General features: G+C 69.7%; 213 protein-coding genes, 3 tRNA genes, 3 rRNA genes, 4 pseudogenes and 1 other annotated feature (2 of these 224 cut by a window edge). Of the genes and pseudogenes, 166 read left to right on the top strand and 57 right to left on the bottom strand.

From position 1 onward, the window contains the following. The 29 genes from BJ991_RS13820 to der all read left to right on the top strand — a co-directional run. A protein-coding gene (locus tag BJ991_RS13820; RefSeq protein WP_179490883.1) for an acetylornithine transaminase crosses the window boundary here: on the top strand, positions 1–1220 show its 3' portion. 37 nt of this gene lie to the left of the window's left edge; only the last 1220 of its 1257 coding nucleotides appear in the window; the start codon falls outside the window, past its left edge; the stop codon is at positions 1218–1220. Next, the gene (gene argF, locus BJ991_RS13815; RefSeq protein WP_179490881.1) at positions 1217–2143 is read left to right on the top strand and encodes an ornithine carbamoyltransferase; all 927 of its coding nucleotides are present in this window, start codon (positions 1217–1219) and stop codon (positions 2141–2143) included. The genes BJ991_RS13820 and argF overlap by 4 nt, the downstream gene beginning before the upstream one ends. Positions 2144–2158: 15 nt before the next feature. Continuing rightward, complete coding sequence (locus tag BJ991_RS13810) at positions 2159–3334, top strand: heparan-alpha-glucosaminide N-acetyltransferase domain-containing protein (RefSeq protein ID WP_179490879.1); 1176 nt, start codon at positions 2159–2161, stop codon at positions 3332–3334. Beyond that, on the top strand, positions 3331–4761 hold the full coding sequence (gene argH / locus BJ991_RS13805) for an argininosuccinate lyase (protein ID WP_179490877.1): 1431 nt from the start codon (positions 3331–3333) through the stop codon (positions 4759–4761). The genes BJ991_RS13810 and argH overlap by 4 nt, the downstream gene beginning before the upstream one ends. 58 nt (positions 4762–4819) lie before the next feature. Further along, positions 4820–5467, top strand: a complete 648-nt coding sequence (locus tag BJ991_RS13800) for a SatD family protein (RefSeq protein WP_179490875.1) — start codon at positions 4820–4822, stop codon at positions 5465–5467. Further along, positions 5464–6177, top strand: a complete 714-nt coding sequence (locus BJ991_RS13795; protein ID WP_179490872.1) for a hypothetical protein — start codon at positions 5464–5466, stop codon at positions 6175–6177. Before BJ991_RS13800 ends, BJ991_RS13795 begins: the two co-directional genes overlap by 4 nt. A 55-nt stretch (positions 6178–6232) precedes the next feature. Continuing rightward, complete coding sequence (locus BJ991_RS13790) at positions 6233–7183, top strand: aldo/keto reductase (RefSeq protein ID WP_179490870.1); 951 nt, start codon at positions 6233–6235, stop codon at positions 7181–7183. Between the two features lie 73 nt (positions 7184–7256). Next, positions 7257–8561, top strand: a complete 1305-nt coding sequence (gene tyrS / locus BJ991_RS13785; protein ID WP_343048771.1) for a tyrosine--tRNA ligase — start codon at positions 7257–7259, stop codon at positions 8559–8561. Between the two features lie 4 nt (positions 8562–8565). After that, the gene (locus BJ991_RS13780) at positions 8566–9402 is read left to right on the top strand and encodes a DUF4184 family protein (RefSeq protein ID WP_179490868.1); all 837 of its coding nucleotides are present in this window, start codon (positions 8566–8568) and stop codon (positions 9400–9402) included. A gap of 62 nt (positions 9403–9464) precedes the next feature. Beyond that, on the top strand, positions 9465–10100 hold the full coding sequence (locus BJ991_RS13775; RefSeq protein WP_179490866.1) for a UdgX family uracil-DNA binding protein: 636 nt from the start codon (positions 9465–9467) through the stop codon (positions 10098–10100). Between the two features lie 534 nt (positions 10101–10634). Further along, positions 10635–12158, top strand: a 16S ribosomal RNA gene (locus tag BJ991_RS13770). Positions 12159–12538: 380 nt separating this feature from the next. Then, a 23S ribosomal RNA gene (locus BJ991_RS13765) occupies positions 12539–15650 on the top strand. A 130-nt stretch (positions 15651–15780) separates the two neighbouring features. After that, positions 15781–15897 (top strand): 5S ribosomal RNA (rrf, locus tag BJ991_RS13760). The 16S, 23S and 5S rRNA genes sit together here, the layout of an rRNA operon. Before the next feature lie 70 nt (positions 15898–15967). Further along, entirely contained in the window at positions 15968–17005 is a 1038-nt protein-coding gene (locus BJ991_RS13755; protein WP_179490864.1) for an HAD-IIA family hydrolase, read from the top strand. A 67-nt stretch (positions 17006–17072) separates the two neighbouring features. Further along, on the top strand, positions 17073–17243 hold the full coding sequence (locus BJ991_RS13750; protein ID WP_179490863.1) for a hypothetical protein: 171 nt from the start codon (positions 17073–17075) through the stop codon (positions 17241–17243). Further along, on the top strand, positions 17240–18040 hold the full coding sequence (locus BJ991_RS13745; protein ID WP_179490862.1) for a TlyA family RNA methyltransferase: 801 nt from the start codon (positions 17240–17242) through the stop codon (positions 18038–18040). The genes BJ991_RS13750 and BJ991_RS13745 overlap by 4 nt, the downstream gene beginning before the upstream one ends. After that, positions 18037–19005, top strand: coding sequence for an NAD kinase (locus BJ991_RS13740; RefSeq protein WP_179490861.1), 969 nt, complete (start codon positions 18037–18039; stop codon positions 19003–19005). Before BJ991_RS13745 ends, BJ991_RS13740 begins: the two co-directional genes overlap by 4 nt. Beyond that, positions 19002–20747: a DNA repair protein RecN gene (recN, locus tag BJ991_RS13735; RefSeq protein ID WP_179490860.1), complete on the top strand. Its 1746-nt coding sequence runs from the start codon at positions 19002–19004 to the stop codon at positions 20745–20747. The genes BJ991_RS13740 and recN overlap by 4 nt, the downstream gene beginning before the upstream one ends. 17 nt (positions 20748–20764) lie before the next feature. Next, entirely contained in the window at positions 20765–22465 is a 1701-nt protein-coding gene (pyrG, locus tag BJ991_RS13730) for a CTP synthase (protein WP_179492820.1), read from the top strand. Continuing rightward, positions 22458–23093, top strand: coding sequence for an NUDIX domain-containing protein (locus tag BJ991_RS13725; RefSeq protein ID WP_179490859.1), 636 nt, complete (start codon positions 22458–22460; stop codon positions 23091–23093). Before pyrG ends, BJ991_RS13725 begins: the two co-directional genes overlap by 8 nt. A 1-nt stretch (position 23094) precedes the next feature. Then, on the top strand, positions 23095–24018 hold the full coding sequence (xerD, locus tag BJ991_RS13720; RefSeq protein WP_179490858.1) for a site-specific tyrosine recombinase XerD: 924 nt from the start codon (positions 23095–23097) through the stop codon (positions 24016–24018). 204 nt (positions 24019–24222) lie between these two features. Continuing rightward, positions 24223–28944 carry a DUF5979 domain-containing protein gene (locus tag BJ991_RS13715; RefSeq protein WP_218852941.1) on the top strand — a complete coding sequence of 1574 codons (4722 nt, stop codon included), beginning with the start codon at positions 24223–24225 and terminating at the stop codon, positions 28942–28944. 45 nt (positions 28945–28989) lie between these two features. Then, the gene (locus tag BJ991_RS13710; protein ID WP_179490855.1) at positions 28990–29904 is read left to right on the top strand and encodes a ParA family protein; all 915 of its coding nucleotides are present in this window, start codon (positions 28990–28992) and stop codon (positions 29902–29904) included. Beyond that, positions 29888–30838, top strand: coding sequence for a segregation and condensation protein A (locus BJ991_RS13705; RefSeq protein WP_343048770.1), 951 nt, complete (start codon positions 29888–29890; stop codon positions 30836–30838). Before BJ991_RS13710 ends, BJ991_RS13705 begins: the two co-directional genes overlap by 17 nt. Further along, positions 30828–31400, top strand: coding sequence for an SMC-Scp complex subunit ScpB (gene scpB / locus BJ991_RS13700; protein ID WP_179490853.1), 573 nt, complete (start codon positions 30828–30830; stop codon positions 31398–31400). The genes BJ991_RS13705 and scpB overlap by 11 nt, the downstream gene beginning before the upstream one ends. Continuing rightward, positions 31397–32254 (top strand): pseudouridine synthase, encoded by an 858-nt coding sequence (locus BJ991_RS13695; protein WP_179490850.1) that lies wholly within the window; start codon positions 31397–31399, stop codon positions 32252–32254. Before scpB ends, BJ991_RS13695 begins: the two co-directional genes overlap by 4 nt. Further along, positions 32251–33375: a prephenate dehydrogenase gene (locus BJ991_RS13690; RefSeq protein ID WP_179490848.1), complete on the top strand. Its 1125-nt coding sequence runs from the start codon at positions 32251–32253 to the stop codon at positions 33373–33375. The genes BJ991_RS13695 and BJ991_RS13690 overlap by 4 nt, the downstream gene beginning before the upstream one ends. Further along, entirely contained in the window at positions 33368–34087 is a 720-nt protein-coding gene (gene cmk, locus BJ991_RS13685) for a (d)CMP kinase (protein WP_179490846.1), read from the top strand. The genes BJ991_RS13690 and cmk overlap by 8 nt, the downstream gene beginning before the upstream one ends. Continuing rightward, the gene (gene der, locus BJ991_RS13680) at positions 34077–35600 is read left to right on the top strand and encodes a ribosome biogenesis GTPase Der (protein ID WP_179490844.1); all 1524 of its coding nucleotides are present in this window, start codon (positions 34077–34079) and stop codon (positions 35598–35600) included. The genes cmk and der overlap by 11 nt, the downstream gene beginning before the upstream one ends. Here der and BJ991_RS13675 read toward each other — a convergent pair. Beyond that, the gene (locus BJ991_RS13675) at positions 35597–36022 is read right to left on the bottom strand and encodes a GNAT family N-acetyltransferase (RefSeq protein WP_179490842.1); all 426 of its coding nucleotides are present in this window, start codon (positions 36020–36022) and stop codon (positions 35597–35599) included. The genes der and BJ991_RS13675 overlap by 4 nt on opposite strands. 161 nt (positions 36023–36183) lie before the next feature. On the opposite strand from BJ991_RS13675, the gene BJ991_RS13670 reads away from it, so the two are divergent. Next, positions 36184–37095, top strand: coding sequence for an NUDIX domain-containing protein (locus tag BJ991_RS13670; RefSeq protein WP_179490840.1), 912 nt, complete (start codon positions 36184–36186; stop codon positions 37093–37095). A 31-nt stretch (positions 37096–37126) separates the two neighbouring features. Here BJ991_RS13670 and BJ991_RS13665 read toward each other — a convergent pair whose 3' ends face one another. The 3 genes from BJ991_RS13665 to BJ991_RS13655 all read right to left on the bottom strand — a co-directional run bounded on the left by BJ991_RS13665 (position 37127) and on the right by BJ991_RS13655 (position 38822). Then, a complete protein-coding gene (locus BJ991_RS13665) occupies positions 37127–37498 on the bottom strand; it encodes a S4 domain-containing protein (protein WP_179490838.1) in 372 nt (123 codons plus the stop codon). Beyond that, on the bottom strand, positions 37498–38175 hold the full coding sequence (locus BJ991_RS13660; protein ID WP_179490836.1) for a lysoplasmalogenase: 678 nt from the start codon (positions 38173–38175) through the stop codon (positions 37498–37500). Before BJ991_RS13660 ends, BJ991_RS13665 begins: the two co-directional genes overlap by 1 nt. A gap of 62 nt (positions 38176–38237) precedes the next feature. Continuing rightward, positions 38238–38822: a GNAT family N-acetyltransferase gene (locus tag BJ991_RS13655; RefSeq protein WP_179490834.1), complete on the bottom strand. Its 585-nt coding sequence runs from the start codon at positions 38820–38822 to the stop codon at positions 38238–38240. 124 nt (positions 38823–38946) lie between these two features. On the opposite strand from BJ991_RS13655, the gene BJ991_RS13650 reads away from it, so the two are divergent. After that, positions 38947–39023 (top strand) — tRNA-Pro (locus BJ991_RS13650). A 163-nt stretch (positions 39024–39186) separates the two neighbouring features. Here the strand turns inward: BJ991_RS13650 and BJ991_RS13645 are convergent. Continuing rightward, a complete protein-coding gene (locus BJ991_RS13645; protein ID WP_179490832.1) occupies positions 39187–39798 on the bottom strand; it encodes a M15 family metallopeptidase in 612 nt (203 codons plus the stop codon). Positions 39799–39885: 87 nt separating this feature from the next. Between BJ991_RS13645 and BJ991_RS13640 the strand changes: the two genes are divergently transcribed. The 7 genes from BJ991_RS13640 to BJ991_RS13610 all read left to right on the top strand — a co-directional run bounded on the left by BJ991_RS13640 (position 39886) and on the right by BJ991_RS13610 (position 45985). After that, entirely contained in the window at positions 39886–40581 is a 696-nt protein-coding gene (locus tag BJ991_RS13640) for a response regulator transcription factor (protein WP_179490830.1), read from the top strand. After that, the gene (locus BJ991_RS13635; RefSeq protein ID WP_343048769.1) at positions 40574–41665 is read left to right on the top strand and encodes a sensor histidine kinase; all 1092 of its coding nucleotides are present in this window, start codon (positions 40574–40576) and stop codon (positions 41663–41665) included. The genes BJ991_RS13640 and BJ991_RS13635 overlap by 8 nt, the downstream gene beginning before the upstream one ends. An 85-nt stretch (positions 41666–41750) precedes the next feature. After that, positions 41751–42662 (top strand): ABC transporter ATP-binding protein, encoded by a 912-nt coding sequence (locus tag BJ991_RS13630; RefSeq protein WP_179490828.1) that lies wholly within the window; start codon positions 41751–41753, stop codon positions 42660–42662. After that, a complete protein-coding gene (locus tag BJ991_RS13625) occupies positions 42659–43462 on the top strand; it encodes an ABC-2 transporter permease (protein WP_179490826.1) in 804 nt (267 codons plus the stop codon). The genes BJ991_RS13630 and BJ991_RS13625 overlap by 4 nt, the downstream gene beginning before the upstream one ends. 9 nt (positions 43463–43471) lie before the next feature. Further along, complete coding sequence (locus BJ991_RS13620) at positions 43472–44785, top strand: sensor histidine kinase (RefSeq protein WP_179490824.1); 1314 nt, start codon at positions 43472–43474, stop codon at positions 44783–44785. Next, complete coding sequence (locus tag BJ991_RS13615; RefSeq protein WP_179490822.1) at positions 44782–45474, top strand: response regulator; 693 nt, start codon at positions 44782–44784, stop codon at positions 45472–45474. Before BJ991_RS13620 ends, BJ991_RS13615 begins: the two co-directional genes overlap by 4 nt. Positions 45475–45511: 37 nt before the next feature. Continuing rightward, positions 45512–45985 carry a nitroreductase/quinone reductase family protein gene (locus BJ991_RS13610; protein WP_179490820.1) on the top strand — a complete coding sequence of 158 codons (474 nt, stop codon included), beginning with the start codon at positions 45512–45514 and terminating at the stop codon, positions 45983–45985. Here the strand turns inward: BJ991_RS13610 and helR are convergent, their stop codons facing one another. After that, complete coding sequence (gene helR / locus BJ991_RS13605; protein ID WP_179490819.1) at positions 45986–48130, bottom strand: RNA polymerase recycling motor ATPase HelR; 2145 nt, start codon at positions 48128–48130, stop codon at positions 45986–45988. It abuts the gene before it with no gap. A gap of 132 nt (positions 48131–48262) precedes the next feature. On the opposite strand from helR, the pseudogene BJ991_RS13600 reads away from it, so the two are divergent. Further along, positions 48263–48847, top strand: a pseudogene (locus BJ991_RS13600) (mismatch-specific DNA-glycosylase). 4 nt (positions 48848–48851) lie between these two features. Here the strand turns inward: BJ991_RS13600 and BJ991_RS13595 are convergent. Further along, a complete protein-coding gene (locus BJ991_RS13595) occupies positions 48852–49352 on the bottom strand; it encodes a MarR family winged helix-turn-helix transcriptional regulator (protein WP_179490818.1) in 501 nt (166 codons plus the stop codon). 137 nt (positions 49353–49489) lie between these two features. Between BJ991_RS13595 and BJ991_RS13590 the strand changes: the two genes are divergently transcribed. The 3 genes from BJ991_RS13590 to BJ991_RS13580 are packed head-to-tail and all read left to right on the top strand — an operon-like array spanning position 49490 to position 53312. Next, the gene (locus BJ991_RS13590) at positions 49490–51370 is read left to right on the top strand and encodes an FAD-binding protein (protein ID WP_179490817.1); all 1881 of its coding nucleotides are present in this window, start codon (positions 49490–49492) and stop codon (positions 51368–51370) included. Further along, a complete protein-coding gene (locus tag BJ991_RS13585; RefSeq protein ID WP_179490816.1) occupies positions 51367–52269 on the top strand; it encodes an LLM class flavin-dependent oxidoreductase in 903 nt (300 codons plus the stop codon). The genes BJ991_RS13590 and BJ991_RS13585 overlap by 4 nt, the downstream gene beginning before the upstream one ends. A gap of 50 nt (positions 52270–52319) precedes the next feature. Beyond that, entirely contained in the window at positions 52320–53312 is a 993-nt protein-coding gene (locus tag BJ991_RS13580) for an aldo/keto reductase (RefSeq protein WP_179490815.1), read from the top strand. A 125-nt stretch (positions 53313–53437) separates the two neighbouring features. Here BJ991_RS13580 and BJ991_RS13575 read toward each other — a convergent pair whose 3' ends face one another. The 4 genes from BJ991_RS13575 to BJ991_RS13560 all read right to left on the bottom strand — a co-directional run bounded on the left by BJ991_RS13575 (position 53438) and on the right by BJ991_RS13560 (position 58087). Then, positions 53438–55315 carry a pectate lyase family protein gene (locus BJ991_RS13575; protein ID WP_179490814.1) on the bottom strand — a complete coding sequence of 626 codons (1878 nt, stop codon included), beginning with the start codon at positions 55313–55315 and terminating at the stop codon, positions 53438–53440. A 114-nt stretch (positions 55316–55429) separates the two neighbouring features. Next, positions 55430–55966 (bottom strand): hypothetical protein, encoded by a 537-nt coding sequence (locus BJ991_RS13570; protein ID WP_179490813.1) that lies wholly within the window; start codon positions 55964–55966, stop codon positions 55430–55432. 53 nt (positions 55967–56019) lie between these two features. Further along, positions 56020–56718 carry a GNAT family N-acetyltransferase gene (locus tag BJ991_RS13565; RefSeq protein WP_246301101.1) on the bottom strand — a complete coding sequence of 233 codons (699 nt, stop codon included), beginning with the start codon at positions 56716–56718 and terminating at the stop codon, positions 56020–56022. 91 nt (positions 56719–56809) lie between these two features. Further along, complete coding sequence (locus tag BJ991_RS13560) at positions 56810–58087, bottom strand: HNH endonuclease (protein WP_246301100.1); 1278 nt, start codon at positions 58085–58087, stop codon at positions 56810–56812. A 269-nt stretch (positions 58088–58356) separates the two neighbouring features. Between BJ991_RS13560 and BJ991_RS13555 the strand changes: the two genes are divergently transcribed. From BJ991_RS13555 to BJ991_RS13545, 3 genes are read left to right on the top strand one after another with little or no spacing between them, the layout of a single operon-like run. Beyond that, on the top strand, positions 58357–59190 hold the full coding sequence (locus BJ991_RS13555) for a glycosyltransferase family 2 protein (protein WP_343048768.1): 834 nt from the start codon (positions 58357–58359) through the stop codon (positions 59188–59190). A 45-nt stretch (positions 59191–59235) separates the two neighbouring features. Continuing rightward, positions 59236–59529 (top strand): DUF1905 domain-containing protein, encoded by a 294-nt coding sequence (locus tag BJ991_RS13550; RefSeq protein WP_179490807.1) that lies wholly within the window; start codon positions 59236–59238, stop codon positions 59527–59529. Between the two features lie 16 nt (positions 59530–59545). Further along, positions 59546–60073, top strand: a complete 528-nt coding sequence (locus BJ991_RS13545; RefSeq protein ID WP_179490805.1) for a prepilin peptidase — start codon at positions 59546–59548, stop codon at positions 60071–60073. 120 nt (positions 60074–60193) lie between these two features. Here BJ991_RS13545 and BJ991_RS13540 read toward each other — a convergent pair whose 3' ends face one another. Then, entirely contained in the window at positions 60194–60343 is a 150-nt protein-coding gene (locus BJ991_RS13540; RefSeq protein WP_179490803.1) for a hypothetical protein, read from the bottom strand. 144 nt (positions 60344–60487) lie between these two features. Between BJ991_RS13540 and BJ991_RS13535 the strand changes: the two genes are divergently transcribed. Further along, entirely contained in the window at positions 60488–61513 is a 1026-nt protein-coding gene (locus tag BJ991_RS13535) for a YihY/virulence factor BrkB family protein (protein ID WP_179490801.1), read from the top strand. Then, entirely contained in the window at positions 61510–62313 is an 804-nt protein-coding gene (locus BJ991_RS13530) for an NAD(P)H-hydrate epimerase (RefSeq protein WP_179490799.1), read from the top strand. Before BJ991_RS13535 ends, BJ991_RS13530 begins: the two co-directional genes overlap by 4 nt. 68 nt (positions 62314–62381) lie before the next feature. Here the strand turns inward: BJ991_RS13530 and BJ991_RS13525 are convergent, their stop codons facing one another. Then, positions 62382–63113 carry a glutamine amidotransferase gene (locus BJ991_RS13525; protein WP_179490797.1) on the bottom strand — a complete coding sequence of 244 codons (732 nt, stop codon included), beginning with the start codon at positions 63111–63113 and terminating at the stop codon, positions 62382–62384. A 56-nt stretch (positions 63114–63169) separates the two neighbouring features. Continuing rightward, the gene (glgP, locus tag BJ991_RS13520) at positions 63170–65728 is read right to left on the bottom strand and encodes an alpha-glucan family phosphorylase (RefSeq protein WP_179490795.1); all 2559 of its coding nucleotides are present in this window, start codon (positions 65726–65728) and stop codon (positions 63170–63172) included. 152 nt (positions 65729–65880) lie between these two features. Between glgP and BJ991_RS13515 the strand changes: the two genes are divergently transcribed. Beyond that, on the top strand, positions 65881–66099 hold the full coding sequence (locus tag BJ991_RS13515) for a response regulator (protein WP_179490793.1): 219 nt from the start codon (positions 65881–65883) through the stop codon (positions 66097–66099). A 61-nt stretch (positions 66100–66160) separates the two neighbouring features. Further along, positions 66161–66748: a CYTH domain-containing protein gene (locus BJ991_RS13510; RefSeq protein ID WP_179492812.1), complete on the top strand. Its 588-nt coding sequence runs from the start codon at positions 66161–66163 to the stop codon at positions 66746–66748. A gap of 57 nt (positions 66749–66805) precedes the next feature. Here BJ991_RS13510 and lpdA read toward each other — a convergent pair whose 3' ends face one another. Next, positions 66806–68203, bottom strand: coding sequence for a dihydrolipoyl dehydrogenase (gene lpdA / locus BJ991_RS13505; protein ID WP_179490791.1), 1398 nt, complete (start codon positions 68201–68203; stop codon positions 66806–66808). A 10-nt stretch (positions 68204–68213) separates the two neighbouring features. Then, positions 68214–68912, bottom strand: a complete 699-nt coding sequence (locus BJ991_RS13500; protein ID WP_343048767.1) for a copper resistance CopC family protein — start codon at positions 68910–68912, stop codon at positions 68214–68216. Positions 68913–69026: 114 nt separating this feature from the next. Here BJ991_RS13500 and BJ991_RS13495 point away from each other — a divergent pair, with 114 nt between their 5' ends. Continuing rightward, entirely contained in the window at positions 69027–69431 is a 405-nt protein-coding gene (locus BJ991_RS13495; RefSeq protein ID WP_179490788.1) for a four-helix bundle copper-binding protein, read from the top strand. Between the two features lie 28 nt (positions 69432–69459). Here BJ991_RS13495 and BJ991_RS13490 read toward each other — a convergent pair whose 3' ends face one another. Next, positions 69460–69807 carry a hypothetical protein gene (locus BJ991_RS13490; RefSeq protein ID WP_179490786.1) on the bottom strand — a complete coding sequence of 116 codons (348 nt, stop codon included), beginning with the start codon at positions 69805–69807 and terminating at the stop codon, positions 69460–69462. A gap of 189 nt (positions 69808–69996) precedes the next feature. Here BJ991_RS13490 and BJ991_RS13485 point away from each other — a divergent pair, with 189 nt between their 5' ends. The 3 genes from BJ991_RS13485 to BJ991_RS13475 all read left to right on the top strand — a co-directional run bounded on the left by BJ991_RS13485 (position 69997) and on the right by BJ991_RS13475 (position 71854). Continuing rightward, positions 69997–70506 carry an FHA domain-containing protein gene (locus BJ991_RS13485; protein WP_179490784.1) on the top strand — a complete coding sequence of 170 codons (510 nt, stop codon included), beginning with the start codon at positions 69997–69999 and terminating at the stop codon, positions 70504–70506. Then, the gene (gene ftsR, locus BJ991_RS13480) at positions 70506–71198 is read left to right on the top strand and encodes a transcriptional regulator FtsR (protein WP_179490782.1); all 693 of its coding nucleotides are present in this window, start codon (positions 70506–70508) and stop codon (positions 71196–71198) included. Before BJ991_RS13485 ends, ftsR begins: the two co-directional genes overlap by 1 nt. Positions 71199–71308: 110 nt before the next feature. Further along, positions 71309–71854, top strand: coding sequence for a MerR family transcriptional regulator (locus BJ991_RS13475; RefSeq protein ID WP_179490780.1), 546 nt, complete (start codon positions 71309–71311; stop codon positions 71852–71854). A gap of 18 nt (positions 71855–71872) precedes the next feature. Here BJ991_RS13475 and BJ991_RS13470 read toward each other — a convergent pair whose 3' ends face one another. Then, positions 71873–73114, bottom strand: coding sequence for a trans-sulfuration enzyme family protein (locus BJ991_RS13470; protein WP_179490777.1), 1242 nt, complete (start codon positions 73112–73114; stop codon positions 71873–71875). Between the two features lie 104 nt (positions 73115–73218). Between BJ991_RS13470 and BJ991_RS13465 the strand changes: the two genes are divergently transcribed. Next, complete coding sequence (locus BJ991_RS13465; protein WP_179490774.1) at positions 73219–73713, top strand: Lrp/AsnC family transcriptional regulator; 495 nt, start codon at positions 73219–73221, stop codon at positions 73711–73713. A 9-nt stretch (positions 73714–73722) separates the two neighbouring features. Here the strand turns inward: BJ991_RS13465 and BJ991_RS13460 are convergent, their stop codons facing one another. Further along, positions 73723–74544, bottom strand: a complete 822-nt coding sequence (locus BJ991_RS13460) for a ParA family protein (protein ID WP_179490772.1) — start codon at positions 74542–74544, stop codon at positions 73723–73725. An 87-nt stretch (positions 74545–74631) separates the two neighbouring features. Here BJ991_RS13460 and BJ991_RS13455 point away from each other — a divergent pair, with 87 nt between their 5' ends. The 3 genes from BJ991_RS13455 to BJ991_RS13445 are packed head-to-tail and all read left to right on the top strand — an operon-like array spanning position 74632 to position 80395. Beyond that, positions 74632–78039: a pyruvate carboxylase gene (locus BJ991_RS13455; RefSeq protein WP_179490770.1), complete on the top strand. Its 3408-nt coding sequence runs from the start codon at positions 74632–74634 to the stop codon at positions 78037–78039. A gap of 59 nt (positions 78040–78098) precedes the next feature. Next, positions 78099–79898, top strand: a complete 1800-nt coding sequence (locus tag BJ991_RS13450) for a MinD/ParA family ATP-binding protein (protein WP_179490768.1) — start codon at positions 78099–78101, stop codon at positions 79896–79898. Positions 79899–79903: 5 nt separating this feature from the next. Beyond that, entirely contained in the window at positions 79904–80395 is a 492-nt protein-coding gene (locus BJ991_RS13445) for a peptide deformylase (protein ID WP_179490766.1), read from the top strand. A gap of 72 nt (positions 80396–80467) precedes the next feature. Here the strand turns inward: BJ991_RS13445 and BJ991_RS13440 are convergent, their stop codons facing one another. Next, positions 80468–82294 carry an AMP-binding protein gene (locus BJ991_RS13440; protein WP_179490764.1) on the bottom strand — a complete coding sequence of 609 codons (1827 nt, stop codon included), beginning with the start codon at positions 82292–82294 and terminating at the stop codon, positions 80468–80470. A 177-nt stretch (positions 82295–82471) separates the two neighbouring features. On the opposite strand from BJ991_RS13440, the gene BJ991_RS13435 reads away from it, so the two are divergent. From BJ991_RS13435 to BJ991_RS13425, 3 genes are all read left to right on the top strand, one after another. After that, complete coding sequence (locus tag BJ991_RS13435; protein ID WP_179490762.1) at positions 82472–83410, top strand: ROK family glucokinase; 939 nt, start codon at positions 82472–82474, stop codon at positions 83408–83410. 2 nt (positions 83411–83412) lie between these two features. Beyond that, positions 83413–84129: a lysophospholipid acyltransferase family protein gene (locus tag BJ991_RS13430; protein ID WP_179490760.1), complete on the top strand. Its 717-nt coding sequence runs from the start codon at positions 83413–83415 to the stop codon at positions 84127–84129. A gap of 68 nt (positions 84130–84197) precedes the next feature. Further along, positions 84198–85541 carry a class II 3-deoxy-7-phosphoheptulonate synthase gene (locus BJ991_RS13425; protein WP_179490758.1) on the top strand — a complete coding sequence of 448 codons (1344 nt, stop codon included), beginning with the start codon at positions 84198–84200 and terminating at the stop codon, positions 85539–85541. 37 nt (positions 85542–85578) lie between these two features. Here the strand turns inward: BJ991_RS13425 and pknB are convergent, their stop codons facing one another. Both pknB and BJ991_RS13415 read right to left on the bottom strand, forming a co-directional pair. Continuing rightward, the gene (gene pknB / locus BJ991_RS13420) at positions 85579–87522 is read right to left on the bottom strand and encodes a Stk1 family PASTA domain-containing Ser/Thr kinase (RefSeq protein WP_179490756.1); all 1944 of its coding nucleotides are present in this window, start codon (positions 87520–87522) and stop codon (positions 85579–85581) included. 58 nt (positions 87523–87580) lie between these two features. Beyond that, entirely contained in the window at positions 87581–88726 is a 1146-nt protein-coding gene (locus tag BJ991_RS13415) for a LysM peptidoglycan-binding domain-containing protein (RefSeq protein WP_179492808.1), read from the bottom strand. Between the two features lie 245 nt (positions 88727–88971). On the opposite strand from BJ991_RS13415, the gene BJ991_RS13410 reads away from it, so the two are divergent. Then, positions 88972–89322 (top strand): Rv2175c family DNA-binding protein, encoded by a 351-nt coding sequence (locus BJ991_RS13410; RefSeq protein ID WP_343048764.1) that lies wholly within the window; start codon positions 88972–88974, stop codon positions 89320–89322. Here BJ991_RS13410 and BJ991_RS13405 read toward each other — a convergent pair whose 3' ends face one another. After that, positions 89323–90426 (bottom strand): polyprenyl synthetase family protein, encoded by a 1104-nt coding sequence (locus BJ991_RS13405; protein ID WP_343048763.1) that lies wholly within the window; start codon positions 90424–90426, stop codon positions 89323–89325. A gap of 65 nt (positions 90427–90491) precedes the next feature. Here BJ991_RS13405 and BJ991_RS13400 point away from each other — a divergent pair, with 65 nt between their 5' ends. The 19 genes from BJ991_RS13400 (at position 90492) to BJ991_RS13310 (ending at position 109112) form a co-directional block, all read left to right on the top strand. Next, the gene (locus BJ991_RS13400; RefSeq protein WP_179490754.1) at positions 90492–90863 is read left to right on the top strand and encodes a DUF3040 domain-containing protein; all 372 of its coding nucleotides are present in this window, start codon (positions 90492–90494) and stop codon (positions 90861–90863) included. A 184-nt stretch (positions 90864–91047) separates the two neighbouring features. Further along, on the top strand, positions 91048–91479 hold the full coding sequence (gene mraZ / locus BJ991_RS13395) for a division/cell wall cluster transcriptional repressor MraZ (protein WP_179492802.1): 432 nt from the start codon (positions 91048–91050) through the stop codon (positions 91477–91479). A gap of 104 nt (positions 91480–91583) precedes the next feature. Continuing rightward, on the top strand, positions 91584–92555 hold the full coding sequence (gene rsmH, locus BJ991_RS13390) for a 16S rRNA (cytosine(1402)-N(4))-methyltransferase RsmH (protein WP_179490752.1): 972 nt from the start codon (positions 91584–91586) through the stop codon (positions 92553–92555). Beyond that, positions 92552–93196, top strand: a complete 645-nt coding sequence (gene ftsL / locus BJ991_RS13385) for a cell division protein FtsL (RefSeq protein WP_246301098.1) — start codon at positions 92552–92554, stop codon at positions 93194–93196. The genes rsmH and ftsL overlap by 4 nt, the downstream gene beginning before the upstream one ends. Before the next feature lie 4 nt (positions 93197–93200). After that, positions 93201–94985, top strand: a complete 1785-nt coding sequence (locus BJ991_RS13380) for a peptidoglycan D,D-transpeptidase FtsI family protein (RefSeq protein ID WP_179490750.1) — start codon at positions 93201–93203, stop codon at positions 94983–94985. A gap of 22 nt (positions 94986–95007) precedes the next feature. Then, the gene (locus BJ991_RS13375) at positions 95008–96420 is read left to right on the top strand and encodes a UDP-N-acetylmuramoyl-tripeptide--D-alanyl-D-alanine ligase (protein ID WP_179490748.1); all 1413 of its coding nucleotides are present in this window, start codon (positions 95008–95010) and stop codon (positions 96418–96420) included. Then, complete coding sequence (mraY, locus tag BJ991_RS13370) at positions 96417–97529, top strand: phospho-N-acetylmuramoyl-pentapeptide-transferase (RefSeq protein ID WP_179490746.1); 1113 nt, start codon at positions 96417–96419, stop codon at positions 97527–97529. The genes BJ991_RS13375 and mraY overlap by 4 nt, the downstream gene beginning before the upstream one ends. Next, positions 97511–99064 carry a UDP-N-acetylmuramoyl-L-alanine--D-glutamate ligase gene (gene murD / locus BJ991_RS13365; protein WP_246301097.1) on the top strand — a complete coding sequence of 518 codons (1554 nt, stop codon included), beginning with the start codon at positions 97511–97513 and terminating at the stop codon, positions 99062–99064. Before mraY ends, murD begins: the two co-directional genes overlap by 19 nt. Next, positions 99024–100274, top strand: coding sequence for a putative lipid II flippase FtsW (gene ftsW / locus BJ991_RS13360; protein ID WP_179490744.1), 1251 nt, complete (start codon positions 99024–99026; stop codon positions 100272–100274). Before murD ends, ftsW begins: the two co-directional genes overlap by 41 nt. Positions 100275–100362: 88 nt before the next feature. Further along, a complete protein-coding gene (locus BJ991_RS13355; protein WP_179490743.1) occupies positions 100363–101463 on the top strand; it encodes a UDP-N-acetylglucosamine--N-acetylmuramyl-(pentapeptide) pyrophosphoryl-undecaprenol N-acetylglucosamine transferase in 1101 nt (366 codons plus the stop codon). Between the two features lie 102 nt (positions 101464–101565). Beyond that, entirely contained in the window at positions 101566–102987 is a 1422-nt protein-coding gene (murC, locus tag BJ991_RS13350; RefSeq protein ID WP_179490742.1) for a UDP-N-acetylmuramate--L-alanine ligase, read from the top strand. A 6-nt stretch (positions 102988–102993) separates the two neighbouring features. After that, positions 102994–103971: an FtsQ-type POTRA domain-containing protein gene (locus BJ991_RS13345; protein ID WP_179490741.1), complete on the top strand. Its 978-nt coding sequence runs from the start codon at positions 102994–102996 to the stop codon at positions 103969–103971. Between the two features lie 200 nt (positions 103972–104171). Then, entirely contained in the window at positions 104172–105326 is a 1155-nt protein-coding gene (gene ftsZ, locus BJ991_RS13340) for a cell division protein FtsZ (RefSeq protein ID WP_179490740.1), read from the top strand. A 9-nt stretch (positions 105327–105335) separates the two neighbouring features. Beyond that, on the top strand, positions 105336–106019 hold the full coding sequence (locus BJ991_RS13335; RefSeq protein ID WP_179490739.1) for a YggS family pyridoxal phosphate-dependent enzyme: 684 nt from the start codon (positions 105336–105338) through the stop codon (positions 106017–106019). 43 nt (positions 106020–106062) lie between these two features. Continuing rightward, on the top strand, positions 106063–106521 hold the full coding sequence (locus tag BJ991_RS13330; protein WP_179490738.1) for a cell division protein SepF: 459 nt from the start codon (positions 106063–106065) through the stop codon (positions 106519–106521). Positions 106522–106524: 3 nt separating this feature from the next. Then, positions 106525–106824 (top strand): YggT family protein, encoded by a 300-nt coding sequence (locus BJ991_RS13325; protein WP_179490736.1) that lies wholly within the window; start codon positions 106525–106527, stop codon positions 106822–106824. A 160-nt stretch (positions 106825–106984) separates the two neighbouring features. Continuing rightward, positions 106985–107563: a DivIVA domain-containing protein gene (locus tag BJ991_RS13320; RefSeq protein WP_179490734.1), complete on the top strand. Its 579-nt coding sequence runs from the start codon at positions 106985–106987 to the stop codon at positions 107561–107563. A 9-nt stretch (positions 107564–107572) separates the two neighbouring features. After that, positions 107573–108190 carry a signal peptidase II gene (gene lspA, locus BJ991_RS13315; protein ID WP_246301096.1) on the top strand — a complete coding sequence of 206 codons (618 nt, stop codon included), beginning with the start codon at positions 107573–107575 and terminating at the stop codon, positions 108188–108190. 1 nt (position 108191) lies between these two features. Continuing rightward, positions 108192–109112, top strand: coding sequence for an RluA family pseudouridine synthase (locus tag BJ991_RS13310; RefSeq protein WP_179490732.1), 921 nt, complete (start codon positions 108192–108194; stop codon positions 109110–109112). A gap of 6 nt (positions 109113–109118) precedes the next feature. Here BJ991_RS13310 and BJ991_RS13305 read toward each other — a convergent pair whose 3' ends face one another. Further along, on the bottom strand, positions 109119–109838 hold the full coding sequence (locus BJ991_RS13305; RefSeq protein ID WP_179490730.1) for a TetR/AcrR family transcriptional regulator: 720 nt from the start codon (positions 109836–109838) through the stop codon (positions 109119–109121). A gap of 106 nt (positions 109839–109944) precedes the next feature. Here BJ991_RS13305 and BJ991_RS13300 point away from each other — a divergent pair, with 106 nt between their 5' ends. From BJ991_RS13300 to BJ991_RS13275, 6 genes are all read left to right on the top strand, one after another. Further along, a complete protein-coding gene (locus tag BJ991_RS13300; protein ID WP_179490729.1) occupies positions 109945–110517 on the top strand; it encodes a GNAT family N-acetyltransferase in 573 nt (190 codons plus the stop codon). A gap of 224 nt (positions 110518–110741) precedes the next feature. Further along, entirely contained in the window at positions 110742–114212 is a 3471-nt protein-coding gene (gene dnaE, locus BJ991_RS13295; RefSeq protein WP_218853277.1) for a DNA polymerase III subunit alpha, read from the top strand. 103 nt (positions 114213–114315) lie between these two features. Beyond that, positions 114316–115377 (top strand): hypothetical protein, encoded by a 1062-nt coding sequence (locus BJ991_RS13290; protein ID WP_179490725.1) that lies wholly within the window; start codon positions 114316–114318, stop codon positions 115375–115377. 71 nt (positions 115378–115448) lie between these two features. Beyond that, entirely contained in the window at positions 115449–116816 is a 1368-nt protein-coding gene (gene hisD, locus BJ991_RS13285; protein WP_179490723.1) for a histidinol dehydrogenase, read from the top strand. A gap of 12 nt (positions 116817–116828) precedes the next feature. After that, a complete protein-coding gene (nrdR, locus tag BJ991_RS13280; protein WP_179490721.1) occupies positions 116829–117314 on the top strand; it encodes a transcriptional regulator NrdR in 486 nt (161 codons plus the stop codon). A gap of 41 nt (positions 117315–117355) precedes the next feature. Beyond that, the gene (locus BJ991_RS13275; protein ID WP_179490719.1) at positions 117356–118381 is read left to right on the top strand and encodes a quinone-dependent dihydroorotate dehydrogenase; all 1026 of its coding nucleotides are present in this window, start codon (positions 117356–117358) and stop codon (positions 118379–118381) included. A gap of 36 nt (positions 118382–118417) precedes the next feature. On the opposite strand, the gene BJ991_RS13270 is transcribed toward BJ991_RS13275, so the two are convergent. Next, positions 118418–119011 (bottom strand): DUF3043 domain-containing protein, encoded by a 594-nt coding sequence (locus BJ991_RS13270; protein ID WP_179490717.1) that lies wholly within the window; start codon positions 119009–119011, stop codon positions 118418–118420. Positions 119012–119058: 47 nt separating this feature from the next. Between BJ991_RS13270 and BJ991_RS13265 the strand changes: the two genes are divergently transcribed. From BJ991_RS13265 to BJ991_RS13240, 6 genes are all read left to right on the top strand, one after another. After that, on the top strand, positions 119059–120453 hold the full coding sequence (locus BJ991_RS13265) for a dipeptidase (RefSeq protein ID WP_179490715.1): 1395 nt from the start codon (positions 119059–119061) through the stop codon (positions 120451–120453). Positions 120454–120550: 97 nt separating this feature from the next. Further along, positions 120551–120916 carry an iron-sulfur cluster insertion protein ErpA gene (erpA, locus tag BJ991_RS13260; protein WP_179490713.1) on the top strand — a complete coding sequence of 122 codons (366 nt, stop codon included), beginning with the start codon at positions 120551–120553 and terminating at the stop codon, positions 120914–120916. A 181-nt stretch (positions 120917–121097) separates the two neighbouring features. Further along, on the top strand, positions 121098–122000 hold the full coding sequence (ctaC, locus tag BJ991_RS13255) for an aa3-type cytochrome oxidase subunit II (protein WP_179490711.1): 903 nt from the start codon (positions 121098–121100) through the stop codon (positions 121998–122000). A 2-nt stretch (positions 122001–122002) separates the two neighbouring features. Further along, complete coding sequence (gene ctaD / locus BJ991_RS13250) at positions 122003–123766, top strand: aa3-type cytochrome oxidase subunit I (RefSeq protein WP_179490709.1); 1764 nt, start codon at positions 122003–122005, stop codon at positions 123764–123766. Next, on the top strand, positions 123767–124198 hold the full coding sequence (locus BJ991_RS13245; protein WP_179490707.1) for a cytochrome c oxidase subunit 4: 432 nt from the start codon (positions 123767–123769) through the stop codon (positions 124196–124198). Between the two features lie 58 nt (positions 124199–124256). Continuing rightward, positions 124257–124988, top strand: coding sequence for a PP2C family protein-serine/threonine phosphatase (locus tag BJ991_RS13240; RefSeq protein ID WP_179490705.1), 732 nt, complete (start codon positions 124257–124259; stop codon positions 124986–124988). Between the two features lie 86 nt (positions 124989–125074). On the opposite strand, the gene BJ991_RS13235 is transcribed toward BJ991_RS13240, so the two are convergent. The 5 genes from BJ991_RS13235 to ctaE all read right to left on the bottom strand — a co-directional run bounded on the left by BJ991_RS13235 (position 125075) and on the right by ctaE (position 130015). Then, entirely contained in the window at positions 125075–125497 is a 423-nt protein-coding gene (locus tag BJ991_RS13235) for a rhodanese-like domain-containing protein (protein ID WP_179490703.1), read from the bottom strand. 155 nt (positions 125498–125652) lie between these two features. Further along, on the bottom strand, positions 125653–127482 hold the full coding sequence (gene qcrB / locus BJ991_RS13230; protein ID WP_179490701.1) for a cytochrome bc1 complex cytochrome b subunit: 1830 nt from the start codon (positions 127480–127482) through the stop codon (positions 125653–125655). Beyond that, entirely contained in the window at positions 127479–128558 is a 1080-nt protein-coding gene (qcrA, locus tag BJ991_RS13225) for a cytochrome bc1 complex Rieske iron-sulfur subunit (protein ID WP_179490699.1), read from the bottom strand. Before qcrA ends, qcrB begins: the two co-directional genes overlap by 4 nt. A 34-nt stretch (positions 128559–128592) precedes the next feature. Beyond that, positions 128593–129393 carry a cytochrome bc1 complex diheme cytochrome c subunit gene (gene qcrC / locus BJ991_RS13220; protein ID WP_179490697.1) on the bottom strand — a complete coding sequence of 267 codons (801 nt, stop codon included), beginning with the start codon at positions 129391–129393 and terminating at the stop codon, positions 128593–128595. Positions 129394–129412: 19 nt separating this feature from the next. Further along, the gene (gene ctaE, locus BJ991_RS13215) at positions 129413–130015 is read right to left on the bottom strand and encodes an aa3-type cytochrome oxidase subunit III (RefSeq protein ID WP_179492796.1); all 603 of its coding nucleotides are present in this window, start codon (positions 130013–130015) and stop codon (positions 129413–129415) included. Between the two features lie 198 nt (positions 130016–130213). Here ctaE and trpD point away from each other — a divergent pair, with 198 nt between their 5' ends. The 5 genes from trpD (at position 130214) to BJ991_RS13190 (ending at position 134771) form a co-directional block, all read left to right on the top strand. Next, positions 130214–131278: an anthranilate phosphoribosyltransferase gene (gene trpD / locus BJ991_RS13210; protein ID WP_179490695.1), complete on the top strand. Its 1065-nt coding sequence runs from the start codon at positions 130214–130216 to the stop codon at positions 131276–131278. A gap of 103 nt (positions 131279–131381) precedes the next feature. Continuing rightward, entirely contained in the window at positions 131382–131885 is a 504-nt protein-coding gene (locus tag BJ991_RS13205) for an aromatic ring-opening dioxygenase LigA (RefSeq protein ID WP_179490693.1), read from the top strand. Between the two features lie 38 nt (positions 131886–131923). Then, positions 131924–132919 carry a PHP domain-containing protein gene (locus tag BJ991_RS13200; protein ID WP_179490691.1) on the top strand — a complete coding sequence of 332 codons (996 nt, stop codon included), beginning with the start codon at positions 131924–131926 and terminating at the stop codon, positions 132917–132919. Between the two features lie 40 nt (positions 132920–132959). After that, complete coding sequence (locus BJ991_RS13195) at positions 132960–133469, top strand: ClbS/DfsB family four-helix bundle protein (protein ID WP_179490689.1); 510 nt, start codon at positions 132960–132962, stop codon at positions 133467–133469. Positions 133470–133514: 45 nt separating this feature from the next. Further along, positions 133515–134771, top strand: a complete 1257-nt coding sequence (locus BJ991_RS13190; RefSeq protein WP_179490687.1) for an MFS transporter — start codon at positions 133515–133517, stop codon at positions 134769–134771. Here the strand turns inward: BJ991_RS13190 and BJ991_RS13185 are convergent. The 3 genes from BJ991_RS13185 to BJ991_RS13175 form a co-directional block, all read right to left on the bottom strand. Further along, positions 134768–135703, bottom strand: a complete 936-nt coding sequence (locus tag BJ991_RS13185; RefSeq protein ID WP_179490685.1) for a 5'-3' exonuclease — start codon at positions 135701–135703, stop codon at positions 134768–134770. The genes BJ991_RS13190 and BJ991_RS13185 overlap by 4 nt on opposite strands. A gap of 87 nt (positions 135704–135790) precedes the next feature. Next, the gene (locus BJ991_RS13180; protein ID WP_343048760.1) at positions 135791–137161 is read right to left on the bottom strand and encodes an MFS transporter; all 1371 of its coding nucleotides are present in this window, start codon (positions 137159–137161) and stop codon (positions 135791–135793) included. A gap of 54 nt (positions 137162–137215) precedes the next feature. Further along, complete coding sequence (locus tag BJ991_RS13175) at positions 137216–138709, bottom strand: GH1 family beta-glucosidase (RefSeq protein ID WP_179490683.1); 1494 nt, start codon at positions 138707–138709, stop codon at positions 137216–137218. 345 nt (positions 138710–139054) lie between these two features. Between BJ991_RS13175 and ileS the strand changes: the two genes are divergently transcribed. The 4 genes from ileS to ndk are packed head-to-tail and all read left to right on the top strand — an operon-like array spanning position 139055 to position 144642. Next, on the top strand, positions 139055–142444 hold the full coding sequence (gene ileS / locus BJ991_RS13170) for an isoleucine--tRNA ligase (RefSeq protein WP_179490681.1): 3390 nt from the start codon (positions 139055–139057) through the stop codon (positions 142442–142444). Continuing rightward, entirely contained in the window at positions 142441–143799 is a 1359-nt protein-coding gene (locus BJ991_RS13165; RefSeq protein ID WP_179490679.1) for a bifunctional folylpolyglutamate synthase/dihydrofolate synthase, read from the top strand. Before ileS ends, BJ991_RS13165 begins: the two co-directional genes overlap by 4 nt. Then, positions 143796–144224, top strand: coding sequence for a DUF4233 domain-containing protein (locus tag BJ991_RS13160; RefSeq protein WP_343048759.1), 429 nt, complete (start codon positions 143796–143798; stop codon positions 144222–144224). The genes BJ991_RS13165 and BJ991_RS13160 overlap by 4 nt, the downstream gene beginning before the upstream one ends. Before the next feature lies 1 nt (position 144225). After that, positions 144226–144642 (top strand): nucleoside-diphosphate kinase, encoded by a 417-nt coding sequence (gene ndk / locus BJ991_RS13155; RefSeq protein WP_179490675.1) that lies wholly within the window; start codon positions 144226–144228, stop codon positions 144640–144642. Positions 144643–144669: 27 nt separating this feature from the next. Here the strand turns inward: ndk and BJ991_RS13150 are convergent, their stop codons facing one another. Both BJ991_RS13150 and BJ991_RS13145 read right to left on the bottom strand, forming a co-directional pair. Further along, positions 144670–145104: a hypothetical protein gene (locus BJ991_RS13150; RefSeq protein WP_179490673.1), complete on the bottom strand. Its 435-nt coding sequence runs from the start codon at positions 145102–145104 to the stop codon at positions 144670–144672. Positions 145105–145115: 11 nt separating this feature from the next. Continuing rightward, entirely contained in the window at positions 145116–145718 is a 603-nt protein-coding gene (locus tag BJ991_RS13145) for a vitamin K epoxide reductase family protein (protein WP_179490671.1), read from the bottom strand. A gap of 318 nt (positions 145719–146036) precedes the next feature. Here BJ991_RS13145 and BJ991_RS13140 point away from each other — a divergent pair, with 318 nt between their 5' ends. Continuing rightward, a complete protein-coding gene (locus BJ991_RS13140) occupies positions 146037–148448 on the top strand; it encodes an Rne/Rng family ribonuclease (RefSeq protein ID WP_179490669.1) in 2412 nt (803 codons plus the stop codon). Between the two features lie 30 nt (positions 148449–148478). Here BJ991_RS13140 and BJ991_RS13135 read toward each other — a convergent pair whose 3' ends face one another. Beyond that, positions 148479–148745: a DUF4031 domain-containing protein gene (locus tag BJ991_RS13135; protein WP_179490667.1), complete on the bottom strand. Its 267-nt coding sequence runs from the start codon at positions 148743–148745 to the stop codon at positions 148479–148481. A 173-nt stretch (positions 148746–148918) separates the two neighbouring features. Between BJ991_RS13135 and rplU the strand changes: the two genes are divergently transcribed. From rplU to rsfS, 9 genes are all read left to right on the top strand, one after another. Beyond that, positions 148919–149227 carry a 50S ribosomal protein L21 gene (rplU, locus tag BJ991_RS13130; protein WP_179490665.1) on the top strand — a complete coding sequence of 103 codons (309 nt, stop codon included), beginning with the start codon at positions 148919–148921 and terminating at the stop codon, positions 149225–149227. 18 nt (positions 149228–149245) lie between these two features. Continuing rightward, entirely contained in the window at positions 149246–149503 is a 258-nt protein-coding gene (rpmA, locus tag BJ991_RS13125) for a 50S ribosomal protein L27 (RefSeq protein WP_179490663.1), read from the top strand. Between the two features lie 111 nt (positions 149504–149614). After that, positions 149615–151144 (top strand): GTPase ObgE, encoded by a 1530-nt coding sequence (gene obgE, locus BJ991_RS13120; RefSeq protein ID WP_179490661.1) that lies wholly within the window; start codon positions 149615–149617, stop codon positions 151142–151144. After that, positions 151141–151998: a glutamate 5-kinase gene (gene proB, locus BJ991_RS13115; RefSeq protein WP_179490659.1), complete on the top strand. Its 858-nt coding sequence runs from the start codon at positions 151141–151143 to the stop codon at positions 151996–151998. The genes obgE and proB overlap by 4 nt, the downstream gene beginning before the upstream one ends. Next, positions 151995–153257 carry a glutamate-5-semialdehyde dehydrogenase gene (locus BJ991_RS13110; protein WP_179490657.1) on the top strand — a complete coding sequence of 421 codons (1263 nt, stop codon included), beginning with the start codon at positions 151995–151997 and terminating at the stop codon, positions 153255–153257. The genes proB and BJ991_RS13110 overlap by 4 nt, the downstream gene beginning before the upstream one ends. A gap of 52 nt (positions 153258–153309) precedes the next feature. Then, a complete protein-coding gene (locus BJ991_RS13105; protein WP_179490655.1) occupies positions 153310–153534 on the top strand; it encodes a hypothetical protein in 225 nt (74 codons plus the stop codon). Between the two features lie 10 nt (positions 153535–153544). Beyond that, on the top strand, positions 153545–154141 hold the full coding sequence (nadD, locus tag BJ991_RS13100) for a nicotinate-nucleotide adenylyltransferase (protein WP_179490653.1): 597 nt from the start codon (positions 153545–153547) through the stop codon (positions 154139–154141). Then, the gene (locus BJ991_RS13095; RefSeq protein ID WP_246301094.1) at positions 154138–155538 is read left to right on the top strand and encodes a hypothetical protein; all 1401 of its coding nucleotides are present in this window, start codon (positions 154138–154140) and stop codon (positions 155536–155538) included. The genes nadD and BJ991_RS13095 overlap by 4 nt, the downstream gene beginning before the upstream one ends. Continuing rightward, a complete protein-coding gene (gene rsfS / locus BJ991_RS13090; RefSeq protein WP_179490651.1) occupies positions 155538–155918 on the top strand; it encodes a ribosome silencing factor in 381 nt (126 codons plus the stop codon). Before BJ991_RS13095 ends, rsfS begins: the two co-directional genes overlap by 1 nt. 37 nt (positions 155919–155955) lie before the next feature. Here the strand turns inward: rsfS and BJ991_RS13085 are convergent, their stop codons facing one another. After that, entirely contained in the window at positions 155956–156378 is a 423-nt protein-coding gene (locus BJ991_RS13085; RefSeq protein ID WP_179490649.1) for a VOC family protein, read from the bottom strand. Positions 156379–156498: 120 nt separating this feature from the next. Between BJ991_RS13085 and BJ991_RS13080 the strand changes: the two genes are divergently transcribed. From BJ991_RS13080 to BJ991_RS13070, 3 genes are all read left to right on the top strand, one after another. After that, positions 156499–156571: transfer RNA gene (locus BJ991_RS13080), tRNA-Ala, on the top strand. Positions 156572–156840: 269 nt separating this feature from the next. Then, complete coding sequence (locus BJ991_RS13075; protein WP_179490647.1) at positions 156841–157317, top strand: DUF2975 domain-containing protein; 477 nt, start codon at positions 156841–156843, stop codon at positions 157315–157317. Beyond that, positions 157317–157538: a helix-turn-helix domain-containing protein gene (locus BJ991_RS13070; RefSeq protein ID WP_179490645.1), complete on the top strand. Its 222-nt coding sequence runs from the start codon at positions 157317–157319 to the stop codon at positions 157536–157538. The genes BJ991_RS13075 and BJ991_RS13070 overlap by 1 nt, the downstream gene beginning before the upstream one ends. On the opposite strand, the gene BJ991_RS13065 is transcribed toward BJ991_RS13070, so the two are convergent. From BJ991_RS13065 to istA, 3 genes are all read right to left on the bottom strand, one after another. Continuing rightward, positions 157508–158104, bottom strand: a complete 597-nt coding sequence (locus BJ991_RS13065) for a hypothetical protein (RefSeq protein WP_179490643.1) — start codon at positions 158102–158104, stop codon at positions 157508–157510. The genes BJ991_RS13070 and BJ991_RS13065 overlap by 31 nt on opposite strands. 353 nt (positions 158105–158457) lie before the next feature. Continuing rightward, positions 158458–159246, bottom strand: coding sequence for an IS21-like element helper ATPase IstB (gene istB / locus BJ991_RS13060; protein ID WP_179487034.1), 789 nt, complete (start codon positions 159244–159246; stop codon positions 158458–158460). Then, positions 159246–160451, bottom strand: a complete 1206-nt coding sequence (istA, locus tag BJ991_RS13055; protein WP_179489685.1) for an IS21 family transposase — start codon at positions 160449–160451, stop codon at positions 159246–159248. Before istA ends, istB begins: the two co-directional genes overlap by 1 nt. Before the next feature lie 228 nt (positions 160452–160679). On the opposite strand from istA, the gene BJ991_RS13050 reads away from it, so the two are divergent. Further along, a protein-coding gene (locus BJ991_RS13050) for an IS3 family transposase (RefSeq protein WP_179488225.1) occupies positions 160680–161932 on the top strand; the annotation gives its coding sequence in 2 pieces (ribosomal slippage) (positions 160680–160962 and positions 160962–161932; 1254 coding nt in all). Between the two features lie 1123 nt (positions 161933–163055). Next, positions 163056–165566 carry a helix-turn-helix transcriptional regulator gene (locus BJ991_RS18480; protein WP_179490641.1) on the top strand — a complete coding sequence of 837 codons (2511 nt, stop codon included), beginning with the start codon at positions 163056–163058 and terminating at the stop codon, positions 165564–165566. A 24-nt stretch (positions 165567–165590) separates the two neighbouring features. Here BJ991_RS18480 and BJ991_RS18475 read toward each other — a convergent pair. Beyond that, positions 165591–165781 (bottom strand): annotated as a pseudogene (locus BJ991_RS18475) (IS256 family transposase); the annotation flags it as partial. Positions 165782–166354: 573 nt separating this feature from the next. Here BJ991_RS18475 and BJ991_RS13040 point away from each other — a divergent pair. From BJ991_RS13040 to BJ991_RS13025, 4 genes and pseudogenes are all read left to right on the top strand, one after another. Further along, entirely contained in the window at positions 166355–171661 is a 5307-nt protein-coding gene (locus BJ991_RS13040) for a DUF7927 domain-containing protein (protein WP_179490639.1), read from the top strand. Between the two features lie 234 nt (positions 171662–171895). Then, positions 171896–173129: pseudogene (locus tag BJ991_RS13035) on the top strand (IS3 family transposase). Beyond that, positions 172174–172287: a sequence feature (AL1L pseudoknot), on the top strand. It overlaps the preceding pseudogene by 114 nt. Before the next feature lie 333 nt (positions 173130–173462). Next, on the top strand, positions 173463–174089 hold the full coding sequence (locus BJ991_RS13030) for a hypothetical protein (protein ID WP_179490637.1): 627 nt from the start codon (positions 173463–173465) through the stop codon (positions 174087–174089). Positions 174090–174113: 24 nt separating this feature from the next. Next, complete coding sequence (locus BJ991_RS13025; protein ID WP_179490635.1) at positions 174114–174584, top strand: hemerythrin domain-containing protein; 471 nt, start codon at positions 174114–174116, stop codon at positions 174582–174584. Here the strand turns inward: BJ991_RS13025 and BJ991_RS18470 are convergent. From BJ991_RS18470 to BJ991_RS13010, 3 genes are read right to left on the bottom strand one after another with little or no spacing between them, the layout of a single operon-like run. Beyond that, entirely contained in the window at positions 174523–174981 is a 459-nt protein-coding gene (locus BJ991_RS18470) for an integrase core domain-containing protein (protein WP_343048758.1), read from the bottom strand. The two genes, BJ991_RS13025 and BJ991_RS18470, sit on opposite strands and share 62 nt — an antisense overlap. Further along, entirely contained in the window at positions 174978–175421 is a 444-nt protein-coding gene (locus BJ991_RS13015; protein ID WP_179490633.1) for a hypothetical protein, read from the bottom strand. Before BJ991_RS13015 ends, BJ991_RS18470 begins: the two co-directional genes overlap by 4 nt. Before the next feature lie 4 nt (positions 175422–175425). Further along, a complete protein-coding gene (locus BJ991_RS13010) occupies positions 175426–175992 on the bottom strand; it encodes a peptidase M23 (RefSeq protein WP_343048757.1) in 567 nt (188 codons plus the stop codon). A gap of 366 nt (positions 175993–176358) precedes the next feature. Here BJ991_RS13010 and BJ991_RS13005 point away from each other — a divergent pair, with 366 nt between their 5' ends. The 5 genes from BJ991_RS13005 (at position 176359) to BJ991_RS12985 (ending at position 180884) form a co-directional block, all read left to right on the top strand. After that, positions 176359–177009: a hypothetical protein gene (locus BJ991_RS13005; protein ID WP_179490631.1), complete on the top strand. Its 651-nt coding sequence runs from the start codon at positions 176359–176361 to the stop codon at positions 177007–177009. A gap of 40 nt (positions 177010–177049) precedes the next feature. Further along, positions 177050–177493, top strand: a complete 444-nt coding sequence (locus BJ991_RS13000; protein ID WP_179490629.1) for an Hsp20/alpha crystallin family protein — start codon at positions 177050–177052, stop codon at positions 177491–177493. Positions 177494–177578: 85 nt separating this feature from the next. Beyond that, positions 177579–178055, top strand: a complete 477-nt coding sequence (locus BJ991_RS12995; protein WP_179490627.1) for a VOC family protein — start codon at positions 177579–177581, stop codon at positions 178053–178055. After that, the gene (locus BJ991_RS12990; RefSeq protein ID WP_179490625.1) at positions 178052–179206 is read left to right on the top strand and encodes a PQQ-dependent sugar dehydrogenase; all 1155 of its coding nucleotides are present in this window, start codon (positions 178052–178054) and stop codon (positions 179204–179206) included. Before BJ991_RS12995 ends, BJ991_RS12990 begins: the two co-directional genes overlap by 4 nt. A 37-nt stretch (positions 179207–179243) precedes the next feature. Beyond that, a complete protein-coding gene (locus BJ991_RS12985) occupies positions 179244–180884 on the top strand; it encodes an acyl-CoA dehydrogenase family protein (protein ID WP_343048756.1) in 1641 nt (546 codons plus the stop codon). A gap of 21 nt (positions 180885–180905) precedes the next feature. Here the strand turns inward: BJ991_RS12985 and BJ991_RS12980 are convergent, their stop codons facing one another. After that, positions 180906–182000 (bottom strand): endonuclease/exonuclease/phosphatase family protein, encoded by a 1095-nt coding sequence (locus BJ991_RS12980; protein WP_218852940.1) that lies wholly within the window; start codon positions 181998–182000, stop codon positions 180906–180908. Positions 182001–182092: 92 nt separating this feature from the next. On the opposite strand from BJ991_RS12980, the gene BJ991_RS12975 reads away from it, so the two are divergent. Then, on the top strand, positions 182093–183301 hold the full coding sequence (locus BJ991_RS12975) for a glycoside hydrolase family 3 N-terminal domain-containing protein (RefSeq protein WP_343048755.1): 1209 nt from the start codon (positions 182093–182095) through the stop codon (positions 183299–183301). A gap of 68 nt (positions 183302–183369) precedes the next feature. Here BJ991_RS12975 and BJ991_RS12970 read toward each other — a convergent pair whose 3' ends face one another. The 4 genes from BJ991_RS12970 to BJ991_RS12955 form a co-directional block, all read right to left on the bottom strand. Then, complete coding sequence (locus BJ991_RS12970) at positions 183370–184272, bottom strand: 3-methyladenine DNA glycosylase (RefSeq protein ID WP_343048754.1); 903 nt, start codon at positions 184270–184272, stop codon at positions 183370–183372. Positions 184273–184315: 43 nt separating this feature from the next. Continuing rightward, the gene (locus tag BJ991_RS12965) at positions 184316–185029 is read right to left on the bottom strand and encodes an SOS response-associated peptidase (protein ID WP_179490623.1); all 714 of its coding nucleotides are present in this window, start codon (positions 185027–185029) and stop codon (positions 184316–184318) included. A 78-nt stretch (positions 185030–185107) separates the two neighbouring features. After that, positions 185108–186145 (bottom strand): App1 family protein phosphatidate phosphatase, encoded by a 1038-nt coding sequence (locus BJ991_RS12960; protein WP_179490622.1) that lies wholly within the window; start codon positions 186143–186145, stop codon positions 185108–185110. 4 nt (positions 186146–186149) lie between these two features. Beyond that, on the bottom strand, positions 186150–186902 hold the full coding sequence (locus BJ991_RS12955) for a VTT domain-containing protein (RefSeq protein ID WP_179490621.1): 753 nt from the start codon (positions 186900–186902) through the stop codon (positions 186150–186152). A gap of 96 nt (positions 186903–186998) precedes the next feature. Here BJ991_RS12955 and pabB point away from each other — a divergent pair, with 96 nt between their 5' ends. Both pabB and leuS read left to right on the top strand, forming a co-directional pair. Next, the gene (gene pabB / locus BJ991_RS12950) at positions 186999–188303 is read left to right on the top strand and encodes an aminodeoxychorismate synthase component I (protein WP_343048752.1); all 1305 of its coding nucleotides are present in this window, start codon (positions 186999–187001) and stop codon (positions 188301–188303) included. A gap of 96 nt (positions 188304–188399) precedes the next feature. Beyond that, positions 188400–190991 (top strand): leucine--tRNA ligase, encoded by a 2592-nt coding sequence (gene leuS / locus BJ991_RS12945; protein WP_343048751.1) that lies wholly within the window; start codon positions 188400–188402, stop codon positions 190989–190991. A gap of 15 nt (positions 190992–191006) precedes the next feature. Here the strand turns inward: leuS and BJ991_RS12940 are convergent, their stop codons facing one another. Further along, complete coding sequence (locus BJ991_RS12940) at positions 191007–191723, bottom strand: gamma-glutamyl-gamma-aminobutyrate hydrolase family protein (RefSeq protein WP_179490616.1); 717 nt, start codon at positions 191721–191723, stop codon at positions 191007–191009. A gap of 179 nt (positions 191724–191902) precedes the next feature. Here BJ991_RS12940 and BJ991_RS12935 point away from each other — a divergent pair, with 179 nt between their 5' ends. From BJ991_RS12935 to holA, 3 genes and pseudogenes are all read left to right on the top strand, one after another. Continuing rightward, positions 191903–192517 (top strand): helix-hairpin-helix domain-containing protein, encoded by a 615-nt coding sequence (locus BJ991_RS12935; RefSeq protein WP_343048750.1) that lies wholly within the window; start codon positions 191903–191905, stop codon positions 192515–192517. Between the two features lie 77 nt (positions 192518–192594). Then, positions 192595–194346: pseudogene (locus tag BJ991_RS18675) on the top strand (ComEC/Rec2 family competence protein); the annotation flags it as partial. Between the two features lie 585 nt (positions 194347–194931). After that, positions 194932–196008 carry a DNA polymerase III subunit delta gene (holA, locus tag BJ991_RS12925; RefSeq protein WP_179492780.1) on the top strand — a complete coding sequence of 359 codons (1077 nt, stop codon included), beginning with the start codon at positions 194932–194934 and terminating at the stop codon, positions 196006–196008. 57 nt (positions 196009–196065) lie between these two features. On the opposite strand, the gene rpsT is transcribed toward holA, so the two are convergent. After that, positions 196066–196326, bottom strand: a complete 261-nt coding sequence (gene rpsT, locus BJ991_RS12920; protein WP_179490614.1) for a 30S ribosomal protein S20 — start codon at positions 196324–196326, stop codon at positions 196066–196068. A gap of 132 nt (positions 196327–196458) precedes the next feature. Beyond that, positions 196459–197184 carry an alpha/beta fold hydrolase gene (locus tag BJ991_RS12915; protein WP_179490612.1) on the bottom strand — a complete coding sequence of 242 codons (726 nt, stop codon included), beginning with the start codon at positions 197182–197184 and terminating at the stop codon, positions 196459–196461. A gap of 139 nt (positions 197185–197323) precedes the next feature. Here BJ991_RS12915 and lepA point away from each other — a divergent pair, with 139 nt between their 5' ends. From lepA to BJ991_RS12855, 12 genes are all read left to right on the top strand, one after another. Then, positions 197324–199174 carry a translation elongation factor 4 gene (gene lepA / locus BJ991_RS12910; RefSeq protein ID WP_179490610.1) on the top strand — a complete coding sequence of 617 codons (1851 nt, stop codon included), beginning with the start codon at positions 197324–197326 and terminating at the stop codon, positions 199172–199174. Positions 199175–199193: 19 nt separating this feature from the next. Then, positions 199194–199844: a DUF1990 domain-containing protein gene (locus tag BJ991_RS12905; protein ID WP_179490608.1), complete on the top strand. Its 651-nt coding sequence runs from the start codon at positions 199194–199196 to the stop codon at positions 199842–199844. Beyond that, on the top strand, positions 199844–201067 hold the full coding sequence (hemW, locus tag BJ991_RS12900) for a radical SAM family heme chaperone HemW (protein WP_179490606.1): 1224 nt from the start codon (positions 199844–199846) through the stop codon (positions 201065–201067). The genes BJ991_RS12905 and hemW overlap by 1 nt, the downstream gene beginning before the upstream one ends. Before the next feature lie 80 nt (positions 201068–201147). Beyond that, the gene (gene hrcA, locus BJ991_RS12895; RefSeq protein ID WP_179490604.1) at positions 201148–202200 is read left to right on the top strand and encodes a heat-inducible transcriptional repressor HrcA; all 1053 of its coding nucleotides are present in this window, start codon (positions 201148–201150) and stop codon (positions 202198–202200) included. Positions 202201–202250: 50 nt separating this feature from the next. Then, positions 202251–203366: a molecular chaperone DnaJ gene (gene dnaJ, locus BJ991_RS12890; protein WP_179490602.1), complete on the top strand. Its 1116-nt coding sequence runs from the start codon at positions 202251–202253 to the stop codon at positions 203364–203366. 5 nt (positions 203367–203371) lie between these two features. Next, on the top strand, positions 203372–204115 hold the full coding sequence (locus tag BJ991_RS12885; protein WP_179490600.1) for a 16S rRNA (uracil(1498)-N(3))-methyltransferase: 744 nt from the start codon (positions 203372–203374) through the stop codon (positions 204113–204115). Between the two features lie 40 nt (positions 204116–204155). After that, positions 204156–204497, top strand: coding sequence for an HIT domain-containing protein (locus BJ991_RS12880; protein ID WP_179490598.1), 342 nt, complete (start codon positions 204156–204158; stop codon positions 204495–204497). 47 nt (positions 204498–204544) lie between these two features. Beyond that, positions 204545–205570 carry a PhoH family protein gene (locus tag BJ991_RS12875; RefSeq protein ID WP_246301380.1) on the top strand — a complete coding sequence of 342 codons (1026 nt, stop codon included), beginning with the start codon at positions 204545–204547 and terminating at the stop codon, positions 205568–205570. Beyond that, positions 205567–206037, top strand: coding sequence for an rRNA maturation RNase YbeY (ybeY, locus tag BJ991_RS12870; RefSeq protein ID WP_179490594.1), 471 nt, complete (start codon positions 205567–205569; stop codon positions 206035–206037). The genes BJ991_RS12875 and ybeY overlap by 4 nt, the downstream gene beginning before the upstream one ends. Continuing rightward, positions 206034–207404, top strand: a complete 1371-nt coding sequence (locus BJ991_RS12865; RefSeq protein WP_179490592.1) for a hemolysin family protein — start codon at positions 206034–206036, stop codon at positions 207402–207404. The genes ybeY and BJ991_RS12865 overlap by 4 nt, the downstream gene beginning before the upstream one ends. Then, positions 207397–208323 (top strand): GTPase Era, encoded by a 927-nt coding sequence (era, locus tag BJ991_RS12860; RefSeq protein ID WP_179490590.1) that lies wholly within the window; start codon positions 207397–207399, stop codon positions 208321–208323. Before BJ991_RS12865 ends, era begins: the two co-directional genes overlap by 8 nt. 35 nt (positions 208324–208358) lie before the next feature. Beyond that, complete coding sequence (locus tag BJ991_RS12855; protein ID WP_179490588.1) at positions 208359–208547, top strand: hypothetical protein; 189 nt, start codon at positions 208359–208361, stop codon at positions 208545–208547. 21 nt (positions 208548–208568) lie between these two features. On the opposite strand, the gene BJ991_RS12850 is transcribed toward BJ991_RS12855, so the two are convergent. Further along, a complete protein-coding gene (locus BJ991_RS12850; protein ID WP_179486429.1) occupies positions 208569–209183 on the bottom strand; it encodes a hypothetical protein in 615 nt (204 codons plus the stop codon). Between the two features lie 367 nt (positions 209184–209550). On the opposite strand from BJ991_RS12850, the gene leuA reads away from it, so the two are divergent. Next, complete coding sequence (leuA, locus tag BJ991_RS12845) at positions 209551–211317, top strand: 2-isopropylmalate synthase (RefSeq protein ID WP_179490586.1); 1767 nt, start codon at positions 209551–209553, stop codon at positions 211315–211317. 27 nt (positions 211318–211344) lie between these two features. Here the strand turns inward: leuA and BJ991_RS12840 are convergent, their stop codons facing one another. Further along, complete coding sequence (locus tag BJ991_RS12840; RefSeq protein ID WP_179490584.1) at positions 211345–212046, bottom strand: TRIC cation channel family protein; 702 nt, start codon at positions 212044–212046, stop codon at positions 211345–211347. A 208-nt stretch (positions 212047–212254) separates the two neighbouring features. Between BJ991_RS12840 and recO the strand changes: the two genes are divergently transcribed. The 6 genes from recO (at position 212255) to BJ991_RS12810 (ending at position 217275) form a co-directional block, all read left to right on the top strand. Beyond that, positions 212255–212983: a DNA repair protein RecO gene (gene recO / locus BJ991_RS12835; RefSeq protein WP_179490582.1), complete on the top strand. Its 729-nt coding sequence runs from the start codon at positions 212255–212257 to the stop codon at positions 212981–212983. Next, complete coding sequence (locus tag BJ991_RS12830) at positions 212980–213792, top strand: isoprenyl transferase (protein ID WP_179490580.1); 813 nt, start codon at positions 212980–212982, stop codon at positions 213790–213792. The genes recO and BJ991_RS12830 overlap by 4 nt, the downstream gene beginning before the upstream one ends. Before the next feature lie 99 nt (positions 213793–213891). Next, positions 213892–214626: a hypothetical protein gene (locus tag BJ991_RS12825; protein ID WP_179490579.1), complete on the top strand. Its 735-nt coding sequence runs from the start codon at positions 213892–213894 to the stop codon at positions 214624–214626. After that, positions 214623–215642 carry a hypothetical protein gene (locus BJ991_RS12820; protein ID WP_179490578.1) on the top strand — a complete coding sequence of 340 codons (1020 nt, stop codon included), beginning with the start codon at positions 214623–214625 and terminating at the stop codon, positions 215640–215642. The genes BJ991_RS12825 and BJ991_RS12820 overlap by 4 nt, the downstream gene beginning before the upstream one ends. Positions 215643–215691: 49 nt before the next feature. Beyond that, the gene (locus BJ991_RS12815) at positions 215692–216402 is read left to right on the top strand and encodes a DsbA family oxidoreductase (protein ID WP_179490577.1); all 711 of its coding nucleotides are present in this window, start codon (positions 215692–215694) and stop codon (positions 216400–216402) included. A gap of 114 nt (positions 216403–216516) precedes the next feature. Beyond that, positions 216517–217275, top strand: coding sequence for an SDR family oxidoreductase (locus BJ991_RS12810; RefSeq protein WP_179490576.1), 759 nt, complete (start codon positions 216517–216519; stop codon positions 217273–217275). Positions 217276–217304: 29 nt separating this feature from the next. Here BJ991_RS12810 and BJ991_RS12805 read toward each other — a convergent pair whose 3' ends face one another. Next, positions 217305–217703 carry a nuclear transport factor 2 family protein gene (locus tag BJ991_RS12805; RefSeq protein WP_179490575.1) on the bottom strand — a complete coding sequence of 133 codons (399 nt, stop codon included), beginning with the start codon at positions 217701–217703 and terminating at the stop codon, positions 217305–217307. Positions 217704–217770: 67 nt separating this feature from the next. Further along, positions 217771–218271 (bottom strand): glutathione peroxidase, encoded by a 501-nt coding sequence (locus BJ991_RS12800; protein WP_179490573.1) that lies wholly within the window; start codon positions 218269–218271, stop codon positions 217771–217773. A 146-nt stretch (positions 218272–218417) separates the two neighbouring features. On the opposite strand from BJ991_RS12800, the gene dusB reads away from it, so the two are divergent. The 5 genes from dusB to BJ991_RS12775 all read left to right on the top strand — a co-directional run bounded on the left by dusB (position 218418) and on the right by BJ991_RS12775 (position 223771). Next, positions 218418–219578 (top strand): tRNA dihydrouridine synthase DusB, encoded by a 1161-nt coding sequence (dusB, locus tag BJ991_RS12795; RefSeq protein ID WP_179490571.1) that lies wholly within the window; start codon positions 218418–218420, stop codon positions 219576–219578. After that, on the top strand, positions 219568–220926 hold the full coding sequence (locus tag BJ991_RS12790; protein WP_179490569.1) for a deoxyguanosinetriphosphate triphosphohydrolase: 1359 nt from the start codon (positions 219568–219570) through the stop codon (positions 220924–220926). Before dusB ends, BJ991_RS12790 begins: the two co-directional genes overlap by 11 nt. Next, entirely contained in the window at positions 220926–222797 is a 1872-nt protein-coding gene (dnaG, locus tag BJ991_RS12785; protein ID WP_179490567.1) for a DNA primase, read from the top strand. The genes BJ991_RS12790 and dnaG overlap by 1 nt, the downstream gene beginning before the upstream one ends. A gap of 48 nt (positions 222798–222845) precedes the next feature. Then, complete coding sequence (locus BJ991_RS12780) at positions 222846–223634, top strand: ATP-binding cassette domain-containing protein (protein WP_179490565.1); 789 nt, start codon at positions 222846–222848, stop codon at positions 223632–223634. 64 nt (positions 223635–223698) lie between these two features. Continuing rightward, a tRNA-Asn gene (locus BJ991_RS12775) sits at positions 223699–223771 on the top strand. On the opposite strand, the gene BJ991_RS18935 is transcribed toward BJ991_RS12775, so the two are convergent. Next, a complete protein-coding gene (locus BJ991_RS18935) occupies positions 223733–223927 on the bottom strand; it encodes a helix-turn-helix domain-containing protein (protein WP_425487548.1) in 195 nt (64 codons plus the stop codon). The genes BJ991_RS12775 and BJ991_RS18935 overlap by 39 nt on opposite strands. 167 nt (positions 223928–224094) lie before the next feature. Here BJ991_RS18935 and BJ991_RS12765 point away from each other — a divergent pair, with 167 nt between their 5' ends. From BJ991_RS12765 to BJ991_RS12725, 11 genes are all read left to right on the top strand, one after another. Continuing rightward, entirely contained in the window at positions 224095–224313 is a 219-nt protein-coding gene (locus tag BJ991_RS12765; protein ID WP_179490563.1) for a MerR family transcriptional regulator, read from the top strand. Continuing rightward, positions 224310–224609 (top strand): hypothetical protein, encoded by a 300-nt coding sequence (locus tag BJ991_RS12760; RefSeq protein WP_179490561.1) that lies wholly within the window; start codon positions 224310–224312, stop codon positions 224607–224609. The genes BJ991_RS12765 and BJ991_RS12760 overlap by 4 nt, the downstream gene beginning before the upstream one ends. Next, a complete protein-coding gene (locus tag BJ991_RS12755) occupies positions 224606–224968 on the top strand; it encodes a hypothetical protein (RefSeq protein WP_179490559.1) in 363 nt (120 codons plus the stop codon). The genes BJ991_RS12760 and BJ991_RS12755 overlap by 4 nt, the downstream gene beginning before the upstream one ends. Then, positions 224968–225252 (top strand): hypothetical protein, encoded by a 285-nt coding sequence (locus BJ991_RS12750; RefSeq protein WP_179490557.1) that lies wholly within the window; start codon positions 224968–224970, stop codon positions 225250–225252. The genes BJ991_RS12755 and BJ991_RS12750 overlap by 1 nt, the downstream gene beginning before the upstream one ends. Next, positions 225252–225380 carry a hypothetical protein gene (locus BJ991_RS18670; RefSeq protein WP_281363930.1) on the top strand — a complete coding sequence of 43 codons (129 nt, stop codon included), beginning with the start codon at positions 225252–225254 and terminating at the stop codon, positions 225378–225380. The genes BJ991_RS12750 and BJ991_RS18670 overlap by 1 nt, the downstream gene beginning before the upstream one ends. Further along, on the top strand, positions 225377–225511 hold the full coding sequence (locus BJ991_RS18665; RefSeq protein WP_281363929.1) for a hypothetical protein: 135 nt from the start codon (positions 225377–225379) through the stop codon (positions 225509–225511). Before BJ991_RS18670 ends, BJ991_RS18665 begins: the two co-directional genes overlap by 4 nt. Further along, a complete protein-coding gene (locus BJ991_RS12745) occupies positions 225504–225950 on the top strand; it encodes a hypothetical protein (protein ID WP_179490555.1) in 447 nt (148 codons plus the stop codon). The genes BJ991_RS18665 and BJ991_RS12745 overlap by 8 nt, the downstream gene beginning before the upstream one ends. Next, positions 225947–227242: a DNA primase family protein gene (locus BJ991_RS12740; RefSeq protein WP_179490553.1), complete on the top strand. Its 1296-nt coding sequence runs from the start codon at positions 225947–225949 to the stop codon at positions 227240–227242. Before BJ991_RS12745 ends, BJ991_RS12740 begins: the two co-directional genes overlap by 4 nt. 268 nt (positions 227243–227510) lie before the next feature. After that, complete coding sequence (locus BJ991_RS12735; RefSeq protein WP_179490551.1) at positions 227511–227918, top strand: hypothetical protein; 408 nt, start codon at positions 227511–227513, stop codon at positions 227916–227918. A 202-nt stretch (positions 227919–228120) separates the two neighbouring features. Then, positions 228121–229716 (top strand): hypothetical protein, encoded by a 1596-nt coding sequence (locus BJ991_RS12730; RefSeq protein ID WP_179490548.1) that lies wholly within the window; start codon positions 228121–228123, stop codon positions 229714–229716. 64 nt (positions 229717–229780) lie between these two features. After that, on the top strand, positions 229781–230686 hold the 5' portion of the coding sequence (locus BJ991_RS12725; protein ID WP_179490546.1) for a hypothetical protein. It continues 192 nt past the right edge of the window; only the first 906 of its 1098 coding nucleotides appear in the window; its start codon is at positions 229781–229783; the stop codon falls past the right edge of the window.

Genomic DNA, 230686 nt, shown 5'->3' with positions numbered 1-230686 from the left:
CGGGGCGCGACCTCCTGCGCAACGCGGGGGACCGGCTCGCACTCATAGTGCGCGGCGAGGGCGCGCACGTGTGGGATGACGAGGGCCGACGCTACCTCGACTTCCTCGCCGGCGTCGCGGTCACGTCGCTCGGGCACGCGCACCCCGTGTTCGTCGACGCCGTGTCGAAGCAGGCCGCGAACCTCGCCCACGTCTCGAACTACTTCGCGACGCCGCCGCAGCTCGCGCTCGCCGCTCGCCTCAAGCGCCTCGCCGGCACCGGACCCTCGGGTCGCGTGTACTTCGGCAACTCCGGCGCCGAGGCGAACGAGGCCGCGTTCAAGCTCGCGCGCCTCCACGGCGGTTCGAAGCGGCCGCGCATCCTGTCGCTGCGCAACGCGTTCCACGGCCGCACGATGGGCACGCTCGCGCTCACCGGAAAGCCCGCGATGCAGGAGCCGTTCCTGCCGATGGTCGCGGGCGTCGAGCACATCGACTCGACCCTCGAGGCGCTCGAGGCCGAGATGGACGACCGCGTCGCCGCCCTGTTCGTCGAGCCGATCAAGGGCGAGGCGGGCGTCGTCGAGCTCCCCGACGGCTACCTGAAGGCCGCGCGAGAGCTCACCGAGAAGCACGGCGCGCTCCTGATCCTCGACGAGATCCAGACGGGCGCCGGCCGCACCGGAGCGTGGTTCGCCTTCCAGCACGACGGCATCACTCCCGACGCGATCACGGTTGCGAAGGGGATCGGCGGCGGCTTCCCGATCGGCGCGCTGATCACGTTCGGCGCCGCGGGCGATCTTTTCTTCCCGGGCAGCCACGGCTCGACGTTCGGCGGCAACGCCCTCGCCACGGCGGTCTCCGACGCGGTCCTCGCCGAGATCGAGTCCGCCGGGCTCGTCGACAACGCGGTGCAGCGCGGCGTCGAGCTGCGCCAGGCGGTCGACGCGATCGGCTCGCCGCTGGTGAGCGGATGCCACGGCCAGGGCCTTCTCATCGGCATCCGCCTCACCCACGCCGTCGCAGGGGCCGTCGCCGCGGCCGCGCAGCAGCACGGCCTCATCGTGAATCCCGTCAACGACGAGACGATCCGCATCGCGCCGCCGCTGACGATCGGCGACGAGGAGATCCGCGAGTTCGCCGAGCTGTTCGCCGCGGCGCTCGCGACGGTGGAGTCGGCTGTACTGCTCGACGCCGACACGGCGGTTGCCGCGACCGACCCCGAGGGGGTGACCGCGTGACCCGCCACCTGCTCCGTGACGACGACCTCACGCCGGCCGAGCAGGACGAGATCCTCGATCTCGCCGTCGCGCTCAAGAAGGATCGCTGGAAGCTCAAGCCCCTCGCCGGCCCCCAGACGGTCGCGGTGATCTTCGACAAGTCCTCGACGCGCACGCGCGTGTCGTTCGCGGTCGGCATCGCCGACCTGGGCGGCTCGCCCCTGGTCATCTCGACGGCCAACAGCCAGCTCGGCGGCAAGGAGACGCCCGCCGACACGGCGCGCGTGCTCGAGCGGCAGGTGGCCGCGATCGTGTGGCGCACCTACGCGCAGGCGGGCCTCGAGGAGATGGCCCGCGGAACGCGCGTGCCGGTCGTCAACGCGCTGAGCGACGACTTCCACCCGTGCCAGCTGCTCGCCGACCTGCTCACGATCCGCGAGCACAAGGGCGACCTGAAGGGGCTCACGCTCGCGTTCTTCGGCGACGGACGCTCGAACATGGCGCACTCGTACGTGCTCGCGGGCGTCACCGCCGGCATGCACGTGCGCGTCGCGTCACCCGAGGACTACGCGCCGCGCGACGACGTGATCGCCGCCGCGGATCGTCGCGCCGCCGAGACGGGCGGCTCTGTCACGCTCTTCACCGACCCGAACGAGGCGGCGGCGGGGGCCGACGTCATCGTCACCGACACGTGGGTGTCGATGGGCAAGGAGGAGGAGAAGCTCGCGCGACTGCGCGACCTGGGCGCCTACAAGGTCACGCAGGAGCTCATGTCGCTGGCGCAGGGCGACGCGATCTTCATCCACTGCCTTCCGGCCGACCGCGGCTACGAGGTCGACGGCGAGGTGATCGACGGTCCGCAGAGCGTCGTGTGGGACGAGGCCGAGAACCGGCTCCACGCGCAGAAGGCCCTGCTGGTCTGGCTCCTGCGCCAGCAGGACTGACAGGAGCGGCCGCCGATGAGCGAAGGGGCCGAGCGTACTCCGACCGACAGCGGTCCGCGGACCCGGCCCTGGCTCGCGACCCGCTGGGATCGCCTCAACGGTCCCGCTCGCGTGGCGGGCGTCGACCTCGCGCGCGGGCTCGCCGTGCTCGGGATGTTCGCGGCCCATCTGCTGTGGATCCGCGAGATCTTCGACTGGGACGACCCCGCGACGTGGATCCACATCGTCGACGGCCGGTCGTCGATCCTGTTCGCGACGCTGGCGGGGGTCTCGATCGGCCTCGTGACGGGCGGGCCCTCGCCGCTGGCCGGCAGCGCCATGGGGACCGCCCGGCTGCGGCTCGTCGTGCGCGCGTTCCTGCTGTGGCTGCTCGGCCTGCTGCTCGACTCGACCGGCGTCCCGGTGTACGTCATCCTGCAGGCCTACGGAATCCTGTTCGTCCTCGCCGTGCCGTTCACCCGGCTTCGGGCGCGCACGCTGTTCGTCGTCGCGGGCGCGATCGCCCTCGTCATGCCCTTCGTCCAAGTGTGGCTCGACGCGAACCCGTTCTGGTTCACCGCGACCGGTGACCTCACCGCGACCGCGCTCGGCTGGCACTACCCGTTCACGGTGTGGATCGCGTTCGTGCTCGCGGGGCTCGGCGTCGCGCGGGCTGGGATCCTCCGCACGCGCGTGCAGGTCTGGACGCTCGCCGCCGGGGCAGCGCTCGCGACGGTCGGCTACGCCCTCCACGCCGTGAGCGGTTCGGATGCGGCATCCGAGCAGTCCTCGTTCTGGCCCGCGCTGTGGACGGCCCGTCCGCACTCGACCGGGCTCCTCGAAGTCATCGGCACGGGCGGGTTCGCGCTCGCGGTGATCGCGGCGTGCGTGCTCCTGTGCCGCACCTTCGTCGTGTGGATCGTCCTCCCGCTGCGGGCGGTGGGTTCCATGCCCCTCACGGCCTATACCGCGCAGCTCCTCGTGTGGGCGTGGGTCGCGTCGATCGTGCTCGGCACGTCACGCGACCTCGCGGGCTTCCGCGATCTCGAGCCCTTCGTGCCCTTCGCGGTGTGGACGGTGATCGGATGCACCGCGTGGGCGCTCCTCGTCGGGCGGGGTCCGCTCGAGTGGGCGTTCGACCGGTTGACGCGTCTCGTCGTGAAGGAGCCGGCCGATCACGGGCGACAGCCCCTCGATAGGGTGGAGCGGTGAGCGACGAGAAGGCCGACGGCACCAACCCCGGCGCCCTGTGGGGCGCGCGTTTCGCGGGCGGACCCTCGCCCGAGCTCGCGGCGCTGAGCGTGTCGACGCACTTCGACTGGGACCTCGCGCTGTACGACATCGCCGGCTCGCATGCCCACGCCGCCGCGCTCGCCGCCGCCGGCTACCTCACCGAGGGCGAGGAGCGCCGTATGCACGCGGGCCTCGACGCGCTCGCGCGACGCGTGTCGGACGGGTCTCTGCGCCCCGGCCCCGACGACGAGGACGTGCACGGCGCGCTCGAGACGGCGCTCATCGCCGAGGTCGGCCCGGAGCTCGGCGGCAAGCTGCGTGCCGGCCGCAGCCGCAACGACCAGATCGCGACGCTCGTGCGGCTGTACCTGCTCGACCACGCGCGCACGATCGCGCGCGAGCTCCTCCGCGTGATCGACGCGCTCGTCGCGCAGGCCGAAGCCCACCCGGACGCGATCATGCCCGGGCGCACGCACCTGCAGCACGCACAGCCGATTCTGCTCGCCCACCACCTTCAGGCGCACGCGTGGCCGCTCGTGCGCGAGCTGGAGCGCCTGCGGGACTGGTCGGCACGGGCATCCGTCTCGCCCTACGGCGGAGGCGCGCTCGCCGGCTCGACGCTCGGTCTCGACCCGCAGCTCGTCGCGACGCGGCTGGGGCTCTCGCGCCCCGCCGAGAACTCGCTCGACGGAACGGCCGCACGCGATGTCGTCGCCGAGTTCGCGTTCATCGCGGCGATGATCGGCGTCGACTTGTCGCGCCTGGCCGAGGACGTCATCATCTGGAACACGCGCGAGTTCGGCTTCGTGCGCCTCGATGACGCCTATTCGACGGGGTCGAGCATCATGCCGCAGAAGAAGAACCCCGACATCGCCGAGCTCGCGCGCGGCAAGTCGGGGCGGCTCATCGGCAACCTGTCGGGGCTGCTCGCGACGCTCAAGGGACTCCCTCTCGCGTACAACCGCGATCTGCAGGAGGACAAGGAGCCCGTGTTCGACTCCGTCCGCACGCTCGAGATCGTGCTTCCGGCGGTGGCGGGCATGATCGCGACGATGACGTTCGACACCGAGCGCATGGCCGAGCTCGCGCCGCAGGGCTTCTCGCTCGCGACCGATGTCGCGGACTGGCTCGTGAAGCGGGGCATCCCGTTCCGTGAGGCCCACGAGATCTCGGGCGCGCTCGTGCGGCTGTGCGAGCAGCAGGGGATCGAGCTGCACGAGGCCACCGATGAGATGCTCGCGGCGGTCACGCCGCGCCTGGAGCCCGAGGTCCGCGAGGTGCTGACGATCGAGGGGTCGGTCGCGAGCCGCGACGGCATCGGGGGCACGGCTCCGGTGCGAGTGGCCGAGCAGCGCACGGAGCTCGTGGCCCGGGCACAGTCGGCCGTGCACGCCCTGGGCTTATAAGATCAATAAATAAGTCTAGGACTTATATTTCTCGTTTATAAGGCGTACGCTGGACGTCATGACCGTCGCAGTCATCGCCGACCTCGTCGGCTCGCGCAGGATGCCCGACCGCTCGGGCGCGCAGCACACCCTCGAATCCGCCATCGCGCGGGTCGAGCAGGACCTGCCCGTCGCGCGCGAGCCGCTGAGTCCGACGGTGGGCGATGAGCTTCAGGGCGTCTACGACGCGCTGCCCGACGCGCTCAGCTCGCTCCTGCTGCTGCAGCTCGCCCTGCCGGACGGCGTCGAGTGCCGGTTCGGCATCGGGATCGGCGACATCGGCCCCGTCGCCTCCTCGACCGCGACGCTGTCGGACGGCGCCGGCTGGTGGTCGGCTCGGGCCGCGATCGACACCGTCCACCGCCTGCAGAAGCGCACCGCGCCGAACGCGCGCACGTGGATCGTCGCCTCCCCGGAGCAGGATGACACCATGCGCCCCTCCGTCGACCTCGCCAACGCATACGCGCTCGCACGCGACCAGCTCGTCACATCGATGAACGAACGCGCCCGGAGACTGACGTACGGACGGTGCCTCGGTGTGAGCCAAGCCGCCCTCGCGAAAGAGGAGGGCGTGACGCAGCCGGCCGTGTCGCAGGTGCTTGCGGCGGCCGGCGCATCCGCCGTCGTCGAGGGGTTCCTCGCTCTCCGAGCGGAGCGGGCCGCGTGATCCTCGCGGGCGTGACGCTGCTCGCCGTCGGGGGAGCGGACCTCATTCGCCAGTTCCTGCCGCCCAGGCGGCGCTGGATGGTGCAGGTCGCCGCGGCGCTGGTGCTGTTCCTCGTGGCATCCGGATTCGACGCCGCGGTGTGGGCGTTCGTCGCGATCGCCGCCGCCGCGATCTGGGTCTTCGTCGTGCCGTCGAACGGATCGGGACGCGCCGGCTTCTGGCCCGTCGCGGGGCTCGCGGTGCTGTGCGCGGCCGCCGTGTCGACGATCGGGCTGCGTGAGTCCACCGGGCCGCTCGGGGACGTGTGGCAGGTCTCCGGGCCGAATGGAGTGGTCCACCCGGATGCGGCGATCCTGCTCGTCGGGACGATCGCGTTCCTCCTCGAATCCGGCAACGTCGTCGTGCGCACCGCGCTGCGCGAGGAGGCCGTCGCCGACGAGGCCGACACCGAAGGCGAGCCGGGGCTCAAGGGCGGACGCCTCATCGGCCCGCTCGAGCGGGTGCTCGTGTTCGCGCTCACCCTCGCGGGCGCCTACACGCTGCTGGCGGCGATGCTCGCGGCGAAGGGCATCGTGCGGTTCCCCGAGATCTCGCGCGACACGGCCACCGGCAACCGCGCGGAGTACTTCCTCGTCGGCAGCCTCGTGAGCTGGGTCGCGGCGCTCGCGAGCGCGCTGCTGGTGTGGTGGGCGTTCGCGACCCTGCTCTGAGCGGCCGCCGGGTGCGCTTGACTTCGAGTGCACTCGAAGTTGCACGCTGGGAGCCATGACGACGACACCTCCCACCACGCCGCTGGTTCTCGGCGCGATGATGTTCGGCACGACGATCGACGAGGAGACGTCGTTCGCGCTGCTCGACCGGTTCGTCGAGCGCGGCGGCGTCTGGATCGACACCGCGGACTGCTACAGCTTCTGGGCGAGCGAGTCCGGGCAGGGCGGCGACAGCGAGCGCGTCATCGGCCGGTGGCTCGCGGCGCGGCCCGGCGTGCGGGATCGCGTCCGCATCTCGACGAAGCTCGGCGCCGAGCCGCTGTGGGCCGGCTCCTGGCCGGAGCACCGCGCCGGACTGTCGCGCCGCGCCGTGCTCGACGCCTTCGCCGGCAGCCTCGACCGCCTGGGAGTGGACTCCGTCGACCTGCTGTGGCTTCACCAGGAGGACCGCACGGTCCCGATCGAGGAGACGGTCGACGCGCTGGCGGAGCTCACGGGCAGAGGACTCGCTCGCCGCGTCGGCGCCTCCAACCACCCCGCGTGGCGTGTCGAGCGAGCCCGCGCGCACGCGCGCTCGATCGGCGCGCTTCCCATCGACGCGATGCAGCTGAACAGCACGTACCTGCGCGTGCGTCCGGGCACGCGCCCGCCCGGCGTCGTGCACCCGTTCGGCGTGCTGAGCGACGAGCAGCTCGACTACGCGAGGGTGAACGGGCTCGAGGTGTGGGCGTACACGCCCCTGCTGTCGGGCGCGTACGACAACCCCGCGAAGGAGATCCCCGAGGTCTACGACCACCCGGGCACCGCGCGGCGCCTCGAGGCGCTCGACGCTGTCGCGTCCGAGCTCGGCGCCCCGCGCGGGCAGGTCGTGCTCGCGTGGCAGGTGGCGCGCGGCATCCGTCCCATGCTCGGCGGCAGCCGCGTCGACCAGCTCGACGTCGCCCTCGACGGTGTGCGTCTCGCGCTGTCGCCCGCGCAGCTCGAGCGTCTCTCCTCCCCAGCGTGACCGACTCGACGGATGCCTCGCCCGCCCGTCGCGCGTGGCGAGGCATCCGCGTCTCGCTGATAGCCTGAAACGCGTGTCTACGCCCCTCGTGAGCGCGACCACCCCGGCCAACGATCCCTCGTTCGAGAACGTGTGGGATGAGGTTGTCTGGCGTGGGCTCGTGCATGTGTCCACCGATCAGGACGCGCTGCGCGCGCTGCTGAGCGGAGACCCGATCACGTATTACTGCGGCTTCGACCCGACCGCGCCGAGCCTGCACCTCGGCAACCTCGTGCAGCTCATCACGATGCGCCGGCTGCAGCTCGCGGGGCACAAGCCGCTCGGGCTCGTCGGCGGCTCGACCGGGCTCATCGGCGACCCGCGCCCGAGCGCCGAACGCACGCTCAACACGAAGGAGACGGTCGCGGAGTGGGTCGAGCGCCTGCGCGCGCAGGTCGAGCGGTTCCTGAGCTTCGACGGCGAGAACGCGGCGCGCATCGTCAACAATCTCGACTGGACGGCGCCGCTGTCGGCGATCGACTTCCTGCGCGACATCGGCAAGCACTACCGCGTGAGCACGATGCTCAAGAAAGACGCGGTCGCCGCGCGCCTCAGCTCCGAGGCCGGCATCAGCTACACCGAGTTCAGCTACCAGATCCTGCAGGGACTCGACTACCTCGAGCTGTACCGCCAGTACGGCTGCGTGCTGCAGACGGGCGGCTCCGACCAGTGGGGCAACCTCACGAGCGGCGTCGACCTCATCCACTACGTCGAGCACGCGTCGGTTCACGCGATCGGCACGCCGCTCATCACGAACAGCGACGGCACGAAGTTCGGCAAGAGCGAGGGCAACGCGATCTGGCTCGATGCCGAGATGTGCAGCCCGTACCGCATGTACCAGTTCTGGCTGAACACGCACGACGACGACGTGATCTCGCGCATGAAGGTCTTCACCTTCCTCACGCGCGACGAGATCGAGGAGTACGAGCGCCTCGTGGCGTCCGAGCCGTTCCGGCGCGAGGCGCAGCGGAGACTGGCTCTCGAGGTCACGAGCTTCGTGCACGGTCCGGATGCCACGGCCGCGGTCATCGCGGCATCCGACGCCCTCTTCGGCCAGGGCGACCTCTCGACGCTCGACGCCGACACGCTGCGGACCGCGCTCGAGGAGCTGCCGAACGCCACCGCCGCGAGCGGCACGCCCGTCGTGCAGGCGCTCGTCGACACGGGCCTCGTGTCGAGCCTCAGCGAGGGGCGTCGCGCGATTGCCCAGGGCGGTGTGTCGCTCGACGGCGCGCGCGTCGAGGACGACACCGCAGTCGTGACCGGCTCGCTGCCGGGCGGAGTCTCGGTGCTGCGGCGCGGCAAGAAGACGCTCGCCGGGCTCTTCGTGCGCGGCTAGGCGCATGCCGTTCACGCCGAGCCACGCGGTCGTCACCCTGCCGTTCCTTCGCACGCCGCTGGTTCCGGCCGCGATCGCCGTGGGCGCGATGACCCCCGACCTGCCGCTGTTCGTGCGCGGAACCCCCATCCGCTACGGGTGGACGCACGACCTCCTGTGGCTGCCGGCGACCCTCGTCCTTGCGCTCGCGCTGCTGCTCGTGTGGCGGTGCGCACTGCGGCCCGCGGTCCGCGAGCTGTCGCCGCGGCCGCTCGCCGCGCGGCTTCCGCGGGAATGGGACTCGGGCGCGACCGCCGCGCTGCGCGAGACGTTCGGGCTGCGCCCGACGGGTGAGACGGATGCCCCGCCGCGACGTCCGTGGGTGACGGTGCTGCTGCTCGGGGCGTCGCTCGCGATCGGCGTGGTGTCGCACATCGTGTGGGACCTGTTCACGCACGAGGGGCGGTGGGGGGTCGCCGCGATGCCCGCTCTCGACGAGGCGTGGGGTCCCCTCGACGGATACAAGTGGCTGCAGCACGGCTCGAGCGTCGTCGGTCTCGTGATCCTGGCGGTGTGGGGCCTCGTGTGGCTCGCGCGTCGGCCCGAGGCATCCGTCTCTCGCGTCCTTCCCGGGTGGGTGCGCTCGGCGTGGCTGCTGTCGCTCCCGGCGATCCTCGTGGCGGCGCTCGTCATCGGGTACGCGGTGTGGGGTCCGTTCACCGCACAGTTCACGCCGCAGCACCTGGCATATCGGATGCTCCCGCCCGCGAGTGCCGTGTGGGGCGTCCTCACCCTCGCGCTGTGCACCGTGGTACAGGCCGTGCGCGGCGTTCGCCGCCGCGCCGCCGTGGGCGCACGCTAGCCCGTCGCGGGGCGCGGCGCCAGGGGTCTGCGGTCGCGGCACCCGGGCCGTAGCGTCGGAGCATGGGCGAGCCGGAGCGGCCGGGCGCGGAGCCGTGGGTTCCTGCGGATGCCGGCATCGACGAGCTGCGGGAGGCGTCGCAGAGCTGCCGCGGGTGCGAGCTGTGGAAGGACGCGACGCAGGCGGTGTTCGGCGACGGCGACGACCGTGCGCGGATCATGCTCGTGGGGGAGCAGCCCGGCGACCGCGAGGATCTCGCCGGCGAGCCGTTCGTCGGACCGGCGGGGCGCGTGCTCGACGAGGCGCTCGCCGTGGCGGGGATCCCGCGCGGGTCTGTGTACCTGACGAACGCGGTGAAGCACTTCCGGTTCCAGCCGCGCGGGAAGCGCCGCATCCACGAGAAGCCCACGGTCGCCCACATCAACGCCTGCCACGCGTGGCTCGAGGCCGAGTCCCGCGTCGTCGACCCCGACGTTGTGGTGTGCCTCGGGACGACCGCGGCGCGCGCCGTCCTCGGGCGTACTGTGCGCATCGGGCAGGAGCGCGGCCGGCCGCAGCGGCACGGGGGAGTGCTCGTGGTCGTGACGGTGCATCCGTCTTCCGTCATCCGCATCCGCGAGGACGACGCCCGAGCCGCCGCGCGGGCCGAGCTCGCGGCGGATCTGAGGGAGGCGGCTCGCGCCGCGAAGAGGGCGTGAGAGGCATCGCCGATTGCCGACCCGGGGGCTCCGGATGCCGCGACACGCCCGGGTTGCGAGGACGATTTGGCGGCGCGCACACGAGCCACGTACAGTATTCGTTGTTCGCCCCAAAGGAGCGCGGTGAGGCTCGCAGCCTCCCCTCCTCAAGCGGAGAACATCTCCTCCTCGAAACACCGTCGATCGACTCGCGTCGATCGCCAGGATGCGAGCAGGATGCCCTTCCTGAGACGCCCGGTCTCAACCGGTCGGAGGCTCGCTGAGAGCGCCGGCGCAGATTTGACCGGATCCGCCCGGAGGGGCTAAGATAGAGAGGTTGCCCTGCAGGGAAGGTCGAGAGGCCTGAAGGCAGGAGCGTCCGATCCTTGAGAACTCAACAGCGTGCACTTGTCAAATGCCAATTTATTTCCGCTGGCCATTTTTTGGTTGGTGGGGGTTTTTGGATCAATTCATGGATTGTCAGTGATGGCATTCTGTTTTGGTCATGATTGAACTCGCCGAGCCTGGTCTGTTGATTGGGTTTGGTTTTCGTTTTTTACGGAGAGTTTGATCCTGGCTCAGGATGAACGCTGGCGGCGTGCTTAACACATGCAAGTCGAACGGTGAACATGGAGCTTGCTCTGTGGGATCAGTGGCGAACGGGTGAGTAACACGTGAGCAACCTGCCCCAGTCTCTGGGATAAGCGCTGGAAACGGCGTCTAATACTGGATATGTGCTCCTGCCGCATGGTGGGGGTTGGAAAGATTTATCGGTCTGGGATGGGCTCGCGGCCTATCAGCTTGTTGGTGAGGTAATGGCTCACCAAGGCGTCGACGGGTAGCCGGCCTGAGAGGGTGACCGGCCACACTGGGACTGAGACACGGCCCAGACTCCTACGGGAGGCAGCAGTGGGGAATATTGCACAATGGGCGCAAGCCTGATGCAGCAACGCCGCGTGAGGGATGACGGCCTTCGGGTTGTAAACCTCTTTTGGCAGGGAAGAAGCCTTCGGGTGACGGTACCTGCAGAAAAAGCACCGGCTAACTACGTGCCAGCAGCCGCGGTAATACGTAGGGTGCAAGCGTTATCCGGAATTATTGGGCGTAAAGAGCTCGTAGGCGGTTTGTCGCGTCTGCTGTGAAATCCCGAGGCTCAACCTCGGGCCTGCAGTGGGTACGGGCAGACTAGAGTGCGGTAGGGGAGATTGGAATTCCTGGTGTAGCGGTGGAATGCGCAGATATCAGGAGGAACACCGATGGCGAAGGCAGATCTCTGGGCCGTAACTGACGCTGAGGAGCGAAAGGGTGGGGAGCAAACAGGCTTAGATACCCTGGTAGTCCACCCCGTAAACGTTGGGAACTAGTTGTGGGGTCCTTTCCACGGATTCCGTGACGCAGCTAACGCATTAAGTTCCCCGCCTGGGGAGTACGGCCGCAAGGCTAAAACTCAAAGGAATTGACGGGGACCCGCACAAGCGGCGGAGCATGCGGATTAATTCGATGCAACGCGAAGAACCTTACCAAGGCTTGACATACACTGGAAACGGCCAGAGATGGTCGCCCCGCAAGGTCGGTGTACAGGTGGTGCATGGTTGTCGTCAGCTCGTGTCGTGAGATGTTGGGTTAAGTCCCGCAACGAGCGCAACCCTCGTTCTATGTTGCCAGCACGTTATGGTGGGAACTCATGGGATACTGCCGGGGTCAACTCGGAGGAAGGTGGGGATGACGTCAAATCATCATGCCCCTTATGTCTTGGGCTTCACGCATGCTACAATGGCCGGTACAAAGGGCTGCAATACCGTGAGGTGGAGCGAATCCCAAAAAGCCGGTCCCAGTTCGGATTGAGGTCTGCAACTCGACCTCATGAAGTCGGAGTCGCTAGTAATCGCAGATCAGCAACGCTGCGGTGAATACGTTCCCGGGTCTTGTACACACCGCCCGTCAAGTCATGAAAGTCGGTAACACCTGAAGCCGGTGGCCTAACCCTTGTGGAGGGAGCCGTCGAAGGTGGGATCGGTAATTAGGACTAAGTCGTAACAAGGTAGCCGTACCGGAAGGTGCGGCTGGATCACCTCCTTTCTAAGGAGCACTGCACCCTTTGGGGTGTCAGAGCCGGTTTCGGGACGAATGTTTCCGGCCGGAGCTCATGGGTGGAACGTTTGACGAGGCTCCTGTCGGGGGGTTCTGGCTTTAGTACGCTGCTTTCGGGTGGTGGGAACGGGTTGGGGTGTCCCGGGTGGGGGCGTGCACGCTGTTGGGTCCTGAGGGACCGGGCGCACACCGGTTGGTGTGTGGCTTGGGGCCTCTGGGCCTTTTCTGGTCGCTGCGGTTGTGGTGGCTGGGGGAGGATCCCGCCCGTACTTTGAGAACTACACAGTGGACGCGAGCATCTTGAAGAGCTCACCCTTCGGGGTGGGTTCGAAACGATAGACGATTCCTTTTGGAATTGGCTCATGTGATTTCAAGTCTTTAAGAGCAAACGGTGGATGCCTTGGCATCTGGAGCCGAAGAAGGACGTAGCAATCTGCGATAAGCCTCGGGGAACTGATAAGCAAGTTTTGATCCGAGGGTGTCCGAATGGGGAAACCCCGCCAGGCGCAGTGATGTGACCTGGTGACTCCCGCCTGAATATATAGGGCGGGTAGAGGGAACGTGGGGAAGTGAAACATCTCAGTACCCACAGGAAGAGAAAACAACAGTGATTCCGTGAGTAGTGGCGAGCGAAATCGGATGAGGCTAAACCGGGCACGTGTGATAGCCGGCAGGCGTTGCGTGTTCGGGGTTGTGGGACTTTCCGTGTCATCCTGCCGGGTGGCGAACGTGATGCGTCGATATAGGTGAACGGTCTTGAAAGGCCGGCCGGAGAGGGTGTGAGCCCCGTAACTGAAATGTCGGACGCAGCGTGGAGAGGATCCCAAGTAGCACGGGGCCCGAGAAATCCCGTGTGAATCTGTCAGGACCACCTGATAAGCCTAAATACTCCCAGATGACCGATAGCGGACAAGTACCGTGAGGGAAAGGTGAAAAGTACCCCGGGAGGGGAGTGAAATAGTACCTGAAACCGTTTGCTTACAAACCGTTGGAGCCTCCTTAGCAGGGGTGACAGCGTGCCTTTTGAAGAATGAGCCTGCGAGTTAGCGATACGTGGCGAGGTTAACCCGTGTGGGGTAGCCGTAGCGAAAGCGAGTCTGAATAGGGCGATTCAGTCGCGTGTCCTAGACCCGAAGCGAAGTGATCTATCCATGGCCAGGCTGAAGCGACGGTAAGACGTCGTGGAGGGCCGAACCCACTTAGGTTGAAAACTGAGGGGATGAGCTGTGGATAGGGGTGAAAGGCCAATCAAACTTCGTGATAGCTGGTTCTCTCCGAAATGCATTTAGGTGCAGCGTTGCGTGTTTCTTGCCGGAGGTAGAGCTACTGGATGGCCGATGGGCCCCACCAGGTTACTGACGTCAGCCAAACTCCGAATGCCGGTAAGTGAGAGCGCAGCAGTGAGACTGTGGGGGATAAGCTTCATAGTCGAGAGGGAAACAACCCAGACCACCATCTAAGGTCCCTAAGCGCGTGCTAAGTGGGAAAGGATGTGGAGTTGCTTAGACAACCAGGAGGTTGGCTTAGAAGCAGCCACCCTTGAAAGAGTGCGTAATAGCTCACTGGTCAAGTGATTCCGCGCCGACAATGTAACGGGGCTCAAGCACGCCACCGAAGTTGTGGCATTGACATTATTGGTAGGCCTTCGTGGTCCAGCCGTGTTGATGGGTAGGAGAGCGTCGTGTGCCGGGTGAAGCGGCGGGGTGACCCAGCCGTGGACGGCACACGAGTGAGAATGCAGGCATGAGTAGCGAAAGACGTGTGAGAAACACGTCCTCCGGAAGACCAAGGGTTCCAGGGTCAAGCTAATCTTCCCTGGGTAAGTCGGGACCTAAGGCGAGGCCGACAGGCGTAGTCGATGGACAACGGGTTGATATTCCCGTACCGGCGAAGAACCGCCCCAACCAATCCAGTGGTGCTAAGAGTCCTAGCCGGCATGCGGCTGATCCCTTCGGGGTGACGCGGTGCCCGGTGAACGCTCGACCCCATGCTGGTGCGGTTAGCGTATTAACAGGTGTGACGCAGGAAGGTAGCCCAACCCGGGCGATGGTTGTCCCGGGGCAAGTGCGTAGGCCGAGTCATAGGCAAATCCGTGACTCATCCAGGCCGAGACACGATGCGGATGAAAAGTGGGTGATCCTATGCTGCCAAGAAAAGCATCGACGCGAGGTTCCAGCCGCCCGTACCCCAAACCGACTCAGGTGGTCAGGTAGAGAATACCAAGGAGATCGAGAGAATCGTGGTTAAGGAACTCGGCAAAATGCCCCCGTAACTTCGGGAGAAGGGGGGCCATCCACCTATTAGGACTTGCTCCGAAAGGGTGTGGTGGCCGCAGAGACCAGTGGGTAGCGACTGTTTACTAAAAACACAGGTCCGTGCCAAGTCGCAAGACGATGTATACGGACTGACGCCTGCCCGGTGCTGGAAGGTTAAGAGGACGGGTCAGCCGCAAGGCGAAGCTCAGAATTTAAGCCCCAGTAAACGGCGGTGGTAACTATAACCATCCTAAGGTAGCGAAATTCCTTGTCGGGTAAGTTCCGACCTGCACGAATGGCGTAACGACTTCCCAACTGTCTCAACCACGAACTCGGCGAAATTGCATTACGAGTAAAGATGCTCGTTACGCGCAGCAGGACGGAAAGACCCCGTGACCTTTACTACAGCTTGGTATTGGTGTTCGGTGTGGCTTGTGTAGGATAGGTGGGAGACTTTGAAGCGGATACGCCAGTATTCGTGGAGTCGTTGTTGAAATACCACTCTGGTCACTCTGGATGTCTAACTTCGAACCGTGATCCGGTTCAGGGACAGTGCCTGGTGGGTAGTTTAACTGGGGCGGTTGCCTCCCAAAAAGTAACGGAGGCGCCCAAAGGTTCCCTCAACCTGGTTGGCAATCAGGTGTCGAGTGTAAGTGCACAAGGGAGCTTGACTGTGAGACTGACAGGTCGAGCAGGGACGAAAGTCGGGACTAGTGATCCGGCAGTGGCTTGTGGAAGCGCTGTCGCTCAACGGATAAAAGGTACCTCGGGGATAACAGGCTGATCTTGCCCAAGAGTCCATATCGACGGCATGGTTTGGCACCTCGATGTCGGCTCGTCGCATCCTGGGGCTGGAGTAGGTCCCAAGGGTTGGGCTGTTCGCCCATTAAAGCGGTACGCGAGCTGGGTTTAGAACGTCGTGAGACAGTTCGGTCCCTATCCGCTGCGCGCGTAGGAAGTTTGAGAGGATCTGACCCTAGTACGAGAGGACCGGGTTGGACGAACCTCTGGTGTGCCAGTTGTTCCGCCAGGAGCACCGCTGGTTAGCTACGTTCGGGATGGATAACCGCTGAAAGCATCTAAGCGGGAAGCCGGCCTCAAGATGAGACTTCCATACCCTACGGGGTGAGAGGCTCCCAGCCAGACGACTGGGTTGATAGGCCAGATGTGGAAGCACGGCAACGTGTGCAGCTGACTGGTACTAATAAGCCGACGACTTGACAACACATTCTTCTCGGCCCCACCCCACCGGGTGGGGAAGATGACTCGCGTCCACTGAGTGGTTCCCGATGTACGGACGGAACCCACCACAACCCAACAAGTTGTGACACCGAACAACACACATCGACAGTTGTTCCGGCGGCCATAGCGAAAGGGAAACGCCCGGTCCCATTCCGAACCCGGAAGCTAAGCCTTTCAGCGCCGATGGTACTGCAGGGGAGACCCTGTGGGAGAGTAGGACACCGCCGGACACCCACCACCCCGAATGGCCACCACACCGGTGGCCATTCGGCGTTAACCGGCGAGACTTCAGGAGGAGCATTGGGTCTGTTCACCCGCCGAGCGTCGACCCCGACGCCGCTCGACAATGTGGATGTCATCCTCGCCGACCTCGACGGGGTCGTGTATGCCGGAGCTCAGGCACTCCCGCACGCGGTCGACAGTCTCAATCGGGCTCGCGACGGCCGCCGTCTCGCCTACATCACCAACAACGCGTCGCGCACCGACGCATCCGTCGCTGAGCATCTGTCGGAGCTCGGTCTTCCGACGCAGCCCGACGAGGTCGTCACCAGCCCGCAGGCCGCGATGCGGCTCCTGTCGACGCTGATCCCCGCGGGCTCGCCCGTGCTCGTCGTCGGCGGGGAGGGCCTCGTCGTCGAGGTGGAGAAGGCGGGGTTCACCGTCACGCGCCGTGCGCAGGATGACCCGGCTGCCGTCGTGCAGGGGTTCTCGCCCGACGTCGACTGGACGCAGCTCGCCGAAGCCGCGTTCGCGCTCAAGGTCCCAGAGAACGAGGGCGGCATCCCGTGGATCGCGACCAACACCGACTGGACGATCCCGATGGCTCGCGGCATCGCCCCAGGAAACGGCACTCTGGTCTCGGCGGTGCACACGGCTGTCGGACGCCTCGCGACCGTCGCAGGCAAGCCTGAGACGCCGATCTTCGAAGAGGCCGTGGCGCGATTCGGAGCGCGGCATCCGCTGTTCCTCGGCGATCGTCTCGACACCGACATCCTGGGCGCCAACCGCGCCGGCATTCCCTCGGCTCTCGCCCTCACGGGCGTCGATCGTCCCAAGCACGTGCTGGCGGCTCCCGCCGGGTCGCAGCCGACGTACATCCTGAGCGACCTCCGCGAGCTCGACCAGCCGTACCCCGACGCGGTCGTGCGCGACGGCATCGTGACTGTGCGCGGCGCGAGTGTGCGTGTCAACGGCGCCGACGTCGAGATTCTCTCCGAGGGCGACGAGCCGATCGACCTGCTGCGCGCCGGCGCGAAGGCGATCTGGGACACCGGCCGCGCGATCTTCGGCTTCCGCGTTCCCGAACGGCTCTACGCGGACCCGTTCCATCGCCCGTGACGCGGATGCCCCCGCACATCGGTCGGCCGTCCGGCCGTTCTCGCCGCGGGCACGTATCCTGATGCGCATGGAATCGCCGCATCCCGTCGCATCCGACGGCGCCGAGTCCGACGACCTGTTGTCGGCCCTCGAGGTGATCGAGGGCCAGCCGCTCGCGGAGCGCGCCGAGGCGTACGAAGCGCTGCACGACGCCCTCGCACGCCGCCTCGAGTCCGGCCCGACGGACTCGCGTCCATGACGGAGCGCCTCGACGCCGCACTGGCATCGCGAGGCCTCGCGCGGTCGCGCACGCACGCGGCATCGCTCATCGCGCAGGGCCTGGTGACCGTCGACGGCAGGCCGGTCGTGAAGGCCTCGACCAAGGTCGGCGACGCCGCCGTGCTGGACGTGTCGGGCGGCGACCATTACGTCAGCCGTGCGGCCCACAAGCTCATCGCCGCACTCGACGCGTTCGACGTCGACGTCACCGGCCGGATCGCGCTGGACATGGGCGCGTCGACGGGCGGGTTCACCCAGGTGCTGCGCGAGCGCGGCGCGTCGCCGGTGATCGCCGTCGACGTCGGGCACGGGCAGCTCGCGGCATCCGTCGCGTCCGATCCCGGCGTCATCTCGATCGAAGGCTTCAACGTGCGCGACATGACGCGCGAGAACCTGGCGGCCGCCAGCGGCGTCCACGAGCCGCCCTCGCTCATCACCGGCGACCTTTCGTTCATCTCGCTCACGCACGTGCTGCCCGCCGCTCGTGCTGTCGCGGCGGACGATGCCGACCTCGTGCTGCTCATCAAGCCGCAGTTCGAAGTCGGCCGCACCGGCGTGCGGGAGGGGCTCGTGAAGGACGCGGCGCTGCGCGCCGACGCGGTCGCCGGCGTGCTGTGGGCGGCGTGGGACGAGGGGCTCGGCACGCTCGGCCTCATCTCCTCCCCAATCGCGGGAACGCACGGGAACTCCGAGTTCGTCGTGCACATCGCGCCGGGGCGGGGGAGCAATCCGACAGAATGGTTGGGCACCGTGAACCGACTGACGGGGAGCACATGACACAGCCCGATCGCAGCATCCTCGTGGTTGTGCATTCCCTGCGCGCCGACACCGTTGAGGCGGCCCAGCGCGTCGTCGCCGCGCTGCGGGCGGCCGGCGCGTGCCCGGTGCTCTCGGCCGAAGACCATGCCGAGCTGGTACGCGTCGACGCAGGACTCGATGACGCAGCCGTCCTCGGCGAGGATGTGCCCGTCGGCGACATCGAGCTCGCGATCGTGCTCGGCGGCGACGGAACGATCCTCCGCGCGGCTGAGCTCGTGCGCGAGGGCACGGCGCCCGTGCTGGGCATCAACCTCGGCCACATCGGCTTCCTCGCCGAGAGCGAGCGCGACGACATGGACGAGGCCGTGCGCCGCGTGATCGCGCGCGACTACACGGTCGAAGAGCGCCTCGCCCTGCAGGTGCGCGTGAAAGACACCGCCGACCGCGTCGTCTACGACACGTGGGCCCTCAACGAGGCGACGGTCGAGAAGGCGAGCCGAGAGCGCATGCTCGAGGTCGTCATGGAGATCGACGGGCGACCGCTGTCGACATTCGGATGCGACGGGGTCGTGATCTCCACGCCGACCGGCTCGACCGCCTACAACTTCTCTGCGGGCGGGCCTGTGATCTGGCCGACCGTCCAGGCGATCGCCGTCGTGCCGCTCTCCGCGCACGCGCTGTTCGCGAAGCCGCTCGTCGTCGGCCCCGAGCACGCCGTCGCGATCGAGCTGCTCGAGCGCACGAACGGGCTCGGCATCCTCTGGTGCGACGGGCGCCGATCGCATGATCTGCCTCCGGGAGCGCGCGTCGTCGTGCGCCGGTCGGAGCGGCCGGTGCGCCTCGCGCGGCTGCACCACGGCGCGTTCACGGATCGCCTCGTGCGCAAGTTCCATCTACCCGTCGACGGCTGGCGCGGGCCCGCCGCGATCACCGCCGTGCCGCCGGTTCGGCCGGGCGCTCCCGACTTCGAGGGTGACGCGTGATCGACGAGATGCGCCTGCGCGATCTCGGCGTGATCGCCGAGGCCGTGCTGCCGATGGGCCGCGGCTTCACCGCGATCACGGGTGAGACCGGTGCGGGCAAGACGATGGTCGTGACCGGCCTCGGGCTGCTGCTCGGCCAGCGCGCCGACTCGGGCGCGGTGCGCTCGGGCGCGCCGCAGGCGGTGGTCGACGGTGTGTGGATCGTCCCGTCCGAGGGTCCCGTCGCCGATCGCGTGCGCGAAGCGGGCGGCGACCTCGAGCCCGCGGGCGACGGCACCGCGGCGCTCTACGTCGGCCGCACGATCTCGAGCGAAGGCCGCAGCCGCGCGACCGTCGGGGGCCGTTCGGCGCCCGCCGGCGTCCTCGCGGATCTCGCGGACGAGCTCGTCGTCGTGCACGGCCAGTCCGATCAACTGCGGCTGAAGTCGGCCGCCGCGCAGCGCGACGCCCTCGACCGGTTCGGAGGCGAGCCCATCGCCGAGGCCCTCGGCGCCTATCGCAAGGCGTACGAGCGCTGGCGCGCGATCGATCGCGAGCTCACGACGCTCACGACCGACCGCGAAGCGCGGACTCGCGAAGCCGAAGACCTGCGGGCGGCCCTCGCGGCGATCGAGGAGGCCGAACCCCAGCCGAGGGAGGACGAGCAGCTCGCGCAGCGCGCCGAGCGTCTCGCCCACGCCGAGGAGCTGCGCCTGGCGGCCGCCACCGCGCACGAAGCACTCTCGAGCGAGGACGACCGGCCCGACGTCGCGTCGCTCGTGGGGGAGGCGCGCCGCGCGCTCGAGCGCGCGGCGGAGCAGGACGCCTCGCTCGGCGACCTCGCCGACCAGGTCGCTGAGCTCGGGTACCGCGCCGTCGACCTCGCGACCGCAATCGCGGCGTACCTCGCCGACCTCGACGAGACGGGTCCGCACGAGCTCGCCGCAGTCGAGGAGCGTCGTGCCGTGCTCGCACCGCTCATCCGCGCACACGGCAGCCTCGACGCGGCGATCGAGCTGCTCGAGACCGGCTCCGCGCGGCTCGCCGAGCTCGACGACGACGGCGACCGAGTCGAGCGCCTCACGGCCGATCTCGAGGAGGCGGCATCGGTCCTCGACGACGCCGCGGCCGTCCTCACCGAGCGTCGCGCCGAGGCGGCGCAGGGGCTCGGCGACGCGGTCACGACCGAGCTCCGCGCTCTCGCGATGCCCGACGCGCGCGTCGAGGTGTCCGTCACGCCGGGCGCGGAGTCGTCGGCGGGGCGGGACGAGGTGACGATCCTCCTCGCGCCGCATCCGGGCGCCGACCCGCGGCCGGTGTCGCGCGGGGCGTCCGGCGGCGAGCTCAGCCGCGTCATGCTCGCGATCGAGGTCGTCATCGCGAGCACCGACCCCGTCCCGACCTTCGTCTTCGACGAAGTGGACGCGGGCATCGGCGGAGCCGCCGCCATCGAGGTCGGGCGCCGGCTCGCGCGGCTCGCGCGCTCGAGCCAGGTCATCGCCGTGACGCACCTCGCGCAGGTCGCCGCGTTCGCCGACAACCACCTCACGGTGGTGAAGGCGAGCGACGGATCCGTCACCGCGTCGAGCGTGCGACGGCTGGACGGAGCCGACCGAGAGGCCGAGATGGCCCGCCTGCTGTCGGGCTCCGACTCCGAGGCGGCGCTCACGCACGCGCGCGAGCTGCTCGACAGCGCCCGCGCGGATCACGGCGACGCGGCATCCGCATCGGCGAGTTCTCAGGCCCGCGTCAAAACCGGCTGATAGGATAAAAGCCCGTGATGCAGACTCCAGGCACAAGTCCTCGCGGCGATTCGAACGACACCACCAAGCACATCTTCGTGACCGGCGGTGTCGTTTCTTCATTGGGCAAGGGGCTCACTGCCGCAAGCCTCGGAAACCTGCTGACGGCGCGCGGCCTTCACGTCGTGATGCAGAAGCTCGACCCGTACCTGAACGTGGACCCGGGCACGATGAACCCGTTCCAGCACGGTGAGGTCTTCGTCACCGACGACGGCGCCGAGACCGACCTCGACATCGGGCACTACGAGCGCTTCCTCGACATCGACCTCAGCCAGGCCGCCAACGTGACGACCGGGCAGATCTACTCTCAGGTGATCGCGCGCGAGCGCCGCGGCGAGTACCTCGGCGACACCGTCCAGGTGATCCCGCACATCACCGACGAGATCAAGCGGCGGATGCGCCTGCAGGCGACCGAAGACCCGCGCCCGGACGTCATCATCACGGAGATCGGCGGCACGGTCGGCGACATCGAGTCGCAGCCGTTCATCGAGGCCGCGCGCCAGATCCGCCACGAGCTCGGCCGCAACAACGTCTTCTTCGTGCACGTGTCGCTCGTGCCGTTCATGGGCGCGTCGGGCGAGCAGAAGACCAAGCCCACGCAGCACTCCGTCGCGGCGCTGCGCTCGATCGGCATCCAGCCCGACGCCCTCGTGCTGCGCAGCGACCGTCCGGTGACCGAGTCGAACAAGCGCAAGATCGCGCTCATGTGCGACGTCGACGAGGACGCGGTCGTGAACGCGGTCGACGTCCCGAGCATCTACGACATCCCGACGATGCTCCACGAGCAGGGGCTCGACGAGTACATCGTGCGCGCGCTCGGCATGAGCAAGGCGGCCGACGTCGACTGGTCGCGCTGGTCGAAGGTGCTCCAGGCGGTGCACAACCCGAAGCACGAGGTCACGATCGGCCTCGTCGGCAAGTACATCGATCTGCCCGACGCGTACCTGAGCGTCACCGAGGCCCTCAAGGCCGGCGGCTTCGCCCACGAGGCGAAGGTCACCGTGACGTGGATCCCGTCCGACCTCTGCGAGACGCCCGAGGGCGCCGCGAAGGCGCTCGCCGAGCTCGACGGCATCGTGATCCCGGGCGGCTTCGGCATCCGCGGCATCGAGGGCAAGCTCGGCGCGCTCCGCTTCGCGCGCGAGCAGGGCATCCCGACGCTCGGCCTGTGCCTCGGCCTGCAGTGCATGGTCATCGAGTACGCGCGCAACGAGGCCGGCCTCGACGGCGCGTCCTCGAGCGAGTTCGACCCCGACACGCAGTTCCCCGTCATCGCGACGATGGCCGAGCAGGTCGACATCCTCGACCGCGGAGACCTGGGCGGCACCATGCGCCTCGGCCTGTACGACGCCGACCTCGCCGAGGGGTCGCTCGCGGCCGAGCTGTACGGCTCGACCCGCGCGTCGGAGCGCCACCGCCACCGTTACGAGGTGAACAACCGCTTCCGCGAGCGGCTCGCCTCCGCGGGGCTCGTGTTCTCGGGCCTCTCGCCCGACCGCAACCTCGTCGAGTACGTCGAGCTGCCGCGCGAGGTGCACCCGTTCTACATCGCGACGCAGGCACATCCCGAGCTGCGCTCGCGTCCGACGAACCCGCACCCGCTGTTCCGCGGTCTCGTCGGCGCCGCCATCGAGCGGCACCGCGCGAGCGAGCTGTTCGACGTCGCCGAGAATGCCTGAGCACGCCGTGCCGGCTCCGGGCGGAATCGACACGGATGCCGCGGCATCCGTCTCACCCGCGTCGCTGCGCGACGAGCCCCTCGACGTCGAGATCGTCGACTCGAGCCTCGTGTATCACGGGCGTGTGTGGGACGTCCGCAACGATCGCTTCCGCTACGGAGATCATGACCTCGAGCGGCAGTACGTCGACCACCCGGGGGCGTCCGCGATCGTCGCGCTCGACGATGAGGAGCGCGTGCTGCTGATCCAGCAGTACCGGCATCCGATCCGTCACCGGGATTGGGAGATCCCGGCGGGACTCCTCGACATGGATGGCGAGTCGCCGCTCGAGACGGCGAAGCGCGAGCTCGCCGAAGAAGCCGACCTCGGCGCCGAGCACTGGGAGTCGCTCGTGAGCGTCTTCTCGACGCCGGGCGGCAACGACGAGGTGGTGCACATCTTCCTCGCGACCGGTCTCCGATCGCTCGATACGGTTCACGATCGCGAGGCCGAGGAGGCCGACATCCGCATCGAGTGGGTGCCGCTCGCCGACGCCGTGACGGCGGTGCTCGAGGGGCGCCTGCGCAACGGGATCCTCGCGGTCGGCGTGCTGGGCGCGGCCGAAAGGCTCCGCCGGACAGAATCGTGACGTGAGACTCGACCGGGCCGTCGACGCCTACGTGCGTCACATCTCGGTCGAGCGCGGCCTGTCCGACCATACGGTCGCCGCGTATCGGCGCGACCTCGCCACGTACGTGGAGTGGCTCGGCGACAACGGCGTGCACGATTCGAGCGAGGTGACCGCCGAGCTCGTCGGCCGGTTCGCCGCCGAGCGCGCCGCCGCGCAGCCGCCGCCGGCGGCCACGAGCCTGGCGCGGCTGCAGTCGTCGGTGCGGGGACTGCACCGGTTCCTCGTGCGCGAGGGGACCGAGACGGATGACCCGGCCGCGCGCCTGCGGCCGCCGAAGACCCCGCAGCGGCTTCCCAAGGCGCTCACGATCGACCAGGTGGAGAGCCTGCTGGACGCGGCGGGGCCCCCGCCCGGGGAGGCGGCCGAGGCGGATGTCGTCGCGTTGCGCGACCGCGCGCTCCTCGAGCTGCTCTACGCCACGGGAGCGCGCGTGTCGGAGGTCGTCCAGCTCGACGTGGACGACATCGCGCACGGCGAGGTGCTGCGCGTGCGGGGCAAGGGGGCGAAGGAGCGGATCGTGCCGATCGGGTCCTACGCCCGGGCATCCGTCGACGCGTACCTGACCCGCGCACGTCCTGAGCTGTCCCGCCGCGGCCGGTCGACTCCGCGCCTGTTCCTCGGCGCGCGGGGGGCGCCGCTGTCGCGCCAGAGCGCGTGGCTCATCATCCAGCACGCGGCCGAGCGCGCGAAGCTCTCGGCGCACGTTTCGCCGCACACGCTGAGGCACTCGTTCGCGACGCACCTCCTGCAGGGCGGCGCCGACGTGCGGGTCGTGCAGGAGCTGCTCGGCCACGCATCCGTCTCCACGACCCAGATCTACACGCACGTGTCGATCGACGCTCTGCGGGACGTGTACGCGACGTCGCATCCGCGGGCGCGCTGATCAGGCGCGCGCCCCAAGGGGTGTCGGCGCGGACGAGTTCACAGTAAGCTCCGGGCAGCACCCCTCGCCGGCACAACCGGCTCACCCACGAAACCACAGACGATGTCAGTGCGCGTCGCGGGCGTAGCGGTATCGGCCCTCGTGGCATCTGCTCTCTTAGCGCCCGTTGCCAATGTCGCGACGACGGACGCGTCCGCCGCCGCGGTGGCCGAGTGCGCGGAACTCGCGATCCAGGGCAGCTGCACGATCGCGTACGACGAGCTCGGGCCGGACGGGTACGTCGATGTCATCGTGCCGTCATCGGTGACGAGCCTCACGATCCTCGCGTACGGAGCGGAGGGCGGCGGCACCGGTGACGACTCGGGTCGCGGCGGGCCGGGTGGGCTCGTCGTGGCGGTGTACGAGCGTCCGGCGACCGCATCCGGTGTGCGCGTGTGGCTCGGCGAGAAGGGACGCCAGAGTCACGAGACGACGAAGGGCTACAGCTCCGGCGGCGGCGGCGGCACCAGGGCCTTCGATTCGTCGAGCGGATTCTCCGGCGGCGGCTCGTCTGCCCTGGCATGGCTGCTGCCGAGCGGCCCGCAGCTCGCCATCGTCGCAGGCGGAGGCGGGGGAGCGAGCCAGGACGGCGACGAGGGCGGTGCGGCGAGCGGCGGCGCGGGCGGAGCGCCTCCGAGCTCGGGAACGGCCGGGACCACGCCCGCGAGCAACGGGAACGGACAGGGCGGCGCGGGCGGCGGCGCGAGCGGCGCCGGAGGCGAGACCGGCTCCGACGCGGGGGCGGACTACCTCATCTCGTCGGGCGGCGGCGGTGGTGGCGGCGGCCATCCGCGCGGCGGGGCTGCCGGCGAGAGCGGCTCGGCCGGTCAGTGCAAGATCAACGGCAAGTGCCCACCGAACGCCCAGGGCGGCGCAGGCGGCGGCGGGGGCGGCGGCGACTCGTGGTCGGACTCCCAGCACCGCGTCAACGTCGCCTACGCGTCGGGGAGCTCGGGCGACGGCTCGGTGCTGCTCATCGCCGGCGAGCAGCTGCACAAGTTCGAGTGCATCGACTCGAGCGACCCGCGCACCTGGAGCATCCCCGCGGACACCGCCTCGATCGCGTTCGTCGTCGCGGGAGGCGGGGGCACTCGCGGGCACAACAACTCCGACATGGAGGGCAGCGGCGCGGTCGTCACTGGCATCATCGACGCGACCGGGATGGAGGACCTGCGCTACTGGGTCGGATGCTCCGGCTACGAGCATGGCGGCCGCGGATGGTCGCACCCGGGTGGGGCGGGGAGCGCGAGCTCGAAGGAAGCCAAGGACGGCGGCGCCGGTGGCGGTGCGTCGATGCTCATGGATGCCACGGGAGGCGCCGCGACACCGCTCGTGGCCGCCGGCGGCGGCGGGGGATCCGGGGGAAATGTCTCGACGAGCCTCGTTCCCTTCGCGAGTGAAGCCGTGGGCGGACGCGGCGGTTCGGGTGCCGGTGTCGACGGCGGCGCGTACAACTACAACGGCGATCGCGGGGCCGGCGACGACTTCGGCCACGGCGGGGTGGGCGGCTGCGCGGCGTGCCGCGGCACGCCCAGCGAGCCGGATCCGAGCGGAGGGGACGGCACGAGCGACGACTCAGGCGGAGGCGGCGGTGGCGGCGGAGCCGGGTATCCGCGCGGAGGCCACGGCGGCGGCACCGCGGACGTCCGCGCAGGCGGCGGTGGCGGAGCCGGTCAGTCCTACTGGTCGGCTGCGGTGACGTCCGAGGTCTCCGCAGGTCCGAACGGCATCCGGTCGCGGAGCGGTTTCATCATCCTGGTGCCGATCCCGAAGCCTCCGTCGACGAGCCTCACTGTCACGAAGGAGGTGTCGGGTGCGGCATCCGGATTCGCACGCGGGCCGTACACCGTCGAACTCACGTGCACTCTGGACGGCGTCACGATCGCGGACGAGTCGTTCACGATCGGCATCGGCCCGTCGGCGGGCCACACGGTCGAGGGGCTGCCGGTCGATTCCATCTGCACCGTGACCGAGACGGGAAAAGCGGATGCCCCGATCCCGCCGCCCCCACGGACGGTCACTCTCACGAGCGCACCCGCCTCCGTCGTCCTCGACAACGCCTACGCGATGACCGCGGTCGAGATCGGCGTCACGTCCGCCTTCGCGCAGCATGACGGTCCGACGCCGGGAGACCTCCCGCTCGGCGAGGTCGACGTCGGGATCTCGTGCAGCCTCGACGGCGTCCCCGTGCCGCTCGGCCCGCCGGTCGTCGACGGGCGCATCCCGTTCGACGGCGCGGCGACATGGAACGCGGAGGTCTCCGCCACCGTGTCCGGCGTGCCGGTCAACTCGGAGTGCACGCTGACTCACACAGGCGGACCGGGTGCCACCACGATGTTCACGCTCGGATCGCAGACGGTGACGGGCTCGTCGTTCGTGTTCACGGCGGCAGCGGATGCCATGGCCAACGTCGTCGCGATCGACGACGAGTACGGGCTCGCGCCTCTCACCGTGACGAATGAGGCCGAAGGGTCGGGCACGCCACCTGTGACGACGTACTCCGTGAGCGTGGTGTGCGCCTACGCGGGCGAGGGCGTCACGCTCGATCCGTCTCAGGCGACGATCGTGCTGCCGTCGGGCGGCGCAACCACCGTGCCGAACCTCCCGGTGGGCGCCGACTGCACGACGACGCAGCTCGATCCCGGCATCGCGGCCGCGGTGCGCTACTCGCCGTCGCAGACCGTCCCCATCCCGCCCGGCGGCGGCTCCCAGACGATCGTCGATGTGTTCGAGGCGGGCGGCCTGGTGCTCGTGAAGCAGCTGACCGGGCCGGGAGCACGGTGGGCGAACGCGTCCACGACCGTGAGCCTCACGTGCACGGCGGACGGGCTTCCCGACCCCGTGGTGGAGCTCGAGCACACGTTCGGCACCCTCGGCGGATCCTTCACGGTCACGGGCCTCGATGTCGGCGACGAATGCTCGATGACCGAGACCGTGACGGGCGGGGCATCCGCCGTGTCGTACTCCTCCAGCTCGGATCCCGCACCGTCGCCCGATCCCGTGTCGGTCGAGGTCGGCGACTCCGCGACGAGTCTCACGGTGCTCAACAGGTTCGACGTGGGATCGCTCGTCGTCGACAGCCGCCCGGAGGGTCCCGCTGCCCACCACGCACGCCCCACGGCGGTGACCGTGGGGGAGTGCACCTTCAACGGACTCCCGATCGAGGTCGAGCCGGGCAGGGCGACTGTCGAGTTCCCGTTCCCGGCGGACGGCGGTCACGCGCGGGTGCCCGCGATCGTCGCGGGAGCGGCGTGCGATGTCGTGCAAACCGCGTCCGGCGGTGCCGCGTTCACCGAGATCACGGTCACCGACGGCGATCCGTTCGCGCCGATCGACTCGGGCACGCAGGTGACGGTGCACGGGGCGGGAGCGTCGCCGACGACCGTGTCGATCGTGAACGAGTTCGAAGCGGGCGCTCTGTCCGTTCCGGTCGACCTCGACGGGGCGGCCGCGTGGGCCGCGAACGCTGACTACGGCGTCGAGCTGCACTGCGAGTTCGACGACCGCCCCGCGGAGTGGCTGGGCCCCGACGGCATCGGCTTCCTGAGCTTCGCGCCGGACGGCACGCCGCGGCCGACGTACGCCTCCACACAGCTGAGCGACCTGCCGACCGGCACCGTCTGCGAAGCGATCCAGGTCGCGAGCGGCGGTGCGACCTTCGTGACCTACGACCCGGCGCCCATCAGCGCGATCGCGTCGGCGGCTTTCGTCGCCCCGGCGGCCGACATCATGCCTTTCCAGCTCGTCGACGGCGGCTCCGGCCCCGTCACCGTGGAGTCCGGCACGACCGTCTCGATCACGATCACCAACACGTTCGAAGCCGGCACGCTCGCCGTCGCCACCGAGGTCGGCGGCAACGACGCCGCCGCGCACGCCGACGCGTTCTTCCTCCTGGAGCAGTTCTGCACGTTCAACGGGCAGCGGCTGGGACCTCCGCCCGACGATCCGACGCGACCGGTGCACTTCTCGCTCACGGGCACCGCCGAGAGGACGTTCGACGAGCTTCCCGTCGGCGCAGAGTGCACGGCGGCCGAGACCGATTCCTCGAACGCGACACTCGTGACGCCCGCGACGACGCAGTCCGGGACCATCCAGGCCACCGGCCTCCGGCTCGCGTTCACGAACCTGTTCGACGTGACCGGGCTCACCGTGCGACAGGTCATGACGGGGCCGGGAGTCGCGACATACGGCACGGGCCTGGACTACTCCTCGGTCGTCGAATGCTGGACGGGGCCTGACAGGACGCAGCGCGTGGACGTCCCGAACGACGGCGTGGCCGTGCTCACGCCGGCCGGCGGGTATTCGCTCGTGTGGACGCTGCCGGCGAACGCCGTGTGCTCGATCACCGAGAACTCCGTGTCACTCGCGACGGAGGTCACCGGCTCCCCGGCGGTCACGCTGCTGCTGGGCGAGCCGCACCTGCTGGAGGTCACGCGCGAGTTCGAGCTCGCGACGTTCACCGTCGACAAGCGCGTCGTGGGCGGAGCATCCGCCTCAGTCTTCGACTTCGCCGTCGGCTGCACGTGGACCCGCACCGACCCGATCCCCGTGCCGCTCAACGGCGACGCACCGCCCTCGTTCTCGCTCAGCAGCGGCGGGAGCGTGCAGCGTCAGGTGATCGGGGGAGCGGACTGCACGGTCACCGAGGCGCCCGCGGGGAGCGACGTGCGCACGAGCGTGAGCGTCGCCGGCGAGACCATCGCGGGGCGCACCGCGGCCACGCTTCTGCTCGCGGGGGACTCCGCCGCGTTCGCGTACACGAACGCGTACCCGCTCCCGCCGACCGGCCTCGCGGTGCCGATGCTCGCGCTGAGGCTCGGCCTGCTGCTCGGAGCTCTCGGGATCGGGATCCTCCTCTTGCGCGCGCGTCGTGCGAACGCGGGGTGATCTCCCGGGTTCGGAGCCATGCCGTGGCTAGAATCGGTGCACGACATGGCGAAGTCAGGAGAGCCAGTGGCTGGCAGCGCGACGAAGAGCACGGCGAAAGCCCCGAAGCCCGACGGGGACGAGCCGATCGGACCCACTGGTCGCCCGTACCACGGCTTCCCCACTCCTCCCACGCTCGACGGCCACGGACCCGCACGCATCATCGCGCTGTGCAACCAGAAGGGCGGCGTCGGCAAGACGACCACGACGATCAACCTCGCCGCCGCGCTCGCCGGGTACGGACGCAAGGTGCTCGCCGTCGACTTCGACCCGCAGGGCGCGCTCTCGGCCGGCCTCGGGATCCATACGCACGACATCCCGACGATCTACGATCTGTTGCTCGACATCCGCCACGACCCGCACGAGGTGATCGTGCACTCGGACATCGAGGGCCTCGACGTGCTGCCCGCGAACATCGACCTGTCCGCGGCCGAGGTGCACCTCGTCAACGAGGTCGCGCGCGAGCAGACCCTGGCGCGCGTGCTGCGCAAGGTGTCGGCCGAGTACGACGTGATCCTCATCGACTGCCAGCCGTCGCTCGGCCTGCTCACGGTCAACGCCCTCACCGCGAGCCACGGCGTGATCATCCCGCTCGAGTGCGAGTTCTTCGCGCTGCGCGGCGTCGCGCTGCTCATCGAGACGATCGACAAGGTGCGCGATCGCCTCAACCCGACCATCAACCTCGACGGACTGCTCGCGACGATGTACGACCCGCGCACGCTGCACTCGCGCGAGGTGCTCGAGCGGGTCGTCGAGGCCTTCGGCGAGGACGTGCTCGAGACGGTGATCGGGCGCACGGTGAAGTTCCCGGATGCCTCGGTCTCGGGCGTTCCCATCACCGAGTTCGCGCCCGAGCACGCCGCCGCCCAGGCCTACAAGCGGCTGGCGCGGGAGCTGGTCGCGCGTGGTGCGGTCGCCTGACGAGCAACCGGTCCCTGAGCCTGTCGAAGGGCCTGGGCTTATCGAAGGGCCGGGCAAGGCGGCCGACGACGCTTCGACGGACTCAGCGACCGGGGCCGGATCAGCGACCGGGGGTGGGCCAGCGACCGGGACAGGCTCAGCGACCGGGGACGACGGGGGCTTCCGCGTTTCGCTGTCGAACTTCGACGGCCCGTTCGACCTCCTGCTGAACCTCATCTCGAAGCACGAGCTCGACATCACCGAGATCGCGCTGTCGAAGGTCACGGACGAGTTCATCGCGTACCTGCGCGTTCTCGGTCCGGACGAGGACCTCGACGAGGCATCCGAGTTCCTCGTCGTCGCGGCGACGCTGCTCGACATGAAGGTCGCGGGACTCCTGCCGCAGGGCGAGCTCGTCGACGCGGAGTCCGTGGCACTGCTCGAAGCACGCGACCTGCTGTTCGCGCGCCTGCTGCAGTACCGCGCGTTCAAGGAGGTCTCGGCGTGGTTCGAGCGGTGCCTCCGGCGGGAGGACAAGCGGCATGCCCGGGCGGCGCCCCTCGACGAGAAGTACCGCCAGAAGGTGCCCGAGCTCGTGTGGTCGCTGAGCCTCGACGACTTCGCGGCTCTCGCGGTGCTCGCGATGACGCCGAAGGAGATCCCGCACGTGCGGCTCGATCACCTGCACGCGCCGCTCATCAGCATCCGCGAGCAGGCCGCGATCGTCGTGACGCTGCTGCGCGACGCGGGGATCCTGAGCTTCCGCGAGCTCATCGCGGGAGCGACGCAGCCGGGCGTCGTCGTCGCGCGCTTCCTCTCGGTGCTCGAGCTGTACCGCCACAGTGCTCTCTCGTTCGAGCAGCTCGAGCCGCTCGGGGAGCTGACGCTGCGCTGGACCGCCGACCGGTGGTCGGACGAGAACCTTGCCACGCTGGGAGCCGATTATGACCGATGACGTGACGACGACCGATGTCGCCCGCAGGCTCGAGGCGATCCTCATGATCGTCGACGAGCCCCAGAGCCTGGTGAGCCTCGCCGCCGCGGTCGGCGCGCCCGTGCCGGCCGTGCGCCAGGCGATCGAGGGCCTCGTCGAGGACTACGACGGTCGTGCGGGCGGACCCCGCCGCGGCTTCGAGCTGCGCGAGGTCGGCGGCGGCTGGCGCCTGTACGTGCGAGACGAGCACGACGACCTCGTGGCCGAGTTCGTCGGCGGCCAGGCACCCGCGCGCCTGTCGCAGGCCGCGCTGGAGACGCTCGCCGTCATCGCGTACAAGCAGCCGGTCACGCGCGGCCAGGTCGCGTCGATCCGGGCCGTGAACGTCGACTCGGTTGTGCGCACGCTGCTCGCTCGCGGCCTCATCACGGAGCTGTTCACGGATGCCGAGACCGGCGCCATCCACTACGGCACGACCGACGGGCTGCTGGTCAACCTCGGCATCAACTCGCTCGACGAGCTGCCGCCCATCTCGCCGCTGCTCGACGACGGGTCCGAGGGCTTCGACGAGGTCGTGCGATGACTCCTCGAGAAGAGAATGGGGCGGATGCCGCGCCCGAGGGCGTCCGGCTGCAGAAGGCCCTCGCGAACGCCGGCGTCGCGTCGCGCCGCGTGGCCGAGCAGCTCATCGTCGAGGGGCGCGTGCGCGTCAACGGCGAAGTCGTCACCGAGCTCGGCACGCGCATCGACCCCGACGCCGACCTCATCGACGTCGACGGCACCGCCGTGCAGCTCGATCAGTCGAAGCGCTACGTCATGCTCAACAAGCCCACGGGCGTCGTGAGCTCGATGCGCGACGACCGCGGACGCCCCGACCTGCGCCGCTTCACGAAGGAGTGGCCCGAGCGGCTCTACAACGTGGGGCGCCTCGACGCCGATACGAGTGGCCTCCTCGTCCTCACGAACGACGGCGAGCTCGCGCACGTGCTCGCGCATCCGTCGTTCGGGGTGACGAAGGTGTACATCGCGAAGGTCGAGGGGCGGGTGACGCCGCAGACGATCGCCCGCCTCACGAAGGGCATCGAGCTCGAGGACGGGCCGATCGCCGCCGACAAGGCACGGCTGCTCGACGCGTCGGGAGGCGCCGGCCGCGGGGCGAGCTCGCTCGTGGAGCTCACGCTGCACTCCGGCCGCAATCGCATCGTGCGGCGGATGATGGCGGAGGTGGGGCATCCGGTTCTCGCACTCGTGCGGCGGCAGTTCGGCCCGCTGCACCTGGGAACCCTCCCAGTGGGCCGTGCCCGCGAGTTGACTAAGGTGGAACGCGGTGCGCTGCTGACTCTCGCGCGCCGTTCAGAGCCGGGCCGCAGCGTGAGCGACTCCCGTGGGGAGCGTGACGACCCCGACAGCGCGCCGGCGGACCAGGAGATCGAGTGACCGATTCCGTTGCCAAGGCGAGCCCGCCGCGCGCCACGCGCGTGCACGGCACGGTGCGCATCGTCGGCGCCGGCCTGCTCGGGTCGAGCATCGGCCACGCGCTGCGCGCGCTCGGCGTCGACGTCGTGCTGCACGACGCGTCGCCCTCGCAGCTGCGCCTCGCGATCGACTACGGTGCCGGCCGCGCGGTCCAGGGCGACGACTCGCCTTCGCTGATCGTGGTCGCGGTGCCGCCGGATGTCACGGCCGACGTCATCCAGGAGGAGCTCGAGCGGTTCCCGGGAGCTGTCGTCACGGATGTCGCGAGCGTCAAGCTCGAACCGCTGCGCACGCTGCAGGAGCGCGGCGTCGACCTCACGCACTACATCGGATCGCACCCGCTCGCCGGTCGCGAGCGCGGCGGCGCGATCGCGGCGCGCGCCGACATCTTCGTCGGGCGCCCGTGGGTCGTCTGCCGCGACGCCGGGACCCCCGCATCCGACCTCGCCCTCGTCGAAGGGCTCGCGCTCGACCTCGGCGCGATGCCCCTCGAGATGTCGCCCGAAGAGCACGACCGCTCCGTGGCGCTCGTGTCGCACGTTCCCCAGCTCGTCGCGAGCCTGCTCGCCGGGCGCTTCGTGGACGCGCCGGACGGCTCACTTCGACTGGCCGGGCAGGGCGTGCGCGACACGACGCGCATCGCGGCATCCGCTCCCGAGCTGTGGGTCCAGATCCTCGACGCCAACGCCGCCCCCGTCGTCGATGTGCTCGACGCGCTCGCCGCCGACCTCACGTCGGTGGCCGACGCGCTTCGCACACCCGACGCCCCCGGGGCACGCCGTGCCATCGCCGACACGATCCGCCGCGGCAACGAAGGCGTCGAGCGCCTCCCCGGCAAGCACGGGCAGAATCGCCGCTTCGAGCAGGTCGTCGTGATGGTCGACGACCGCCCCGGCCAGCTCGGTCGCCTCTTCGGCGAGTTGGGCGAGCTCGATGTCAACGTCGAAGACCTGCGCCTGGAGCACTCGCCCGGCGCCCAGTTCGGCCTCGCCGAGATCAGTGTCGTGCCCAGCGCCGTGCGCCGTGCCGTCGAAGGCCTCGAAGCGCGCGGCTGGAAGATTGCGAGCACCACGAATGACTGACCTGCAGACGACCGACGAGCCCTTCGTCGTCGCCGTCGACGGACCCGCCGGCAGCGGCAAGTCCAGCGTCTCGAAGGAGGTCGCGCGCCGCCTCGGCTTCGGCTACCTCGACACGGGCGCCGCGTACCGCGCGCTCGCGTGGCACGCGCTCGAGCACGGCGCCGACACGTCGGACGCGGCATCCGTCCTCGACGTCGCCAGCGACTTCGACTACGCGATCTCGCTCGACCCCGACTACTACTGGGTCCGCGTCGGCGGGACGGACGTCACCGAGGCGATCCGCGAGCCGCGGGTGTCGGATGCCGTGTCCGGCGTCGCCCGCGTGCCGGCGGTGCGCGAGTCGGTCAACGCCCTGTTCCGCGCGCTCGTGGCGAACTCCGAGCGGCCGGGGGTCGTCGTCGAGGGCCGCGACATCACGACAGTCGTGGCGCCGGATGCTCCCGTGCGCATCCTGCTGACCGCGTCGCCCGAGGTGCGTGCCGCGCGGCGCAGCGCCGAGCTGACGACGGAGGATGCCGCATCCGTCGCCGCCGCCCTGCACCGCCGCGACGCGTCGGACTCGACCGTCGTCGACTTCCTGACTGCCGCGCACGGCGTCGCCGTCGTCGACTCGACCGACCTGGACTTCGGACAGACCGTGCAGACGGTGCTCGACATCATCGCCGCGTCGCGGAACGAGACGGTGGGGAAGGGGGCGCACGATGGGCGCTGAGGACGAGTACGAGGGCGGTCCCGACCACCTCGCCGACACGCTCGCGCACCTCGACGACGACCTCGCCGATCAGCGCGCGTCGGCGCTTCGGGCATCGCTGGCGGAGTACGAGCTCGATGAGGCGGATGCCGAGCTGCTCGCCGGCGTCGAGCGCGGTGACGATGGGATCGAGTTCCTTCCCGTGCTGCCGGTCGTCGCGATCGTGGGACGGCCGAACGTGGGCAAGTCCGCTCTCGTGAACCGGATCCTGGGCCGTCGCGAGGCGGTCGTCGAGGACACGCCGGGGGTCACGCGCGACCGCGTCACGTACAAGGCCGAGTGGATGGACCGCCGGTTCTCGCTCGTCGACACCGGCGGCTGGGAGCCCGACGCGAGGGGCATCGACCGCTCGGTCGCCGCGCAGGCCGAGGTCGCGATCGACCTCGCCGATGTCGTGCTGTTCGTCGTGGACGCGATGGTGGGGGCGACGTCGACCGACGAGCACGTCGTGCGCCTGCTGCGCAAGGCGAAGAAGCCGGTGTTCCTCGTCGCGAACAAGATCGACGACGCCCGTCAGGAGCCGGAGGCCGCCGCGCTGTGGAACCTCGGGCTCGGGGAGCCGCATCCGGTCTCCGCCATCCACGGCCGCGGTGTCGCCGATCTGCTCGACGAGATCATGAAGGTGCTGCCGGACGTGTCGGCGGTCGCGGGGCACGAGATCGGCGGTCCGCGTCGCGTCGCGATCCTCGGGCGCCCGAACGTCGGCAAGTCGTCGTTGCTGAACAAGGCCGCGGGCGAGGAGCGCGTCGTCGTGAACGAGCTCGCCGGAACCACGCGCGACCCCGTCGACGAGGTCGTCGAGCTCGGCGGCAAGATGTGGCGGTTCGTCGACACGGCGGGCATCCGTCGCCGCGTCCACCTGCAGCAAGGCGCGGACTTCTACGCGTCGCTGCGCACGTCGGCCGCCCTCGAGAAGGCCGAGGTCGCCGTCGTCGTGCTCGACGTCTCGGAGCCGATCAGCGAGCAGGACGTGCGCATCATCGACCTCGTGCTCGAGTCGGGCCGCGCGCTCGTGCTGGCGTTCAACAAGTGGGACCGCCTGGGCGACGACGACATGGAGGACATCGACCGTCGCCGGTACCTCGAGCGGGAGATCGAGCAAGACCTCGCGCACGTCGCATGGGCGCCGCGCGTGAACATCTCTGCGCGGACGGGTCGGCACCTCGACAAGCTCGTGCCCGCGCTCGAGACGGCGCTCGCGTCGTGGGATCAGCGCATCCCCACGGGCAAGTTCAACGCGTTCTTGTCGGAGCTGGTGGCCGAGCATCCGCACCCCGTTCGCGGCGGAAAGCAGCCGCGCATCCTGTTCGGCACGCAGGCGGCCACACGCCCGCCGACGTTCGTGCTGTTCACGACCGGATTCCTCGACGCGGGGTACCGCCGATTCATCCAGCGGCGGCTGCGTGAGCTGTTCGGATTCGAGGGGTCGCCCATCGTCATCAACATGCGGGTGCGCGAGCGCAGGCAGCGCTAGGCGCGCCTTGCCGGGACGCGGCGCGGGCGCACCATCGCGGTGTCGTCGGCGAGCTCGAAGCCGTACTGGCGGTAGAGGTCGTGCGCGGTGCTCGTGAAGAGCACCCAGCGGAAGTCGCGGCCCGGGCCGTCGTCGATCATGAAGCGCACGAGCTGCTTGCCGAGCTCGCGACCACGGTGGTCATCGAGCACGAAAACGTCGGCGAGGTATGCGAAGGCCACACCGTCCGACACGGCTCGCGCGAAGCCGACCTGTTCGCCGGTGTCGCGGCGGTACGCGCCGACCAAGCGCCACGCGGACGCGAGCTGCGCCTCGAGGTCCGCGCGCGTGCGCTCGCGGCCCCAGTAGGCCTCGGTCGACAGCCAGTCCCACACGACGTCGGGCTGGATGCGGGTGGGGTCGTCGTCCAACACGTACTCCATGCGCATATCGTGCCAAAGTCGGTTCGCGGGGCGGGCGGGCCACAGGGTGGTCGGCGGCATGATCGGGCGCGGGGTCGGGTCGCTGTAATGCTTGGACTTGTTCGGGCCGGCGTGCGGGACAAGGCGGGCAGGTGCCCGGGTGGGTGTGCGAGTCTGGACGCGTGACAATCGAGCCCCCCGTACCCGGCGAGCCGCGGCGCCCGTTCGGGCCGCGGAACCCGGGTGACGCATGGGTCGTGGCACCGACCGGTGAGCGGTACTGGGGCAGGTACGGGGCAGCGGGCCTGCTCGCGATCGACCCCGACCGCGGGGTGCTGCTGCAGCACCGCGTGTCGTGGAGTCACTTCGGCGACACGTGGGCGCTGCCCGGAGGGGCGCGGCACGAGGACGAATCGGCGTGCGACGGCGCCCTGCGCGAGGCGGGCGAGGAGGCCGGTGTGCCGGCGCGCTCGATCCGGCCGAGGCTGCTCAGCGTGTTCGACCTCGGCTACTGGAGCTACACCACCCTCGTGGGGGACGTCGTCGTGCCCTTCGAGCCGGAGATCACCGACCCGGAGAGTCGCGAGCTCGCGTGGGTGCCTGCGGATGATGTGGCGGATCGGCCGCTGCATCCGGCATTCGAAGCTTCGTGGTCGCACCTGCGCGAGGTGCTCAGCGTACGGCCGGCCATTGTCGTGGACGCGGCGAACGTCTTCGGGTCGGTGCCCGACGGGTGGTGGCGCGATCGCGCGGGCGCGGCGCAGCGGCTGATCTCGCGCGTCGGCGGACTTGCGGCGACGGGCATCGACGCGGCGGCGCTCGACCTTCCCGAGGACGTGTGGTTCCCCGAGTGGACGATCGTCGTCGAGGGGCGGGCGAAGGCGATCGCCGATGACGACGCGGTCGGTGTCGTGCGTGCCGAAGGGTCGGGCGACGATCGCATCGTCGCCGAGGCGTCGCGGCTCGTCGATCGGCACCGCGAGGTGACGGTGGTGACGAGCGATCGCGAACTGGCAGGACGCGTGACGGATGCCGGCGCCACCGTGCGCGGTGCGCGGTGGCTGCTCGACCTCTTGCCCACTCCCGGTCGCTGAGCGAGCCGCAGGCGAGACGAAGCGCACCCCGCTACTCCGCTCGCCCCCGCAGCCGGTCGATCTCGCGCCGCTCCCGCTTCGTCGGCCTCCCGGCGCCTCGATCGCGCACCGGCACGAACCCCGTGAGCTCACGCGGCGGCGGGGGAGGAGTGCGATCCTCCACCGACTCGGCGACGACTGCGGCGCCCACGCGCTTGGTGATGGTCTGCTTGACGACAAGGATCCGGTCGAACCCTTGGATGCGCACGCGCAGCTCATCGCCTGGACGCACGGGCTGCGCGGCCTTCGCGCGTTCGCCATTGACGCGGACGTGCCCCGCACGGCACGCGGCCGTGGCGGCCGTGCGGGTCTTGAAGATCCGCACCGCCCACAGCCACGCGTCGACACGCGCCGACTCGGCCACTATGCGACCTCCTGCACCGCCGGCTCTTCGCTCCGCGTGGCGATGCGGTCTGCGACGACCACGCCGGCGGCGATGAGGCCCTGCCCGAGCGTGTAGGTGAGCATCACAAGGGGACTCGTCCAATCCGGCATCGCGTCGGGGAGGAAGAGCCGGAACGCGAGGATCGAGTCCGACGTGAGGAAGAAGGCGCCGCCCCACGCGATGAGCGGGTGGCACCGCGAGGTCGCGACCGCCGTGCCGCCGAGCACGAGTCCGTAGACGGCGACCGCGATCGCGAGTCCGCCGAGGTGCGGCCACAGGACGGCGATGAGCACGCCCCACCACACCGCATATATGAGTGCCCACGGCGGCACCCGCCGCACGGCGACTTTGCGCCAGAAGAGCCAGATGTAGCAGAGGTGCGCGAGCCCGAAGAACAGCAGCATCATCGGCAGCGTCGGCGCGAACGGGAAGAACGTGCCCGCCCCGTCGCCGAGCCACGAGAGCGCGATCGCGGCGAGCAGCAGCGTGTACGGCGCGCCCCATCGGGAGCCTCGGCCGCCGACCAGCACCGCGAGCGCGAGGAGTGGCATGAGCAGGAGCTTCGTCGGAGCCGCGACCGCGTCGGCATTGAACGCGAGCGCCACGACGTGGACGATCGACACGATCGCGTAAGGGACGATCCAGAGCCGTCGCATGTTCCTCCTCATTGAGCGCGCGGACGATCCATCGTCGCACGCGCGACGCCCGCTCTGCGCCTTCAGCGGGTGAGGTCGAGCGCGACGATCGCGCGGCCGGCCTTCGGTCGCGCCACTGTCTCGAATCCGGCGTCTTCGAACACCGACAGCACGCCGTGATACAACTCGTTCGACAACTGCTTCACTTCACGAGGGTCGCGCGGGTACGCCTCGAGAAGGCGAGCACCCTGCTCGCGCGCGAACTGCACAGCGGCTTCGAGCAGACGGTAATTGAGTCCTTGCTTTCGGTACTCGCGCCTCACGACAAAGCACGACACCGCCCACACCGACGGGTCGCCCCAGTCTTCTCGCGTGTGCGCCGCGTACTCCTTCGTGCGCTGAAGCCGCGGCTGAACCGCGCGTGGACTCACGCGCACCCACCCCGCCGCCTCACCGTCGACGTACGCGATGAGCGCCGGAGGCACCTTCTCGCTCATCTGCTCGCGCAGCAAGTCGGTACGCTGCTCGAGCGTCGTGGCGTTGAACTCGGCGTTCGTGAGCGTCCACCACTGGCATTGACAGCTGCGACCGTCGCCGCCTCCGCTCAGCGCGCGCTCGGCGTCGTCGAAGCGGTCAGCGGTGGCAGGCAGGATCTCGATCCGGGGCATGGGACGACGCTAGTCGCGGCATCCGACAAGGTGAATCCGGATGCCACGCCCCGCCGCCCTCGGTTCGCGACCGCCCCCGCGAGCGGGTAGGATGGGGGAGTTGTCCGCGCTCCGGCGGGGGCATCGGGATGTGGCGCAGCTTGGTAGCGCACTTGACTGGGGGTCAAGGGGTCGCAGGTTCAAATCCTGTCATCCCGACCACATCGAGAGGGTCGGCCGAAGGTCGGCCCTCTCTCTATTGGGCTCCCGGGGAACCAGTCGGGCATCGTGCGACGTCACCGGCAACGACTTCAACGCCCGCAGCCACTCGCGTTCACCCTGCGAGACGCACCACGTGGGTCGAGGCGACCGCACCTGAAGCCCCTCACCCCTGCATCCGCGGATCGAACGTCGGGTCCGGGAACATCGGCGGGCACGCCTCAGTCACCGCCTGCGGCCGCAGCTCGAAGTGCCACCGCTCGTTCGCGTAGATCTGGCACAGCCCGAAGGCGGCGCCGTGCTGCGAGAGCCAGGACGTGGCATCCGTCTCGCCCACATCGACCGCGTCGCCGGTCACGTGCGGCGACGTCTCCGCGGTCGCGACCCATCTCGCCGCCTCCTCGCGCGAGCCGTACTCCGCCACCGCGTCGTCGAGCAGGCGCGTCTGGTATTCGGGCGACCGCCACCCGCTGTTGACGAAGAACCGGATGCCCTCGCCCTCCGCCGCTGTCGCCGCCGCGCGCAGCGCCTCGAGCAGGTCCGGAGAGACCCGGGCGACGCCCGCGTACTCGTCGTCGAACGCCGTCACGCCCGCGGGGAGCGATCCGTCCGGCTCGAGAAGCGGGGGAGCGGCCGGGGTGCTCGCGACCGACTCGGCCGACGAGGGCACGGTCTGGAGCACGAGGCTCCCGACGAGCGCTGTCCCCGCGATGACGGTGCCGACGAGGGCGAGGCCGATCGTCCGGCGGACGACGACTTCCGCTGACTGTCTTCGCATGCCGTCCAGCACAACAAGGGGCGTGTTGCCAGGGCGTATGCGGTTCTTCTTACGCGGACGATATGCGCCGGTTCCTAGGATCGACGCATGCGCGTATTGGTCGTCGAAGACGAGCCCCTCCTCGCCGAGGCGATCCGCGACGGGCTGCGCCTCGAGGCGATCGCGGCCGACGTCGCGGGCGACGGCCACACCGCGCTCGAGCTCCTCGGGCTCAACGCCTACGACGTGGCGGTGCTCGACCGCGACATCCCGGGACCGTCGGGCGACGACGTCGCCGCGAGCATCGTCGCCTCCGGGAGCGGCACGCCGATCCTCATGCTGACCGCCGCCGACCGCCTCGACGACAAGGCGTCGGGGTTCGAGTTCGGGGCGGACGACTACCTCACGAAGCCCTTCGCGATGCAGGAGCTCGTTCTGCGGCTGCGCGCGCTCGGCCGCCGGCGCGGGCACGCCCGGCCGCCCGTGCTCGAGCTCGCGGGGCTGCGGCTGGATCCGTTTCGCCGCGAGGTCTACCGCGACGGCCGCTACGTGCCGCTCACCCGCAAGCAGTTCGCGGTGCTCGAAGTGCTCATGGCCGCGCAAGGTGGCGTGATCAGCGCGGAGGAGCTGCTCGAACGGGCGTGGGACGAGAACGCCGATCCGTTCACGAACGCCGTGCGCATCACGGTCTCGGCGCTGCGCAAGCGGCTCGGCGAGCCGTGGGTCATCGCGACGGTGGCGGGCGTCGGATACCGGATCGAGCCGCCCGGCGGCGCGGGCGAGGGGGACGACGATCGTGGATAGGCGGCCAGGGCTCAGCATCCGCCTCAGACTCACCTTCAGTTACGCCGGGTTCCTCATGGTCGCGGGCGTGCTGCTGCTCGCGGTCGTGTGGGTCTTCCTGCTGCGCTACGTGCCCGACGGTCCCATCACGGGCCCAGGCCCCTTCATCCCGAATCGCGGCGACCTCGTGCGCGCGTTCGCGCCGGCCGCGGGGTGGGCGCTGCTGGTCCTGCTCGCCTTCGGGCTGGCGGGCGGCTGGTTCCTGGCTGGACGGATGCTGGCGCCCCTCACGCGCATCACGGCGGCGACGCGCAAGGCGGCCGCGGGTTCTCTCTCGCACCGCATCGAGCTCGAGGGGCGCAACGACGAGTTCCGCGAGCTCGCCGACAGCTTCGACACGATGCTCGCGCAGCTGGAGTCGCACGTCGAGGAGCAGCGACGCTTCGCGGCGAACGCCTCGCACGAGCTGCGGACCCCGCTCACGATCACGCAGGCGCTCCTCGAAGTGGCCCGCGACGATCCGGATCGAAACGTCGACGTACTCATCGAGCGCCTGCACGCCGTCAACGCCCGCGCCGTCGAGCTCACCGAGGCGCTCCTCACGATGAGTCGCGCCGATGCCGGGTCGTTCCCGCGCGAGGCGGTCGACCTGTCGCTCGTGGCTGAAGAAGCGGCCGAGATGCTGCAGCCGCTTGCCGACACGAACGGAGTGACGATCCGGATGCGGGCGGAGCCCAGCACCGTCGTCGGATCGAACGCACTCCTGCTGCAGCTGACCACGAACCTGCTGCACAACGCGATCGTCCACAACGTGCCGAGCGGGGGAGTCGTCGACGTCGGCACCCGCGTCGAGGGGGCGTCTGCGGTGCTCGAGATCGAGAACACCGGCGAGGCGCTCAGCCCCGCGCTCGTCGCGACGCTGACCGAGCCGTTCCGGCGTGGCGCAGCACGCGTCCGCACGGATGTCGGCGGGGTCGGCCTCGGGCTCGCGATCGCGGACCGCATCGTGCGCGCGCACGGCGGCACGCTCGCCCTGCGGTCGCGCGAGGGCGGCGGGCTCATGGTCACGGTCCGGCTGCCGGCTCGGACCCGCGCGGAGGCGTGAGTCGTACCACGGTGCCACCGGCCCTGGGCCAGAACGGTACCGCCGGCCGATGTGGTCCGCCGAGGGAGCTTCGTAGCGTCGGGGCATGATCACTGCGGAGCACCTGACGAAGAAGTTCGGCGAGAAGGTCGCCGTCGACGATGTGTCCTTCACCGTGAGACCGGGCCTCGTCACGGGCTTCCTCGGGCCGAACGGCGCCGGTAAGTCGACGACGATGCGCATGATCGTCGGGCTCGATCGACCGACGTCCGGCACGGCGACGGTCGACGGCCGAGAGTACGCGCGCATGCGCGCGCCGCTCGCCGAGGTCGGAGTCCTGCTCGATGTGAAGGCCGTGCACGGCGGCCGGACCGCTCGCGGTCATCTGCGGGCGATCGCCGCGACGCACGGGATCCCGCGGTCGCGCGTGGACGAGGTCATCGAGCTCACCGGCCTTGGCCCGGTCGCGCGCAGGCGGGCGGGCGGGTTCTCGCTCGGCATGGGGCAGCGGCTCGGAATCGCGACCGCGCTGCTCGGCGATCCGCACACGCTGATCCTCGACGAGCCGGTGAACGGGCTCGACCCGGAAGGGGTGCGGTGGGTCCGTGACCTCGTGCGCCACGCGGCGTCGGAAGGCCGGACGGTCCTGCTCTCTAGTCACCTCATGAGCGAGATGGCCCAGAGCGCGGATCACATCGTCGTGCTGGGGCGAGGCACGGTGCTGGCGGATGCTCCGCTCGCCGACCTCGTCCGCGCGTGGACCACGACCACCGTGCGGGTCCGCACTCCACTGCCCGCGCAGCTCGCCCTGGCCGTCGCCGGCACCGCGGCCGAGATCGCTCCGGTCGGACCGGAGACCCTCGAGATCGCCGGGCTGCCCGCCGCTCGCATCGGCGACATCGCGGCATCCCGCGGAATCCCGCTCCACGAGCTCACGTCGGCCTCGGGCTCGCTCGAGGAGGCGTACCTCGCCCTCACCGGCGAGTCCGTCGAGTACCGCACGAAGGAGTTCGCATGACCGCCGCATCGGTCGCACCGGCCCCCACACCCGCGGCCGCTCCCGCGCTCTCGTTCCCGCGCGTCGTGCGCGGCGAGTGGATCAAGATCTCCACGCTCCGCTCGACGTGGTGGTCCCTCGCGATCACCGCGGCGCTGACCGTCGGCGTCGCGCTGCTGTTCGCGCGGGCGATGCGCGGGCCGGCCGACGGCGGCATCGAGGCCGCGGTCTCGTCCGTGCAGTTCACGATGCTCCTCGCGGGGATCCTCGGCGCGATCTCGGTCACGGGGGAGTACTCGACCGGGACGATGCGCTCCTCGTTGACGGCCGTGCCCGTTCGCGGGTCGCTGCTCGCGGCGAAGGCGATCGTGGTCGTGACGCTGGTGTTCGCGGCATCCGTCGTCATCGTCGTCATCGCGACCTTCGCCGTATCGCCGATCGTCGACGCGAGGGATCACCCGATCCACTGGCACGAGCCGTCCGAATCGTGGCTGCCGCTGCTGGCGGCGGCGTTCTCGATGTCGGTGTTCGCACTCATCGGGCTCTCACTCGGCTTCGTGCTGCGCAGCGGTGCGGGCGCCATCGCGGCCGCGGTCGGGCTGCTCTTCGTCCTCCCGATCGTCGTGAGCCTGTTGAACGACGTCGAGATGACCTGGCTCCGCGTGGTGGGCAGCCACTTGCCGATGCCTGCGTCGCAGAACCTGATCCTGCCGCAGAGCGACTGGGGGCTCGAGTGGCCCGTCGCCCTCGTCACGCTGTGCGCGTGGGTGGCCGGTGGACTGACGGCCGCGTGGGTGACCCTGCGCGCGCGGGACGCGTAGAGTCGGCGCATGCCGACCCGGCGTCGCCGCACGCCCGTCGCCCCCGCGGACGACGGCCTGCGACTGCCGCCCTCGCCCGGTGTGTTCCGGCGCTTCTGGGCGGGGCACCCGGTCGTCACCGACATCGTCGTCGCGCTCGCGTGTCTGCTCGCCTCGCTCGCACCGGCGGTGACGTTCGGCTCGGTCGCGCAGGGCGGATCGGCGCCGCTCCTCGCGTGGTCGCCGATCCATTTCGTGGCGGTCGCGGCATGCGTGCTCGTCGTGTGGCGGCGTCGCCTCCCGGTGGTCGTGTTCGCCGCGTCGATTGTGGTCGCGGTCGCGTACTTCTTCCTCCCGTCCGCCACGAGCGGGGTGCTCGTGCTCGTGGGGGCGTACGCGCTCGCGGCGCAGCGGTCGTCGCGGGCGGTGTGGACCGGGCTCGCGATCGGTGTCGGCACGCTCGCCGTCATCGCCACGAGCCTGAGTGCGACTGGTGCCATCGAGGGCCGGGTCGCACTGGAGTCGATCGCGTGGACGCTCGTGCTCGGACTCCTCGGCGCGCTCGCCGGAGTCAACGTCCGCAACCGCAGACGCTATGTCGAGGCGATCATCGACCGGTCGCGTCAGCTCCTCGTCGAGCGCGACCAGCGGGCGCAGCTCGCGGCCGCCGAGGAGCGAGCGCGTATCGCGCGGGAGATGCACGACGTCGTCTCGCACTCGCTGACCGTCATCGTCGCCCTGTCGGAGGGCGCGGCGGCCACGGACGACCGCGAGCGGTCGCGGAATGCATCGGATGCCGCGGCCGCGGCCGCCCGCGAAGCGCTGACCGAGATGCGCGGCATGCTCGGCGTGCTGCGCGATCGCGGCCCCGACGCGCCGCTCGAGCCGCCTGAACCCGTCGATCCCGAGGCTGTCGTCGCCGCGGCACGGCGTGCCGGCTACCCGGCGACGCTGACCGTCGTCGGTGCGTCGGACGTGCCGCACGCGACTCGATACGCGATCGGGCGGATCGTGCAGGAGGGAGTGACGAACGCGATGCGCCATGCACCGCACGCCACGACGATCGACGTGCGGATCGACCTCTCGCGGCGCCCGGTCGTCGTCGAGGTCGACAACGACGGGGTCGACGGGAACGCCCGCCGTGAGGAGGGGTTCGGCCTGCGCGGCCTCGCCGAGCGGGTGATCCGCGTCGGCGGCGCGGTGACCGCTGGGCCGGTCGGGGCGACGCGATGGTCGCTTCGTGCCGAGCTTCCGGCTCCGGAGGGGGCCGCGGTCGGCGCATCCGGGGAACCCTCGGCACCCTCCCTACCCTCCTCCGAACCCGTGAGGGCGACGACGGCATGAGCGAGCCGATCCGCGTGCTGCTCGTCGACGACCAGGAGCTCATCCGCGTCGGCTTCCGCCTCGTGCTCGAGGCCGAGCCCGACATCGTGGTGGTGGGAGAGGCGGGCGACGGAGCCGCCGGTGCGGCGCGAGCCGCCGCCCTCGCGCCCGATGTCGTGCTCATGGACGTGCGGATGCCGGGACTCGACGGCATCGCCGCGACCGAGCGCATCGTGGCCGACAGCCCCGCGAGCCGTGTCCTCGTCCTCACGACCTTCGACCTCGATGAGTACGCGTTCGGCGCCCTCGAAGCCGGCGCGAGCGGCTTCGTGCTGAAGGACGTGCAGCGTCACGAGCTCGCCGCGGCGGTGCGCGCGGTGCATCGTGGCGACGCGGTGCTCGCCCCACGCGTGACCCGTCGGATGCTGGATCGCCTTGCGGCGACTCGACGTCCCGCTTCGGCCGGGCCCGATCCCGCCGAGGTCCTCACCGAGCGCGAGCACGAGGTGTTCGTCGCGATCGCTCGGGGCCGGACGAACGCCGAGATCGCGGACGCGCTCTTCTTGAGTGAGTCCACGGTAAAGACGCACGTCGGTCGAATTCTCGCGAAGCTCGGCGCGCGCGATCGCGTGCACGCCGTGATCATCGCGCACCGCTGGGGTCAGGTGCCCGACAACGCTTCCGACCCGATCGCGCCTCTGCCAGACTGACTCGCGTCCCCGGCCGTGCGACCGAAGGCAGTCACGAATGGACGAAGCGACCGAAGCTCCCGCCCGCATCCCGCCCCGTTGGTTCGTGCGCACGGCGTGGGTCGTGCACCGGGCGATCTACCGCGTCACCGGCGGTCGCAAGGGGCTCTCAACTCCCAAGCCGGGCAGCTACGGCATGATGCGACTGCACACGGTCGGGCGGCGCAGCGGCAAGGAGCGAGTCGCGATCGTCGCGTACTACGAGGACGGGCCCGACCTCGTCACGCTGGCGATGAACGGCTGGGCCGACCCGCCGCCCGCGTGGTGGCTCAACCTCAAGTCGAACCCGATCACTCGGGTCGACCTCCCCGACGGCGAAGAGCGCGCGGTGCGCGCCCGCGAGGCGCACGGCGTCGAGCGCGAAAGGCTCTGGGCGGGCTACAAGGACTACTGGCGCGGCGACCTCGACCGGCAGGCCCGCCTCCGCTCGCACGACACGCCCGTCGTCGTGTTCGAGCCCGTCGGCGCGTGATCAGCGTCTGAGGATCACGAGCCGCTGCGTCGCCCGTGTCATCGACACGTAGCGGTCGACGGCGCCCTCGATGCCGGTGCCGAACGACTCGGGCTCGACGAGCACGACGAGGTCGAACTCGAGGCCCTTCGCCGTGACCGGAGTCAGTGACCGAACCCGCGCGCGAGGCTCGAACGACGGGTCGCCGATCACCGCCGCGATGCCCTCCTCGTGCGTCTCGAGCCACTCGTCGAGGATCGCGTCGCGCTCGTCCACCGACCCGTACCGCACGGGGATGCCCGTCGAGCGGATCGACGTCGGGACGTTCGCGTCGGGCAGCGCCGCGCGGATCACGGGTGCCGCCTCGGCCATGACCTCTTCGGGCGTGCGGTAGTTGATCGTCAGAGACGACACGCGCACGTCGCGGAACCCGATGCGCGCGAGGCGTTCCTCCCACGACTCGGTGAACCCGTGCCGCGCCTGCGCGCGGTCGCCGACGATCGTGAAGCTGCGAGAGGGGCAGCGGCTCAGGAGCATCCGCCATTGCGCGTCCGTCAGCTCCTGCGCCTCGTCGATCACGATGTGCGCGAACGGACCGGCGAGCACGTCGGGGTCGTAGCTCGGCAGCGCGGCCTCGTCGACGAGGGTGTTCGTGAAGTCCTGTCCGCGCAGCATCGTCATGACGAGCATCTCGCTGTCGTCCGCCTCGATGAGGTGATCGATCACGCGAGAGCGCTCCTCCTGCTCGGAGGCGAGGAGCGCCTCGCGTTCGCGGCGCCGGCGACCGGCCTCGGGGTCGCCGATGCGCCGGCGCGCGGCGTCGAGGAACGGCAGGTCGGACTCGGTCCACGCGCGCGGATCGGGGCGTTGGAGCATCCGTCGCTCTTGCGGGGTGAGCCACGGCGCGCACAGGTCGAGGTAGGCGGGGACCGACCACAGATCCGCGACGACGCCGGCAGCATCGAGGATCGGCCACGCGCGCGTGAATGCGGTCGTGAGTGCGTCGTTCGCGCGGAGTGCCCGCCGCAGCGCCGGCTCGGGCGCCTCGCCCTCCAGCCGGTCGAGGAGGATCTCGAGGAGCGCCTCCCACACCCCGTCGCGGTTGTCGTTGTGCGTCGCGGCCGGATCGGCCGCGTCGAACGCCTCTGCCCAGTCGTCGGGGGTGAGCACGACGTCGGTCCACGGCGTCTCGATGAGCATCGGCCTTGCGGGCGGCTCCTCGTGGTACCGCACCGCCCGTTCGATCAGGCGGTTGACGTCGGCGGACTCCTTGATGCGGGCGGTCGCTGCATCCGTCTCTGCCCCTGCCGTCGCTCCCTCCTCGACGAGGTCGCGCAGCGTCGCGGTGAGGACGCCCTCTTCGCCGAGGCTCGGCAGCACGTCCGACACGTACGCGAGGTACGGCTCGTGCGGCCCGACGAACAGCACGCCGCCCCGCCGGTGACCGAGCCGCGGGTCGGAGTACAGGAGGTAGGCCGTGCGGTGCAGCGCCACGACAGTCTTGCCCGTGCCCGGGCCGCCGTCGACGACGAGCGCTCCGCGGGACCCGGCGCGGATGATCGCGTCCTGGTCCGCCTGGATCGTCGAGAGCACGTCGCGCATGCGCTGCGACCGGCTCGCGCCGAGGCTCGCGATGAACGCCGAGTCGTCGTCGAGCGCCACGCGCTGCTCGAGGCCCGCGGCCGTGAACACCTCGTCCCAGTAGTCGGTGATGCGCCCATTCGTCCACCGGTAGCGGCGCCTGCTCACAAGACCTTGCGGGTTGGCGTGCGTCGCCGCGAAGAACGGCTCCGCCGCGGGCGCGCGCCAGTCGATGAGGAGCGGCTCGCCCGTGCGGTCGCTCAGGCCCAGGCGGCCGATGTACACGGGCTCGGAGTCGCCGTCGCGCACGACGCGTCCGAGGCACAGATCGAGGCGGAAGCGCCGCAGCGTGCGCAGCCGTGACGTGAGGCGATGGATCTCGAGGTCGCGGTCGAGCGCGCCCTGGCCCGATCCGGCGGGGGTGAGCCGTTCGGCGTCGAGCCGCGCCGACAGGTCGGCGATCTCGGTGTCGAGCGTCTCCGCCATCGCGGCGAAGTGCCGCTCGTCCTCCGCGATGAGGCGGGGGTCGACCTTGGCGGCGAGGTTGCCGGGAAGGTCGAATACGTGGGTGGTCAGTCGAGTCACGTCCTCAGCTCCGTAGGGGGAGGGTCAATTGTGCCTCTGACCGGGGCCCTTGCGGCAAGCCCCCCACCCCTCGGTATCCTGGAAATGCGAGGATGCGCCGTTGTGCGCGCGCCGCTGGGGGAGACTGGGGCGATGGGATTCACCCGCGCCGAGCTCGAGTCGTATCGCGGCCGGGGCATCCCCGATCTCATGCCGGAGCATCCGCTTCTCGTGTTCGTCGGCATCAACCCGGGCCTGTGGACTGCCGCGACCGGTGTGCCGTTCGCGCACCCGGGCAACCGCTTCTATCCCGCGCTCGTCGCGGCGGGTGTCATCCCGCGCGTGCCGCACATCGACGGAGCCGGCGCGGGACTCTCGACCGACGACCGCCGCATGTTCCTCGACGCGGGCATCGGGATCTCGAACTTCGTGAACCGCGCGACGGTGCGCGCGGACGAGCTCTCTCGTGAGGAGCTGCGCGAGGGAGCGAGAAGACTCGAGACGGATGCCGCGCGCTGGCGTCCGCGCGTCGTCGCGATCGTCGGGGTCACCGCCTACCGGACAGGCTTCGGGCGGCCGCGCGCCGCCGCCGGGAAGCAGCCCGAGACGCTCGCGGGCGCGTAGCTGTGGGTCGTGCCGAACCCGAGCGGGCTCAACGCGCACGACACGATCGCGTCGCTCGCGGAGGCCTACGCAGCGCCGGCGCGGGCGGCGGGAGTGCTCGGCGGTTCGGAGTGAGGGCTCACGCGGTGGCCGGCGGCTCCGCCTGGGCGGGGGAGCCTGCGGGGGAGTCATCGGCCGCGGCCCCTGCCGCTGCCTTCAGGAGCAGCCGGTGGAACTCGGCCCGTTCGTCCGGGTCGAGGGCCGCCAGTGCGTCCCGCTCGGCGCCCGCGACGAGCGTGCAGAGCTCGCCGATGACCTCTTCGCCCTGCTTCGTCGCGACGATGCGGCGCTGTCGTCGGTCTTCGGGGTTCGGACGGCGCGCCAGGAGGCCGGCGTCTTCGAGGTCGTCGACCAGGTAGGTCATCACCGTGCGGTCGATGCCGAGCCGCTGCGCGAGGGCGAGCTGGCTCGGCCGCTGACCGTTGACGACGACCTCGGCGAGCGTCTCGTATCCGCGCGTGGTCTGCGGGAAGTCGGAGAGGATCGGCGCCACGCGATCGCGGTACGCGCGTAGGAGCACGCCGAGCGCCCACCCGAAGTCTTGGGTGAGAGGCGGATGTGGCGGATCTGTTACAGCCATGCAATACATGGTAGGACAGACCAGTTAACGCGGCATTCATCTGTGGGGAATATCATCTGCGAGTAGGCGTTGTAGATCCCCGTGCCGCGATCCGCGGCGTCAGACTCCGCGCGCCCGGCGCGGATCGGGAAGGAACAATGGACTTCGAACTCGGGATCGTCCTGCGCGCGACGGACGAGCATCAGGCGAACGCCCCCACCGACCTCGCCAAGCTCGCCGAAGAGCGCGGCCTCGACCTCGTGGTCGTCGAGCCCGTGCCCGCCGACGGAGCGATCGACTCGTGGACGCTCGCAGCCTGGCTCGCCGGCGCGACCAGTCGCATCGGTATCGGCATCGACGCGCGCCGGCCGTCCGCTCCCGACCCCGCGGACAGCGCGGCGCCGTATCCGAGCGTGATCGAGCGGGCTCGCGAGAGCATCGACAGACTGGCGCCCGGACGAGTCATGACGGATGCCGCGACGTGGGTCGTGGCATCCGCCGATTCCGACGCCGCCGCTCTCGCGGCCGTTGCCCAGCGTGACGGCCGGCCCGTCGTCGTTCCCGTGAACTCGCGCGAGGAGCTCGAGCGCATCGCGGCTCTCGTGCCCGACCGCACCCGCGCGAAGGGACGCCGTCGCTCGGCCGCCGCGCGTGCGCGGCGCGTCGCCGGGATCGACTACGACGGCGTGCCGGAGTCGCTCGCCGAGACCGCAGTGGAGCCGGGCGACCCGGAGTACGCATCGGTCGCCTCGACGTATCTGCGCGGCGGACAGCCGGGGCTCGTGCTGCGTCCGCGCACACCCGACGAGGTCGGTGACGCGCTCGCGTTCGCTTCGCGGCATCCGGAGCTCCCGCTCGGCATCCGCAGCGCAGGCCACGGCATCAGCGGCCGGTCCACGAACAAGGGCGGCCTCGTGATCGATGTCGGCGCGATGGACTCCATCGAGGTGCTCGACGTCGACCGTCGGCTCGTGCGCATCGGCCCGGGCGCCACGTGGAAGCGCGTCGCCGCGGCACTCGCCCCGTACGGCTGGGCGCTCGGCTCGGGCGACTACGGCGGCGTCGGCGTCGGCGGACTCGCGACGGCGGGCGGCATCGGCTTCCTGTCGCGCAAGCACGGCCTCACGATCGACCACGTGCGCGCGGTCGAGCTCGTCGTCCCCGACGGTCGCCTCGTGCGGGCCACCGCGACCGAGAATCCCGACCTGTTCTGGGCCGTGCGCGGTGCGGGCGCGAACTTCGGCATCGCGACGGCGTTCGAGTTCGAGGTGTCCGAAGTCGGCGATGTCGGGTGGGCGCAGCTCATGTTCGTCACGAACGACCTCGAGGAGTCGCTGCGCCGCTACGGCGAGCTCGCGAGTGCGGCGCCGCGCGATACGACCGTGTTCTTGGTGACGGGCCAGCCGCAGGACGGCATGGCGCGGCTCCAGCTGTACGGCATGGTCGACAATCCGGATGCCGACACCGTCGTCGAGCGGCTTACGCCGTTCCTCGAGCTCGGCATGCTCGCGCAGCAGCAGGTCGTCATGACGAGGTACGAGTCGGTGATGGCCCTGGCGGCCGACGTCGGACCCGAGGGGCAGCACGGCTACGGGGAGCCGCATTCGCGCTCGGCATTCATCGACGAGCTCACGCCAGAGTTCGCGCGCGACGCGACCCGGATGCTCGAGACGGGCGCGGTGCACTTCTTCGAACTGCGCGCGATGGGCGGTGCGATCGCGGACGTCTCACCGGATGCCACGGCCTTCGCCTTCCGCACGCCGGCGTTCCAGGTGACGGCGATGGGCGCGCGGGACGACCGGCTGAACCGCGCGTGGGCGCCCCTGCGCGGACACATGGATGGGCTGTACCTCAGCTTCGAGACCGACCGCACGCCGCAGACGCTGCGCGACGCTTTCCCGCCTCGCGTGCTCGACCGCCTGCGCGCGCTCAAGCGCCGGTACGATCCCCACAACCTCCTGCGCGACAACTTCGACATCGACCCTTCGGGCGCGACATCGCTCGCGCCCGCCCAGACCCCAAGGGAGGCCATCGCATGACCGACTACGGCCACGACCTGCTCTTCGGAACGTTCGTCACACCGTCGGCACAGAACGCCGAGCACGCCCTCGACGTCGCGGTCGCGACCGATCGCGCCGGTCTCGACCTCGTCACGTTCCAGGATCACCCGTACCAGCCGGCGTTCCTCGACACCTCGACGCTGCTCGCCTTCGCCGCCGCACGCACCGAGAACGTGCACCTGAGCGCGAACGTCGCGAGCCTCCCGCTGCGACCGCCCGCGGTCCTGGCGCGCGCGGCGGCCTCGCTCGACATCCTCAGCGGGGGCCGGTTCGAACTCGGCATCGGCGCGGGCGCGTTCTGGGATGCCATCGCTGCCATGGGCGGCCGCAAGCTCACCCCGGGGCAGGGTGTCACGGCGCTCAAGGAGGCGATCCGGATCATCCGCGAGCTGTGGGACGTCGACAACCCCGAGATCGTGCGCGTGGACGGGAAGTACTACACGGTGAAGGGCGCCAAGCGCGGTCCGCGCACGGCACACGACATCGCGGTCTGGGTGGGTGCTTACAAGCCGCGGATGCTCGCGCTCACGGGCGCGATGGGCGACGGCTGGCTGCCGACGCTCGAGTACATCGAAGGAGGTCTCGCAGGGGTTCCCGACTCCAACGCGCGCATCGACGAGGCGGCGCTGGAGGCCGGTCGCACGCCGTCGGACGTGCGGCGCGTGTTCAACTTCATGCGCGTGGGCTTCGCGCCCAGCGAGCGCGGACTGCTCAACGGCCCGCCCGAGGCGTGGGTGGACAACATCGCCGACATGGCCCTCAATTACGGCATCAGCGCGTTCCTCATCGGAGGCGACGACATCGCCGTGACCGAGCGGTTCGCGGCTGAGGTCGTCCCCGCGGCTCGGGAATTGGTCGCGCGCGAGCGAGGTCGCTGATTCGTTCGCTCGGCGTCCGGGCGGTCGTCCCCGGTGGCATGCTGGAACGCATGCAGCAACGACCCCTCGGACGCACCGGACGCGATATCTCGGCCATCGGCCTCGGCACATGGCAGCTCGGCGCGGACTGGGGCGCCGTGAGCGAGGACGACGCGGCGGCGGTGCTGGCGGCATCCGTCGATCACGGCGTGACCCTGTTCGACACCGCCGACGTCTACGGCGACGGCCGCAGCGAGTCGATCATCGGCCGTTTCCTCGCCGAGCGACCCGGCCACGGCATCACCGTCGCGACGAAGATGGGCAGGCGTCTGCCGCAGGTGCGCGAGAACTACTCGCCCGAGAACTTCCGCGCGTGGACCGACCGCTCGCGGCGCAACCTCGGCGTCGAGACGCTCGACCTCGTGCAGCTGCACTGCCCGCCGACGTCCGTGATCGAGGACGACGCGACCTACGACGCTTTCGACGAGCTCGTCGCCGACGGCTCCATCACGGCGTACGGCGTGTCGGTTGAGACGAGCGCGCAGGCGCTCGCGGCGATCGCGCGGCCGAACGTCACGAACGTGCAGATCATCTTCAACCCGTTCCGGCTCAAGCCGCTCGACGAGGTGCTCCCGGCCGCCGCGACGGCGAACGTCGCGATCTTCGCGCGCGTGCCGCTCGCGTCGGGCCTCCTGTCGGGCAAGTACACCTCATCAACGACGTTCGCGGCGGACGACCACCGCTCGTACAACCGCCACGGCGAGGCCTTCGACCGTGGCGAGACCTTCTCGGGCGTCGACTACGAAGAGGGGCTGGCCGCGGCATCCGAGCTCGCGGAAGCCCTGCCCGAAGGCGTGTCGCTGCCCGCCGCGACCCTCGCGTGGATCGCCTCGCGCCCGGGAGTCACGAGTGTGATCCCCGGGGCGCGCAACGTGCGCCAGGCAGAGTCGAACGCCGAGGCGGCGGCGCTCCTCGAGGGCGGATTCGACCTCGACGCGTTCGACCGCGCCGTCCACGACGTGTACGACCGGCGGCTGCGCGAGTCCATCCACCCGCAGTGGTGAGCGCTCGCTGAGCGGCACTTCGTGCGCTTCGCTCGCTCACCGTCCGGGTGATCACGGACGAAATGCGGATGCCGCGACCCCGGCGGTGGCCAGGGGCGCGGCATCCGTGTGCGCTGTCTCTCCTTCTACGGGGTGGGGTAGTCGACGATGAACTGCGGCACGCCGATCTTGGTGGTGTCGGCCTGACCGCCCACGCCGTTCACGACGTGCTGGACCGTGCCGGCGCTGAGGTTGACCGTCATGATGTGGTGCAGCTGAACGCCCGGCGTCTCGGGAACCGAGAACCCGTTCGCGGTGACGATCGACGGGTTGTTCTGGTTGAACACGTACACGCCCGCGCCGTCGAGGCGGTGCGCCGTGACGTCCGGCGCGACGGCGTAGCCCGGCCACCCGAGCGTGCCGTCCGGCTGCGTCCAGTCCGCCTGCGTCGGCGGGTCGTACGGCAGCTCGTTCTGATAGAGGATCACGCGGCCGTTCTCGCCGTTCCAGAGCGTGTTGTACGTCTGGAAGTGCTCGACGAACAGCCCGGTCGCGGTGACGTCGTCGCCGTTGACGATGACGCCGACCTGGCCGGTGTTGGTGTTCCACCGGTCGGTGTCGCCGTTCACGCCGTTCGTGAAGCCCTCGACTCCGTGGTCGCCCCGCCACACCCACGTGTGGTCGATGAGCACGTTGTCGGAGTTGACCTCGAGCGCGGTCGTCGCCTTGCCGATGTGCGGTCCGCCGACGCGGAAGTACACGTCGCTGAGCGTGATCGGGTTGGCGTCGCCGAGCGGCTTGCCGCCCTTCTCCTTGCCGACGCGCAGCAGCACGGGCGACAGCTGCGGACCGGCGTCGATCGTGACGCCTGCGACGACGATGCCCTCGGCGTCCTTGATCTCGAGCGGGACCGCTCCGTTCGCGGCGGTGAGAGTCACGTGCCCGAGCCCGAGCACGACGGTGTTCGCGCGCTTGACCGCGATCGTGCGGTCGATGTCGTAGACACCCGGAGTCATGATCAGGTGCTGCCCGCGCGCGAGCGCGTTGTTGATGTCCTTGACCGAGTCGTCGGGCGTCGCGATGAAGAAGTCCGTGATCGGGACGCTGCGCCCGGCCGTCTCACCGTCGCCCCAGCTGATGCCGCTCGAGTCTCGCTGCACGGCGGGCACGCGCACGTTGAAACTACCCTCGTCGTCGACGTAGAGGTACGGCTTCTCGCGCGAGATGGGGGTGGCGTCGATCGTCGTGTAGGGCGGGTCGGGGAACGTCGCGTCGTCCGGAGCTCCGATGACGCCCGAGAAGACCTGGTTCCACACGGCGTTCGACCAGCCGGCGATCTCGCTGTTGCGGATGAGCCACTGTTGCTGTGAGCCGTTGATGACGGCCGGCAGGCGCGAGTCGGCGATGAACCCGCCGCTCGCGTACTGCGGGCCGGCGGTGCAGTAGTCCATCAGTGAGAGCGACCCGCCCGAGACGTCGAGGCGGCGCATCGACACGGCCTGCGACACCGCCCAGAACTCCGCGCTCTGGCGGCATCCGTCTTGTCCTGCCTTGTCGATGTCGATCGAGAGGTTCGCGATCGTGCGCCAGAAGTTGACCAGCGCGAGGCAGTTGGCCGTGCCGCCGGCTTCGAGGCAGCGATTGTAGACCTCGACCGCGCCGTGGACGGTGACGTCTTCGGGTGAGGCTCCGAGCCCCGCGATCTCGGTGTAGTAGCCGACCTTGACCTGCAGCGGTTCGGCGACCGATCCGTACTGCCCGGGCAGCAAGTACACCGCGTGCCGCGCGGTGCTCATCTCGGCATCGACCTGCTGCGCGTGGAGGGCGTCGAGCTCGGCCTGGATCTGATCCACCGGTGTGTCGGGGGAGTAGATCGTGACGTTCGGTCCGAAGTCGGGGTGGAACGGGTCGACGGCGCGCGGCGGTGCGGCGACGGCCGGGGAGGACATGAGTGCTCCAGCGATGAGGGCCGCCACGGCGGCCGCTGCGGCGAGCCTCCCGTGGCGACGGACGGACATTGTCATGCGAGCTCCTTCTTCTTCGAGGGATCGCGCGGCGGGCGGCGCTTACTTTCAGGACAGTAACCAGAAACGGATGCCGCGACAACCACTTTGCTCGGAACGTGAACGCAATGCCGCTCAGGCGGCGAGGGCGCGCGGCAGCCACAGGACCGCGGCGACCAGCGCCGAACCCAGCAGCGAGACGCCCATGACGACACCGATCGTGCAGCTCGGGGCGAGCCCCCGTCGCTTCGCGAACCGCGACGCGAGCACGATCAGGACGAGCTGACCGAGCGCGAGCACGACGAGTCCCCAGTCGCCGAGGAGGTACGCGAGCGGGACGAACTGCAGCGCGACGATCACTGCGACGGCGAGCGGCACCGACGGCGAGCGGCCCGTGCGAGTCAGGATGATCCACGCGACGCCGGCGGCGACGCCTGCGACGGCGATGACGACCCCGAAGATCTCCATGCGGCCGTCGAGCATCGACTGGGTACTCCAGAACCGCCACGTGTAGAGGCCGCCGACAAGGGCGCCGACGATGCTGAGCGCCAGACCGGCGCCGAGCCACGGGCGGGCGCGGCGCGGCGGAGCCTCCAGCGCCCACCAGAACCACACGGCGCCGAGAAGGCTGAACCACCCCAGAATGAACACTCCGTCACGCAGGTAGTGCACGTGGTCACTCTATTGAGGTCGGCCCGTCGGATTCGATCGCGGGCGGCGGCGCGTCACAGATCCAGGCGCATCACGACCCGGCGCTTCGTAGGGTGCGACACCTCGCGGAACCCGGCGGCCGCGAACGCGCCGACCGAGCCGACGCTCATCTCGTCCCAGGTGACCTCTTTGCCTTCCGTGATGAGCGGGTAGCCCTCGATGGCCTGTGCTCCGCGCTCGCGTGCGTACTCGACGGCGGCGGCGACGAGGTCGTAGGTGAGGTGCTGGTGGCGATAGCCCTTGCGCACGACGAGGCACGGGATCGCCCACACGGTGTCGTCGTCCTTGTCTTCGAATGGACGCTCCTTCCACGGGACGGGGGAGCCGCGGACACGGCCGTACACACCGCGCCGATCGACCGCGCACCACCCGGCGGGCTCTCCGTCGAGGTACGCGACGATGCCGATCGTCTCCTTCGCGCGGGGATCGTCGCAGTGCGTCTCCTCGCGGAAGATCGCGGCGCGCTCCTCGACGGGGAGATGCCACCAGTCCCGGTCGCCGAGTCGCTGCCGCTCGCACTGGCACCGTCCGGCGGTGCCGGTGAGGATCGCCCGGAGGTCGTCCCACGACGCCTCGTTCGCGGGGACCATGCGGAGCCCGCCTTCGCCGACGCCCGTGCGCGCGCGGTTGGCGGCGGGAGCATCCGGCGCATCCGGAGCATCCGGCGCATGCGGTTCGCTCGCGTCACGACCTCGCCGTTCCGACCCGCGCATGCGGTCAGCGTAGCCCCGCATTCCGACACGCATGCTGCTGCGCCCAACTCGCCCGCCGCCTCGCGCACTCCGGTGCCGGCGGCGCACCCACTCATGCTGCCCACGCATACCTCGCGCGCCCGCCCAATCTCGGCGTCCGCGCCGGATCGACATGCGGGGGCGGAATGAACCACACGAGCGCACGCACCCCGACGCCGTCGATCCGGATGTCCCAGTCATTGTCGTGGACCCGATGGTGGCAGCTCTCGCAGAGGAGCACTCCGTTCGACAGGTCGGTCGGACCCGCGTCTCTGGCCCACCAACGGATGTGGTGCGCCTTCGTCATGCCCGGTGGAAGTCCGCACATCGCGCACCCGCCGTCGCGTTCGGCGAGCGCGAGCTTCTGCGCGGTGGTGAACAGGCGCTTCGCCCGCCCCCAATCGAGGATCTCGCCCGCGCCGCCGAGCACGCAGGGGATCACTCCGCCGCCTGCGGCCATCCGTCGCGCGGTCGCGACCGAAACAGGCTGATCGATGCCGTCGATCGCTGCGACTCCCACGCCCGCCTGCAGCTCCTCGTGCGAGATGCGCACGATGACCGTGGCACCGTCGAGGGGGAGGTCGGACGCGTCGCAGCCGAGCGCATGCTGCGCGATGAGCACGAGGGCATCGGCCTGACGCTGTGCGACCGTGCGCCGGGGTGCGTCGGCGTCTCGGGGCGACGCCGCGTCCGGCCCCGTCGCCGACTCGTTTCTGAACTGGGCGGTCACGATCGCCTCGATCGCCGCCTTGACGGGCGCCGCCGATTCGGGGTCGAGCTTCGCCGTCAGGTGGAGCAGTCCGTCCCGCTGGAAGAGCTGAAGACTCCGCTCACCTCGCAGTCTCTCCTCCTTGGGCTCGAGTCCGTCCGGGTCGAGGTACCCCTCGGCCCGTGCGATCACCTTGCCCAGCTGGTCGAAGGTGAGGCCAGGCGCCTGAGCCACGAGCAGAGTTTCGACGCGATCGGTCTCCGCTGGATCGCAGCGCAGTGCGATGCGGTCGAGCATCGTGATGATCGCGGAGGCAGCCGCCGTGCTGATCGAGCCTGCCGAGACCGCGTCGGCGACATGCGGATGCCTCGGCGGAGCATCCGCTCCCGTCAAGGTGCGTCGGGGGGTTGTCGCCTCACCCACCGTCACGAGTCGTGCGGCTTCGCCGATCGTGCCGCCCGAACTCGCGGCGATCAACGCGGTCGCGGAGCGGAAGCCGTTCCGTTTCGCAAGCGACTCAGATCCGAGCTCGCTCCGCGACCGTCTACTGATCTCGGCTGCGATCCGTCCGCGCAGCGCGTCGGCATGACGCACCAGCGCACCGAGTGCATCGTTGACGGCGAGCAACTGGTGATCGGCCATGGCGTCCGGCGAACGATGTGACTCACTCGGCGTGCGCCATGCAACATCGACCGCCGCCGTCGCGTCGCGGAGTCCTGCCAAAGGATCGTTCATATGTTCGATACTAGTGGAGGCGTACGACATTGCGAAGGCGATCGGCGCGCTCGACAAACTGGGAATACTGCGAACGCCTGTGCAGGAACGAACAGATGTTCTATTCGGAGACTCGGTCACTTCTGCTCTCGTCGTGTCGCCCACCTCCCTGTTTCCCGCAGGAGTATGGTGAGACGGTGCCTCTCCAACTCCGTGTCACGGTGGTCATCCCGTGCCGAAATGATGCGGAGTTCCTCGAGGAGTGCCTCACGGCGCTCGATGCGCAGACCCGGCGCGCCGATCGCGTGATCGTCGTCGACAACGGCAGCACGGATGGCTCTGCATCCGTCGGCCGCCGTCACGGCGCGGACGTGATCCGAGAGGAGCTCGTCGGCATCTGGCCCGCAGCCGCCCGCGGCTACGACGAAGCCACGGCCGACACCGACATCATCGCGCGGCTCGACGCCGACTCCCGCCCGCACCCCGACTGGATCGCGCGCATCGTGCGCGCGTTCGTCGCCGACCCTTCGCTGGGCGTGCTCAGCGGGGCATCCGAGTTCTACGGCGGCAATCGGCTCGTGAACCACATCGGCGACCACTGGTACGTCGGCCTCGGCCATCGCCTGATCCCGAAGTGGCTCGGCGTGCCGCTCGTGTTCGGGTCGAATTTCGCGATGCGCACGCGCGTGTGGGAGCGCGTGCGCGACAAGGTCGAGCGCACGAACCCGCGCGTGCACGACGACCTCGACCTGACGATCCGGCTGAGGCGGTCCGACGGGGTCCGCTACGACCCGCAACTGCGAATGCCCGTGTCGGCGCGCCCATTCAAGACGCCCGTCGCGATCGGCAGGCGCGTGTGGAAGGTCTTCCCGACGTTCGCCGCGAGCTGGCCCGAAGGCGCACCGTGGCGTCGCCGCGACGACGGCGCGTACGCGTCGGGCACGTGGTCTCCCGAGCCCGCGGAGCCGTGGGCGACGGATGCCGACACCTGGTCCGACGACGACGGCTGGGCCCCCGCGGCCGGGCGCTGACACTACGGCCCGCGGTGTGTCGGCCGGCGCCGCTAACGTGAACTCGTGCACTTCGAGTTCGAGGCCGAGATCTGGCGGTGGCAGGCGCGCAATGACGACGGGTGGCTGTTCGTAACGGTCCCCGAAGAGCTGAGCGCCGACATCCGCGAGGTGCCGCGCATGCCTCGCGGATTCGGCTCCGTCCGAGTGCGCGTCGGCATCGGCGGCACCGAGTGGATGACCTCGATCTTCCCGAGCGGCGACACGTACGCGCTGCCGCTCAAGAAGGCGGTGCGCGTTGCGGAGGAGCTGGGGCTCGGCGACGTCTGCACGGTGCGGCTCGAGACGGTCGACATCTGAAGGGAGAGCGTGACGGATGCCCGACCTCAGCGACACCATCGCGCTCGCGCTGGTCATCCTCGCGCTGCTCTACTTCGCGGCGATCTCGGTCGTGCTCACGCTCATCGACATCCGCACCCACCGATTGCCGAACCGCATCGTGCTCCCGAGCTATGTCGTGGCGGGAGTGCTCCTCGCGACCGCGGCGGTCCTCTCGGGCGACCTGGTCGCCCTGCTTCGCGCAGTCATCGGCATGGCGGCCCTCTACGTCTTCTACTTCACGCTGCGCCTCGTGCGACCGAGCGGCATGGGCGGCGGCGACGTCAAGCTCGCCGGGCTCATCGGGCTCTACCTCGGCTGGATCGGGTGGGGTGCGCTCGCGGTCGGTGCGTTCGCCGCCTTCCTCCTTGGCGGGCTGTTCGGGGTCGTGATCATGCTCGCGGGTCGGGCGGGGCGCAAGACCGCCATTCCGTTCGGGCCGTGGATGATCGCCGGCGCGTGGATCGGTGTGTTCGCCGGTGAAGCCCTCGGCCGCTGGTACACGGGGCTGTTCGTCGGCGCCTGACGTCGAGGTGGCAGCTGACCGTTCCCGTCAAGGGAGAGGGCCGGGCGCGGGACGCGACGGGGGGGTGTCGCTCGCTCGGCGCCCGGCCCGGTCTTGAGTGGACGACCGAGGGCTGCGGGGTCACGGCGTGACGCGCAGCACCTCCTCGATCGTCGTGAGGCTGGGGGTCGGTCTGGACCAGCCGTCTTCGCCCAGACAGACCATGCCCGGCATGAGGGCGACGACGTCCGGCTCGAGCGGCGCGCTCGCGAGCGTCCGTGCAAGTCCCATCACGGCAGTCCCCAAATCCCCAGAATCAGGGGATCCCCATCCCCCGTGCCCTCGATCATAGGCGAGGGTTCGGCCTGTGGCATCCGCGACTCTCTCCCGAGTCAAGCCCCGCGTACCGCCGGCCGCCCTCGATAGCCTCTCACCATGGCCGAGGCAGAGACGATCCGCTCGCGCACCGTCCTCCAGCGCGTCATCGCGTGGGCCCTGTCGCTCAAGATCGTTCGCGCGGTGCTGCACTACGTGGAGCACCGCGGACCGGCGTGGGCCGACTCCATCACGTATCGGACGCTCTTCAGCGTGTTCGCCGGCGTGCTGCTGGGCTTCTCGATCGCGGGCCTGTGGCTCGCGGGCAACCCCGCCGCGTGGCAGGCGCTCATCGACGGGGTGGACGCCGCCGTGCCGGGTCTCGTCGGCGAGGGCGGCCTCGTCGACCCCGACGACATCCAGGTGCCGACCGGTCTCACGGTCGCGGGAGTCATCTCGCTCGTCGCTCTCGTCGGCGCGGCGATCGGGGCGATCGGGTCGCTGCGAGCCGCGTTGCTCGTGCTGTCGGACAAGGTCGTGGACGACCTCGCGTGGTACTGGGTGATTCTGCGCAACCTCGCCGTCGCGATCGGATTCGGCGCTGCGCTGGGCGTGTCGGCCGCGATCACGTTCTTCGGCACGGCCGGAATCGAGATCGTCGCGGGCTGGCTGGGGCTGCCGCCGGGGCATCCGGTCGTCGATCTGGCCGGACGCGGCGTCGCCGTCGTCGTCGTGTTCGCCCTCGACGCCGTCGTGATCGCGGTGCTGTTCCGCGTGCTGACGGGGGAGCGCGTGCCCGCCCGCGCGCTGTGGAGCGGCGCGCTCCTGGGTGCTCTCGGACTCACGGTGCTGCAGCTGCTGTCGGGGCTGTTCCTCAGCGGCGCGGGCGCGAACCCGCTGCTGGCGTCGTTCGCGTCGCTCATCGCGCTGCTGCTGTGGTTCAACCTGTCGGCGCAGGTGATCCTCATCGCGAGCGCGTACATCATCGTGGGTGCCGCCGAGCGAACGGATCGCGTACGCGTCAAGTACGGCGCCGAGACGTTCGCGCAGCGACGCCTGCGGCGCGCGGAGGACGCCGTCACCGTCGCCACCGAGGAGCTGCGGCTCGCACGCGCGATGGAGGAGAAGGAGCGGAGGGGACGATGACCGAGTGGGTGCCGGTGTTCAGCGCGGCGCAGGTGCGCGCCGCCGAGGAGCCAGAGCTCGAAAGAGGCGTGCCGCTCATGCTGTGGGCCGCGCGCGCCGTCGCGCAGGTCGTCGCCGACGAGCTCGTCGACCCCGGCGTCACGGCGCGCACGGGCGGCCGTGACCTCCCTGGCGAGGCGGGCGCACCGATCCAGGGGCGCCTGCTCGTCCTCGCGGGAAAGGGCAACAACGGAGGAGACGCGCTCTTCGCCGCGGCAGCGCTGCTTCAGTGGCTGCCGCAACGCGCGGCAGCCGAGACGCCGCCGGCCGATGACCTCGCGATCGACGTGATCTGCACGTCCGACTCCGCGCACGAGCAGGGTCTCGAGACGGCGCTCGCCGCGGGGGCGCGGCTGGTCGACCTGGATCAGGTGAAGGCGGATGCCGCGGCCTACGACTTCGTCATCGACGGCATCCTCGGCATCGGCACGACCGGGGATCCCGCGCTGCGCGGCGCCGCGCGCGAGGTCGTCGCGGCGCTGCTGCCCGCAGTGGCAGCCGGGCACCCGCGCGTCATCGCGGTGGACCTCCCGAGCGGCCTGCACCCGGACGAGGGGACGACCTCGGACGACGTCGTGCTCTCGGCATCCGTCACGGTCACCTTCGGCGCGGTCAAGCCTGGCCTCATCACCGCCCGAGGACCGGAGCTGAGCGGAGCCATCGTGTTCGTCGACTTCGACCTGCCGTTCGCGGAGGCTCCGCTCACGAGCGGCCCCGTCGCGTATGCCGTCGCGGGACGGCCCCGTGAGGCGGGTGCGTGAAAGCACCGGGCTGAACCCCGGGTCGAGGCGCGTCCGCCGGCCCGAACGCGCGCTTCGGCCCGGTGCCTTCACCGGGCGTAGAGCTCCACGAAGTTCCCGAGCATCCGTCCCGGGTGCATGACGGGCACACGGCGCACCGCCGCGAGCGTGAGGTCGAGCTCGTGCGGCGCGAAGTACCCGTGGTCGGCGTACGCGCGGATGCGCGTCTCGATGCCGGGCAGGTCGAGCTCGGGGTGGAACTGCGTGGCGTAGACGTTGCCGCCGACGCGGAAGATCTGCACCGGCGCCCCCTCCGACCGGGCCAGCAGCGTCGCGTGCGGCGGCAGCGAGCTGATCGCCTCCTTGTGGCCCACGAAGGCATCGAACCGCTCCGGCACCCCCGCGAGCAGGGGATCGGTCGCCCCAGCGGAGGTCATCTCGACCGTGACGACGCTGATCGGCTCGGAGTAGATGCGGTCGATCGTCGCACCCTGATGCGCGCCGAGCGTTCCGACGCCGTAGCACGCGCCGAGGAACGGGAAGTCGCGTGCGACCACCTCGTCGAGCAGCCGACCGAACTCGGCCTCGACGCGGCGCTGCACGACCGACTTGCGCTCGGGCGGGTCGGACGCGTTGAACGGGCCGCCCCCGACGAAGATGCCCGACAGCCCGTCGAGGTCGAACTCCGGCATCGGGTCGGCCTCGAGCCTCACGCGCACCAGATCGCGCTCGTCGAGGCCGGTGCCGCGCAGGAACAGCGCGTACTCCTCGTCGGCGGGCACATCCTCGGCGCGCGTCGCCAGCAGCACGAACGGCTTCACACGGTCACGTTAGCGGGCGCTCCCGGTCGTCGAGCGAGTCGGGCGAGGCGAAGCGCTCACGACGCGTACGTCACAAGCCCCAGCTCCACGGGCGACACGAGCTGCGGATGCCTCGGCACCACCCGCACGGTGTAGCCGAACGTGCCTGTGACGTCGAGCGGCAGGGTGCACCCGAACGTCGTCACGCCGTCGGTCGTCTCGCCCGTGGGGGAGAGCGGATGCAGCGAGTGGTCGTCGGCGATGTCGTCGTCCTCGTCCGTGCGGCCGTACGCGAGCTCGACCTCGACGTCGTCGGCCGTCAGGCGCCCGAGCCGCACGCCGGCGCGCACTTCGAAGGTGTCGCCCGCCTGCGCCTGCTGCGGGATGCCGGAGCCGTCGACGCTGTCGACCCTGACCTCGGACCACGCGCCGCGCACGCGGCCGACGTACGCCGCGAGCTCACGGGCACCTGCGTACGCGTCGCCGCGCAGCGCCGCGTCGTGCTCGGCGGCGGGCACGTACAGGCGCTCGACGTACTCGCGCACCATGCGGTCGCTGGTCGCCTTCTTGCCGAGGTCGGTCATCGTGTGGCGCACCATGCGGAGCCACTCGCGCGGCACGCCGCCCTCGCGCTCGTAGAACTTCGGCACGAGCTGGTGCTCGATGAGGTCGTAGAGGGCGGATGCCTCGGCGTCGTCGCGCTCTTCGTCGCTCGACGCCGTGTCGGCGGTCGGGATCGCCCAGCCGTTCTCGCCGTCGAACCACTCGTCCCACCAGCCGTCGCGGATCGAGAGGTTGAGTGCTCCGTTGAGCGCCGCCTTCATGCCGCTGGTCCCGCAAGCCTCGAGCGGGCGGAGGGGGTTGTTCAGCCACACGTCGCAGCCGGGGTAGAGGGTCTTCGCGAGCGTGATGTCGTAGTCCGGGAGGAACACGATCCGGCCGCGCACTTTGGGGTCGCGGCTGAATCGCACGAGCTGCTGGATGAGGATCTTGCCCGAGTCGTCGGCGGGGTGCGACTTGCCGCCGATGACGATCTGCACCGGGCGCTCGGGGTCGGTCAGGATGCGCGTGAGCCGCTCGGGGTCGCGCAGCATGAGCGTGAGTCGCTTGTACGTCGGCACGCGCCGGGCGAAACCGATCGTGAGCACTTCGGGGTCGAGGGCGTCCTCGATCCACGCAGGCACGACGTTGCCGTTGCCCTCGACGGCCGCGACGAGCCGGCGTCTCGCCTCGCCGACGAGCTCGGTCTTCATCTCACGGCGGATGCCCCACAGCTCCTCGTCCGACACCGCCTCGGCGTCGCGCCAGTCGTGGGTGGGCACGTGGGCGTCGCCGAACACGCGCTCGCTGAGCGCCTTGAGCGCCGGGTGCACCCACGTCGGAGCGTGCACGCCGTTCGTGATGGACGTGATCGGCACCTCGTTCTCGTCCACACCGGGCCACAGCGCTCCGAACATGCGGCGGCTCACCTGCCCATGCAGGACCGACACGCCGTTGGCGTGCTGGCCGAGGTGGAGCCCGAGCACCGCCATGTTGAACACGCCCGGGTCGCCGCCCGGGTACTCCTCGAGGCCGAGCGCCAGGGCGCGCGCGGTGTCGAGCCCCTCGAACAGTCGGCTGCGCAGGTACGCCTCGATGAGGTCGCGCGGGAACCGGTCGATGCCTGCGGGAACCGGCGTGTGGGTCGTGAAGACCGTGGAGGCGCGGACCTGAGCGAGCGCCTCGTCGAAGCTCAGCCCGTCGTGGGTGATGAGCTCGGACATCCGCTCGAGCCCCTGGAATCCCGCGTGTCCCTCGTTCGTGTGGTACACGTCGGGCGTCGGATGCCGGGTCAGACGGCACCACGCCCGGAGCGCTCGCACGCCGCCGACGCCGAGCAGCAGCTCCTGCAGCAGCCGGTGCTCGCCGCCGCCTCCGTACAGACGGTCGGTGACCCGGCGCATGTCCTCGGTGTTGGAGGGCGTCTCGGAGTCGAGCAGGAGGAGCGGGACGCGACCGATGTCGGCGATCCACACGCGCGCCGCGAGGCGGCGGTCGCCGGGGAGGTCGAGCACGATCTCGACCGGCGCGTCAGCCTCGTCGCGCAGCAGCGTGAGCCCGAGGCCGTAGGGGTCGAGGAGCGGGTAGCTCTCGCGCTGCCATCCGTCGTCGCCGATCGACTGGCGGAAGTAGCCCGCGTGATAGAAGAGGCCGACGCCCGTGAGCGGGACGCCGAGGTCGGACGCGCTCTTCAGGTGGTCGCCCGCGAGGATGCCGAGGCCGCCCGAGTACTGCGGCAGCGAGCCGTCGACGCCGAACTCGGGTGAGAAGTAGGCGATGCGCTGCGGCTTCTGACCCTCCAGGCTCTGGTACCAGCGGTCGCCCTCGAGGTACGCCGTGAGGCGCGCGTCCTCCGCGCGCAGCCGAGCGAGGAAGTCCTCGTCGTGCGAGAGCTCGTCGAGCCGACGCTGGCCGAGGGCGCCGAGCATGCGGGCGGGGTTCTCGCCGATCTCGCGCCACAGGTCGGGATCCATCGACGCGAAGAGGGCGTGCGTCGCGCGACTCCACGACCACCGCCAGTTCGAGGCGAGCCGGTCCAGCGGCGCCAGCGCGTCGGCGAGGACGGGACGGACGGTGAACGTGCGGATTGCCTTCACCCGACGAGTCTATAGACGGCGTCGCAGGGGTCCTGAACCGCCCGCCCCCGGCGGCGGCGGCCGGTACCGTCCCGTCATCCGTGCGCGAACCCCGGCACGCCGCGGAACGTCTCGTGATGACCGATGGGGGAGGTGCGGGCTAGGCTCGGCACATGGCCATCGCACGACTCCACGGGGGCCCGCTCGACGGGCAGCTGCTTCCGCTCGAACGCCCCGACCTCGACTCGCTCATCGTCCCTTATGGCGAGGGCCAGATCGTCTATCGGCGACAGGGCGACCTCGCGAGGACGGGTACGTCCGACGGGCCCACCGAAGCCGAGTTCTGGTTCATCGAGGCCACCGACGAGATCGGCCCCTCCAACGACGACTGACGACGCCTCGCACCCCGCACCCGGCGCCACCGATGCACCGGCGCGATCGGTCGAGCTCGAGCTGAAGTTCGACGTCGCCGACGACACCCCGCTGCCCGACCTCTCGTCGCTGCCGGGAGCCGCAGCCGTGTCGGCGCCCGAGCCGCGCGAGCTCGATTCCCGCTACTTCGACTCCGACGAGTACGCGCTCGGCCGCGCCGGCTACGCGGTGCGCCGCCGCACGGGCGGGCCTGACGAGGGCTGGCACGTCAAGGGACCACGAGACGCCGAGGGTGCGCGCGTCGAGCTGCACTGGCCACTGGGCGCGGAAGGTGAGATCCCGGATGCCGTGACCGCCGCCGTCGCGCACGTGTCGGTCTCGCGGCTCACGTTCATCGCGCGCATCCTCAACAACCGCACGGCCTCCTACCTCCTCGACGACGCAGGGGGAGTCGTGGCCGAGTTCGTCGACGACCGCGTCACCGCGACCGACGTCCGCCGCGGCACGAGTGCGTCGTGGCGGGAGTGGGAGTTCGAGCTCGGACCGGCCGCGCCGACCGATGCGACCGGGCGAAGCCGGCTTCTGAGCGCCGCGACCGAGGCCGTGGCGGCCGTGGGAGGAAGGATCGCGGCATCCGATTCGAAGCTCGGGCGAACCCTCGGGCTCTGACCGGATACGACGAGCAGGCAGCGCCGACCGGCACCGCCCCCTCGTCGTGATCTCGGATCAGAGGTTGATCATGTGACCCACGAGCCCGTGGAACCCCTCCTGCAGCGCCTCCGACAGCGTCGGGTGCGTGTGCACGTTGCGCGCCGCCTCGAGAGCCGTGAGGTCCCACTTCTGTGCGAGCGTGAGCTCGGGGAGCAGCTCCGACACATCGGGGCCGATGAGGTGGCCGCCGAGGAGCTCGAGGTGCTCGCCGTCGGCGACGAGCTTGACGAAGCCGATGGGCTCGCCGAGGCCGTTCGCCTTGCCGTTCGCCGAGAAGGGGAACTTCGCGATCTTGACGTCGTAGCCCGCGTCGCGGGCCTGCTGCTCGGTGAGTCCGAAGGACGCGACCTGCGGCGAGCAGAAGGTCGCGCGCGGCATCATGCGGTAGTCGCCCAGCGGCATCGTCTCGGCCTTGCCGATCGTCTCGGCGGCGACGACGCCCTGCGCCTCAGCCACGTGCGCGAGCTGCAGCTTGGCGGTCACATCGCCGATCGCGTAGATGTGCGGCACGTTCGTGCGCATGTGGTCGTCGATGTCGATCGCGCCGCGCTCGGTGAGCTTGACACCCGTGGTCTCGAGGCCGAAGCCCTCGACGTTCGGCACGAAGCCGATCGACATCATGACCTTGTCGGCGTCGAGCGAGCCGCTGGTGCCGTCCTGCGCGGTGTAGGTGACGGTGACCTTGTCGCCGTTGTCGGCAACCGTCTCGACCTTGGTCGAGGTGAGGAAGTCGATTCCGTACTTCTTGTACTGACGCTGGATCTCCTTCGAGACCTCTTCGTCTTCGAGCGGCAGGAGACGGTCGAGGAACTCGACGATCGTCACCTTCACGCCGTAGTTGTGCATGACGAAGCCGAACTCCATGCCGATCGGTCCGGCGCCGACGATGACGATGGACTCGGGCAGTTCGCGCGCGAGGATCTGCTCCTCGTACGTGACGATGTTGCCGCCCAGCTGCACGCCGGGAAGCAGGCGCACACGCGAGCCGGTGGCGATGATCGCGTTGTCGAAGGTGACGGTCTCGGTCGAGCCGTCGGACTTGGTCACCACGATGGTGTTGGCGTCGGTGAACGACCCGCGACCGTCGTACTCGGTGACCTTGTTCTTCTTCATGAGGAAGTGGATGCCCTTGACGTGGGTCTCGGCGACCTTGCGGCTGCGGTCCCACGCGACGCCGAAGTCGAAGTGCACGTCGCCCGAGATGCCGAAGAGATCGGCCTTGTGCAGCACCTGGTGCGCGAGATCCGCGTTCTTCAGGAGCGCCTTCGAGGGGATGCACCCGACGTTGAGGCAGACGCCGCCCCAGTACTTCTCTTCGATGATCGCGACCGAGAGGCCGAGCTGAGCAGCGCGGACGGCGGCCACATACCCGCCGGGCCCCGCGCCGAGGATGGCGAGATCGTAGTGAGGCATGACTTCAAGCCTAGTGGTCGGCAGGGTGGTCGGAGCGGGGGCCGGCGTCCTGCGGATCGCGTTCGCGCAGGGCGTTCTCGCGACGCACGCGTGAGAACGCGAGGTACAGGAGCGCGCCGCCCAGGGCCGCGGCGAGCGCGCCGAGCACGACCCACAGCCACACATCGGCGAACGTCGAGTCGGCGTCGTCACCGTCGGCCGCCGCGGTCGGCGAGGCGGTGGGGGTCGGCGTCGGCTCGCTCGTCGCCGGAGTGGTCGGCTCGGCCGTCGTCGTCTCGGTGGGCGAAGGCGGCGCGGACACCGTGAACGTGTACTCGCCCGAGATCGGGTGGCCGTCGCCCGACACGACGCGCCACAGCACGCGGATCGCTCCGGATGCGCCGGATGCCGCGTCCAGCGCCTGCGTCACGGTGTTCTCCTCGACGACGGGCGCACCGTCCGCAATCGAGGCGCCCGCGCCGTCGACGACGTCGACCGCGGTCGCGCCTGCCTCGGGGGAGAGCACGCCGCTGAACACCAGCCGCACCTCGGCGGGGACGCCCTCGACGCTCTCGTCGGCGGCCGGCGACGCCGAGGTGAGCTCGTCGTGAGCCGCCGCCGGCGTCGCGACGAGCGCGAGCGAGCTCAGCGCGAGCAGGCCTGCGATGGCGGTCGCCGCCCATCGTGCGGCCGGAGAGGAACGCCGTCTGTGAACTTCTCGTGACAACACGGTTTCGAGCCTAGCCCGGGCTGTTGCTCGCCCAGGCACGGGCCTACGATTCGGTCAGGCGGGGCGATCCTGCCCCGCCGAAGCGACGACGAAGACGGAAGCGAGGTGCGGGAGATGGACGCCATGATGATGGACGCCATGTCGAAGGACATGATGTCGATGCCGGGCATGGAGACGATGGACATGTCCCTGCTGCAGGCGTGTCTGGACGCCTGCTCGGCATGCGAGCAGGCGTGTACGGTGTGCTCGACCCAGATGCTGTCGTGCGCCCCCGCGTGCATGAACTGCGCGGACATGTGCAACACGATGATGCGGGCCATGCTGCGGATGCAGGGGATGACGCCCGCCACCATGATGGCCATGCTCGACGCGTGCATCGCCATGTGCCAGCAGTGCATGGACGAGTGCATGGAGCATGCCGACCACAGCGACGTGTGCCGCATGTGCGCGCAGTCGTGCAAGGCGTGCATGGACGCCTGCAGCAAGCTGCGGCAGTCGATGGCCGCCGCCGCCATGTGACCAGGACGGCGGCACTTGGCCGCCGCGGTCAGCGCAGGACGTTGAAGCGCGCCGCGCCGGCGGCGAGGACGCCATAGCGTCCGTGCAGGGCGACGGGAGTGCCCTCCAAGACGGCGGATGCGGCGCCCGCGCCGTTCCACACGACGATGCGCGCCGCGTCGTCGAGCGTTCGCAGCGTCAGGGTGCCGGCCGTTGCATCCGTCTTCTCGACGATCGCGTCGACCCACTCGGACGGGGTCGCGGCCGCGAGCCGCGCCTGGATGAGGTGCAGCGCGTGCCCGGGGGCGAACGTCGAGCAGGTACCGCCGTGGACGCACATGCACGCCGGACGCTCACGCACCTCGAGGGGCGGAAGGTGGCTGTGCGGGGTCGACACGACGGGTCTCCTGTCAGTAGGTTCGATTACCCCGCCCAGGCTAGGGGGGACGGGACCGGCCGGCATCCCGAGCCGACACACGCCGAAACATTGCGCGGCGGTCACGGAAAGGCGGTCTGCCGGAAAGGTGCGATCCGCTCTTTCGGCGGACGACCTTTCGGATAGGCTTGGACGCCAGAGGAGGAGCACGTGGACGACATTCGCCGACCCGACTCGGGCGAGATCCGACGGGCTGCGGGCGGGAGCGGCGAAGCCGGCTCCGCCGACCGTGCAGCCGACACGACGCAGACTTTCGGGCATGACTCGGATCTGTCGTTCGTGCCGTTCGGCAGCGACCTGACCGAAGCCGAACTCGACGCGATCGACGCCCTGCCCAGCGGCGCGGCGATTCTCATCGTACGGTCCGGGCCAACCGCCGGCGCCCGGTACCTGCTCGACACCGATGTGACCACGATCGGCCGTCACCCCGAGGCCGACATCTTCTTCGACGACGTGACGGTCTCGCGCCGGCACGCGGAGGTGACGCGCACCGGCACGTCGTTTGAGATCGTCGACCAGCGCTCCCTCAACGGCACGTACGTGAACGGCGAGCGTGTCGACCGCGGCCGGCTCACGAACGGCTCCGAGGTGCGGATCGGCAAGTTCCGCCTCAACTTCTTCGTCTCGCCCTCCGACCTGGCACCGGCCGCGGACGCGTGATGTCAGGCGCCAACGCCCGCGAGCGCGCTGCGCCCGCGGGCCTGCTGAGCATCGGTCAGGTGCTCGCACGGCTCGGCCCCGAGTTCCCGACGCTGACCTCGAGCAAGCTGCGCTTCCTCGAGGTCCAGGGGATCGTCGCGCCGCTTCGCACCGAGTCCGGCTACCGCAAGTTCTCGCAGACCGACCTCGAGCGGCTGCGCCTCGCGCTCACGCTCCAGCGCGACCACTACCTGCCGCTGAGCGTCATCCGCGAGTACCTCGAAGACCTCGACGCGGGCCGCGACCCCGCGATGCCGACCGTGCCGCCGCCGCCGTCGATCGTGCCGGCACCGCGCCGCTACCGGCGCGAGGAGCTGCTCTCCGCCGCAGGTGCCGCGCCTCAGCTGCTCAACGACGCGATCAGCACGGGCGTGATCACGGGCGGCGAGACCTACACGGAGCAGTCGCTGGCGATTCTTCGCGCGCTCGTCGCGCTCGATCGCCACGGGATCGAGCCCCGCCACGTCCGCACTCTGCGGCAGAGCGCCGAGCGCGATGTCGCTCTCGTGGAATCCGCGCTGGCGCCGCTGCTGCGACGCACCGATCCGTCATCCCGCGCGCGGGCGAGCGAGCTCGCGCCGGAGCTGACCCGCCGGCTCGACGAGGTGCGCGCGATCTTCGTCCGCTCGGCGCTGGAGCGCCTGCTGTCGTGAGGCCGGCCCGTCCGGGGGCGACACGTCGGCGACACACGTCGGATGTCGTTGCCCGAGGACCGGGGCTGATCTAGCGTTGAACCATCGGGATCCACGAGGGGGGATTGCGCATGACCGCACCGGAAGCGGCGGACGAACCGCGTTTCGTCGCCGACCTCCTCTTCACCGACGGCCTCCCCGCGATGGACGACGAGGTGGGCTACCGCGGCGCGGTGGCCGCCCGTGCTGCCGGCATCACCTACCGCCAGCTCGACTACTGGGCCCGCACCGAGCTCGTCGAGCCGACGGTGCGCGGCGCGAGCGGCTCGGGCTCGCAGCGTCTGTACGGCTTCCGCGACATCCTCGTGCTCAAGCTCGTCAAGCGCCTGCTCGACACCGGCATCTCACTCCAGCAGATCCGCACGGCGGTCGAGCAGCTGCGCGTCGCCGGCATCCGTGATCTCGCCGGAACCACCCTCATGAGCGACGGCGCCTCGGTGTACCTGTGCACGTCGAACGACGAGGTCATCGACCTCGTCAGCCGCGGTCAGGGCGTGTTCGGCATCGCCGTCGGCAAGGTGCTGCGCGAGGTGGAGTCGACGCTCGTCGAGTTCGACCCGCAGACCGTCGACGCGGTCGACGAGCTCGCCGCCCGTCGCGCGGCGCGCTCGGCCTGACGGGCTTCGTCAGCGGCGTCAGACCGTCGCCGACGTCTCCGTCGCCGCCGTGTCTTCGAGCGCCTCTTCCGCCGCTCCGCTCCCGCCCGCGATCTGCGCGAGCGCCTGGTCGAGGTCGGCGATGAGATCGTCGGGGTCCTCGAGACCGATCGAAAGTCGCACGAGGCCCGCACCGGGCTTGGCGGCGGCTGCCACCGGGCGGTGGGTGAGCGAGGCCGGATGCTGGATGAGCGAGTCCACGCTGCCGAGCGACACCGCGTGCGTGAACACGCGCACGCTCGACGTGAGCGTCACGGCGGCGTCGTAGCCCCCCTCGAGCTCGATCGAGACCATCGCGCCGGGCCCGTCCTGCTGCGTGCCGATGAGTCCCTTCGGGTCGGCGCCGGGGAGCCCGGGGAAGTGGACGCGCGCGACGTGGGGGTGGTGCGCGAGGTGCGCGGCGACGCGCGTGGCTCCGGCCTGCTGGGCGCGCACGCGGATCGGGAGCGTCGCCAACCCGCGGTGCAGCAGATACGCGGCGAGCGGATGCAGGATCGCACCGGTGATCGCGCGGGTGCGACGCAGCGCCGCAGCCGTTTTCGCGTCGCACGCGACGACGCCGCCCACGACGTCGCCGTGACCACCGAGGTACTTCGTGGCGCTGTGCAGCGACATCGCGGCTCCGAGGTCGAGTGGGCGCTGCAGCACGGGGGTCGCGAACGTGTTGTCGACGACGACGGGAACGTCGCCCGCGGCCGCGACGACGGCGCGGATGTCGACGAGCTCGAGTGACGGGTTGGCGGGAGACTCGACGATCACGAGTCCGGTGTCGGGCCGGAGCGCTGCGGCGACGCCCTCGGGGGTGGTGAAGGTCGTCTCGGTGCCGAGCGTCCCGGCGTCGAGGAGGTGGTCGGTGCCGCCGTACAGCGGGCGCACCGCGACGACGTGCCGACGATCGCGGGGGAGCGAGAGCAGCACGGCGGTGATCGCCGCCATGCCGGACGAGAACGCGACGGCCTCCTCCGAGTGCTCGAGCTTCGCGAGCGCGACCTCGAAGCGTCCGACGGTGGGGTTCCACAGACGCGCGTACACGTTCGAGCCACCGTCGAACGGGCGGCCGCCCGTCGCGAGCACCTCGTACGACAGCCCGCCGAGCTCCACATCAGGGAGCGGGCTCGTCGACGAGAGGTCGATCGGGAGAGCGTGCACGCCCATCGCCGCGAGGTCTTCGCGGCCGGCGTGCACGGCAACGGTGTCGGGATGCAACGTCGTCGGTGCCATGCATCCATCGTCGGTGATAATTCATTGTTCCGCAATCGACACCGAACCTTCTGCGGTGCAGAATGGTTTTCCATGAGGAATCTGCGTTCCGGAGCATCCGAGTCATGACGCCGCCGAAGAATCCGCACCCCGTTTCCCCACCCATCGACGGAACGGATCGGGCCATCCTCGAGGCCCTCACGGCGGATGGCCGGATGACCAACGCGGCCCTCGCCGCACGCGTCGGGGTCGCCGAGTCGACGTGCGCGAATCGCGTCAAGGCGCTGCGCGAGTCGGGGGTCATCGCGGGCATCAGCGCGAGGGTCGATCCGGCGGCGGTGGGGCGGCCGATCCAGGCCGTCGTGCGCGTGCATCTGGCCAGCCACAACCGCGCGCATGTGAACGAGCTGTTCGACCGACTCGTCGCGATCCCGGGAGCCCTCTCGGTCATCCACGTCGCCGGCGACGACGACTTCGTGCTCCTCGTCGCGGTGCCCAGCCCGCAGCGGCTGCGCGACATGATCCTGGAGCACATCACGAGTCATCCGGCCGTCACGAAGACCGAGACGCAGCTCGTGTTCGAGGTGCGCGACGGAGCCGGCGTGCTCGGCCCGCTGTAGGCGACACGACTACTGCGCGCGCACCTCGCCCGGCGTCGCCGGCGTGGGGATGCGGCCCGTGCGCATGACGCGGTCGAGCAGGGCGTCGAAGTCGGCCGCGAGCTCCTGCGCGGAATCGCCCGGCCAGATGTGGAGCGGCTTGGCGGCGCCCTGCGCCTGCTGGAGCGACGTGCGCTCCGGCAGCTGCGGCGAGAGCACGAGCGGCCCGAACATGTCGCGCAGCTCCTTGATGCGGAACTGGTGCTCGATCGACTGCGGACGCACGCGGTTGACCACGAGACCGAGCGGCTGAAGACGGGGGGAGAGGCCGCGGCGGATCTCTTCGATCGCGCGCAGCGCGCGGTCGGCGGCTGCCACGGAGAACAGGCCCGGCTCGGTCACGACGATGACGCGGTCGCTCGCCGCCCAGGCCGTGCGCGTGAGCGCGTTGAGCGAGGGGGCGCAGTCGATGAGCACGAGGTCGTAATCGGCCTCGATCGTCGCGAGCGCCTCTTCGAGCTTCCACACGTCGCGCACGCTCGGGTGCGGACCGTCGAAGTTGATGGCGGACGGGCTGCCGATCATGACGTCGATCGTGCCGGGGTGCACCTTGGCCCAACCACTGGAGGTGATCGCCTGACGGACGACCTTCTCCTTCGGGTTGGCCAGCACATCGGCCACGTTGAGGCGGCCGGCGACCTGGATGTCCATGCCGGTCGAGACGTCCGACTGGGGGTCGAGATCGACCACGAGCGTGCGCACTCCTCGCGCGAACGCGGCGGAGGCGAGGCCCAGAGTGACAGTCGTCTTGCCGACACCGCCTTTGAGCGAGCTCACGGAGAGTACGTGCACAAGGCACTACGTTACCGTCCCCTAGGCTGTGAGCACACTCAGCCGAACCGGCGGCTGGGTCTGGGCCGGATCCTGCGCGAGGTGCGAATGTTCAAGAAGATCCTTGTTGCCAATCGAGGTGAGATCGCCATCCGGGCTTTCCGCGCGGCATTCGAGCTGGGCGCGAGGACAGTCGCGGTGTTCCCGTTCGAGGATCGAGGGTCGCTGCACCGTCAGAAGGCCGACGAGTCGTACGAGATCGGCGAGCACGGGCATCCGGTCCGCGCGTACCTCGACGTCGACGAGATCATCCGCGTCGCGCTGAAGTCCGGAGCCGACGCGATCTACCCGGGCTACGGCTTCCTCTCCGAGAACCCGCAGCTTGCGGCGCGGGCCGCCGAGAACGGCATCACCTTCATCGGGCCCCCCGCGAGCGTGCTCGAGATGGCGGGCAACAAGGTCACCGCGAAGGAGCACGCGGTCGCGGCAGGCGTTCCGGTGCTGCGATCGACGGATGCCTCGGACGACGTCGACGCGCTCGTCGCGCAAGCGGAGGCGATCGGGTTCCCCATCTTCGTGAAGGCCGTGGCGGGCGGCGGCGGCCGCGGCATGCGGCGCGTCGAGAGCCCCGCCGACCTGCCGCCCGCGATCGCCGAGGCGATGCGCGAGGCGGGCGCCGCCTTCGGCGACGCGCGGGTCTTCCTCGAGCAGGCGGTCGTGCGTCCGCGGCACATCGAGGTGCAGATCCTGGCGGATGCCGCGGGCGAGACCGTCCACCTGTTCGAGCGCGACTGCTCGGTGCAGCGACGCCACCAGAAGGTCATCGAGATCGCACCGGCGCCGAACCTCGACCCCGCGATCCGCGACGCTCTCCACGCGCACGCCATCGCGTTCGCGAAGTCGATCGGGTACATCAACGCGGGCACGGTCGAGTTCCTGCTCGAGACCGCCGGCCCGCGCACGGGCGAGGTCGTCTTCATCGAGATGAATCCCCGCATCCAGGTCGAGCACACCGTCACCGAAGAGGTCACCGACGTCGACCTCGTCCAGTCGCAGATGCGCATCGCGGCGGGCGCGACGCTCGCCGATCTCCGGCTTCACCAGGAGAGCATCCAGCTGCGCGGCGCCGCACTCCAGTGCCGCATCACGACAGAGGACCCCGCGCAGGGCTTCCGCCCCGACACGGGCCGCATCACCACGTATCGCTCGCCCGGCGGTGCGGGCATCCGTCTCGACGGCGGCACGACCGCCGCAGGTTCGCAGATCAGCCCGCACTTCGACTCGATGCTCTCGAAGCTCACGTGCCGGGGCCGCGACTTCCCGGCGGCCGTCGCCCGCGCGAAGCGCGCCCTCGCCGAGTTCCGCATCCGCGGTGTCTCCACGAACATCCCGTTCCTGCGGGCGGTGCTCGACGAGCCGGCCTTCGTCGCGGGCGACGTCAGCACGTCGTTCATCGACGAGCGGCCGCAGCTGCTCACGAGTCATCCGTCCCGCGACCGCGCCACGAAGCTGCTGAACTGGCTCGCCGACGTCACGGTCAACCGTCCCTACGGCGAGAAGCCGATCATGGTGTCGCCCGGCAGCAAGCTGCCCGACATCGACCTCACCGCGCCCGTCCCGGCGGGCAACCTCGAGCGCCTGCGCGACCTCGGGCCCGCGGGGTTCGCGAAGGCCCTCCGCGAGCAGACGGCGCTCGCGGTCACCGAGACGACGTTCCGCGACGCACACCAGTCGCTGCTGGCAACGCGCGTGCGCACACGCGACCTCGTCCGCGTCGGTCCCCACGCCGCACGCATGACGCCCGAGCTGCTCTCGATCGAGGCGTGGGGCGGGGCGACCTACGACGTCGCGCTCCGGTTCCTCGCTGAGGACCCGTGGGAGCGGCTCGGTGCCGTCCGTCAGGCGATGCCGAATATCCCGATCCAGATGCTGCTGCGCGGGCGCAACACGGTCGGCTACACACCGCGGCCCGTCGAGGTGACGGACGCCTTCGTGCGCGAGGCCGCCGCGACCGGCGTCGACATCTTCCGCATCTTCGACGCGCTCAACGACGTCGACCAGATGCGCCCCGCGATCAGCGCCGTGCTCGAGACGGGCACCGCGGTCGCCGAGGTCGCCGTGTGCTACACCGCCGACCTGCTCGACCCGTCCGAGAGCCTCTACACGCTCGACTACTACCTGCGCCTGGCCGAGCAGATCGTCGAGGCGGGCGCGCACGTCCTCGCGATCAAGGACATGGCGGGCCTCCTGCGCCCCGCGGCGGCGGCGAAGCTCGTCACGGCGCTGCGCGAACGGTTCGACCTGCCCGTGCATCTGCACACGCACGACACCGCCGGCGGCCAGCTCGCCACGCTCCTCGCGGCGAGCGCCGCGGGCGTCGACGCGGTCGACGCGGCCGCCGCTCCGCTCGCGGGCACGACGAGCCAGCCTTCGCTGTCGGCGCTCGTCGCGGCCCTCTCGCACACCGAGCGCGACACCGGCCTCAGCCTTCAGGCAGTGAGCGATCTCGAGCCGTACTGGGAGGCGGTGCGTCACCTCTACCGTCCCTTCGAGTCGGGTCTTCCCGGGCCCACGGGCCGCGTGTACCACCACGAGATCCCGGGCGGCCAGCTCTCGAACCTGCGCCAGCAGGCGATCGCGCTCGGCCTCGCCGACGACTTCGAGCTCATCGAGGACATGTACGCGGCCGCCGACCGCATCCTCGGGCGCATCCCGAAGGTGACGCCGTCGTCGAAGGTCGTCGGCGACCTCGCGCTCGCGCTCGTCGCGGCGAAGGCCGACCCGGCGGACTTCGAGCAGAACCCGCAGAAGTTCGACATCCCCGACTCGGTCGTGGGATTCATGGCGGGCGAGCTCGGCGACCTGCCGGGCGGCTGGCCCGAGCCGTTCCGCTCGAAGGTGCTCGCGGGCCGCAGCGTGTCGATCGACATCCCGCCGCTGAGCGACGAGGAGCGCGAAGGCCTCGCCGGCGAGGCGGCCGACCGCCGCCGCACGCTCAACCGCCTCCTCTTCCCCGGGCCGGCGAAGGAGTTCGAGCACAACCGCGAGGCCTACGGCGACCTCTCCACCCTGGGAACGCCGGACTACTTCTACGGGCTCAAGCCCGGCGAGGAGCACGTCGCCGAGATCGACCCGGGCGTGCAGCTGTACGTGGGGCTCGAGGCGATCGGCGAGCCGGATACCGCCGGCATCCGCACCGTCATGACGACGCTCAACGGCCAATTGCGCCCCGTGTACGTGCGCGACCGCGCGATCAAGGTCGAGAAGGTGGCCGCCGAGAAGGCCGACACGAGCAAGCCGGGCCAGGTCGCGGCGCCGTTCTCGGGCGTGGTGACCCTCAAGGTCGAGGTCGGCGACAAGGTCGCGGCGGGCCAGCCGGTCGCGTCGATCGAGGCCATGAAGATGGAGGCGGCCATCACAGCGCCCGTCGACGGGGTCGTCGAGCGGCTCGCCCTGACCGGCGCGCAGCAGGTCGACGCCGGCGACCTTTTGGTCGTGGTCCGTCCCGCCCAGTAGCCTGGAAGGCGCGCGACTCGCACGCGCGCCTGCCCGACGCCTGCTTGGAGAAGCCCGCATTGACGCCTGAGCGACCTGACCAGAACCCTGACGACGCCGAGAACGGCGTGCTGGCCGACACGGGGAGCATCGACACGACCAAGTTCGACCTGCTCGGCGGATCCACCGAGCAGGTCGAGGTGTCCTTCCCGATCGCGTCCGAAGACGACGACCTCGACGACGACGTGATCGGCGACGAGGTCGCCCTCGACGTGGACTTCCTGGACACGGAGACGGCCGAGGCCGAGATCATCGACACGGGTGCCGTCGATGCCCCCGCGGGGCAGGCCGACGCGGGCTACGACGTCATCGACGCCGAGCTCGTCGACACCGGCTCGTTCGACCCGATCGCGCCCGGCGACCGCCCGGGCGGCGAGACGCCGATCGAGCAGAGTGTTGCGGATGCGGGCGACGTCGCACAGGCTGGTGTCGCGGACGAGGTGGCTGACGGGGCCGTCGCTGAGCCGGAGGTCGATGACATGCTTGATCCAGAGATCGCATCGGATGCCGACGCCGAGCGTCCCGGTGACGAGGGGCAGCCCGACGCCGAGGCCGAGGAGAACGGCCCCACGATCGAGACCGCCGAGTTGGACGCCCTCATTGCGGGCGCCATCGCGGCGCATCCGCGCGGGGAGCGCACCACCCGCGAGACCGGCACGGGAACCGGCGCCACCCCGACCGACGCGGCGGCCGAGGCGGCCGAGGCCTCCCGCGCGGCGAGCACTCATTCGGCCGCACCGTCCCCGAGCCCGGCGACCCGCTGGGAGGCGCACCACCCCGAGCGGCCCGACCGCGTCCGTGCCGTCGAGCGCACACAGATGCGGCCCGAGATCTCCCTCACCTCGAAGCGGCTCGGGGAGTTCGAAGCCAACCGCGAGAGCGCGGATCTGCTGACGCCCGACCGTCTGCTCGACCCGCACCAGGTCGTCAAGCCCGAGCCCGAGGGCATGTGGCAGCACCTCATCTACACGATCTCGGGCAAGCGCATCCACCTCGGCGACAGCAAGCGCGCGCAGGCACGCAAGGAGCTCGACCGTCGCATCGCTGCGCCGCTCACGGGCGGGGCGCGCTTCGTCCCCGTCGTCTCACGCAAGGGCGGCGTCGGCAAGACGACCGTCACGACGCTGCTCGGCATGGCGCTCGCCGACGCGCGCGACGATCGCATCATCGCGGTCGACGCCAACCCCGACCGGGGCACGCTGGCCGACCGCGTCTCGCGCGCGAGCGGCAAGACGGTGCGCGACCTCGTGCGCGCGCGCGCCGAGGTGAGCGGCTACGCCGACATCTCGTCGATCGTCGCGCGCGACGAGACGCGCCTGGACGTGCTCGCGTCCGACAGCGACCCGCGCGTGTCCGAGGCATTCAGTGACCGCGACTACCACGACGTGGCCCGCATCGCCGCGCACTACTACTCGATCGTGCTCACCGACACGGGCACCGGCATCGTCCACTCGGTCATGTCCGCGACGCTCGACCGCGCGGATCAGCTCGTGATCGTGGCCGGCCTGAGCGTCGACGAGGCGCGCCTCGCCTCCGAGACGATCACGTGGCTCGAGACGAACGGCTACGCCGAGCGCGTGCGCAATGCCGTCGTCGTCCTGAACCACGCGCGTCCGGGCGCCCCTATCGTCCGTGCCGGCGAGCTCGAGGCGCACTTCCGCTCGCGTGTGCGGGCCGTCGTCCAGATCCCGTACGACCCGCACATCGCCGCCGGAAGCGCGATCGCGTTCCGCGACCTTCAGCCGGCCACGCGCCTCGCGGCGCGCGAGCTCGCGGCGACGGTCGTCGAAGGTCTCCGCGCCCTCGCGGTCGCCGCCTGACCGCGATGACGGTCCGGCCCATCCGGCTCTTCGGCGACCCTGTGCTCAAGGCGCCTTCGACGCCCGTCGACGGCATCGACGACGGCGTGCGCGCGCTCGTGCAGGACCTTCTCGACACGGTCGAGCTTCCCGGGCGTGCGGGCGTCGCGGCGCCCCAGATCGGCGTGGGCACACGCGCTTTCAGCTACAACATCGACGGCGACATCGGCTACATCCTCAACCCCGTTCTCGTCGAGGTGCGGGGCGAGCCCGAGCTCATGGGCGAGGGCTGCCTCTCGGTGCCGGGCCTGTGGCACGAGACTCCGCGCCACCCGTACGCGAAGGTCGTCGGCATCGACCTCGACGGCAACGAGGTCGTCGTCGAGGGGGAGGGGCTCATGGCGCAGGCACTCCAGCACGAGACCGACCACCTCGACGGCAAGCTCTTCCTCGACCGGCTGCCTCCCGAGACGCGGCGCGTCGCGATGCGGCAGGTGCGCGAGAGCGACTGGTTCTAGCCCAGACCCGCCCGACGCATGACGAAGGGCCCGAGGCATCCGCCCCGGGCCCTTCGTCATGCGTCGTCTCGATTACGAGAGCGACACGTTGGACGTGTTGACCGGCGCCGCGTAGATCTCGTCGATCTCGCTCGCGAAGTCGGAGAGGATCACGTTGCGCTTGATGCTCATCTTGGGCGTCAGGTGGCCGCTCGCCTCGGTCCACTCCGACGAGAGGATCGTGAACTTGCGGATCGACTCGGCGCGTGAGACACGCTTGTTCGCCTCGTCGATCGCCCGCTGCACCTCGGCGCGCACGGCACCGTTCGCGGCCGCCTCGGCGAGCGACATGTCGGCCGGCAGCTGGTTGTTCGCGAGCCAGGTCGGCAGCATCTCGGGGTCGAGCGTCACGAGCGCCGAGATGAACGGCTTCTGGTCGCCGACCACGACGACCTGCCCGACGATGGGGTTCGCGCGGATCGGGTCTTCGAGCGCGGCCGGGGCGACGTTCTTGCCGCCTGCCGTGACGATGATCTCCTTCTTGCGGCCCGTGATCGTCAGGAAGCCTTCGTCGTCGAACGAGCCCAAGTCGCCCGTCTTGAACCAGTCGCCGTCGAACGCCGCGGCGGTCGCCTCGGGGTTGCGCCAGTACTCCTTGAAGACGTTGATGCCGCGCACCTCGATCTCGCCGTCCTCGGCGAGGCGGATGCCGACGCCCGGGAGAACCGGCCCGACCGTGCCGATCTTCGACTTCGTCGAGAGGTTGACCGTCGCGGGGGCGGTCGTCTCGGTGAGGCCGTAGCCCTCGAGGATGACCACGCCGAGGCTGTGGAAGAAGTGGCCGAGGCGCTCGCCGAGAGGCGCCGAGCCCGAGATGGCGTACACGACGTTGCCGCCCATGGCCGTGCGCAGCTTCGAGTACACGAGCCGGTCGAACAGCGCGAACTTGATGCGTGTGCCGAGCGGGACCTTGCGGCCCTCCTGCTGCAGCTTCGAGTGCTCGATCGCGGTGTGCGCGGCGGCGCGGAAGATCTTGCCCTTGCCGCCGGCCTCGGCCTTCTGCTCGGCCGAGTTGTAGACCTTCTCGAACACGCGCGGCACCGCGAGCAGGAACGTCGGCTTGAACGAGCCGAGCGCCGGCAGCAGCTGCTTCGTGTCGGGCTGGTGTCCGGTCTTGACGCCCGCGTGGACGTTCAGGATCGAGATGAAGCGCGCGAACACGTGCGCGGTCGTGATGAACAGCAGCGTCGACGCATCGGGGTACTCGACGACCTCGCGCAGGGCGCGGGCCGAGTTGCGCGAGAGCTCGACGAAGTTGCTGTGCGTGATGACGCAGCCCTTCGGGCGGCCGGTCGAGCCGGACGTGTAGATGAGCGTCGCGATGTCGGCGCCGTTCGCGATGCTGCGGCGGCGCTCGATCTCGTCGTCGGTGACGTCCTTGCCCTGCTCGACGAGCTTGTCGAGGTCGCCGCGGTGCATCTCCCACACGGAGCGGATGAGCGGTACGTCGGCGCGCACCTCGTCGAGCCGCGCCGCGTGGTCGGTGGACTCGACGATGCACGCGACCGCGCCGGAGTCGGTGAGGATCCAGGAGACCTGCGACGGCGAGCTCGTCTCGTAGATCGGCACCATGACGGCGCCCGCGAAGAAGAGCGCGAAGTCGACGAGCGTCCAGTCGTACGTCGTGCGTGCGATGAATCCCACCTTGTCGCCGGGCTCGACGCCCGCCGCGACGAAGCCCTTCGCGAGCGCCACGACCTGGCGGTGGAACTCGGCCGAGGTGATGTCACGCCAGCCCTCGCCCTCGGGGACGGCGAACAGGGCTCGGTCGGGCGTCGCCTTCACGCGTTCGACGAGGAGATCAGAGATGTTCGCCTGTGGATCGGCGGGCACGATCGCTGGGACTTCGAATTGGACCACGGCAGCTCCTTCGGTACCGGATTGCGAAATGTTCGGGTGAATAGGACGAGTTTAGTCGTCCGTGCTTCGGGGGCGAGGTGCCTGTGGACGGCGGGGGGTCGCAGGCTCCGATCCGGCCGCTTCCGCGCGGCTAGACTTCAAGGCGCCGTCGCGAGCGCGCCGGCTGAAAGGACACTGGTGCTCAACGTCGGGATCGACATCGGCGGGACGAAGATCGCCGGAGGCGTCGTCGACGCCGACGGCACGATCCTCGAGAAGGTCCGCGTCGAGACTCCGGTCGACACGGCGGCGCTCGCGAGCGCCGTGGCCGACATGGCGAACCACCTCATCGAGCACCACGATGTGTCGGCAGTGGGCGTCGCGGCGGCCGGGTTCATCGACAAGACCCACTCCGTCGTCATCCACGCGCCGAACATCGCGTGGCGCGACTATCCGCTGCGCGAGATCCTCCAGCGCGACATCAGCCTCCCCGTCTCGATCGAGAACGACGCGAACGCGGCGGGCTGGGCCGAGTTCCGCTTCGGCGCCGGGCGCGACGTCGACGACATGGTCATGCTCACGCTCGGCACCGGCGTGGGCGGGGCGGTCATGGTCGAGGGCGAGCTGTTCCGCGGCGGCCACGGCATCGCCGGCGAGCTCGGGCACGTCCGGTTCATCCGCGATGGCGTCCCGTGCGGGTGCGGACAGAACGGATGCCTCGAGCAGTACGCATCCGGACGCGCGCTGCAGCGCGAGGCGAACGCGATCGCCGACGAGGGCGGTGAGCGGGGGAGAGCCCTCGCGGAGCTGCGCGAGCAGAAGGGCACCATCTCGGGGCCCGCGGTCTCGCGGCTCGTGCTCGCGGGTGACGAGGGCGCCCGCGAGGCGCTCCTGCGCGTCGCGACCGCGCTCGGCGAGGCGTGCGGCGGCTTCCAGGCGGTGCTCGACCCGGAGCTCTTCGTGATCGGCGGGGGCGTCGCCCAGCTCGGCGAGACGCTCCTCGAGCCTGTGCGCATCGCCTATGAGACGGCGCTCCCCGGCTACGGCGACCGCCCCGTCGCGGACTTCGCGATCGCGAAGCTCGGCAACGACGCGGGGCTCATCGGCGCGGCCGATCTCGCGGGGCGCGAGGTGTAGCGATGTTCTACTGGCTGATGAAGTACGTGGTGATCGGACCGATCGTCAAGGCGATCTTCCGCCCGTGGATCATCGGTCGCCGCAACGTCCCCTCCGAGGGCGCCGCGATCCTCGCGAGCAACCACCTCTCGTTCGTGGACTCGATCTTCCTGCCGCTCATGATCGACCGGCCGGTCGCCTTCCTCGCGAAGAGCGATTACTTCACGGGGCGCGGCATCAAGGGGTGGGCGACGCGGATGTTCTTCAAGGCGACCGGGCAGATCCCCATCGACCGCTCGGGCGGCCAGGCATCCGAGGCCTCGCTGAACACCGGCCTGCAGGTGCTCGGGCGCGGAGACCTGCTGGGCATCTACCCCGAGGGCACCCGCAGCCCCGACGGCAAGCTCTACCGCGGGCGCACGGGCATCGCGCGCATGGCGCTGGAAGCGCACGTGCCCGTGGTGCCGGTGGTCATGGTCGACACCGACACGATGATGCCGATCGGCACGCGTCTCCCGCGCGTCGTGCGCGTCGGCGTCGTGATCGGCGAGCCCCTCGACTTCTCGCGGTTCGCGGGGATGGAGGGCGATCGCTACATCCTGCGGTCTGTCACCGACGAGATCATGGTCGCGCTGCAGCGGCTCGGCGAGCAGGAGTACGAGGACGTGTACGCCTCGACGGTCAAGGACCGGCTCAAGAAGCCGTCGACGGACTCGTCGAAGGCGGATGCCGCGGCCTGACGTCCGGCACTCCCGCCGAGCGGTGACCGACGGATCTGGGCACGGCCGCGCGCCGATACAATTGGCGGATGCTCCAGCATCTCGACGCCCTCGACCACTGGCGGACTCTGCCCATCAAGCAGCAGCCCGTGTGGCTCGACGCCGAGGCGGTGGCCGCCGCATCCGCTGAGCTCGCAACCCTCCCGCCCCTCGTCTTCGCCGGCGAGGTCGACAAGCTGCGCGAAAAGCTCGCGCGTGCTGCTGCTGGCAGGGCATTCCTGCTGCAGGGCGGGGACTGCGCCGAGACGTTCGCGGGCGCCACCGCCGACCAGATCCGCAACCGCATCAAGACGGTGCTGCAGATGGCGGTCGTGCTGACGTATGGCGCGTCGATGCCGGTCGTGAAGATGGGGCGCATGGCGGGGCAGTTCGCCAAGCCGCGCTCGAGCGATACCGAGACGCGCGGCGACGTGACGCTGCCGGCGTACCGCGGCGACATCGTCAACGGCTACGACTTCACCGAGAAATCGCGTGAGGCCGACCCGTCGCGGCTGCTGAAGGGCTACCACACGGCGGCCTCGACCATCAACCTGATCCGCGCGTTCACGCAGGGCGGCTTCGCCGACCTCCGCGAGGTGCACTCGTGGAACAAGGGCTTCGCGCAGAATCCCGCCAACGCGCGGTACGAGCGTCTCGCAACCGAGATCGACCGTGCGATCAAGTTCATGGAGGCGGCGGGCGCCGACTTCGACGAGCTCAAGCGCGTCGAGTTCTACACGGGCCACGAGGGCCTCCTGATGGACTACGAGCGTCCGCTCACCCGCATCGATTCGCGCACGGGCACGCCGTACAACACGTCGGCCCACTTCCTGTGGATCGGCGAGCGCACGCGCGAGCTCGACGGAGCGCACGTCGACTACTTCTCGAAGATCCGCAACCCGATCGGCGTGAAGCTCGGTCCGGCGACGACGCCCGAGACGGCGCTCGCCCTCATCGACAAGCTCGACCCGGAGCGCGAGCCCGGGCGCCTCACCTTCATCACGCGCATGGGCGCCGGCAGGATCCGCGACGCGCTGCCGCCGCTGCTCGAGGCCGTCAGGGACTCGGGTGCGACTCCGCTGTGGGTCACCGACCCGATGCACGGCAACGGCATCACGACGCCGACCGGCTACAAGACGCGTCGCTTCGACGATGTCGTCGACGAGGTGCGCGGCTTCTTCGAGGCGCATAGCGCGGTCGGAACGTTCCCCGGCGGCATCCACGTCGAGCTCACGGGCGACGACGTCACCGAGTGCCTCGGCGGCTCCGAGATGATCGACGAGGCGACTCTCGCTACGCGCTACGAGTCGCTGTGCGACCCGCGCCTGAACCACATGCAGTCGCTCGAGCTCGCGTTCCTCGTCGCCGAGGAGCTCGAGAACCACAAGCGCTGATACGGATGCCTCGGCCGAGGGATCCGTATCGCCCGCGTCAGCCCGACGCGGTGATCTGCAGGTAGACGCGCGTGCCCTTGACGCGCTGCTCGCCCGCGGCGGGGTCCGTGCCGGTGACGCGCGTGAGGGAGTTCGGGAAGGGCGCCCAGAACACGGCGTAGTCCACCTGGAATCCGGCGGCCTCGAGCGTTGCGATCGCCTCGTCGCGCGTGAGGTCCTGCACGTCGGGGATCGGGAAGAGCGGCGGCCCCGACGAGACCACGAGCGTCACGGTGTCGCCCGGGCGCAGCCAGCCGCCGTCCTCGCGGCCGACGACGCGGATCACGTCGCCCGCGGCGATCTCCTCGCTCGTCTCGGTCGCTGATTCGCCGGCGACCTGCAGCCGTGCGCTCTCGAGCGCGCGGCGCGCGGAGTCCTCGCTCTCGCCGACGACGTCGGGCACGGCACCGAGCGACACCCACAGCGTCGCGCCGTCGCCCTCGTGCGCCGTGCAGCCTTCGCCGCACGCGTACGGCTCGCCGACACGCGGGTTGAGCATCGTGCCGACGACGGCGCCCGGGGGAGCTGCGGTGAAGAACTCCTCGTTCTGCTCGTCGGGTGTGATCCCGAGGGATTCGAGAAGTCTTCGCGCATCGGTCTCGGTGAGGTCGATGAGCCGATCCACGGTGACCTCGGCGGGTCCGAGCGACACGATCAGCCGGATCTCGGACTCCTTCTCGACCCGCGCGCCCACGGGCGGCTCGCTGCGGATCACGAGGCCCGGCTCGATGTCGAGGCTGTTCTCGCCCTCTTCCACGGCGACGAGCGACTCCGCCTGGAGGAGCTGCTGGGCCTCGGCGAAGGTGCGGCCCGAGACATCGGGCACCGCGACGAGCGATCCCGGACCGGACCCGAACCACCAGCCGGTCGCGCCGGCGAGGCCCGCGAGCAGCAGCACGAGCGCGATGAGCCAGCCGCCCTTCGCCGCGCGGCGCTTCGTCGCCCGGCGCAGTCGGGTCGCGTTGTCGACCGTCTCCACCGGATGGGTCGCGTGCGCGCCGCTCGTGGGCAGCACGGCGGTGAGCTCACCCGACGCGATGCCGTCCTCGGCGATCACGCCGGTCGCCGCCGAGCGGGTCGCCGTCTGGGGCGAGATGCCGAGCTCGCGCTCGATCTCGCGCAGCCGGTCGAGCATGATCTGCGCGTCGGCGGGGCGGTCGTCGGGCGACTTCTCGGTGGCCCACAGCACGAGCTCGTCGAGCATCTCGGGCACGCCGGGGTTCCTGACACTGGGCCGGGGCACCGAGTCGGTCGCGTGCTGGAACGCGATCTGCATCGGCTGCTCGCCCTTGTAGGGCTGCTCGCCCGTGAGCATCTCGTACAGCATGATGCCGAGCGCGTAGATGTCGCTGCGGGCATCCGCCGTGCCGCGCGTCACGAGCTCGGGGGCGAGGTACGCGATCGTTCCGAGCAGCTGCGCGCCCGTCGCGGTGTTCGCCGTCGTCGCGCGGGCGAGCCCGAAGTCGCCGATCTTGATGCGTCCGTCCTCGGCGAGCAGCACGTTCTCGGGCTTGACGTCGCGGTGCACGATGCCGGCGCGGTGAGCGGCCGCCAGGCCCGACAGCACCGCGTCCATGACGGAGATCGTCTGCGGCACCGTGAGGCGGCGCTGCTCGCGGAGCAGCTCGCGCAGCGTGATGCCCGGCAGGTACTCCATCACGAGGTACGCCATCTCGCCGTCCTGCCCCTGGTCGAAGACGTTCACGACGTGGGGATCGGCAAGGCGCGCGGCGGCGCGTGCCTCCTGGATGAAGCGGCTCTGGAAGACGGAGTCGTCGCTCAGATGGCTGTGCATCACCTTCAGGGCGACGCGGCGCTCGAGCCGCAGATCGGTGGCGACGTAGACCGTCGCCATGCCGCCACGAGCGATGCGCGCGCGAACCCGGTATCGGCCGTCGACGAGACGGCCGATCAGCGGGTCCACCTGCTGGCTCGTGCTCACGGGAGAAGTCTACGGACGCGGTGAGAGGAGCCTGGGCAGCGGCGCACCCGCCTCTGCCTCAGCCGAGCGCCGCGAGCCAGGCGTGGGCGGGCTGCTCCCACCTCGCGTAACGATCTGGATACGCCGAGAGCTGCACCGCTTGGGCCGCCTGCGCGAAGGACATGTTCTGCCATCCGGGGATGTCGAGCAGTCCACGCGTGCGGGTCCCGTTGGGGTCGCCCGGGCCGCCGAAGAACGCCCGCGTCGCGCGCGCGGGGTCGCGCACCTCGGCCTCGGTGCCCCATCCGGTGCTCGGCCGCTGCTGGAAGAGGCCGAGCGAGTCGCGGTCGCCCCAATCGAGGTTGCGCAGCCACGACTCCTGCATCGCTGCGCCGAGCGAGATGGCGATGCCGCGGTCGGGCACGCCGAGCTCGCGTCCGATGCGGATGATGAGCTGCGCGTTCGCGACCTGCTCCGCGTCCAGCCCCGGCGCTGACGGCGCCGCCGCCGGGATCGTGATGACCTGGCCGGGGTAGATGATGCTCGCCCACCCGAGCCCGTTCGCCGCGAGCACCGCCGCCGTTGTGACGCCGTGCCGCCGCGCGATCGCGGAGATGGTGTCGCCCGCCTGGATCGTGTACGACGCCCCGGGTCGCGCAGGCGAAGGCGCAGGACCGGGCGCCGGTGCCGGGGCGGGAGCGGGCGCTGTCGCCGCTGTCCCGCCCGCGGGGATCTTCACGACCTGTCCCGGGTAGATGATGCTCGACCAGTTGAGCCCGTTGGCCGCGAGCACCGCCGCGGTCGGGACGCCGTGCCGTCGGGCGATCGCCGAGATGGTGTCGCCCGCGCGGACCGCGTAGGTCGTGCCGCCCGACGGCGCGGGGGCGGGGGCGGATGCCGCGCCCGACGTCAGCCGCAGCACCTGGCCGGGGTAGATGATGCTCGACCAGCTCAGTCCGTTGAGCGCGAGCACATCCGCCGTGCGCAGCCCGTGGCGCGCCGCGATGGCGCTCACCGTGTCGCCGCGCTGAACGACGTACGTCTGGGGGATGCCGGCCGCCGCGGGTGCGGGAAGGCGTGCCGCGGCGGGAGCCGCGACCGCGGGCATCCCCGCGGGGCGCGCCGGCGCGAGGCCGGACGCAACGGCGGGGTCGAGCTGCGGAATCCGTGTCGGTGTCTCGTCCGCCGTGTCCACCGCCTGCGCGGGCGCGCCCGAGAGCATCATGGCGATGGAGCCCGCGAGGGCCGCGCCCCCGGCTGCCGCCGCGCGACGTCGGCGGAGCGCGGCGCGCCCCTCCGGAATAGCCGTCGAACCATTCTCGTGTCGCAAGAGATCCCCCCTCTGTCGACTGCGAAAACGCTGTCACGAATGGGAACGGGTGTCAACAGGTGTGCTCTCACGTGGCGGTTGTGACCAATGTGACGAATGTGGCAGAACCCGCCTCGCCGCGCGGATGAGATAGTGGCTTCGTGACCGCTGATTCCGCGCCGCGTATCGAGACCGATTGGCTGACACTTCCCGAACTCGTCGACATCCTGGGCGAGCCGCTCGGGCGCGTTCATCGTCTGCTCGACGAATCGCACCTCATCGGCTCGCGCCGCCACGGGCCGCTCAAGGTGCCGTCGGTCTTCATCGTCGACGGGCGCCCGCTGTCGTCGCTGCGCGGCACCGCGATCGTGCTGCACGACGCCGGCTTCTCCGACGACGAGGTGATCGACTGGCTGCTCACGAACGAGGAGTCGATCGGCGTCGCGCCGATCGAAGCGCTCCGCGCCGGCCGCAAGAGCGAGGTTCGGCGGGTCGCGCAGACGCTTGCGTGATCAGCGCGTGCGCACCGTCGCGGCGTGCGCCAGGTCGCGCAGCTCGCCGACCGCGGCGTTGCCGAGGCGCGCTCCCGACAGGGCGCGGTCGGCCTCACGCGCGTAGTCGGCGATGAGCTGCTCGACGCGGTCGAGGGCGCCGCTGTCGATGATCGTGCGCTGGAGCGAGGCCACCTGGTCGTCGGCGAGACCCGGGTCTCCGACGAGCTCGTCGACGACGCGCCGCGCCGAGGGCGGCAGCGCCGCGCGCGCGTACGCGATGAGCACCGTGCGCTTGCCCTCGCGCAGGTCGTCGCCGGAGGGCTTGCCGGTCTCGGCGCTGTCGCCGAAGACGCCGAGCACGTCGTCGCGCAGCTGGAACGCCATGCCGAGCGGATGCCCGAACGCCGCGAGGGCCGCGCACTGACCGTCGTCGCCTCCGGCGATCGCGGCTCCGATGACGAGCGGCTGCTGGATGCTGTAGCGCGCCGACTTGAACGACGCGACCCGCAGTGCGCGGTCGGCGTGGCGGTCGTCGGGCTCGGTCGAGTACGCGGACTCCTCGGCGATGTCGAGGAACTGCCCCATCGTGACGTCGCGCCGCATCGTCGCGTACTCGGCCCGGGCGCGCGCGGCGCGCTCAGGGTCGAGCTGCGTGAGCGCCTCCTCGAAGAGGTCGTCGCTCCACGCGACGAGCAGGTCGCCGAGCAGCACGGCGGCCGAACGGCCGAAGGCTGCGGCGTCGCCGCTCCATCCCGCGTCACGGTGTGCGCGCTCGAGCGCGCGATGCGCGGACGGGCGCCCGCGCCGCGTGTCGGAGTTGTCGATCAGGTCGTCGTGCACGAGCGCGGCCGCGTGGAAGACCTCGAGGGCCGCGGCCGCGGTGGTCGCGGCATCCGCGATCTCGGCCGCTGAAGACGACGAGACGGATGCCTCCTCCACCGCCCTCCACCCGGCGATGCAGAACCGGCCGCGAAGCCCTTTTCCGCCCCGCAGGGCCGACGCGGCGACGTCGACGAGGAGCGCTGCTTCGTCGCCCATCCGCGCGGTGCTCGCGCGCTGACCCGTGACGAAGGTGTCGAGTCGCTGGGAAACCGCTTCGACCGGGTCGCGATGGGGGGACACGGGCCTAGCCTAGTGATCCCAGCGCCGCGTAGAATCGAGGCGTCAGAGCCCAAAGAGGGGGATGCATGCCACTCTCCGAACAGGAGCAGCGTCTGCTCGATGAGATGGAACGCCATCTCATGCGCAACGACGCCGATGTCGTGAGCGCGCGTGGAGGCGGCCGTTCGCTGAGCTATCGCAACATCGTGCTCGGCACCGTGCTGGTGCTCATCGGCCTCGGCGGCCTCATCGCCGGCGTCTCGGTTCCGCTTGTCATCGTCGGCGTCATCGGATTCGTCGTCATGCTGGGCGGCGTGATCCTCGCAGTGACCCCCACCCGTGGCGGGGGAGCGACCGCAGCCGGTGCCGCACCGGCGCGTGAGCACAAGCCGAAGTCGTCGTCGTCCTTCATGGATCGCATGAACGACCGCTGGGACCGCCGGCAGGGGGAACGCTGATCCGCCGCATCCGCTGAATCCGCATCGAAGCACCGACCCGAGGGTCGGTGCTTTTTTGTGCGCTCTGCACGCGCTTCTTCGCCGCGCACGGCGCGTCGGGGTGGATCTGGTTACGAAGTGGAGGGAAGTGGAGTAAAGTGGCGACCAACCTGGCGGGGGCCGGCTGTGAGGGGGTGAAGTGTCGATGCTTCTTGGCACGCACACTCCCAAGCTCGACGACAAGGGTCGCGTCATCCTCCCCGCCAAGTTCCGCGACGATCTCGGCTCCGGCGTGGTCGTCACCCGGGGGCAGGAGCGCTGCCTGTATGTGTTCAGCACAGACGAGTTCGAGCGGATCCACGAGCGCATCCGCGAGGCGCCGCTCTCCAACAAGCAGGCCCGCGACTTCCTCCGCATGTTCCTCTCGGGCGCGAGCGCCGAGAAGCCCGACAGCCAGAACCGCATAACCATCCCCCCTCCGCTGCGCACCTACGCAGGTCTGGAGCGCGACCTCGTCGTCACCGGCGTGGGCGCGCACGCCGAGATCTGGAACGCCGACGCGTGGAACGCCTACGTCGACGGCAATGAAGAGAGCTACGCCGAGATGGAGCAGGAGGTGATCCCGGGCCTGTTCTGAGGCCCTCGGCCCTGACTCCCAGCCGCTCCCGCCCTGGCGCACCTTCCCCGGTGCCAGGTCGAAGCGGATGGGGATCAGGGCCGAGGGACAAGGCCGCCCTCATCATGAACCTCCGCGACATCCACACCCCCGTCATGCTCGAGCGCTGCATCGAGCTGCTCGCGCCCGCCCTCGAGGGTCCGGACGCCGTCCTCGTCGACGCGACGCTCGGCATGGGCGGTCACACCGAGGCGTTCCTCGAGCGGTTCCCCGACCTCCACGTCGTCGGGCTCGACCGCGACACCGAGGCGCTGCGCATCGCGGGCGGCCGGCTCGCGCCCTTCGGGGACCGCGTGACGCTCGTGCACACGGTGTACGACGGAATCGCCGACGCGGTCGCCTCGACCGGGCGACCCGAGGTGAACGGCATCCTCTTCGATCTCGGGGTCTCCTCGCTCCAGCTGGACGAGGCCGAGCGCGGCTTCGCCTACGCCCAGGACGCGCCGCTCGACATGCGCATGGACCAGTCGTCGGGGACGACGGCCGCCGACATCCTCGCGACGTACAGCGAGGGCGAGCTGCGGCGCATCTTCGAGCGCTACGGCGAGGAGAAGCTGTCGGCCCGCTACGCGCGGGCGATCGTGGCGGCGCGCGCCGAGGGTCCGATCGAGCGGTCGGGCCGGCTCGTCGACATCCTCACGAAGGCGACGCCGTACGCGGCGCAGCGGACGGGGCATCCGGCCAAGCGCGTCTTCCAGGCGCTGCGCATCGAGGTCAACCGCGAGCTGTCCGTGCTCGAGCGGGCCGTCCCGGCGGCGCTCGACCTGCTCACGGTGGGCGGGCGCATCGTGGTGCTCGCGTACCAGTCGCTCGAGGACCGCCTCGTCAAGCGCGCGCTGGCCGAGGCATCCGCGTCGACCGCACCGGCCGGACTCCCGGTCGAGCTCCCCGAGCACGCCCCGCGCTTCCGGCTCCTCGTGAAGGGCGCGGAGCAGGCGACCGAGGAAGAGCGAGCGCGCAACCCCCGCGCGACTCCGGTGCGCCTGCGCGCCGCCGAGCGAATCCGTCCCGCACACGCGAAGGAGGCGACCGCATGAACGCCGCGCCCAGCGCCGAGATCCTCGGCATGACGCCGGCAGCGGCGGCGGTCGCCGTCGCCGCGCCGCTGCCGGAGCGGCAGTCTCCCGGCCGCCGCCTGCGCGTCGTCGACGCACCCGCCCGGCGCCGGCGCCGGCGCCGTCCGAAGCTCGTGTACGGCATCGTCGCGGTCGTCGGCGCCCTCGCGATCGGCGCGGCCCAGATGGCGCTGTCGATCCTCATGACGCAGGGCTCGTACGAGATGTCCAAGCTCACCCAGGAGCAGCGCGCCCTCACGTACCAGAAGCAGATGCTGCAGGACGATATCGCGGGTCTGAGCTCCCCGCAGTTCCTCGCCGCGAACGCGACCGCCCTCGGCATGGTGATCGACGAGGCGCCGTCCTATCTGCGCCTGAGCGACGGCTCCCTGCTCGGGCCCGGGCAGGTGTCGTTCGGGTCGTCGTCGATCGATGCGCTCGGTCGCGCCGCCGTGCCGAACGCCCTCGTCGAGGACACGCCGCTCGTGACCGACCCGGACGCGACGATCGAAGGACGCACGGTGGTCGAGACGGATGCCGCGACCGGCGCCGACGACGGCGGCGGAGTCGTGAACACCCCGCCCGCACTGACCGACGGCCTGCCCATCCCGGAGACCCACTGAGCACATGACGACGAAAGCCACACGCAGCCCGCGCCGGCGGACCGTCGTCGCGCTCGCCGTCGTCCTCGCGGTGCTCGCCGGGTTCATCGTGCGACTCGTCGACATCCAGGTCGTGAACGCCGACGACCACATCGCCGACTCGATGGACATCGCGCTCGCGGGCTCGCGCACGCTGTACGGCGAGCGCGGTCCCATCCTGGACGAGACCGGGCAGCCGCTGGCCGGGAGCATCCTGCTGTACGACTGCCAGCTCGATCCGCTCCTCATCACGCAGCTCGACGAGAAGATCCTCGCCGGCAGATCGGACGACCCGCTGTGGACCGACGTGTCGGACGACGTCGCCGAGATCATCGGGAAGACGCCGGACGAGGTGCGCGGCATCGTCGAGTCCGCCCTGCAGGAGGATCCCGACTCCCGCTTCGCGTACCTCCAGAAGCGCGTCTCGACGCACCAGTACCGCGCGCTCGCGGACCTCGACCGCCCGTACATCGCGTGCCTTCCGCATCCGGCCCGCACGTATCCCGACGGCGCCGTCGCCGGCAACCTCGTCGGCTTCGTGGGCGTCGACGGCGACCCGCTCGCGGGGATCGAGCTGAGCGAGGACGACTGCCTCGCCGCCGAGGACGGCCGTGTCGCGTATCAGCGCGGTGCCGACGGCGTCGTCATCCCCGGCACGGAGCGGCGCGAGGACGCCGTCGACGGCGGCACGCTGCAGCTCACGATCAACCGCGACCTGCAGTGGTTCCTGCAGCAGCTCATCGCCGAGCAGGTGCAGGACATGGGCGCGCTCAGCGGCTCGATCATGGTGGCCGAGGTCGAGACGGGCAAGATCCGGGCGCTCGCGGAGTTCCCGACCGTCGACCCGAACGACGTGCAGGCCTCCCCGGATGCCGATCGCGGCAGCCGCGCGTTCGTGAACTGGTTCGAGCCGGGGTCGACGTTCAAGACGCTCACGGCGGCGACGGTGATCGACGCGGGCGGCCTGACGCCGCTGTCGACCGTGATCGCGTCGAGCGACGAGCGGTTCCCGAACGGCGCGCGCGTGCGCGACGCGTTCTCGCATCCGGCCTACCAGTACACGCTCTCGGGCGTGCTCATCGACTCGTCGAACGCCGGCATCTCGAAGTTCAGCGAGGCGATCGACCCGCAGACCCGGTACGACTACCTGAAGAGGTTCGGCATCGGCCAGGGGAGCGCGGTGGGCTTTGCGGGCGAGCAGCACGGCCTGCTGCGCCCCGCGTCCGAGTGGGACGCCCAGACGGTCTACAACACCTCGTACGGCCAGGGCGTGACGACGACCCTGCCCGAACTGGTCGGCGCGTACGCCGGGATCGTGAACGACGGTGTGCGGATGCCGCTGTCGCTCGTCGAGTCGTGCACGAGGTCCGACGGGACGGTCGTCACGCCCGACCTTCCGGACCCGGTGCGCGTGGTCAGCGAGCAGACTTCCGCGCAGGTGCGAGCGATCCTCGAGAACGTCGCGCTGCAGGCCAACTACGCGAGCCAGGTCGAGATCCCCGGGTACCGCATCGGGGTGAAGACGGGCACCGGTGAGAAGTCCGACGGCAACGGCCGCTACAAGGCGGGCTCGTACTTCACGACGATGATCGGGTTCGCTCCGGCCGAGGACCCCCAGTTCGTCGTCGCTGTCACCCTCGACGAGCCCACCAGGATAAAGTCGTCTGGTGCCAACGCGCCCGCGTTCCAGAAGGCGATGACACAGGTGCTCAAGACGTACCGTGTGATGCCCGCGACGGCGGCGGCCGAGGTGCTCCCGAAGTTCGGGTGAGCCCCCGCATCCCGGAGAAGACATGATCAGCCTGACCCTCGACGAGCTTGCCCGCGCCGTCTCGGGAACCCTTCATCTCGCCGATGGCGACACGCCCGAGACCACCGTCTCGGGCGCGGTCGACACCGATTCGCGGCTCATCGAGCCGGGTGGCGTCTTCGTCGCCAAGCCCGGTGACACGACTGACGGACACCGGTTCGTCGACGCCGCCGTCGAGCGCGGCGCCGTCCTTGCGATCGTCGAGCACGTCGTCGACGCCGCCGTCTCGCAGGTGGTGGTGGCGGACGCCGTCGCGGCGCTCGCCGACCTCGCGCGCGAGGTCGTCGCCCGCGTGCGCGCCGGTGGCGGCATCCGTGTCGTCGGCATCACCGGGTCCAACGGCAAGACGACGACCAAGAACATGCTCGCGCGCATCCTGCAGGACGAGGGCGAGACCGTCGCACCGCGCGCGTCGTTCAACAACGAGGTCGGCGCGCCGCTCACGATGCTGCGCGTCACGCACGACACGCGCTTCCTCGTGAGCGAGTTCGGCGCGAGCGCGCCGGGCGAGATCGCGCGGCTCGCGGGTCTCGTCGAGCCCGACATCGCCGTGGTGCTCATGGTGGGCCTCGCGCACGCCGGCGGGTTCGGCGGCATCGACTCGACCGTCGAGGCGAAGTCCGAGCTCGTGCGGGCGATGCGCCCGGGTGGCATCGCGGTGCTCAACGCCGACGACGCCCGTGTCGCGGGCATGGCGCCTCTCGCCGCGGAGAAGAGCGCCACGGTGCGCTGGTTCGGTCGAGGCGAGCGCGCCGACGTGCGCGCCGACGAGGTCGAGGTCACGCCCGACGGCACGCGCTCGACCGTCGTCGTCGGCGGTGAGCGGCACGAGCTGCGTCTCAAGGTGCTCGGCGAGCACCACGTCATGAACGCGCTCGCGGCGATCGCGACCGCGATGGCGCTCGGAGTCTCCGCGGCCGACGCCATCGCGCGGCTCGAGACGCTCGAGCTCGCCGAGCGCTGGCGCATGCAGCCGCTCGGCTCCGACCGCGTGCGCATCATCAACGACGCCTACAACGCGAGCCCGGACTCGATGGGCGCCGCCCTGCGCACGCTCGCGCAGATCACCCGACCCGGCGAGCGCATGGTCGCCGTGCTCGGCGCGATGAGCGAGCTCGGGGAGTTCGCGGGGGAGGAGCACGACCGCATCGGCGAGCTCGCCGTGCGGCTGCGCATCCCGCGCATCGTGATCATCGGCCGCGACGCGCGGCGTATGTACCTCGCCGCGGTCGGCGAGGGCTCCTGGTCCGACGAGGCGGTCTTCTTCGAGACCGCCGACGAGGCGTACGACTACCTCATGGGCGAGCTGCGCGACGGCGATCGCGTGCTCGTGAAGTCGTCGAACTCGGCGGGCCTCCGGTTCCTGGGCGATCGTCTGGGAGAATCGTTCTCGTGAGATCACTCCTGACGGCGGCGGCGATCTCGCTCGCGTTCACGCTCTTCCTCACCCCGGTGTTCCTGCGGCTGTTCCGCCGCTGGGGCTGGGGCCAGGTCATCCGCACCCCCGAAGACATCCACAACCCGAGCCACGGCGCGAAGCGGGGCACGCCCACGATGGGCGGCACGATCTTCATCGTCGGGACGATCGTCGGATACTTCGTCGGCGGCTACACGGGCAACAACCCGCCCACGATCTCGGGCCTGCTCGTGCTGTGGATGATGATCGGGTTCGGCGTGGTCGGGTTCATCGACGACTACATGAAGGTGCACCGCCAGCGCAGCCTCGGCCTGACCGGGTGGCGCAAGATCCTGGGGCAGGTGCTCGTGGCGGTGCCGTTCGCCATCACCGCGCTGAACTTCCCGAGCCCCATGGGCCAGACGCCGGCGTCGCCCTACGTGTCGCTGTTCCGCGACATCCCGGTCCTGTCGTTCATGGCGCTCGGGGCCGTCGCCGGCTGGATCCTGTACACGCTGTGGATCACGTTCATCGGCGTCGCCTTCTCGAACGGCGTCAACGTCAGCGATGGGCTCGACGGTCTTGCCGCGGGGGCGTCGATCTTCGTCGTCGGCGCCTACAGCCTCATCGCCTTCTGGCAGTTCAACCAGGCGTGCTGGGGCGGCGAGTCCCTGTCGGCGGCCGTGCGCGAGGCGTGCTACCAGACCCGAGACCCCTTCGACCTCGCGATCGTGTCGGCCGCCTTCGTGGGCGCGATGCTCGGATTCCTGTGGTGGAACGCCCCCAAGGCGAAGGTCTTCATGGGAGACGTCGGCTCGATGGCGATCGGCGGCGTCATCGCCGCGATGTGCATCCTCACGCGCACCGAGTTGCTCGCCGTGCTCGTCGCGGGCGTCTATGTCATCGCCCCCGGCTCGGTCATCCTCCAGCGCCTGTACTTCAAGCTCACGCGCGGCAAGCGCCTGTTCCTCATGAGCCCGCTGCACCACCATCTCGAGATGCGCGGATGGTCCGAGATCACGATCGTCGTTCGCATGTGGATCATCGCCGGCATGCTCGCGATCGCGGGCATCGGCCTCTTCTACGTCGAATGGCTCACGCGCACATGAGCCGCCTCGACGAGCTTACGAGCTGGCACGCCGATTGGAAGGGGCTCCGCGCCGCCGTGCTCGGCATGTCGGTCACGGGCTTCTCGGTCGCCGACACGCTCGCCGAGCTTGGAGCGGACGTGCTCGTCGTCTCCGAGTCCGCCGACGAGGAGTACGCGCGCCTCTTGCCCGTCATCGGCGCGCGCTCGTCGATCGGACCGCTCGACCAGGTCCCGGCCGACCTGGTCGACTTCGACCCCGAGGTCATCGTCGCCTCGCCGGGCTTCGCGCCGCGGCATCCGGTCATCTCGTGGGCGCAGGAGAGGGGCATCGCCCTATGGGGCGACATCGAGCTCGCGTGGCGTGTGCGCGACAAGGTCGTCCGGCCCGACGGCACTCCCGCCGACTGGGTACTCGTGACAGGCACGAACGGCAAGACGACGACGACCCGGCTGACGGCGACGATGCTCGTCGCGGGAGGGCTCCGGGCGGCGCCCGTCGGCAACATCGGCACGCCGGTCCTCGACGCGGTGCGCGACCCGTCCGGCTTCGACGCGCTCGTGGTCGAGCTCTCGAGCCACCAGCTCTGGTACCTCGGACTGCAGAGCAGCCCCGATCCCGTGTCGCCGCACGCGGCCGTGTGCCTCAACCTCGCCGACGACCACCTCGAGTGGCACGGCTCGGTCGAGTCCTACCGCGACGCGAAGGCCCACGTGTACGACAACACGCGCGTCGCGTGCGTGTACAACAAGGCGGACGAGGCGACCCGCCGCATGGTCGAGGACGCCGACGTCGTCGAGGGTGCGCGCGCGATCGGGTTCGACCTCGGGGTTCCCGGACCGAGCGACCTCGGGGTGATCGAGGGGATCCTCGTCGATCGCGCGTTCCTCGAGGACCGCCGTACGAGCGCGCTCGAGCTGACGACGGTGGCCGAGCTCGCGGAGCAGGGCCTCTCGGCGCCGCACGTCGTCGCGAACATCCTCGCCGCGGCCGCACTCGCCCGATCGCTCGATGTGCCGCCGTCCGCCGTACGGGACGCGCTGCGCACCTTCCGGCTCGACCCGCACCGCATCGAGGTCGTGTCCGTCGCGGGCGGCGTGACCTGGGTCGACGACTCGAAGGCGACGAACCCGCACGCGGCGGCGTCCTCGCTCGCGGCGTATCCCGGCGCGGTGTGGATCGTGGGCGGTCTGCTCAAGGGGGTCGACGTCTCGACCCTCGTGGCCGAGCGCGGGGCATCCGTCAAGGCCGCGATCGTCATCGGCACCGAACGCACCGACGTCGTGTCGGCGTTCGCGCGACACGCGCCCGACGTGCCGGTCATCGAGGTCGACGACACCGAGACTGAGGATGTCATGGCGCGGGTGGTCGAGCTCGCGGCCGAGGTGGCACAGGACGGCGACGTCGTCCTGCTCGCCCCGGCGGCGGCTTCGTTCGATCAGTTCGCGTCGTACGCGGACCGGGGCCGCCGGTTCGCGGAAGCGGTGAAGACGATGGCCGGAACGGGGGGCGACGGTGAGCACGACGCAGACCCGCCCTCCCGCGACGGCGCCTGAGCCCAAACCCCGCCGCGGACTCGCGGCCCGCATCTCGCTCGGACGCGTGTTCGCGCCCGTGCCGAGCGAGTTCCTCCTCATCTCGTCGACGGCCCTGCTGCTGACGATCTTCGGGCTCGTGATGGTGCTCTCGGCGACGTCGGCGACCTCCGCGGCATCCGGCGTCGAGCCGTACGACGCCGCGCTCAAGCAGCTCATGTTCGCCGCGATCGGCGTGCCGCTCATGTTCGTCGCGAGCAGGTTCCCGGTCGCGTTCTGGAAGCGCATCGCATGGCTCGCGCTCATCTTCGCGACGATCTTCCAGATGCTCGTGTTCACGCCCCTCGGTGTCGAGGCGTACGGAAACCGCAACTGGATCCAGATCGCCGGCGTGCAGGCGCAGCCGTCCGAGTTCCTCAAGCTCGCCCTCGCGCTGTGGGTCGGCTACGTGCTGTTCCGCAAGCAGACGCTGCTGGGACTGTGGCGCCACGTGTTCATCCCGCTCGTGCCGGTGGCGATCCTCGTGATCGGCACGGTCATGGCAGGCGACGACCTCGGCACGGCGATGATCCTCGTGCTGATCGTGCTCGGGGCGCTGTTCTTCTCAGGTGTCAAGCTGCGGATCTTCGTGCTCCCGGCGATCGCAGCCGTCCTCGCGGTCCTGTATTTCGCGGTCACGAGTCCCGACCGCGTGCGCCGGTACATGAGCTTCCTCAACCCGGACTGCCTCGGCGACTACCTCAACGACTGCTACCAGCCGCTGCACGGCATCTGGGGTCTGGCCGGCGGCGGCATCTTCGGCCTCGGGCTCGGCAACTCGCGCGAGAAGTACGACTGGCTGCCCGCCGCCGCGAACGACTACATCTTCGCGATCGTCGGCGAGGAGCTCGGACTCATCGGATGCGCCGTCGTACTGGCGCTGTTCGCCCTGTTCGCGGTCGGCGCGTTCCACGTCATCCGCAAGACCGACGACCCGTTCGTGCGCATCGTGTCGGGCGGCATCACGGTGTGGATCGTGGGCCAGGCGCTCATCAACATCGGCGTCGTGCTGCGGGTGTTCCCGGTGCTCGGCCTGCCCCTGCCGTTCATGTCGCAGGGCGGCACGTCCCTGCTGTCGGTGCTCCTCGCATCGGGCGTGCTGCTGTCGTTCGCCCGGTCGCTGCCCTCGAGGCGGACGGCGGCGCCCCGTCGCGCGACGCGCTCCGCCGGGCGGGCACGCGAGATCACGTGATCCGGTGAAGAGGGCGGGCATCCGGTGAAGGGCGGGTGCGCAGACAGAGGCGGATGCCGCGTCATCCGTGTCTGGAAGAATCGAGCGGATGACCACGTACCTGCTCGCCGGCGGGGGAACCGCCGGCCACGTCAACCCGCTCCTCGCCGTCGCGGACGCCCTCCGGGAGCGCGACGCCGACGCAGACGTGCTCGTGCTCGGCACGCGCGAGGGGCTCGAGGCGCGGCTCGTGCCCGAGCGCGGGTACGAGCTGCTGATCGTGGACAAGGTCCCGTTCCCGCGTCGCCCCGACCGCGCGGCGGCGGCATTCCCGGCGCGCTTCGCGCGCGCGATCGCGCAGGTGCGCACGCACATCCGGGAGCGCGGCGTCGACGTCGTCGCCGGGTTCGGAGGCTACGCGGCGGCGCCCGCCTACGTGGCGGCGCGCCGCGAGGGCGTTCCGTACATCGTGCACGAGGCGAACGCCCGCCCCGGCCTCGCGAACCGGCTCGGGGCCCGCGGAGCGGCGGGCGTCGGCGTCGCGTTCGAGGGGACGCCGCTCAAGGGATCGCAGGTCGTCGGCATGCCCCTGCGACGAGAGATCGTCGACCTCGATCGCGACGCGCTGCGCGCCGAGGCGGCCGAGCACTTCGGACTCGACCCCCACAGGCCGACGCTCCTCGTCTTCGGCGGCTCGCTCGGAGCCCAGCGCCTCAACGAGGCGTTCGGCGAGGGCCACGGCGCCGCGTGGAAGGACGTCCTGGCCGCAGGATGGCAGCTCATCCACGTGACCGGCGAGCGCTCCGAGCTCGCCGACCCCGGCGTCCCCGGTTACTGCGTGCGCCGCTACGTCGACCGCATGGACCTCGCGTTCGCGATCGCCGACCTCATCGTGTCGCGTGCGGGCTCCGCGACCGTGAGCGAGGTCAGCGCCCTGGGCATCCCCGCGGTTTACGTGCCCTACGCGGTCGGCAACGGCGAGCAGATGCTCAACGCGTCGTCGGCGGTGCGCGCAGGCGCGGCGAGGGTCACCCTCGACGTGGAGTTCACGGGCGACCGCGTCCGCTCCGAGGTCGTGCCGCTGCTCGCGAACGAGGCCGCGCGCCACGCGATGGGGGCGGCCGCGGCATCCGTCGGCACGCGTGCGGGCACCGACAACGTCGTGGCGATGATCGACGGCGCGCTCGCGCGGCGCTCACCAGGTGCCTGATCTCGTCGAACCGCGCGACGGGCAGCGTGAGCCTGAGCACGACCCGGGAGCGGCGTGTGCCGAGGCCGTCCTCACCGGCGGCCAACCTAAGATTGACGGGTCATGATCAGACCCGACCTGAGCCTTCCCATCCCCGAGACCATCGAGTCCGCCCACTTCATCGGGATCGGCGGCTCGGGCATGTCCGGGCTCGCCGGCATGTTCCTTGATCGGGGCATCCGCGTGTCCGGCTCCGACCGTGCCGACAGCGCCGCACTGCGGGCTCTCGCCGCGCGAGGTGCGCGCGTGTACGTCGGGCACGACGCCGCGAACCTCGCCGACGACGTCGACACCGTCGTGCACACGGGGGCGATCTGGCCCGAGAACCCCGAGTACGTGCTCGCCAAGGAGCGCGGGCTCCCCGTGATCCACCGCTCGCAGGCTCTGTACTGGCTCATCGGCGGTCGCCGCCTCGTGTCGATCGCGGGCGCGCACGGCAAGACGACGTCGACCGGCATGATCGTCGTCGCACTCGAAGAGCTCGGCACCGACCCGACATTCGTCAACGGCGGCGTGGTCGCCCAGCTCGGCGTCTCGAGCCGCACGGGGGGCGACGACCTCGTCGTGATCGAGGCGGACGAGTCCGACGGGACGTTCCTGCTGTACGACACGTCGATCGCGCTCATCACGAACGTGGACCCCGACCACCTCGACCACTACGGAACGCGCGACGCGTTCGACGAGGCGTTCGCCCGCTTCGCGAACCGGGCGCGGGAGGCGGTCGTGATCTCGGCCGACGACCCGGGGGCCCGGAGTGTCGCGGCGCGCATCTCGCACGAGAACGTCGTGACGTTCGGCGAGTCCGAGGGAGCGGACGTGCGGGTCACGGGCATCCGCACCGACGGTTCCGTCTCGTTCACGATCGAGCACGGGGGAACGTCGGTCGACGCGAAGCTCCAGATCCCCGGGGCGCACAACGCGATCAACGCCGCCGGAGCGGTCGCAGCGCTCCTGACGCTCGGCCACGAGCTCGAACCGGCCGTCCGCGCGGTCGAGCGGTTCGAGGGGACGATCCGCCGCTTCGAGCTGCACGGCGTCGAGCGCGGTGTGAGCGTCTACGACGACTACGCGCACCACCCGACGGAGGTCGCCGCGGCGCTCGCGGCCGCGCGCACGGTGATCGGCGACGGACGCATCATCGCGATCCAGCAGCCGCACACGTACTCGCGCACGCAGGAGATGTACCGCGAGTTCGCCGAGGTGCTCGAGACCCACGCCGACCACACCGTCATGCTCGACGTGTACGGTGCGCGCGAAGACCCGGTCCCCGGCGTCACCGGCGAGCTCGTCAGCAATGCGTTCTCCGACCCGTCGCATGTGCACTACGTGCCGGACTGGCAGGAGGCCGCCGAGTACACGGCATCCGTGGCGCGCGCGGGCGACTACGTCATCACCCTCGGGTGCGGCAACGTGTACCTGATCATCCCGCAGGTGCTCGAGGCGCTCGCCAAGGCGGGCGGCACGGCCGAGGGATCAGGGGAGTAGTCCCGGATGCGCCGGCCGACGCCTCTGCCGCCTCCGCCGGCCGCAGCGCGCGCGGACGGCGCGAACCGCGCGGCGGGGGCCGCGGACCCGGGGGCCGACGCGGCGAGCGACCCGGATGCCGTCGCCCCGGTCATCCCGCTCACCGCGCGCACCGGCGACGCCCCCGCGCCCCTCCCGGGCATGGACAGCGACGCGAATGATCCGGATGCTCCCGCCGAGCCCGTCCGCCTGCGCGACGTGTGGCGCGCGTCGCGCGCACGGCGCAAGGCGCTGCGCTCCGAGATCCGGCGGTTCACGGCGCGCCAGCGGCGCCGGCGGCTGATGTGGCTGGGCGCCGCCGCGGCACTCGTGCTCCTCGTGCTCGGCACGCTCGGCGCCGCGTACAGTCCGCTGTTCGCGGTCGAGCGTTTCCGCGTGGTCGGCGTCGAGCAGCTCGACGCCTCCGCGGTCGAGGCGGCGCTCGCCGATCAGCTCGGAACGCCGCTCCCGCTCATCGACGACAGCGAGGTGAAGGCGGCGCTCGTCGCCTTCCCGCTCGTCCAGTCGTACCGGCTCGAGGCGCGCCCGCCGCACGAACTCGTCGTGCGGATCGTGGAGCGCACGCCGATCGGGCTCATCGAGACGCGCGCCGGCTACACGCTCGTCGACGCCGCCGGGGTCGCGCTGTCCACCACCGAGACGCCCGCGCCCGGACGTCCGATCCTCGACGTGCAGGGCGGTGTGCGCTCGAACGCGTTCGAGGCGGCCGGGCAGGTGGTCCGCTCGCTCCCCGACGACATCCGGTCGCTCGTGACGGGTGTCACGGCGACGACGCCGGACGACGTAACGCTCCTCCTCGGCGGCACGAACACGCAGGTCGTGTGGGGGAGCGCGGACGACTCGGCGATGAAGGCGCTCGTGCTGCAGACGATGATGACGCAGCGCCCGCCGGGTTCGGTCAGCGTCTACGACGTGTCGTCGCCTGGCTCGATCGTCGTGCGCTGAGCGCGTATTCCGACGACGGTCTCGCCGCGCACCGGGTCGTGCCGCGGACGAGTTTGAGCGCGGGTGCCGCGACACGCCCAAGCGGTACCGGTTCGGGACGAGGCATCCGCTTACCTTCGATCAAAGGAATTGCATACCGGGCAATTCTTTATACCTCTACTAGAGGTTGAAGGTTTGGTTCGCACGATTCGGAGGCCGGCATGAGCCAGAACCAGAACTACCTCGCCGTCATCAAGGTGGTCGGCGTGGGTGGCGGAGGCGTCAACGCCGTCAATCGCATGATCGAGCTCGGGTTGCGGGGTGTCGAGTTCATCGCGATCAACACCGACGCGCAGGCGCTGCTGATGAGCGATGCCGACGTCAAGCTCGACGTCGGTCGCGAGCTCACCCGCGGACTCGGCGCGGGCGCCGACCCCGAGGTCGGTCGCCGTGCGGCCGAAGACCACGCCGAGGAGATCGAGGAGTCGCTGCGCGGCGCCGACATGGTCTTCGTCACGGCGGGCGAGGGCGGTGGAACGGGCACGGGCGGTGCTCCCGTCGTGGCGAAGATCGCGAAGTCGATCGGCGCGCTGACGATCGGTGTTGTGACCAAGCCCTTCTCGTTCGAGGGCCGCCGCCGCCAGCAGCAGGCCGAGACGGGCGTCGCGAAGCTGAAGGAAGAGGTCGACACCCTCATCGTCGTGCCCAACGACCGCCTGCTCGAGATCAGCGATCGCGGCATCTCGATGATCGAGGCGTTCGCGACGGCCGACCAGGTGCTCCTCGCCGGTGTCCAGGGCATCACCGACCTCATCACGACGCCGGGTCTCATCAACCTGGACTTCGCGGACGTGAAGTCGGTCATGCAGGGTGCCGGCTCGGCGCTCATGGGCATCGGCTCGGCACGGGGAGCGGATCGCGCGATCAAGGCCGCGGAGCTCGCGGTCGAATCGCCGCTGCTCGAGGCGTCGATCGAGGGAGCGCACGGCGTTCTGCTGTCGATCCAGGGCGGCTCGAACCTCGGGATCTTCGAGATCAACGACGCCGCGCAGCTGGTCAAGGAAGCGGCGCACCCCGAGGCGAACATCATCTTCGGAACGGTCATCGACGACACGCTCGGCGACGAGGTGCGCGTCACCGTGATCGCGGCCGGATTCGACGGCGGTGAACCGTCCACCCGTATCGAGCCGATCTCGAGCCTGCGTTCGACGCCTGTGACGGCGCCGCCCGTGCTGCCGAGCGTCGCGCCCGAAGAGGCGGCGATGTCGCGGGCGACCGAGTCGTCGGAGCCGGTGTCGGTCGGAGCGAGCATCACGTCGGAGCCGAGCCATGACTCGTTCGACGACGACCTCGACATCCCCGACTTCCTGAAGTAGTCCCGGACGGTGGATCTCGCCTCTCGCCTCGCCGAGGTCGACGCGCGGATCGCCGACGCCGCCCGGGCTGCAGGACGCGACCCCGCCGAGCTCACCCGCATCGTCGTGACGAAGTTCCATCCGGCCTCCCTCGTGGAACAGCTCTACGACCTCGGCGTGCGAGACGTCGGTGAGAATCGCCAGCAGGAGCTCACCGACAAGCGGGGGCGCGTGCGCGACCTGCCCGGCCTGACCTGGCACTTCATCGGCCAGGCGCAGACCAACAAGGCGAAGGCGATCCGGGCCGCGGCATCCGTCGTCCACTCGGTCGACCGCCACCGCCTGGCCGACGCGCTCGACGCGGCGGGCGGCGATGGCGCGCCGTCGCTCGACATCCTCGTGCAGATCAACCTGACCGATGATCCGAAGAGGGGAGGGGTGGCGCCGAGCGACCTGCGGTCGCTCGCCGAGCATGTGATCGGATGCCCCACCCTCCGCCTCCGCGGCGTCATGGCGGTCGCCCCGCTCGAAGAGCCTCCCGCGCCCGCGTTCGAGCGGCTGCGCGAGTACGCCGACCTCGTGCGCGAGCTCGAGCCGTCGGCCACCTGGATATCCGCGGGCATGACCGGAGACTTCGCCGAGGCGATCGCCGCCGGCGCGACACACCTGCGGATCGGCACAGCAATCACCGGACCGAGGCCGGTGCACGGTTAGCCTCGGAACAGACGAGCAACGCGACGCGATGACGGAGGATGCGATGTCCAACCCGCTGAAGAAGACGATGGTGTACCTGGGGCTCGCCGACGAAGAAGAGGCCTACGAGGAGCCGACGCCACAGCCGGCCCCGCGTGCCGGCAAGTCGGTCGAGAAGCCGGCCGCGCCGATCACGCCGATCCACCGGCCCGCTGTCGTGCGGCAGCCCGCGGCCAGCCCGATCTCCGAGATTCTGACGGTCCACCCCAAGCAGTACCGCGACGCGCAGGTCATCGCCGAGAACTTCCGTGACGGCATCCCCGTCATCATCAACCTCTCGCAGATGAGCGACGCCGACGCGCGACGGCTGATCGACTTCGCGAGCGGCCTCTCTCTCGGCCTCTACGGCCGCATCGAGCGGGTCACGAGCAAGGTCTTCCTGCTGTCGCCCGAGAACGTGGCGGTGTCGGGTGACGGGACGGTCGCGCAGGCCGATCCCGACGCGGTTCCGTTCGCGCCGTAACCCGTGTTCGTCCTTCAGCTCATCGCCGGGATCCTCAACACGCTGCTCCTGATCTACGTCCTCATCCTGCTCGTCCGGCTCGTGCTCGACTGGATCCCGTTCTTCAATCGCGAGTGGCGTCCGAAGGGTGCCGGACTCGTCGTCGCCGAGGTCGTCTACACGATCACCGATCCGCCGATCAAGCTGTTCCGGCGGTTCATCCCGCCCCTTCGCGTCGGCTCGGTGGCGATCGATTTCGCGTTCGCGCTGACGCTGCTCCTGTGCTTCATCCTGCTCTCGGTCACGCGCGCGATCGCCGGCTGAGCGTCATCATCCTCAGCACTTTCTCAGTAGGACACACGGGGTCCGCCCCTTCGACACGCTTCCGAGCCACGGCTATGCTGTCTTGGACAGTGGCGCGTCCCCCGCGGCGGGCCAACCCCGACATCGGCCAGCGACCAGTGCGCGCGAAAGAGGAAACACCATGGCATTGACTCCCGATGACGTCGTCACGAAGCAGTTCCAGCACGTCCGGTTCAAGGAGGGCTTCGATCCGGACGAGGTCGACGACTTCCTCGACGAGATCGTCGTGGAGTGGCGCAAGGCTCTGGCCGAGAACGAGGAGCTGAAGGCGAAGCTCGCCGCGTACGAGTCGGGCGCCGCCGCTCCCGCCGCCGCGCCGGCAGCCGCTCCCTTGCAGCAGCTGGCGCCGTCCGCCGAGGGCGGTCCGCCTGCCGCCGCGAGCGCGGGCATCATCGAGCTGGCCCAGCGCCTGCACGACGAGCACGTCGCCGAGGGCCGCGCCAAGCGCGACCAGCTCATCGCCGACGCGCAGTCGCAGGCCGCCTCGATCGTCGCCGACGCCGAGGCGCGCGGCCGCGACGAGATCGCGCGTCTCGACAAGGAGCGCACGTCGCTCGAGGCCCGCATCGCCGAGCTGCGCACGTTCGAGCGCGACTACCGCGCCCAGCTTCGCGGCTTCATCGAGGGCAAGCTCCGCGACCTCGAGACCACGGCCACGGCATCCGGGCCCACGCCGGTTTCGAGCATCGGCGGCCTGTAGGCCGATCCTTTGACGAACCGCCGTCCTCTCAGACCTGCGGCGGCCGGTGCCATCGTCGCGCTCCTCGCGTTGATGGTGCTGGCCGCCGATCAGTTCACGAAGTACCTCGCCATCGAGAACCTCCCGCCCGGGGAGCCGGTCCACGTTCTCGGCGACTTCCTGATCTTCATCCTCACGCGCAACCCCGGCGCCGCGTTCTCGCTCGGCGAGGGCGTCACGTGGATCTTCACGATCGCGCTGGCCGCGGTCGCCGTGGTGGTCGTGTGGCTCACGGTCACGCGCGTCCGCTCGCGTGTGTGGGCCGTCGCCCTCGGGCTGCTGCTCGGCGGCGTGCTGGGCAACCTGACCGACCGCGTCCTGCGTGAGCCGGGCTTCCCCGTCGGACACGTCGTAGACTTCATCAACACCCCGTGGATGATGCCGGCGATCTACAACGTCGCCGACATCTTCATCGTGTCGATGATGATCGGCGTGGCGCTGCTCGTGCTCGTCGGACTCCACCTCGACGGCACGCGTGAGCGCCGCGCGGCGTCGGAAGACGACGAAACGACGGATGCCGCGCCCGCCGGCTCTCCCGACCAGGACCTGCCCGACCAGCCGACGGCGGACGACGCCACGAGGGACTGACATGGAGTCCCGCAGCCTTCCGGTTCCCGACGGGCTCGACGGCGTCCGGGTCGACGCCGCCCTCGCCAAGATGCTCGGGTTCTCGCGCACGTTCGCGGCCGAGGTCGCCGAGGCCGGTGGCGTGCACCTCGACGGGCGGCCGCTCGCGAAATCCGACAAGCTGCGCGGCGGATCGTGGCTCGAGGTCACGTGGACTCCGAAAGAAGAGCCGCGCGTGGTCCCGGTCGAAGTGCCGGACCTCGGCATCGTGTACGACGACGATGACATCGTGGTGGTCGACAAGCCGCCGGGTGTCGCGGCCCACCCTTCGCTCGGGTGGGAGGGCCCGACAGTGCTCGGCGCGCTCGCGGCGGGCGGCTACCGCATCGCGACGACCGGCGCCGCCGAGCGCCAGGGCATCGTCCACCGCCTCGACGTCGGCACGAGCGGGCTCATGGTCGTCGCCAAGTCCGAACGCGCGTACACGGCGCTCAAACGCGCGTTCAAGGAGCGCGAGGTCGACAAGATCTACCACGCGGTGGTGCAGGGGCATCCGGACCCGCTCGTCGGCACCATCGACGTGCCGATCGGACGCCACCCCACGCACTCGTGGAAGTTCGCGGTGACGCCCCACGGCAAGGACTCGGTCACGCACTACGAGACGATCGAGGCGTTCCGCGGCGCGGCGTTGCTCGAGATCGACCTCGAGACGGGGCGCACGCACCAGATCCGCGTGCACATGGCCGCCCACCGGCATCCGTGCGTCGGTGATCCGCTCTACGGCGCCGACCCGACGCTCTCGGCGCGTCTCGGTCTCACGCGGCAGTGGCTGCACGCGCGCCGGCTCGCGTTCACGCACCCGACGACGGGGGAGTGGATGGAGTTCACGTCCGAGTACCCGCCCGATCTCGCGCACGCGCTCGAAGTGCTGCGCCAGGAGTGACGCGCGTCAGCCGGCGGGTTGCGGCGCAGCCGCCTCGGCGCCGGCGTCGGGCGCGGCATCCGTCTCCTCCGCCGGGTCGGACCCACTCGGCTCGTCGATGACTGACGGCTGCGGGCTGATGACGCCCGCGACGATCGAGCGGATCGCGAACTCGGTCGCGCTCGCGAGGTCGACGGCGTCGGGGGCGAGCAGCCACTGTACCTGCAGGCCGTCCATGACGGCGAGGATCGATGCGGATGCGTCGTCGATCGCATCGCGGTCGGTCACGCCGTGCTCGGCGCACACGACCTCGAACGCGTGGCGGACCTCGCGGCGCAGCGTCTCGTACCGCTGCTCGAAGAACTCCTTGGCGGGGTGGTCGTCGGTGACCGACTCGGCCGACAGCACCGCGTACGCCTGCACGATGCCCGCCCGCCGGCTGTTGAGGAACGCCGTGTGGATGAGGTGGCGGAACAGGTCGATGCCGTCCGGGATGTGCTTGCCTTCGAGGTGCGCGACGTCTGTCTGGTCGCGGTAGCTCAGCACTTCGAGCAGCAGGCGGTCCTTCGTGCCGAAGTGGTGCAGGATGCCCGCGTGGGTCATATCGACCTGCTCGGCGATCTCGGTGAGAGGGGCCTTGTTGTAGCCCCTGCTCCCGAACGTCTGCATCGCCGCCTTGAGGATCTCCTCGCGGCGCTGGATCGTCTCCTGGCGCATTTTCGGCTCACGTCGCCGGGGTGCGTTCATGTTCGCGACTCTATCAGCCGTGTGTTACATACTTGTCAGAAACCCGGAGAAGGTCGGCGGCGTGAGCGTCTGACGGAGTGTCGGCTGCGGGGTGCAGAGTGGTCACATGGTGATCGAGGTGCGTCCGGCCGAGGTGTTCGACGACGTGGCGACGATGCTCGGCCCCAAGAACCCGAACTCCACGGTGTGCTTCTGCCTGAGCTACCGCATCCCGTCGAAGGAGTCGAGGGAGCTGCTCGGGCCCGCACGCGCCGAGCGCGTGCGTCGCCTGATGGACGAGGAGGGCCCGATCGGCGTTCTCGCGTACGAGGGCGACGAGGTCGTCGGCTGGGCCGCCGTCGCCCCGCGTTCGCGCACCCATTTCGCGACGTTCCGCAAGATCCCTCACGTCGACGACCGCGACGTGTGGTCGACGTGGTGCTTCCGCGTGCGGCCGGGCCATCGCAAGAAGGGCATCATGCACTCCCTCCTCGAGGGCGCGGTCGAGTTCGCGCGAGACCAGGGCGCTCCCGCGATCGAGGGGTATCCGGTCGACAACGGCGATGCCAGGGTCGACCTCACGATGGCGTACGTCGGCACGCGGCGCCTCTTCGAGAAGGCGGGGTTCACGAAGGCGGCCGACACCGCGTCGGTGCTCTCGGGCTTCCCGCGCGTGCTGATGCGGCGCGAGCTGTCATGAGCATTCGCGCGGCGCTCCTGCGTCGACGTCGCGCGGTGGCGAACGGCCCCTGAGTGCGCCTCCTGTCCGCTGAACCCTCAGGTTCGACTCGAAGGTGAGACGAGCTCGCGGCGCGAATCGGCGGATGCCGCGTGCGCCGGCCCGACGTGTCGGAGTCGCTCCCTAGACTCGACGACGTGGCATCCGACTCCTTCGTTCACCTCCATGTGCACACCGAGTACTCGATGCTCGACGGTGCCGCGCGCATCGGCCCGCTCATCCAAGAGGCGGTCAAGCAGGGCATGCCCGCGATCGCCGTCACCGACCATGGCCAGACCTTCGCGGCGTACGAGTTCTACAAGACCGCCAAGGACGCCGGCATCAAGCCCATCATCGGCATCGAGGCGTACGTCACGCCCGGCACGCACCGCGCCGACAAGGCGCGCGTGCGGTGGGGCACGCCCGAGCAGAGCGACGACGACGTGTCCGGCTCGGGCGCGTACACCCACATGACGCTGCTCTCCGAGACGACCGAAGGCATGCACAACCTCTTCCGGCTGTCGTCGCTCGCGAGCATCGAGGGCTACTACTTCAAGCCCCGCATGGACCGAGAGCTGCTGCAGAAGTACTCGAAGGGGCTGATCGCGACGACCGGCTGCCCGTCCGGCGAGGTGCAGACGCGCCTGCGTCTGGGGCAGTACGACGCCGCGCGCGCCGCGGCCGCCGAGTTCCAGGACATCTTCGGCAAGGAGAACTACTTCGCCGAGATCATGGATCACGGGCTCTCGATCGAGCGGCGCATCATGAGCGACCTGCTCTCGATCGCGAAGGATCTCAAGATCCCGCTCGTCGGCACGAACGATCTGCACTACACGCACCAGCACGACGCGCAGAGCCACGCGGCGCTCCTGTGCGTGCAGTCCGGCTCGACGCTCGACGACCCGAAGCGCTTCAAGTTCGACGGCGACGGCTACTACCTCAAGAGCACCGCCGAGATGAAGCAGGTCTTCCGCGACCATCCCGAGGCGATCGAGTCGACGCTCCTCATCGCCGAGCGCTGCGACGTCGAGTTCAACACGTCGGCGAACTACATGCCGCGGTTCCCCGTGCCCGAGGGCGAGACCGAGGAGTCCTGGTTCATCAAGGAGGTCGAACGAGGACTCCACGAGCGCTACCCGAACGGCATCCCCGACGAGGTGCGCAAGCAGGCCGAGTACGAGACCCAGGTCATCGTCCAGATGGGCTTCCCCGGGTACTTCCTCGTGGTCGCAGACTTCATCAACTGGGCCAAGCGCAACGGCATCCGCGTCGGTCCCGGCCGAGGCTCGGGCGCAGGCTCCATGGCTGCGTACGCGATGCGGATCACCGATCTCGATCCCCTCCAGCACGGGCTGATCTTCGAGCGCTTCCTCAACCCCGACCGAGTCTCGATGCCCGACTTCGACGTCGACTTCGACGACCGTCGCCGGGGCGAGGTCATCCAGTACGTGACGGAGAAGTACGGCGACGAGCGCGTCGCGCAGATCGTCACGTACGGCACGATCAAGGCGAAGCAGGCACTGAAGGACGCGGGCCGGGTGCTCGGATTCCCCTTCAGCATGGGGGAGCGGCTCACGAAGGCGATGCCGCCCGCGGTCATGGGCAAGGACATGCCGCTCGACGGCATGTTCGACCCGCAGCATCCGCGCTACCGAGAGGCGTCCGAATTCCGGGCACTGATCGAGACGGATGCCGAGGCGAAGACCGTCTACGGCACGGCGGTCGGCCTCGAGAACCTCAAGCGCCAGTGGGGTGTGCACGCGGCCGGCGTGATCATGTCGAGCGAGCCGCTCATCGACATCATCCCGATCATGAAGCGCGAGCAGGACGGGCAGATCGTCACGCAGTTCGACTACCCGGCGTGCGAGGCTCTCGGCCTCATCAAGATGGACTTCCTCGGGCTGCGCAACCTCACGATCATCGACGACGCGCTCGACAACATCGAGGCCAACCGCGGCGAGCGGCTCGTGCTCGAAGACCTCGGGCTCGACGATCAAGAGGCGTACGAGCTTCTCGCTCGGGGCGACACGCTCGGCGTGTTCCAGCTAGACGGCGGGCCGATGCGCTCGCTCCTGCGGCTCATGAGGCCCGACAACTTCGAAGACATCTCGGCCGTCATCGCGCTGTACCGCCCCGGTCCGATGGGGGCGAACTCGCACATCAACTACGCGCTGCGGAAGACCGGCCAGCAGGAGATCACCCCGATCCACCCCGAACTGGAAGAGCCCCTCGCCGACATCCTCGACACCACCTACGGCCTGATCATCTATCAGGAGCAGGTGATGGCCATCGCCCAGAAGGTCGCGGGCTTCACACTCGGCCAGGCCGACATCATGCGCCGCGCGATGGGCAAGAAGAAGAAGTCCGAGCTCGACAAGCAGTACGAGGGCTTCGAGGCGGGGATGAAGTCGAACGGCTTCGGCGAGCAGGCGATCAAGACCCTGTGGGACATCCTCGTCCCCTTCTCCGACTACGCGTTCAACAAGGCGCACTCCGCCGCGTACGGCCTCATCGCGTACTGGACCGCCTACCTCAAAGCGCACTACCCGGCGGAGTACATGGCCGCGCTGCTGACGAGCGTCGGCGACGCGAAGGACAAGCTCGCGGTGTACCTCAACGAGTGCCGCCGCATGGGCATCAAGGTGCTGCCGCCCGACGTGGTCGAGTCGACGCGGTACTTCGCCGCCGTCGGCAACGACATCCGCTTCGGACTGGGCGCGGTGCGCAACGTCGGAGCGAACGTCGTCGACTCGATCGTCGCGGCGCGCACCGAGTCGCCGGTCACCTCGTTCCACGATTTCCTCGCGAAGGTTCCGGTGCACGTCGCGAACAAGCGCACCGTCGAGTCGCTCATCAAGGCGGGAGCGTTCGACTCGCTCGGGGCCACTCGCCGTGCGCTGATGGAGATCCACGAGGACGCGACCGAGCAGGCTGTGCTCGACAAACGACGCGAGGCGAACGGCGAGGTCGGATTCGACTTCGACTCGCTGTGGGGCGACGACGAGCCGCAGCAGACGCAGAAGGTGCCTGACCGTCCCGAGTGGACCAAGAAGGACAAGCTCGCGTTCGAGCGCGAGATGCTCGGGTTGTACGTCTCCGACCATCCGCTGGCCGGCCTGGAGATCCCGCTCGCCAAGCATGCCTCCATCAACATCCACGACCTGCTCGCGTCCGAGGACCTCACCGACGGCGACCAGGTCACGATCGCGGGGCTGGTCACGAGCGTGCAGCACCGAGTGGCCAAGTCGAGCGGCAACCCGTACGGCATGATCACCGTCGAGGACTTCGACGGCGAGGTCACGGTCATGTTCATGGGCAAGACCTACACCGAGTTCCAGTCGATGCTGCAGCCCGACTCGATCCTCGTCGTGCGGGGCCGCGTGTCGCGTCGCGACGACGGCCTGAACCTGCACGCGGTGTCGTGCTTCGCGCCGGACCTCGGGGCCGTCGACGCATCCGGTCCGCTCGTGCTCGTGATGCCCGAGCATCGCGCCACGGAGTCCGTCGTGACCGAGCTCGCGAACGTTCTCGAACGGCACCGCGGCGACACCGAGGTGACGCTCCGGCTGCACCGCGGCTCGACCGCGAAGGTCTTCGAGGTGCCGCATCCGGTGACGGTGACGTCCGACCTGTACGGCGAGCTGAAGGGCCTCCTCGGTCCGCAGTGCCTGGGATGACCGACCCTCGCAGACATCGGCGTTGTCTCACGGTGGTCTCATCGGCCGTGAGTAGGATCGCAACCACGCGTCAGGACAAGACGTCGTGCGGAAAGGGAAGATCGTGACAGACGAGCGCAGGCTTGACGAAACGAGCGACACCACCGAGTACGAAGCAGCGGCTCAGGCCGACGCGACGGCCGACGACACGACCGCGGCGGAGTCCGACCCCCTCGTGGGCGACGACGTCGGCGGCGCCGAGCTGCCGCCGCAGTACGGCGTGGGCCCCTTCTCGATCCGCGAGGTCGCGCTGGGCGTGGCGTGGCTGGTCGCCTTCGTCGTCTCGTTCTTCTCTGTCAACAATCTCCGCTTCGAGTCGGTATGGACCGCTGGGATCAGCTGGATCCTCACGATCGCGCTGCCCACCGTCGCGGTCTTCCTCATCGTGCTGCGGCGCCTCTCGCCCGAGGGCATCCGCCGTGTCGGCTCCCTCGGCATCGACCAGTTCGCGTCGGTGGCCTTCTCGGTGTCGGCCGCGGTGTGGCTCATGTGGATCTGGGAGACGGTGAGCATCGTCGCCCAGAACGGCCCCTGGGTGCGCTCGTGGGTCATGTGGGTCTCGTTCGCGGCGATGGTCGCCGGAGTCGTGTTCACCGTGTTCGGCCCGCTCATCCCGCCGTTCTCGGAGGACTTCCGCGGCCGCCAGGAGGTGGTCGCGCACCGCGTCGCGCGCCCGACGCGCCCCGTCAGCAAGCGCCCCGCGCCCGAACGGCTCCCCGCCTCCGCAGAAGCGTCGCAGCCAGCCGGCGAGTACGCGCCCGCGCAGGCGTACGGTGAGCCCGACACCTCCACCGCGGCATACGCCGGTGGCGGTTACGGCCAGGGCGGCTACGGCGAGCAGGCGTACGGCGGCGACGCGTACGGTTCTCAGGGCCCGGATGCCGCGCAGGATTGGGCGCCCGCCGCACAGTCGGCCCCGCAGACATCGTCCGTGCGCTACCAGGCCTTCTGGGCGCTCGTGCCCGAGGAGCGCGACGTCGTCGACGAGCGCGGGATCCCGCTCTTCCGCATCGGGCCCACCGCGTGGGCCCTCGTGATCGAGGACCGCAGCGACACGTTCGTCGTCCGCCACGAGGACGGGCGCGTCGGCTACCTGCACGATGTCACAGGGGTCACGCGCGGCTGACGCCGTCGGATCGGCTGACGCCGTCGGATCGGCTGGCGGGAACGCCCAGTCTCGCGCGCTAGCCTGGAACGATGCTCCGCACGATCGACCTGCGTGGCCGCACTCTGACCCCTTCCGAGCTCCTCGCCATCGTTCCGCGCGCCACCGCGGCCCGCGAGGAGGCCCAGCATGCGGCGGCCCGTCTCGTCGCGGACGTCGCCCGCGAAGGCGAGCGGGCGCTCCGCGCGCAGGCCGAGCAGTTCGACCGGACGGTCGGCCACGACATCCGCGTCCCGCAGGAGCACATCGACGACGCGGTCGCCACGCTCGACCCGCCCGTCCGCGCGGCGCTCGAAGAAGCGATCGCACGCGTCCGCATCGCGTCGGCCGCGCAGGTTCCGCCGCCCGCGACGACGGAGCTCGCGCCGGGAGCCCGCGTCATCCAGCGCTGGCAGCCGGTGCGCCGCGTGGGGGTGTACGTGCCGGGCGGCAAGGCCGTATACCCGTCGAGCGTCGTGATGAACGTCGTGCCCGCGCAGGTGGCCGGCGTCACGGAGATCGCCCTCGCGACTCCGCCCCAGCACGAGCACGGTGGCCGCGCGCACCCGGTGATCCTCGCCGCGGCAGGGCTTCTCGGCGTGACCGAGGTCTATGCGATGGGTGGCGCGGGGGCGATCGGTGCGTTCGCACACGGTGTGCCCGGCATGGGTCTCGACCGGGTCGACGTCGTCACCGGGCCGGGGAACAACTTCGTCGCGGCGGCCAAGCGCGTCGTCGCGGGGCTCGTCGGGACGGATGCCGAGGCCGGCGCCACCGAGATCCTCATCGTCGCCGACGAGGCGGCCGATCCGCGTCTCGTGTCGGCCGACCTCATCAGCCAGGCCGAGCACGACGAGCAGGCCTCCGCCGTGCTCGTCACGACGTCGCCCCAGCTCGCGGACTCCGTCGCGGCCGACATCGCGGACCGCGCCGCGCGCACGCGACACGCCGAGCGCATCGCCGCTGCGCTCTCCGGACCGCAATCGGCGATCGTCCTCGTCGACGACATCGCGGCCGCCACGGACTTCAGCAACGCGTACGCCCCGGAGCACCTCGAGCTGCACCTGGCCGACCCGCGGCCGGAGGACTTCATCCACGCGGGTGCCGTCTTCGTCGGCCCGGACTCGCCGGTGAGCCTCGGCGACTACCTCGCGGGCAGCAACCACGTGCTGCCGACGGGCGGCCAGGCGCGCTACGCGTCGGGCCTGTCGGCCGCGACGTTCCTGCGGCCGCAGCAGGTCATCGAGTACGACCACGAGGCGCTCGCGCGAGTGCGCGACGAGATCGTGGTCCTCGCCGATGCCGAGGCGCTGCCCGCGCACGGCGAGGCGATCACGGCCCGTTTCGAGTCCTCCGAGTCCGACTCCGAATCCGCTGACGCGTCGGCGTCGGCCGGACCTGCCGCCGCCCGTCGGGCGTAGTCTGTCGGTGCCATGCACTGCCCCTTCTGCCGCCACCCCGACTCACGCGTGATCGACTCCCGCACGAGCGACGACGGTCTCAGCATCCGTCGCCGCCGTCAGTGCCCGCAGTGCGGTGGGCGCTTCTCGACGATCGAGACCGCGAGCCTCAACGTCATCAAGCGCTCCGGCGTGATCGAGCCTTTCAGCCGCGAGAAGGTCATGTCCGGTGTCCGCAAGGCGTGCCAGGGGCGTCCCGTGACCGACGGAGACCTCGCGGTGCTCGCCCAGAAGGTCGAGGAGACCGTGCGGCAGACCGGTGCGTCGCAGGTGGACACGAACGAGATCGGCCTCGCGATCCTCGGTCCGCTTCGCGAGCTCGACGAGGTCGCGTACCTGCGCTTCGCGAGCGTGTATCAGGCGTTCGAGTCGCTCGAGGACTTCGAGGCGGCGATCGCGCTGCTGCGCGCCGACCACGCGTACGCGGGCACCGCGGGCGACGACGACGCCGACGGCTGACCAGGGAAGAGCGGGCGAGCGCGGCCGATAGCCTGGAGGGGATGTATCCCCTCCTCTTCCGCACGGTCCTGTCGCGTCTTGATCCCGAGCGCGCGCATCATCTGGCGATGGCGGTGATCCGGATGCTGGGGCTCCCGCCCGCGAGCGCGATCGCGCGCGCGCTGACGCGCCCCGACGCGTCCCTGCGCACCCACGCGCTGGGGCTGACGTTCGACTCGCCGTTCGGCGTCGCCGCCGGCTTCGACAAGGACGTCGTCGGCGTGAAGGGCCTCTACGCGCTCGGGTTCGGGCACGTCGAGGTCGGGACGCTCACGGCCATCCCGCAGGAGGGGAACCCGCGTCCGCGGCTGTTCCGGCTCATCCCGGACCGCGCGGTCGTCAACCGCATGGGGTTCAACAACCGCGGCGCGCAGGCCGCCGCCGCACGCCTCGCGAAGCTGCGCCGGCGCGCGAAGCGCCCCGTCATCGGCGTGAACATCGGCAAGAGCCGCGTGGTGGACGTCGCGGATGCCACGGCAGACTACGAGCGCAGCGCGCGCCTGCTCGCACCCCTCGCCGACTATCTCGTCGTCAACGTGTCCTCGCCGAACACGCCAGGGCTGCGGGGGCTCCAGGCCGTCGAGACGCTGCGACCCCTGCTGCAGACCGTCAAGGACGCCTCGGGCGCGACGCCGCTCCTCGTGAAGATCGCACCCGACCTGCCCGACGACGAGATCACGGGTATCGCCGCCCTCGCGGTCGACTTGGGGCTTGCCGGCATCATCGCCACGAACACGACGATCTCACGCGAGGGGCTCGCCACCGACCCCGCGGTCGTCGCCGCGGCGGGGGAGGGCGGACTCTCGGGCGCACCCCTGAAGGTGCGGTCGCTCGACGTGCTGCGGCTCGTGCGCGCGGCGGTGCCGGACACTTTCTGCGTCGTATCGGTTGGCGGTGTGGAGACCGCCGACGACGTGCGGGAGCGACTGGACGCCGGGGCCGACCTCGTGCAGGGCTACACGGCGTTCCTGTACCGCGGCCCGCTGTGGGCACGGCAGATCAATCGAGGCCTGGTCGCTCACGACTGATTCCGACGGATGCGCCGGGGCGCGGCATCCGCCGGATCACGACGGGTGCTGACCGCGCGCGACCTGCGCCTTGGGAAGGCGCATGAAGCGCATCTGGATCGTCCGCATCGCGGAGTACCAGCCGAGGCCCTTCTCCAAGCGGTCTGCGCCGAACTTCGCGCGCGCGGCGCGCTTGACGCGAATGGACGTGACGATCATGTCGGCGATCACGAAGAGGATGAAGATCCACAGCCCGATGAACGCCCAGTACTGGATCATCGCGGAGGGGATGAACGTGGCGACGATGACGATCACCATCGCGGGCATCACCGCCTCGCCGAGGTGCCAGCCCGCGTCGACGAAGTCGCGTGCGAACTTGCGCTGCGGCCCCTGGTCGCGCGGGGGGAGGTACTTCGGGTCGCCGGCCGCCATGCCCTGACGGGCCTTCTCGCGCTGCGTCGCGAGCTCGGCGCGGGCGCGCGCCTTCGCCTCTTTCGTGTCGGCGACGAGGGGCCGCCTGCGCGCGGCCTCACGCTCGGCGCGCGTCGGGGTCGGGCGGCCCTTGCCCGAGGTTCCGCCGACGGACTCCCCGTTGAGGACGGTGCCGTCGGAGGCGCCATCGGATGCGGGTGCGGAAGGGGTTCTGGCCACGGCTGATCCTCGCTGGTCCGGAAAGGGGTGCCCTTAAGATTACCCGCATGACCTCAGAGAACTCCCGGCCCCAGGCAGTCCGCGACGCCGCCGAGACGGGCATCCCGTCGGCCCTCGCAGACCTCGGCACGCTCGTGCGCATCCCCTCGATCGCGTTCCCCGGGTTCGACCCGGCCGAAGTGCGTCGCAGTGCCGAGACCGTCGCCGGCCTCGCCCGCGACCTCGGGATCTTCGAGACCGTCGACGTGCGGCAGGCCGCGATTCCCGGCACCGACGAGCTCGGCATGCCCGCGGTGATCGCCACGCGCGCGGCGCGCAACGGGCGCCCCACGATCCTGCTGTACGCGCACCACGATGTGCAGCCCGTCGGCGACGAGGCCCTGTGGGAGTCGCCCCCGTTCGAGCCGACGCTGCGCGATGGACGGCTGTACGGCCGCGGGGCGGCCGATGACAAGGCCGGCATCATGGTGCACCTCGGTGCGCTCCGAGCACTGAAGGAGGCGCTCGGCGACGACTTCGACCTCGGCGTCGCGCTCTTCTTCGAAGGCGAGGAGGAGGCCGGCTCGCGGTCTTTCGCGCAGTTCCTGAGCGACAACGCGGATGCCTTGAACGCCGACGTCATCGTCGTCGCCGACTCCGGCAACTGGGACGCGAAGACGCCCGCGCTCACCGTGTCGCTGCGCGGCAACACGCGTTTCACGATGCGGGTCCGCACTCTCGAGCACGCGTCGCACTCGGGGATGTTCGGGGGAGCGGTCCCTGACGCGATGATGGCGACGGTCACGCTCCTTGCGACGCTGTGGGACCAGGACGGCGCCGTCGCCGTCGAAGGTCTCACCGAGCGCGACGCGCCGACGCCCGAGTACGGCGAGGACAAGCTGCGTGACGAGGCGGGGCTGCCCGAGGGTGTGTCGCCGGTGGGGCGGGGCACGATCCTGAGCCGTCTGTGGAACAAGCCGTCGATCACGGTCACCGGCATCGACGCTCCCAGCGTCGCGAACGCTTCGAACACGCTCAGCCCCGAGATCTCGGTCGTCGTCAGCGCGCGCATCGCCCCCGGGCAGCGGGCGGCGGACGCGTATGCCGCGATCGAGGCGCACATGCGTGCGCACGCGCCGTTCGGCGCGCGGCTCGAGTTCACCGACCAGGACTACGGTGATCCGTTCCTCGTCGACACGTCCGGATGGGCCGTGGCCGACGTCCGGGACGCGTTCAGCGAGGCCTACGGCGTCGACCCCGTCGACATGGGCGTGGGCGGCTCGATCCCGTTCATCGCCGATCTCGTGCGCGAGTTCCCGGGGGCGCAGATCCTCGTTACGGGCGTCGAGGATCCGCACGGCAAGGCGCACAGCCCGAACGAGTCCCTGCACCTCGAGACGTTCCGCAACGCGCTCGTCGCCGAGGCGCTCCTGCTCGAGAAGCTCGACGCGCGCACCCGTTGAGCGGGCCGCCGTGCGGCGGTTCCCGAGCCCCCTCACATGCGGCGGGCGTAGAATCGCAGCATCCGCCGCGTGACCGCGGCCCGTCCGGAGGAGTGCCATGACCGACACCGCACTGTCGACCGATCAGATCGCGCGCGAGCACGGCGTGCTGCTGACCGACGCCGCCGCGCAGAAGGTGAAGAGCCTGCTCGAGCAGGAAGGACGCGACGACCTGCGTCTGCGCGTCGCCGTCCAGCCCGGCGGATGCAGCGGCCTGATCTACCAGCTCTACTTCGACGAGCGGTTCCTCGAGGGCGACAAGGCCGTGGACTTCGAGGGCGTCGAGGTCATCGTCGACGACATGAGCATCCCGTACCTCGACGGGGCCACGATCGACTTCAAGGACACGATCTCGGAGCAGGGCTTCACGATCGACAACCCCAATGCGGCGGGCAGCTGCGCCTGCGGCGACAGCTTCCACTGAACGCCGACCGACGAGGCCCGTGACGATGCGTCCGGGCCTCTTCGTCGTGCCGTCGGAACGCCGGGTTTCCGGGCATCCGCGACCCGCTGAGCGGGTGAAGGCTGGGGACTTGGCCGGAATCGGCTGAGCGGTTGCCCTAGACTGGCACCAGTCACATTTCGCAACTCTGAAAGGTGCGCCCGTGCCGTCGAAACGCCGTCTTCGCTGGGCCCTGATACCGGTCGGTATCGCTGCGGCCGTCGTGCTCGCCGGATGCACACCGACCGAGCTGAACGGCTTCCTCCCTGGCTTCGTCGAGGACGGCACGCCCGCCACGGACCGCACCGAGATGGTGTCGGGCCTGTGGACCAACTCGTGGATCGTGCTGCTCGTCGTCGGCCTGGTGACATGGGGCCTCATGGGGTGGGCGGCGATCGCCTACCGCCGTCGCAAGGGTCAGGTCGGCCTGCCCGTGCAGCTGCGGTACAACATGCCGATCGAGATCTTCTACACGATCGTGCCGTTCATCCTCGTGATCGGGTTCTTCGCGTTCACCGCACGTGACCAGGCGATCCTCGAGACGCAGTACGACGACCCCGACGTGTCGATCACCGCGATCGGCAAGCAGTGGTCGTGGGACTTCATGTACGACGGCGAGGACGAGGACAACGCCGATGCCGTGTGGACGATGGGCGTCCAGGCCCAGCCCGAGGCCAACGGCGACATCGACCAGGACTCGCTGCCGACCCTCTACCTGCCCGTCGACCAGACCGTCAAGGTCAAGCTCCAGTCGCGTGACGTGGTCCACTCGTTCTGGATCATCGACTTCCTCTACAAGAAGGACATGTACATCGGCAAGGACAACTTCTGGTCCTTCACGCCGACCCGCGAGGGCACGTACGCCGGCAAGTGCGCCGAGCTGTGCGGCGAGTACCACTCGATGATGCTGTTCAACGTGAAGGTCGTCAGCGAGCAAGAGTACGAGGACTACCTCGAGTCGCTCCGCGCCGCGGGGCAGACCGGCGACATCGACGACGCGTACGACCGCCTGCAGAACCTGCCCGGCACCACTGGTGAGGCGTCCGAGCACGAGGGAGACAGCTGATCATGGCCACGACGCTTCCGCTTCAGGAACCGACCCAGGGTCGCCCGACCACCCTGCCGCCCCGCCAGGCGGCGCTGCTCAGCGCGACTCGCGTCGAGCAGAAGGGCAACATCATCGTCAAGTGGATCACCTCCACCGACCACAAGACGATCGGCTACATGTACCTCATCGCGTCGGTGCTGTTCTTCCTGCTCGGCGGGGTGATGGCGCTCATCATCCGCGCTGAGCTCTTCGAGCCGGGCATGCAGATCGTGCCGACGAAGGAGCAGTACAACCAGCTCTTCACGATGCACGGCACGATCATGCTGCTGATGTTCGCGACCCCGCTGTTCGCGGGCTTCGCGAACGCGGTGCTGCCGCTGCAGATCGGCGCCCCCGACGTCGCGTTCCCGCGCCTGAACGCCTTCGCCTTCTGGCTGTTCCTGTTCGGCTCGCTCATCGCCGTGTCAGGCTTCCTGACGCCCCAGGGCGCTGCCGCCTTCGGCTGGTTCGCGTATCAGCCGCTCGCGAATGCGACGTTCTCACCAGGGGCCGGCGGAAATCTCTGGATGCTCGGCCTCGGCATGAGCGGATTCGGCACGATTCTCGGTGCCGTGAACTTCATCACGACGATCGTCACGATGCGCGCGCCGGGCATGACCATGTGGCGCATGCCGATCTTCTCGTGGAACACGCTCGTCACGAGCATCCTCATCCTGATGGCGTTCCCCGTGCTCGCGGCGGCACTCCTCGCGGCTGCGGCCGACCGCGTGCTCGGCTCGCACATCTACGACCCGGCCAACGGCGGCGTGCTGCTGTGGCAGCACCTGTTCTGGTTCTTCGGTCACCCCGAGGTGTACATCATCGCCCTGCCGTTCTTCGGCATCATCTCAGAGGTCCTTCCGGTGTTCAGCCGCAAGCCGATCTTCGGGTACAAGACGCTGATCTACGCGACGATCTCGATCGCGGCCCTGTCGGTCGCGGTGTGGGCGCACCACATGTACGTCACGGGTGCGGTGCTGCTGCCGTTCTTCGCGCTCATGACCATGCTCATCGCGGTCCCGACGGGTGTGAAGATCTTCAACTGGATCGGCACGATGTGGCGAGGATCGGTGACCTTCGAGACACCGATGGTGTTCGCCCTCGGCTTCCTCGTGTCGTTCGTGTTCGGTGGTCTGACCGGCGTGATCCTCGCCTCGCCGCCACTCGACTTCCACATCTCCGACTCGTACTTCGTGGTCGCGCACTTCCACTACGTGGTGTTCGGCACGGTCGTGTTCGCGATGTTCTCCGGCTTCTACTTCTGGTGGCCGAAGTGGACGGGCCGCATGCTCAACGAGCGCCTCGGCTACGTGCACTTCTGGATGCTGTTCATCGGCTTCCACATGACGTTCCTCATCCAGCACTGGCTGGGCGTGGACGGCATGGTCCGTCGCTACGCGGACTACTCCGCGGCCGACGGATGGACGTGGCAGAACCAGGTCTCGACGGTGGGTGCGATCATCCTCGGTGCGTCGATGATCCCCTTCCTGTTCAACGTCTGGATCACCGCCCGCAAGGCGCCGAAGGTGACCGTGAACGACCCGTGGGGCTACGGTGCGTCGCTCGAGTGGGCGACGAGCTGCCCGCCGCCGCGGCACAACTTCACGTCGATCCCGCGCATCCGCAGCGAGCGTCCGGCATTCGACCTGAACCACCCCGAGGCCGGCCTGCCGGTCGGTGTGGGCCCGGCGAAGGACGCGCCCGCTGCACCCGTTGTCGACGCAGCCGAAGGAGAAGTGAAGTAGATGCGGACCAACGTCGGACTCTGGTGGGTCCTGAGCGGCTTCTTCTTCATCGTCGCGGTCGTCTATACGTGGTGGAACCTCGTCAACAACACCGGCGAGGTCGTCAACCGGATCGAGTGGGTCGGCACGATCGTGCTGCTGTTCACGTCATTCATGTCGCTGCTCATCGCGTTCTACGTGAGCCGCGTCCACCGCGCGCAGGGCGGCGAGCTTCCCGAGGACCGTCTCACTGCTGAGATCGACGACGGCGACCCCGAGCTGGGTGAGTTCAGCCCCTGGTCGTGGTGGCCCATCGTGCTCGCGTTCGCGGCCGCCCTCGGCATGATCGGTCTCGCGGTCGGCACGTGGCTGATGCCGATCGGGATCGCCGTGTTCGTCATCGCGATCGTCGGCTGGGTATACGAGTACTACCGCGGCTACTTCGCGCGCTGATCACGTGCCGTTGCGGCTGAGTGCTGCCGCGGTGTCGGACGTCGGTCCGCATCGCGCGATGAACCAGGATTCGGCGTTCACCGCGCCCTGGGCCGCCGCCGTGGCGGACGGCGTGGGCGGAGGACCCTCCGGGGATCTCGCGTCGTCCGCGTTCCTGCATCGCCTCGTGGCCGGCATCCGCGGGCCGCTCGTGCTCGATGACTGGCTGCAGCGCATCCGGATCGCCAACTGGGACCTGCGTGCGCACGTCGAGCGCGACCCTTCGCTCGCCGGGATGGCGACCACGTTCACGGGGCTGCTCACGGCTCCCGACGGCACGGTGATCCTCGCGCACACGGGGGACTCCCGCGCGTACCTGCTGCGCGACGGCGGGCTGACGCAGGAGTCGCACGACGACTCGCTTGTGCAGGTGCTCGTCGACCGAGGGCTGATCGCCGAATCGGATGCCGCAACGCACCCCCAGCGGAACATCATCACGGCGTCGATGCAGGGTCGGGACGAGGACGTGATCGCGATCGTGGCGCGGGTCTCGGATGTCGGCGATCGGTGGCTGCTGTGCAGCGACGGAGTGACCGACTACGTGCCGGAGCGTTCGCTCGCTCCGGTGCTCGCCACGGGGTCGCCGCTGACGGCCGCGCGTTCGCTCGTCGAGTTCGCCCTTCGCGCGGGCTCGCGCGACAACATCACCGCCGTGGTCTGCGACGTCGTCCCCGAGGTGCTCGAGCCGATCACACCGGAGTTCGCCGGCGCGGCCGCTGAGCGCTTCCGTGAGGAGCTGGAGTCCGCATAAGCGTCCGGGGGCTCAACCCCGCCGGTAACGTGTGCTCATGGGGCACATGGGGCATCCTGGGGCCGCAGCTCCCGAGGAATCGGGCGTCAGTCCGACGTCATCCGCTCGCGGACGACCATCGTCAGGGGGTCGAACGTGCGGGGGAGTGCACCCTCGTCGTTCTCGATCGGCTGCCCCTCGCGCACCCAGTACTCGTAACCGCCGATCATCTCTCGCACGGCGTACCCGATCTTCGCGAACTCGAGCGCACCCTTGGTGCCGGCATTGCACCCGGGGCTCCAGCAGTAGACCACGACGGGCGTGTCCGCGGGGATTTCGCGAGGAGCCCGCGTCGCGATCTCGCGGTAGTGCATGTGGATGGCGCCGGGAATCCGCCCCTGCGCCCACGCTTCGTCGCTGCGCACGTCGACGAGCACGAACCGTTGACCGGCCTTCTGCGCGTCGTAGACGTCGGAGGCGTCTGTCTCGTGGGTGAGCTTCGCGGAGAAGTAGGTGAGGGCGTCGGTCATGGTTCCACCCTAGGCACGACTACGCCGCGGCCTGTCGCCTAGGGGCGCCATGTCACGTGCGATTCCTGCCGATCGTGCTCGGCGGGCTGTGCGAAAGGCGGATGCCCCCGCCCGCCGAAAGGGGAGCCGGGGCATCCGGTGTGCGTGACAGCGACTTACTCGTCGCCGTTCTGGTTGCGCTTCTTCGACTTCTTCGAGTTCTCGTCTTCGACCACGATCACGTTCGACGGGCGGTTGGCCGTCTCGGTGTTGTGGCCGTCGTCGATCGGCACGTGCGGGGCGTCGGGAACACCGGCGCGCTCGTGGGCGGCCTGGATCTCAGCGTCCTCCTCGACCGCGATGTGGTCGAGCGTGTGGTGCTGGTGCTCGAGCGCCGCGGCCATCTCGGCCTGCGTGACCGGCGCCAGGCGGTCCTCGAAGAACCAGCGGGACAGCGCCGCGCGGAGGTTCTGGTGCCACGGGATGCGTCCACGCGCGTTCGGGCGGACGACCAGGGGCTCCTCAACCTCGTGACCGATGAGCTTCCACCGCTCGTAATCGTCGACAGGCTGGTGCACCTCGATGTACTCGCCGCCGGGCAGGCGGACGATGCGACCGGACTCGTAGCCGTGCAGCGCGATCTCGCGGTCCTTCTTCTGCAGCGCGATGCAGATCCGCTTCGTCACGAAGTAGGCGATGATCGGACCCACGATGAGCAGGGCCTGGAGAGTGTGGATGACACCCTCCATCGTGAGCCAGAAGTGCGTCGCGATGATGTCGGACGAGGCGGCGGCCCACAGGACGGCGTAGAACGTGACGCCCGCCGCACCGATGGCCGTGCGCGTCGCGGCGTTGCGCGGACGCTGCGCGATGTGGTGCTCGCGCTTGTCGCCCGTGATCCACGCCTCGATGAAGGGGTAGATGAGGACGAGCACGATGAACAGACCGAGCGCGGCCAGCGGGATGAGGATGTTGAACGACCACGTGCGGTCGAGGAACACGAACTCGAGGTGCGGCGGAACCAGGCGCAGTGCGCCGTCCGCGAATCCGATGTACCAGTCGGGCTGCGTGCCGGCGGACACGGGGGAGGGGTCGTACGGTCCGTAGTTCCAGATCGGGTTGATCGTGAACAGCGATGCGATGAGCACGATCACGCCGAACGTGATGAAGAAGAACCCACCCATCTTGGACATGTACACGGGCATCATCGGGTAGCCGACGACGTTGCTGTTCGTGCGCGCCGCGCCGGCGAACTGCGTGTGCTTGTTGATGACCATGAGCATCAGGTGCACGACGAGCAGCGCCACCAGGATCGCCGGCAGCAGCAGGATGTGCAGCGTGTACAGACGGCCGACGATCGCCGTGCCGGGGAATTCGCCTCCGAACAGCAGGAACGAGGTCCACGTGCCGATCAGCGGGATGCCCTTGATCATGCCGTCGATGATGCGGAGGCCGTTGCCCGAGAGGAGGTCGTCGGGCAGCGAATAGCCGGTGAAGCCCTCGCCCATCGCGAGGATGAACAGGATGAAGCCGATCACCCAGTTCAGCTCGCGCGGCTTGCGGAACGCGCCGGTGAAGAACACGCGGAGCATGTGCACACCGATGCCGGCGACGAACACCAGAGCCGCCCAGTGGTGGATCTGGCGCACGAGCAGGCCGCCGCGGATGTCGAACGAGATCGTCAGGGTCGAGTCGAGCGCCGCCGACATCTCGACGCCTCGCATCGGGATGAACGCGCCCGAGTAGTGCGTGGGCACCATCGAGGCCTGGAAGAAGAACGTCAGGAACGTGCCCGAGAGCAGGACGACGACGAAGCTCCACAGCGCGATCTCGCCCAGCATGAACGACCAGTGGTCGGGGAAGATCTTGCGGCCCAGCTCCTTGACGAAGCCGGAGAGGCTGGTCCGCTCATCGATGTAGTTCGCGGCGGCGCCGACGAAGCGGCCGCCGAGCGGCTTCTCCTTGGTCTCCGCCTGGAACGGGGAGGTTGCGGATGCGGTACTCAATGGCGCTCCCAGAAGCTCGGGCCGACGGGCTCGGTGAAGTCGCTGCGGGCGACGAGATAGCCCTCGTCGTCGACCGTGATGGGCAGCTGCGGCAGGGGACGTGCCGCCGGTCCGAAGATCACGGCCGCGCCGCGCGTGACATCGAACTGTGACTGGTGGCACGGGCACAGCAGATGATGCGTCTGCTGCTCGTACAGGGCGACCGGGCATCCGACGTGCGTGCAGACCTTCGAGTAGGCCACGATGCCGTCATACGACCAGTCCTTGCGGTCTTCGGCCTCGACGAGCTGCTCGGGCAGCAGGCGCATGACCAGCACGATCGCCTTGGCCTTCTCTTCGAGGTAGCCCTCGTCGTGACCCATCTCCGCGAGGTTCTCGGGGATCACGTGCATTGCCGAGCCGAGCGTGACGTCCGCGGCGCGGATCGGAGTGCCCTCGGGGTCGCGCGCGAGGCGCATGCCCTCCTCCCACATCGTGTGGGACAGCAGCGCGACCGGGTCGCCCGCGATCGCGTTCGTCGGGCTGTTCTGCGGGGCCAGTCCGCGGAACAGGGCGATGCCGGGGACCACCGAGGCGATGAGGGCCGCGAACAGCGAGTTGCGGATCATCGCGCGACGGCCGAAGCCCGACTCTTCGTTCGCGTCGGCGAAGGCCTTGACCGCGGACTCGCGCGTCGAGTCACGGCCGCGCGTGGCGTGCCGCGGCTCGATGAACTCCTTGTCGGACATGACGGCCTTCGACCAGTGGATCGCGCCGATGCCCAGGGCCAGCAGCGCGAGTGCGATGCCGAGTCCGACGAAGAGGTTGTTGTAGCGGATGTCCGCGATCCGGCCGCTCTCGATCGGGAAGATGATGTAGGCCGCCACGGAGAAGACGCTCGCCGCCACCGACAGGTAGAACAGCGTGTAGATCGTCCGCACGGCGCGCTTCATCGCGACCGGGTCCTTGTCGGTCATGCGCGCCCGGTGGGGCGGCAGGTCCGGCGTCTTCACGGGGTCGCTGACGGCGACCGCGAGCCCCGGTGAGGGCTTCCAGGAGGCCCTCTCGTGCTCGAGCGGGTCTTCCTCGTGTGCCATGCTGTGTCCTCTTCGCGTGAGTGTCGTCGTCGATTCAGTTGGACTTCGCCGTGATCCACACGGTGATGGCGATCAGCGCGCCGATGCCGAAGATCCAGATGAACAGGCCCTCCGAGACCGGGCCCAGCGAGCCGAGTGTGAAGCCGCCGGCCGATTCCTCCTGCTGCAGGAAGATGAGCGCGGAGATGATGTCGCGCTTGTCTTCGAGCGAGAGGTTCATGTCGCTGAACACGGGCATGTTCTGCGGGCCGGTCACCATCGCCGCGTACATGTGCAGCGGGCTCGTGGTGTGGAGGGCGGGGGCGTACTTGCCCTCGGTGAGCGCGCCGCCCGCGGCGGCGACGTTGTGGCACATCGCGCAGTTGATGCGGAACAGCTCGGCTCCGCGCGCGATGTCGCCCTCGCCATCGAGCACCTCGGGGTCGGGGTAGGTCGGCCCGGGCGAGGTCGACTGCACGTAGGCCGCGATCGCCTCGATCTGGTCCTCGGTGAACTGCGGGGCCTTCTGCGGTGCCTGCGGCCCCTGCATCTGCAGCGGCATGCGTCCGGTCGCGAGCTGGAACTCGACCGACAGCTCACCCACGCCGAACAGCGACGGGCCGTTCGGGGTCCCCTCGAGGCTGAGACCGTGGCAGGTGGCGCAGTTCGCCTGGAACAGCAGCTTGCCGTCCTCGACGGTCAGGGTGCTCGAGGCAGACGGCTCCGCCGTGGCGGCCATCGCCGCCGACGCCCCGGCGTAGACGCCACCGGTGATCAGGAGGCCGATACCGATGAGGGCGGCCGCCGCCCAGGGACTCCGGCGCCCGTTCGAGCGGCGCTTGCTCTCTCGTGCCATGTCGGGATTCCGCTCCGCTCTATCTCAGGAAGTAGATGACGATGAACAGCGCGATCCAGACGACGTCCACGAAGTGCCAGTAGTACGACACGACGATCGAGGACGTCATCTCCTTGCGCCCGAAGTTGCGGACCGCGTACGCGCGGCCGATGACGAGCAGGAACGCGATGAGACCGCCCGTCACGTGCAGGGCGTGGAAGCCCGTCGTGAGGTAGAAGGCCGACGCGTAGGAGTCTGCCTGGATGGGCATGCCCTCGGTCACCAGCTGCGCGTACTCCCAGACCTGGCCGGACACGAACACCGCGCCCATGAAGAAGGTGAGGAAGAACCACTCGACCATGCCCCATCGGCGGATGTTCCAGAACCCGCTCGTGCGGTACGGCTGGAAGCGCTCGGCGGCGAAGACGCCCATCTGGCAGGTGAAGCTCGAAAGCACCAGGATGAGCGTGTTCACGGCGGCGAAGGGGATGTTCAGCAGCGCGGTGCGGTCCGCCCACAGTTCAGGGGAGGTGGCCCGCAGGGTGAAGTAGATCGCGAAGAGACCCGCGAAGAACATCACCTCGCTGCCGAGCCACACGATCGTTCCGACAGCGACCGGATCGGGACGCTTGACGGATCGCATGGCCTGGGAATAGGTCGCTGGCGTGCTCGTCACGTCCCCATTATGGCTGATCCTGAGAGACGCATCACGCACCGCCAACCATCCAGCGGGCCTGAGTGGCAACTTCGGGCCTTCTCGGAGTGCGCTGGCAAGTCGCCGCGAGACCGCCGAGGGCCCTTGGCAGTCGGCGTGTCCGGCCGCGCACTAGGCTTCTGGATCATGGCGGAGCTGTACTCGTGGCCGGAGATCCTCTCGAGCCTGCTCGACGGCAGGGACCTCAGCGTGTCGGAGTCGACATGGGCGATGCGCCAGATCATGAGCGGGGCGGCGACGCCGTCCCGGCTCGGCGCGTTCCTCGTGGCGCTGCGCGCGAAAGGCGAGACGGTCGACGAGATCGTCGGATTCCGCGACGCGATCCTCGAGGCCGCGCTTCCGCTTCCCGTGTCGCCCGACGTGCTCGACATCGTCGGGACGGGTGGCGACCGGTTCGGCACTGTGAACGTGTCGACGACCGCGGCGATCGTGGCCGCGGCATCCGGGATACCCGTCGTCAAGCACGGCAACAAGGCGGCCAGCAGCTCGTCCGGCTCGTCGGACGTGCTCCGCGAGCTCGGCGTCGATCTCGGGCTCTCGCCCGAGGCGGTCGCTGCGACGCTGGACCGGGCCGGGCTCACCTTCGTGTTCGCGACGGCCTTCCACCCCGGGTTCCGGCACGCGGGTCCGACGCGCGCCGAGCTCGGCGTGCCGACGGTCTTCAATTTCCTGGGCCCGCTGTGCAACCCGGCCCGGGCGGAGGCGAACGCGGTCGGCGTCGCGCACCTCGACCGCGTGCCGCTCATCACGGGTGTGTTCCGCACGCGCGGTGCGACGGCGCTCGTGTTCCGCGGCGACGACGGCCTGGACGAGCTCACCACGACCGGCCACAGCCGCCTGTGGGAGGTCAGCCGCGGCGACATCCACGAGCACGACCTCGACCCGAGGGACCTCGGCATCCCGCTCGCCGACATCGACGACCTGCTCGGCGGCGACCCCGCGCACAACGCCGAGGTGGTGCGGCGCGTGCTCGGGGGCGAGAAGGGCCCGGTGCGCGACATCGTGCTGCTGAACGCCGCCGCAGGCATCGTCGCGTACCGCCTGTTCCGCGACGCATCCGAGGTCCAGCGTCCGGTCCTCGAACGTCTCGCGGAGGCGATGGAGCTGGGGGCCGCCGCGATCGACGAGGGCAAGGCGGCTGCCACGCTCGACCAGTGGATCGAGGTCACGAAGTCTCTGGCATCCGCCTGATCTCCCCGTCTTCGCACACGCGCGCAACGCTCTGGCGGCGCGTCGCAGGCGGACGCTAGGTTTGCCGCAGCATCCGTTCGGGATTTCGAAAGAGGAGCTCGCCATGTCAGATGCCGTCGCCCCCGAAGCCGCCGACGCGATCGAACCGCCCGCCCGCACGACCGGGGGCGTGAAGGTCGTCGGGATCCTCGGCATCCTCGCCGGCATCGCGCTGATCGTCGTCGCGATCATCGTGTGGATCGTCGTGACGACGCAGCTGCGGGCCGAGAACATCACGATCCCCGACGACGCGATGGCGTTCCAGGGTCAGCAGGTGACCGGCCCGTTCACCGCCTATGTGCAGGCCGACATCATCAACCGCCATGCGCTCGAGGCCTCCGGCGGCCAGACGTACGCCGAGCTGCCGCAGGACGACCCGATGCGCGCGACGATGATGAACGCGTCGTTCTTGCGGGCGTCGCTGTTCACGTCGGTCGTGTCGTACGGCGTGTCCGCCTTCGCGGCGGCGGTCGGCGTGCTCTCGATCATGTTCGGATGGGCGCTGCACCGCCTCGCCACGGCGCCCGTCGTCGTGAAGCGGTCGTCTTTCGCCGGGCCGGCGGAGTGAGCCGCTCGGCATGATCGGCGCTTCCCGCGGAGACTGCGATGCACCCGCGTGAGGCGCTCATCGAGATCGCGACCCTGCTCGAGCGTGAGCGGTCGTCGCGTTACAAGTCGAAGGCGTTCCGCGCCGCCGCCGACGCGATCGCGGGCCTGAACGACGAGCAGCTTCGGGACGCCGCATCCGTCCGTCGCCTCAAGGGCGTCGGCGAGTCGACCTTCGCGGTGATCCAGGAGGCGCTCGCGGGCGGCGTCCCCGCCTATCTCGCGGACCTGCGCGAGCGGGCCGGGGTGCAGCGCGAGTCGCAACTGCGGGCGCTGCTTCGCGGCGACCTGCACAGTCACAGCGATTGGTCGGACGGGCTCACCTCGATCGACCTCATGGTCGAGACGGCGCGCATCCTCGGGCACGAGTACGTCGCCCTCACCGATCACTCGCCGCGCCTGCGCGTCGCGAACGGACTCTCGCCCGAGCGGCTGCGGGCGCAGCGCGAGGTCGTGGAGGGGTTCCGCGACGAGCGGTTCACGCTGCTGTGGGGAATCGAGGTCGATATCCTCGACGACGGGGCGCTCGACCAGGAGCCCGAGCTGCTCGACGAGCTCGACGTCGTCGTGGCGTCGGCGCACTCGAAGCTGCGCATGGAGGCCGGGCCGATGACCCGCCGGTTCATCCGGGCCGTGTCGAATCCGCGGACCGACGTGCTCGGCCACGTGACGGGTCGCCTCGTCGAGGGCTCACGGGGCACCCGACCGCAGTCGGCATTCGACGCGCGGGCGGTGTTCGAGGCGTGCGCCGAGCACGGCGTCGCCGTCGAGATCAACTCCCGGCCGGAGCGGCAGGATCCGCCCGACGACCTCCTCGCGCTCGCCCTCGAGATCGGATGCCTCTTCTCGATCGACTCCGACGCACACGCGCCCGGCCAGCTCTCGCTCATCGATTATGGGGCGGAGCGCGCCGAGCGCGCGGGCATCCCCGCCGACAGGATCGTCACGACGTGGCCGCTGAAGCGGCTGCGCGAATGGCTGCGAAGGCCGCGATGAGCCCTCGCCGAACGCCGCCGGCCCGGGGTACTTTCGGAGGATGGTGGACTTCACGAGAGACGAGCTGCTCGAGCGCAACGACGAGGAGTTCGAGGCGCTCATGGCACTGATCGACTCGCTGCCGCCCGAGCGCCTCGATGAGGAGTTCGCCGGCGACGCCCGCGATCGCAATGTGCGGGACGTCGTGGCCCATCTGCACGCGTGGCACATCCTCTTCGAGGGCTGGTACGCCGAGGGGACGACGGGCGGCATCCCCGCGATCCCGGCCGACGGCTACTCGTGGTCGCAGTTGGCGGAGCTCAACGAGGACCTGCGTCAGCAGTGGCAGGGCACGAGCCTGCACGATCTGCTCGCGCTGCTGAAGGCTTCGCATCAGTCGCTGCAGGCGGACGTGGCGCTCCACTCCGACTCCGAGCTCAGCGACGCCGACAGCCATCCGTGGACGCAGGGGTCGCCGCTCGGCGAGCTGGCGCTCGAGTGCGGCGGCAACCACTACCGCTGGGCTCGCAACGCCATCGCGACAGGGCTCCGCCTGGAGGCCGCCGCCTAGACTCGTGAGGTGAGCGCGCGCCCGGCATCCCACGCGAGAAGCGGGATGCCCTGGCTCGTGATCACGGGCGTTCTCGTCGCGGCGCTGAGCCTGCGAGGCCCGATCGTCGCACCGACCCCGGTGCTCACCGACATCGAGCGCGACCTCGATGTCGGAGCCGCCGCGGCGGGCCTGCTCACAACGGCTCCCGTGCTCATGTTCGCGCTGCTCACGCCGGTCGCGGCGGTCGTGATCCGGAGGGCGGGCGCCGAGACCGCGCTCGTCGTCTCGCTCAGCGGCGTCCTCCTCGGCACGTTCGTGCGCGCCCTCCCGGGGTTCGGCTCGATGCTCGTCGGGATGGTCGTCATCGGCGCGTCGATCACGATCGGCAACGTCGTGATCCCGGTGATCATCCGGCGCGACGTGCGGCCCGAACGGGTCGCGATCGTGACGGCGGCGTACGCCGCGATGCTCAATGCCGGCTCGCTCATCACATCGCTGCTCACGGCGCCCCTCGCGTCGGTGATCGGCTGGCCCGCGGCGCTGCTCACCTGGTCGGTCATCACGATCGCCGGGATCATCGTGTGGGCGGCGCACCTCCAGCGCGAGCGGCGTGCCGGCGACGACCCGGACGAGCTGTACTCCGGCGTCCCGGCGCCGGCCGCGTCCTCATCCGCCCCCGGCCGGGACGTCGATCCCGACATCCTCACGGGACCGCTGCCGGTCGTGACGCGTCGAGGCGGGGAGCGACGGATGCTCCGCCGCCCCGTGGCCTGGCTCCTCGTCGCATCCTTCGCGCTTCAGTGCACGATCTACTACGCGCTGTCCACGTGGCTGCCGACGTTCGCCGCCGACGAGCTGCAGCTCGACGCGGCATCCGCCGGCGCGATCGCATCCGTCTATCAGGGCGTCGGCATCGCGGGGGCGTTCCTCGTGCCGCTGCTCATGCGGTTCACACCGCGGATCGTCACGCCGCTCGTGATCTGCGCGTCGTGGCTCGTCGTGACGATCGGGCTCCTCGCCGCGCCCGGATCGCTGTGGGTGTGGCTCGCGGTCGGCGCGATCGGCCACGCGGGCGGGTTCGTCGTCATCTTCTCGGCGCTCGTCGCGGTCGCGCGCGACGACGCCGAGGCAGCCGGACTGTCGGCGCTCGTTCAGGGCTTCGGATACGCGGTCGGGGCCCTCGGCGCACCCGTCGTGGGCGCGCTGCACGAGGCGACGGGGGAGTGGACGGCTGCCCTCGTGCTCCTGCTCATCCTCGCGATCGGCTACTGCGCGACGCTGCTGGCCGCGATCGCCGCAGCCGGACGGCCCAGGCGCTAGCCTGCCTCGACGCGGTCGAGCGCGTCGATGAGCCGCGTCATCGCGCCGCCGAGTCCCCAGCGGCCGGCGAAGCCGGCGGCATCCGCCTTCGCCGATTCGTCGAGCGGACGCAGACGCGCGTCGACCTCGGGCAGATCGAGGTCGCGCACGACCCCCACGACGGTCGGTGCGACGGCGAGATAGGGAAGGCCGGCCTCGATCTTGGCGCGCACGCCGGCGCTCATGCCGCCCTCGCCGCTGTCGGCCGCGGCCAGGATCCCCGGAAGGTCGCCGTAGGTGGCGAGGAGCCCCGCTGCCGACTTCTCGCCGATGCCCGCCACGCCGGGAAGGCCGTCGGACGAGTCGCCGCGCAGCGTCGCGAAATCCGCGTACTGCTGCGGAAGCACCCCGTACTTCTTGACGACGGTCTCGTCGGTGACGACCTCGAGGTTGCTCATGCCGCGGGCGGTGTAGATGACCCGCACGTCCCGCGAATCGTCGACGAGCTGGAAGAGGTCGCGATCGCCCGTGACGACGTCGACGGGCTGCCTCGCCCGGGTCGCGAGCGTGCCGATCACGTCGTCGGCCTCGTGCTCGGCCGCTCCGACGATGACGATGCCGACCGCCGCGAGCGCCTCGCGGATGACGGGCACCTGTGCCTCGAGCGCCTCGGGCACGACCTCGATGTCGGGCGCGCCCTCGACGACCTGCGCCACGCGGTGCGTCTTGTATGACGGGATGAGGTCGACGCGCCACTGCGGGCGCCAGTCGTCGTCCCAGCACGCGACGAGGTCGGTGGGCGAGTACGTCGTCACGAGCCGCGCGATGATGTCGAGGAACCCGCGCACCGCGTTGACCGGCGTGCCGTCGGGGGAGCGCACCGAGTCGGGTACGCCGTAGAACGCGCGGAAATAGAGCGAAGCGCTGTCGAGCAGCATGAGGCGGCCGGGCATGCGCTCATCCTGTCACGGGTCGGCGACACGACGCCCGTGATGATGAGCGCGGGGTGACGGATGCCACGGCATCCGTCACCCCTATCGTCAGCGAGCGGCGGCCGCGCCGACCTCTGTCTCGAGCTCCTCGGGAGCCGGACCAGCCTCGGGCACCGGACGCGTGCGCACCAGGCGCGCCGCCGCCCACGCCGCGACGAGGGTGACGGCCGAGAGGATCGCGAGGACGATGCCCGGATGCCACCACGCGAAATCCGTCGCACCTCCGAGCGCGGTCGTGAGCAGCGGCACGAAGCCGCTCACGGTCGCCGCGAACGCGTACGAGACCGACAGCGCGGAATAGCGGAAGTGGTCGGGGAAGAGGTCGTTCATGAGCCCGCCGAGCGCGGCCCACGCCATCGTCGGGAGGATTCCGCCGACGATCATCGTGCCGACGAGGATCGGGAACGTCGCGAACTGGAGCAGCCAGTACATCGGGAACGTGATGAGGAGCGTGCCGAGGGCACCCCACGCGACGACCTGCGCAGAGCCGATGCGATTCGCCCACGCCCCGAACAGCGGGATCGTCACGAGTTGCAGGAGACCGCCGATCGTCGTGGCGATGAGGAGGTCCTGGAAGCTGAAGCCGAGCACGGTGACGCCGTAGTTGACGGTGTAGGTGTTCATGAGCCCGTACGACCCGATGCCGAGCAGGGCGGCTCCGATCGCGATGAGGATCGCGAGGGGCCTCCGGCGGAACATCGTCACGAACGGCACCTTGTCACGGCGGCCCTCGGCGACGACCCCCTCGAAGACGGGGGTCTCGGTGATCGTGAGGCGCAAGTAGAGCGAGACCGCGAGCAGCGGGAAGGCGATGAGGAACGGGATGCGCCAGCCCCACGCGGCGAGCTGATCGGCCGGAAGCGCGATCGTCATGACGATGAAGAGCGCTGCCGAAAGGATCGAGCCGACGGGCGACCCGAGCTGCGGGATGGCGGCGTAGAAGGCGCGCTTGACCGGGTTGGCGTGCTCGGTCGCGAGGAGGATCGATCCGCCCCACTCGCCGCCGAGCGAGACGCCCTGCGCGATGCGCAGGAGCACGAGGAGCACCGCGCCGAGCCAGCCCGCCTGCGCGTACGTCGGCAGCAGGCCGATGAGGCCGGTCGCGACGCCCATGATGCCGATGGTCCACAGGAGGGTCGCGCGCCGGCCGAGGCGATCGCCCATGTGGCCGAAGATCACCGCGCCGATCGGGCGCACGACGAACGCGAGCGCGACGGTCGAGAACGCCAGGAGCGTGCCGCCGAGCTCGCCCAGCGGCTCGAAGAACAGGGGTCCGACGAAGAAGGCCGAGAAGTACGCGAAGACGTAGAAGTCGAACGACTCGAGGGAGGTGCCGACCATCGAGGCCCAGGCCACGCGGCGGACGGAGGAGGAACCGGATGGACCGGATGCCGCAGGGGCGGCGTCTGCTGTTGTCACGAGGGTCTATCCTGCCACCGCTCGGCAGTTGCTGGATCGAATCCAGGAACTGTATTACGCAGGCGGCACCGCGTTCGCCGCGATGACCTCGGCGTAGAAGCCCGCGCTTCTCTTCGGCAGCCGCTCCTGCGTCTCGAAGTCGACCGCGACGATGCCCCAGCGCTGCGTGTAGCCCTCGGCCCATTCGAAGTTGTCGAGGAGCGACCACACATAGTACCCCTCGAGCGGGACGCCGCCGTCGATCGCGCGCGCCGCCTGCTGGAAGTGCGCCCTGAAGAACTCGAGCCGTTCGGGGTCGTCGACCGTCACATCGCTCGAGCGGTCGGGGATGCCGTTCTCGGTGATGAGGAGCGGGATGGCGGGGTAGTCCGCGGCGAGCCGCGTGAGCAGGTCGTACAGCCCCTCGGGCAGCACCTGCTGCCACGGCGCGGCCGATGTCGGAGCGATCTGGGTCTCACGGCCGCCGGGATTCACACCGGTCACGCCGTAGTACTGCACCGCGAGGAAGTCGAGGGGAGCCGAGATCGTCGCGAGGTCCCCGGATTTCTGCTGCCCCCGGAAGGTGACGGGGTCGGCGGGGAGCTGTCCCGACTCGCCTCCGACGGCATCCTCGGGATAGGTGCCGAGCAGGATCGGATCGAGGAACAGCCGGTTCTCGCGCGCGTCGACCCGCCATGCCGCCTCCGGCTCGTCCGGGTCGGTCGGGTACACCGGGATGAGGTTCAGCGCGATGCCGATGCGTCCCCCCGCACCGCTCAGGCGGAAGCGCTCGACCGCGCGCCCGTGCGCCAGCAGCTGGTGGTGCACGGCCGCGGCCGCGACGTCGGGCGAGCGCAGGCCGGGAGCGTGCGCGCCGTACCAGTGCCCGACGAACGCGTGGGTCTTGGGCTCGTTGAGGGTCATCCAGTCCGCGTCGACATCGCCGAACGCGTCGAAGCATGCGGCGGCGTACTCGGCGAAGAGGTCCGCGGTCTCCCGCTGGATCCACCCGCCCGCATCCTGCACCCATTGCGGCAGGTCCCAGTGGAAGAGCGTGATGGCAGGACGGATGCCGCGCCCGACGAGCGCGTCGAGCATGCGCCGGTAGTGTTCGATGCCCCTGGAGTTGATCGTCCCCGTGCTGGTGGGCACGATTCGCGACCACGACAGCGAGAAGCGGTACGCCGCGAGGCCGAGGCTCGCCATGAGGCCGATGTCCTCCTCGTACCGCCGGTACTGGTCCGCGGCCGGCTCGCCGTTGGATCCGTCCCGGATGGTCCCCGCGCGGGCGGCGAACGTATCCCACACAGACGGCGTCCGCCCGTCGGCGGCGAGCGATCCCTCCACCTGGTACGCGCTCGTGGCGGCTCCCCACGTGAAGCCCGAGGGGAATCGCATCGGCCCGTCGGGCACGATCCACGGCGCGGGACTCTGCACGGCGGTTCGCGTGGGGGTGGGCGGAGCATCCGCCGTGCACGCCGCCAGCGCGACGGCGACCGTCCCCGCGCCGGCGGCGGTCAGCAGCGCGCGGCGCGAGATCACGGGACGGGAGAACGGGGTGTCTGGCATCGTCGCCTCAACTCGGGGGCCGCTGGAGGAAGCATACGTCGCTGCGCGGGCCGGGTGTGGGAGCGCTTCCAGGGAGACGAGCGCAGACAGCCTGACGGCGCAGCCGGTAAGATCGAGCGCAACGACGTCGATCCGGCCATCACCGGGGAGTCTTCGGAAGAACGCGCCGGGTCCCAGGGCCTGGCGTCATTAGAACCGAACGGGCCAGGCCCGTCACAGCCGCAGTGAGAGAGGGGCCCGGATCACCGGACGCCGCAGGCGTCGATCCAGGGGTCAAGCAGGGTGGTACCGCGGTCCGCGAGGGTCGTCCCGGCAGTCGAGCACACGAGCACCTGCTGGAGAGAGATGACCTACCCCCGACCCTCCGCCTTCGGGCCCGCGGCCGACGCCGCCCGGTCCGCCATCGTGCCGAGCCCGCGCTTCCCTGAGATCGAGCTCGAGGTGCTCGATTTCTGGAAGCACGACGACACGTTCCGCGCGTCGATCGCGCAGCGCGAGGGCGCTCCCGAGTGGGTGTTCTACGACGGCCCTCCGTTCGCGAACGGCCTGCCGCACTACGGTCACCTGCTGACCGGCTACGCGAAGGACCTCTTCCCGCGCTTCCAGACCATGCGCGGTCACAAGGTGGACCGCGTGTTCGGATGGGACACGCACGGCCTGCCCGCCGAGCTCGAGGCGATGAAGCAGCTCGACATCACCGAGAAGCAGCAGATCGAGGACATGGGCATCGCCGCGTTCAACGCGAAAGCCCGCGAGTCGGTGCTCGAGTACACGCGCGAGTGGGAGGACTACGTCACCCGCCAGGCGCGCTGGGTCGACTTCGAGCGCGGCTACAAGACCCTCGACACGAGCTACATGGAGTCGGTGCTCTGGGCGTTCAAGACGCTCCACGACCAGGGCCTCGCGTACGAGGGCTACCGCGTGCTGCCGTACTGCTGGCGGGACGAGACGCCACTGTCGAGCCACGAGCTGCGCATGGACGACGACGTCTACAAGATGCGCCAGGACCCGTCGGTCACCGTGACCTTCCCGCTGGTCGGCGCGAAGGCCGAGGCGCTCGGCCTCACCGGCGTGCGCGCGCTCGCGTGGACGACGACCCCCTGGACGCTGCCGACGAACCTCGCGCTGGCCGTCGGTCCCGGCATCCGCTATGCCGTCGTTCCCGGCGGGCCGAACGGCGCGTCCGACGTCCCCGCGGGCGACGATCGCGAGAGCGCTGTCGCGCACCGGTACCTGCTCGCGGAGGAGCTGCTCGGCGGCTACGCGAAGGACCTCGGCTACGAGTCGCCCGAGGCGGCGCGCGACGCGGTCGAACGCGTGGTCGTGGGCTCGGAGCTCGACGGCGTGTCGTACGACCGGCTGTTCGACTACTACGCGGATGCCGAGACCTGGGGCACCCAGAACGCGTGGCGCGTCCTCGTCGACGACTACGTGACCACCAGCGACGGCACCGGGATCGTGCACCAGGCGCCCGCGTACGGCGAGGACGACCAGCGCGTGGCCGAGGCGGCCGGGATCCCGACGATCCTGTCGGTCGACGACGGCGGACGGTTCCTCCCGCAGGTGACCGATGTGGCGGGCGAGCTGTGGATGGACGCCAACACGCCCCTCGTGCGCCTGCTGCGCCAGAACGGGCGCCTGCTGCGCCTCGCGAGCTACGAGCACTCGTACCCGCACTGCTGGCGCTGCCGCAACCCGCTCATCTACAAGGCGGTGTCGAGCTGGTTCGTGCGCGTGACCGCGATCAAGGAGCGCATGCTCGAGAACAACGAGCAGATCACGTGGGTGCCCGAGAACGTCAAGCACGGCCAGTTCGGCAAGTGGCTCGAGGGCGCTCGCGACTGGTCGGTGAGCCGCAACCGCTACTGGGGATCGCCGATCCCCGTGTGGAAGAGCGATGACCCCGAGCACCCGCGCATCGACGTGTACGGGTCGCTGGACGAGCTCGAGCGCGACTTCGGCGCACTCCCGCGGAACGAGGCGGGCGAGGTCGACCTGCACCGCCCGTTCATCGACGATCTCACGCGCCCGAATCCCGACGATCCGACCGGACGCAGCACGATGCGCCGCATCGAGGACGTGTTCGACGTGTGGTTCGACTCGGGCTCGATGCCTTACGCACAGGTGCACTATCCGTTCGAGAACCAGGAGTGGTTCGACGAGCACTCGCCGGCGGATTTCATCGTCGAGTACATCGGGCAGACGCGCGGCTGGTTCTACGTCATGCACGTGCTGTCCACCGCACTGTTCGACCGGCCCGCGTTCACAGGGGTGTCGTGCCACGGCATCGTGCTGGGCAGCGACGGGCTGAAGATGTCGAAGTCGCTGCGCAACTACCCCGACGTGAGCGAGGTCTTCGACCGGGACGGTTCCGACGCGATGCGCTGGTTCCTCATGGCGAGCTCCGTGCTGCGCGGCGGCAACCTCGTCGTCACGGAGGAGGGCATCCGCGCGGGCGTGCGCGAGTTCCTGCTGCCGCTGTGGAACGCGTGGTACTTCTTCGCGACGTATGCGAACGCCGCCGGCGGCCCTTCGACAGGCTCAGGGACCGGGGGCGAGGGCTACGAGGCGTCGTGGCGCACCGACTCGACGGACGTGCTCGACCGGTACATCCTCGCGCTCACGGGCGACCTCGTGCGCGGCGTCGCGGAGGACCTGGAGGGGCTCGACTCGACGCTCGCGGCCGCGAAGCTGCGCGACTTCGCCGAGGTGCTCACGAACTGGTACATCCGCCGTTCGCGCGACCGGTTCTGGACCGGCGTGACCGAGGACCCCGCCAGCCGCGACGCCTTCGACACCCTCTACACGGTGCTCGAGACGCTCACCCGCGTCGCGGCGCCGCTTATCCCGCTCGTCTCCGAGCGCGTGTGGCAGGGCCTCACGGGCGGGCGCAGCGTGCACCTGCAGGACTGGCCGGATCCCGCGGAGTTCCCGCCCGCCGACGACATCCGCTCCGCGATGGACGCCGTGCGCGAGGTCTCGAGCGTCGCCAACGCGCTGCGCAAGAAGGAGGGCAAGCGCGTGCGCCTGCCGCTCGCGAAGCTGACGGTGGCGGTGACGGATGCCGCGTCCCTCGCGCAGTTCGAGGACATCCTGCGCGACGAGCTCAACGTCAAGGCGGTCGAGCTCGTGCCGCTCACCGAGACGCTCGCCGAGGAGTACGGCATCAGCCGGCGCCTCACCGTGAACGCGCGGGCCGCCGGGCCGCGCCTGGGCAAGCAGGTGCAGCACGTCATCGCGGGTGCGAAGGCGGGGGTGTGGGAGGAGCGCGACGGGGTCGTGATCGTCGACGGCATCGGCCTCGAGCCCGGTGAGTACGACCTCGCGCTCGAGGCCGGGGGCGTCGGTGAGGGCACCGCGATCGCACTGCTGCCGTCGGGCGGCTTCGTGCTGCTCGAGACCGCGACGACCCCCGAGCTCGAGGCCGAGGGCCTCGCGCGCGATGTCATCCGCGCGGTGCAGGACACGCGCAAGGCCGCCGGCTTCGAGGTGAGCGACCGCATCCGCCTCGAGCTCGCGTTCGACGACGTCGACGACCGCGTCGCGGTCGAGACCGCGTTCGACATCGCGAACGTGGCGGGTGAGACGCTCGCGGTCGAGCACTCGCTGTACGGTCCGCGGGGCAGCCGTCCCGACAAGCCCAAGCCGGGGCACGTCGCCGAGTTCGCGGCCGGAACATTCGCGAACCGCGGCGCGTTCGAGGTCGCGGTGACGAAGTCGGGGGCATCCGCATGAGCGAAAAGGATCGGCGTCGCGCAGATCGCGTCTACGAGGCGCTCCTGCTCAGGCAGGGGGAGCGGTGGGTGCAGCCGCGCGTCGAGCGCACGCGTCGTGTGCTCGAGCTCCTCGACGACCCGCAGAAGACGTATCGCGTCGTCCATGTCACCGGCACGAACGGCAAGACGTCGACCAGCCGCATGATCGAGAGCCTCGTGCGCGCGCACGGACTGCGCACGGGCATGTTCACGAGCCCGCACCTGGAGCGGTTCACCGAGCGCATCATGATCGACGGGGAGCCGGTGTCGGATGCCGCGATCGCCGACGCGTGGGACGAGGTCGAGCCGATCGTGGGCATCGTCGACGCCGAGCTCGCGGCCGCGGGCGACGCGCCGCTCACGTTCTTCGAGCTGCTGACGGTCCTCGCGTTCGTCGCGTGCGCGGACGCCCCCGTCGACGTGCTCGTGCTCGAGGTGGGCATGGGCGGGTCGTGGGACTCGACGAACACCGCCGACGGCGACGTCGCGGTCATCGCGCCGATCGACCTCGACCACGCCGATCGCCTGGGCGACACGATCCAGGAGATCACGGGTGTCAAGGCCGGCATCATCAAGGACGGCGCATCCGTCGTGTCGGCGCACCAGGACCCCGCCGCGGCCGCCGTGCTGCGCGAGGTCGCGGCCCGGCGCGGCGCGTCGATCGCGTTCGAGGGCGAGGAGTTCGCGCTCACCGACGACCGACTCGCCGTCGGCGGGCAGGTCATCACGGTCCGCGGCCTCGCCGCCACGTACGAAGAGGAGTACCTGCCCCTCTACGGGCAGCACCAGGGCCGCAACGCGGCGCTCGCGATCGCCGCGGTCGAGTCGCTCATCGGAGCGGGGTCCGTCGCGATCGCCGGGGAGATCCTCGCGGAGGGACTCGGGCAGGTCACGTCGCCCGGTCGCCTGCAGCTCGTCGGGGCCGACCCGACGGTGATCGTCGACGCGGCGCACAACCCGCACGGGGCGCGGTCGCTCGTCGCGGCGCTGCGCGAGGCGTTCGACTTCGACGAGTGGGGCGTCGTGCTGGGCGTGCTGTCCGACAAGGACGCCGCGGGGATCGTCGCCGAGCTCGCTCCCCTCGCGGCGCACGTCTTCGCGACGGCGCCCGACTCCGAGCGCGCGAACGACGCCGACGCGATCGCCGACCTCGTCGAGGCCGCGGGCGTGGGCGTCACCGTCCACCCCGAGCTCGCCGACGCGGCCGAAGCGGCTCGGCAGTGGGCCGCGGCCGGCGACCGTCGAGCTGTCGTGATCGCGGGGTCCGTCGTGCTCGCCGGCGAGGCCCTCACCCTCGCGGCGGCCGAGGGCTGGAAGTCCGGGTGGGAGGCGTGAGCGCCCGAGCCGAACGTCGGCCCCGCGGAGCCGCCGCATCACTCGGCGCGATCGTGCTCGGGTTCGAGTCGGTCGTCGTCTTCCTCGGGGGGCTCGTCGTCTACGGGCTGAAGGCGCTGCCCGCAGGCGTCGAGCCGTGGTGGGGCATCGTCGCCGGCGCCGTCCTCGCGGTGCTCATGATCGTGACCGCCGGCCTGCTGCGCCACCGCTGGGCGATCGCGCTCGGGTGGCTGTGGCAGCTCGTGCTCGCTCTCGGCGCGATCATGCTCCCGGCGCTCCTGATCGTCGCGCTCATTTTCGGTGCGATGTGGGGGTATGCCACGATCAAGGGGGCGGCGCTCGACCGCCGCAACGCGCGACTGGCCGTCGAAGCCGGCGGTGTCGCCGACGTCCCCCACGAGACCGACAGGGCGAACGGAGACTGACATGCCCACCGAAGAGACCCTCGTCCTTGTGAAGCCCGACGCGGTCGCACGCGGCCTGACGGGCGCGATCCTCGCCCGCATCGAGGCGAAGGGATACGCGCTCGTCGACATCAAGCTCGTCGAGCCCGACCGCGACCGCCTCGAGGCGCACTACGCCGAACACGAGGGCAAGCCGTTCTACGATCCGCTCCTCGAGTTCATGATGTCCGGACCGTCGGTGGCCATCCGCCTCGCGGGCAACCGCGTCATCGAGGGCTTCCGCTCGCTCGCGGGCACGACCGACCCGACGGCTGCGGCTCCCGGCACGATCCGCGGCGATTATGGCCGCGACTGGGGTCTGAAGGTGCAGCAGAACCTCGTGCACGGCTCGGACTCGCCGGAGTCGGCTGCGCGCGAGCTCGCGATCTGGTTCCGCTGAGTCGGATCGACCGAGACGGATGCCGCGCTACGGCGCCGCGACCGTGAACTCCTCCTCGGGGGAGACGCACGAACCGCCGCCGGGGCACTCGACGGTGTCCCAGTAGTTCGAGATCCACGCGATCGCAGTGCCCGGGTGGATCGTCGGCGGAACCGTGATCGACACCTCGAACGATCCGTCCGGCTCCGGCTTCACCCGCGCCTGCGCGAGCGGGATGCGCTCGTCCACGCGCTGGATGCGGACGACCCACTCGGTGCCCTCGGGGGCCGGGCACGGGTGCGTCGTCGCGACCGTCACGATGCGACCGGGCTTGGGGTTGTCGGGCGACACGCTCAACTCGGGCACGCACACCGCGGAGGGCGGATCCGACGTCGAGACGCACCCCGGCAGCGCGAGCGCGATGAGGGCGATCGCCGCGAACGTCATGCCGGCGGCGGCGCGGGGGTGGGGCATCGGCTTCATGACACGCATCGTCAGAACAGCGAGCCGAGCACGTCGAGGCGCGCCTGCGCGATGACGGCGACGATCGCGTAGCTGATCACCGCGAGCAGGGGCGTCCAGCCCATGAGCGTGTCGGCTCCGCGGCGGATCGACGCGGGGGCCGGAAGGATACCCGTGCGCAGCACGTGCAGCGTCACGACGTAGAACGACGGGATCGTCACGACCCACGTCACCATGCACCACGGGCACAGCGTCCCCAGCACGAAGATGCTCTGCGCGATGAGCCACATCACGAAGACGAACGCCAGCGTCATCCCGAGCTCGAACAGCCACCAGAACCACCGGGCGAACCGTGCGCCCGCGAGGATCGCGACGCCTACCACGACGGGCGCGACCCACCCCGCGAGGCCGATTATCGGGTTCGGGAAGCCGAAGACCGAACCCTGCCACGACTCGAGGTTCTTGCCGCACTGCACGAGCGGGCTGAAGTCGCACGACGCCTGCGAGCCGGGGTTCTCGAGCAGATGCAGACGCTCCATCGTCAGCGAGAACGCCGCCCACCAGCCGATGACCCCGGCGATGATGAGCCACACGGCCATGACGGTGGGGCGCTGGTGCGTCTGCGGTTCGGGCATGCCACGGATTATGGCATCGACGACTGGGCGGATGCCGCCGCATCCGCCGTGGAAACGGCGTGGTGTCCCGCGAGATGGGCAAACCTCCGCGAAGGTGCGATAATGGACGGGATGTGTCGCGGCCGCGCCGCGAACACCGCATCAACGCAGACTTCGGGCGATGACAGCCCCCGCAGCGCGAGCCCCGCCGACAGAGCCGGGTTCCGCTGCAGACCGAGTGAGTTCGCAGCACCGCCCCGGACCGGAGGGCACGGAGCGGCGCAGCACGAGATTTCGCCGGGCGGCGCGCGGTGCCGCCCCGCAGGGAGTACGCCGTAGATGGCTGATGAGAATGACACACACGCCGATCCCCGCCCCGAATCCGACGCTCCCGTAGCCTCTCCGCAGCCTGCGGAGGCGGACGACGCGGCGAGCGCCGAGACCGAGGCGGTCATCGAGTCCGTCGAGGCGACCGAGGGCGACAGCGCCCCGGCGGCGCCGGAGACGGATGCTGCGCCGGCCGAGCCGGCCGGGGATTCCGTCTCCGAGCCGCAGCAGGAGCCGGCGGATGACCGGGAGCAGGCGGCGGAGACGCCGGCTGAGACCGACACGGAGGCAGCGCCCGCGGACGCAGCTCCGCAGGACGCTTCGGAAGAGACCGAGTCGGCGGGCGAAGAGACGCCGTTGACCGCGCAGAGCCTGGGCCTGCTGCCCGAGGTGTTCGTGTCGGCGGTCTCGACCGAGCTCCGCTTCTACGCACCCGAGATCACGTTCCTGCCGTCCCGTCCCGCCCCGCGGCGCGACGACGACAACGGCTCGGCCGGATCGCGCCGGCGCCGCCGCCGCGGCGGGGGAGAGGGGCGCGACGAGGCATCCGACTCTTCGAAGGATTCCGGCGACCAGCCCGCTCCGCGCAAGCAGCGCGCCGTCGAGCTCATCACCGAGCCGCAGCGCATCAAGGGCTCGACGCGGCTCGAGGCCAAGAAGCAGCGTCGTCGCGACGGCCGTGAGGCCGGGCGTCGCCGTGCGGTCGTCACCGAGGCCGAGTTCCTCGCTCGCCGCGAGGCGGTCGACCGCGAGATGATCGTGCGCTCGAAGAACGGCCGCATCCAGATCGCCGTGCTCGAAGACAAGGTCCTCGTCGAGCACTACGTCGCGCGCAACCAGGACGCGTCGCTCATCGGCAACGTGTACCTCGGCCGCGTGCAGAACGTGCTGCCGAGCATGGAGGCCGCGTTCGTCGACATCGGCCGCGGCCGCAACGCGGTGCTGTACTCGGGCGAGGTGGACTGGGACGCCGTCGAGACCGGCAACCAGCCGCGCCGCATCGAGCTCGCTCTCAAGACCGGTGACCGCGTGCTGGTCCAGGTGACGAAGGACCCGGTCGGCCACAAGGGCGCCCGCCTGACGAGCCAGATCTCGCTTCCGGGCCGCTACCTCGTGTACGTTCCCGGCGGCGCGATGAACGGCATCTCGCGCAAGCTGCCCGACACCGAGCGCGCGCGCCTGAAGAAGATCCTCAAGGAGGTGCTCCCCGAGTCGTCCGGCGTCATCGTCCGCACGGCGGCCGAGGGCGCGACCGAGGAGCAGCTCACGCGCGACGTGCAGCGCCTCACGAACCAGTGGGAGCACATCTCGAAGCAGGTCGAGACGATCCAGGCGCCGGCGCTGCTGCACTCCGAGCCGGATCTGCTCGTCAAGATCGTGCGCGACGTCTTCAACGAGGACTTCTCGCGCATGCTCATCCAGGGCGACGACGCGCACCACACGATCACGAAGTACCTCGAGTCGGTCGCGCCCGACCTCCTCGAGCGCGTCGAGGGCTACGACGGCGACGGCGACCCGTTCGACGAGTTCCGCATCACGGAGCAGATCGAGAAGGCGCTCGACCGCAAGGTGTGGCTGCCGTCCGGCGGCTCGCTCGTGATCGACCGCACCGAGGCCATGACGGTCATCGACGTCAACACGGGCAAGTTCGTCGGCTCGGGCGGCAACCTCGAAGAGACCGTCACGAAGAACAACCTCGAGGCGGCTGAGGAGATCGTGCGCCAGCTGCGTCTGCGCGACATCGGCGGCATCATCGTCGTCGACTTCATCGACATGGTGCTCGAGTCCAACCGCGATCTCGTGCTGCGCCGCCTCGTCGAGTGCCTGAGCCGCGACCGCACGAAGCACCAGGTCGCCGAGGTCACCTCGCTCGGCCTCGTGCAGATGACCCGCAAGAAGCTCGGCCTCGGCCTGCTCGAGACCTTCAGCGAGCCGTGCGAGGTGTGCGCGGGCCGCGGCCTCATCGTGCACCACGACCCGGTCGTGAAGCACCGCGCGGCACCGAGCGCGCAAGGCGGCGGTCGCCGGTCGTCGCGCCAGAGCGGCGGTGGGTCCCAGCCCGGCGCGGGCACGCACGTGATCACCGAGGGCGTCAAGTCCGCCCTCGCGCAGATCGCCGCGTCGACGATCCACCACCCCGACGAGGAGGCGAGCGAGCACTCGGCGAACGAGCCGAGCCTGCAGCTCCCGGTCGTCGAGAAGGTCGACAAGCCCGAGAAGGCCGACAAGCCGGAGCGCAAGAAGCGCAAGAAGAAGACGGATGCCGCGTCCCCGCCGCCCAAGAGCGAGAAGGAGCTCCTGCTCGACTCGGTGCTCAACGCGCTCCCCGAGCCCAAGGCCCCGGGCCAGGGGCGGGCGCGCCGTCGCGTGACGACCGCCGCCCTCACGGGCACGCCCGTCGCGCACACGCCCTCCGACGACTGATACGGTGCGAGCCTCCCCGGAAGGGGAGGCTCAGCGCCGGTCGCGGCCGCGCACGCGCAGACCTGACGCGATGAGCGCGCGCACGAGCGTGTGGCCGCTCACGTGTTGAGCGCCTGCCGCCACGAGGCGCGCGTGCGCCTCTTCCGGCACGTCGTAGTGGTCGAGGTCGAACCCGCGCCGCGGGATGCCGTTCGCGGCCGCGAACTCGTGGAGCTCGTCGAGGTTCGAGTCGCTGACCAGGTGCGCCCACCGCCGCCCGTGTGCGGGCCACAGGGGGTCGTCGATCAGGATCGCCACGCGCCGATCCTATGCACGCGGGACCGGGCGAAGGGCCGCCGCGACACGGGGTGGGTGCTTTTGCCAAGGGTACGAGGCATCCGGTAAAGTAGTCCTTTGGTGCGTCGAGATATCCGCGCCACGTCTTTCATGACATCCCGAGCGCGTGCGCTCCCAGAAGAAACAGGTGTGAAGTGGTTTACGCAGTTGTGCGCGCCGGCGGGCGACAGGAGAAGGTCGAGGTCGGCACGATCGTCGTTCTCGATCGCCAGGCCGCGAAGGTCGGCGACAAGATCGAGCTGCCCGCCGTGCTGTTCGTCGACGGCGACTCCGTCACGACCGACGCCGACAAGCTCGCGAAGGTCACTGTGACCGCCGAGGTTCTCGGTGAGGAGCGCGGCCCGAAGATCGTGATCCAGAAGTTCAAGAACAAGACCGGCTACAAGAAGCGCCAGGGCCACCGTCAGGAGCTCACGCGCGTCAAGATCACCGGCATCAAGTAAGCCAGGAGAGACGCAGAGATGGCACACAAGAAGGGCGCAAGCTCCACCCGCAACGGTCGTGACTCGAACGCCCAGCGCCTCGGCGTGAAGCGCTTCGGCGGCCAGGTCGTCAACGCCGGCGAGATCCTCGTCCGCCAGCGCGGCACGCACTTCCACCCCGGCGCCAACGTCGGCCGTGGCGGCGACGACACGCTGTTCGCCCTCGCGGCGGGCGCTGTCGAGTTCGGCACCAAGGGCGGCCGCAAGGTCGTCAACATCGTCGCGACGGCGGAGTGATCCGGGCGCTTCGACAGGTCTCACGGTGAGGGGCGGGCTTCGGCTCGCCCCTCACTGCGCATAATCAGGAATCGCGGCCCCCACGGGCGGCGCACGGCAGGAGGAGACGGCATGGTCACGTTCGTCGACCGCGTCACGCTGCACCTGCGTGCCGGCAAGGGGGGCAACGGCTGCGTGTCGGTGCGCCGCGAGAAGTTCAAGCCGCTGGCCGGCCCCGACGGCGGCAACGGCGGTCACGGCGGCGACATCGTGCTCGTCGCCGACCCGCAGGTGACGACGCTCCTGTCGTACCACCACTCGCCGCACCGCTCCGGGGGCAACGGCGGCTTCGGCATGGGCGACAACCGCTCGGGCGCCAACGGCGAATCCCTCGAGCTGCCCGTCCCCGTCGGCACCGTCGTGAAGGACCCGTCCGGTGAGGTCCTCGTCGATATGATCGACCCCGGCATGCGGTTCGTCGTCGCTCCGGGCGGCCTCGGTGGACTCGGCAACGCCGCTCTCGCCTCCCCCAAGCGCAAGGCCCCCGGCTTCGCGCTGCTCGGCACGCCGGGCTGGGAGGGCGATGTCATCCTCGAGCTCAAGACCGTCGCCGACGTGGCTCTCGTCGGCTTCCCGTCGGCGGGCAAGTCGAGCCTCATCGCGGCGATCTCCGCCGCGCGGCCCAAGATCGCGGATTACCCGTTCACGACGCTGCATCCGAATCTCGGCGTCGTCCAGGCGGGTGACGTGCGCTACACCGTGGCCGACGTCCCTGGACTCATCGAGGGCGCCAGCGAGGGCAAGGGACTCGGACTCGAGTTCCTGCGGCACGTCGAGCGGTGCACGGCGCTCGTGCACGTGCTCGACTGCGCGACGCTCGAGCCCGGGCGCGACCCGCTCACCGACCTCGACGTGATCCTCTCCGAGCTCGCCGCGTATCCCGTCCCCGAAGGCCAGGTGCCGCTGCTCGAGCGCCCGCAGCTCATCGCGCTCAACAAGATCGACGTGCCCGAGGCGAAGGACCTCGCCGATCTCGTGCGCCCCGACCTCGAGGAGCGCGGATTCCGCGTGTTCGAGATCTCGACCGTGAGTCACGCTGGCCTTCGCCCGCTCACCTACGCGCTCGGCGAGATCGTCGCCGAGCACCGCGCCGCCGAGGCGGTCAAGCCCGCGCCCGAGCGCATCGTCATCCGGCCCAAGGGTGCCGAGCAGGAGTTCACCGTGCGTGCCGAAGGCGGCACCTACGGCCCGGTCTACCGCGTGCGCGGGGCGAAGCCCGAGCGCTGGGTGTACCAGACCGACTTCCAGAACGACGAGGCCGTCGGCTACCTCGCCGACCGCCTCGAGCGCCTCGGCGTCGAAGACGAGCTCTACCGCGTAGGTGCGACGCCAGGCTCGACCGTCATCATCGGCGGAGACGACGGCGTCGTCTTCGACTGGCAGCCGTCGCTTTCCTCCGTGGCCGAGCTCATGACCGCGCCGCGCGGCACCGACCCGCGGCTCGACGCGTCCGGGCGGCGCACGACGGCGGAGCGCCGCGAGCGCTACCACGAGCGCATGGACGCGAAGGCCGAGGCGCGGGCCGAGCTCGAGGCCGAGCGGCTCACGGCACGCGAGCACGACATCGAAGCGATCGACGACATCGACGAGGAGGATGAGTGAGCGCAGCCGAGCGACAGGACATCCCCGGTTCCCGCCGGGTCGTCGTGAAGGTGGGGTCGTCATCGATCAGCGGTGACAACGCCCCGCGCATCCAGGCGATCGTCGAGGCGCTCGCCGCCGCGCATGCCCGCGGCACCGAGATCGTGCTGGTCTCATCCGGTGCCATCGCGACGGGCATGCCCTTCCTGTCGCTCGGGGAGCGACCCACAGACCTGGCGACGCAGCAGGCAGCGGCCGCGGTCGGGCAGAACGTGCTCATCTACCGGTATCAGGAGGCCCTGCGGCCGTTCCGCGTGGTCGCGGGCCAGGTGCTGCTCACTGCCGGAGACTTGGAGAACCCGATGCACCGCTCGAACGCGCGCCGCGCGATGGAGCGCCTCCTGGGCCTTCGGATCCTCCCGATCGTGAACGAGAACGACACGGTCGCCACGCACGAGATCCGCTTCGGTGACAACGACCGCCTCGCAGCTCTCGTGGCGCAGCTCATCGGCGCTGATGCCCTCGTACTGCTGAGCGACATCGAGGCGCTCTACACGCGCCCGCCGGACGAGCCCGGGGCGCACCCCATCCACCGCATCGCATACGGCGAGGACCTCCATGGGTTCGAGTTCGGCTCGGTCGTGGTCAACAGCGTCGGAACCGGAGGAGCGGCGACCAAGGTGTCCGCCGCGCGGCTGGCCGCGGCATCCGGTGTCGGTGTGCTCGTCACGAGCGCCGATCTCGTCGATCGCGCCCTCGCCGGCGACGAGATCGGAACGTGGTTCGCGCCGAATCCCGAGCCCGCGTCGTCCGCCGGCACAGGACCCCTGCGCACGATCTCGAGCTCGCTGCCCGCCGATAAACTGACGGGATGACCGCCACCGCCGCGACGACCGCCCGCGACCGCATGCTGCTCGCGAAGGAGGCCGCGCGCAGTGTGGGACGCCTGACCGACGCCGAGAAGCGCGACGCCCTGCTCGCCATCGCCGACGCCATCGAGGCGGCGACTCCCGCGATCGTCGAGGCGAACGCCGAGGATCTCGAGCGCGGCCGCGCCACGGGGCTCAGCGTCGCCCTGCAGGACCGCCTGCGCCTCGACGACCCCCGTGTCGGCGCCCTCGCGACGGCCGTGCGCGAGGTCGCGGCACTGCCGGACCCGGTCGGGCGCGTTCTCGACGAGCGGGTGTTGCCGAACGGCGTCGCACTGACGAAGGTCTCGGTGCCGTTCGGCGTCGTGGGCTCGATCTATGAGGCGCGTCCGAACGTGACGGTCGACATCGCCGCGCTCGCGTTGCGCTCCGGCAACGCCGTCGTGCTGCGCGGCGGGACTGCCGCCGAGCTCACGAACGCCGCGCTCGTGGACGTGATGCGCGACGCTCTCGCCGACCGGGGGATCGACCCCGAGGCGATCCAGACGGTCGACTCGTTCGGGCGCGAGGGCGCGCGCGAGCTCATGCACGCGCGTGGCATCGTCGACGTGCTCGTGCCGCGGGGGAGCGCGCAGCTCATCGAGGCGGTCGTCACCGAGTCATCCGTCCCGGTCATCGAGACCGGCGCCGGCGTCGTCCACATCGTGCTCGACGCGAGTGCGCCCCTCGAGTGGGCGCGCGACATCGTCGTGAACGCGAAGGTGCAGCGCCCGAGCGTGTGCAACGCCGTCGAGACTGTGCTCGTGCACCGCGACGCGGCCGAGCGGCTCGTCTCGCCGGTGGTGGCGGCACTCCAGGAGCAGGGAGTGACCGTGCACGGCGACGACCGCGTGTCGGCGCTCGCCGAGGGCGTCGTTCCGGCGACGGACGACGACTGGGCGACCGAGTACCTGAGCCTCGACCTATCGATGCGCGTGGTCGACGACCTCGACGACGCGCTCGCGCACATCCGCCGCTACTCGACCCACCACACCGAGTCGATCATCACCCAGGACGACGCGAGCGCGGAGCGCTTCCTCGCCGAGGTCGACTCCGCGGTCGTCATGGCGAACGCGTCGACGCGCTTCACCGACGGCGCCGAATTCGGGTTCGGCGCCGAGGTCGGGATCTCGACGCAGAAGCTCCACGCACGCGGTCCGATGGGTCTCGCGGAGCTCACGAGCACGAAGTGGATCGCGCGCGGGGCCGGACAGGTTCGCGAGTGAGGCTTAGACTGGACGGGCGCGCCACCCGGCGCACGATCGAAACGGAGCCCGAATGACCCTCGTCTCGCTCATCACGTTCGCAGCAGAAGAGTCCGAGCACACCGGCAATGTCGCTGCCGAGACCGTCGTGTACGGGATCGTCGCGCTCGTGGTCTTCACGCTTCTCGCTTTCGTGACGCTCTCGTACCGCAACGTGGCCAACCGCCACTCGCCGAAGGCGGAGGCCTACGCGCGCGCCCACGCGAACGACGTGCAGCGGGTGGAACACGGCCACTAGGCCGCACTGGATGTCGGGCGAACGAGCCCCGCGGATCGGGGTCATGGGTGGGACGTTCGATCCCATCCACCATGGGCACCTCGTCGCCGCGAGCGAGGTGGCTCAGTCGTTCGACCTCGACGAGGTCGTCTTCGTGCCGACGGGCCAGCCGTGGCAGAAGCATGACGTTTCGGCCACCGAGCACCGGTACCTGATGACGGTCATCGCGACCGCCTCGAACCCGCGCTTCACAGTGAGCCGGGTCGACATCGATCGCAAAGGGCCCACCTTCACGATCGACACGCTGCGCGATCTCAAGGCCGAGCGACCATCTGCGGAGCTCTTCTTCATCACGGGCGCAGACGCCATAGCGCAAATTCTCAGTTGGAGAGACCATGATGAGTTGTGGGACCTCGCCCACTTCGTCGCCGTCTCGCGTCCAGGACATGTGCTCAGCACAGACGGACTGCCGAGCGACGATGTGAGTCAGCTCGAGGTTCCGGCCCTCGCCATCTCGTCGACGGACTGCCGGGATCGCGTCCGTCGTGGACACCCGGTGTGGTACCTCGTGCCCGACGGGGTCGTCCAATACATTGCGAAGCATCATCTTTACCGGAGCAAGGAATGAGTACACCCGAGCAGCCGGATACTCCAGCTCTCACAAGAAAGCAGTTGCGCGAGATCCGCACCACCGGCGCGACGCCGGTTGTGGATGCCGCGGCCGCCCCTGCTCCCGCTGCTCCCACGCCGCCCGTGACCTCGGCGCCTATCGCGCGACCCGACTACTCCACTCCCGCTCCCTCCGCTCCGGCTCCCTCGGCTCCCGCTTTCTCGGCTCCGGTCTTCTCGGCTCCGGCGCCTTCGGCTCCGGTCTTCTCGGCTCCGGCGCCTTCGGCGCCGGCCGCACCGCCCGTAGCGTCGACGCCGGCCGTACCGCTCGCCCGTCCCGCTGAGCCGCCTGCGCTGCCGCCGCCGCCTGTTGCGGACTCGGCCGTCGATCTCGGCGTCGCGCCGCTCACCCGCCGCCAGGCGCGCCAGCAGGAGCGTATCCGCACTGCATCCGTTCCGGTGATCACGCCCGAGGTGGCCTCGGCGTTCACATCGGCGGCGACCGATGCGCCGGCTGTCGCGAACACGGATGCCCCGCCCGCACCGGCCGCGTGGCAGACCCCTGTCGCCGAGCCGCCTGCTCGCGTGTGGCCGGTGCCGCGGACGCAGGAGCCGAGGACGCCCCTCTTCGGCGCTCCCGCGCCGGCACCGGAGCCGAGGACGCCCCTGTTCGGCGCTCCGGCACCGGCGCCGGAGCCGGAGCCACCCGCTCCCCAGACGGAGCCTCCGCAGGAGACCGGTGAGAGCGGCGTGCCCACGTGGCTGCTCAGCGCTGCCGGGGTCACCCAGGAGCGCGAGGCCGAGCAGCCTCCTCCGCCGGCTGCGTCCTGGCGCGAATCCGCGCCTTACGCGTCGCCAAAGGTCGAGAGCGAGCCGGAGCGTGCGGCTGACCGGTCGCACGCACCCGGCACCGGCGAGCGCGGCGCGGTGAGCTCGCACCTCGGAGCGGGGCTGCTCGCGGAGGGTGCGCCGAACGTTGTGCTTCCGCCGTCGTTCGACGAGCTCATCACGTCGGCGTCGACGAGCGGTTCGACGGGCACGCCGAACGCGCTCATCGTGCCACAGCCCGACCAGTCGGGCATCGTGGCTCCAGTCGCGGCGACGGGTGAGGTGCTCGTCACGGGCACGTTCAACCTGCCCGAGGGTCTCGGCTCGACGGGAGCCATCCCGGGCACCGCCGACGGCAAGGAAGTCGACGCGGTGCTCGTCGACGGCGAGCTGCCGGCCCATTCATCGCCGACGCCGATCGCGGCGAGCGCTGCGATCAGCACCGTGAAGACGCCGGGCGAGATCATCAAGCCCCCGACGCCCGAGAAGGGCAGCCGCCTCATGATCTCGCTCGCGATCACGGCGGGCGCCCTCGCGCTGGCGCTGGTCGGCGTTCTGATCCTCGCCTTCGTGACGGGAGTTCTTTGATGACGGCGACCGACCAGGCACGCGAGATGCTCGCGATCGCGGCAACCGCCGCGGACTCGAAGGGCGGCGAGGACCTCGTCGCCCTCGACGTGTCAGGACCGCTGCCCCTCGTCGACATCTTCCTGCTCGTATCGGGTCGGAGTGAGCGCAACGTGGCCGCGATCGCGGACGAGATCGAGGAGAAACTCCTCGAGGCCGGCTACAAGCGCCTGCGCCGCGAGGGGCGCCAGGAGGCTCGCTGGGTGCTGCTCGACTTCGGCGACCTCGTCGTGCACGTCTTCCACGAGCAGGAGCGCGTCTACTACGGGCTCGAGCGCCTGTGGAAGGACTGCCCCCTCGTCCCCGTCGACATCAAGCAGGGCGCCTCCGCCGAGGACTGACCCTGCCTCCGTCGCGGACGGAGCGAGATTCTCCCGCCTACTGCAGGCAGAACTCGTTTCCCTCGGGATCGCGCAGCTGGTAGTACCGCTCGGGCCACGGCCCCCACGTCTGCTCGACGAGCCGTACGACCTCGGCGCCCAGCGCCACGAGCCGATCCTTCTCGGCATCGAGTGCGGCCTCATCGCCGGGCTCGCGCTCGACGTTGACATCGAGGTGGATCCGGTTTCGGCCCCGCTTCGCCTCCGACGCGTGATGGAAGAAGAGGCGTGGACCCTTACCCTCGGGATCTTCGGCGAGCCCGCGCTTCTGGAGATCCTCGTCGGTGAGACCGGAGTCGAGCAGCTGTTGCCGCAGCTCGCCTTCGAATTCCCTGTAGGGGTAGCCGAAGACGTCGGACCAGAAGCGCGCGAGCGCCGGCGGATTGTCAGCGTAGAACGTGATGTTGCCAAGCCTGATCATGCGAGATCCCTTTCGTCGAGTTCACCTTAGGGACGCCGTCCGACACTGGCTGCGGTTCGAGGCACGGCTCGCCGTGTAGTAGAGTGGACGAGTTGTTCCGAGCGCTTCGGAGCGGCATCCGGGCCTGTGGCGCAGCTGGTAGCGCACCTGCATGGCATGCAGGGGGTCAGGGGTTCGAGTCCCCTCAGGTCCACCTAGGAGGTCCCGGTTAGACGGCTGTTTTCCGCTTCGGGGCGCCGTCTCCAGTTCTGTATTGTGGGCACTATCGACGAATCGTTGCCCGCATTCGTCTTCCGGCGGTCTCCGGAGCCCAGTGAGCAACCCGACGCTCCCTCCTCCAAAGCGCGCAAGCGTCCTACCGGACATGCGGCCGGTTCCGATCCGAGCTCGGTGATCCCACCCAGCCACTACCGAGAGTATCGTTTGTCGATGTATTGTATCGCGAAACGATACGGAGGTCGCATGAACGGTTGGGTCACCGGGCTGGCGAAGCTCGCCTGTGCGCTTTTGGTTCTGCTGCTGATTCCCGTGCAAGCCGTGATCATTCCGCTTGCGGCGAGTGAGACCATGGCGAACTTCCCCGGCTACCACCCCCTAGCGATCGCGGGGATCGTCTGGGCCATCGTCGCGGTGGCGTGCATCCAGTCGGTCCTTGTCCTCCTGTGGGTTCTGCTGTCGATGGTTGGCCGTGGTCGCATCTTCGTTCCCACAGCGTTGGGCGTGCTGACGGCGATGGCGTGGGTTGCGGCGGTGTTCACCGGACTGATGGCGCTCGCCTTCGCAGCGCTGACTGTCACCTCTGCGCTCCCCGGCTTGGTCGCCATCGGACTCATCGCAGGGGCGCTCATCGGTGTGATGGCGTTCCTCGTCTTCATCGTGATTCGCGGCCTCCTCTCCACAGCGACGAGCTACGCTGCCGAGCTCGCCGAGGTGATCTGATGCCGATCGTCGTGAACCTCGACGTCGAACTCGCCAAGCGGAAGATGACGGTGAATCAGCTCGCCGCAGCGATCGGCATCACGCCCGCCAACGTCTCCGTCCTCAAGAGCGGGCGCGCGAAGGCCGTCAGATTCTCCACGCTCGAGGCGATATGCCGGGTTCTCGGGTGTCAGCCCGGCGATCTCCTGGTCTACGCGCCCGATGAAGTGCACGACTCGTGAGTTCGCCCCTCGAGGACACCACGCGAGGGGCGAACCCACGACGCCGCCCAGTAGATGCCCGGGTCGATTCGGGTCGTCTGGATGTTGAACACGGTGGGCGGCGCGTTCGGGTCCAGGGTGTCCCACTGGTCTCGGCCGACCTGGAGGCCGGGGTTCCAGGACGATCCCGTGCTCCACGCGTTCGAGCAGGTGTTGGGCGAGAGGCGCACGCCGGCACGCGTCCACCAGAAGCACACGCTGATGATGCGCTTCCCCGAGTAGACGTTCGCGGCGGCGTAGCCATATCCCCGATACATCAGGTAGAGGATCTCCTCGGCGTACGCGTAGCTTGAGCCCCAATAGACCAGCGGGGTTATCTCGCCGGTAGGAGCGGAAGGAAACTCAGCCCCGACCGGCTCGCCGCCGGGCTTCATCTCGTAGCTCTCCGTGATGACCTCGAGCCCGTCTTCGGGACCGAACTCGCGGCCGTTGATGACAACCGTCTCGTCGGAGCGGTCGCCTTCATCCGCGACTGCGGGCGTGGCGGCCATCGCGACGCCTGCGGCCATGAGGCCGACGGCGAGCATCGCGGTTATTCGTCGTCTCGCGCTCTGTGTGCTCGACATGGGGTCCTTTCGCACTCGCGCGGACGACATGCCCTCGCCCGCTGGGGAAGCCCTTGCCGCATTGGCGGCTGCTCGCGCATGAGTCTTTCGTCGGGGGCTGAGGTGCTCCAGCATTCTTGCCTGCTGGTGTCGACTCAATTCCCTCTGTAACCTGTGGCGGTTGTGTCACCAGCTTCTGTCGGTGACCCCCATGCCGGCTATCAGACGCAACTTCCTGCGAACCTCAGATCGTGACATGAGCAACCCCTGTCGGCGACGGTTGAGAACCAGGCCAAAACGACGGGCGAAAACTAGGCCACCGATTCGTCGTTTCGTCAGTCTGCCGGATCTTGCGTCTTGATGCTGGGGAGGCTGTCGATGCCTCGTCCGCGGAGCCGGTAACTGGCGCCCTTCAGCGTGAGCACGTCGGCGTGGTGGACGATCCGGTCGATCATCGCGGCGGCGACGGCTTGGTCTCCGAAGACGCCGCCCCAGCCAGAGAACGGCAGGTTGCTGGTGAGGATCAATGAGGCGTGTTCGTAGCGGGATGAGACGAGCTGGAAGAAGAGGTTTGCGGCGTCTTGCTCGAACGGGAGGTAGCCGACTTCGTCGACGATGATCAGCCCGTAGCGTCGTAGCCGGGCGAGTTCCTGCGGGAGCCGGCCCTGCCGGTGAGCGTCGGTGAGACGGGTGACCCAGTCCGTCGCGGTCGCGAACAACACCCGGTGCCCGTGCCTCGCGGCAACGATCCCGAGAGCGGTCGCGAGATGAGTCTTGCCGGTTCCGGGCGGGCCGAGCAGGACGACGTTCTGCGCCTCGAGGAGGAACCCTCCGGAGGCGAGTCCGGCGATCTGCTGACGGGCTGCCGGCTGAGCGTCCCAGTCGAAGTCCTCGAGAGTCTTCCGGGCGGGGAACCCGGCGGCTTTGATCCGCAGCTCCGCGCCAGACGCGTTCCGCGCTGAGACTTCGCGTTCGAGGACGGCGGCGAGGTAGTCCTCGAACGACCAGCCCGCGTCCCGTGCTTGGGTGGCCATCCGGCCGGCCGCTTCAGTGATCCTCGGTGCTTTCAGCGCTCCGGCGAGATAGGTGATCTGCTTGACGGCGTCGGTCTGCTTGGCGGCCATCAGGCGACTCCCTCGATCCCGAAGGCGCGGTCGTAGTCAGCGAGATCCCTGGTGAGGTCGTCTCCGACGACGGCAGGGCGGGGCTGCTGGAACTGCTGCCGCAACCGTCGCGCCGTCTCGACATGAGCCGGGTCCGTGACGATGCTTCCGCGCGCCCAGACCCGGGCGTGGTCGGCGACGACGCGCCCATCCATCCTGACTCGGACGCGGTCCAGGTCTGCGGTCACGTCAACGATGCGGCCGATCGCTTGCGGGTCGACGGAGTAGTCGGACGCATCGAGGCGGACGTAATAGTCCCGGCCGAGCCTGACCCGTTCCCGCCAGCCCAGCTGCAACGGGATCGGCGGCAACGGCAGCATCCTCGAGCGGTCGTGCTCGATCAGATCGACCGGACGTGCCTTGATGGTCCGCACGACCCTGCCGTTCGCGTTCTCCAGCCAGTCGGCGAGCTGGGCGTTGAAGTCCGCCGGTGAGGCGAAGGCCCGGCCGGGCATGAACGAGGTCTCGAACCAGCCGTTGCGCCGCTCGACGATCCCCTTCGACTCCGGGTCGAAGGGGCGCAGCTGCACGACCTTCGCCGCGAGGGTCCCCGCGAATGCGGCGACGCCTTGCGCGAGCCGCCCCTTCTGACCGATGCCGGGCTCGTTGTCCCAGATCAGCCGTCGCGGCACCGCCCCTAGTTGCTGGATCAGCTCCCACGACCCGAGCAGCAGATCCTCCGTCTTGCGCGTCGGGATCATCCTCGCGGTCACGAACCTCGAATGCGCCGCGACGATCACCAACACCGGCAGCAGCACCGCCGTGCCGTCCTCGAGCGGGATCTTCCGGGGCGGGAACCACAGGTCGCACTGCGCCGCATCACCCGCTGCCCAACTGAGCCGATCAGCGGGATCGACCGGGCGGTGCTCCGGCCGCAGCCGACGCACGTTCTCCCGGAACCAGGTGATCGACCCCGACCACTCAAGCCGCTCCGCGATCACCGTCGCCGGCATCGACGGATGCTCCGCCAGCAACGCTCTGACTCTCGCCTCGAACGGCGAGAACGACGTCGGCTGCAGCGGCCGCTGATACCTCGGCGGCCGGTCAGACCGCACCGCCGCCGCGACCGTGTCCCGCGCGATACCGAGATCTCGAGCAACCTGACGCTGCGGAACACCGTCCGCGACAAGCCGCCTGATCAACGCCCAATCTTCCAAGGAGATCACCCACCCAATCTGGTCCGGGTGGCCTAGTTTTCAAGCGTCGTTTTGGCCGGGTTCTGGAGCGTCGTCGACAACCCCGTCGAATGGTGGTCAGATTTGTATGCTCACGCATATTGCAGAGGCGCGTCGGGACTGTCAAGAGGTGAGCGAGCCACCCTTTCATCGGCGCCGGGGCGCCAGTGACTCGCCCCGGCATGTCCGGAGACATGATTCCTTGGAAGGATCTGTCTCATGGGACGTCCCAGCAAGTATTCGCGCGAGCTTCGTGAGCGCGCCGTCCGTATGGTCGCCGAGGTGCGGCCCGACTATCCGAGCGAGTACGCCGCGATGATCGCGGTCGCGCAGATGCTCGGCATCGGGTCGCCGGAGACGATCCGCACCTGGATCCGCCGGAACCAGATCGACGCCGGCGACCGGCCCGGTGTCACGACCGAAGCGGCGGAGGAGATCAAGCGGCTCAAGCGCGAGAACGCCGAGCTGCGTCGCGCGAACGAGATCTTGAAGGCGGCTTCGGCTTTCTTCGCGGCCGAGCTCGACCGGCCACAGAAGCGATAGTCGCGTTCATCGAGGAGCACAAGGACCGCCGTGATGGTGGTCTGCGGTGGGGTGTCGAGTCGATCTGCGACGTGCTCACCCAGCACGGCGTGAAGATCGCCCCATCGACCTACTACGACGCGAGAGACCGTGGCCCCTCGGCGCGGGAGGTGTCGGACGAGCGGTGGAAGCCGATCATCCTCGCGACGTGGCAGAAGCAGCGGAAGGTGCTCGGCGCCCGCAAGCTCTGGCTGAGGTTGCGGCGCGATGGGCATGACATCGCCCGTTGCACCGTCGAGCGGCTCATGCGAGACCTGGGCATCGCTGGCGTTACTCGTGGACGCCGCAAGCGACCCGTCGATCGCGAACTGCGTGAGACCAGGCCCGCGGACCTCGTCGATCGGCACTTCGCCCGGCTCCGCACGAACCAGCTCTGGGTCGCCGACTTCACCTACGTCTGGACGTGGTCCGGATGGGTGTACGTCGCGTTCGTGTTCGACGCGCACTCCCGCCGCATCCTCGGCTGGCGCGCCGCCACCTCGATGACTACCCCGCTCGTTCTCGACTGCCTCGACATGGCGCTGTGGACCCGCCGACGCGAAGGCGTCGCCGGGTTCGCCGGGCTCACGCACCACACCGACGCGGGCAGCGTCTACACGTCAATCGCCTTCACCGACCGTCTCATCGATGAAGGCATCGACGCGTCGGTCGGGTCTGTCGGCGACGCGTACGACAACTCGCTCGCGGAGTCGCAGATCGGGCTCTACAAGTCCGAGCTCATCCACCACGAGGGCCCATGGCGGGACGTCGATCAAGTCGAGGCGGCGACCGCGTCCTGGGTGCTGTGGTTCAACACCGAACGCACCCACGGCTCGATCGACGACCTCACACCGCTCGAGGTCGAGCAGCTCGACTACGCTCGCATCGAACCGGTCGAGAGAGCCGGCTGACACCAGCAAACAACTCTCCGGACATGCCGGGGCGAGTCAGCCCGCAACCGTTCACTTTTCAAGCGCCGGAATCGACCAGTTCTGCAGCGCCGCCGACAGTCTCAGCCTACGACTCCCACGGCGTGGACCAATCCGCGGACCAAAGAGGGCCCGGTGCTGACAAGCCTGGCATGCGCGCTACGCGTGCTGCTAGGAGTAGAGGTGCGCCCCCATCTCGCCGCCGATCCGTTCCGGATAAGGTACGTCGGCGACCGCGGCGCGACCAGAACCGTTACAGCTAGTCCGCGAGAGGTGTCCCGAGATTACAAGACATGATCAGCCTTCCAGATCGTTGTCATGGCGATCATGAGAAACTCGAGTGATGTCTGCGAACCCATCCCCTCATCCCGGAGCCAATGTTCTGTTGCCCAGCCGGAGACCCTGCGGACGAGATCCTACAGAGCGCGACCGGCGACGTCGGGGCTCTCGCCGATGGCCACGCAGGGACCGGCGTTGGGGGCGGGGCGGAGCGCGGTCGGTCCGCATAAGAATGTCTCCAGCATGCACAGAGCCGCATGCTTGTTGTCCGAGCCGCGGTCGGGTCTGACACCGATCGCGAGAACCAGCGAAGAGCGTGAGCAACGTACGCACCGCCGTGATCGGCGCCCCTCGATACCGCCACGTGCGCGCACCGGTATGCCGGGCCTCGGGAAGCCGATCGGCGAACCAGTCTCAGTTCTGGCGGACGCGCCGCCCCCGAGGAGTTCGATCGCTCCATCGCACGGACCTCTTGTGCGTCTGCGCGCGGCAACGACTCCGGTTTCGCCGCCAACAGTTCACAACCCGTTCGTGAGTGGGCACACAACAAGAGATCGGCTACATATAACGATCCGGGTCAGTTGGGCTGAGTGTCAGCCACAAGATGGATGGGCTGGACAGCAGGCAAGGTCATCTATGTCTCGGTCGCCTCGACGGAGGCCCATCAGGCGAAGGGACTTCTGTGCCGATTAATAGCGTCTCGCAGCACTATGCAAAGCGTGAAAAGCGAGCGGACCGTTCCCCAGATCGTTTACTAGTCTCTCATATTCCAACCGGGAGCCGAACTGATCACGCCGTTGAGAGAGGTTGGATCTTTCGGGACCGATTGCTGGACAAGATCGACGCAGCCTCGGGCCCAGTTGTTGTCTGCGCGGAAGGCGGTGCGGGCAAATCGATTCTTGCACTGCACTGGACAAGACGTCACGCGGCGCTTTTGATTGCACGAGTCGCCTTCGGCGATCGCGATCAGAACGACATACTGGCATGGCGGACGGCTCTCAACTCATTGCGGGTGTTGGCTCCTGAAAGGATCGCGATCCTCATCCGCGAGTATCGCGATGAGAACATCTCGTCCGAAGAACTTCCAGGTCTCGTTATCCATGCGCTGAACGAACTCCAGGAACCGGCAGCAATTCTCATCGAGGACATGCATCTCGTGTCCGAAAGAACTCAGGCCCGACTGGTCGATGTGTTCCGCGGCATTCCAGGTATACGAGTTATCGTCACGACCCGGGACATCGTTGCGCTTGAGCGGGATCCATCCATGCTCGCTGCTGGCTTACAGAAGATCGGGTCAGCTGAGCTAGCGTTTACCTATGCGGAGACCCGCGACCTCATTGAAGATGTCCTCGGAGGTGCGACTCCAAGCCTGGTGAGTGAGGTGTTCCGCGCCACCCGCGGTCACGTCCTCGCGACACGCCTAGCGGTCTCACGACTCGACCACGACCACAGACATACCACTAGGCCAGTTTCCTCTAGGCGATCTCTGAGGGACACCTTCACCGCGGTGAGACAGTCGCTACCCGGGTTCTCCTCGATTGAAGAGGAACGCTTCGCATGCGCGGCCGCTCTGTGTCCCGAAATCACCCACAACCTCAGTGACGCAATCTCACATGACGTCGATGAACCCTGGCATGTCATCGAGAATTTCGAGAAATCCGGCCTTGGGAGAATCGAACGCCTCTCCGGGGTCGCAGCATTTCGCTTCCATGCGCTGGTTCGAGCGGCTCTGCTTGAGCGTCGAAAGGCGGTACTCGCTCCAGAGGAAGCGCAAGAGATCCGTCGAGCTGCATTCGCGTCGTTGCAGGATGTATCAGATCCGATAGACCTGCTCGAACTCGCGCTGGACGCCAACATGGACGAGTCGATCTTCATCTTCTTTGCTCGCAACTTCTCAGAACTGAGCCTAGTGCGATCAAAGGAATGTCTCACGCTGCTTGAGCATCTACCGGAATCTCGTTTCGCCGCGGACTGGCAACTTCCACTCATGCAGAGTGTGCTCTTGGTAGAGAACTGTGCTCAAGTTCCCGCGCTCGCACATGCCCGCGCACAAATGGCAATCCGCAGTTTGAGGCAGACGCGAAACCTCTACGGCCCCCAGCGCATACTGCACGCCCTAGGTCGCTTCGCCGCATACCGAGCCTCAAGACAGTATGAACGTGCGGCCAAGGACGTCGACACATTCTTCCGAGAACTGCTGGCATTCCTACCGCAAGGGGAACTGGACGAAACCACGGAGTGGTCGGCAGCCGCGCTGCAGGGCATGATCACATTGGCGTTGAGCGGGGATATCACCGGAGCCATAGATGCCGGGCGCCTTCTCGACCACGACAATCATCCCAGACGTAGACTCCACCGCGACAGCTTGATGAGCCTGATGCACGCTCTGAACGGAGACCTACGCCAGTCAGCCCAGTACCTTGCCGCCATCGAAGAATCCCGCCTACCCATAAACTGGCAAGACAGCATCATATCTGTCGGAAGCCAGCTGGCGCACGCGCTACAACTCGCGAATCGTGGTGACGTTCACCGCGCGATAGCGATCCTCGAAAGCGGCCTACCAGATCTCTCCGAACTCGAACTATGGCCAGCAGTCCTGTGGGTGCGTGCGCGCATTCGACTCGCAAGCGGAGACGTGGAGTACGGACTCCTTGAACTTGAATCAAGCTTGGACGTAGTGAAGCGCTATCCCGCCTCAACCTGGTGGCGGGAGCGACTAGAGACCTGCCGGGCAGAGCTCCTTCTTGCAGTGGGGCGACCCCTCGAATCCCAAGCGTCACTGCAAACCTTGCGTATCGGACCTGACGTAGCAATCGCGCGGGCGAACTGCGCCTTCGCCGTCGGCCGCATTATTGACGCCAAACAGGCTTTGCGGCGGACTTGTGAAGACAACACCCCTGTAAGCGCCCGAATTTCCGGCGGACTGCTGTCCGCGATCGCCGCACTGCGGTCAGGGGATCGCGCGGAAGCAGCACTACGTGCCACTTCTGCGCTTCGCCTAGCGAGGCTGGCTGAAAACCACTTGCCGATAACCTGCGTCAGCGCGCCAATGCTCGAAGAGATCCGTGGGGTAGTGTCCAATGATCTATGGCGCGATCCCATCGCCAGCCCCTTCACATTCGTCGTTGATAACGTCGGACTCACGAAACGCGAGAGTGCCGTATTGGCTCGCCTGGTCCGAGGGGGAACCGTCGAGGAGATCGCGGCGGAGTTGTTCGTTTCCGTTAACACCATGAAGACCCACCTGCGGAACCTATATAGAAAACTCGGCGTCTCCAGCAGGTCGGAGGCAATAGACGCGGCAGTCCGACGGGGATTAGGCGGGTCTGGCCGTTGAACGGTGTGTGGGGCCCGGTGGTCCTCAGCGAGTGGCTCTCTCGGTCCGCCTGGCGCAGGTGAACGCGAACGCGTTGGACGTGGGCTTCCACTTACTGCAACAGCGCGCCCGGCCCCGCCGCTCGGGTCAAGCGACCTCGTCACCACATAGAGACACTTGGGCGCGGCTTGCTCGTTCGGGAGGTGCACGCGTGCCATGATGCGCCGCCTGTATGGAGGGGGAGAGACCTCCATCGCTTGGTCGTCGCAGCGGACAGGTTGAAGTGAGGGCAGCCTGAGCCATGCGGTGCTGGCGAGGGTGCGAAGCCGCCCTGACTGACGCTGCACGTCGAGCGACCGATGTATGACGTGCTCGGGACCATGCCGAGGATCTGTTCACAAGCACGCGAGTTTCTCGCTGCCATGGCCATCTCCGGGAGATGTCTCATGACCGCCGACACTCGACCCCGAGGCTTACCCAACAGCCGAACTGGTCGGGGCCAAGAACGAATCGACCTGACGCTGCGAATCGTGGGTCGAACCGCGCCAGTGATCAACAACCGGCCGACGGCGGTAACCGCACCGGGTGATCTTGCCGGGTGAGATTCGGCCCTCGTCCCCTGTCCCAGCCTTGCGGTGCCGATGATGGCGACGGGCGTGTAGCCACGTGCTTGACCCGCGCCTCGACTAAGGGACACAACAATGCATGCGAGACGAAGCAGCCCCCTCATCGCGGCATCGACCCGACCGTTCGCCCCTCGGTCGCCGTTGTGCACGTTGGAGATCAGGCGGCGGTCGACAGCCGCTATCGTGGCGATTCTGCTAGTGATTGCTTCCCTGGTCTACGTAACAGCTTTCGCCTCATCTGCGGAGGCTGCGGCACAGGGGTGCTCCTATGCTGCCGACGAGCCCAACAATGGTGCGCACGCCTCAACCATCTGTTGGTTCGACTTCGCTGGCTTCGACGAGACGGAAGCGCGGTTGGGTGATGGCCAGGCGATGACAGTCACCCTGGAAGGAGGGTACGTCGCCTCGTTCACCGTGAAGGTCACAGACGCGGGCGAAGCTCGTATGGGGATAGCATCCCGAGCAACTCCGCTCGAGTCGCGGTTCGCGTTCGGGACGGATGCCTATCGCGGCATCGTGGGCAGTCCGGCGCTTTACAGTTCAGCCGCGCCTGTTGGGACACTTAAGGCTGCCACGGTCACCCTCGATGACATCTCCGTGACTGATGTGGACGGTCAGCCGGTGACCGGCTTCTCCTTTGTCGTTGCCGATGTCGAGGACAACGTCGCCGGGGAGTCGTTCACGTGGCAATCGGATAGTCCGCTGAACGACATCGAAACGCTTGCGCCCGGAGGGTCATGGGGTTGTAAGACCCCGACCGGTCTGGGAACGACAACGGTGTCATGTGCGGGCGTCGGCGCCGGCGCCTCGACGACGGCCGGGGGAAAGTCCACGGCGCTCTTGGTCGCAGCCGATACGCCGACCACGTTCTCGACGACCTGGGTCACTCCGCAACGATCCGGCATCGCGCTTGGCATACAGACGGCGAAAGTCACGGTGACCAAGGAGGTGGCGTCACGTGCCTACCCTGGAGATAGCTTCGATGTTGCTGTCACAAGCCCAGAGGGCACGACGCTGGGATCAGCGTCGACCGAGGCGACGAACTCGGCGACGACCGGTCGTATCACCGTTCTTCCGCGCTTGGACGGTCAGGAATTCACGCTCTCGGAGGCGGCTACGCAGGGATCTTCCACCGACCTGGCCAACTATTCGCAAGACTGGACGTGCGTGAACAACGCGCAGGGCAGCGAGACGCAACTGCCTAGCGGATCGGGCGCGAACAAGACGGTGATACCTGCGGTAGGCGATGACATCATCTGCACCGTTACGAATGAGTCTCTCGTTGCGCGCTCCCTTTCAGTGTCCAAGACCTCAGACGCTTCGGAGTCAACGCGACCAGGTGACACGGTCACCTATTCGGTCAAGGCGACCAACACCGGCGATGCCGACTATACCGAGGCGATTCCCGCGACGTTGCTGGATGATCTGTCTGGAGTTCTCGACGACGCGACGTACAACAACGACGCCACGGCCGACCAGCCCGGTGACTTGTCCTACGCCTCCCCGCTGCTGTCCTGGACCGGCCCTCTCGCCGCCGGCGAGTCGGTGACACTGACCTACACGGTCACGCTGGAGGTTGGGGGCGACGGGTATGTGCGCAACGTCGCATGGGAGCCGACCGATCCGGAAGACCCCGAGACTCCGGCTTGCGACCCGCCGGAGGCGGGTGTCGATCCTGAGACCGGTGAACCTTGCGCGGAGGTGGAGTATCTCCTGCCGCGTCTGGGGATCCAGAAGACAGCGGACCGTACGGAGTTGCCTGCGATCGGTGAGCAGGTCGAGTACACCGTCACGGTCACCAACGTCGGCCCCGGCACATACACGATCGGCGCTCCCGCCACGGCGACGGACGACCTGTCGAACGTACTGGACGACGCGTCGTACAACGACGATGCGACTGCGTCGACTGGTGAGGTGTCGTATGACGAGCCCACCCTCTCGTGGTCGGGTGCGCTGGCGGCGGGTGAGTCAGCGACGATCACCTACACGGCGACCTACACCGGCGAGGGGGACCAGCTCCTTCGCAACCTCGCGTGTGTACCGGCGTCGGAGACGGTACCGGGCGAGCCGAGCTGCGATTTCGTCGAGATCCCCGGTGCGGGGCTCACACAGTGGAAGCACGTGCAGGCCTCGAGCACGTCGGCGGTTGCGGGGACGGTGCTGACCTACACGCTGTTTTTCAACAACGACGGTGCAGCGGCCGCAGGCGTAGATGCGGTGGACGACCTGACCCATGTCACTGACGATGCGGATGTCACGCGTGAGCCAACCTCCGCCGATGGGCTCAGCGTCACACGTGACGGTGACCGCATCGCGATCACTGGGTCCGTTCCGGCCGGGGAGACCTACACGGTTACCTACCAGGTCACCATCAAGGAGGACGGAGAGCGTGGCGACGACATCGCGGCGAACTTCCTCCTCGACCCGATCACCGAGCCGCCGACGGAACCAGAATGTGGTCCGGCCGACGAGCAGCTTCCCGATTGCACCACGACGCCGATCGCGGCGGTCGTGTACTCCAAGTCCGTGTCTCCGGAGTCGACTCCAATCGAGGCCGGTACCGTCCTGACCTACACGGTCACGGTTATGAGCACCGGAACGACGACAGCACCCGTCTCACGTGAGGACGTCTTGATCGACGTGCTCGACGATGCTGACCTGACGAGCGCTCCCATCTCCGACACCTCTTCGGTGACTGTCTCCGAAGTTGTCGACGGTCGATTCCAGATCGGAGGCGAGCTCGCCGCGGGCGAGACCGCGACCATCACCTACCAGGTGACGGTCAAGGACAAGGACGACCGTGGGAACAACAGTGCGGACAACTTCGTGGTGGAGCCAGGCGAGACACCACCGGTGGACTGCGAGGAGGGCTCCACGGAGTGCACGAGCACCCCGCTCCCGGTGATCGAGGCGACGAAGTCGTCCAATCCCGAATCGGGCGCGACAGTTGTCGCCGGTCAAGAGGTCACTTACACGCTGACTTTCTCCAACTCTGGTGAAGGTGTTGGCGTAGCCAACTACCTCGACGACCTGTCCGGCGTACTCGATGACGCCACTCTGACCGCGGGCCCGGAGGCTAGTGACGAAGCGCTGACGGTGGGGCTGAACGCTGACGACACGATCGCTGTCAGCGGCGAGCTTCAGCCGGGTCAGACCGTCACGGTCTCCTACTCGGTCACCGTGCTGCCGGACGGTCAGCGGGGAGACAACCGGCTGGGCAACGTGCTCGCGCCCACCGGTACCACGGACCCGGAGTGCGGCATCGACGGTGTCTTCTGCACCGAGCATCCGGTGCCGCTGTTGGAGTCGTGGAAGGCCGTCGAGGCCGACACCACCCCGGTCGCGGCCGGGACGGTGCTGACCTACACGCTGTTCTTCGAGAACACCGGGCAGGGCACAGCTGTCGTTGACGAGGTCGACGACCTCACCCACGTCACCGACGACGCCGACGTCACCACCGAGCCGACGAGCGCGGACGGTTTGAACGTCACCCGTGACGGCAACCGGATCTCGATCACCGGCGAAGTACCGGCTGGTGAGACGTACACGGTCACCTATCAGGTCACGGCGAAGGCAGATGGGGAGCGCGGCGATGACATCGCAGCCAACTTCCTGCTCAACTCCGATGAGGAACCGCCCACAGACCCGGTCTGCCAGCCCGAAGACGGCGAACGACCGGACTGCACGGTCACCCCGATCGGGCGACTGCTGACCGGCAAGTCGGTCTCGGCCGACACCGACCCGGTGGACGTGGGCACGGTGCTGACCTACACGCTCACGTTCGACAACCAGGGCCAGGGGCCGATCGACGTCGACCACACCGACATCCTCACCGATGTCCTGGACGACGCTGACCTGACCACGCCGCCGGCCGCATCGGACGATGCGCTGACAGTCTCGGACGTCACGGGCGGGCAGTTCACCGTGACCGGTGAGCTCGCGCCCGGGCAGACGATCACCGTGACCTACCAGGTCACGGTGAAGGAGGAGGCCGACCGTGGCAACAACACGGCCGACAACTTCCACGTTCCCACCGGCGAGAACCCGCCAGAGGAATGCGTCGAGGGAGACCCGAACTGCACGGTCACCCAACTGCCGCTGGTCGAGGTGTCCAAGACCGCAGACCCGGAGACGGGATCGGACGTGCAGGCCGGCCAGGAGGTCACCTACACGCTGACCTTCACCAACTCCGGTGACGCGGCTGGGCCGGTGGATTACACCGACAACCTCGCCGCCGTGCTGGATGACGCCGACCTCACTGGTGCGCCGGTCAGCAGTGACCCGGCCCTGGTGCCGAGTTCCGGGGAGGACGGGACGGTCCGGGTGACCGGCACGCTCGCCCCGGACCAGACGGTCACCGTCTCCTACACCGTCACCGTCAAGCCCGACGGCGAGCGGGGAGACAACCGGCTGCGCAACGTTGTCGCCAAGACCGGCACCACCGACCCGCAGTGCGATGAGCCGGATGTGTACTGCACGGAGCATCCGATCGGGGAGTTGGACGACTGGAAGACGGTCGACCCGACCACCGGATCGACCCTGCGCCCGGGGGAGACGGCGACGTACACGCTGCACTTCGAGAACACCGGCCAGGCGCCGGTCGAGGTGAACCGTGACGACGTCCTCACCAAGGTCCTCGACGACGCCGACGTCACGGCCCAGCCTGTCGCATCCAGCGACGCGCTGACTGCATCGGCGATCGAGAACGGCAGGTTCACGGTCACCGGCACACTGCAACCCGGCCAGGTCGTCACGGTGACCTACACGGTCACCGTGAAGCCCGACGGACAGCGCGGCGACGACCGGCTGGACAACTTCCTCGTACCCAACGGGGAGGAGCCGCCGGAGACCTGCGTGCCCGCCGATGGGGAGCGCCCGGACTGCACCTACAACCACGTCTCCGACTTGGACGTGGCGAAGTCCAGCGACCCGAAGTCCGGCTCGAAGGTGGACCCGGGGCAGGAGGTCACCTACACACTGACCTTCACCAACAGGGGCACCAACCCCGACGCCGCTGACGTGGCTGTCGACTACACCGACCACATGGCCGACGTGCTCGACGACGCCACTCTCACCGCAGGCCCTGTGGTCTCCCACGAGAACCTGACGGCCACCGCGAACGGCGACACGATCCGGGTCACCGGAGCCGTGCCGACCGGCGAGGTCTACACGGTCACCTACACCGTCAAGGTCAACGCCTACGACAAGCAGGGCAACCACCACCTCGGCAACGTCGTCGCGATCACCGGCGAGCCGCCGGTCTGCGTCGACGAGTCGCCGCTGTGCACCGAGCACGACGTGCCCAAGCCGCCACCTGGTGGGAATCTGCCGAACACGGGTGCGACTATCTCGATGTCGGTGCTCCTCGCGGCGCTGCTGTTGCTTGGTGCCGGCGGTGGGCTGGTGTTGACCGGCCGTCGACGCCGGGTCTCGGCGGCGGGTAGCGACGGTGCCGGCGAGAGCGTTGGTATCGACGAGCTGTTCCGGTAGTAGCGGACCTCTTGGGGCGTCGTTGAGACGACGATCCAAGAGGCTCCTTCCCGCTGCGACACCGACGATCCGTCCCCGACCGGTCTCTGCGGGATCCCCAACCGGTGGAGTCCCTCACCCATGAAGCATCTGACGCCTGCCCCACTCCCCACTCGAGGGGCAAGGGCGAGGGGCGCCACCGTGTTGCGCCCCGGGTCTGGTGGAGGCTCCTGACATCCCGAAAGGATGAGGAGCATGCCGAAGTTGAAGAAGTATCCGCCGGAGTTGAAGGAGCGTGCTGTTCGGCTGGTGCTCGCTGCGCGTGACGAGGACGGTGGTCGCCGCGGCGCGTGCACTCGGGTCGGGCAGCAGCTGGGGATATCGCCGGACACGCTGCGCGGCTGGGTGCAGCGCGCCGAGGTGGACGGTGGTCTGCGACCGGGCCGGTCCACGGACGACGCCGAGCACATCGCGAACCTCGAGCGTGAGGTGCGTGAGCTGCGGCGGGCGAACGCGATCCTGCGCAGCGCGTCGGCTTTCTTCGCGGCGGAGCTCGACCGCCCACACAGCTGATGGTCGATTACATCGACGCGCACAAAGCCGAGTTCGGGGTCGAGCCGATCTGCCAGGAGCTGCCGATCGCCCCGTCGACGTACTACGCGTCCAAGAACGCGACGCCGTCCGCGAGAGCGGTCAGCGACGAGGCGACGCTCACCGAGATCCGCCGGGTGCACTCTGAGAACCTCGGCGTCTACGGCGTCCGGAAGGTGCATGCCCAGCTGCGCCGAGAGGAGCACCCGGTCGCTCGTTGCACCGTGGAACGGCTGATGCGGCGCGATGGACTGCGCGGCGTGATGCGGCGGCGAGGACCGGCACCACCGTCCCCGGCGACCCGGAGCTGCCGCTGGACCTCGTCGAGCGGGCGTTCACGGCGACCACGCCAGATCAGCTCTGGGTCGCGGACATCACCTACATACGCACGTTCGCCGGCTCGGTCTATGCGGCGTTCGTCGTCGACGTGTTCTCCCGGCGGGTGGTCGGCTGGCAACTGTCGACGAGCCTGCGAACCGACCTCGCCCTGGATGCCCTCGAGATGGGCATCTGGACCCGTCAGCGCGACGGACGCGATACAACGGGCCTCACCCATCACAGCGACAGAGAAGTGCAATATCGAGCGATCCGCTACACCGAGCGGCTCGCGGAAGCCGGCGCGGTCGCCTCGGTCGGATCCCGCGGCGACAGCTACGACAACGCCCTCGCCGAGGCGTTCAACTCGCTCTTCAAAGCCGAACTCGTCCGCCACCGCGGCCCCTGGCGCTCTATCGACGACCTCGAGTTCGCGGTCGCCGAATACATCGACTGGTTCAACCATCGCCGCCTGCACGGCGCCATCGGCATGATCCCTCCCGTCGAAGCCGAACAGCATCACAACGATTCACACCAAGCCCCCGTACGCGACAGCGAACGGGTCACACCGAGCCTCCGATAGACCCGGGGCGCAACACCCTCGCGCCGCTGGGGAGCCGAGGACGCCGGGCTGGTCGGCCGCTACGCGCGCTGGCATCTTCTGCGGCACCTGCGCCGATCGGCGGAACGCGGAGAGCTGACCAAGGCGGCGATCTACGGCGCCCGCACGAAAATCAACGGAGCCGTCTGGCTCGGCCGGTGGGCCACCCAGACCGGCACCACGATCACCGGCCTGACGCAACCCCAACTCGAGTCCTACCTCGCTGAGCATCCCGGCGCGCAACTGTCAGCAGCGCTTCGTCGCCTGGATCAGCAGATCAGGGTCGAACAGGACGTCACGATCCCGTGGCGGGGCATGACCACACCCGAAGTGATCGTCGCCGATGCCGACCGCTGGGAGCAGATCAACAGGCTGCTCCACGACGACGCCATAGTCCTCTACGCGCGGATCGGCGGCCTGTTCACTCTTCTGTTCGCCCAGCCATTTCAGACGATCGTCGGGATGCGCGCCGAGCAGATCACCCTCGACGATGACAAAGTCACCGTCGCCTTCGACACCGTTCCCGAGATGCCGCCGGGTCTGGACGACCTGATCCGCCGTCACCTCACCCGCCCTGGCACCCCGTCGATCGCGAGCACCCACCACGGCTGGCTGTTCCCCGGCACGCACCCCGGACGCCACCTCGTCCGCGAGACCTTCCGCGGGCGACTCGTGGCAGCGGGCGTCCGCCCCGGCGACTCTCGCCACGCCGCGACGTTCTCTCTCGCCGGCCAAGTCCCCGCACGCGTCCTCGCCGAACTCATCGGCATCGCCGACAACACCGCCGTCAATGGGCCGCCCTCGCCGCCCGAGACTGGTCGGCCTACATCACCCAGCGCGAGCCCATACCCGGCACCTCGGATATCCTGGGGTGAGCGTCGCGTGCTGGTGGCAGGCAGTGTCAGGCATGGAGGCGTGGGATCTGAAGGAGCACGACGATGATCACGTCGTTCCCTTCGCCCTCTCGTGACTGAGGGCGAGAAGACCAGGCTCATCGCCTGGAGCAACGAACTGAAAGCCGTCCACGGGCGACTCCGCGAAGCACTCCGCGTGTCGCAGGCCGCCGCGAAAGCCAGCGAGCCAAGTGGGGCGTCGGCGCGCGAGCTATTGCTGTTCTGCCACGGCTTCTGCACCGCGCTGACCGGCCACCATGAAGGCGAGGACAGAGAGCTGTTCCCTGCCATCGCCACCGCACACCCTGGCCTCGCGCCGACGTTACGGAAGCTTGAGCAGGATCACTCGATGATCGCCCAACTCGTCGCGGCCTTGGAGGCCGCCACCGAGCGCGGCTTGCCTTCGGACAAGCTCGAAGCGCATCTGGAAGGGATCGCCGCCATCATGGAATCCCACTTCCGGTACGAGGAACGTGAACTCCTCACCGTTCTCGAAACCCTCGCGCTGGACGCCGATCCCAGCGACGTTCTCGGACCCCTATAGAGCCCGCACTCAATAACGCACGTCCGCCAACACGTAGCGGGAGTGGCGGGCGCGGCAGCACCACTTCTCTGACAGAAGAGAGGCGGTGCCGGGTGGGTCGGTGTCGATGCGGGTGATGAGCGCGGGGACGGGGACAAGTGTCCCGCGTCAAGTAGTTGGCAGAATTTCTTCTCCTTTCAAAGGTGGGGATGGTGGGGTCGGCCATGCCCAGGTGGACCTCCATCGGCCGGTTCCAGGCGATCGCCTCGTCAGGGCGCTCGGTGTTGTACTCGACCCGGTAGTCCTCGGCCCGCTCGATCAGCGTCAACGCGTCGGGGATCCTGTCGAGGAACAGTCGCTCGTACTTCAGCGTCCCGAAGCCGCGTTCGCGTGACCCGTTCTGCCCCGGCGACTTCACCCTAAGGACGCCGCGAGACTCCACCGCATCCGATCAACGGCCGCCTCGAGGTTCCGGAAGCCGGCGACGACGGCAGACGTGGTTTGCCGCTGCTCCCCGATCGTTGCGAATGTCGGCTGCCGCTGCGCCTCGTACACGAGCGCGTCGAGCTTCGCGACGATGTCGCCCTGCCGTTGCTCGACGACAACGGTGTCCAACTCGACGGGGAAGTGCGCGACGTCCGCGGTGAGGGCGTCGAGGGAGATCAGCTCTTCGACGACGCTCCTTTGCTGCGCAACGTTGGAGAGGGCGAGGATCGACTGGTTGTACAAGCCCAGGCTCGCGTACGCGGACTCGATCGCCGACCAGAACGGTGAGAACGCCCCATCCTGGTGTGTGACGACTGCGCGCTGGTACCACCGCTCGGCGGTGGCGAGCGAGCCCGACCATCGGCCGGGCACTGTCTCACTCGCCGCAGCCGACGCCGCGGTCGCGCAGTTCGTCCACGACGCCGACGGCGCTGTCCCAATACTTGGCGTAGTGGCCCGGGTCTCGATTGATCTGGGTGCGGTGGGCGACGATCGTGGGTTCGAGCTGCTGGCGCTCGGGATCGGGCACCTTCCGGAGCATCGCGTGGAAGAAGATGGTCGCCGAGGCGTACGGGTCGAGGCGCTGCTCGCGGGTTCCCCAACCGTCCTGCTGCTGGAAGAGCCCGATCGAGGTGGTGGGGGATCCGTCGGGGTTGGTCACTCCGCTGGTCTCCCAGTCGCCGTAGTCGATGTTCCGAAGCGACGACTCACCCATGGCGGTCATGACGCCGATGGTCTGGTCGCGGATGCCGAGGCCCAGGTCGCATGCGGCGGTGACGATCGTGCCGGCATTGGCGATCTGCGCGTCGTCGTACCACGTGTGCGGCTGTACGCCTTCGGGATCGGTCAGTGCGGTGCCGAGATCGTCGAGCCCGCTGCCGAGGCTGCGCAGCGACTGCGCCGCGAGTCCGACGATCGCGACGACGGCGGTGACCGCGGCCACGGTGAGAGTGGCCGCGGCGCTGAGCAGCGCGACCCGCCAACCGCGTGCGCGTGCGGCCTTGTGGCGGCGCCGCGTCGGGGTGGGACGGTGCCGCGGCGTGGGCTTGGCAACGGCTCGGCGCCGAGCTGCGAGTGCGGCGCGGCGTGTGCCGGAGGCCGAGTTCGCCGGACGCGCCATACATCGATTGTCGCAGGCGGATGCGTCGACGGATGCCGCTGCGGGACGTTCGGCCCGCGCCGGCTCCTCTCCCGCTCGTATCGTGCTGCTCGGCCGCAGCGAAGGGTGTCTCGATGAGTGACAAGCGCGTTGCCAGGCAGAGCGCCGGTCGCGACGAACGGGACCACTCCGCATCCGCACACGCACGATATGCCCCTCCGCCCCTGGCTCCTGCGCTGGATCGTCATCGTCACGCTCGGAGAAGCGCTCGGATTCGCCGTCCCCGCCGTGGTCGGCGTTCTCACCGTCGACACACCCGCGTTCATGCCGCTGATCCTCGCGGCGGGTGCGATCGAGGGCGTCCTGCTCGGGCTCGCGCAGTCGGTCGTCCTCGCGACGGTCATCCCGCGACTGCGTCGGCTCATGTTCATCATCCTGACCGCCGCGGGCGCCGTGCTCGCGTACGTGCTCGGTGTCGGGCTGTCCGCCTCCTCCGAGACATGGCTCGCCTGGCCGCTGGCGGCGCAGATCCTGTTGGTCGCCACCGTTGCGGGCGCCCTCTTGGCGACGATCGGCACGGCGCAGTGGATCGAGCTGCGGCGTCATCTGCGCCGCGCCGCATGGTGGATACCGGGCACGGCCGCGGCGTGGCTCATCGGGCTGGGGCTGTTCTTCGCGCTCGCGCCACCGCTGTGGCACGAAGGGCAGAGCATCGCCATCGCCATCGTGATCGGTATTGCGGCCGGCCTGCTGATGGCCCTCGCGATGGCGATCGTGACAGGACTCACGCTCCGCGCGCTGCTCACCGCGAGTCGACGGGACCATCGTCCCGGTCTCGAACCCGTCCGCGACGCACGCTGAAACAGGCAATGCATTCCCGTTCGAATCGAAGGAGACGACCATGGCACGCAACCTCGTGCGCTTCGACCCTTTGGCGGAGTTCAGCGCACTCACCAGGGATCTGTTCGACGGCGGCATCCGGGCTGCCAAAGCGGTGATGCCGACCACCGATGTCTACACCGAAGACGATGACAAGGCGTTCGTCGTCGAGGCGCACCTGCCGAACTTCGATGAGAGCGACGTGAGCGTCGATGTCGATCGCGGCGCGCTCGTGATCCAGGCTCAGCGCCACGAGAAGGAAGAGGACAGCAAGAAGAAGTATGTGATGCGCGAGTCGACCACGAGCTTCTATCGCAGCATCCTCCTGCCCGAACAGGCGGACGAGGCCGGGATCAAGGCCGTGTTCGACAAGGGCGTTCTCAAGGTCACGGTGCCGCTCACCGTGTCCGTCGCACCGCGGAGGATCCCGATCGGCGAAGGCGGGTCTGCCGCCGAATCCGCCTGATTCTGGGGGGCGCCGGCGTCGCTCGGGGGCGACGTCGGCGTCGCGCTCTCTTGCGCGGCACTGCGCGCAAGAGAAGTCTGAACCCATGAGCGATGTCACGCCGTTCCTGTGGTTCGACGACGATGCCGAGGAGGCCATCGCGTTCTACACCGAGCTGATCCCAGACTCGGAGATCGTGTCGGTCGGCAAGTACCCCGACGAGGTTCCGGGCATGGGCGGCAAGGTCATGCACGCGCAGTTCCGTCTCGCCGGGCGCGACTACTTTGCGATGGACGCGGGGCCGCAGTTCCCGTTCACCGAGGCGATATCGCTGTATGTGTCGTGCAAGAACCAGGACGAGGTCGATCGGTACTGGTCGGCGCTGACGGCCGACGGCGGCCAGGAGCAGCCGTGCGGCTGGCTCAAGGACCGGTGGGGCCTCTCGTGGCAGATCGTTCCAGACCGGCTCATCGAGCTCATCCGCGATCCCGACCCCGATCGTTCGCACCGCGCTGTGGAGGCCATGCTGACGATGACGAAGATCGACATCGCCGCGGTCGAGCGGGCGGCCGACGGCGGATGACGCGGGTTCGGCGCGCGCTCGCGGCGGTGGTCGTCGCCGCGCTGGTGGGTGCGGCATCCGCGTGCACCTCTTCGGCTCCTCCCCAGCCGGTGCCGCCGCCCGCGTCGCGCACACCGGTGCCGAGCGCGAGCCCGACGGCACCCGAGACGGCGGAAGGATGGTGGGCGCCGCAGGGCGCTCCCGAGACGCTCGCGACGGGGCTCCGATCGCCGTGGTCGGTGGTGCCGCTCGAGACCGGGGGAGCGCTCATCAGCCAGCGCGACGACGGGCGCATCATCGAGCTCATGCCGTCGGGCGAGCTGCGCGAGGCGGGGGTCGTCCCCGGCGTCGTGGCGGGAGGAGAGGCGGGGCTGCACGGCCTCGCGCTGCACGACGAAGGAGGTACGCGGTGGCTGTACGCCTATCACGGCGCATCCGACGACAACCGGGTTGTGCGGATGCCGGTCACCGGCGACCCCGGAGCGCTCGCGCTCGGCGCGCCGGAGGTCGTCTTCGCCGGCATCGCGCGCGCGGGCAACCACAACGGAGGGCGCATCGCCTTCGGCCCCGACGACATGCTCTACGTGACGACGGGCGACGCCGCGAACGGCGACTCGTCGCAGGATCCGAACTCTCCCAACGGGAAGATCCTGCGACTCACACCCGACGGCGACGCGGCGCCGGGCAATCCGCTCGGCAACGCCGTGTGGAGCCTGGGTCACCGAAACGTGCAGGGCATCGCGTGGACCGCGGACGGCACGATGTGGGCGAGCGAGTTCGGGCAGAACTCGTGGGACGAGCTGAATCTCATCGAGCCGGGTGGGAACTACGGCTGGCCGATCGTCGAGGGCGTCGGGGGCGACGGCCGTTTCGTCGAGCCCATCGCGACGTGGAGGACTTCCGAGGCGAGCCCCAGCGGCATCGCCTCCGTGGGCGACACCGTGTTCGTCGCTGGACTCCGCGGATCGCGTCTGTGGATCGTCGACACCGTGGCGGGGGCGGCCGCCCACGACCCGACCGCCGCGCTGGTGGGGGAGCAGGGCCGGTTGCGCGATGTCGTCGCCGCACCGGACGGATCGCTCTGGGTGCTCACGAACAACACGGACGGCCGGGGGTCGCCGCGCCCCGAGGACGACCTGCTGCTGCGCCTGCCGATCGCGCCGGCGGGCTGAAAGCGTCGCCGTGGGCGCACGACGGTACGGTGAAGTCGTGACCCACGAGGTGACCAACCAAGCGCCCCCGCGCGTCGACGTCGACGAATACACCCTCAACGCACCGCTTGTCGAAGCGGTGCGAGCGTTCGGTGCGGAGTGGGCGGATGCCACGCTCCGCGACGCCGGAGGCCTCGTCGGCTCCGGGGAGTTCCAGGCCGACGCCGAGCGCGCGAACACGCACGAGCCCGTGCTGCGCACGCACGATCGGTGGGGGCGCCGCCTCGACGAGGTCGAGTACGATCCGGCGTACCACCGCGTGATCCGTGAGGCGGTCGCGCGCGGTGCGCACACATCGGCGTGGCTCGAGCCCATGCCGGGATCGAGCGTCGCGCGGTCGGCGATGTTCATGCTCTTCGCGCAGGTCGAGCCGGGGCACGCGTGTCCGGTCTCGATGTCGCACGCGGCCATCGCGTCGCTGCACGAAGCCCCGGCGCTCGCCGCTGAGTGGCTTCCGCGCCTGTACTCGCGCGACTACGATCCACGGCTGCTGCCCGCCGCCGAGAAGCCGAGCGCCCTGTTCGGCATGGCGATGACCGAGAAGCAGGGCGGCTCGGACGTGCGGGCGAGCACGACGTCGGGCGAACATATCGGCGGCGACGAGTACGCGATCACGGGCCACAAGTGGTTCTGCTCGGCCCCGATGTCGGACGCGTTCCTCGTGCTCGCGCAGACGCGGCGCGCGGGCGGCGACGAGGGGCTGTCGTGCCTGCTCGTTCCGCGCGTGCTGCCCGACGGCACCCGCAACGCCTTCCGCATCCAGCGGCTCAAGGACAAGCTCGGCAACCGCTCGAACGCCTCGAGCGAGGTCGAGTTCGACGGCACAGTGGGCTCGCTCGTGGGTGAGGCGGGGCGGGGCATCCGGACCATCATCGAGATGGTGCAGCGCACGCGACTCGACTGCGTCCTGGGCACGGCCGCGGGCATGCGGCAGTCGGTCGCCGAGGCGGTGTGGCACGCGCGCGAGCGGTCGGCGTTCGGGCGCCGGCTCGTGGAGCAGCCCGCGATGACGGCGGTGCTCGCCGACCTCGCGCTCGAGTACGAGGCGTCGCTGCTGACGGGTCTTCGTCTCGCGCAGCTGTTCGAGGCCGACGCATCCGATCACGACATCGCGCTGCGCCGCCTGGCGACGCCCGTCGCGAAGTACTGGGTGTGCAAGCGCGGCCCGCACCACGCGTACGAGGCGCTGGAGTGTCTCGGCGGCAACGGCTACACCGAGGCGTTCCCTCTCGCGCGGCGCTACCGCGAGCAGCCCGTCATGGCGGTGTGGGAGGGTTCGGGCAACGTGATCGCGCTCGACGTGCTCCGCGCGCTCACGCGCGAGCCCGACGTCGCCGAGGCTTTCGCGGAAGAGCTCGCGACCACGCGGGGTGCGTCGCGCGTGCTCGACGCGCACGTCGAGCGCACGCTCGGCCTGCTGCGTTCCCTCGCGGGGACGGACACCGACTCGGCGCAGGCGCAGGCGCGGCGGCTGGCCGGAGACCTCGCGCTCGCGTTCCAGGGGTCGCTCATGCTGAGCCATGCGCCGCACAGCGATGCGGAGGCGTTCGTCGCCGCGCGCCTCGGCGACGACCGAGGCGCGCAGTACGGCGTGCTGCCGACGGGAACCGATGCCACGGCCATCGTCGCGCGGCACTGACCGCACGTCGTCGCGGCCGCGTCAGTCCGCCGCGAGCGGCTCGAGGTACTTGTCGGCGAAGTCGGTCGCGATCTCGACCCACAGCGGCGAGTGGTCGGACAGCTGCCACGTCCGCCACTGGCGGTACACCGACAGCACCTTCTTCGCGTCGGCGCCCTCGGGAATGCGCGACTCGAAGTACGGGCGGTAGGTCTCCAGGTCCTCGTCGCGGAACACGTCGCCGTACGGGTCGACGATGCCGCCCGTGACGACCTCGAAGCGGTCATCGCGCACGCGGGTCGCGATCTGGTCGTAGAAGTGGTCGCGATCGGGGATGTTGCGCCCGTCGATCGGCGCGGGCACCTCGAACCCGTGCTTGCGGAGAGCCTGCATCGTGCGGTGCTCCGGGCTCACGACGTTGAAGTCACCGAGCACGATGAAGTTCTCGCCGCCGGCCGACCCACCCGCCGCGCGCGAGGCCGAGTCCTGCCGCTTCGCGAGGAACGCCGCGAGACGGTCGATCTCGGCGATCCGCCGCTCGAGCTGTGCTCCGCCCTCGTCGCCGAAGTAGATGTGCACCGTGCACAGCGAGAACGAGAACCACCCCGACGCGAACGACACGAGGAAGGGGCTCCGCGCGAACTGGAGTCCGGGATCGTCGGAGCGCTCCGCGCCCTCGCCGGTCAGCCCCACGACGAGCTGCCCCTGCGGCAGCACGATCTCGCCCGCGATCCGGCGGAACCTCACTCGATCGCGGTTGAACAGGAACGCCATGCGCTCGTTGTTGCCGCCCGTGCCCTCAGTCACGTCGGTCGCGATGAAGTCCCAATCGGGACCGAGGATTCGCAGCAGCTTCTCGAGCGGGCGCAGGTCGCGGGTGACCTCCTGCACCGCGACGAGATCGAACGACGAGAGGATCTCGGCGATGTAGTAGAAGCTCTCGGGAAGCCGCGGACCCCACCCGAACTTGTTCGAGTCGAAGTCGCGGATGTTCCACGTCGCCAGCAGCAGGCTCCCGTCGTTGCGACGGCGCCGCAGTGGGGCGAGCGTGCGCCGCATGGCGAGCAGGCGGTCCGCACACCGCTTGGATGCGGTCTTGTCCGCGATGCGACGGATGCCGGTGTAGTCGTTCGACACGACGGTCCTCCCCAGAGTCGCTGGTGGTCCCGCTGTCGTAGAGGGATCACCGTGGCGCGATGATACCGCCGCGAGGCGCCTAGGCTGGATGGGTGGATCGGCGACGACGGCGGCTCGCGGCGGGAGCGGTGGCATCCGTCGTGGCGGCATGCGCCGGACTCACGCCAGGAGCCGGGTGGGCCGACGATCGACCCCCCGAAGGCGGAACGGTCGTCGTGCGTCCCGCCGACGACGGGGCGTTCGCCGCACGCGCCGCCGACATGGTCGCGGCGATGTCGACGCGCGAGCGGGCGGCGGGCGCGGTCATGGGGCAAATCCCGACGACGGATGCCGCGACCCTCGCGTCCTACATGGCGCAGACCGGCATCGGCGGATTCATCCTCATGGGCGCGAACATCCCCGGCGACGAGGCGTCGCTGCGCGCGATCACCACCGCCCTCACCCCCGATCCCGCCCTCCCGCCGCTCATCGCGGTGGACCAGGAGGGCGGCGACGTCACGCGGCTCGGCTGGGATCCGTTCCCGTCGGCGCTCGCGCTCAAGAACGAGCCGCCCGCCGCGACGCAGGACGCCTTCTCGGGGCGTGGCGCGATCGTGCTGCGGGCCGGCATCGGCGTGAACTTCGGCATCGTGGCCGACGTCGCCCCCGACGCGTCGAGCTTCATCTACCGCCGTGCGCTGGGAACGACGCCGCAGTCGAGCGCTGAGCGCGTGGCCGCGGCAGTTGCGGGCGAGGCATCCGAAGCTCTCTCGACCCTCAAGCACTTTCCGGGCCACGGAGCGGCGCCCGGCGACTCGCACACGCTCATCCCCGCGACGGCGATGCCCAAGGCGGAATGGGCCGCCGCCGACGGCGTTCCGTTCCGCGCCGGCATCGACGCAGGAGCCGAGTTGCTCATGTTCGGCCATCTCGCCTTCACGGCCATCGACGCGGCGCCCGCCTCACTCTCGGCGGAGTGGCATCGCATCGCGCGCGAGGAGCTCGGCTTCGAGGGGGTCATCATCACCGACGACCTCGGCATGCTGCAGGCATCCGGTATCGCCGAGTATGGCGACCCGGTCGCGAACGCCGTCACGGCCCTCGCCGCCGGCAACGACATGGTGCTCGCCGTGATGTTCACGACCGCCGACACTGCGGCGCGCGTCGTCGACGGCATCGTCGCGGCGGTCGAGTCGGGCAGGCTGCCCGCGGAGAGGCTCGAAGACGCGGCGACGCGTGTGACCGAGCTGCGGCTCGAGCTCGCGGCCGCGGGGCGCGGGCTGATGCCGTGCGGCGACTGCGAAGCGGTGAGCGCGGGGTAGGGGCGCTTCGTCTCGCTTTCGGCTCGCCCAGCGGCGGGGAAGGCGGCTCGCTCAGCGGACGGGGCGGATCAGCGGGTGGGCACAGTCGACCGTGCGTGGTCGAGCGCATCGAGCAGCCGCGCGCGCAGGGCCTGGCCGCGCTCGGCGAACCCTCGCTGCCTCCGCACGTACTCGGCCTTGCCCTCGGGCGTCTCGATCGCGACCGGCTCGTAGCCCCACGCGCGCAGGTCGTACGGTGACGCCTCCATGTCGAGCACGCGGATGTCGCGCGCGAGCTCGAACGCCTCGAGCAGCACCTCGCCGGGCACGAGCGGCCCGAGCTTGACCGCCCACTTGTAGAGGTCCATGCCCGCGTGCAGACACCCGGGCTGCTCCAGCTCGGGCTGCCGCTCGCGCGTGGGCGACTCGCTGTTGCGCGGCACCGCCTCGGGCGTGAAGAACCGGAAAGCGTCGAAATGCGTGCACCGCAGGTCGGCGGCTTCGACGACGGCATCCGTCCCAGCCTGCCCGAGTCTCAGCGGAACCGGATGCCTGTGCTCCCGTTGCCGGTACACCATCGCCCACTCGTGCAGGCCGAAGCAGCCGAACCGCCCCGCCCGCGCGGCCGTGAGCCGCAGGATGCGCTCGACGGTGCCCACGAGGTCGTGCTTCTCGGTCAGGAACGCCGCAGCGTCGACCACGAGCGAGCCACGATCGGACCCTTCGGCGTACCACCGCCACGTCGCACGAGGGGTGGCCGCGGCATCCGTCAGCTCGACGCCCGCACCCGGATGCCAGCGCCTCAGCACTCCCGGCTTGTACGAGTAGTAGGTGAAGAGGAAGTCCTCGACGGGGTGCTTCTCGCCCCGAGCCGCTCTCGACCGGTGCGCGCCGGTGAGCGCGTCGGCGCGCTCGACGTGCGCCGCCTCGACCGCGCGCCACGCGTCGCCACCCAGCCGCGTGCGCGGTTCGACGAGGGTCGGCGAAGTCACTTTTCCAGGGTAGGCGGCCGGTCCGTGCCGGCGCTGGGCGCGCTCACTCCTCCACCGGCTCGATGAGTTCGGGGGAGTTGTTGCGCACGTTGCCGACGGCTTTGCCGACGACATGGTTGTCGAGCGTGTCGGCGACCGCCGGGGCGGCGTCGATCGCGGCATCGAGCACGTCTCGCACGTTGTCGGTCGCGGTGTCGAGCCACGCGTCGGCGTGGTCGACATCGAGGAACAGCGGCATGCGATCGTGGATCGACCCGAGGTTGCCGATCGAGTCGCGCGTGAGGATCGTGAAGCTCAGCACCCACTTGTCGGGGTCGTCGTCGGGCTTGGCCGGGTCCTTCCACCACTCGTACAGCCCCGCGAAGAACAGCGGCGAGCCGTCGGCGGGGTGGATGTAGTGGGGGATCTTCTGGTCGCCCACCTTCTTCCACTCGTAATAGCCGGATGCCGGCACGATCGCGCGCCGCTTCTCGAGCGCCCGCCGGAACATCGGCTTGTCTTCGAGCTCTTCGGAGCGCGCGTTGAACGCGCGCGCGCCGATCGAGAGGTCTTTCGCCCACGCCGGGACGAGTCCCCACCGCGCGGGTTCGAGCCGGCGCGTCGGCGGGTCGGTCTTGGCCGAGTCGAGCACGATCGCGACGCGGCTCGTGGGCGCGATGTTGTACGACGGCTCGGGAAGGTCATCGCTCTCGACGTCGACCCGAAGCACGCCGACGAGCTCGGATCCGACTTCGGCCACGACGAAACGTCCGCACATGCGGTCAGCCTACGCGGAGCATCCGACATGCTCGCCCGGTTCGCTCGGGACGAGTACTCGCGCTCTCGCCGACCTCGGTCAGGTCTCGACGACGCCGACCCCTTCGAGCCGCTCGAGCAGCTCGCCGCCGTCGGCGCCCGTCACCCACGGGACGTCCGCGGCCGAGTGATCGTCGACGACGGTGCGGCCACCGGCGAGCACGGCCTCGGCGGGGGAGAGGCGGCGGATCGCGACGGCGGCGACGCGACCGGGATGCTCGCTCGTGAACGTCGTGTAGAGCTGGTCGTCGTGCTGACCGTCGTCGCCGATGAGCAGCCACCTCACGTGCGGGAACTCGGACGCGAGGCGCCTCAGGTTGGACGCCTTGTGCGCCTTGCCGCTGCGGAACCAGCGGTCGTGCGTGGGCCCCCAGTCGGTGAGCAGGATCGCGCCCGGCGGGAACAGGTGGCGCGTGAGGAAGCGCGTGAGCGTGGGCGCGATGTTCCACGCTCCGGTCGAGAGGTACACGACGGGGGCGCCCGGGTTCTCGCGCACGATGCGCTCCAGCAGCACCGCCATTCCGGCGACCGGCTGTCGCGCGTGCTCGTCGACGACGAACGAGTTCCATGCCGCGATCAGCGGACGGGGGAGCGCGGTGACCATGACGGTGTCGTCCACGTCGGAGACCACGCCGAACCGGACGTCGGGGCCGACGATGAACACGCGGGACTCGACCGGCTCCTGGCCCTCGACCGACATCATCACGGTCTGCCACCCGGGCTCGAGCCGCGCGGGAAGCACCGTGTCGATGACACCCCCGCGGTCGGCGACGACCTCGTGCGACACGTCGCCGATCGTGACGGTGACCTGTGCGAAGCCGATCGGCACCGCGACGAAGCTGCGCCAGCCGCGTACGCTCGCGTACTCGCCGGACTCGGTCTGCTTGACCGGGGGGACGATCATGACGCGCCCGACGACGCGCACCCAATCGGGACCGCCGTAGCCGGGGAAGGGCATCACGGTGGGACGCTGTCCGCGCTTGCGGGCGCGGCGCTCGCGCCACGCGTGGAAGCGGTACTCGAGTCGCGCGAGCCACAAGACCTTGGTCTCGGGGGCAGGGCTGGCGATCTCGGGCATCCCCTCAGTCTTTCACGTCCTCCTCGAACCCATCTGCACGCAGCACGGCGTCGCGGTCGTCCTCGAGGTCGGCGACGGCGTCTTCGACGGCAACGGCGGATGCCGCATCCGCCGTCTCATCACCGTCGAGGTGACGGCGCTCGAGGCGCTCGATGACCTTCTTCCCGATGAGGATGAGGGCGAGGAACAGCGCGATGACGCCCACGAAGATGTATCCCGCGAAGTGCAGCTGATCGGCGAGATTGCGGTAGGTGCCGGCGGCCGTCGCCGCGACCGACACGTACAGCACGGCCCACACGACGCACGCGGGCGCCGTCCACGCGAGAAAGCGGCCGTAGCGGTAGCCGCTCATGCCGACCGTGAGCGGAACGAGCGAGTGGAGCACCGGCAGGAAGCGCGACAGGAAGATCGCCGGCCCGCCGCGGCGCTGGAGGTAGCGCTCGGAGCGCTCCCAGTTGCGCTCGCCGATGCGCCTGCCCAGGCGCGAATGCCGGATCGCCGGGCCGAGCAGCCGGCCGAGCCAGAATCCGATGCTCTCGCCGATGAGGGCTCCAATGACGACCGTCACGACGAGCACGGCCGCTTCGAGCGGGGAGCCGACCGCCGTCGCCGCGACGATGACGACGGTGTCGCCGGGAACGAAGAGGCCGATCAGCACGCTGGTCTCGAGCATGATCGCGAGGCCGGCGAGGATGGTGCGCAGCACGGGATCGACGCTCTGCACGGTGTCGAGCAGCCACGTCAGAAACTCGTTCACGGAAAGAGACTACGGGTCGTCGAGGACGCTCTTATGGGAGTTCGCGGGGAGATCCCCGCGAGGACTCGGCCTCGCGCGACCCGTACCCTGGAGAACGTGTCGAAGGAGTACCCAGCCGTCCCGCTCGACGCCTGGGTCGATCCCGAGGCGGTGTTCTGCGCACTCGCCGACGGCGACGCCGACGTGTTCTGGCTCGACGCGGGCCCGACGGCATCATCGGGGTGGAGCTTCCTCGGCACGGGGCGGCGGGAGGAGCGTCTGGATTCGGTCCGTGACGTGCCTCTCGGCGGCCCGCGGCCCGGACGCGACGACGTGGCGCCGTTCCGCGGTGGCTGGGTGGGATGGCTGTCGTATGAGGACGCGGCCGCCCGTGCCGGCGCTCCCGCCGCGGAACCCGATCCTGTCGTGCCGCGGGCCGCGTGGCTGCGCGCAGACTCGTTCCTGGCGTTCGACCATGCGACGCGCCGGGCGTGGGCGGTGGGGGAAGAGACGGATGCCGCAGCCCTCGCCGCACTCGCGCGGAGCGCCGGCGCTCCGCATCCGGTCCGTCCGGCGCCAACGGCGGTCCAGGCGTCGGCCCGCCACCTCCCCGATGAGTACGCGGGGCTCGTTGAGCGCTGCCGCGACCACATCCGCGAGGGTGATGCGTACCAGCTGTGCCTCACGACCCGGTTCTCGCTCGACCGGCCCGTCGACGCGGTGGCGGCGTACCGCCGCCTGCGGTCCGCGACGCCCTCGCACCACGGCGGGTTCATCCGAGCCGGCGGTGTCGCGCTCGCGAGCGCGAGTCCCGAGCAGTTCCTCGAGGTCGAGGACGGGATCGTGCGCACGAAGCCGATCAAGGGCACGCGGCCGCGCGGGGTGACGCCCGACGACGATGTCGCGCTCGCGGCAGAGCTGCGCGCGAACGAGAAGGAGCGCGCCGAGAACGTCATGATCGTGGACCTCATGCGCAACGACCTGTCGCGCGTGTGCGAGCCCGGCTCCGTCGGCGTCGACGGCCTGCTGGAGGTGGAGTCGTATCCCGCGGTGCACCAGCTCGTGAGTACCGTGTCGGGGCGGCTCCTTTCCGGCACGACGCTCGGTGGACTGCTCGACGCGGCGTTTCCGGCGGGAAGCATGACGGGAGCGCCGAAGCTGTCGGCGATGACGATCCTGCACGAGCTCGAGCGCGGTCCTCGGGGAGTGTTCTCCGGGTGCTTCGGATGGGTCGGCGACGACGGCGCGCTCGACCTCGCGATGGTGATCCGGTCGATCGTCGCGCACTCGGGCGGCGCCTATGTCGGTGCGGGCGGCGGCATCACGTGGCGTTCGGAACCGCCGGCGGAGGTGGCCGAGGTCGGCATCAAGGCGCGCGCGCCGCTCGCGGCGATCGGCGCGACGCTCCCGCCCGGGTGGTGACGCGGCCCATCCCCGGGAAGGCGTGTCCCACTCTCCGGTAACCTGGATATTCCGCGACATCGCGCGCGCCCAGACATACCAGGATTGGCATCACCCGTGTCTCAGACCCTCCCTCCCGACACCGCCGCGCATGCCGGCGGCGGTGCGTTCGACCCGTACGCGATCCAGCAGAAGTGGCAGGCTCGCTGGGAGGCCGCCGACCCGTTCCGCGCCGGCGGCGGCGACGACACGCGTCCGCGCAAGTACGTGCTCGGCATGTTCCCGTACCCCTCGGGCGACCTGCACATGGGCCACGCCGAGAGCTACGCCTACGTCGACATCGTGGCCCGGTTCTGGCGGCACCGCGGCTACAACGTGCTCAACCCCATCGGGTGGGACTCGTTCGGCCTCCCCGCCGAGAACGCGGCGATCCAGCGCGGCGCCGACCCGCGCGAGTGGACGTACTCGAACATCGCGCAGCACAAGAAGAGCTTCCGCCAGTACGGCTCGTCCTACGACTGGTCGCGCATCCTGCACACGAGCGACCCCGAGTACTACCGCTGGAACCAGTGGCTGTTCCAGCGCCTCTATGAGCGCGGCCTCGCGTACCGCAAGGACAGCCCGGTCAACTGGTGCCCCAACGACCAGACGGTGCTCGCGAACGAGCAGGTCGTCGACGGCCGGTGCGAGCGCTGCGGCGCCGAGGTCATCAAGAAGAAGCTGACCCAGTGGTACTTCAAGATCACGGATTACGCCGACCGTCTGCTCGACGACCTGAACCAGCTCGAGGGCTTCTGGCCGCAGAAGGTCATCCGGATGCAGCGCAACTGGATCGGCCGCTCGGTCGGCGCTGACATCGACTTCGAGATCGAGGGCCGCGACGAGAAGGTGACGGTTTTCTCGACCCGCCCCGACACGCTGCACGGCGCGACGTTCTTCGTCGTCGCGCCCGACAGCGACCTCGCCGCCGAGCTGGCCGCCGGGGCATCCGCCGAGGTCCGCATGCGCTTCCAGGACTACCTCGACACCGTGGGGCGCGAGAGCGAGATCGAGCGACAGAACACAGACCGACCCAAGACCGGGGTGTTCCTGGAGCGCTATGCGATCAACCCGATCAACGGCGAGCGCCTGCCGATCTGGGCCGCCGACTACGTGCTCGCCGACTACGGCCACGGTGCGGTCATGGCCGTGCCCGCGCACGACCAGCGCGACCTCGACTTCGCGCGCGCCTTCGGCCTGCCGATCAAGGTCGTCGTCGACACGACCGCTCCCATCACGGGTGCGATCCCGGTGATCCCGACCGACGAGAACGGCGTGCCGCTCGAGTCGGCGGTCGAGGAGGCGTCGCTGGCCGAGATCCACCCCGAGAAGACCGGCATCGCGCTGACGGGCGAGGGCCGCATGATCAACTCGGGCTCGCTCGACGGGCTGAGCAAGCGCAACGCGATCGCTCGCATCATCGAGGAGCTCGAGACCAAGGGCGTCGGTCGTGCTGCCAAGTCCTACCGTCTGCGCGACTGGCTCATCTCGCGCCAGCGCTTCTGGGGCACGCCGATCCCGATGATCCACACGGAGGACGGCCGGATCGTCCCGGTGCCGGACGACCAGCTGCCGCTCACGCTGCCCGACGCGAAGGGTCTCGACCTCGCGCCGAAGGGCACCTCGCCACTGGGCGCCGCGACCGAATGGATGACCACGGCCGACCCCGAGACGGGCGAGCCGGCGCTGCGCGACCCCGACACGATGGACACGTTCGTCGACAGCTCGTGGTACTTTCTGCGCTTCCTGTCGCCGAACGACCCGGACGAGGCGTTCCCCTCGGCCGAGGCGGCGAAGTGGGCGCCCGTCGACTACTACATCGGCGGCGTCGAGCACGCGATCCTGCACCTGCTGTACGCGCGCTTCATCACGAAGGCGCTGTACGACATGGGCTACATCGACTTCACCGAGCCGTTCTCGAACCTCATCAACCAGGGCATGGTGCTGCTCGGCGGCTCGAAGATGTCCAAGAGCAAGGGCAACCTCGTCGAGTTCGCCTCGAGCATGGTCGACCCCGGCGCCGACGCCGTGCGCACCGCGATCGCGTTCGCCGGCCCGGTCGAAGACGACATCGACTGGGCGGACGTCTCGACCACGGGGGCGCAGAAGTTCCTCGCCCGCGCGCTGCGCGTGGCAGCCGACGTCGCGAGCGACCCCGACGTCGTGTGGGCCGAGGGCGACCAGGCTCTGCGGCGCGTGACGCATCGACTGCTCGCGGATGCCCCGGGCCTGGTCGAGCACACGAAGTTCAACGTCGTCGTGGCTCGCCTCATGGAGCTGGTCAACGCGATCCGCAAGACGATCGACACGGGCGCGGGTCCCGCCGACCCGGCCGTGCGAGAGGCTGCCGAGGTCACCGCGATGATCCTCGACCTGTTCGCGCCGCACACCGCCGAGGAGATGTGGGAGCTGCTGGGTCACGAGCCGTTCGTCGGCCTCGTGCCGTGGCGGAGCCCCGACCCGACGCTCCTCGTCGAGGAGACGGTCAAGACCGTCGTGCAGATCGACGGCAAGGTGCGCGCGACGATCGATGTGCCCGCGCGCATCGGGGCCGACGAGCTCGAGGCGCTCGCGCGAGACGACGAGAAGGTCGTGCGCTCGCTCGCGGGGCGTGAGATCACGCGGGCCGTCGTGCGCCCGCCGAAGGTCGTGAGCTTCAGCACGCACTGACGCCGCGGCGGGCGGTCAGACGGCCGCGATCGCCCGGTCGACGCAGTGGTCGAGCAGCGTCGCGAGCTGCTCGCCCGCGACATCGGGATGCTCCGGGTGCCACTGCACGCCGAGCAGCGGCGCCTTGCGGTGCGCGATCGCCTCGATCGTGCCGTCGTCGGCGCGCGCGACGACGCGAAGCCCATCGCCGAGGGACCGCACGGCCTGATGATGCGAGCACCGCGCGTCTTCGCCCACGGCGAACGCCGCAGGCTCGGGCTCGTCGGGTGCGACCTCCACGCTCGTGGACACGAAGTGGCTCGGTCCCGAGGAACGATGGCCGACCATGTGCTCGACGAGCGTGCCGCCGAGGGCGACGTTGATGAGCTGGTGCCCGCGGCAGATGCCGAGCAGCGGTGAACGACGGTCGAGCGACTGGCGGATGACCGCGATCATCGTGCGGTCGGCCTCGGGCTCGTGCTGCCCGCTGCCGGGATACGTGAGCGCGCCGCCGTACAGCTGGGGATCCACGTCCTCGCCGCCCATGATCACGACGGCGTCCGCGCCGCGGGCGCGATCGAGAACCTCCTGCGGACCGAGGTGCGCGACGGGGAGGAGCGTCGCGGCCCATCCCGCGTCGTCGAACGCGCGCATCGCGGCCCTGTTGAGCTCGTCGAGCAGTCGCTGGTAGCCGGGCGCGCGCGGACGCTCATCCCGGATGTGCAGCACCAGCAGATCCCGACCGTTCGTCATCGAAGCTCCATCTCCCTCGCAGACCACCCTGACACAGCGTCGGGTCGACGCGGTGACCCGTCGTTACGTGCGCGTTTCCACGGCTGCGGCTGCTCCTCCCCAACGGCTCGCGGGCCGCAGTCGTGCACGGATCGCGGCTGCACGCGTCGGTGCACGCGAGGGGCTCCTAACGTCGTCACGTGTCCGACCCAGAGCCCGACCCACCAGCGCTCCCGAACCGCCGACGCCTGGGCATCGGCGCGGCGATCGTGCTCGTGATCGCGGCGCTCGCGATCACGGTGGGCATCGGCATCCTCCGCGGTGCGTCCTCGCCGGTCGAGGCGGTGACCGTCGATCCGGTGGGCGGGGAGGCGTCGGATGCCGCGGCCGACGCATCCGTCTATGTCCACGTCGCCGGAGCCGTCGTCGCGCCTGGACTGTACCGTCTCGATGCCGGCGCGCGGGTGGTCGATGTCATCGCGGCGGCGGGCGGTTTCGTCGAGGATGCGGACGAAGCGGCGGTGAACCTCGCACGGCCGCTCAGCGACGGCGAGCAGCTCGTCGTGGCACGGGTGGGGGAGCAGCTCGCGACAGTCGGCGCGGGGTCGTCGCCCGCCGGCGACGGCAGGGTGAACCTCAACACGGCGTCGGCGGCCGAGCTCGACTCGCTGCCGCGCATCGGCCCGGCTATGGCGCAGCGCATCCTCGACTGGCGCGACGCGAACGGGCGATTCACGAGCGTGGAAGACCTGCTCGCGGTGCCGGGCATCGGCGACAAGATGCTCGAGGCACTGCGCGACCTCGTGACGGTGTGAGCGTGCGAGTGGGCTGGAGGGCGTGGCGGCTCGCACCGGTCGCGGCGGGAGCGTGGGCGGTCGCGGCTGTGGCCACGATGCTTCCGGAAGCCGCGGCGGCGGGGCTCGCGACGGTATTGTGGGCGGCCGCGCTGGCGCTGCTCGCGGTCGTGGGGCAGGTGGCGCGGCGTCGGCGAGGCAGGACGGATGCCTCGCGGTGGGCCGTCGTGGCGGTGCTCGTCCTCGTGGCCGGCGCGGCGACCGCGTCACACGTCGCGTTCGCGCAGCCTGCACGGGCGGATGCTGCATCGCAGGGACTCGACGGAGGTCGGGCGGTGTCGATCGAGGCTGTGGTCACGGGGAAGGTCGAGCGTCGTGCCGACGGGCGCGTCGCGTTCGACGCGGTGGCGTCGCGTGTATCTGCAGGACCGCGTTCGTGGGCGGCTTCGGCTGATGTGACGATCCGCGTCGATCCGGCGGACGTCGGGGGAGGGGCGCCGCTCGACGTCGGCGCGCGCATCGTCGCCGACGGCACCGTCACTGACGGATCACCGGGGGATCGCGCCGTCCTGGTGGTGACGGCGTCGCGGGGCGTGGAGGTCGTCGACGGCGCCACGGGAGTCGCGCGCGGCGCGGGGGAGCTTCGTCGGGGCCTGGTCGCCGCCGTGCGTGGGCTGCCCGCACCGGGATCCGAGCTCGTGCCCGGGCTCGCCGTCGGCGACACATCCCTCGTTTCGCCGGAGCTGGATGCTGCGATGAAGTCCTCGTCGCTCTCACACCTGACGGCGGTCTCCGGCGCGAACTGCGCGCTCGTGGTGGGGATCGCGTTCGGCGTCGCCGCGTTGTGCGGCGCGTCGCGCGGCATCCGCGTCGTCGTCGCGCTCGGGGCGCTCGGCGGCTTCGTCGTGCTCGTGACACCCGAGCCCAGCGTCGTGCGTGCCGGCGCGATGGCCGCCCTCGCGATGCTCGGAGTCGCGCTGGGGCGGGCCCGACATGGGTTCTCGCTCCTGTGCCTCGCGGTCGCGGCACTCGTGGTCGCCGACCCGTGGCTCTCGAGGTCCCTCGGGTTCGCCCTGTCGGTCGCGGCGACGGGATCGCTGCTGCTCTTCGCGCGTCCGCTCGCGCGCGGACTCGGTCGTCGGATGCCGCGCGCCCTGGCGCTGGCCCTCTCGGTGCCGCTGGCCGCACAGCTCGCGTGCGGACCGCTGCTCGTGCTCGTCGCGCCGTCCGTGCCGCTGTACGGTGTCGTGGCGAACCTCCTCGCGGCACCGGCGGCGGCCCCCGCGACGATCGTCGGACTGCTCGCGTGCCTCGCCGCGCCCGTACCGGTGCTCGCATCCGGGCTCGCGGCGATCGCGTGGGTCCCCGGAGCGTGGATCGCGGGCACGGCGATGACCTTCGCGGCGATGCCCGGCGGACAGCTGCCGTGGCTCGAGGGTCTGCCCGGGGTCGCGGTGCTCGCCGCGGTCGGGGCCGCGGTCGGAATGCTCCTCGGTCTGTCCGATCGAGCGATCCGCACCCGTGCGGTCGCCGGCGTGATCGTGGCCGTGACCGTCGGGGTCGCTGCGGGCGCCGCCGCACTCGCCGGTGCCGCCGCCCGCTGGACGATCCCGCCGGTGTGGAGCGTCATCGCGTGCGACGTGGGCCAGGGCGATGCGCTGGTGCTCCGCTCGGCAGGGGCGGTCGCGCTCGTCGACACGGGACCGGAGTCCGCCGCGCTCACAGCGTGTCTCGCAAAGGCGGGTGTCGATCGCATCGACCTCCTCGTGCTCACGCACTTCGACCTCGACCACGCCGGGGGCGCGGATGCCGTCATCGACCGCGCAGAGGTGGTGCTCCACGGCCCTCCGGAGTCCGCTTCGGACGAGCGACTCCTGGCACGGCTCGAGGCCGCGGGGGCGCGCATCGTCGAAGCGACGGCCGGCATGGCGGGCTTCCTGGGCGAGGCGCGCTGGCGTGTGCTGTGGCCGCGGGCCGACAGCCGCGCGTTCCCGTCGGGCAACGACGCCAGCATCGTGCTCGACGTGCGCGGGGGCGGGATCCCGACGTCGCTGCTGCTCGGGGACCTGTCCGCGTCGCCGCAGCGGGCGCTCGTGGCATCCGGTTCGCTCGCTCCGCCGTACGCACTCGTGAAAGTCGCACACCACGGCAGCGCCGACCAGGACCCGCGGATCTATGAGCTCGCGAAGCCGGCGGTCGCGCTCGTGATGGTGGGCGCCGACAACACATTCGGGCACCCGCGGGTCGAAACCCTCAGTGTGCTCGAGCATCTCGGCGCGCGGGTCGGGCGGACGGATCAAGACGGGCTCGTCGTCGTGTGGCAGGAAGGCGACGGTGTGGCGCTGTGGCGCGAGGGCGGAGCGGTGCCGGAGACGGGCGCCGGCGGGTCGCGCGGACCGCCTTCCGCGTCCGACCCGGTCGGTAGGCTGGTCGGCATGGCAGCGGCTCGAAGCACGACGGCGGGCCGGTCCGCGTCGTCGCGCGGTCGCGGCGGTGCACGCGGCGGCGCGACGCGCTCCGCGATCCCGCAGCTCTCGTGGCGCGATCCGCAGCCGGCGCCGATCGTCCTCGTCTCGGGTCCCGAAGAGGTGTGCGCGGAGCGGGCGATCGCCGGCGTGCGCGACTACCTGCGCGCCGAAGATCCGAGCCTCGAGGTGTCCGACCTGCGAGCAGACGACTACGCGCCCGGGACGCTCCTCGCCGTCACGTCGCCGTCGCTGTTCGGCGAACCGCGCCTCGTGAGGGTGTCGGGTGTCGAGAAGTGCTCCGACGCGTTCCTCAACGAGGCGCTCGCCTACCTCGCCGCCCCTCAGGAGGGCGCCACGGTGATCCTGCGGCACACCGGTGCGACGGTCCGGGGCAAGAAGCTGCTCGACGCGATCCGCGCGGGGGAGGGGGGCGGCGTCGAGGTCGCGTGTCCCGCGATCAAGCGCGACTCCGACCGCTTCGACTTCGCCGCCGACGAGTTCGCGACCGCCCGCAAGCGCATCGCGCCGGCTGCACTCCGTGCGCTTGTGTCGGCGTTCGCCGATGACCTGACCGAGCTCGCGGCCGCGTGCCAGCAGCTCATCAGCGATGTGCCCGGCGATCTGACCGAGCAGATCGTCGAGCGGTACTACGGCGGTCGTGTCGAGACGTCCGCGTTCGCCGTCGCCGACACCGCGATCGCGGGCCGCTACGGGGACGCGCTCGTCGCGCTTCGGCACGCGCTCGCATCCGGCGCCGATCCCGTGCCGCTCGTCGCCGCGATCGCGTCGAAGCTGCGCACGATGGCCCGCGTGGCCGGCAGCCGCGAGTCCTCCCAGGCCCTTGCCGCGCGGCTCGGCCTCAAGGACTGGCAGGTCGATCGAGCCCGCCGCGACCTCTCCGGCTGGAACGAGACGTCGCTCGGCATGGCGATCATGGCGGCGGCTCAGGCGGATGCCGACGTGAAAGGCGCCTCGCGCGATCCGGTCTTCGCGCTCGAGCGCCTCGTCACCGTGATCGCGACGCGCGCGCCCTACGGCTCGTAGCGCGGGCACGGAAAAGGCCCGCCCCCTGGGGGACGGGCCTTCTCGAAGCGGCTCGGATCAGAGCGACGCAACCTGCTTGGCGATCGCCGACTTGCGGTTGGCGGCCTGGTTCTTGTGGATGACGCCCTTGCTGACGGCCTTGTCGAGCTTGCGGTTCGCCGCCTTGAGCGACTTCTCAGCGGCGGCCTTGTCGCCCGCCGCGACAGCCTCGCGGGTGTGACGCACGAGGGTCTTCAGCTCGCTCTTCACGGCCTTGTTGCGCTCACGCGCCTTCTCGTTGGTCTTGTTGCGCTTGATCTGCGACTTGATGTTCGCCACGTGTCGACGTTCTTTCGTTCAGAGGTTTTCGATGGAGTGCCGAGTGGCAGGAGAGGGTTGCCGCACGGCGGTCGTGAGGGATGGAACCCACACGCAAGCCAAACAGTGAGTCTACCAGGTCTCGCGCGGTCCCTAAGACTCCCGGCGCTCGAGCGTCGTGAGCGCGAGGTTGAGGATCGCGTTGAACACGCGAGGCCTCATCGCGGTCACGAGGTGGCTCGTGCGGGGGATGACGATGAGCTCGGCGTGCTGCGCGACGCGAGTGAAGAGCCGCTCGTTGACGCGCAGCTGATCGTACTGGCCGTTCACGAACCACAGCGGCACCTCGATGCGGTGCAGCGCCGCGAGCAGGTCGAGCACCGAGAGGCTGCGCAGGGCGACGTCCTGCGCGTCGTACGCGTAGCCGCCGGCGCCGAAGTCGAGTCGCGTCTCGGGCGGCAGCGTGCGATCGAGCACGAGGTCGGCGAGCCGCTGCCCGCGCCCCGGCAGCCGGTCGAACCCGCGCGCGAGCAGGCGGTAGGTCGTGAGACCGACACCGCGTGGGATCGCCGTGCACGACGCCGCGATGAAGCCCGCGACCGGCGGCGGATCCTCCGCGCCGGCGTACTCGATCGAGAGGAGTCCGCCCATCGAGTGTCCGACGAGCAGCACAGGCCCGCGTGCCGCCGCGTCGCGCACCGCGGCGCCGATCGCCTCGAACGCCGAGTCGATCGTGAACACCTCGGACATGCGCGCGCCGTGCCCGGGGAGGTCCACCGCGGTCACCGGATTGCCGCGCTCCGTGAGGTACTCGAGCTGGGCGCGCCACATGGTTGCGGACGTGCGGATGCCGTGCACGAGCACGACCTGCACAACCATGCGATTCAGGTTATGCGGTGCGCGAGGGCGGCGGCGGCATCCGTGAGACCGTGCCATAATCTGCGCGAACAGCGGCCCGCGGCCTGCGTCACGGCCCTCGGCGGTCGGTCAGGACCCGCCCACGTAGAATCGACGGGACATGTCACCGCGCGCCCTGAAGCCTCTCGAGCCGTCCGCGACCCCTCCTGAGCTGATCCGCAACTTCTGCATCATCGCCCACATCGACCACGGCAAGTCCACCTTGGCCGATCGCATGCTGCAGATCACCGGAGTCGTGGCCGACCGCGACATGCGCGCGCAGTACCTCGACCGCATGGACATCGAGCGCGAGCGCGGCATCACGATCAAGTCGCAGGCGGTGCGGATGCCGTGGGCGACCGACGCCGGCACGTTCGCGCTCAACATGATCGACACTCCCGGCCACGTGGACTTCACGTACGAGGTGAGCCGCTCGCTCGCGGCGTGCGAGGGCGCGATCCTCCTCGTCGACGCCGCTCAGGGCATCGAGGCGCAGACGCTCGCGAATCTGTACCTCGCGCTCGAGAACGACCTGCACATCATCCCGGTGCTCAACAAGATCGACCTTCCGGCGGCCGACCCGGAGAAGTTCGCCCTCGAGCTCGCCAACCTCATCGGCGGAGATCCCGACGACGTGATGCGCGTGTCGGGCAAGACGGGGGAGGGCGTCGAGGAGCTGCTCGACCGCATCGTGCGCGACATCCCGGCGCCGAAGGGCCGGGCGGATGCCCCGGCCCGCGCCATGATCTTCGACAGCGTCTACGACGCGTACCGCGGGGTCGTGACCTACGTGCGCATGGTGGACGGCAAGCTCGAGCCGCGCGAACGCATCCAGATGATGTCGACGAAGGCGACGCACGAGCTGCTCGAGATCGGCGTCTCGAGTCCCGAGCCGATTCCGACGAAGGGCCTCGGCGTCGGCGAGGTGGGCTACCTCATCACGGGCGTGAAGGACGTTCGCCAGTCCAAGGTCGGCGACACCATCACGAACCAGCGCAAGCCCGCATCCGAGCCCCTTCCCGGCTATACCGATCCGAAGCCGATGGTGTTCTCGGGGGTCTACCCGATCGACGGCAGCGACTACGCGGAGCTTCGCGAGGCGCTCGACAAGCTCAAGCTGTCGGATGCCTCGCTGCAGTACGAGCCCGAGACGTCGGTCGCGCTCGGCTTCGGCTTCCGCTGCGGCTTCCTCGGCCTGCTGCACCTCGAGATCATCACCGAGCGCCTGTCACGCGAGTTCGACCTCGACCTCATCACGACCGCGCCGAGCGTCGTGTACGAGGTGACGACCGAGACCGGCGAGCACATCACGGTCACGAACCCGAGCGAGTACCCCGACGGCAAGGTCGCGTCGGTGTCGGAGCCCATGGTCAAGGCGGCGATCCTCACGCCGAAGGACTACGTCGGCACCGTCATGGAGCTGTGCCAGTCCCGCCGCGGGGCGCTCCTCGGCATGGACTACCTGAGTGAGGACCGTGTCGAGCTGCGCTACAACATGCCGCTCGGCGAGATCGTGTTCGACTTCTTCGACCAGCTCAAGAGCCGCACGCAGGGCTACGCGAGCCTGGACTACGAGCCCAACGGCTCGCAGGAGGCCGACCTCGTGAAGGTCGACATCCTGCTGCAGGGCGACAAGGTCGACGCGTTCAGCTCGATCGTGCACCGCGACAAGGCGTACGCCTACGGCACGATGATGACCGAGCGCCTGCGCAAGCTCATCCCTCGCCAGCAGTTCGAGGTTCCCATCCAGGCGGCGATCGGCGCGCGCATCATCGCGCGCGAGAACATCCGCGCGATGCGCAAGGACGTCCTCGCGAAGTGCTACGGCGGCGACATCACCCGAAAGCGCAAGCTGCTCGAGAAGCAGAAAGAGGGCAAGAAGCGCATGAAAATGGTCGGCCGGGTCGAGGTTCCCCAGGAGGCGTTCATCGCGGCACTCTCCGGCGACGTCGAGGGCAAGGGCGCCAAGTAGGCGAAGTAGGCTGGAATCCATGCGCCGGGGCACGTTCAAGGACGAGACCGTCGACTACGCCGCCGTCGGGGCGACGCAGGCGCCGGATCTGATGCAGTACCCGCCGGAGCGCAGCATCCCGGCGGAGTCCTCGTGGCGCATCGGCAGCGGCGAGTCCCGTTTCCACACCGCGAGCGAGGCGCTCATGTCGTGGACCGCGCTGCGCGGGGCGGGTCTGACGCTCGCGGACGTGCGCCCCGCATCAGGCCCGATGTACTCGGGCGTGAGCTTCGACAACGAGGGCAACCCGATCGCGCCGAGCAAGCTCGAGGTCGAGCAGCGCTTCGACGCCGACGGCACGCCGTTCGTGAGCGGCGGCATGACGATCCAGCTCGAGGGGCGCGTGCGCGGCATGCGTGCGGGCGGTGAGCTGCGCGTGATCTTCGCCGTCGAGGAGCCCCGCCGCGTCGGCTTCGCCCTGGGCACCGTCGGCGACTCCGTCGTCAGCGGCGAGGAGTCGTTCATGCTCGACTGGCACGACAACGACGAGGTGTGGTTCACCGTGCGGGCGTTCGACCGCCCCGTCGGCATGCTGTACCGCCTGTTCCCGCGGCTCGTGCGGCGCCGCCGGCGCGAGCTGTTCACGCGGTACCTGCGCGCGATCTCGCCGCTGTACGCGACTCCGGCCTGATGGGCGCCGCGCTGCCGATCGGAGAGGCGGTCCCCGCGGACGGCGCGCTCCCCGACGAGACCTCGATCGGTCCCGCGACGCCGTTCAGCGTCTACCTGCACGTGCCTTTCTGCCGCGTGCGCTGCGGATACTGCGACTTCAACACGTACACCTCGAGCGAGCTGCGCGGCGCGCGGCAGGACGAGTACGCCGACACGCTCCTGCGCGAGGTCGCCCTCGCGCGCAACGTGCTCGCGGCGAAGGGCCCGCTGCGTCCCGCCTCCACTGTCTTCTTCGGCGGCGGCACGCCGACGCTCCTGCCGCCCGGCGACCTCGCGCGGATGCTCGCCGGCGTGCGGGACGCCTTCGGGATCGAGGCGGGTGCCGAGGTCACTGTCGAGGCGAACCCCGACACGGTCACGGATGCCACGGCAGCCGAGCTCGCGGCATCCGGCGTCACTCGGCTCTCGATCGGCATGCAGTCGGCCGTCCCGCATGTGCTGGCCGCGCTCGACCGCACGCACGAGCCGGCGAACGTGCGAACGGCCGTCGACGCCGCCCGTGGCGCGGGACTCGACGTGAGCGTGGACCTCATCTACGGCGCGCCCGGGGAATCGCTCGCGGACTGGCGCAGCTCGGTCGAGACCGCGCTGACTCTCGAACCCGACCACGTGTCGGCGTACGCGCTCATCATCGAGGAGGGCACGAAGCTCGAGCGCCAGATCCGCCGGGGCGAGGTTCCCGCGCCCGACGACGACCTGCAGGCCGACATGTACGAGCTCGCCGACGAGCTGCTGGGGGCGACGGGTTTCGAGTGGTACGAGGTCTCGAACTGGGCGCGCGGCGCCGAGCACCGCTCGCGCCACAACCTCGCGTACTGGCGCGGTCACGACTGGTGGGGCTTCGGACCGGGAGCGCACAGCCACGTCTCGGGCGTGCGGTTCTGGAACGTCAAGCATCCCGCCGCATACGCACAGCGCCTCGCCTCGGGCGAGACCCCGGCGGCCGGTCGGGAGAGGACGGATGCGGCGGCCCGCGCCCTCGAGGGCGTGCTGCTGGGGACGCGCATCCGCGAGGGCTACCCCGTCTCGGAACTGCTGGGGGAGGGGCGCCACGCGGTCGCCCGACTCATCGCAGACGGGCTCATCGACGGTGCGGAAGCGCTCCACGGGCGCATCGTGCTGACGCTGCGCGGGCGCCTGCTCGCCGACGCCGTCGTGCGCGCCCTGACGCCGGGGCTGTGAGCCCGCGTTTCTCAGTCGATGCCCCAGGTCGTCCGCTAGAATTGGCACTCACGACAGCAGAGTGCCAAGCGGGAGGGTGAATGGTCAGCGAACGCGGCCTCCAGGTCCTGCGGGCGATCGTGCAGGACTACGTCGACACGAACGAGCCGGTCGGCAGCAAGTCCATCGTCGAGCGGCATGCCTTCGGCGTGTCCGCGGCCACCATCCGCAACGACATGGCCCAGCTCGAAGACGAAGAGTTGATCGTCGCCCCGCACACGTCCTCGGGTCGCGTGCCCACCGACAAGGGCTACCGCGTGTTCGTCGACCACCTCGCGGAGCTGCGCCCGCTGACGTCCGCCCAGCGCTCGGCGATCATGGCGTTCCTCGAAGATGCCGGCGACCTCGACGACCTGCTCGTCCAAACGGTCCGCGCGCTCACGCGCCTGACGGGCCAGGTCGCGATCGTCCAGTACCCCTCCTTCTCGCGTGCGAGCGTCTCGCATGTCGAGCTCGTCCAGCTCGGCGGCGGCCGCATGCTCGTGATCATCGTGACCGACACCGGCCGGGTGTCGCAGCGCCTCGCGAACGTCCGCGGCGAGTACTCCGAAGACGAGGTGCAGCGCCTGCGCGCGGCGGTCTCGTCGGTGATCGTCGGCAGGTCGGTGCGCGACGGCGCCCACCTCGTCGACGAGCGGCTGGCCGAGGCATCCGCCGCCCCCGCGTCGGCGAAGCCGGCCGCCATCGACGACGCGACGGTCGAGCTCCTGCGGGTCGTGTCCGAAGAGCTCGAAGAGTTCCGGCAGGACCGTCTCGTGCTCGCCGGCGCGGCGAACCTCGCTCGGCGCGAGTCGGACTTCCGCGGCAGCATCTATCCGCTGCTCGAGGCGATCGAGGAGCAGGTCACGCTCCTGCGCCTCGTGAGCGAGATGCACGCCGACGACCAGGGACTCTCGGCGAGCATCGGGCGCGAGAACGAGCCGTTCGGACTGGCCGAGGCGTCTGTCGTCGCCAGCGATTACGATGCGACGGGCTCGCTCGCCCGCGTGGGCGTCATGGGTCCGACGCGCATGGACTACCCCACGAACCTCGCGGCGGTGCGAGCCGTCGCGCGCTACCTCACCCGGATGCTCCACGACGAGAACTCGCGCTGACGAGGCATCCGTGACGATCGATCCCGCGGAACGCGGGCGGGAAGGCGAATGTGGCTGACCACGACCACTACGAGGTCCTCGGCGTCTCACGAGACGCCAGCCAGGAGGAGATCAAGAAGGCGTACCGCCGGCTTGCGCGCGAGCTGCACCCCGATGTGAACCCCGGCGAGGAGGCGTCCGAGCGGTTCAAGCTCGTCACCCACGCGTACGACGTGCTGAGCGATCCCGAGCAGCGGCGCCGCTACGACATGGGCGGCGACTCGCCGTTCGGCGGCGCGAACGGGTTCGGCGGGTTCAGCGACATCTTCGAGACCTTCTTCGGGGCGGCGGGCGGCACGCGCGCGGCGCGGCCGCGGTCCCGGCGCGAGCGCGGGCAGGACGCCCTCGTGCGCGTCACGCTCGACCTCAAGGACGTCGTCTTCGGCGTGCACCGCGACATCGAGGTCGACACGGCCGTGCTGTGCGAGACGTGTCAGGGCTCCTGCTGCCAGCCGGGCACGGGGCCCGTCACGTGCGACATCTGCCACGGTGCGGGCTACGTGCAGCGGCAGGTGCGGAGCCTCCTCGGCAACGTGGTCACGAGCCAGCCGTGCACGGTGTGCCAGGGCTACGGCACGACGATCCCGTACCCGTGCGTCACGTGCCAGGGTCAGGGCCGCGTGCGCGCGCGCCGCACGGTGTCGATCGACATCCCGGCCGGCGTCGAGACGGGGCTGCGCCTTCAGCTTCCCGGCTCGGGCGAGGTCGGCCCCGGTGGCGGCCCCAACGGCGACCTCTACATCGAGGTCACGGTCGCCCCCGACGAGGTGTTCAGCCGCGACGGCGACGACCTGCTCGCGACGCTCGAGGTGTCGATGCCCGACGCGATCCTGGGCACGACCACCACGATCGAGTCGCTGGACGGCCCGGTCGACCTCGAGCTGCGCCCCGGCGTCCAGTCCGGCGACGTGATCACGGTCCGCAGCCGCGGCATCACGCCTCTGCGCGGCACGCAGCGCGGTGACCTCCGCATCGGCGTGCACGTCGTGACGCCCACGCGCGTCGACGGGCGATCGCGCACCCTCATCGAGGAGTTCGCGAAGAAGACGAAGCCCCCGGCCCCACGGCTCGCGCATTTCCAGCAGGGACTGTTCGCGAAGCTGCGCGACCGCTTCCGGAACGGCTGACACGGATGCCGCTGCACTTCCTCCTCGATGAGCAGGTGCTCGCGCGCCCGGGCGAGACCGTCGTGCTCACGGGAGCCGAGGCGCACCACGCCGCGAGCGTCCGCCGCGTGCGCGTCGGCGAGGAGGTGACGGTCGGCGACGGTCAGGGCGCGTGGCTCACCGGAACGTGCGAGTCGGTCGCACCGCGCGAGGTCGTCGTGCGGATCGACGGGCGGACGGATGTCCCGGCGCCGGCGCCGCGGGTGGTGCTCGTGCAGGCTCTCGCGAAGGGCGACCGCGACGAGCTCGCGGTGCAGGCGGCGACCGAGCTCGGGGTCGACGAGATCGTGCCGTGGCAGGCGTCCCGGAGCGTATCCCGCTGGGACGCCGCGAAGGCCGCGAAGGGCCGCGCGCGCTGGGCGACGATCGTGCGCGAGGCCGCGAAGCAGGCGCACCGCGCGTGGGTGCCCGAGGTGGGCGGGCTCGTCACCACGAAGCAGCTCACGCAGCGCGTCGCGCAGGGCGGGGCATCCGCGTTCGTGCTCGAGCCGGCCGGTGACGAGCGCCTCACCGCCATCGCCCTGGACCCGGCAGACCCGCGCGACCTCGTGCTCGTCGTCGGTCCCGAGGGCGGCATTGCGCCTGAGGAGCTGCGGGCTCTCGCGGATGCCGGCGCCCGGCTCGTGCGCCTGGGCGGCACCGTGCTGCGCACGTCGACCGCCGGCCCTGCTGCGCTCGCCATCGTGAATGCGGCGCTGGGTCGCTGGTGACCCACGCCGCGCGAACGGCTCGCTAACTAGACTTGTCCGCATGAGCGAACCCTCGATCTTCACGCGCATCTTCACCGGTGAGATCCCGTCCGAGATCATCGCGCAGACCGAGAACGTGTTCGCGATCCGCGACATCAACCCGCAGGCGCCCGTGCATCTGCTCGTGATCCCCAAGTCTCAGGAGTACCGCGATGTCGTCGAGCTCGCCGCCGGCGACCCCGATCTGCTCACCGAGATGATCGGGCTCGCCAACACCCTCGCATCCGAGCACGCCGACGGCGACTTCCGGCTGATCTTCAACCGCGGCGCCGGCGCCGGCCAGACGGTGTTCCATGTTCACGCCCATGTCCTCGCCGGGGGACTGGAGGAGAGAAGTCTTTGACCGACAACGAACCCGCCGTCGAGCGGGTCTACGCCGACGGAGTCGCCATGGTGCAGCTCCTCGGTCCCCAAGACCGCCTGCTGCGCGTCGTCGAGCGTGAGCACCCCGACGTCGACGTCCACGTGCGCGGCAACGAGATCACCCTCACCGGCGACGCTCCCGCCGTCGCCGCGGCCCGTGCGCTCGTCGACGAGCTGCTCGCGATGACGAAGGCGGGGCAGGGCCTGGATCCGGTCGACGTGACGTCGTCGAACCGCATCCTGCAGTCCGAGGGGGGTCCGCGCCCGTCGGAGGTGCTCGGCGAGGCGATCCTGTCGACACGCGGCAAGGTCATCCGCCCGAAGACGCTCGGGCAGAAGGCGTATGTCGACGCGATCGAGGAGAACACGATCGTGTTCGGCATCGGTCCTGCCGGAACGGGCAAGACCTACCTCGCGATGGCGAAGGCTGTGCAGGCGCTGCAGCGCAAAGAGGTCAACCGCATCATCCTGACGCGCCCGGCCGTCGAGGCGGGGGAGCGGCTCGGATTCCTGCCGGGCACGCTCACCGACAAGATCGACCCGTATCTGCGACCGCTGTACGACGCCCTCAACGAGATGATGGACCCCGAGCTCGTGCCCAAGCTCATGGCGACGGGCACGATCGAGGTCGCGCCGCTCGCCTACATGCGCGGTCGCACGCTCAACGACTCCTTCGTCGTGCTCGACGAGGCCCAGAACACGACCCCTGAGCAGATGAAGATGTTCCTCACGCGTCTGGGCTTCGGCACCAAGATGGTCGTCACCGGCGACATCACCCAGATCGACCTCCCGCAGGGGTCGTCGGGTCTGCGGCTGGTCACGCGCGTGCTCAAGGAGGTCGACGACATCCACTTCGCGTACCTCACGAGCGACGACGTCGTGCGTCACACGCTCGTCGGCCGCATCGTCGACGCGTACAGCGAGTACGACGAGCGACGCATCGCGGCCCGGCGCGAGCGGGACGAGGCATCCGAGTTCGCCAATCGGGCCGAGCGGCGCGCCGCCCGTCCCAGCGGACCGCGTGACCACCTGCCGAAACGAGGTCGCTCATGACGATCGAGATCACGAACGAGTCGGGCCTCGAGGTCGACGAGACGGTCCTCCTGCGGCTCATGGAGCACAGCCTGGCCGAGCTGCACGTGAGCCCGGATGCCGATGTGGCGATCCTCCTCGTCGACGAGGGCGCGATGGAGGCGCTGCACGTGCAGTGGATGGACGAGCCCGGGCCGACCGACGTGCTGAGCTTCCCGATGGACGAGCTGCGGCCGGGCACGGAGGAGATGCCGACGCCCCCGGGGCTGCTCGGCGACATCGTCCTGTGCCCGCAGGTCGCCGAGACCCAGGCGGTCGCAGCCAAGCACTCCACGATGGACGAGCTCGTGCTGCTCACGACGCATGGCCTGCTGCACCTGCTCGGATTCGATCACGCCGAGCCCGAGGAGGAGCGCGAGATGTTCGGGCTGCAGAAGAGCCTCATCACCGCGTTCCAGGGCTCGGAACGCCGGCGCGGCCGCGCATGACCGAAGCCCTCCTGCTCGTCGCGGCGGTGCTGCTCATGGCCTTCGGCGCGTTCATGGTGGCGATCGACGCGGCGCTGAGCGTCACGTCACGCGCCGACCTCGCGGAGCTCGCGGCGAACGGACGCAACGCGAACTCGCTGCGCCGCATCGGCGACGACCCCGAGGCGCACGAGAACGCGGTCGTGTTCATCCGCGTCCTCGCCGAGACCACGGCCGCGGTGCTCATCACCGTCGCGTTTACGCTGCTGTTCGACAACATCTGGTGGGCGATGCTCGCAGCGGCCCTGCTCACGACCGGCGTGTCGTACGTCGTCGTGGGAACGGGTCCTCGCAACCTCGGCCGCCAGCATGCGCGCGGCCTGCTGAAGAGCGCGGCGCCGGTCGTGCGGGGTGTGCGCATCATCCTCGGGCCGCTCGCGCACGGGCTGGTCGCGCTGAGCACGCGTATCACGCCGGGCGGGTCGCGGGGCTCGTCGTTCGCGTCGGAGGAGCAGCTGCTCTCGATCATCGACGAAGCCGCCGAGAACGAGCTCATCGAGGAGGACGACCGCGAGCTCATCCACTCGGTGTTCGACTTCACCGACACCTACGTGCGCGCGGTGATGGTGCCGCGCACCGACATGGTGACCGTCGACGCGAACGCGTCGACGCGTGAGGCGATGGCGATCTTTCTCGACAAAGGCGTCTCGCGCATCCCGATCGTCGACGACGAGGCGGATGACGTCGTCGGGGTGCTCTATCTCAAGGACCTCGTGCAGTTCGGCTTCCGCGACGAGAACGGGTGGCGCGACGCGCCCATCAGCCGCATCAGCCGTCCCGCGGTCTTCGTGCCCGAGTCGATGCGCGCCGAGACGCTGCTGCAGCAGATGAAGCGCGACGCCGTGCACGTGTGCCTCGTCGTCGATGAGTACGGAGGCGTGTCGGGGCTCGTGACGCTCGAGGATCTCATCGAGGAGCTCGTCGGCGAGATCGCCGACGAGTACGACCCCCGAGCCGACGAGGTCACCGAGGTCGAGCCGGGCCGCTACCGCGTGAGCGCGCGCCTCGGGCTCGACGAGGTCGGCGACCTGTTCGGCATCGAGCTCGAGGACGAGGACGTCGACTCGATCGGCGGCCTGCTCGGCAAGGCGCTCGGCCGCATCCCGCAGCCGGGGGCGACTGCCGAGTACGAAGGGCTCATCATGACCGGCGGGGCCTCACGAGGGCGTGGCCGCGGCATCGCGACGGTCTTCGTCGAACGCAGCGCCGCACTCGAGGCGGCCGAGGACGCGTTCAACGGCCGGTCGCCGCGCACGGGTGAGATCCGCACCGTGCGCCCGCGCACAGGCGAGGTGCGCATTGTGAGGAGAGGGGAACGGGATGTCTGATCCGGTGGAGGACCCGGGCGAGCAGTCGACCGCGACGCACTCGGGCTTCGTCACGTTCGTCGGCCGCCCCAACGTGGGCAAGTCGACGCTCATGAACGCGCTCGTCGGTGAGAAGGTCGCGATCACGAGCGACAAGCCGCAGACGACACGGCGCGCGATCCGCGGCATCCTGAACCGTCCCGGCGGACAGCTCGTCGTCGTCGACACGCCGGGCCTCCACAAGCCCCGCACTCTCCTCGGCCAGCGACTCAACGACCTCGTCGAGCAGGTGCTCGGCGACGTCGACGTCATCGGCTTCTGCGTCCCCGCGACCGAGAAGGTCGGCCCCGGAGACCGGCGCATCGCCGAGTCGCTGACCGGGTATCCGCGGGCCAGGAAGGTCGCGATCGTGACGAAGACGGATGCCGCGACCCGCGAGCAGATCACCGAGAGGCTCATCGAGGTCGACAGCCTCCGCGAGGACTGGGCGGCGGTGATCCCGCTGTCGGCGCTCACGCGCGACCAGCTCGACGTGCTCACCGACCAGCTCCTCACCCTCATGCCCGAGGGTCCGGCGCTGTATCCGGAGGACGTCGTCACGGACGAGTCGCTGGAGGACCGCGTCGCCGAGATCATCCGCGAAGCCGCGCTCGAGGGCGTGCGCGACGAGCTCCCGCACTCGATCGCCGTCACGATCGACGACATCGAGGAGCGCGAGACCGGCTCGATGACCGACGTCTACGCGAACATCATCGTCGAGCGCGACAGCCAGAAGGCGATCATCATCGGACGCAAGGGCTCGCGCCTGCGCGACGTCGGCGCGAAGGCGCGCGCACAGATCGAGCCGCTCATCGGCACGAAGGTGTTCCTCAAGCTGCACGTTCGCGTCGCGAAGGAGTGGCAGCGCGACCCGAAGCAGCTGGGGCGGCTGGGGTTCTGAGATCGGCTCACTGCATGCGGCGTAGACTCGCGACCATGGAGACGGTCACGACTCCGCTGCCGTGGACCGACCCGCGCGACGAGCTTGAGGTCGGAGTCCTCATGGCGAACGGACGACTCGCTCCGCGGCGGTTCGCGAACCGTGCGGAGGCCGAGGCGTGGGCGCGCCCCGAAGAGGGCGACCGCGTCGTGGAGTACAACCTCATCTGCGAGTGCGACAGCTGAGGCATCCGGCGCAGCAGGCGCTCAGCCCGAGACCTCGCGCAACATCGAGGTGACGAACACGACTTTCGCGCCGTACTCCGCGTCGACCGCGTCCTGCCACGTGCCGTCGTCCCACGGCACGTCGACCCACAGGTAGCCGCGGTCGGGATACGACGAGAGGTACGCGTCGCCCATCTTCGACGGCAGCTCCTCCTGGATCTCGAGCAGCCGCGCCTCGGAGGTCTCGCCCTCGACGCCGCCGGCCGGGTCATCCGGGCGCATCGGGTCGTACAGCGCCAGCATGATCGGCGGTTGCGTCACACTGAACGTCTCGCCGTCGAAGGTGCCGGTCACCGCGTACGCGCCCCACGTCACGTCGCCCGAGGTCTCGCTCCCCTCGACGCCGTCCCACGTCCAGCCCTCGAGCGGGAAGCCGGAGCACTGCGGCGGCCAGGACTCGGCGACGGGGCCGACGCACAGCTCGGCCTCTCCGCCCTTGTCGAGCACGGTTCCCGTCGCGACGACCTCGCCCTCCGGCGGGTCGGGCCACGTCGTTCCGAGGCTCGCTCCGGGCGGGGGAGCGTCGGCGGAGGGGGTGGCGCACGCGGACAGCGTGAGGGTGCCGGCCGCCACGATCGCGAGGGCGGCAGCGTGCAAGACGGAGACTCGTCGGTGAGGACTCATACCCGTTACGTGTCGCGAATCGCGCGATCGTCTCACGAGTTGAGCTGGAGGTAGGAGATGGTCCGAGGGTAGGCGGATTCTCACGCAGACAACCTACGGGCGGACCATCTCCTACTTTCGCAACCGGATTGGTCGGGTCGTGGCGGGCGCTTTCCGAAGCGGATGCCCCGCCCAGCGGCATCCGCATTGGCATCGCCCCCCGGGACGGGTGTACTCTCGGTCCATGCGCTTCGGCGGGCTCCTTCTTCTTAGCCGCCGCGACGAGGCTTCGTTCTAGGGCCTTTCTCGTCGCGGAGCTCGGTGTTGGCCCGCGACATCTGACGAGGAAGCAGCCCCCATCATGGAGAACCACCAGAAGCCGTCGTCCATGCCGGTCCACAAGTACCGGCCTTTCCACGAGCAGATCCGGGTCGACCTGCCCGACCGCACGTGGCCAGATCGGCGCATCGCGAAGGCGCCCCGCTGGTGCGCCGTCGACCTGCGCGACGGCAACCAGGCGCTCATCGACCCGATGAGCCCGGAGCGCAAGCGCATCATGTTCGACCTGCTGGTGCGCATGGGCTACAAGGAGATCGAGGTCGGATTCCCGAGCGCGAGCCAGACCGACTTCGACTTCGTGCGCCAGCTCATCGAAGAGAACCTCATCCCCGACGACGTCACGATCCAGGTGCTGACCCAGGCCCGCGAGGAGCTGATCGCCCGCACGTACGAGGCGATCCGCGGCGCCAAGCAGGCGATCGTGCACCTGTACAACTCGACGAGCATTCTCCAGCGCGAGGTCGTGTTCCGCACCGACAAGCAGGGCGTCATCGACATCGCGATGAACGGCGCCCGCTGGTGCAAGCAGTACGAGGCGACGGTCCCCGAGACGACCGTCTACTACGAGTACTCGCCCGAGAGCTACACGGGCACCGAGCTCGAGTTCGCGGTCGAGGTGTGCAACCGCGTGATGGAGGTCTTCGTCCCGACTCCGGAGCGCAAGGTCATCATCAACCTGCCGGCGACCGTCGAGATGGCGACCCCGAACGTGTACGCCGACTCGATCGAGTGGATGTCGCGTCACCTGAACCACCGCGAGAACGTCATCCTGTCGCTGCACCCGCACAACGACCGCGGCACCGCCGTCGCGGCGGCGGAGCTGGGCTACATGGCCGGCGCCGACCGCATCGAGGGCTGCCTGTTCGGCAACGGTGAGCGCACCGGCAACGTCGACATCGTCGCGCTGGGCGTGAACCTGCTGACGCAGGGCATCGACCCGCAGATCGACTTCAGTGACATCGACCAGGTCAAGCGCACGGTCGAGTACTGCAACCAGCTGCCCGTCCACGAGCGCAGCCCGTGGGCCGGCGACCTGGTCTTCACAGCGTTCAGCGGGTCGCACCAGGACGCCATCAAGAAGGGCTTGGAGGCCAGGGAGGCCCGTGCGGCCGCCGAAGGCGTCCCGGTCGACGAGCTGGAATGGGCCGTTCCGTACCTGCCGATCGACCCGAAGGATCTCGGCCGCTCCTACGAGGCTGTCATCCGGGTCAACTCGCAGTCCGGCAAGGGCGGCGTCGCCTACCTGCTGAAGAGCGACCACGCGCTCGACCTGCCGCGCAGGCTGCAGATCGAGTTCTCCGGCGTCGTGCAGGCGAAGACGGATGCCGAGGGCGGGGAGGTCACCAGCGACGAGATCTGGCGCATCTTCACCGACGAATACCTGCCGGCGGCCGACGCCGGCGAGCGCTGGGGCCGCTTCGAGCTGCTCGCGACCCGCACGCAGAGCGACATGTCGGGCGATGTCTCGCTCGAGGTCACGCTGCGCGACGGCGACGACCGGGTCGAGGCGACCGGTCACGGGAACGGCCCGGTCGCGGCGTTCCTGGAGATCGTGCGCGCGCACGGGTTCGACGTGACCCTCTACGACTACATCGAGCACGCGCTGAGCTCCGGCGGCGACGCGCAGGCGGCGGCGTATGTCGAGCTGCAGGTCGACGGCGAGCGCCTGTGGGGCGTCGGCATCGACAGCGACATCTCGACGGCGTCGCTCAAGGCGATCGTCTCGGGCGTCAACCGCGCGATCCGCACGCGTGAGCGCGAGCGCACCGAGGAGCTCGCGGCGGTCTGACTCCAGTTCGTCGGCGCCGGGCCCGCGTCAGCCGGCGTCGGGCCCGGGCTTGACGATCGGGATCGCGCTCGTCTCGACGGCGACGCGACGCCGGTGCAGTGCGCGCTGCTCGGGCAGCGAGATGTCGAAGATCACCGCGAGCACGCGGATCACCGCCGTCACGACGACGCACACGATCGCGGCCGGGATCAGCGCGAGCCCGGCCGCGTTCGAGATCGCGAGCACGGCGCATCCGACCCCTGCCGCAACGGCGTAGAGCGAGCCGACGTGCATGATCGCGACCGGCAGTCCCATGATCATGTCGCGCAGGATGCCGCCGCCGACGGCGGAGCATACGCCGACGAACACCGCCGGCACGGGTGGCAGCCCGAGCGCGAGCGCCTTGCTCGTGCCGAACGCGCCGAACAGCCCGATCACGATCGCGTCCAGGCCCACGATGACCGCGTTGAGGCGCTGGAAGAGTCCCGCGAGCAGCATCCCCACAAGGGAGGCGCACACCGCGGTGAGCAGATACCAATTGCTCTGGAGCGTGACGGGCGTCACGTTGAGCAGCAGGTCGCGGATGAGACCGCCGCCCATGCCCATGACGATCCCGATGATGGCGACGCCGAGCAGGTCGAGCCGTCGCTGACCCCGGAACCCCGACGCGAAGAGCGCGCCCTGGATGCCGCCAAGGCCCACGGCGATCAGATCCGCCCACAGCGGGATCACCAAGACGGGTTCGTCCACGAACCCATTGTGGCGGGAGGTCAGGCATGTGCGAACGCACCGCCGCCATGAATCCGTCGACGTCGTCGACCCACAGGCGCACGGCCTCGATGCGATCGTCTGCGTGGGGGAGCCGCACCTCGATCGGGTGCTCCAGCTCGATGCGGACTGCTCCGATTCGTCCGCCCCGCCTGCCCGGACCGTCGGCGCCGCGGCGGATAATGGACGGGTGCCCACCTACCGCGACGAAGTCGTGGTCCTGCGCACCCACAAGTTGGGTGAAGCCGACCGCATCGTGACGCTGCTCAGCCGACGCCACGGCAAGCTGCGCGCGGTCGCGAAGGGGGTGCGGCGCACGTCGTCGCGCTTCGGAGCCCGGCTCGAGCCCTTCATGGTCGCCGACGTCCAGCTCTACCAGGGCCGCTCGCTCGACATCGTGCAGCAGGCGGAGTCGCTCGGTGCGTACGGTGCCGACATCGCGGTCCACTACGACCGCTACACCGCCGCGAACGCGATGGTCGAGGCGGCCGACCGCCTCAACGAGGCGGAGGCGACGCCCAACCAGTACCTGCTGCTCGTGGGAGGGCTGCGCGCGCTCGCGCGAGGCGAACATGCCTCGCGCAGCATCCTCGACTCGTACCTGCTCCGCGCGATGGCGCTTTCGGGCTGGGCGCCCTCGCTCGCGGAGTGCGCCCGGTGCGGCGCGAGCGGTCCGCACGACGCGTTCGTGGCCCAGCTCGGCGGCATGGTGTGCCGCGACTGCGCCCCGACGGGCGCGGCGAGGCTCGGCGGCGACTCGGCACGCCTGCTCCGCTCGCTCATGGCGGGGGAGTGGGACGAGGTCGATGCCGCCCCACCCGCGGCGGCGGCCGCGGCATCCGGTCTCATCGCCGCCTACGCCCAGTGGCACCTGGAGCGTGGCATCCGCTCGCTGTCGCACGTGGAGGCGCCTCGGTGACACCCAAGCCCTACACGCACCGCGACGCCGTTGCATATCGCCCGCTCGACTGGACGGGCATCCATCCTCCGGCGTTCCCGGCGGGGAGCGTGCCGAAGCACGTCGCGATCGTCATGGACGGCAACGGCCGCTGGGCGAACCGCCGCGGCCTGCCGCGCATCGAGGGGCACAAGGCCGGCGAGGAGGTGCTGCTCGACGTCGTCGCGGGAGCGATCCAGACGGGCGTGGAGCACCTGTCGGTGTACGCGTTCTCGACCGAGAACTGGGCGCGCTCGCCCGACGAGGTCCGTTTCCTCATGGGCTACAACCGCGACGTGCTGCACCGCCGTCGCGACCAGCTCAACGAATGGGGCGTGCGCGTGCGGTGGTCGGGGCGCAAGCCCCGGCTGTGGGGATCGGTCATCAAGGAGCTCCAGTTCGCCGAGGAGCTCACGGCCGGCAACGACGTGCTCACGCTGACGATGTGCATCAACTACGGCGGACGGGTCGAGCTCGTCGACGCGATGCGCGAGATCGCCGGCGAGGTCGCGGCAGGACGCCTCAAGCCGTCGGCGATCACCGAGAAGACTGTGCGCCGGCACCTGTACCAGACCGACATGCCCGACGTCGATCTGTTCATCCGTTCGTCGGGCGAGCAGCGCACGTCGAACTTCCTGCTGTGGCAGTCCGCGTACGCCGAGTTCGTGTTCCTCGACACGCTGTGGCCCGACTTCAGCCGCACGGATCTGTGGCGCGCGATCCAGATCTACCTCGACCGCGATCGCCGCTTCGGCGGCGCCGTGGACCAGCCCGCGCCGCCTGCGCTCTGACGGGCTCTTCTGCCACGGATGCCGCGGGCGTATCCTGCGGGCGAGTGGATGCTCCTCTCCTGTGGGGCACGGCGGAACGCCGTGGTCAGGAGGTGTCTCATGGACCGTACCCGACGCCCGGCCCGGCGCGCCGCGGTGGTGGCTGCGATGGTGGTGGGCGCGGTGCTCGCGCTCGCGTCGTGCGCGCCCGTATCGGACGAGGACACCGCGGATGCCACGGCCACCCCGACACCGACGCAGACGACCGAGGCGCCGACGCCGACGCCGACCGGCAACGGCAGCGGCGGCAACGGCAACGGCGGGGACGGCCCCGTGGACCCGGCACAGCAGACACGCCGCAGCGGCCCGGCCGCGGAGTACGGCGGGCCGCCCTTCGGAGACCAGGGCGCCGAGTTCCTCGGTGACGGCCAGTGGTGCTCCACCGTGGCGCTCTTCTGGGGCGACGCCCCACCGCCCGTCAACGTGGCGTTCACCATCGACGGCGTGGCGTCCCACCCGGCGGGAGCCCTCAGCGCGCAGCCGCAGGTGTGCGGCAATGCGGGTGCCACGACGTCGTGCATCGGGTTCACGATGACGCCCGAGACCGGATCGGTGTTCTGCAGCATGCTCCTCACGGCCGGGCCGTCGTTCCCCGGGCAGGCGACCGTCACCTTCGTCGGCACGTTGGTGTGCACCGAGGCTCAGTACTGCGACGCCGCGATGGCGCGCCCCGCCAGCCCTGGTCCGCCGATCGTCATCACCGACCCCGGTCAGCCGGACGAAGAGCCCGATCCGCCGACCGAGACGGATCCGCCGATCGACGACACCGAATCACCCGAGAGCGAGGCGCCGTGACGACCACCTCCCGACACGAGCCTGAGGCCGCGGCATCCGTCGCGCCGATCGGTCACGGACCCGTCGGCGATCCGACGCGATCCGAGACCGATGCGATGCCCTCCGTTGAACCCGCCCCGGCTCCCGCGCCCGCCGACACCATCCCCGGGCCGCCCAACTTCGCGTTCGAGAAGTGGATGAGCTTCCTGTCGTCTTTCGTCGCGCCGGTCACGCTCATCACGGCCCTGCTCTTCTACTTCGGGTACGTGTCGTCGCGCACGTTCTTCGCGTACTTCGGCATCGACGTCGAGGTGCTCGGGCTCAGCAACCAGGCGTTCGTGATGCGCAGTCCCGGCGCGCTGTTCGTGCCGCTCGTGCTGGCCCTCATCGTCGCCGCGGGGCTGGTGGTGGGGCATCGGCTGCTGCGCAAGCGACTCAGGACCGCGGATGCCACGACCCGCACGCGCGTCGTGTCGGCGATCGCGTGGACGGGCATCGGCCTCATCCTCGCCGGCATCGCGCTCGCGCTGCTGTGGGGCGTGTTCGGGGGTTGGGAACTCGCCCCGCTCATCACGCCTCTCCTGCTCGCGGTCGGTGCGGGGCTCGCCGCGTACGCCGCCTCGACGGTGCGCGCGCTGCGCGGCGGCTCGGAGGGACGCGCGCTCGTGGTCCTGCTCGTCGTGGCCATGGTCGCGGGCGCCTTCTGGGCCACGGCCACTCTCGCGGAGTGGTGGGGGCGCGGCCAGGCGCGGGCGCTGGCGGCCGACCTGACGTCGCTGCCTGCGGTCGTGCTGGACACGCAGGAGCGGATGTTCCCCGGCAACGACCAGATCATCTTCCAGGAGCTGGAGCCGTTCGAGGAAGGGCAGATGTACCGCTATCGGTATCACGGCCTGCGGCTGCTCGTGCAGGGCGGCGGACGGCTGTTCCTCGTGCCGGATCAGTGGTCGCCCGATGCCTCGACCCTCGTCGTGCCTTACGACGACACCGTCCGCGTGCGGTTCCGGTTCTTTCCCGACGCGAACCCGCCGGGCTGATCATGCTTCCGCGGGAATAGATTGTCCGTCGTCGCCGGTTGTTCCCGGCATGACGGATGCCATCAAGATCGACGTGTGGTCGGATATCGCCTGCCCCTGGTGCTACATCGGAAAGCGGAACCTCGAGAACGGACTCGCTGCGGCATCCATCGATGAAGACGCACCCGTCGTGGAGGTGACATATCACTCGTTCGAGCTGTCGCCCGACACGCCCGTGGACTTCGAAGGCGACGAGCTGGATTACCTGTCGACGCACAAGGGCATCTCGCGCGAGCAGGCGCAGTCCATGATCGACCGCGTCACGGGAGTCGCTGCTCAATCCGGCCTCGACTACCGCTACGACCTCCTCAAGCACACGAACACCGTGAAGGCGCACGAGCTGCTGCACTTCGCGAAGGCGCACGGCCGCCAGCTCGAGCTCGCCGAGCGCCTCATGTCGGCCTACTTCGTCGAGGGCCGCCACCTCGGCCGCACCGACGTGCTCGTGGAGCTCGCTGCCGAAGCGGGACTCGACGCGGATGCCGCGCGCGAGGCCCTCGAGTCGCGCCAGTACCTCAGCGAGGTGCGCGCCGACCAGAAGCAGGCCGCCGCGTACGGGATCAACGGCGTGCCGTTCTTCGTGATCGACGGCAAGTACGGCGTGTCGGGAGCTCAGCCCCCCGAGGCGTTCGCGCAGATCGCGCGCCAGGTGTGGACGGAGCACCGCGCGGTCGAGGCGACTGCCGACGAGGATGCGGAGCGCGTGACCGCCGAGGTCTGAGCCGGGCCGCACGAAGCGAGCGAGGCGAACGTCCCCGGCGACACTCGATACGCTCGGGTGAGAGCACGCGGCGTTCACGAGGAGCGCCGCCCAGACGAGCGGCAGGAGGCCGGCGTGGCGGTGGATTTCGGAGATGGTGGGGCCTTCATCCTCGGTGGCAGCGGAGGGCTCGGCAGTGCCATCTCCCACGCGTTCGCCGCAGCCGGCGTTCCGGTCGCGATCACATACCGCACCCGTGAGGCGGCCGCCGAGGCAGTCGTGGCAGAGGTCCGCTCCCAGGGCTCCGACGCGGAGAGCTTCGCCGTCGATGCAACCGATCCTCAGTCGATCGCTCAGGCGATGGAGTCTGCGAGTGCCCGTTTCGGGGGTCTGCACAGCGTCGTCTACGCCGCGGGACCGAACTTCACTCCGGAGTTCTTCAGCCGCACGCAGCCGGAGGTGTGGGACGACTGGCTGCGCGGCGACGCGCTCGCCGCGATCAATCTCGCGCAGGCCGCCCTTCCGCACCTCCGGAAGACCGCTGGATCCTTCACCGCGTTGACCACGTACCAGGCAGGGCTGGTCGAGATCCGTGGCGGGACGTCGGCGATCTCGAAGGCTGCGGTGGATCGTATGGTCGCCGTCATCGCGAAGGAGGAGGGGCGATTCGGCGTCCGCGCGAACAGCGTGCAGTGCGGGTGGTACGACGTCGAGGCGAATCGGCGGCTTTTCGCGGAGAACCCCGGACTCGAGGCTCAGAAGGCGGCAGCGATCCCGCTGCGCCGGCTGGGCAGCCGCGACGAGATCGGCGCGACGGTGGTGTTCCTCTCCTCCCGCAGGGCCGGGTTCATCACGGGCGTGAATCTCACCGCGGACGGTGGGGAGTCGCTCTGAGCCACCGCGAGCCGCGGTGACCTGCGGAATCAGGCCCGGCGCGGATCGCGAACGGTCGCGACGCGGTGCTTGATCCGCCAGCCCTCTTCCGTGCGATGCATCAGGTCGTCGTAGTCGCCGAGCCAGAACGTTCCGTCATGGGTGTGGACGAACCACTTCGCCTTGACGCGCACGCCGTCCTCCGCTTCGTAGACCCAGACGTTGGTCATCGAGTGGACGAGCGGGTGGGGCGGCTTGCCCTTCGCGAACCAGGCGCAGATCGCCTCGAGTCCCTCCTTGTAGCTGTTGGGACCGGCGCCCCGACCGTCGAAGACGGCATCGGTGCTGAACACACGGGCCAGCAGCGCGGGGTCCTCCGCATCGACGGCGTGCCCGTACAGCGCCTGCAGCTGCTGGATCTCGACGATGTCATCGGTGCTCAGCGCCATCCGTCGGCCCCTCTCCACTCATCCTTCGCCTGAGGAGAGTATGCACGGACGCGAGTGCCCGTCCGAATCACCGCGGCAAGCTCGCCTCGATCGCCTCGACGATCGCGGGGTCATCCGGGCGAACCGGGGTGCGGAAGCGACGCACGGAGCCGTCCGGCGACACGAGGAACTTCTCGAAGTTCCACCCGACGTCGCCCGACTGGGCCTCGTCGTCGGCAGTCCGCTTGAGGGCCTCGTACAGCGGAACCGTGCCCTCGCCGTTGACCTCGACCTTGTCCATGATCGGGAAGGTCACGCCCCACGTCGTCGAGCAGTACTCGAGGATCTCGTCGATCGAGCCGGGCTCTTGCCCCTTGAACTGGTTGCACGGGAAGCCGAGCACCGTGAAGCCGCGGTCGCCGTAGTCCCGTTGCAGCTGCTCGAGCTGCTCGTACTGAGGCGTGAAGCCGCACCGGGACGCCACGTTGACGACGAGGACCACCGTGTCGCCGTAGTCGGCGAGGGTCGCCGTGCTGCCGTCGGCGGTGCGGAAGGGGATGTCGCGGAGATCTGTCGCCGTGGAGGTCATGTCCCCAGGCTAGAGCGAATCGCGGGGCTCGGGAGCGGGAACGGGCCGGATTCGGGAGCTTCCTCCACAGGCGTGGTCCCGGCTCGCATGACGCACGCGGCATCCGCGTCCAGCCCTGATTCGGCTTGAGATGGGAAGATGGTCGGGTGACTTCCGCACTCGTCGATGCGCCCGCACGCGCGCTGTCCATCGGGCCCATCCAGCTCGATGCCCCCGTCGTGCTCGCGCCCATGGCGGGCATCACCAACACGGCGTTCCGGCGACTGTGCCGCGAGTACGGCGCCGGGCTCTACGTGAGCGAGATGATCACGACGCGCGCCCTCGTCGAGCGCAACGCCACGACGATGCGCCTCATCACGCACCACGAGTCCGAGACACCCCGCTCGATCCAGCTCTACGGCGTCGACCCGGCGACGACCGAGGCGGCGGTGCGGCTGCTCGTCGAAGAGGACCGCGCCGATCACATCGATCTGAACTTCGGATGCCCCGTGCCCAAGGTCACGCGCAAGGGTGGCGGCTCCGCGCTGCCGTGGAAGCTCGGGCTCTTCCGCGACATCGTCACGCGCGCCGTGCGCGCCGCGGGCGACATTCCGCTGACCGTCAAGATGCGCAAGGGCATCGACGCCGACCACCTGACCTACCTCGACGCGGGCCGCATCGCCGAAGACGCGGGCGTCGCCGCCGTCGCGCTGCACGCCCGCACCGCCGCCGAGTTCTACTCCGGCGAGGCGGACTGGTCCGCGATCGCCGCGCTGAAGGAGGCGGTCACGAGCGTCCCCGTCCTCGGCAACGGCGACATCTGGAGCGCCGACGACGCGGTGCGCATGATGGACGAGACCGGCTGCGACGGCGTCGTCGTGGGTCGCGGATGCCTGGGCCGCCCGTGGCTTTTCGGCGACCTCACCGCGGCGTTCGGCGCCCAGAGCCGCACGGTCGACGCGACGCTCGGCTTCGTCGCGCAGGCGTTCCGTCGCCACGCCGAGCTGCTCGTCGAGTTCTTCGACGACGAGGGTCGCGGGTGCCGCGATATCCGCAAGCACGTCGCGTGGTATTTCAAGGGCTACCCGGTCGGCGGTGACACGCGTGCGCGCCTCGCGACCGTGTCGTCCCTGGCCGAGATCGAGGAGCTCCTCGCCACGCTCGACCTCGACGCGCCGTACCCCGGCGCCGCCGCCGAGGGGCAGCGCGGCCGTGCCGGAAGCCCCAAGCGACCGGCGCTGCCCGAAGGCTGGCTCGACTCGCGCGAGGTCGGGGCCGAGGCATCCGCCACCCTCGCCGAAGCGGAACTCGACACCAGTGGCGGCTGACGGCGCCGGAGCGGTCGGCGTCGCGTCGGGGCGACCGGAGGGCTACGACGACGCGGATGCCGCGCGCTTCCACATCGAACGCCACCGGTCGCAGCGCGACGACTTCGCCCGCGATCGCGCCCGCGTGCTGCACTCGGCGGCCCTGCGCCGCCTCGCGGCGAAGACCCAGGTGCTGAGCCCTGCGAGCCCCGCCGACTTCGCACGCAACCGCCTCACGCACTCGCTCGAGGTCGCACAGGTCGGGCGTGAGCTCGCCACGGCCCTGATGCTGTCGCCCGACGTCGTCGACACGGCGTGCCTGAGCCACGACCTCGGGCATCCGCCGTTCGGTCACAACGGTGAGCGGGCGCTCAACGACTGGGCCGACGACATCGGCGGCTTCGAGGGCAACGCGCAGACCCTGCGCATACTCACGCGCCTCGAGCCGAAGGTGCTCGGAGGCGACGGCCGCACGTACGGGCTCAATCTCACGCGCGCGAGCCTCGACGCGACGTGCAAGTACCCCTGGACGGCGGAGCACCCGCTGCCCGATCCCGGCGGGCGCCTCAAGTTCGGCGTGTACCCCGACGACGAAGACGTCTTCCGCTGGATGCGCGAGGGCGCGCCCGGGCGCGTGCGCTGCATCGAGGCAGAGGTGATGGACCTCTCCGACGACATCGCCTACTCGGTGCACGACTTCGAAGACGCGATCGTGAACGGCTACCTCGACCCCGCGCGCCTCGCGGACGCGGGCGAGCACGACGCACTGCTCCGCGCGATCCAGTCGTGGGTGGGCTTCGACTTCGCCCTCGACGAGCTCGAGGACGCCCTGTACCGGCTCATGCGGATGCCCGAGTGGATCCGCACGTTCGACGGCACGCGCGCCGCCCACGCGCACCTCAAGAACCTCACCTCCGATCTCATCGGGCGGTTCGCGCGCGCCGCGACGACCGCCACGCGCGAGGCGTACCAGGTGCCCGTGCTCACGCGCTACCGCTCGCACGTCGTCGTGCCGCGTGTCGTCGAGGCCGAGATGGCGGTGCTCAAGGGGATCATCGGAGCCGTGGTCGTGTCGATCGAGGGTCGCAAGGTGCTCTACAAGGAGCAGCGCCGCGTGCTCAGGCGCCTCGCGACGGCCCTGTGGGAGCACCCCGAGGCGCTCGACGCGATGCACGCGCAGGATTTCGCAGCCGCAGAGACGGATCCCGCGCGCCGCCGCGTCGTCGTCGACCAGGTCGCGAGCCTCACCGACCAGCTCGCGATCGCGTGGCATGATCGGCTCGTCGGCGAGATCGACGCCGGGTCGCTCGGCGTGTGGTCGCCGACAGCGCCCAAGCCCGACACCGCGAGCAGGCGAGGAGGGCTCTGATGGCGGGGCGCATCCGTCAGGCCGACGTCGACGAGGTGAAGGCCCGCACGAACATCGCCGACATCATCGGCGAGCGCGTCGCGCTCAAGCCCGCCGGCGTGGGCTCGATGAAAGGACTGTGCCCGTTCCACGACGAGCGCAGCCCGAGCTTCAATGTGCGCCCGCAGGCGGGCTTCTACCACTGCTTCGGATGCGGCGAATCGGGCGACGTCTACTCGTTCCTGCGCCGCATGGACCACCTTTCGTTCACTGAAGCCGTCGAGCGGCTCGCGGGGCGCATCGGGTACACGCTCCACTACGAGGACGGGGGAGCGGCACCCGAGACGACGGGCCGCGCGCGGCTGTACGCCGCGAATGCCGCGGCCGCGGAGTTCTTCCGCGCGCAGCTCATGACGCCGGAGGCCGAGGCCGCGCGCTCCTTCCTCGGCTCGCGCGGGTTCGACGCGGGCGCCGCCGCCCACTTCGGGGTCGGGTATGCGCCCAAGGGCTGGTCGGGCATGCGTGAGGCGCTGCGCGGGAAGGGCTTCAGCGACGAGGAGCTCGCCTCGGCCGGCCTCGTCTCCCAAGGGCAGCGCGGTGTGTACGACCGCTTCCGCGGGCGGGTCGTGTGGCCCATCCGCGACGTCACGAGCCAGGTGATCGGGTTCGGGGCGCGGAAGCTGTACGACGACGACCAGGGCCCGAAGTACCTCAACACGCCCGAGACGCCCATCTACCGCAAGAACCAGGTGCTGTACGGGCTCGACCTCGCCAAGCGCGACATCTCGCGCGAGCACCGCGTCGTGGTCGTCGAGGGGTACACCGACGTCATGGCGTGCCACCTCGCGGGCATCACGACGGCGATCGCGACCTGCGGCACGGCGTTCGGCTCCGACCACATCACGGTGCTGCGGCGTGTGATGGGCGATGACAACGCGGCGGGCGAGGTTGTCTTCACGTTCGACCCCGACGAGGCGGGGCAGAAGGCCGCGCTGCGCGCGTTCGGAGACGAGAAGCGCTTCGCCGCGCAGACATACGTCGCGGTCGCACCGGACGGTCTCGACCCGTGCGACCTGCGCCTCGAGCGCGGCGACGCGGCTGTGCGCGCGCTCATGGAGACCAAGGCCCCCATGTTCGAGTTCGTCATCGACCGCCGTCTCGCGGGCTTCGACCTTGCGACGGTCGAGGGCCGCGCGGGCGCCCTCCGTGCGGCGGCGCCGATCGTCGCCGAGATCCGCGACCCCGCGCTGCGTCCGGGCTATGCGCGCGTGCTCGCGCGACGGCTGGGTCTCGAGCTCGGCGAGGTCACGCAGGCCGTCGAGCGGGCCCGGCGCGGGGGAGGGGGACGACCGGATGCCCCGACCCCGGGTCGCCCCCAGCGCGGGGCCCCGCAGGCCGAGGCATCCGACGAACCCGTCGTGCGCGTGACGATGGCGTCGCTCCCGCGCGCGGCCGACGTCGTGCTCGAGCGCGACGCGCTCATGGGGTTCCTGCAGTTCGGGCACCGCATCGATGCCGGGCTGCGTACACAGGCGCTCGCGCTGCCGTTCCGGCACCCCGCACTCGAAGCCGTGCGCCAGGCGGTGGCCGCGGCATCCGATGTCGAGCGTCCCGGATGGGCGGCGGATGCGGTGTCCAACGTCCGTGAGCCGTTCCGCTCGCTCGCGGCCGAGCTGCTCGCGGCCGATTTCCCGGCGCTCACCGACGAAGCCGCCGTCGCGTCGACCGCCGACCTCGCGCGGCGGCTCATCCTGCGTTCGCTGCAGCGGGAGAAGACGGAGCTGCTCGGGGCGATCCAGCGCGTCGCCGCGGACTCGGACGAAGGCCGCGGCATCCGCGTGCGCCTTCGCGAGATCGACCTCGAGCGCGAGAAGCTCCTCGTCGACCTGTGATCGGTCAAGCGGTTGGCATCCGTGGCGCGCGCACGGCATGATGTGGACATGTCCCGCCGTCGAGACGCCGAAGTCGCGATCCGGTGCACCGATCTCTCGATCGCCCGCGCCGGACGAGGCGCCCCGAGCGAGCGGGTCGTCGACGGCGTCTCGTTCACGCTCGGCCACGGAGCGACGCTCTCGCTCATGGGGCCGACGGGGGCAGGCAAGTCGAGCCTCGCCGCGATCCTCGCGGGCAGCAACGAGCAAGGGCTCGCGGTCGTCGGCGGTGATGCGGAGGTCCTCGGCATCCGCGTGCGCCGTCCTGGCCGCGCGCACCGCGAGCTGACCTACTACACCGGCTATCTGCCGCAGCGGGCGGGGGCGAACCTGCCCGCGCGCCAGACGGTGTCGGAGCTCATCGCCGAGCCCATCACCAGCCGCTCCCGCCGCGTCAACGAGCGTGCGCTGGCGGTGCGGATCGCGTCGCTGCTCGACGAGCTCATGCTGCCGCTCGGCGCCGCGGCGAAGTACCCGTACGAGCTCAGCGCGGGCATGCGGCAGCGCGTCGCGTTCGCGCGGGCACTCATCCTTCAGCCGCGGATGCTCATCGCCGACGAGCCCTTCGCGAACATGGACGTCGAGGCACGGCGCGCGGCGAAGAAGGCGATCCTCCGGCGGCGGCACGGGTACGGCATGTCCGCCGTGGTCGTCACCAACGAAAGCGATGTCGTGCGCGATCTCGACACCGACGTGCTCGTCCTGCGGGGCGGTCACGCGATCGCCTACGGGCACGGCACGGAGGACCTTCTGTGGACCCCGAGCGGCGGAGCCGACCGGCGCCTCATCGCCTCCTGATGGTCATGAGCACGGTTCCGGCTTTGATAAGATGGTCTGGTTGCCCGCGGTGAGCGGCGCACATTCCTCCATAGCTCAATTGGCAGAGCAATCGGCTGTTAACCGATAGGTTCTTGGTTCGAGTCCAAGTGGGGGAGCTCTTCGAAGAGGCGACCGACCGAGACTTTCAGAAACGCGGCGGTCGCCTCGAGCTCATCCGGGGTCCATGGCGAGAGCCCGCTGAGTCGCCGACTCGCCGATGACTGGGTGACGCCGAGCACGCGCGCGAGCTCGAGCTGCGTCTTGCCTCTCATCATCATGATGAGGCTCACGTTGAGGCCGACACGCTGATTCACCGGGCGGCGCTCGGGCATCTTCACGACGTTGCTCATGGCGGCAGACTATGCCAAACCGTGTCAACCTGCAATTACTTGGCGCAAATTGGCACGGTATGCACTACATGCATGTTACGGTGCCTGGCATGGCTATCCACGACGTGCATAGATCGCCGCGTGACGCAACGTCGCTCACGCCCGCCGAGGCAATGGAGGCTCTCGGCATATCCCGCAGCACGCTCAACCGCTACGTCGCCGCCGGCGTGCTCGAGCCTCGGCGGCTCCCGTCCGGGCATCGCCGGTTCGACTCTCAGGCCGTCGAGGCGATCCTCGCACGCGGCGAGTCGTGGGGCGACGAGTCATGAGCCGCCCGACCGCCCTCGACGTGATCGAGGGGCGCGCGCAACCGCACGAGCTCCCGCCGGTGCTCGCCGACCTCTGGCGCGACGGGTTCCACGCCGGCGCGGCCGTCGTGCGCGCCCGGCTCGAGCAGCTCGAGGCAGACCTCAATTACTGGTACTGGCGCGCCGTCGCGCCGCAGGAACACGCGGCACGCATCCGCGAAATCCTCGACGACTACGACGCGCAGACCGCCCGCAACCAGACCGCTGAACGATGGGCGGCGCTCGATGCCGCCGTGCAGGAGGCAAGAGCATCATGACCAACTACCGATACTTCGATGCAGACCTGATCGGCCGCACGCCGGCTCGACGCCGCGGCCTCGACGCACTGATCCCGACGAGCCCCGACCCCGCGCCCGACGCGCCGGATGCCGTGCGGCAGCTGCAATGGCGCGAGCTCGAGGCCGCGCTGTTCGCGATCACCAACGCGCAGTTCGAGTACGAGCGCAACCGCGACGACGAGGCCGGCCGCATGTGGATCGAGGATGCCCGGCGCGCGCTCGGCACGCTCGCGCTCTCGCTCGCCGATGGTCCCGCGGCCGAGGGATACGCGCGCCTCTTCTCGACGATCATGACCGAGCCCAACGTGCGCCGGGCATCGACAGATAGGGAGCAGTGATGCCCGCGAACGTCACCGAATCGCGCGTCGAGGTCTATGTCGACACGCTCGGGATCAAGCTCGACAAGCCCCGCAAGACGACCGGATACACCGCTTGGTGCGACGAATGCACAGTCGGCGAATCGGGCATCAACTGGCACGGCCCAACCTATCCGGTCGGGTACTACTCGGCCCCGACGATGGAGGCCGTCATCGACGCGGAACAGCACAACGAACAACACGACCCGACGCACATCGTGCGCGTGAGTGAGCTGGCCCACGAACCGACCGGACGGGAGTCGTGATGTACCGCCCTGAAGACGAGAAGATGCGCTATCGCCGTGAGCGGCCCGACGCCTGGCAGATCGCGGCCTCGATCGCCGCGTTCATCGCGGCATCCTCGCTCGTCGCGCTCGTGATGGTGCTCGCATGAATCCCGACGAGATCCCGCTGCCCATCGCGATTCCGCTCATCGTGATCCTGTGGGCGACCGTCATCGGCATGTGGATCGCGGACGGCCGCGAGCGCGTGCGTCGCATGCTCGAAGGGTTCGACGATGAGTGATCTGCTCGAGCTGCTCGGCGACGAGTGGACCCTGCCCGACGTGGCCGAGATCGTTCCCGAGGCGCGCAGGTGGTCGTGCAAGCATCCCGACCGGGACACCGCGACCCACGGATGCCGCGAGTCTGGGCGTGCCCCGTTGACGTGGAGCGACGTCTACGGGGCCTACGTCGACGGCATGGGTCGGATCGCCCGTTGCGGGTATTGCGTCTCGTGCATCGGCTCCGGGAGGACGAGCGTCCGCGACCCGTGGACCGACGAGCTCGTCGACTACAGAGGTGCGCCCTGCCGCATGTGCAGCGGCACCGGCTGGACTGAGCACGCCTGGGACTGCAACCCGGATTGGCACCGGCATCACATGACGATCCGTGTGCCCGAGCCCGCGACCGCGTTCGGCGTCACGTTCGACGGTCGCACGGTGGTGCCGGGGGAGTACGTATGACGGCCGCGTACATCGACCCTGACACCGGGCGGCTCGACACGACCCTGCTCGCCGCGCACATCGCGGTCGAGCCGACGCCGCTCGGCCGAGGCGTCGACTCCGAGCTCTACGAGTACCGCGACGGCGTATTCGTGCGCGACGAGAACATCGTGACCAAGCGTGTCGCGCGCGAGCTCGGCGCCCGCTACTCCAAGACGGTCGAGGGACAGGTCGCCGCGCACCTGCTCAACGTCGAGGTGCCGGAGGTCGGTCTGCCAGACCTCCCACGCGGCCGGCTCGACTACATCGTGCTCGCCAACGGCATCTACTGGTGGACCGACGACACACTCGAGCCTCACACGCCCGCGCTCGGCGCGCTCACCAAGCTCCCGATCGTGCACGACCCGCAAGCGATCCCGCACGCCTTCCGGGAATGGCTCGAGCAGGTGCTCGGCGACGATCCCGAGCTCATCCGCCACATGTGGGAGGTCATCGGCTACCTGCTCATGACCGGCAACCCGCTGCAGAAGATCATCCTCTTCCACGGTGAGGGCGGGAACGGCAAGGGCACGCTCATGCGGCTGCTGCGCGCGATGCTCGGCCGCGAGAACTACTCGAGCGTGTCGCTGCACCAGCTCGTCGACGACCGGTTCGCCACGAGCGGCCTGTACGGCAAGATCGCGAACATCTCGGGCGACCTCTCGAGCCGGTTCCTGTCCGATCCGCAGGTGCTCAAGGAAATCACCGGTGGCGACTCGATCAGCGCATCCCGCAAGTTCGGGCAGTCGTTCGAGTTCGTGCCCTACGCGGTCCCGGTGTTCGCATCCAACGAGTACTTCCGCACCTCTGACAGCTCGATCGGTTGGCGACGTCGCTGGGAGGTCATCGAGTTCAACCGGCGCGTCGACGAGCTCGGCGCGTTCGACGAGCAGGTGCTACTCGACGACATACCGGGCATCTTCAACCTCGCGATGGACGGGCTACGCCGGCTCATGGCGCGCGGGAAGTTCGCGCCGCCCGACGCGGCCCGCGAGGCTACCGAGCGGCTGCACAACGACGCCGACCCGTTCATGCTCTGGCTCGACGACGACGAACACGTGTTCGTCGAGGCCGACCAGTCGAGCCCCTGCGCCGACGTGTACCGCAAGTACTCCAACTGGTGCCGCCGCAACGGCTACTCGGCGCTCGCCTCCGGCCCGTTCGGCGTGCGCCTCAAGGGCGTCGGGATCACCAAGTCGCGTCCCCGCGTCGGCCTCGCCCGCACGTGGCACTACGACGGCATCGGCGTCATCCTCGGGAGCTCCGACGCATGAGCCTCAGCGGTCCAAGCAGCGCGGTCCAGGTGCGGCCGCGGTCCAACCTCGCACACCCCGCACCCCATGAAGATACGAGCCTTCGGCCACTAGTGGCCTGTGGTCCAGGTGAGTGGTCCAGGTGCGGTCCAGGCGTGGTCCAACCTCGATCCCAGTGGGGGGGGGGCGGGTGGTCCAAGCGGTCCAACTACTTCTCAACCCATTACGCAGAGAGAGAAAGAGTAGAGAGTAGCGATCCAGTTGGACCACCTAGACCGGGCGGTGCAGCATGACCGCCAAGCATCGCGATCCCGAGTACGTGCGCAACGCTCGCATCGTGCGCGCTCAGGTCGCTCGAGCCCGACGCCTCGGCGATGACGTGATCTGCTGGCGGTGCCGCCGCCCGATCGATCCGGCCGAGCAGTTCGACGTCGGCCACCTCGACCCGAGCGGCGGGCCGGGCCTCGAGAACCTGGCCCCCGAGCATCGGCGCAAGAGCACGACGTGCCGAGGCAACCGGTCGGCCGGCGGGCAGCTCGGCGCGGCGATGACCAACGCTCGACGCCGGATGCCGCCGCCGCCTCGCCGATCGCGCGGGCTGTTGAACTGGCGCGTGGCCGGTCTTTTTTGGTCGCTCGTGTCACCCCCGCCTTCGGCTCTACAGCCATCCCTTCCCCTGAACTGGAGGTTCAGATGAACGCCCGACACCTCACCACCGACCCGGCATGTTTCCTGTATCGCGAGCCGCGCACGTGGCTCGGCCGCCGCCGCCACGATCGCAACCGCGGCCGGTCATGCGTCCGCTGCATGCGATGGGCGAGCCGCGCCGCGTTTCTCCGGTCGCTCGGATTCAGCCGCGGCGAAGCGGCGGCGATCGCAACTCTCGAGGAGCCGAGGGAATGGTGACGCCGACGCTCTCTGATCTGTGGTCCGAGGCCAACTGGCTCGAGTGGCGGTCGCACGCCGAGCGGTTCCACGCGATCCGCCTGACCGAGCTCGTCACGACCGAGCAGTCTCGCGGCGAGTTCATCGAGGGCGCGCGGCTGCTCCGCCTCGACCACCGGATGCGCGCGGGCGACGGCGGCACCGGCCCGTCGCCGATCCAGCTGCTCATCGCCGACGTGCTCGCCGCCGGCCGATTCCTCAATGCCATCGACGAGCCCCGCCGCGCGACCAAGACGACCGCGATACAGGCCGTGCTCGTCGGGCGCTGCTACCACCGCGAGGACTACAACGTCGGGTGGACGATGTTCACGACCGGCGCGAAGGCCGGCGAGCGGTTCCGCAAGGACATCGTGACGCACCTCGAGCGGCTCTACCCCGACCCGCGCAAGAGCCCCATCAAGATCAACGTGGGCAAGGGCACCGAGCATCTGCACTTCACACAGACCGGCAGCTACCTCAACGTGTACACGCCGAACGGCGATGGGTTCCGGTCGGGCGGGTTCGACGCGGCGTTCGGCGACGAGGGCGGCGAGGCCGACGTCGAGCAGAGCGAAGATGTCGAGGTCGCGGTGATCCCGACCATGGACACCAAGCCCGGCGCGCAGTTCATCATCGCCGGGACCGGCACGAAGTACCGCACCGGCAACATTCTGTGGAAGGCGCTGAACAACCCCGACGCGGCGGTCGCGTGGCACGGCATCCCCGAGACAACCGACCCCGCCGAGTACGAGTCGTGGGAGCCGACACCCGAGCATCCGCGCGGGCGCATGCGCGAGCTCATCGAGATGTCGCATCCGGGCGTCGGCTACACGACGCCGATCGAGGCGGTGAAGCGCAGCTACGACAGCTTCCCGCGCGACAAGTTCCTGCTCGAGTACGGCGGGCAGTTCGGCCTCGAAGGCAACGCCGACTCGGTGATCCCGCCGGCATGGTGGGAGCGCGCCGCCGTCGATATCGACATCGCCGACGTGCCGATGCCCGACAGGTTCTCGGCCGCGATGAAGGTGCACCACCTCGGCACGCACGCTGCTCTCGCCGTCGCGTTCGACTACGACGAGCCCGCCGACCTCGTGACCAACGCGCTCGAGCTCGCCGGCGAGGCCGAGCGTCCCCGCCGCCGGGCGGTCGCGGTGTGGCTGCATCAGCGCGGCACCGAGGGATTCGACCGAGACGTGCTGCTCAAGATGCGGCGCAAGCGTCTCGTGTACGACGACTACGGGCACACCGCGATCATCGCTCGGAAGATCGAGAAGGTGCCGATCCGGCCCGACCTGCACCCGACCAAGACGCGCGACATTCCGCTCGCCGCCGTCCGGTTCATGCAGGAGCTCGAGGCCGGGACCGTCGTGCACTTCCGGCAGGACGTGCTCAGCGACGCGGTGCAGATCGCAACGCGGCAGTCGTTCGGCAACTACGGATCGTGGCGGTTCGGCGCGCCCAAGTCCGACCCCGAGGCCGACATCTGCGCGCTCGAGGCGGCATCCCTGGCGCTGCATTTCCTCGACGACCAGCCGCGCACCGTGAGCCCGAAGGACGCCGTGCAGTTCTGACGACACGCCGGGGCCGCTCGGTGGGTGCAAGATCATGCACGCCGTGCATGCTACGGTTTCCGCCGTGAGCATCTGGCGTTCCCTCGGCGATTGGCTACTCGGCCCCGCGGCATCCATGCCGGCTCCGCAGCTGCTCACGTGGATGAGCCCGCAAGACAGCGTGCAGACCGTGTTCATCCCCGACGACCTCAAGGCTCACCTCGCCGACGCGAAGCAGTCGATCCTCGATCACGCCGCGGCGATGAAGGTGCCCGCGTACAAGCGATCCTTCGAGGTCGTGTGCGGTGTGCTGTCGCGGATGCCGTGGGTTCAGTACGCGGCGGGCGGGCAGCGACTCGCCGAGCAGCCGAGCTGGCTCGTGTCATCCAAGAGCGGCGTCTCGCCGCGGCATCTGCGATGGGGCGTCGCGGCGGATCAGTTCGCGCACGGCATCGCCGCCATCGGGTTCAAGCTGGACGACGCCGGTAGGTATCCGGTCGACGCGATGCATCTGCCGTTCGGCACCATGTGGCGACTCGACGGTGACAAGATCCGCGTGTCGACCTCGATCCCCGCCGAGTATCGTCAGCGCGTCGTCGTGATCCCGCTCGGGTATGGCACCAACGGCATGCTCATCGACGCGGCCGACACGATCCGCGATGCGCAGGAGATTGCCGCCGCCTACCGCGACCGCATCAAGAATCCGATTCCGCAGACCGACCTCGAGCTGACCGGGGAGCGCTGGGATGCGTGGTCGAAGGAAGAGCGCGAGGAGTTCAGGCAGCTGTGGATCGCGGGCCGCAAGGCCGAGAACGGTGCGACGGCGATGCGGCCCGAGTGGGTCAAGCCGAACTACAGCGGCGCGGTGCCCGCTGATCTGTTCGAGTCCGGCCGCAACGCGAACCGCCTGGACATGGCGAACCACGCAGGTCTGCCCGCGTCGATGGTCGAGGGCGTGCGGCAGGGCGGCGGCGGCGGCGGAACCGAGATG

It is taken from the genome of Microbacterium immunditiarum, from assembly GCF_013409785.1.
GTDB lineage: Bacteria > Actinomycetota > Actinomycetes > Actinomycetales > Microbacteriaceae > Microbacterium > Microbacterium immunditiarum.
This window is presented reverse-complemented; position numbering and strand designations above follow the sequence as displayed.

Coding starts and splice junctions, on each gene's coding strand:
- BJ991_RS13810 (WP_179490879.1), top strand. CDS start 2,159: ATGAGCGAAGGGGCCGAGCGTACTCCGACCGACAGCGGTCCGCGGACC.
- BJ991_RS13800 (WP_179490875.1), top strand. CDS start 4,820: ATGACCGTCGCAGTCATCGCCGACCTCGTCGGCTCGCGCAGGATGCCC.
- BJ991_RS13790 (WP_179490870.1), top strand. CDS start 6,233: ATGACGACGACACCTCCCACCACGCCGCTGGTTCTCGGCGCGATGATG.
- BJ991_RS13780 (WP_179490868.1), top strand. CDS start 8,566: ATGCCGTTCACGCCGAGCCACGCGGTCGTCACCCTGCCGTTCCTTCGC.
- BJ991_RS13775 (WP_179490866.1), top strand. CDS start 9,465: ATGGGCGAGCCGGAGCGGCCGGGCGCGGAGCCGTGGGTTCCTGCGGAT.
- BJ991_RS13750 (WP_179490863.1), top strand. CDS start 17,073: ATGGAATCGCCGCATCCCGTCGCATCCGACGGCGCCGAGTCCGACGAC.
- BJ991_RS13745 (WP_179490862.1), top strand. CDS start 17,240: ATGACGGAGCGCCTCGACGCCGCACTGGCATCGCGAGGCCTCGCGCGG.
- BJ991_RS13740 (WP_179490861.1), top strand. CDS start 18,037: ATGACACAGCCCGATCGCAGCATCCTCGTGGTTGTGCATTCCCTGCGC.
- pyrG (WP_179492820.1), top strand. CDS start 20,765: ATGCAGACTCCAGGCACAAGTCCTCGCGGCGATTCGAACGACACCACC.
- BJ991_RS13725 (WP_179490859.1), top strand. CDS start 22,458: ATGCCTGAGCACGCCGTGCCGGCTCCGGGCGGAATCGACACGGATGCC.
- BJ991_RS13710 (WP_179490855.1), top strand. CDS start 28,990: ATGGCGAAGTCAGGAGAGCCAGTGGCTGGCAGCGCGACGAAGAGCACG.
- scpB (WP_179490853.1), top strand. CDS start 30,828: ATGACCGATGACGTGACGACGACCGATGTCGCCCGCAGGCTCGAGGCG.
- BJ991_RS13695 (WP_179490850.1), top strand. CDS start 31,397: ATGACTCCTCGAGAAGAGAATGGGGCGGATGCCGCGCCCGAGGGCGTC.
- cmk (WP_179490846.1), top strand. CDS start 33,368: ATGACTGACCTGCAGACGACCGACGAGCCCTTCGTCGTCGCCGTCGAC.
- der (WP_179490844.1), top strand. CDS start 34,077: ATGGGCGCTGAGGACGAGTACGAGGGCGGTCCCGACCACCTCGCCGAC.
- BJ991_RS13675 (WP_179490842.1), bottom strand. CDS start 36,022: ATGGAGTACGTGTTGGACGACGACCCCACCCGCATCCAGCCCGACGTC.
- BJ991_RS13660 (WP_179490836.1), bottom strand. CDS start 38,175: ATGCGACGGCTCTGGATCGTCCCTTACGCGATCGTGTCGATCGTCCAC.
- BJ991_RS13655 (WP_179490834.1), bottom strand. CDS start 38,822: ATGCCCCGGATCGAGATCCTGCCTGCCACCGCTGACCGCTTCGACGAC.
- BJ991_RS13645 (WP_179490832.1), bottom strand. CDS start 39,798: ATGCGAAGACAGTCAGCGGAAGTCGTCGTCCGCCGGACGATCGGCCTC.
- BJ991_RS13640 (WP_179490830.1), top strand. CDS start 39,886: ATGCGCGTATTGGTCGTCGAAGACGAGCCCCTCCTCGCCGAGGCGATC.
- BJ991_RS13630 (WP_179490828.1), top strand. CDS start 41,751: ATGATCACTGCGGAGCACCTGACGAAGAAGTTCGGCGAGAAGGTCGCC.
- BJ991_RS13625 (WP_179490826.1), top strand. CDS start 42,659: ATGACCGCCGCATCGGTCGCACCGGCCCCCACACCCGCGGCCGCTCCC.
- BJ991_RS13620 (WP_179490824.1), top strand. CDS start 43,472: ATGCCGACCCGGCGTCGCCGCACGCCCGTCGCCCCCGCGGACGACGGC.
- BJ991_RS13615 (WP_179490822.1), top strand. CDS start 44,782: ATGAGCGAGCCGATCCGCGTGCTGCTCGTCGACGACCAGGAGCTCATC.
- BJ991_RS13610 (WP_179490820.1), top strand. CDS start 45,512: ATGGACGAAGCGACCGAAGCTCCCGCCCGCATCCCGCCCCGTTGGTTC.
- BJ991_RS13595 (WP_179490818.1), bottom strand. CDS start 49,352: ATGGCTGTAACAGATCCGCCACATCCGCCTCTCACCCAAGACTTCGGG.
- BJ991_RS13590 (WP_179490817.1), top strand. CDS start 49,490: ATGGACTTCGAACTCGGGATCGTCCTGCGCGCGACGGACGAGCATCAG.
- BJ991_RS13585 (WP_179490816.1), top strand. CDS start 51,367: ATGACCGACTACGGCCACGACCTGCTCTTCGGAACGTTCGTCACACCG.
- BJ991_RS13580 (WP_179490815.1), top strand. CDS start 52,320: ATGCAGCAACGACCCCTCGGACGCACCGGACGCGATATCTCGGCCATC.
- BJ991_RS13575 (WP_179490814.1), bottom strand. CDS start 55,315: ATGACAATGTCCGTCCGTCGCCACGGGAGGCTCGCCGCAGCGGCCGCC.
- BJ991_RS13565 (WP_246301101.1), bottom strand. CDS start 56,718: ATGCGCGGGTCGGAACGGCGAGGTCGTGACGCGAGCGAACCGCATGCG.
- BJ991_RS13560 (WP_246301100.1), bottom strand. CDS start 58,087: ATGGCCGATCACCAGTTGCTCGCCGTCAACGATGCACTCGGTGCGCTG.
- BJ991_RS13545 (WP_179490805.1), top strand. CDS start 59,546: ATGCCCGACCTCAGCGACACCATCGCGCTCGCGCTGGTCATCCTCGCG.
- BJ991_RS13540 (WP_179490803.1), bottom strand. CDS start 60,343: ATGGGACTTGCACGGACGCTCGCGAGCGCGCCGCTCGAGCCGGACGTC.
- BJ991_RS13535 (WP_179490801.1), top strand. CDS start 60,488: ATGGCCGAGGCAGAGACGATCCGCTCGCGCACCGTCCTCCAGCGCGTC.
- BJ991_RS13530 (WP_179490799.1), top strand. CDS start 61,510: ATGACCGAGTGGGTGCCGGTGTTCAGCGCGGCGCAGGTGCGCGCCGCC.
- BJ991_RS13515 (WP_179490793.1), top strand. CDS start 65,881: ATGGCCATCGCACGACTCCACGGGGGCCCGCTCGACGGGCAGCTGCTT.
- lpdA (WP_179490791.1), bottom strand. CDS start 68,203: ATGCCTCACTACGATCTCGCCATCCTCGGCGCGGGGCCCGGCGGGTAT.
- BJ991_RS13495 (WP_179490788.1), top strand. CDS start 69,027: ATGGACGCCATGATGATGGACGCCATGTCGAAGGACATGATGTCGATG.
- ftsR (WP_179490782.1), top strand. CDS start 70,506: ATGTCAGGCGCCAACGCCCGCGAGCGCGCTGCGCCCGCGGGCCTGCTG.
- BJ991_RS13475 (WP_179490780.1), top strand. CDS start 71,309: ATGACCGCACCGGAAGCGGCGGACGAACCGCGTTTCGTCGCCGACCTC.
- BJ991_RS13470 (WP_179490777.1), bottom strand. CDS start 73,114: ATGGCACCGACGACGTTGCATCCCGACACCGTTGCCGTGCACGCCGGC.
- BJ991_RS13465 (WP_179490774.1), top strand. CDS start 73,219: ATGACGCCGCCGAAGAATCCGCACCCCGTTTCCCCACCCATCGACGGA.
- BJ991_RS13455 (WP_179490770.1), top strand. CDS start 74,632: ATGTTCAAGAAGATCCTTGTTGCCAATCGAGGTGAGATCGCCATCCGG.
- BJ991_RS13445 (WP_179490766.1), top strand. CDS start 79,904: ATGACGGTCCGGCCCATCCGGCTCTTCGGCGACCCTGTGCTCAAGGCG.
- BJ991_RS13430 (WP_179490760.1), top strand. CDS start 83,413: ATGTTCTACTGGCTGATGAAGTACGTGGTGATCGGACCGATCGTCAAG.
- BJ991_RS13425 (WP_179490758.1), top strand. CDS start 84,198: ATGCTCCAGCATCTCGACGCCCTCGACCACTGGCGGACTCTGCCCATC.
- BJ991_RS13415 (WP_179492808.1), bottom strand. CDS start 88,726: ATGATGCTCTCGGGCGCGCCCGCGCAGGCGGTGGACACGGCGGACGAG.
- BJ991_RS13400 (WP_179490754.1), top strand. CDS start 90,492: ATGCCACTCTCCGAACAGGAGCAGCGTCTGCTCGATGAGATGGAACGC.
- mraZ (WP_179492802.1), top strand. CDS start 91,048: ATGCTTCTTGGCACGCACACTCCCAAGCTCGACGACAAGGGTCGCGTC.
- rsmH (WP_179490752.1), top strand. CDS start 91,584: ATGAACCTCCGCGACATCCACACCCCCGTCATGCTCGAGCGCTGCATC.
- ftsL (WP_246301098.1), top strand. CDS start 92,552: ATGAACGCCGCGCCCAGCGCCGAGATCCTCGGCATGACGCCGGCAGCG.
- BJ991_RS13380 (WP_179490750.1), top strand. CDS start 93,201: ATGACGACGAAAGCCACACGCAGCCCGCGCCGGCGGACCGTCGTCGCG.
- BJ991_RS13375 (WP_179490748.1), top strand. CDS start 95,008: ATGATCAGCCTGACCCTCGACGAGCTTGCCCGCGCCGTCTCGGGAACC.
- murD (WP_246301097.1), top strand. CDS start 97,511: ATGGCTCACGCGCACATGAGCCGCCTCGACGAGCTTACGAGCTGGCAC.
- BJ991_RS13355 (WP_179490743.1), top strand. CDS start 100,363: ATGACCACGTACCTGCTCGCCGGCGGGGGAACCGCCGGCCACGTCAAC.
- murC (WP_179490742.1), top strand. CDS start 101,566: ATGATCAGACCCGACCTGAGCCTTCCCATCCCCGAGACCATCGAGTCC.
- BJ991_RS13345 (WP_179490741.1), top strand. CDS start 102,994: ATGCGCCGGCCGACGCCTCTGCCGCCTCCGCCGGCCGCAGCGCGCGCG.
- ftsZ (WP_179490740.1), top strand. CDS start 104,172: ATGAGCCAGAACCAGAACTACCTCGCCGTCATCAAGGTGGTCGGCGTG.
- BJ991_RS13330 (WP_179490738.1), top strand. CDS start 106,063: ATGTCCAACCCGCTGAAGAAGACGATGGTGTACCTGGGGCTCGCCGAC.
- BJ991_RS13320 (WP_179490734.1), top strand. CDS start 106,985: ATGGCATTGACTCCCGATGACGTCGTCACGAAGCAGTTCCAGCACGTC.
- BJ991_RS13310 (WP_179490732.1), top strand. CDS start 108,192: ATGGAGTCCCGCAGCCTTCCGGTTCCCGACGGGCTCGACGGCGTCCGG.
- BJ991_RS13305 (WP_179490730.1), bottom strand. CDS start 109,838: ATGAACGCACCCCGGCGACGTGAGCCGAAAATGCGCCAGGAGACGATC.
- BJ991_RS13300 (WP_179490729.1), top strand. CDS start 109,945: ATGGTGATCGAGGTGCGTCCGGCCGAGGTGTTCGACGACGTGGCGACG.
- dnaE (WP_218853277.1), top strand. CDS start 110,742: ATGCTCGACGGTGCCGCGCGCATCGGCCCGCTCATCCAAGAGGCGGTC.
- hisD (WP_179490723.1), top strand. CDS start 115,449: ATGCTCCGCACGATCGACCTGCGTGGCCGCACTCTGACCCCTTCCGAG.
- nrdR (WP_179490721.1), top strand. CDS start 116,829: ATGCACTGCCCCTTCTGCCGCCACCCCGACTCACGCGTGATCGACTCC.
- BJ991_RS13275 (WP_179490719.1), top strand. CDS start 117,356: ATGTATCCCCTCCTCTTCCGCACGGTCCTGTCGCGTCTTGATCCCGAG.
- BJ991_RS13265 (WP_179490715.1), top strand. CDS start 119,059: ATGACCTCAGAGAACTCCCGGCCCCAGGCAGTCCGCGACGCCGCCGAG.
- erpA (WP_179490713.1), top strand. CDS start 120,551: ATGACCGACACCGCACTGTCGACCGATCAGATCGCGCGCGAGCACGGC.
- ctaD (WP_179490709.1), top strand. CDS start 122,003: ATGGCCACGACGCTTCCGCTTCAGGAACCGACCCAGGGTCGCCCGACC.
- BJ991_RS13245 (WP_179490707.1), top strand. CDS start 123,767: ATGCGGACCAACGTCGGACTCTGGTGGGTCCTGAGCGGCTTCTTCTTC.
- BJ991_RS13240 (WP_179490705.1), top strand. CDS start 124,257: ATGAACCAGGATTCGGCGTTCACCGCGCCCTGGGCCGCCGCCGTGGCG.
- BJ991_RS13235 (WP_179490703.1), bottom strand. CDS start 125,497: ATGACCGACGCCCTCACCTACTTCTCCGCGAAGCTCACCCACGAGACA.
- qcrA (WP_179490699.1), bottom strand. CDS start 128,558: ATGGCACACGAGGAAGACCCGCTCGAGCACGAGAGGGCCTCCTGGAAG.
- qcrC (WP_179490697.1), bottom strand. CDS start 129,393: ATGGCACGAGAGAGCAAGCGCCGCTCGAACGGGCGCCGGAGTCCCTGG.
- ctaE (WP_179492796.1), bottom strand. CDS start 130,015: ATGCGATCCGTCAAGCGTCCCGATCCGGTCGCTGTCGGAACGATCGTG.
- trpD (WP_179490695.1), top strand. CDS start 130,214: ATGGCGGAGCTGTACTCGTGGCCGGAGATCCTCTCGAGCCTGCTCGAC.
- BJ991_RS13205 (WP_179490693.1), top strand. CDS start 131,382: ATGTCAGATGCCGTCGCCCCCGAAGCCGCCGACGCGATCGAACCGCCC.
- BJ991_RS13200 (WP_179490691.1), top strand. CDS start 131,924: ATGCACCCGCGTGAGGCGCTCATCGAGATCGCGACCCTGCTCGAGCGT.
- BJ991_RS13195 (WP_179490689.1), top strand. CDS start 132,960: ATGGTGGACTTCACGAGAGACGAGCTGCTCGAGCGCAACGACGAGGAG.
- BJ991_RS13190 (WP_179490687.1), top strand. CDS start 133,515: ATGCCCTGGCTCGTGATCACGGGCGTTCTCGTCGCGGCGCTGAGCCTG.
- BJ991_RS13185 (WP_179490685.1), bottom strand. CDS start 135,703: ATGCCCGGCCGCCTCATGCTGCTCGACAGCGCTTCGCTCTATTTCCGC.
- BJ991_RS13175 (WP_179490683.1), bottom strand. CDS start 138,709: ATGCCAGACACCCCGTTCTCCCGTCCCGTGATCTCGCGCCGCGCGCTG.
- ileS (WP_179490681.1), top strand. CDS start 139,055: ATGACCTACCCCCGACCCTCCGCCTTCGGGCCCGCGGCCGACGCCGCC.
- BJ991_RS13165 (WP_179490679.1), top strand. CDS start 142,441: ATGAGCGAAAAGGATCGGCGTCGCGCAGATCGCGTCTACGAGGCGCTC.
- ndk (WP_179490675.1), top strand. CDS start 144,226: ATGCCCACCGAAGAGACCCTCGTCCTTGTGAAGCCCGACGCGGTCGCA.
- BJ991_RS13150 (WP_179490673.1), bottom strand. CDS start 145,104: ATGAAGCCGATGCCCCACCCCCGCGCCGCCGCCGGCATGACGTTCGCG.
- BJ991_RS13145 (WP_179490671.1), bottom strand. CDS start 145,718: ATGCCCGAACCGCAGACGCACCAGCGCCCCACCGTCATGGCCGTGTGG.
- BJ991_RS13140 (WP_179490669.1), top strand. CDS start 146,037: ATGGCTGATGAGAATGACACACACGCCGATCCCCGCCCCGAATCCGAC.
- rpmA (WP_179490663.1), top strand. CDS start 149,246: ATGGCACACAAGAAGGGCGCAAGCTCCACCCGCAACGGTCGTGACTCG.
- obgE (WP_179490661.1), top strand. CDS start 149,615: ATGGTCACGTTCGTCGACCGCGTCACGCTGCACCTGCGTGCCGGCAAG.
- BJ991_RS13110 (WP_179490657.1), top strand. CDS start 151,995: ATGACCGCCACCGCCGCGACGACCGCCCGCGACCGCATGCTGCTCGCG.
- BJ991_RS13105 (WP_179490655.1), top strand. CDS start 153,310: ATGACCCTCGTCTCGCTCATCACGTTCGCAGCAGAAGAGTCCGAGCAC.
- nadD (WP_179490653.1), top strand. CDS start 153,545: ATGTCGGGCGAACGAGCCCCGCGGATCGGGGTCATGGGTGGGACGTTC.
- BJ991_RS13095 (WP_246301094.1), top strand. CDS start 154,138: ATGAGTACACCCGAGCAGCCGGATACTCCAGCTCTCACAAGAAAGCAG.
- rsfS (WP_179490651.1), top strand. CDS start 155,538: ATGACGGCGACCGACCAGGCACGCGAGATGCTCGCGATCGCGGCAACC.
- BJ991_RS13085 (WP_179490649.1), bottom strand. CDS start 156,378: ATGATCAGGCTTGGCAACATCACGTTCTACGCTGACAATCCGCCGGCG.
- BJ991_RS13075 (WP_179490647.1), top strand. CDS start 156,841: ATGAACGGTTGGGTCACCGGGCTGGCGAAGCTCGCCTGTGCGCTTTTG.
- BJ991_RS13070 (WP_179490645.1), top strand. CDS start 157,317: ATGCCGATCGTCGTGAACCTCGACGTCGAACTCGCCAAGCGGAAGATG.
- BJ991_RS13065 (WP_179490643.1), bottom strand. CDS start 158,104: ATGCTCGCCGTCGGCCTCATGGCCGCAGGCGTCGCGATGGCCGCCACG.
- istB (WP_179487034.1), bottom strand. CDS start 159,246: ATGGCCGCCAAGCAGACCGACGCCGTCAAGCAGATCACCTATCTCGCC.
- BJ991_RS13030 (WP_179490637.1), top strand. CDS start 173,463: ATGACCACACCCGAAGTGATCGTCGCCGATGCCGACCGCTGGGAGCAG.
- BJ991_RS13005 (WP_179490631.1), top strand. CDS start 176,359: ATGCCCCTCCGCCCCTGGCTCCTGCGCTGGATCGTCATCGTCACGCTC.
- BJ991_RS13000 (WP_179490629.1), top strand. CDS start 177,050: ATGGCACGCAACCTCGTGCGCTTCGACCCTTTGGCGGAGTTCAGCGCA.
- BJ991_RS12995 (WP_179490627.1), top strand. CDS start 177,579: ATGAGCGATGTCACGCCGTTCCTGTGGTTCGACGACGATGCCGAGGAG.
- BJ991_RS12990 (WP_179490625.1), top strand. CDS start 178,052: ATGACGCGGGTTCGGCGCGCGCTCGCGGCGGTGGTCGTCGCCGCGCTG.
- BJ991_RS12965 (WP_179490623.1), bottom strand. CDS start 185,029: ATGTGCGGACGTTTCGTCGTGGCCGAAGTCGGATCCGAGCTCGTCGGC.
- BJ991_RS12960 (WP_179490622.1), bottom strand. CDS start 186,145: ATGCCCGAGATCGCCAGCCCTGCCCCCGAGACCAAGGTCTTGTGGCTC.
- BJ991_RS12940 (WP_179490616.1), bottom strand. CDS start 191,723: ATGACGAACGGTCGGGATCTGCTGGTGCTGCACATCCGGGATGAGCGT.
- holA (WP_179492780.1), top strand. CDS start 194,932: ATGGCAGCGGCTCGAAGCACGACGGCGGGCCGGTCCGCGTCGTCGCGC.
- BJ991_RS12915 (WP_179490612.1), bottom strand. CDS start 197,184: ATGGTTGTGCAGGTCGTGCTCGTGCACGGCATCCGCACGTCCGCAACC.
- lepA (WP_179490610.1), top strand. CDS start 197,324: ATGTCACCGCGCGCCCTGAAGCCTCTCGAGCCGTCCGCGACCCCTCCT.
- BJ991_RS12905 (WP_179490608.1), top strand. CDS start 199,194: ATGCGCCGGGGCACGTTCAAGGACGAGACCGTCGACTACGCCGCCGTC.
- hemW (WP_179490606.1), top strand. CDS start 199,844: ATGGGCGCCGCGCTGCCGATCGGAGAGGCGGTCCCCGCGGACGGCGCG.
- hrcA (WP_179490604.1), top strand. CDS start 201,148: ATGGTCAGCGAACGCGGCCTCCAGGTCCTGCGGGCGATCGTGCAGGAC.
- BJ991_RS12885 (WP_179490600.1), top strand. CDS start 203,372: ATGCCGCTGCACTTCCTCCTCGATGAGCAGGTGCTCGCGCGCCCGGGC.
- BJ991_RS12880 (WP_179490598.1), top strand. CDS start 204,156: ATGAGCGAACCCTCGATCTTCACGCGCATCTTCACCGGTGAGATCCCG.
- BJ991_RS12875 (WP_246301380.1), top strand. CDS start 204,545: ATGGTGCAGCTCCTCGGTCCCCAAGACCGCCTGCTGCGCGTCGTCGAG.
- ybeY (WP_179490594.1), top strand. CDS start 205,567: ATGACGATCGAGATCACGAACGAGTCGGGCCTCGAGGTCGACGAGACG.
- BJ991_RS12865 (WP_179490592.1), top strand. CDS start 206,034: ATGACCGAAGCCCTCCTGCTCGTCGCGGCGGTGCTGCTCATGGCCTTC.
- era (WP_179490590.1), top strand. CDS start 207,397: ATGTCTGATCCGGTGGAGGACCCGGGCGAGCAGTCGACCGCGACGCAC.
- BJ991_RS12855 (WP_179490588.1), top strand. CDS start 208,359: ATGGAGACGGTCACGACTCCGCTGCCGTGGACCGACCCGCGCGACGAG.
- leuA (WP_179490586.1), top strand. CDS start 209,551: ATGGAGAACCACCAGAAGCCGTCGTCCATGCCGGTCCACAAGTACCGG.
- BJ991_RS12825 (WP_179490579.1), top strand. CDS start 213,892: ATGGACCGTACCCGACGCCCGGCCCGGCGCGCCGCGGTGGTGGCTGCG.
- BJ991_RS12815 (WP_179490577.1), top strand. CDS start 215,692: ATGACGGATGCCATCAAGATCGACGTGTGGTCGGATATCGCCTGCCCC.
- BJ991_RS12805 (WP_179490575.1), bottom strand. CDS start 217,703: ATGGCGCTGAGCACCGATGACATCGTCGAGATCCAGCAGCTGCAGGCG.
- BJ991_RS12800 (WP_179490573.1), bottom strand. CDS start 218,271: ATGACCTCCACGGCGACAGATCTCCGCGACATCCCCTTCCGCACCGCC.
- dnaG (WP_179490567.1), top strand. CDS start 220,926: ATGGCGGGGCGCATCCGTCAGGCCGACGTCGACGAGGTGAAGGCCCGC.
- BJ991_RS12780 (WP_179490565.1), top strand. CDS start 222,846: ATGTCCCGCCGTCGAGACGCCGAAGTCGCGATCCGGTGCACCGATCTC.
- BJ991_RS18935 (WP_425487548.1), bottom strand. CDS start 223,927: ATGAGAGGCAAGACGCAGCTCGAGCTCGCGCGCGTGCTCGGCGTCACC.
- BJ991_RS12765 (WP_179490563.1), top strand. CDS start 224,095: ATGGCTATCCACGACGTGCATAGATCGCCGCGTGACGCAACGTCGCTC.
- BJ991_RS12760 (WP_179490561.1), top strand. CDS start 224,310: ATGAGCCGCCCGACCGCCCTCGACGTGATCGAGGGGCGCGCGCAACCG.
- BJ991_RS12755 (WP_179490559.1), top strand. CDS start 224,606: ATGACCAACTACCGATACTTCGATGCAGACCTGATCGGCCGCACGCCG.
- BJ991_RS12750 (WP_179490557.1), top strand. CDS start 224,968: ATGCCCGCGAACGTCACCGAATCGCGCGTCGAGGTCTATGTCGACACG.
- BJ991_RS18670 (WP_281363930.1), top strand. CDS start 225,252: ATGTACCGCCCTGAAGACGAGAAGATGCGCTATCGCCGTGAGCGGCCC.
- BJ991_RS18665 (WP_281363929.1), top strand. CDS start 225,377: ATGAATCCCGACGAGATCCCGCTGCCCATCGCGATTCCGCTCATCGTG.
- BJ991_RS12745 (WP_179490555.1), top strand. CDS start 225,504: ATGAGTGATCTGCTCGAGCTGCTCGGCGACGAGTGGACCCTGCCCGAC.
- BJ991_RS12740 (WP_179490553.1), top strand. CDS start 225,947: ATGACGGCCGCGTACATCGACCCTGACACCGGGCGGCTCGACACGACC.
- BJ991_RS12735 (WP_179490551.1), top strand. CDS start 227,511: ATGACCGCCAAGCATCGCGATCCCGAGTACGTGCGCAACGCTCGCATC.
- BJ991_RS12730 (WP_179490548.1), top strand. CDS start 228,121: ATGGTGACGCCGACGCTCTCTGATCTGTGGTCCGAGGCCAACTGGCTC.